Source organism: Flavimobilis soli (assembly GCF_002564025.1).
In the GTDB taxonomy this organism is placed as follows: domain Bacteria; phylum Actinomycetota; class Actinomycetes; order Actinomycetales; family Cellulomonadaceae; genus Flavimobilis; species Flavimobilis soli.
This window is the reverse complement of sequence record NZ_PDJH01000001.1, coordinates 1-228,995: the sequence shown is the minus strand read 5'-3', so window position 1 is coordinate 228,995 and position 228,995 is coordinate 1. Positions and strand designations below refer to the sequence as shown.

At 71.3% G+C, this 228,995-nt stretch carries 203 protein-coding genes, 3 tRNA genes, 1 other RNA gene, 2 pseudogenes and 1 riboswitch (1 of these 210 running past the window's edge); of the genes and pseudogenes, 86 read left to right on the top strand and 123 right to left on the bottom strand.

The window, feature by feature from the left end; all coding sequences use genetic code 11:
* Positions 1–1,210, bottom strand: partial view of an inorganic phosphate transporter gene (locus ATL41_RS01040; protein ID WP_169924577.1) — the 5' portion only. 44 nt of this gene lie to the left of the window's left edge; 1,210 of the gene's 1,254 nt are visible here — the first part of the coding sequence; its start codon is at positions 1,208–1,210; its stop codon lies beyond the left edge, outside the window.
* A gap of 189 nt (positions 1,211–1,399) precedes the next feature.
* Between ATL41_RS01040 and guaB1 the strand changes: the two genes are divergently transcribed.
* The 6 genes from guaB1 (at position 1,400) to ATL41_RS01010 (ending at position 7,052) form a co-directional block, all read left to right on the top strand.
* Positions 1,400–2,848: a GMP reductase gene (gene guaB1, locus ATL41_RS01035; protein ID WP_098456812.1), complete on the top strand. Its 1,449-nt coding sequence runs from the start codon at positions 1,400–1,402 to the stop codon at positions 2,846–2,848.
* Positions 2,849–2,902: 54 nt separating this feature from the next.
* Positions 2,903–3,640, top strand: coding sequence for a type 1 glutamine amidotransferase (locus ATL41_RS01030; RefSeq protein ID WP_098456811.1), 738 nt, complete (start codon positions 2,903–2,905; stop codon positions 3,638–3,640).
* Position 3,641: 1 nt separating this feature from the next.
* On the top strand, positions 3,642–4,310 hold the full coding sequence (locus tag ATL41_RS01025) for an NUDIX hydrolase (RefSeq protein WP_098456810.1): 669 nt from the start codon (positions 3,642–3,644) through the stop codon (positions 4,308–4,310).
* A gap of 79 nt (positions 4,311–4,389) precedes the next feature.
* Positions 4,390–6,396, top strand: a complete 2,007-nt coding sequence (locus tag ATL41_RS01020; RefSeq protein ID WP_098456809.1) for a S9 family peptidase — start codon at positions 4,390–4,392, stop codon at positions 6,394–6,396.
* A 132-nt stretch (positions 6,397–6,528) separates the two neighbouring features.
* The gene (locus ATL41_RS01015; RefSeq protein ID WP_181010222.1) at positions 6,529–6,705 is read left to right on the top strand and encodes a DUF1801 domain-containing protein; all 177 of its coding nucleotides are present in this window, start codon (positions 6,529–6,531) and stop codon (positions 6,703–6,705) included.
* A 65-nt stretch (positions 6,706–6,770) separates the two neighbouring features.
* Entirely contained in the window at positions 6,771–7,052 is a 282-nt protein-coding gene (locus tag ATL41_RS01010) for a hypothetical protein (RefSeq protein ID WP_098456808.1), read from the top strand.
* A gap of 91 nt (positions 7,053–7,143) precedes the next feature.
* Here ATL41_RS01010 and acnA read toward each other — a convergent pair whose 3' ends face one another.
* Positions 7,144–9,891 (bottom strand): aconitate hydratase AcnA, encoded by a 2,748-nt coding sequence (gene acnA / locus ATL41_RS01005; RefSeq protein ID WP_219810400.1) that lies wholly within the window; start codon positions 9,889–9,891, stop codon positions 7,144–7,146.
* A 250-nt stretch (positions 9,892–10,141) separates the two neighbouring features.
* On the opposite strand from acnA, the gene ATL41_RS01000 reads away from it, so the two are divergent.
* The gene (locus tag ATL41_RS01000; protein WP_098456806.1) at positions 10,142–10,702 is read left to right on the top strand and encodes a glutathione peroxidase; all 561 of its coding nucleotides are present in this window, start codon (positions 10,142–10,144) and stop codon (positions 10,700–10,702) included.
* 95 nt (positions 10,703–10,797) lie between these two features.
* On the opposite strand, the gene ATL41_RS00995 is transcribed toward ATL41_RS01000, so the two are convergent.
* Positions 10,798–12,150, bottom strand: a complete 1,353-nt coding sequence (locus ATL41_RS00995) for a class I SAM-dependent RNA methyltransferase (RefSeq protein WP_098456805.1) — start codon at positions 12,148–12,150, stop codon at positions 10,798–10,800.
* The gene (locus ATL41_RS00990; protein WP_098458847.1) at positions 12,147–14,162 is read right to left on the bottom strand and encodes an APC family permease; all 2,016 of its coding nucleotides are present in this window, start codon (positions 14,160–14,162) and stop codon (positions 12,147–12,149) included. The genes ATL41_RS00995 and ATL41_RS00990 overlap by 4 nt, the downstream gene beginning before the upstream one ends.
* A gap of 86 nt (positions 14,163–14,248) precedes the next feature.
* Here ATL41_RS00990 and ATL41_RS00985 point away from each other — a divergent pair, with 86 nt between their 5' ends.
* Together ATL41_RS00985 and ATL41_RS00980 are read left to right on the top strand one after the other, a co-directional pair.
* Positions 14,249–14,899: a potassium channel family protein gene (locus ATL41_RS00985; protein ID WP_098458848.1), complete on the top strand. Its 651-nt coding sequence runs from the start codon at positions 14,249–14,251 to the stop codon at positions 14,897–14,899.
* Entirely contained in the window at positions 14,899–15,585 is a 687-nt protein-coding gene (locus tag ATL41_RS00980; protein ID WP_098456804.1) for a potassium channel family protein, read from the top strand. Before ATL41_RS00985 ends, ATL41_RS00980 begins: the two co-directional genes overlap by 1 nt.
* On the opposite strand, the gene ATL41_RS00975 is transcribed toward ATL41_RS00980, so the two are convergent.
* The 4 genes from ATL41_RS00975 to dut all read right to left on the bottom strand — a co-directional run bounded on the left by ATL41_RS00975 (position 15,506) and on the right by dut (position 18,150).
* The gene (locus ATL41_RS00975) at positions 15,506–16,318 is read right to left on the bottom strand and encodes a DUF3159 domain-containing protein (protein ID WP_245854535.1); all 813 of its coding nucleotides are present in this window, start codon (positions 16,316–16,318) and stop codon (positions 15,506–15,508) included. The genes ATL41_RS00980 and ATL41_RS00975 overlap by 80 nt on opposite strands.
* Before the next feature lie 20 nt (positions 16,319–16,338).
* Complete coding sequence (locus tag ATL41_RS00970; RefSeq protein WP_098456803.1) at positions 16,339–16,713, bottom strand: OB-fold nucleic acid binding domain-containing protein; 375 nt, start codon at positions 16,711–16,713, stop codon at positions 16,339–16,341.
* A 41-nt stretch (positions 16,714–16,754) separates the two neighbouring features.
* A complete protein-coding gene (locus ATL41_RS00965; protein ID WP_098456802.1) occupies positions 16,755–17,492 on the bottom strand; it encodes a DUF3710 domain-containing protein in 738 nt (245 codons plus the stop codon).
* Between the two features lie 172 nt (positions 17,493–17,664).
* Entirely contained in the window at positions 17,665–18,150 is a 486-nt protein-coding gene (dut, locus tag ATL41_RS00960; RefSeq protein ID WP_281253843.1) for a dUTP diphosphatase, read from the bottom strand.
* Positions 18,151–18,207: 57 nt separating this feature from the next.
* Between dut and ATL41_RS00955 the strand changes: the two genes are divergently transcribed.
* On the top strand, positions 18,208–18,711 hold the full coding sequence (locus tag ATL41_RS00955; protein ID WP_098456801.1) for a DUF3093 domain-containing protein: 504 nt from the start codon (positions 18,208–18,210) through the stop codon (positions 18,709–18,711).
* Positions 18,712–18,780: 69 nt separating this feature from the next.
* Here the strand turns inward: ATL41_RS00955 and ATL41_RS00950 are convergent, their stop codons facing one another.
* From ATL41_RS00950 to ATL41_RS00940, 3 genes are all read right to left on the bottom strand, one after another.
* On the bottom strand, positions 18,781–19,080 hold the full coding sequence (locus tag ATL41_RS00950) for a DUF4193 domain-containing protein (RefSeq protein ID WP_098456800.1): 300 nt from the start codon (positions 19,078–19,080) through the stop codon (positions 18,781–18,783).
* 275 nt (positions 19,081–19,355) lie between these two features.
* On the bottom strand, positions 19,356–20,198 hold the full coding sequence (locus tag ATL41_RS00945) for an inositol monophosphatase family protein (protein ID WP_245854533.1): 843 nt from the start codon (positions 20,196–20,198) through the stop codon (positions 19,356–19,358).
* Positions 20,199–20,200: 2 nt separating this feature from the next.
* Positions 20,201–20,848, bottom strand: coding sequence for a trimeric intracellular cation channel family protein (locus ATL41_RS00940; RefSeq protein ID WP_245854531.1), 648 nt, complete (start codon positions 20,846–20,848; stop codon positions 20,201–20,203).
* A 122-nt stretch (positions 20,849–20,970) separates the two neighbouring features.
* Between ATL41_RS00940 and sepH the strand changes: the two genes are divergently transcribed.
* Entirely contained in the window at positions 20,971–22,077 is a 1,107-nt protein-coding gene (sepH, locus tag ATL41_RS00935; protein ID WP_098456798.1) for a septation protein SepH, read from the top strand.
* Positions 22,078–22,239: 162 nt separating this feature from the next.
* On the opposite strand, the gene ATL41_RS00930 is transcribed toward sepH, so the two are convergent.
* Genes ATL41_RS00930 through ATL41_RS00920 form a run of 3 tightly spaced genes read right to left on the bottom strand, consistent with a single transcriptional unit; the run spans position 22,240 to position 26,848 of the window.
* A complete protein-coding gene (locus tag ATL41_RS00930; RefSeq protein WP_098456797.1) occupies positions 22,240–23,424 on the bottom strand; it encodes an alkaline phosphatase family protein in 1,185 nt (394 codons plus the stop codon).
* Positions 23,421–24,014: a DUF5998 family protein gene (locus tag ATL41_RS00925; protein ID WP_098456796.1), complete on the bottom strand. Its 594-nt coding sequence runs from the start codon at positions 24,012–24,014 to the stop codon at positions 23,421–23,423. The genes ATL41_RS00930 and ATL41_RS00925 overlap by 4 nt, the downstream gene beginning before the upstream one ends.
* Positions 24,015–24,052: 38 nt before the next feature.
* Positions 24,053–26,848 carry a GNAT family N-acetyltransferase gene (locus ATL41_RS00920; protein ID WP_098456795.1) on the bottom strand — a complete coding sequence of 932 codons (2,796 nt, stop codon included), beginning with the start codon at positions 26,846–26,848 and terminating at the stop codon, positions 24,053–24,055.
* A gap of 173 nt (positions 26,849–27,021) precedes the next feature.
* Between ATL41_RS00920 and ATL41_RS00915 the strand changes: the two genes are divergently transcribed.
* The 5 genes from ATL41_RS00915 to ATL41_RS00895 all read left to right on the top strand — a co-directional run bounded on the left by ATL41_RS00915 (position 27,022) and on the right by ATL41_RS00895 (position 41,273).
* Positions 27,022–29,484 carry a DNA gyrase/topoisomerase IV subunit A gene (locus ATL41_RS00915; RefSeq protein ID WP_098456794.1) on the top strand — a complete coding sequence of 821 codons (2,463 nt, stop codon included), beginning with the start codon at positions 27,022–27,024 and terminating at the stop codon, positions 29,482–29,484.
* Between the two features lie 166 nt (positions 29,485–29,650).
* Positions 29,651–33,196: a methionine synthase gene (gene metH / locus ATL41_RS00910; protein WP_098456793.1), complete on the top strand. Its 3,546-nt coding sequence runs from the start codon at positions 29,651–29,653 to the stop codon at positions 33,194–33,196.
* Between the two features lie 215 nt (positions 33,197–33,411).
* Positions 33,412–36,312, top strand: coding sequence for an SNF2-related protein (locus tag ATL41_RS00905; RefSeq protein WP_098456792.1), 2,901 nt, complete (start codon positions 33,412–33,414; stop codon positions 36,310–36,312).
* 60 nt (positions 36,313–36,372) lie between these two features.
* Positions 36,373–38,289: a site-specific DNA-methyltransferase gene (locus ATL41_RS00900; RefSeq protein ID WP_169924474.1), complete on the top strand. Its 1,917-nt coding sequence runs from the start codon at positions 36,373–36,375 to the stop codon at positions 38,287–38,289.
* Entirely contained in the window at positions 38,289–41,273 is a 2,985-nt protein-coding gene (locus ATL41_RS00895; RefSeq protein ID WP_098456791.1) for a restriction endonuclease, read from the top strand. The genes ATL41_RS00900 and ATL41_RS00895 overlap by 1 nt, the downstream gene beginning before the upstream one ends.
* 81 nt (positions 41,274–41,354) lie before the next feature.
* On the opposite strand, the pseudogene ATL41_RS13655 reads toward ATL41_RS00895, so the two are convergent.
* Positions 41,355–42,236, bottom strand: a pseudogene (locus ATL41_RS13655) (methyl-accepting chemotaxis protein); the annotation flags it as partial.
* Positions 42,237–42,304: 68 nt separating this feature from the next.
* Here ATL41_RS13655 and ATL41_RS00885 point away from each other — a divergent pair.
* Positions 42,305–43,569 (top strand): IS3 family transposase gene (locus ATL41_RS00885; protein ID WP_245854530.1). Its coding sequence is split into 2 segments (ribosomal slippage): positions 42,305–42,617 and positions 42,617–43,569, totalling 1,266 coding nucleotides; the frame shifts between segments, so codons are not numbered across the junction.
* Here ATL41_RS00885 and ATL41_RS00880 read toward each other — a convergent pair.
* The 3 genes from ATL41_RS00880 to ATL41_RS13430 all read right to left on the bottom strand — a co-directional run bounded on the left by ATL41_RS00880 (position 43,524) and on the right by ATL41_RS13430 (position 44,742).
* Positions 43,524–44,144, bottom strand: a complete 621-nt coding sequence (locus ATL41_RS00880) for a GAF domain-containing protein (RefSeq protein WP_143556542.1) — start codon at positions 44,142–44,144, stop codon at positions 43,524–43,526. The two genes, ATL41_RS00885 and ATL41_RS00880, sit on opposite strands and share 46 nt — an antisense overlap.
* Positions 44,145–44,210: 66 nt before the next feature.
* The gene (locus ATL41_RS13435; RefSeq protein WP_245854527.1) at positions 44,211–44,351 is read right to left on the bottom strand and encodes a hypothetical protein; all 141 of its coding nucleotides are present in this window, start codon (positions 44,349–44,351) and stop codon (positions 44,211–44,213) included.
* 175 nt (positions 44,352–44,526) lie between these two features.
* Complete coding sequence (locus tag ATL41_RS13430; RefSeq protein WP_245854526.1) at positions 44,527–44,742, bottom strand: dihydrofolate reductase family protein; 216 nt, start codon at positions 44,740–44,742, stop codon at positions 44,527–44,529.
* Positions 44,743–44,889: 147 nt separating this feature from the next.
* Positions 44,890–45,008: riboswitch (TPP riboswitch) on the top strand.
* 142 nt (positions 45,009–45,150) lie between these two features.
* Between ATL41_RS13430 and ATL41_RS00870 the strand changes: the two genes are divergently transcribed.
* Genes ATL41_RS00870 through ATL41_RS00855 form a run of 4 tightly spaced genes read left to right on the top strand, consistent with a single transcriptional unit; the run spans position 45,151 to position 49,038 of the window.
* Entirely contained in the window at positions 45,151–45,816 is a 666-nt protein-coding gene (locus tag ATL41_RS00870; RefSeq protein ID WP_098456788.1) for a YkoF family thiamine/hydroxymethylpyrimidine-binding protein, read from the top strand.
* Positions 45,813–46,463 (top strand): ECF transporter S component, encoded by a 651-nt coding sequence (locus tag ATL41_RS00865; RefSeq protein ID WP_098456787.1) that lies wholly within the window; start codon positions 45,813–45,815, stop codon positions 46,461–46,463. Before ATL41_RS00870 ends, ATL41_RS00865 begins: the two co-directional genes overlap by 4 nt.
* Complete coding sequence (locus tag ATL41_RS00860) at positions 46,460–48,196, top strand: ABC transporter ATP-binding protein (RefSeq protein WP_098456786.1); 1,737 nt, start codon at positions 46,460–46,462, stop codon at positions 48,194–48,196. Before ATL41_RS00865 ends, ATL41_RS00860 begins: the two co-directional genes overlap by 4 nt.
* Positions 48,193–49,038 (top strand): energy-coupling factor transporter transmembrane component T family protein, encoded by an 846-nt coding sequence (locus ATL41_RS00855; RefSeq protein WP_098456785.1) that lies wholly within the window; start codon positions 48,193–48,195, stop codon positions 49,036–49,038. Before ATL41_RS00860 ends, ATL41_RS00855 begins: the two co-directional genes overlap by 4 nt.
* Before the next feature lie 21 nt (positions 49,039–49,059).
* On the opposite strand, the gene ATL41_RS00850 is transcribed toward ATL41_RS00855, so the two are convergent.
* From ATL41_RS00850 to ATL41_RS00795, 12 genes are all read right to left on the bottom strand, one after another.
* Complete coding sequence (locus ATL41_RS00850) at positions 49,060–49,737, bottom strand: DUF5701 family protein (RefSeq protein WP_098456784.1); 678 nt, start codon at positions 49,735–49,737, stop codon at positions 49,060–49,062.
* Positions 49,738–49,814: 77 nt separating this feature from the next.
* Positions 49,815–50,378: a type II toxin-antitoxin system HipA family toxin gene (locus tag ATL41_RS13425; RefSeq protein ID WP_169924575.1), complete on the bottom strand. Its 564-nt coding sequence runs from the start codon at positions 50,376–50,378 to the stop codon at positions 49,815–49,817.
* 60 nt (positions 50,379–50,438) lie between these two features.
* Positions 50,439–50,828 (bottom strand): hypothetical protein, encoded by a 390-nt coding sequence (locus tag ATL41_RS13420; RefSeq protein WP_098456783.1) that lies wholly within the window; start codon positions 50,826–50,828, stop codon positions 50,439–50,441.
* Between the two features lie 12 nt (positions 50,829–50,840).
* The gene (locus ATL41_RS00835; protein ID WP_098456782.1) at positions 50,841–51,467 is read right to left on the bottom strand and encodes a nucleotidyltransferase domain-containing protein; all 627 of its coding nucleotides are present in this window, start codon (positions 51,465–51,467) and stop codon (positions 50,841–50,843) included.
* A gap of 32 nt (positions 51,468–51,499) precedes the next feature.
* Positions 51,500–52,330, bottom strand: a complete 831-nt coding sequence (locus ATL41_RS00830) for an ECF transporter S component (protein ID WP_143556541.1) — start codon at positions 52,328–52,330, stop codon at positions 51,500–51,502.
* Positions 52,327–54,021, bottom strand: coding sequence for an ABC transporter ATP-binding protein (locus ATL41_RS00825; RefSeq protein WP_098456780.1), 1,695 nt, complete (start codon positions 54,019–54,021; stop codon positions 52,327–52,329). The genes ATL41_RS00830 and ATL41_RS00825 overlap by 4 nt, the downstream gene beginning before the upstream one ends.
* Complete coding sequence (locus ATL41_RS00820; protein ID WP_098456779.1) at positions 54,018–55,229, bottom strand: energy-coupling factor transporter transmembrane component T; 1,212 nt, start codon at positions 55,227–55,229, stop codon at positions 54,018–54,020. Before ATL41_RS00820 ends, ATL41_RS00825 begins: the two co-directional genes overlap by 4 nt.
* Complete coding sequence (locus ATL41_RS00815) at positions 55,226–55,951, bottom strand: hypothetical protein (protein ID WP_098456778.1); 726 nt, start codon at positions 55,949–55,951, stop codon at positions 55,226–55,228. The genes ATL41_RS00820 and ATL41_RS00815 overlap by 4 nt, the downstream gene beginning before the upstream one ends.
* Entirely contained in the window at positions 55,951–57,039 is a 1,089-nt protein-coding gene (locus ATL41_RS00810; protein WP_098456777.1) for a prenyltransferase/squalene oxidase repeat-containing protein, read from the bottom strand. Before ATL41_RS00810 ends, ATL41_RS00815 begins: the two co-directional genes overlap by 1 nt.
* A gap of 197 nt (positions 57,040–57,236) precedes the next feature.
* Complete coding sequence (locus ATL41_RS00805; protein ID WP_219810354.1) at positions 57,237–57,935, bottom strand: lysoplasmalogenase family protein; 699 nt, start codon at positions 57,933–57,935, stop codon at positions 57,237–57,239.
* 77 nt (positions 57,936–58,012) lie between these two features.
* A complete protein-coding gene (locus tag ATL41_RS00800; RefSeq protein ID WP_098456776.1) occupies positions 58,013–59,002 on the bottom strand; it encodes a GNAT family N-acetyltransferase in 990 nt (329 codons plus the stop codon).
* Between the two features lie 64 nt (positions 59,003–59,066).
* A complete protein-coding gene (locus ATL41_RS00795; RefSeq protein WP_098456775.1) occupies positions 59,067–61,193 on the bottom strand; it encodes a DNA gyrase/topoisomerase IV subunit B in 2,127 nt (708 codons plus the stop codon).
* 145 nt (positions 61,194–61,338) lie between these two features.
* On the opposite strand from ATL41_RS00795, the gene ATL41_RS00790 reads away from it, so the two are divergent.
* Positions 61,339–61,563, top strand: a complete 225-nt coding sequence (locus tag ATL41_RS00790; RefSeq protein WP_219810353.1) for a DUF7455 domain-containing protein — start codon at positions 61,339–61,341, stop codon at positions 61,561–61,563.
* A 259-nt stretch (positions 61,564–61,822) separates the two neighbouring features.
* Here the strand turns inward: ATL41_RS00790 and ATL41_RS00785 are convergent, their stop codons facing one another.
* Together ATL41_RS00785 and ATL41_RS00780 are read right to left on the bottom strand one after the other, a co-directional pair.
* Positions 61,823–63,361 carry an RNA polymerase sigma factor gene (locus tag ATL41_RS00785; RefSeq protein ID WP_098456774.1) on the bottom strand — a complete coding sequence of 513 codons (1,539 nt, stop codon included), beginning with the start codon at positions 63,359–63,361 and terminating at the stop codon, positions 61,823–61,825.
* Positions 63,362–63,641: 280 nt separating this feature from the next.
* Complete coding sequence (locus ATL41_RS00780; protein ID WP_098456773.1) at positions 63,642–64,724, bottom strand: DUF4192 domain-containing protein; 1,083 nt, start codon at positions 64,722–64,724, stop codon at positions 63,642–63,644.
* 143 nt (positions 64,725–64,867) lie between these two features.
* Here ATL41_RS00780 and ATL41_RS00775 point away from each other — a divergent pair, with 143 nt between their 5' ends.
* A complete protein-coding gene (locus ATL41_RS00775; RefSeq protein ID WP_098456772.1) occupies positions 64,868–65,974 on the top strand; it encodes a polyprenyl synthetase family protein in 1,107 nt (368 codons plus the stop codon).
* A 17-nt stretch (positions 65,975–65,991) separates the two neighbouring features.
* Here the strand turns inward: ATL41_RS00775 and ATL41_RS00770 are convergent, their stop codons facing one another.
* A complete protein-coding gene (locus ATL41_RS00770) occupies positions 65,992–66,399 on the bottom strand; it encodes an Rv2175c family DNA-binding protein (protein ID WP_098458839.1) in 408 nt (135 codons plus the stop codon).
* 86 nt (positions 66,400–66,485) lie between these two features.
* Between ATL41_RS00770 and pknB the strand changes: the two genes are divergently transcribed.
* Positions 66,486–68,561 carry a Stk1 family PASTA domain-containing Ser/Thr kinase gene (gene pknB, locus ATL41_RS00765; RefSeq protein WP_181010221.1) on the top strand — a complete coding sequence of 692 codons (2,076 nt, stop codon included), beginning with the start codon at positions 66,486–66,488 and terminating at the stop codon, positions 68,559–68,561.
* A 134-nt stretch (positions 68,562–68,695) separates the two neighbouring features.
* Here pknB and ATL41_RS00760 read toward each other — a convergent pair whose 3' ends face one another.
* The 3 genes from ATL41_RS00760 to ATL41_RS00750 form a co-directional block, all read right to left on the bottom strand.
* Complete coding sequence (locus tag ATL41_RS00760) at positions 68,696–70,036, bottom strand: class II 3-deoxy-7-phosphoheptulonate synthase (protein ID WP_425432640.1); 1,341 nt, start codon at positions 70,034–70,036, stop codon at positions 68,696–68,698.
* A gap of 5 nt (positions 70,037–70,041) precedes the next feature.
* Positions 70,042–71,259, bottom strand: a complete 1,218-nt coding sequence (locus ATL41_RS00755) for a pyrophosphate--fructose-6-phosphate 1-phosphotransferase (RefSeq protein ID WP_098456769.1) — start codon at positions 71,257–71,259, stop codon at positions 70,042–70,044.
* 93 nt (positions 71,260–71,352) lie between these two features.
* Positions 71,353–72,147, bottom strand: coding sequence for a lysophospholipid acyltransferase family protein (locus tag ATL41_RS00750; protein WP_425432639.1), 795 nt, complete (start codon positions 72,145–72,147; stop codon positions 71,353–71,355).
* A 59-nt stretch (positions 72,148–72,206) separates the two neighbouring features.
* Here ATL41_RS00750 and ATL41_RS00745 point away from each other — a divergent pair, with 59 nt between their 5' ends.
* Positions 72,207–72,773 carry a YbaN family protein gene (locus ATL41_RS00745; protein ID WP_098456767.1) on the top strand — a complete coding sequence of 189 codons (567 nt, stop codon included), beginning with the start codon at positions 72,207–72,209 and terminating at the stop codon, positions 72,771–72,773.
* A gap of 63 nt (positions 72,774–72,836) precedes the next feature.
* Here the strand turns inward: ATL41_RS00745 and ATL41_RS00740 are convergent, their stop codons facing one another.
* On the bottom strand, positions 72,837–73,787 hold the full coding sequence (locus ATL41_RS00740) for an ROK family glucokinase (protein WP_098456766.1): 951 nt from the start codon (positions 73,785–73,787) through the stop codon (positions 72,837–72,839).
* Positions 73,788–74,055: 268 nt separating this feature from the next.
* On the opposite strand from ATL41_RS00740, the gene ATL41_RS00735 reads away from it, so the two are divergent.
* From ATL41_RS00735 to ATL41_RS00725, 3 genes are all read left to right on the top strand, one after another.
* Positions 74,056–75,870: an AMP-dependent synthetase/ligase gene (locus ATL41_RS00735; RefSeq protein WP_098456765.1), complete on the top strand. Its 1,815-nt coding sequence runs from the start codon at positions 74,056–74,058 to the stop codon at positions 75,868–75,870.
* A gap of 206 nt (positions 75,871–76,076) precedes the next feature.
* Positions 76,077–78,098 (top strand): DEDD exonuclease domain-containing protein, encoded by a 2,022-nt coding sequence (locus ATL41_RS00730; protein WP_098458838.1) that lies wholly within the window; start codon positions 76,077–76,079, stop codon positions 78,096–78,098.
* Positions 78,095–78,376 (top strand): Lrp/AsnC family transcriptional regulator, encoded by a 282-nt coding sequence (locus ATL41_RS00725; protein ID WP_098456764.1) that lies wholly within the window; start codon positions 78,095–78,097, stop codon positions 78,374–78,376. Before ATL41_RS00730 ends, ATL41_RS00725 begins: the two co-directional genes overlap by 4 nt.
* A 71-nt stretch (positions 78,377–78,447) precedes the next feature.
* Here ATL41_RS00725 and trpD read toward each other — a convergent pair whose 3' ends face one another.
* Both trpD and ATL41_RS00715 read right to left on the bottom strand, forming a co-directional pair.
* Entirely contained in the window at positions 78,448–79,488 is a 1,041-nt protein-coding gene (trpD, locus tag ATL41_RS00720) for an anthranilate phosphoribosyltransferase (protein ID WP_098458837.1), read from the bottom strand.
* 21 nt (positions 79,489–79,509) lie between these two features.
* The gene (locus ATL41_RS00715; RefSeq protein ID WP_098458836.1) at positions 79,510–79,938 is read right to left on the bottom strand and encodes a response regulator transcription factor; all 429 of its coding nucleotides are present in this window, start codon (positions 79,936–79,938) and stop codon (positions 79,510–79,512) included.
* A 293-nt stretch (positions 79,939–80,231) separates the two neighbouring features.
* Here ATL41_RS00715 and ctaE point away from each other — a divergent pair, with 293 nt between their 5' ends.
* The 6 genes from ctaE to ATL41_RS00685 all read left to right on the top strand — a co-directional run bounded on the left by ctaE (position 80,232) and on the right by ATL41_RS00685 (position 85,545).
* A complete protein-coding gene (gene ctaE, locus ATL41_RS00710; protein ID WP_098456763.1) occupies positions 80,232–80,891 on the top strand; it encodes an aa3-type cytochrome oxidase subunit III in 660 nt (219 codons plus the stop codon).
* A gap of 45 nt (positions 80,892–80,936) precedes the next feature.
* Positions 80,937–81,719, top strand: a complete 783-nt coding sequence (gene qcrC, locus ATL41_RS00705) for a cytochrome bc1 complex diheme cytochrome c subunit (protein ID WP_098456762.1) — start codon at positions 80,937–80,939, stop codon at positions 81,717–81,719.
* Positions 81,716–82,741 carry a cytochrome bc1 complex Rieske iron-sulfur subunit gene (qcrA, locus tag ATL41_RS00700; protein ID WP_098456761.1) on the top strand — a complete coding sequence of 342 codons (1,026 nt, stop codon included), beginning with the start codon at positions 81,716–81,718 and terminating at the stop codon, positions 82,739–82,741. Before qcrC ends, qcrA begins: the two co-directional genes overlap by 4 nt.
* A complete protein-coding gene (qcrB, locus tag ATL41_RS13250) occupies positions 82,738–84,420 on the top strand; it encodes a cytochrome bc1 complex cytochrome b subunit (RefSeq protein ID WP_098456760.1) in 1,683 nt (560 codons plus the stop codon). Before qcrA ends, qcrB begins: the two co-directional genes overlap by 4 nt.
* 155 nt (positions 84,421–84,575) lie before the next feature.
* Positions 84,576–85,199 carry a superoxide dismutase gene (locus ATL41_RS00690; protein WP_098456759.1) on the top strand — a complete coding sequence of 208 codons (624 nt, stop codon included), beginning with the start codon at positions 84,576–84,578 and terminating at the stop codon, positions 85,197–85,199.
* Between the two features lie 145 nt (positions 85,200–85,344).
* Positions 85,345–85,545 carry a hypothetical protein gene (locus ATL41_RS00685; RefSeq protein ID WP_098456758.1) on the top strand — a complete coding sequence of 67 codons (201 nt, stop codon included), beginning with the start codon at positions 85,345–85,347 and terminating at the stop codon, positions 85,543–85,545.
* A gap of 304 nt (positions 85,546–85,849) precedes the next feature.
* Here ATL41_RS00685 and ATL41_RS00680 read toward each other — a convergent pair whose 3' ends face one another.
* Genes ATL41_RS00680 through ctaC form a run of 3 tightly spaced genes read right to left on the bottom strand, consistent with a single transcriptional unit; the run spans position 85,850 to position 88,973 of the window.
* The gene (locus tag ATL41_RS00680) at positions 85,850–86,248 is read right to left on the bottom strand and encodes a cytochrome c oxidase subunit 4 (RefSeq protein ID WP_098456757.1); all 399 of its coding nucleotides are present in this window, start codon (positions 86,246–86,248) and stop codon (positions 85,850–85,852) included.
* Complete coding sequence (gene ctaD / locus ATL41_RS00675) at positions 86,245–88,053, bottom strand: aa3-type cytochrome oxidase subunit I (RefSeq protein ID WP_098456756.1); 1,809 nt, start codon at positions 88,051–88,053, stop codon at positions 86,245–86,247. The genes ATL41_RS00680 and ctaD overlap by 4 nt, the downstream gene beginning before the upstream one ends.
* On the bottom strand, positions 88,053–88,973 hold the full coding sequence (gene ctaC, locus ATL41_RS00670; RefSeq protein ID WP_098456755.1) for an aa3-type cytochrome oxidase subunit II: 921 nt from the start codon (positions 88,971–88,973) through the stop codon (positions 88,053–88,055). Before ctaC ends, ctaD begins: the two co-directional genes overlap by 1 nt.
* Before the next feature lie 189 nt (positions 88,974–89,162).
* On the opposite strand from ctaC, the gene ATL41_RS00665 reads away from it, so the two are divergent.
* On the top strand, positions 89,163–90,344 hold the full coding sequence (locus ATL41_RS00665; RefSeq protein ID WP_245854521.1) for a cysteine desulfurase family protein: 1,182 nt from the start codon (positions 89,163–89,165) through the stop codon (positions 90,342–90,344).
* Positions 90,341–90,568 (top strand): sulfurtransferase TusA family protein, encoded by a 228-nt coding sequence (locus ATL41_RS00660; RefSeq protein WP_098456754.1) that lies wholly within the window; start codon positions 90,341–90,343, stop codon positions 90,566–90,568. The genes ATL41_RS00665 and ATL41_RS00660 overlap by 4 nt, the downstream gene beginning before the upstream one ends.
* A gap of 139 nt (positions 90,569–90,707) precedes the next feature.
* Here the strand turns inward: ATL41_RS00660 and erpA are convergent, their stop codons facing one another.
* On the bottom strand, positions 90,708–91,058 hold the full coding sequence (erpA, locus tag ATL41_RS00655) for an iron-sulfur cluster insertion protein ErpA (RefSeq protein ID WP_098456753.1): 351 nt from the start codon (positions 91,056–91,058) through the stop codon (positions 90,708–90,710).
* A 141-nt stretch (positions 91,059–91,199) separates the two neighbouring features.
* A complete protein-coding gene (locus ATL41_RS00650) occupies positions 91,200–92,393 on the bottom strand; it encodes a glycerate kinase (protein WP_098456752.1) in 1,194 nt (397 codons plus the stop codon).
* Positions 92,394–92,461: 68 nt separating this feature from the next.
* Here ATL41_RS00650 and nadA point away from each other — a divergent pair, with 68 nt between their 5' ends.
* The 3 genes from nadA to ATL41_RS00635 all read left to right on the top strand — a co-directional run bounded on the left by nadA (position 92,462) and on the right by ATL41_RS00635 (position 94,938).
* A complete protein-coding gene (gene nadA / locus ATL41_RS00645; protein ID WP_098456751.1) occupies positions 92,462–93,673 on the top strand; it encodes a quinolinate synthase NadA in 1,212 nt (403 codons plus the stop codon).
* A 64-nt stretch (positions 93,674–93,737) separates the two neighbouring features.
* Positions 93,738–94,268 (top strand): acyl-CoA thioesterase, encoded by a 531-nt coding sequence (locus ATL41_RS00640; RefSeq protein WP_098456750.1) that lies wholly within the window; start codon positions 93,738–93,740, stop codon positions 94,266–94,268.
* Between the two features lie 64 nt (positions 94,269–94,332).
* Entirely contained in the window at positions 94,333–94,938 is a 606-nt protein-coding gene (locus ATL41_RS00635) for a DUF3043 domain-containing protein (protein ID WP_098456749.1), read from the top strand.
* A 136-nt stretch (positions 94,939–95,074) separates the two neighbouring features.
* Here the strand turns inward: ATL41_RS00635 and ATL41_RS00630 are convergent, their stop codons facing one another.
* Genes ATL41_RS00630 through ATL41_RS00615 form a run of 4 tightly spaced genes read right to left on the bottom strand, consistent with a single transcriptional unit; the run spans position 95,075 to position 97,121 of the window.
* Positions 95,075–95,299, bottom strand: a complete 225-nt coding sequence (locus tag ATL41_RS00630) for a hypothetical protein (protein ID WP_098456748.1) — start codon at positions 95,297–95,299, stop codon at positions 95,075–95,077.
* The gene (locus ATL41_RS00625; RefSeq protein WP_098456747.1) at positions 95,296–96,306 is read right to left on the bottom strand and encodes a quinone-dependent dihydroorotate dehydrogenase; all 1,011 of its coding nucleotides are present in this window, start codon (positions 96,304–96,306) and stop codon (positions 95,296–95,298) included. Before ATL41_RS00625 ends, ATL41_RS00630 begins: the two co-directional genes overlap by 4 nt.
* 16 nt (positions 96,307–96,322) lie before the next feature.
* Complete coding sequence (locus ATL41_RS00620) at positions 96,323–96,763, bottom strand: hypothetical protein (RefSeq protein ID WP_098456746.1); 441 nt, start codon at positions 96,761–96,763, stop codon at positions 96,323–96,325.
* 1 nt (position 96,764) lies between these two features.
* The gene (locus ATL41_RS00615; protein WP_098456745.1) at positions 96,765–97,121 is read right to left on the bottom strand and encodes a hypothetical protein; all 357 of its coding nucleotides are present in this window, start codon (positions 97,119–97,121) and stop codon (positions 96,765–96,767) included.
* Positions 97,122–97,208: 87 nt separating this feature from the next.
* Between ATL41_RS00615 and ATL41_RS00610 the strand changes: the two genes are divergently transcribed.
* Positions 97,209–98,675, top strand: coding sequence for a leucyl aminopeptidase (locus tag ATL41_RS00610; protein WP_098456744.1), 1,467 nt, complete (start codon positions 97,209–97,211; stop codon positions 98,673–98,675).
* A 79-nt stretch (positions 98,676–98,754) separates the two neighbouring features.
* Here ATL41_RS00610 and ATL41_RS00605 read toward each other — a convergent pair whose 3' ends face one another.
* Positions 98,755–99,108 carry an oxidoreductase gene (locus tag ATL41_RS00605; RefSeq protein ID WP_098456743.1) on the bottom strand — a complete coding sequence of 118 codons (354 nt, stop codon included), beginning with the start codon at positions 99,106–99,108 and terminating at the stop codon, positions 98,755–98,757.
* A 134-nt stretch (positions 99,109–99,242) separates the two neighbouring features.
* On the opposite strand from ATL41_RS00605, the gene lpdA reads away from it, so the two are divergent.
* The 3 genes from lpdA to ATL41_RS00590 all read left to right on the top strand — a co-directional run bounded on the left by lpdA (position 99,243) and on the right by ATL41_RS00590 (position 103,549).
* Positions 99,243–100,628: a dihydrolipoyl dehydrogenase gene (gene lpdA, locus ATL41_RS00600; protein ID WP_098456742.1), complete on the top strand. Its 1,386-nt coding sequence runs from the start codon at positions 99,243–99,245 to the stop codon at positions 100,626–100,628.
* A 29-nt stretch (positions 100,629–100,657) separates the two neighbouring features.
* Positions 100,658–102,418, top strand: a complete 1,761-nt coding sequence (gene sucB / locus ATL41_RS00595) for a 2-oxoglutarate dehydrogenase, E2 component, dihydrolipoamide succinyltransferase (RefSeq protein WP_098456741.1) — start codon at positions 100,658–100,660, stop codon at positions 102,416–102,418.
* Positions 102,419–102,643: 225 nt separating this feature from the next.
* Entirely contained in the window at positions 102,644–103,549 is a 906-nt protein-coding gene (locus ATL41_RS00590; protein ID WP_098456740.1) for a TIGR01777 family oxidoreductase, read from the top strand.
* Here ATL41_RS00590 and ATL41_RS00585 read toward each other — a convergent pair.
* Positions 103,533–105,152 (bottom strand): hypothetical protein, encoded by a 1,620-nt coding sequence (locus ATL41_RS00585; protein WP_098456739.1) that lies wholly within the window; start codon positions 105,150–105,152, stop codon positions 103,533–103,535. The two genes, ATL41_RS00590 and ATL41_RS00585, sit on opposite strands and share 17 nt — an antisense overlap.
* A gap of 72 nt (positions 105,153–105,224) precedes the next feature.
* Positions 105,225–106,274, bottom strand: coding sequence for a Gfo/Idh/MocA family protein (locus ATL41_RS00580; RefSeq protein ID WP_098456738.1), 1,050 nt, complete (start codon positions 106,272–106,274; stop codon positions 105,225–105,227).
* Between the two features lie 33 nt (positions 106,275–106,307).
* On the opposite strand from ATL41_RS00580, the gene lipB reads away from it, so the two are divergent.
* From lipB to ATL41_RS00565, 3 genes are all read left to right on the top strand, one after another.
* Positions 106,308–106,979 carry a lipoyl(octanoyl) transferase LipB gene (gene lipB, locus ATL41_RS00575; protein WP_098456737.1) on the top strand — a complete coding sequence of 224 codons (672 nt, stop codon included), beginning with the start codon at positions 106,308–106,310 and terminating at the stop codon, positions 106,977–106,979.
* Positions 106,980–107,108: 129 nt separating this feature from the next.
* Complete coding sequence (lipA, locus tag ATL41_RS00570; RefSeq protein ID WP_098456736.1) at positions 107,109–108,110, top strand: lipoyl synthase; 1,002 nt, start codon at positions 107,109–107,111, stop codon at positions 108,108–108,110.
* 20 nt (positions 108,111–108,130) lie between these two features.
* Positions 108,131–108,877: a DUF4191 domain-containing protein gene (locus tag ATL41_RS00565; protein WP_098456735.1), complete on the top strand. Its 747-nt coding sequence runs from the start codon at positions 108,131–108,133 to the stop codon at positions 108,875–108,877.
* Between the two features lie 111 nt (positions 108,878–108,988).
* Here the strand turns inward: ATL41_RS00565 and ATL41_RS13245 are convergent, their stop codons facing one another.
* Positions 108,989–109,423, bottom strand: a complete 435-nt coding sequence (locus ATL41_RS13245; protein WP_098456734.1) for an RDD family protein — start codon at positions 109,421–109,423, stop codon at positions 108,989–108,991.
* Positions 109,424–109,608: 185 nt separating this feature from the next.
* On the opposite strand from ATL41_RS13245, the gene glnA reads away from it, so the two are divergent.
* Complete coding sequence (gene glnA / locus ATL41_RS00555) at positions 109,609–111,033, top strand: type I glutamate--ammonia ligase (RefSeq protein WP_098456733.1); 1,425 nt, start codon at positions 109,609–109,611, stop codon at positions 111,031–111,033.
* A gap of 131 nt (positions 111,034–111,164) precedes the next feature.
* The gene (locus ATL41_RS00550) at positions 111,165–112,322 is read left to right on the top strand and encodes an AI-2E family transporter (RefSeq protein WP_245854520.1); all 1,158 of its coding nucleotides are present in this window, start codon (positions 111,165–111,167) and stop codon (positions 112,320–112,322) included.
* Here ATL41_RS00550 and ATL41_RS00545 read toward each other — a convergent pair.
* Positions 112,310–115,381, bottom strand: a complete 3,072-nt coding sequence (locus ATL41_RS00545; RefSeq protein ID WP_098456732.1) for a bifunctional [glutamine synthetase] adenylyltransferase/[glutamine synthetase]-adenylyl-L-tyrosine phosphorylase — start codon at positions 115,379–115,381, stop codon at positions 112,310–112,312. The genes ATL41_RS00550 and ATL41_RS00545 overlap by 13 nt on opposite strands.
* A gap of 16 nt (positions 115,382–115,397) precedes the next feature.
* Positions 115,398–116,735: a glutamine synthetase family protein gene (locus tag ATL41_RS00540; RefSeq protein ID WP_098456731.1), complete on the bottom strand. Its 1,338-nt coding sequence runs from the start codon at positions 116,733–116,735 to the stop codon at positions 115,398–115,400.
* Positions 116,736–116,830: 95 nt separating this feature from the next.
* Between ATL41_RS00540 and ATL41_RS00535 the strand changes: the two genes are divergently transcribed.
* A complete protein-coding gene (locus tag ATL41_RS00535; RefSeq protein ID WP_098456730.1) occupies positions 116,831–118,471 on the top strand; it encodes an NAD+ synthase in 1,641 nt (546 codons plus the stop codon).
* A 58-nt stretch (positions 118,472–118,529) separates the two neighbouring features.
* Complete coding sequence (gene panB, locus ATL41_RS00530; RefSeq protein WP_098456729.1) at positions 118,530–119,375, top strand: 3-methyl-2-oxobutanoate hydroxymethyltransferase; 846 nt, start codon at positions 118,530–118,532, stop codon at positions 119,373–119,375.
* Positions 119,376–119,444: 69 nt separating this feature from the next.
* Here the strand turns inward: panB and ATL41_RS00525 are convergent, their stop codons facing one another.
* Together ATL41_RS00525 and ATL41_RS00520 are read right to left on the bottom strand one after the other, a co-directional pair.
* Positions 119,445–120,410, bottom strand: a complete 966-nt coding sequence (locus ATL41_RS00525; RefSeq protein ID WP_098456728.1) for a DUF6636 domain-containing protein — start codon at positions 120,408–120,410, stop codon at positions 119,445–119,447.
* Complete coding sequence (locus tag ATL41_RS00520) at positions 120,403–120,603, bottom strand: SPOR domain-containing protein (RefSeq protein WP_219810351.1); 201 nt, start codon at positions 120,601–120,603, stop codon at positions 120,403–120,405. The genes ATL41_RS00525 and ATL41_RS00520 overlap by 8 nt, the downstream gene beginning before the upstream one ends.
* 57 nt (positions 120,604–120,660) lie before the next feature.
* Between ATL41_RS00520 and map the strand changes: the two genes are divergently transcribed.
* A complete protein-coding gene (gene map / locus ATL41_RS00515) occupies positions 120,661–121,536 on the top strand; it encodes a type I methionyl aminopeptidase (protein ID WP_098456726.1) in 876 nt (291 codons plus the stop codon).
* The gene (ppgK, locus tag ATL41_RS00510; RefSeq protein WP_098456725.1) at positions 121,533–122,300 is read left to right on the top strand and encodes a polyphosphate--glucose phosphotransferase; all 768 of its coding nucleotides are present in this window, start codon (positions 121,533–121,535) and stop codon (positions 122,298–122,300) included. The genes map and ppgK overlap by 4 nt, the downstream gene beginning before the upstream one ends.
* Positions 122,301–122,367: 67 nt before the next feature.
* Here ppgK and ATL41_RS00505 read toward each other — a convergent pair whose 3' ends face one another.
* Positions 122,368–122,700 (bottom strand): STAS domain-containing protein, encoded by a 333-nt coding sequence (locus ATL41_RS00505; protein ID WP_098458833.1) that lies wholly within the window; start codon positions 122,698–122,700, stop codon positions 122,368–122,370.
* 231 nt (positions 122,701–122,931) lie between these two features.
* Entirely contained in the window at positions 122,932–123,828 is an 897-nt protein-coding gene (locus ATL41_RS00500; protein ID WP_143556539.1) for a sunset domain-containing protein, read from the bottom strand.
* A 227-nt stretch (positions 123,829–124,055) separates the two neighbouring features.
* On the opposite strand from ATL41_RS00500, the pseudogene ATL41_RS00495 reads away from it, so the two are divergent.
* The 4 genes and pseudogenes from ATL41_RS00495 (at position 124,056) to ATL41_RS00480 (ending at position 127,681) form a co-directional block, all read left to right on the top strand.
* Positions 124,056–124,621 (top strand): annotated as a pseudogene (locus tag ATL41_RS00495) (HhH-GPD-type base excision DNA repair protein).
* A 239-nt stretch (positions 124,622–124,860) separates the two neighbouring features.
* A complete protein-coding gene (locus tag ATL41_RS00490; RefSeq protein ID WP_098458832.1) occupies positions 124,861–125,100 on the top strand; it encodes a DUF2798 domain-containing protein in 240 nt (79 codons plus the stop codon).
* A 311-nt stretch (positions 125,101–125,411) separates the two neighbouring features.
* Positions 125,412–126,755: an MFS transporter gene (locus ATL41_RS00485; protein ID WP_098456723.1), complete on the top strand. Its 1,344-nt coding sequence runs from the start codon at positions 125,412–125,414 to the stop codon at positions 126,753–126,755.
* 86 nt (positions 126,756–126,841) lie between these two features.
* Positions 126,842–127,681 (top strand): IS5 family transposase, encoded by an 840-nt coding sequence (locus tag ATL41_RS00480; RefSeq protein WP_098456722.1) that lies wholly within the window; start codon positions 126,842–126,844, stop codon positions 127,679–127,681.
* Positions 127,682–127,779: 98 nt separating this feature from the next.
* On the opposite strand, the gene rnpB is transcribed toward ATL41_RS00480, so the two are convergent.
* Positions 127,780–128,151: RNase P RNA component class A (rnpB, locus tag ATL41_RS00475), an RNA gene on the bottom strand.
* A gap of 112 nt (positions 128,152–128,263) precedes the next feature.
* On the opposite strand from rnpB, the gene ATL41_RS00470 reads away from it, so the two are divergent.
* Complete coding sequence (locus ATL41_RS00470) at positions 128,264–129,046, top strand: YaaA family protein (RefSeq protein WP_098456721.1); 783 nt, start codon at positions 128,264–128,266, stop codon at positions 129,044–129,046.
* A 76-nt stretch (positions 129,047–129,122) separates the two neighbouring features.
* Here ATL41_RS00470 and ATL41_RS00465 read toward each other — a convergent pair whose 3' ends face one another.
* Both ATL41_RS00465 and ATL41_RS00460 read right to left on the bottom strand, forming a co-directional pair.
* A complete protein-coding gene (locus ATL41_RS00465) occupies positions 129,123–129,863 on the bottom strand; it encodes a zinc ribbon domain-containing protein (protein ID WP_098456720.1) in 741 nt (246 codons plus the stop codon).
* A 115-nt stretch (positions 129,864–129,978) separates the two neighbouring features.
* On the bottom strand, positions 129,979–131,157 hold the full coding sequence (locus ATL41_RS00460) for a Nif3-like dinuclear metal center hexameric protein (RefSeq protein WP_098456719.1): 1,179 nt from the start codon (positions 131,155–131,157) through the stop codon (positions 129,979–129,981).
* 65 nt (positions 131,158–131,222) lie between these two features.
* Between ATL41_RS00460 and ATL41_RS00455 the strand changes: the two genes are divergently transcribed.
* From ATL41_RS00455 to ATL41_RS00440, 4 genes are all read left to right on the top strand, one after another.
* On the top strand, positions 131,223–132,593 hold the full coding sequence (locus ATL41_RS00455) for a sensor histidine kinase (protein ID WP_098456718.1): 1,371 nt from the start codon (positions 131,223–131,225) through the stop codon (positions 132,591–132,593).
* Positions 132,586–133,266 carry a response regulator transcription factor gene (locus ATL41_RS00450; RefSeq protein WP_098456717.1) on the top strand — a complete coding sequence of 227 codons (681 nt, stop codon included), beginning with the start codon at positions 132,586–132,588 and terminating at the stop codon, positions 133,264–133,266. Before ATL41_RS00455 ends, ATL41_RS00450 begins: the two co-directional genes overlap by 8 nt.
* A 182-nt stretch (positions 133,267–133,448) precedes the next feature.
* Positions 133,449–134,384 carry an ABC transporter ATP-binding protein gene (locus ATL41_RS00445; RefSeq protein WP_098456716.1) on the top strand — a complete coding sequence of 312 codons (936 nt, stop codon included), beginning with the start codon at positions 133,449–133,451 and terminating at the stop codon, positions 134,382–134,384.
* On the top strand, positions 134,381–135,523 hold the full coding sequence (locus ATL41_RS00440) for an ABC transporter permease (RefSeq protein WP_098456715.1): 1,143 nt from the start codon (positions 134,381–134,383) through the stop codon (positions 135,521–135,523). The genes ATL41_RS00445 and ATL41_RS00440 overlap by 4 nt, the downstream gene beginning before the upstream one ends.
* A 39-nt stretch (positions 135,524–135,562) precedes the next feature.
* On the opposite strand, the gene ATL41_RS00435 is transcribed toward ATL41_RS00440, so the two are convergent.
* On the bottom strand, positions 135,563–136,414 hold the full coding sequence (locus ATL41_RS00435; RefSeq protein ID WP_098456714.1) for an SDR family NAD(P)-dependent oxidoreductase: 852 nt from the start codon (positions 136,412–136,414) through the stop codon (positions 135,563–135,565).
* A 28-nt stretch (positions 136,415–136,442) separates the two neighbouring features.
* On the bottom strand, positions 136,443–137,279 hold the full coding sequence (locus tag ATL41_RS00430; RefSeq protein ID WP_098456713.1) for an aldo/keto reductase: 837 nt from the start codon (positions 137,277–137,279) through the stop codon (positions 136,443–136,445).
* 136 nt (positions 137,280–137,415) lie between these two features.
* Between ATL41_RS00430 and ATL41_RS00425 the strand changes: the two genes are divergently transcribed.
* A complete protein-coding gene (locus ATL41_RS00425) occupies positions 137,416–137,844 on the top strand; it encodes a ScoMcrA-related endonuclease (RefSeq protein WP_098458831.1) in 429 nt (142 codons plus the stop codon).
* 96 nt (positions 137,845–137,940) lie between these two features.
* Here ATL41_RS00425 and ATL41_RS00420 read toward each other — a convergent pair whose 3' ends face one another.
* From ATL41_RS00420 to ATL41_RS00405, 4 genes are all read right to left on the bottom strand, one after another.
* Entirely contained in the window at positions 137,941–138,573 is a 633-nt protein-coding gene (locus ATL41_RS00420) for a DUF3060 domain-containing protein (protein WP_098456712.1), read from the bottom strand.
* Positions 138,574–138,688: 115 nt separating this feature from the next.
* Positions 138,689–138,762, bottom strand: a tRNA-Val gene (locus ATL41_RS00415).
* A gap of 37 nt (positions 138,763–138,799) precedes the next feature.
* Positions 138,800–139,264, bottom strand: coding sequence for a peroxiredoxin (locus ATL41_RS00410; protein WP_098456711.1), 465 nt, complete (start codon positions 139,262–139,264; stop codon positions 138,800–138,802).
* Positions 139,264–139,695, bottom strand: a complete 432-nt coding sequence (locus ATL41_RS00405) for a DUF3052 domain-containing protein (protein WP_098456710.1) — start codon at positions 139,693–139,695, stop codon at positions 139,264–139,266. The genes ATL41_RS00410 and ATL41_RS00405 overlap by 1 nt, the downstream gene beginning before the upstream one ends.
* Before the next feature lie 326 nt (positions 139,696–140,021).
* Between ATL41_RS00405 and aceE the strand changes: the two genes are divergently transcribed.
* Complete coding sequence (gene aceE, locus ATL41_RS00400; protein WP_098456709.1) at positions 140,022–142,763, top strand: pyruvate dehydrogenase (acetyl-transferring), homodimeric type; 2,742 nt, start codon at positions 140,022–140,024, stop codon at positions 142,761–142,763.
* Positions 142,764–142,867: 104 nt separating this feature from the next.
* Here aceE and ATL41_RS00395 read toward each other — a convergent pair whose 3' ends face one another.
* Complete coding sequence (locus ATL41_RS00395) at positions 142,868–143,569, bottom strand: hypothetical protein (RefSeq protein ID WP_098456708.1); 702 nt, start codon at positions 143,567–143,569, stop codon at positions 142,868–142,870.
* Positions 143,570–143,684: 115 nt separating this feature from the next.
* Between ATL41_RS00395 and ATL41_RS00390 the strand changes: the two genes are divergently transcribed.
* From ATL41_RS00390 to ATL41_RS00370, 5 genes are all read left to right on the top strand, one after another.
* On the top strand, positions 143,685–144,914 hold the full coding sequence (locus ATL41_RS00390; protein ID WP_098456707.1) for a PucR family transcriptional regulator: 1,230 nt from the start codon (positions 143,685–143,687) through the stop codon (positions 144,912–144,914).
* 88 nt (positions 144,915–145,002) lie between these two features.
* Positions 145,003–145,992 carry an ACP S-malonyltransferase gene (locus tag ATL41_RS00385; RefSeq protein ID WP_098456706.1) on the top strand — a complete coding sequence of 330 codons (990 nt, stop codon included), beginning with the start codon at positions 145,003–145,005 and terminating at the stop codon, positions 145,990–145,992.
* The gene (locus tag ATL41_RS00380; protein WP_098456705.1) at positions 145,989–146,990 is read left to right on the top strand and encodes a beta-ketoacyl-ACP synthase III; all 1,002 of its coding nucleotides are present in this window, start codon (positions 145,989–145,991) and stop codon (positions 146,988–146,990) included. The genes ATL41_RS00385 and ATL41_RS00380 overlap by 4 nt, the downstream gene beginning before the upstream one ends.
* A gap of 45 nt (positions 146,991–147,035) precedes the next feature.
* On the top strand, positions 147,036–147,284 hold the full coding sequence (locus ATL41_RS00375; RefSeq protein ID WP_098456704.1) for an acyl carrier protein: 249 nt from the start codon (positions 147,036–147,038) through the stop codon (positions 147,282–147,284).
* 103 nt (positions 147,285–147,387) lie between these two features.
* Positions 147,388–148,632, top strand: coding sequence for a beta-ketoacyl-[acyl-carrier-protein] synthase family protein (locus tag ATL41_RS00370; protein WP_098456703.1), 1,245 nt, complete (start codon positions 147,388–147,390; stop codon positions 148,630–148,632).
* Between the two features lie 79 nt (positions 148,633–148,711).
* Here ATL41_RS00370 and ATL41_RS00365 read toward each other — a convergent pair whose 3' ends face one another.
* From ATL41_RS00365 to ATL41_RS00305, 13 genes are all read right to left on the bottom strand, one after another.
* Positions 148,712–149,212 carry a DUF3145 domain-containing protein gene (locus ATL41_RS00365; RefSeq protein WP_098456702.1) on the bottom strand — a complete coding sequence of 167 codons (501 nt, stop codon included), beginning with the start codon at positions 149,210–149,212 and terminating at the stop codon, positions 148,712–148,714.
* Between the two features lie 159 nt (positions 149,213–149,371).
* Positions 149,372–149,860 carry a peptide deformylase gene (def, locus tag ATL41_RS00360; RefSeq protein ID WP_098456701.1) on the bottom strand — a complete coding sequence of 163 codons (489 nt, stop codon included), beginning with the start codon at positions 149,858–149,860 and terminating at the stop codon, positions 149,372–149,374.
* Positions 149,861–149,937: 77 nt separating this feature from the next.
* Positions 149,938–150,768 (bottom strand): hypothetical protein, encoded by an 831-nt coding sequence (locus ATL41_RS00355; RefSeq protein ID WP_098456700.1) that lies wholly within the window; start codon positions 150,766–150,768, stop codon positions 149,938–149,940.
* Positions 150,765–151,382, bottom strand: coding sequence for a SatD family protein (locus tag ATL41_RS00350; protein WP_169924471.1), 618 nt, complete (start codon positions 151,380–151,382; stop codon positions 150,765–150,767). Before ATL41_RS00350 ends, ATL41_RS00355 begins: the two co-directional genes overlap by 4 nt.
* 267 nt (positions 151,383–151,649) lie before the next feature.
* Positions 151,650–151,722: transfer RNA gene (locus ATL41_RS00345), tRNA-Asn, on the bottom strand.
* Positions 151,723–151,786: 64 nt separating this feature from the next.
* Positions 151,787–152,305, bottom strand: a complete 519-nt coding sequence (locus tag ATL41_RS00340; protein WP_098456698.1) for a hypothetical protein — start codon at positions 152,303–152,305, stop codon at positions 151,787–151,789.
* Between the two features lie 32 nt (positions 152,306–152,337).
* Positions 152,338–152,414: transfer RNA gene (locus tag ATL41_RS00335), tRNA-Ile, on the bottom strand.
* A gap of 88 nt (positions 152,415–152,502) precedes the next feature.
* The gene (gene dnaG / locus ATL41_RS00330) at positions 152,503–154,467 is read right to left on the bottom strand and encodes a DNA primase (protein WP_098456697.1); all 1,965 of its coding nucleotides are present in this window, start codon (positions 154,465–154,467) and stop codon (positions 152,503–152,505) included.
* Between the two features lie 64 nt (positions 154,468–154,531).
* Complete coding sequence (locus ATL41_RS00325) at positions 154,532–155,752, bottom strand: deoxyguanosinetriphosphate triphosphohydrolase (protein WP_098456696.1); 1,221 nt, start codon at positions 155,750–155,752, stop codon at positions 154,532–154,534.
* Between the two features lie 83 nt (positions 155,753–155,835).
* Positions 155,836–157,695 (bottom strand): glycoside hydrolase family 13 protein, encoded by a 1,860-nt coding sequence (locus ATL41_RS00320; protein ID WP_098456695.1) that lies wholly within the window; start codon positions 157,693–157,695, stop codon positions 155,836–155,838.
* On the bottom strand, positions 157,692–158,594 hold the full coding sequence (locus ATL41_RS00315; protein ID WP_098456694.1) for a sugar ABC transporter permease: 903 nt from the start codon (positions 158,592–158,594) through the stop codon (positions 157,692–157,694). Before ATL41_RS00315 ends, ATL41_RS00320 begins: the two co-directional genes overlap by 4 nt.
* A gap of 1 nt (position 158,595) precedes the next feature.
* On the bottom strand, positions 158,596–160,230 hold the full coding sequence (locus ATL41_RS00310; RefSeq protein WP_098456693.1) for an ABC transporter permease subunit: 1,635 nt from the start codon (positions 160,228–160,230) through the stop codon (positions 158,596–158,598).
* A gap of 157 nt (positions 160,231–160,387) precedes the next feature.
* The gene (locus ATL41_RS00305) at positions 160,388–161,647 is read right to left on the bottom strand and encodes a sugar ABC transporter substrate-binding protein (protein WP_098456692.1); all 1,260 of its coding nucleotides are present in this window, start codon (positions 161,645–161,647) and stop codon (positions 160,388–160,390) included.
* 246 nt (positions 161,648–161,893) lie between these two features.
* Between ATL41_RS00305 and ATL41_RS00300 the strand changes: the two genes are divergently transcribed.
* The 3 genes from ATL41_RS00300 (at position 161,894) to ATL41_RS00290 (ending at position 165,469) form a co-directional block, all read left to right on the top strand.
* A complete protein-coding gene (locus ATL41_RS00300) occupies positions 161,894–162,931 on the top strand; it encodes a LacI family DNA-binding transcriptional regulator (protein ID WP_098456691.1) in 1,038 nt (345 codons plus the stop codon).
* Positions 162,932–163,043: 112 nt separating this feature from the next.
* The gene (locus ATL41_RS00295) at positions 163,044–164,762 is read left to right on the top strand and encodes a glycoside hydrolase family 13 protein (protein WP_245854518.1); all 1,719 of its coding nucleotides are present in this window, start codon (positions 163,044–163,046) and stop codon (positions 164,760–164,762) included.
* A 62-nt stretch (positions 164,763–164,824) separates the two neighbouring features.
* The gene (locus ATL41_RS00290) at positions 164,825–165,469 is read left to right on the top strand and encodes an MOSC domain-containing protein (RefSeq protein WP_098456690.1); all 645 of its coding nucleotides are present in this window, start codon (positions 164,825–164,827) and stop codon (positions 165,467–165,469) included.
* Between the two features lie 30 nt (positions 165,470–165,499).
* Here ATL41_RS00290 and dusB read toward each other — a convergent pair whose 3' ends face one another.
* The 4 genes from dusB to ATL41_RS00270 form a co-directional block, all read right to left on the bottom strand.
* Positions 165,500–166,693, bottom strand: a complete 1,194-nt coding sequence (dusB, locus tag ATL41_RS00285) for a tRNA dihydrouridine synthase DusB (protein WP_098456689.1) — start codon at positions 166,691–166,693, stop codon at positions 165,500–165,502.
* A gap of 34 nt (positions 166,694–166,727) precedes the next feature.
* Positions 166,728–167,333 (bottom strand): hypothetical protein, encoded by a 606-nt coding sequence (locus ATL41_RS00280; protein WP_098456688.1) that lies wholly within the window; start codon positions 167,331–167,333, stop codon positions 166,728–166,730.
* 48 nt (positions 167,334–167,381) lie between these two features.
* Positions 167,382–167,939: a hypothetical protein gene (locus ATL41_RS00275; protein ID WP_098456687.1), complete on the bottom strand. Its 558-nt coding sequence runs from the start codon at positions 167,937–167,939 to the stop codon at positions 167,382–167,384.
* Between the two features lie 93 nt (positions 167,940–168,032).
* Positions 168,033–169,421, bottom strand: a complete 1,389-nt coding sequence (locus ATL41_RS00270; protein ID WP_098456686.1) for a glycine--tRNA ligase — start codon at positions 169,419–169,421, stop codon at positions 168,033–168,035.
* A gap of 127 nt (positions 169,422–169,548) precedes the next feature.
* Between ATL41_RS00270 and ATL41_RS00265 the strand changes: the two genes are divergently transcribed.
* The 5 genes from ATL41_RS00265 to ATL41_RS00245 are packed head-to-tail and all read left to right on the top strand — an operon-like array spanning position 169,549 to position 173,148.
* Positions 169,549–170,505 (top strand): metal ABC transporter substrate-binding protein, encoded by a 957-nt coding sequence (locus tag ATL41_RS00265; protein ID WP_245854516.1) that lies wholly within the window; start codon positions 169,549–169,551, stop codon positions 170,503–170,505.
* Positions 170,498–171,301 carry a metal ABC transporter ATP-binding protein gene (locus ATL41_RS00260; RefSeq protein ID WP_098456684.1) on the top strand — a complete coding sequence of 268 codons (804 nt, stop codon included), beginning with the start codon at positions 170,498–170,500 and terminating at the stop codon, positions 171,299–171,301. Before ATL41_RS00265 ends, ATL41_RS00260 begins: the two co-directional genes overlap by 8 nt.
* A gap of 16 nt (positions 171,302–171,317) precedes the next feature.
* The gene (locus ATL41_RS00255; protein ID WP_098458829.1) at positions 171,318–172,202 is read left to right on the top strand and encodes a metal ABC transporter permease; all 885 of its coding nucleotides are present in this window, start codon (positions 171,318–171,320) and stop codon (positions 172,200–172,202) included.
* Positions 172,203–172,207: 5 nt separating this feature from the next.
* Positions 172,208–172,585, top strand: coding sequence for a Fur family transcriptional regulator (locus tag ATL41_RS00250; protein WP_098456683.1), 378 nt, complete (start codon positions 172,208–172,210; stop codon positions 172,583–172,585).
* Positions 172,582–173,148 (top strand): DedA family protein, encoded by a 567-nt coding sequence (locus tag ATL41_RS00245; protein ID WP_098456682.1) that lies wholly within the window; start codon positions 172,582–172,584, stop codon positions 173,146–173,148. The genes ATL41_RS00250 and ATL41_RS00245 overlap by 4 nt, the downstream gene beginning before the upstream one ends.
* Here the strand turns inward: ATL41_RS00245 and ATL41_RS00240 are convergent.
* From ATL41_RS00240 to ATL41_RS00200, 9 genes are all read right to left on the bottom strand, one after another.
* Positions 173,109–173,927, bottom strand: coding sequence for an isoprenyl transferase (locus ATL41_RS00240; protein ID WP_098456681.1), 819 nt, complete (start codon positions 173,925–173,927; stop codon positions 173,109–173,111). The two genes, ATL41_RS00245 and ATL41_RS00240, sit on opposite strands and share 40 nt — an antisense overlap.
* Positions 173,928–174,716 carry a DNA repair protein RecO gene (gene recO / locus ATL41_RS00235; RefSeq protein WP_098456680.1) on the bottom strand — a complete coding sequence of 263 codons (789 nt, stop codon included), beginning with the start codon at positions 174,714–174,716 and terminating at the stop codon, positions 173,928–173,930.
* A 132-nt stretch (positions 174,717–174,848) separates the two neighbouring features.
* Entirely contained in the window at positions 174,849–176,603 is a 1,755-nt protein-coding gene (gene leuA, locus ATL41_RS00230; protein ID WP_098458828.1) for a 2-isopropylmalate synthase, read from the bottom strand.
* A 220-nt stretch (positions 176,604–176,823) separates the two neighbouring features.
* Entirely contained in the window at positions 176,824–178,755 is a 1,932-nt protein-coding gene (locus tag ATL41_RS00225; protein WP_098456679.1) for a variant leucine-rich repeat-containing protein, read from the bottom strand.
* A 112-nt stretch (positions 178,756–178,867) separates the two neighbouring features.
* A complete protein-coding gene (locus ATL41_RS00220) occupies positions 178,868–180,790 on the bottom strand; it encodes a DUF7937 domain-containing protein (protein WP_098456678.1) in 1,923 nt (640 codons plus the stop codon).
* A gap of 141 nt (positions 180,791–180,931) precedes the next feature.
* Positions 180,932–181,870: a GTPase Era gene (gene era, locus ATL41_RS00215; protein ID WP_098456677.1), complete on the bottom strand. Its 939-nt coding sequence runs from the start codon at positions 181,868–181,870 to the stop codon at positions 180,932–180,934.
* On the bottom strand, positions 181,867–183,213 hold the full coding sequence (locus ATL41_RS00210; RefSeq protein ID WP_098456676.1) for a hemolysin family protein: 1,347 nt from the start codon (positions 183,211–183,213) through the stop codon (positions 181,867–181,869). The genes era and ATL41_RS00210 overlap by 4 nt, the downstream gene beginning before the upstream one ends.
* Positions 183,210–183,662, bottom strand: coding sequence for an rRNA maturation RNase YbeY (ybeY, locus tag ATL41_RS00205; RefSeq protein ID WP_098456675.1), 453 nt, complete (start codon positions 183,660–183,662; stop codon positions 183,210–183,212). Before ybeY ends, ATL41_RS00210 begins: the two co-directional genes overlap by 4 nt.
* The gene (locus ATL41_RS00200; RefSeq protein ID WP_098456674.1) at positions 183,659–184,771 is read right to left on the bottom strand and encodes a PhoH family protein; all 1,113 of its coding nucleotides are present in this window, start codon (positions 184,769–184,771) and stop codon (positions 183,659–183,661) included. Before ATL41_RS00200 ends, ybeY begins: the two co-directional genes overlap by 4 nt.
* 145 nt (positions 184,772–184,916) lie before the next feature.
* Between ATL41_RS00200 and ATL41_RS00195 the strand changes: the two genes are divergently transcribed.
* Both ATL41_RS00195 and ATL41_RS00190 read left to right on the top strand, forming a co-directional pair.
* Positions 184,917–185,411, top strand: a complete 495-nt coding sequence (locus ATL41_RS00195; protein WP_098456673.1) for a Gmad2 immunoglobulin-like domain-containing protein — start codon at positions 184,917–184,919, stop codon at positions 185,409–185,411.
* A 49-nt stretch (positions 185,412–185,460) separates the two neighbouring features.
* Positions 185,461–185,796, top strand: coding sequence for a hypothetical protein (locus ATL41_RS00190; RefSeq protein WP_098456672.1), 336 nt, complete (start codon positions 185,461–185,463; stop codon positions 185,794–185,796).
* Positions 185,797–185,802: 6 nt separating this feature from the next.
* On the opposite strand, the gene ATL41_RS00185 is transcribed toward ATL41_RS00190, so the two are convergent.
* Genes ATL41_RS00185 through hrcA form a run of 3 tightly spaced genes read right to left on the bottom strand, consistent with a single transcriptional unit; the run spans position 185,803 to position 188,796 of the window.
* Complete coding sequence (locus tag ATL41_RS00185) at positions 185,803–186,576, bottom strand: 16S rRNA (uracil(1498)-N(3))-methyltransferase (protein WP_098456671.1); 774 nt, start codon at positions 186,574–186,576, stop codon at positions 185,803–185,805.
* A 27-nt stretch (positions 186,577–186,603) separates the two neighbouring features.
* On the bottom strand, positions 186,604–187,716 hold the full coding sequence (dnaJ, locus tag ATL41_RS00180; RefSeq protein WP_098456670.1) for a molecular chaperone DnaJ: 1,113 nt from the start codon (positions 187,714–187,716) through the stop codon (positions 186,604–186,606).
* A gap of 60 nt (positions 187,717–187,776) precedes the next feature.
* A complete protein-coding gene (gene hrcA / locus ATL41_RS00175) occupies positions 187,777–188,796 on the bottom strand; it encodes a heat-inducible transcriptional repressor HrcA (RefSeq protein ID WP_098456669.1) in 1,020 nt (339 codons plus the stop codon).
* 191 nt (positions 188,797–188,987) lie between these two features.
* Between hrcA and ATL41_RS00170 the strand changes: the two genes are divergently transcribed.
* A complete protein-coding gene (locus ATL41_RS00170; RefSeq protein ID WP_098456668.1) occupies positions 188,988–189,842 on the top strand; it encodes a DUF3097 domain-containing protein in 855 nt (284 codons plus the stop codon).
* A gap of 63 nt (positions 189,843–189,905) precedes the next feature.
* On the opposite strand, the gene ATL41_RS00165 is transcribed toward ATL41_RS00170, so the two are convergent.
* From ATL41_RS00165 to lepA, 5 genes are all read right to left on the bottom strand, one after another.
* Entirely contained in the window at positions 189,906–190,748 is an 843-nt protein-coding gene (locus tag ATL41_RS00165) for a DUF2189 domain-containing protein (RefSeq protein WP_098456667.1), read from the bottom strand.
* A gap of 200 nt (positions 190,749–190,948) precedes the next feature.
* Positions 190,949–191,131, bottom strand: a complete 183-nt coding sequence (locus tag ATL41_RS00160; RefSeq protein ID WP_098456666.1) for a hypothetical protein — start codon at positions 191,129–191,131, stop codon at positions 190,949–190,951.
* Between the two features lie 110 nt (positions 191,132–191,241).
* Positions 191,242–191,862, bottom strand: a complete 621-nt coding sequence (locus ATL41_RS00155; RefSeq protein ID WP_098456665.1) for a hypothetical protein — start codon at positions 191,860–191,862, stop codon at positions 191,242–191,244.
* Between the two features lie 88 nt (positions 191,863–191,950).
* A complete protein-coding gene (gene hemW, locus ATL41_RS00150) occupies positions 191,951–193,225 on the bottom strand; it encodes a radical SAM family heme chaperone HemW (protein ID WP_098456664.1) in 1,275 nt (424 codons plus the stop codon).
* Positions 193,222–195,117 carry a translation elongation factor 4 gene (gene lepA / locus ATL41_RS00145; protein WP_245854514.1) on the bottom strand — a complete coding sequence of 632 codons (1,896 nt, stop codon included), beginning with the start codon at positions 195,115–195,117 and terminating at the stop codon, positions 193,222–193,224. The genes hemW and lepA overlap by 4 nt, the downstream gene beginning before the upstream one ends.
* A 90-nt stretch (positions 195,118–195,207) precedes the next feature.
* On the opposite strand from lepA, the gene ATL41_RS00140 reads away from it, so the two are divergent.
* Positions 195,208–195,822, top strand: coding sequence for a type II toxin-antitoxin system PemK/MazF family toxin (locus tag ATL41_RS00140; RefSeq protein WP_098458826.1), 615 nt, complete (start codon positions 195,208–195,210; stop codon positions 195,820–195,822).
* Positions 195,823–196,049: 227 nt separating this feature from the next.
* Entirely contained in the window at positions 196,050–196,310 is a 261-nt protein-coding gene (gene rpsT / locus ATL41_RS00135; RefSeq protein WP_098456663.1) for a 30S ribosomal protein S20, read from the top strand.
* Positions 196,311–196,436: 126 nt separating this feature from the next.
* Here rpsT and holA read toward each other — a convergent pair whose 3' ends face one another.
* The 4 genes from holA to ATL41_RS00115 form a co-directional block, all read right to left on the bottom strand.
* A complete protein-coding gene (gene holA / locus ATL41_RS00130) occupies positions 196,437–197,447 on the bottom strand; it encodes a DNA polymerase III subunit delta (protein WP_098456662.1) in 1,011 nt (336 codons plus the stop codon).
* 19 nt (positions 197,448–197,466) lie between these two features.
* Complete coding sequence (locus ATL41_RS00125) at positions 197,467–199,056, bottom strand: ComEC/Rec2 family competence protein (RefSeq protein WP_098456661.1); 1,590 nt, start codon at positions 199,054–199,056, stop codon at positions 197,467–197,469.
* Positions 199,053–199,910, bottom strand: a complete 858-nt coding sequence (locus tag ATL41_RS00120; RefSeq protein WP_143556538.1) for a ComEA family DNA-binding protein — start codon at positions 199,908–199,910, stop codon at positions 199,053–199,055. Before ATL41_RS00120 ends, ATL41_RS00125 begins: the two co-directional genes overlap by 4 nt.
* Before the next feature lie 107 nt (positions 199,911–200,017).
* Positions 200,018–200,878 (bottom strand): DegV family protein, encoded by an 861-nt coding sequence (locus ATL41_RS00115; protein ID WP_098456659.1) that lies wholly within the window; start codon positions 200,876–200,878, stop codon positions 200,018–200,020.
* Positions 200,879–200,933: 55 nt separating this feature from the next.
* Between ATL41_RS00115 and ATL41_RS00110 the strand changes: the two genes are divergently transcribed.
* Positions 200,934–202,742, top strand: a complete 1,809-nt coding sequence (locus tag ATL41_RS00110) for a helicase HerA-like domain-containing protein (protein ID WP_098456658.1) — start codon at positions 200,934–200,936, stop codon at positions 202,740–202,742.
* Between the two features lie 69 nt (positions 202,743–202,811).
* On the opposite strand, the gene ATL41_RS00105 is transcribed toward ATL41_RS00110, so the two are convergent.
* From ATL41_RS00105 to ATL41_RS00050, 12 genes are all read right to left on the bottom strand, one after another.
* Complete coding sequence (locus tag ATL41_RS00105) at positions 202,812–206,150, bottom strand: ATP-binding protein (protein WP_098458825.1); 3,339 nt, start codon at positions 206,148–206,150, stop codon at positions 202,812–202,814.
* A gap of 5 nt (positions 206,151–206,155) precedes the next feature.
* Complete coding sequence (locus ATL41_RS00100) at positions 206,156–206,986, bottom strand: DUF4194 domain-containing protein (RefSeq protein WP_098456657.1); 831 nt, start codon at positions 206,984–206,986, stop codon at positions 206,156–206,158.
* Positions 206,983–208,518 carry a DUF3375 domain-containing protein gene (locus ATL41_RS00095; RefSeq protein ID WP_098456656.1) on the bottom strand — a complete coding sequence of 512 codons (1,536 nt, stop codon included), beginning with the start codon at positions 208,516–208,518 and terminating at the stop codon, positions 206,983–206,985. The genes ATL41_RS00100 and ATL41_RS00095 overlap by 4 nt, the downstream gene beginning before the upstream one ends.
* 3 nt (positions 208,519–208,521) lie before the next feature.
* Entirely contained in the window at positions 208,522–211,449 is a 2,928-nt protein-coding gene (leuS, locus tag ATL41_RS00090; RefSeq protein ID WP_098456655.1) for a leucine--tRNA ligase, read from the bottom strand.
* Positions 211,450–211,527: 78 nt separating this feature from the next.
* Positions 211,528–212,190, bottom strand: a complete 663-nt coding sequence (locus ATL41_RS00085) for a vitamin K epoxide reductase family protein (protein ID WP_169924469.1) — start codon at positions 212,188–212,190, stop codon at positions 211,528–211,530.
* Positions 212,191–212,269: 79 nt separating this feature from the next.
* Positions 212,270–213,511, bottom strand: coding sequence for an MFS transporter (locus ATL41_RS00080; RefSeq protein WP_342744389.1), 1,242 nt, complete (start codon positions 213,509–213,511; stop codon positions 212,270–212,272).
* On the bottom strand, positions 213,508–214,215 hold the full coding sequence (locus ATL41_RS00075; protein ID WP_098456653.1) for a metal-dependent transcriptional regulator: 708 nt from the start codon (positions 214,213–214,215) through the stop codon (positions 213,508–213,510). Before ATL41_RS00075 ends, ATL41_RS00080 begins: the two co-directional genes overlap by 4 nt.
* A 4-nt stretch (positions 214,216–214,219) precedes the next feature.
* A complete protein-coding gene (locus ATL41_RS00070; protein ID WP_098456652.1) occupies positions 214,220–215,053 on the bottom strand; it encodes a metal ABC transporter permease in 834 nt (277 codons plus the stop codon).
* Entirely contained in the window at positions 215,050–215,955 is a 906-nt protein-coding gene (locus ATL41_RS00065; protein ID WP_098456651.1) for a metal ABC transporter ATP-binding protein, read from the bottom strand. Before ATL41_RS00065 ends, ATL41_RS00070 begins: the two co-directional genes overlap by 4 nt.
* A complete protein-coding gene (locus tag ATL41_RS00060) occupies positions 215,952–216,887 on the bottom strand; it encodes a metal ABC transporter substrate-binding protein (RefSeq protein ID WP_098456650.1) in 936 nt (311 codons plus the stop codon). Before ATL41_RS00060 ends, ATL41_RS00065 begins: the two co-directional genes overlap by 4 nt.
* Positions 216,888–217,018: 131 nt before the next feature.
* The gene (locus ATL41_RS00055; RefSeq protein ID WP_098456649.1) at positions 217,019–217,693 is read right to left on the bottom strand and encodes a YceI family protein; all 675 of its coding nucleotides are present in this window, start codon (positions 217,691–217,693) and stop codon (positions 217,019–217,021) included.
* Between the two features lie 139 nt (positions 217,694–217,832).
* A complete protein-coding gene (locus ATL41_RS00050) occupies positions 217,833–219,662 on the bottom strand; it encodes a metallophosphoesterase family protein (protein WP_143556537.1) in 1,830 nt (609 codons plus the stop codon).
* An 85-nt stretch (positions 219,663–219,747) separates the two neighbouring features.
* Here ATL41_RS00050 and ATL41_RS00045 point away from each other — a divergent pair, with 85 nt between their 5' ends.
* Positions 219,748–220,737 carry a glutathione S-transferase family protein gene (locus ATL41_RS00045; protein WP_098456648.1) on the top strand — a complete coding sequence of 330 codons (990 nt, stop codon included), beginning with the start codon at positions 219,748–219,750 and terminating at the stop codon, positions 220,735–220,737.
* Positions 220,738–220,743: 6 nt separating this feature from the next.
* Here the strand turns inward: ATL41_RS00045 and ATL41_RS13575 are convergent, their stop codons facing one another.
* Positions 220,744–221,361 (bottom strand): ATP dependent DNA ligase, encoded by a 618-nt coding sequence (locus ATL41_RS13575; protein WP_098456647.1) that lies wholly within the window; start codon positions 221,359–221,361, stop codon positions 220,744–220,746.
* A complete protein-coding gene (ligD, locus tag ATL41_RS00035) occupies positions 221,322–223,427 on the bottom strand; it encodes a non-homologous end-joining DNA ligase (RefSeq protein WP_098456646.1) in 2,106 nt (701 codons plus the stop codon). Before ligD ends, ATL41_RS13575 begins: the two co-directional genes overlap by 40 nt.
* 44 nt (positions 223,428–223,471) lie before the next feature.
* On the opposite strand from ligD, the gene ku reads away from it, so the two are divergent.
* A complete protein-coding gene (ku, locus tag ATL41_RS00030) occupies positions 223,472–224,275 on the top strand; it encodes a non-homologous end joining protein Ku (RefSeq protein WP_098456645.1) in 804 nt (267 codons plus the stop codon).
* 46 nt (positions 224,276–224,321) lie between these two features.
* On the opposite strand, the gene pip is transcribed toward ku, so the two are convergent.
* Positions 224,322–225,311, bottom strand: a complete 990-nt coding sequence (gene pip, locus ATL41_RS00025) for a prolyl aminopeptidase (protein ID WP_098456644.1) — start codon at positions 225,309–225,311, stop codon at positions 224,322–224,324.
* 149 nt (positions 225,312–225,460) lie between these two features.
* On the opposite strand from pip, the gene mqo reads away from it, so the two are divergent.
* Positions 225,461–226,948, top strand: a complete 1,488-nt coding sequence (gene mqo, locus ATL41_RS00020; protein WP_098456643.1) for a malate dehydrogenase (quinone) — start codon at positions 225,461–225,463, stop codon at positions 226,946–226,948.
* 64 nt (positions 226,949–227,012) lie between these two features.
* On the opposite strand, the gene ATL41_RS00015 is transcribed toward mqo, so the two are convergent.
* Both ATL41_RS00015 and rnhA read right to left on the bottom strand, forming a co-directional pair.
* Complete coding sequence (locus ATL41_RS00015; protein WP_169924468.1) at positions 227,013–227,501, bottom strand: flavodoxin domain-containing protein; 489 nt, start codon at positions 227,499–227,501, stop codon at positions 227,013–227,015.
* Between the two features lie 99 nt (positions 227,502–227,600).
* Positions 227,601–228,203 carry a ribonuclease HI gene (rnhA, locus tag ATL41_RS00010; protein ID WP_245854512.1) on the bottom strand — a complete coding sequence of 201 codons (603 nt, stop codon included), beginning with the start codon at positions 228,201–228,203 and terminating at the stop codon, positions 227,601–227,603.
* Positions 228,204–228,300: 97 nt separating this feature from the next.
* On the opposite strand from rnhA, the gene ATL41_RS00005 reads away from it, so the two are divergent.
* A complete protein-coding gene (locus ATL41_RS00005; RefSeq protein WP_143556536.1) occupies positions 228,301–228,963 on the top strand; it encodes a hypothetical protein in 663 nt (220 codons plus the stop codon).
* Positions 228,964–228,995: the final 32 nt, after the last annotated feature.

Here is a 228,995-nt window from a genome sequence, read left to right as displayed (position 1 = left end):
CGTCAGGGCGGGCGGGCGCCTCGATCGAGGTCACGACGGCCATGGCCTCGTCGACCGCGTCACCGAGGCTCGGCTGGCCGCCGTCCCACTCGTCGTTGACGTTGTCCGGGTTGACGGGCTCCTTGCGCGAGCGGCGCCACATGGCGAAGCATCCGGCGACGAGGAGCGCGAAGACGACGAGGATGCCGGTCGCGCCGCCGACGGCGTGCGCGAGGAACCAGCACGCCGCCCCCACGAGGCCCGAGGCGGGCAGCGTGATGAGCCACGCGACGCCCATGCGCCCGGCGACGCCCCAGCGGACCTCGGCGCCCGGGCGACCGACGCCCGAGCCGAGGATCGAACCGGTCGCGACGTGCGTCGTCGACAGCGGCAGGCCGAGGCTCGACGAGGTGAGGATGATCGCGGCGGACGACGTCTCAGCAGCCATGCCCTGCGGCGAGGAGATCTCCACGAGGCCCTTGCCGAGCGTGCGGATGACCCGCCAGCCACCCAGGTACGTACCGAGCGCGATCGCTACCGCGCACGCGGCGATGACCCAGAACGGGATGTGGTCGTCGGCGGTCACCGTGCCGTGCGCGACGAGCGCAAGGAAGATGACGCCCATCGTCTTCTGCGCGTCGTTCGTGCCGTGCGCGAGGGAGACGAGGGACGCCGAGCCGACCTGGCCCCAGCGGAAGCCGCGCTCCTGCGCCTTCTCCGGGACTCCCCGCACGATGCGGTGGACGACCCAGGTGCCGACCGCGGCGACGAGGCCGGCGACGACGGGCGCCAGGAGGGCTGGCAGGAGGATCTTGGCGACGACGCCGCCCCAGACGACGCCGCTCGTGCCGAGCGCGATGAGCGCGGCGCCGATGAGGCCGCCGAAGAGAGCGTGCGACGAGCTCGACGGCAGGCCGAGCAGCCAGGTGAAGACGTTCCAGAGGATGCCGCCGACGAGGCCGGCGAAGACGATCGTCAGGAGGGCGTCCCCGGAGACGCCGTCGAGGTTGACGATGCCCTTGGCGACGGTCGCCGCGACGGCGACCGAGAGGAACGCGCCGACGAGGTTGAGGACCGCCGAGAGCGCCACCGCGGTGCGGGGCTTGAGTGCGCCCGTCGCGATGGAGGTCGCCATGGCGTTCCCGGTGTCGTGGAACCCGTTCGTGAAGTCGAATGCGAGGGCGGTGATGATCACCAGCGTGAGGATCAGAAGCTCTGCCACGTTGTCCATCATGGGGTCACGAGGAGGTCTGTCCACCCCCTGAAGGGCCCGAAGCGCGACAGAACACCACGGATCTGTGGACATTTCATTGCTCGTTCACCTTCCGTTCATCTTGGCGCCGGCGCAGGTTCTCCGGGCGCCCTCGGCAGCCCTGCCGAGTCCCGCCCGAGCGTCGGACCGCGCCCCTAGACTCGACGCATGAAGTTCCTCCAGGGCCAGGCCCCTACGACAGACCTCACCTACGGCGACGTCTTCCTCGTCCCCTCGCGCTCGGACGTCAGCTCTCGTTTCGACGTCGACCTCGCGTCGCAGGACGGCACGGGCACGACGATCCCGCTCGTGGTCGCGAACATGACCGCCGTGGCGGGCCGCCGCATGGCAGAGACCGTCGCGCGCCGTGGCGCGATGGCCGTCATCCCGCAGGACGTGCCGGTCGAGGTCGTCGCGAACGTCATCGCCGACGTGAAGACGAAGGACCCGGTCATCGAGTCCCCCGTGACGATCGCCCCGCACGACACCGTGCACACGGTGCTCACGCTCATGGGCAAGCGCGCTCACGGCGCCGCGATCGTCGTCGAGGACGACCGCGTCGTCGGCATCGTGACGCCCGAGGACTGCCGCGACGTCGACCGCTTCACGCAGGTGCACCAGGTCATGTCGGCGGAGCTCGCGACGCTCGACGTGAGCGTGCTCGACGGATCTGACGGGCTGCGGCGCGCGTTCGAGCAGCTGCACGCCGCGCGACGCAAGGTCGCACCGGTCGTGCGCGACGGTCGCCTCGTCGGCGTGCTGACGCGCAAGGGCGCGCTGCGCTCGAGCATCTACTCCCCCGCTCTCGACGACGCGGGGCACCTGCGCATCGCCGCGGCGGTCGGTATCAACGGCGACGTCCGCGCAAAGGCGGAGGGCCTCCTCGCGGCTGGCGCCGACACGCTCGTCGTCGACACCGCGCACGGCCACCAGGCGAAGATGCTCGAGGCGCTCGCCGCCGTCCGCTCGCTGTCGCCGAGCGTGCCGATCGTCGCGGGCAACGTCGTCACGGCCGACGGCGTCCGCGACCTCGTCGAGGCTGGCGCCGACATCATCAAGGTCGGCGTGGGACCGGGCGCGATGTGCACGACGCGCATGATGACCGGCGTGGGCCGGCCGCAGTTCTCCGCCGTGCTCGAGTGCGCCGCCGCGGCTCGCGAGCTCGGCAAGCACGTGTGGGCCGACGGCGGCGTGCGGCACCCGCGCGACGTCGCGCTCGCGATCGCCGCGGGCGCGAGCCAGGTCATGATCGGCTCGTGGTTCGCCGGCACGTACGAGAGCCCGGGCGACCTGCACGACGACGGCACGGGCCGCTTGTACAAGGAGAGCTTCGGCATGGCGTCGGCTCGTGCGGTCGCCGCACGCACCGCGTCCGGCTCGCCGTTCGACCGCGCTCGCAAGGCGCTGTACGAGGAGGGCATCTCGACGTCGCGCATGTACCTCGACCCGGCTCGCCCGAGCGTCGAGGACCTGATCGACGAGATCGCGTCGGGTCTGCGCTCGTCGTGCACGTACGCGGGCGCGCGGTCGCTCGAGGAGTTCGCCGAGCGCGCGGTCGTGGGCATCCAGTCGGCTGCCGGCTACGAGGAGGGGCGCCCGCTGCCCGCCGGTTGGTGACGGTACCCACGATCTTCACCTGCGCGCGCCCGGGGCGTGCGTAGAGTCTTCCCCGTGGAGTTCAACGACGCACCCGTGCTGGTGCTGCAGCACGCCGCCTGGGAGGGGCCTGGCCTGATCGCTCGCGGCCTCGAGCAGCGCGACATCCCGTGGACGGTCCGGACGGTGCTCGACGAGCACGACCCGCACCTGCCCGACGTGAGCCGCCTCGGCGGTCTCGTCGTCATGGGCGGCGCCGCTGGTGCGCTCGACGACGAGGAGCATCCCGGCCTCGCCGCTGAGCGCAGGCTCCTCGTGGCGGCGGTCGAGGCGGACATCCCCGTGCTCGGCGTCTGCCTCGGCATGCAGCTCCTCGCGGTCGCGCACGGTGCGGCGTTCCACCCGGGCGCTCACCACGAGCTGGGCTTCGGTCCCGTCTCCGTGACGGGTGACGGCATCCGCGACCCGTACCTGTACCCGCTCGTGGTCGACGCGCACGCGGACCCCGAGGTGCTGCACTGGCACGACGACGCGGTCGAGGCGCCCGACGGCGCGAGCGTGCTCGCGTCGACGGACGTGACGCCGGTTCAGGCGTTCCGCCTGGGTAGCGCGACCGGGTTCCAGTTCCACCTCGAGGTCGACGCGCCGATGCTCGGCGCGTGGCTCGACGAGCCGGAGACGGCGGAGGAGCTCACCGCGGCGCAGATCGCGTCGATCCGCGAGCAGGGGCGTGAGCGCCTGCCGAGCCTCGCGCCGCGCGCGCTCGTGGGGCTCGGGACGTTCGCGGACGCCGTGAGGTACCGGCGGGGCTGACATGGACGCCCTCGCACAGCTGCGCACCCTCGCCGCCGACGGGATCGACTGGCGCGCGGCGACAGGCAGGCTGCCCGCTGCGGACGCGTCGCGTCCCGCAGCGGTGCTCGTGCTGTTCGGGCGGCTCGACGACGTCCCCGCGGAGCACGCGGGTGACGCGCCCGCAGTCCCGGCCGACCTGGACGTGCTGCTCGTGCGTCGTGCGTCGACGCTGCGTCACCACCCCGGCCAGGTCGCGTTCCCGGGAGGCCGGATGGACCCGACGGACGACGACCTCGTCGCGGCGGCACTGCGCGAGGCCGAGGAGGAGACGGGCCTCGACACGGACGGCGTCGAGGTGCTCGGCACCCTCGGGGCGCTCCCCCTGCCGGTGAGCGACCACCTCGTCACTCCCGTGCTCGGTTGGTGGGCGCGGCCGACCGACGTGCGCGTCGTCGACCGCGGTGAGTCGGCGCAGGTGTTCCGCGCCCCCGTCGCGGACCTCGTCGCGCCCGCGAACCGCGGGACGACCGCGCTCGAGCGGGGCGGGCGCACGTATCGCGGCCCGGCGTTCGAGGTCGCGGGCAACGTCGTGTGGGGGTTCACGGCGATCGTCCTGAGCGGGATCCTCGACGAGCTCGGCTGGTCGGTCCCGTGGGACCGCGACCGCCTCGTCGACATCCCCTGGTGACGCTGGCGCGTCCCGGCACGCCACGCGCATGAGACCTGGGACCTGCCGCTCCGGTCCGCGCATCGGCGAGGATGGCTCCATGAGCAACGACGCCCACACCCCAGCCCCGTACGGTTCCTGGCCTTCGCCGCTTACCGCGGCCGCCCTGACGACGGACGCCGTCCGGCTGAGCGAGCCCGCGGTCGACGGTGACGAGACCTACTGGCTCGAGGGGCGCCCGCAGGAGGGCGGGCGGCAGGTGCTCGTGCGTCGCGCTGCGGACGGCACGCTCATCGACGTCATCCCCTCGACGCTCCCGGACGGCTCGACGTTCGACGTGCGTACCCGCGCGCATGAGTACGGCGGCGCGTCCTACACGGTCGTCCCGGGCGGTGTGGTCGTGTCCCGGGCCGAGGACGACCGCCTCTACCGCGTCGACCGCGACGGCGACGGCTTCGCGCCGCCCGTGCCGCTCACGCCCCCAGACGGGCGACGCTACGCGGACCTCGACGTCGTGCCCGGGTACGGCGTGCTCGTCGCTGTCTCGGAAGACCACGGCGCGCCCGGCGCACAGCTGACGGACCCGCCCGCAGCGATCGTCGCGGTCCCGCTCGACGGCTCGGCCGCCGACGACGGGTCGCGCATCACCGTCCTCGTCGAAGGACCCGACTTCCTCACGTCGCCGCGGGTGAGCCCCGACGGCGAGCAGCTCGCGTGGCTGTCATGGGACCACCCGGCGATGCCGTGGGACGGCACCGAGCTGCACGTCGGCGAGCTCGCCCTCGGCGTCCACGGCGTGCGCGTCCTCGACCGCCGCACGATCGCGGGCGGCACGGACGTCAGCGTGACCGAGCCGCTGTGGACGTCCACGGGCGAGCTGCTGCACGTCGACGACCGCACCGGCTGGTGGAACCTGTACCGGACCGAGCTCGACAGCGAGGCGCGGCGCACGCGCGCCGTGCGCCCGGCGGAGGTCGAGCTGTCGACGCCACAGTGGGGCTTCGGTACCCGGACATACGCGACGATCGACGCCGAGCTCGCGCTCGTCACGTGGTCCGACGCCGGGCACCGTCACCTCGGCACCCTGCGCGTCACGAACGGCCAGCTCGAGACGTGGGACGGCGAGTGGGAGCCCGCGGGCGGCGTCGCCGCGACGGAGGGCCGCGTCGTCGTCATCGCCGAGCATGCGACCCGGCCGGCGGCGCTTGTCGAGATCGACCTCGGGCCGCAGCGCGAGGGCGACGGCGTGCGCGTGCTGCGCGCGACCGCGCAGCCGACCCTGTCTCCCGAGGAGGTGTCCGTCGCGGAGGCGGTCACGTGGCCGTCGGGCGACGGGGTCGCGCACGGCTTCTTCTACGCACCGAAGTCCTCGACGCACACGGGCGAGCCCGGCACGCTCCCGCCGCTCGTCGTCATGACGCACGGCGGCCCGACAGCCGCGACGCTCCCCGGCTTCTCGCCGTCGGTCCAGTACTGGACCACGCGCGGCATCGCGGTCCTCGACGTCAACTACGGCGGATCGAGCGGCTACGGCCGCGCCTACCGCGAGCGGCTGCGCGGGCAGTGGGGAATCGTCGACGTCCGCGACTGCGAGACGGGCGCCCTCTGGCTCGCCGAGCAGGGCCGCGTCGACGGCAAGCGGCTCGCCATCCGCGGCGGCAGCGCGGGCGGCTTCACGACGCTCGCCGCCCTGACGTTCACCGACACGTTCGCGGTCGGGGCGAGCCTCTACGGCATCGGCGACCTCGAGGCGCTCGCCCGCGAGACCCACAAGCACGAGTCGCACTACCTCGACTCGCTCATCGGGCCGTACCCCGAGCGCCGCGACCTCTACGTCGAGCGGTCCCCCATCCACCACACGGATCGGCTGAGCGCGCCGATGATCCTGTTGCAGGGCACCGAGGACACGGTCGTGCCGCCGAACCAGGCGCAGATGATGGCCGACGCCGTCGCGGCACGGGGCCTCGACGTCGAGCTGATCCTGTTCGAGGGTGAGCGGCACGGCTTCCGCAAGGCGGAGACGATCCAGCGCGCGTACACGGCCGAGCTCGCGTTCTACGGCAAGGTCCTCGGCTTCACGCCGGCGGACGACGCGGCGGCGGGCTGAGCGTCGGGGCCGCGCCGCGCTTGCGGCGCGGCCTCGACCCGGATCGCTGCGCACCGCACACTTGGGTCATGGCCGACTCCCTGAAGACCGTCCCGACGGACGCTGACGTGGCGGCGTTCGACGTCGAGCACGGTGTACCTCGCAGACGGCTTCGAGCACCACGCCGACCTGCTGGCGCGGCTCGGGCCGCACACGACAGGTGCGTCGTGCCTGTACCTCAAGGACCTGGCAAAGGTGGACCTCGCGGTGCTCGAGGGCCTCATCGCAGCGTCCTACGCGACCGTCACGGCCCCGGGCTTCGCTTCGTGATCGGGTCGGGCGGTCCGCGCGCCGGCCGGGGTCGCGGGAATGTCACGGCCGATGAGCTGACGCTCGTGAAGATCGCGAACGACTACACGATCACGTGGCCGCTGTGGAACAGCTTCGGCCCGATGGAGCGCGATGAGGTCGACGTGCCCGAGCCGCTGCGCGCCAGGCTTCTCGCGTGGGCGCAGGAGTTCAACGACCACTTCGACTGGAAGCACGGCTGGGACTCCCCCGACCTGAGCGAGCCGCACGCCCGCGAGGGTCGCGCGCTGCGCGACGAGCTCGCCGCGCAGCTCGGCCCGGGCTACGACGTGAGGCTCAGCGTGTGGGAGTCGGGCGTCCCGGACTGACCGCGCGTGCGCCGTCGGGCAGGGACACGCGACAGGACGACGACGGGGCGCGCACCCGAAGGTGCGCGCCCCGTCGTCGTAGGTGCGTGCGTCAGGCCGCGACGAGCGAGCGCAGGACGTACTGCAGGATGCCGCCGTTGCGGTAGTAGTCCGCCTCTCCGGGCGTGTCGATGCGGACGACCGCGTCGAACGCGACGGTCGAGCCGTCGGCCTTGGTGGCGGTCACAGCGACCGTGCGGGGCGTGGTGCCCTCGTTGAGCGCGGTGATGCCCGAGATCGAGAAGGTCTCGGTGCCGTCGAGGCCGAGCGACTCGGCGTTCTCGCCCTCCGGGAACTGCAGCGGGAGGACGCCCATGCCGATGAGGTTCGAGCGGTGGATGCGCTCGAAGCTCTCCGTGATGACGGCCTTGACGCCCAGGAGCGCCGTGCCCTTCGCAGCCCAGTCGCGCGAGGAGCCGGAACCGTACTCCTTGCCACCGAGGATGACGAGCGGCGTGCCCGCCGCGGCGTAGTTCTGGGCCGCGTCGTAGATGGCAGCCTGCTCACCCGTCGTGAAGTCGAGCGTGTAACCGCCCTCGACGTTGTCGAGGAGCTGGTTGCGCAGGCGGATGTTGGCGAACGTGCCGCGGATCATGACCTCGTGGTTGCCGCGGCGCGAGCCGTACGAGTTGAAGTCACGACGCTCGACGCCGTTCTCCGCGAGGTAACGACCAGCGGGCGAGTCCGGCTTGATGGCACCGGCCGGGCTGATGTGGTCGGTCGTGACCGAGTCGCCGAGCTTCGCGAGGACGCGGGCACCGGTGATGTCCTCGACGGGAGCGGGCGTGAGGCCCATGCCCTCGAAGTACGGGGGCTTGCGGACGTAGGTGGACTCGGAGTCCCACGCGAACGTGTCGCCCTCGGGGGTGTCGAGCGCGCGCCACTTGTCGTCGCCCGCGAACACGTCCGCGTAGTCCGCGGTGAACATCTCGCGGTTGATCGACGAGTCGATCGTCGCCTGGACCTCTTCGGTCGACGGCCAGATGTCGCGCAGGAAGACCGGGTGGCCGGCCTCGTCACGGCCGAGCGGCTCGTGCTCGAAGTCGAACTCCATGGTGCCGGCGAGCGCGTACGCGATCACGAGGGGCGGCGACGCGAGGTAGTTCATCTTCACGTCGGGGTTGATGCGACCCTCGAAGTTGCGGTTGCCGGAGAGCACCGAGACGACGGCGAGGTCGTGCTCGTTGACGGCGGCGGAGACCTCGTCGGCGAGCGGGCCCGAGTTGCCGATGCAGGTGGCGCAGCCGTAGCCGACGAGGTGGAAGCCGAGCTTCTCGAGGTACGGCCAGAGGCCGGCCTTCTCGTAGTAGTTGGTGACGACCTGCGAGCCCGGCGCCATCGACGTCTTGACCCACGGCTTGGCCGTCAGGCCCTTCTCGACGGCCTTCTTCGCGAGGAGGCCCGCAGCGAGCATGACCGACGGGTTCGACGTGTTGGTGCACGACGTGATCGACGCGATCGCGACCGCACCGTGGAACAGCTCGTACGTCGAGCCCTCGGGGCTCGTGACCTCGACCGTCTTGCGGGCAGGCTCGGAGATCGCGGGCGAGTCGGATGCCGGGAAGGACTCCTTCTCGGCCTCGTCGATGCCGTTGAGGACGTCGGGCGCATAGTTCGGCAGGTCGCGCGTGAACGCGCTCTTGGCCTGGGAGAGCTCGATGCGGTCCTGCGGGCGCTTCGGACCGGCGATCGACGGGACGACGGTCGACAGGTCGAGCTCGAGGTACTCGGAGAACACCGGCTCGGTGGCCGGGTCGAGCCACATGCCCTGCTCCTTGGCGTAGGCCTCGGCGAGCGCGACCTGCTCGTCGCTGCGGCCGGTGAGGCGCAGGTAGTCGAGCGTGACGTCGTCGATCGGGAAGATCGCGGCGGTCGAGCCGAACTCGGGGCTCATGTTGCCGATCGTGGCGCGGTTCGCGAGCGGGACCTGCGAGACACCCTCGCCGTAGAACTCGACGAACTTGCCGACGACGCCGTGCTGGCGCAGGAGCTGCGTGATCGTCAGGACGACGTCGGTCGCCGTGACGCCCGTGGGGATCTGGCCCGAGAGCTTGAAGCCGACGACGCGCGGGATGAGCATCGAGACGGGCTGGCCGAGCATCGCGGCCTCGGCCTCGATGCCGCCGACGCCCCAGCCGAGCACGCCGAGGCCGTTGACCATCGTCGTGTGCGAGTCGGTGCCGACGCACGTGTCGGGGTAGGCACGCAGGACGCCCTCGACCTCGCGCGTCATGACGACGCGGGCGAGGTACTCGATGTTGACCTGGTGCACGATGCCGGTGCCCGGGGGGACGACCTTGAAGTCGTCGAACGCCGTCTGGCCCCAGCGCAGGAACTGGTAGCGCTCGTGGTTGCGCTCGTACTCGATCTCGACGTTGCGGCGGAACGCGTCGGCGCGGCCGGCGACGTCGATCTGCACGGAGTGGTCGATGACCAGCTCGGCGGGTGCGAGCGGGTTGATGCGCGACGGGTCGCCGCCGAGGTCCGCGACAGCCTCACGCATGGTGGCGAGGTCGACGACGCACGGGACACCCGTGAAGTCCTGCATGATCACGCGGGCGGGCGTGAACTGGATCTCGGTGTCCGGCTGTGCGTCCGGGTTCCACTCAGCGAGCGCCCGCACGTGGTCTGCGGTGATGTTCGCGCCGTCCTCGGTGCGAAGCAGGTTCTCGGCGAGAACCTTGAGCGAGTACGGCAGGCGGGCGAGCCCGTCGACCGCGGAGAGGCGGAAGATCTCGTAGGACGCGTCCCCCACCTCGAGGGTTCCCTTAGCACCGAACGTGTCGACACTGCTCACGATGGCTCCTTAACTCCAGCGTCAGCCGAGCCCGGACGACAGTGGCGCGCAGCGCCCTCACGTCGTGTCGGTGCTCGGGTGTTTTGTCAGACGGGGGCACTCCCCAGCCTAGGCGGGCATGAGCGCAGGCACACCTGCGCAACCGCCTGCCAGCCTACCATTTATCTTGACGTCAAGATATGTGAGACACGCCTTGCATAAATGCCAGTCACCGCCGCCGGGCGGCCCAGCGGACGCCGCCTATCCTGGTCCGATGAGCCTGCGCGACATCCCCCTGACGACGATCGACGGCCGCACGACCTCCCTCGCGGAGCACGCCGACAAGGTCGTCCTCGTCGTGAACGTCGCGTCCCGCTGCGGCCTCACGCCGCAGTACGCGACGCTCGAGCAGCTCCAGCGCACCTACGGCCCCCGCGGCTTCACCGTTCTCGGCTTCCCGTGCAACTCGTTCGCCGGGCAGGAGCCCGGCTCCGCCGAGAAGATCACGGAGTTCTGCTCCACGACCTACGGCGTGACCTTCCCCCTCATGGAGAAGACGAAGGTCAACGGCCGCCACAGCCACCCGCTCTACACCGAGCTGCGCAAGGTCCCCGACGCGAGCGGCCACGCGGGGCGCGTGAGGTGGAACTTCGAGAAGTTCGTCATCCTGCCGGACGACTCGGTGCACCGGTTCCGCCCGCAGACCCTGCCCGACGACGCCGCGATCGTCGCGGTCATCGAGCAGGGCCTCGCACAGCTCGGCGGCGCCGCTCTCGACGAGGCCGCGCCGGAGGGCGCTGTCGACGAGGCCGCGCCGGAGGGCGTGGAGGCCTGAGGGCCCAGGGGTTGAGCGTGCTCGGCGCCTGAGCCTCCCCGCAGGCCCGGGAACCTGAGGCGGCCTGACGCCGCGGCGAGCCGCGCGCAGATGCGTCAGGCGCGCTCGAGCACAGTGACGCACTCCACGTGGTGCGTCATCGGGAAGAGGTCGAACGCGCGCAGGGACCGCACCTCGTAGCCAGACTCGCCGAACAGGCCGAGATCGCGGGCGAGGGCGGCCGGGTCGCACGACACCAGCACCACGCGCTCGGGGCCGAGCCCGACGACCTGGTCGACGACGGGCCGACCGGCACCGGCGCGCGGCGGGTCGAGGACGACGACGTCGGCTCCACCGACAGCACCGTGGCCTGCCTCGCGCAGGACGCGAGCGACGTCGCCCGCCCACAGCTCGACGTGATCCTGGCCGTGCAGGTTGCGGCGCGCGGACGCGACCGCGCGCTCGTCTCCCTCGACCGACACGACACGGCCGACCGTGCCTGTGGCCGCGGCGAGGGGCGCCGTGAACAGACCCGAGCCGGAGAACAGGTCGACGACGGTCGCGTCGAGCACGTCGCCCACGGCGTCGAGGACCGTCTGCGCGAGGAGCGCGGGCGCCTCGCGGTGCACCTGCCAGAAGCCGTCTGCGGCGACGCGGAAGCGGTGCTCCGCTCCCCCGACGGCGACCGTCTCGACGACGGTGCGGCGCGCGTTCGGCCGCCGGTCGGCGCGCGTGCCGCGCCACGGCTCGCCGTCGACGAGCAGGATCGGGTCAGCGCCGCCCTCGGGCGCGACGACGTCGAGACGAGCCCCCGCGGCCCAGCGCCCGGAGAACACGCCGAACGCATCGGCGGCCGCGGCGACCGCCTCGGTCGCGAGCGGCATCGCGTCGAGCGCGACGACGTCGTGCGAGCGGTACCGGCGCATGCCGGCGCGGCCCTCGGCGTCGGCCACGAGCTCGATGCGCGTGCGGTACGCGAGGCCGCCGCGCTCGTCGTCGCCCGGGGCAGCCTCGACCATCACGGGCAGCTCGAGGTGCGCGATGCGCCGCAGCTGCTCCTCGATCACCTGACGCTTCCACTCGCGCTGCGCGTCGAGACGCACGTGCGCGAGCTCGGCGCCACCGACGCCGCCCGGGCCAGCCTCGGGCCACGCGGACGGGACACGGTCGGCGCTCGCCTCGAGCACCTCGACCGCGTCGCCGCGCCAGAACTTCGCATCAGGGGCGGCAGCCGTGAGGCGCACGCGCACGCGCTCGCCCGGCAGGGCGTGCCGGACGAAGATCACGCGACCCTCGTGCCGGGCGACGCAGTGCCCGCCGTGCGCGACCGGACCCACCTCGACCTCGACGAGCGGCAGGTCGACAGGCGCGTCGACCTCGGCGCCGGGGCGCGTGCGGCGCGCCGGCCGGGACGAGCCCGGACTGGAGCCGCGGGAGGGTCGAGCAGGACGTGCAGGGTGCTGGGTCATGGTGCCTTCGTGTCGTCAGGGTCGGTCGGCCGCTGGTAGAGCACCGGCTCGGTGCCCGCGGTCGACGCGGTGGAGGCCAGACGCCAGGGTACCGAGGCCACGACGACACCCGGCGTGAACAGCAGGCGGCCCTTGAGGCGCAGGGCGCTCTGGTTGTGCAGGAGCTGCTCCCACCAGTGACCCACCACATACTCGGGCAGGTAGACGACGACGAGGTCGCGCGGGCTCTCACGGCGTACCGAGCGCACGTACGAGAGCACGGGCCGGGTGATCTCACGGAACGGCGAGTCGAGGACGCGCAGCGGCATCGGCAGGTCGAGCGACTCCCAGTGCTCGACGAGCCGCGCCGTCTCGTCGGCGTCGACCGCGACCGTGACAGCCTCGAGCACGGAGGGCCTGGTCGCGCGGGCGTACGAGAGCGCGCGCATCGCAGGCTTGTGCACCTTCGAGATGAGCACGATCGCATGCACCCGGCTCGGCAGCGCGCGCTCGGCGGCGACGTCCTCGTCGAGCTCGAGCTCCTCGGCGACCTGGTCGTAGTGCTTGCGGATGCCACGCATGACGACGAACACGCCCGCCATCGCGAGCAGCGCGATCCACGCACCGTGCGTGAACTTCGTCGCAAGGACGACGACGAGGACCGTGCCCGTCATCCCGAGCCCGACGACGTTGAGGATGCGCGACCGCTTCATCCTCGCGCGCTGCGCCGGGTCGTACGCGAGGCGCAGCGCAACCGTCCAGTGCCGCACCATGCCGAGCTGCGACAGCGTGAAGGACACGAACACGCCGACGATGTAGAGCTGGATGAGACGCGTGACCTGCGCGTCGAACAGCACGACGAGCACGATCGCCGCGAACGCGAGCGACACGATGCCGTTCGAGAAGGCGAGGCGGTCGCCGCGCTTGTGCAGCTGGCGCGGGAGGTAGCCGTCGCGCGCCAGGATCGAGCCGAGCACCGGGAAGCCGTTGAACGCCGTGTTCGCGGCGAGCACGAGGATGAGGCCCGTGACCGCCGAGACGACGTAGAACATCGGCGGGAACGACGCGAACACCGTGTGCGCCAGCTGCGACAGCACGGGCACCTGGACGTAGCCGACGGGAGCATGGCCGTCGATCAGCAGGTCGGTCGCCGGGTCCTCGACGTAGACGACGCCCGTTGCCGACGCGAGCAGCAGGATCGACATGATCATGAACATCGACGTCAGTCCGAGCAGCGCGAGCGTCGTCGCGGCGTTGCGCGACTTCGGCTTCTTGAACGCCGGGACGCCGTTCGAGATCGCCTCGACACCGGTGAGCGCCGCACAGCCCGACGCGAACGCACGCGCGATGAGGAACGCCCCGGCGAGCCCCACGAGCCCCTGGTCGAACGCCGAGGACGGCACGACGTCGAACGACGCGCTCTCCGCCCGTCCCAGGTTGCCGGTGACGTACTGGACGAAGCCCGCGACCGCCGTCGCGCCGACGGCGGCCATGAACAGGTAGACCGGGATCGCGAACATCTTCCCGGACTCCTTGACGCCGCGAAGGTTCGCGATCGTCAGCAGGACGATGAGCCCGACGGCGATCGACAGCTCGTGCCCGCGCAGCGCGGGGATCGCGGTCGCGGCGTACTGCGCACCCGAGGAGATCGACACCGCAACCGTGAGGACGTAGTCCACGAGCAGCGCGGACGCGACCGTCAGGCCCGCGCGCGGGCTGATGTTCTCGGTCGCGATCTCGTAATCACCGCCGCCCGACGGGTACGCGTGCACGTTCTGCCGGTACGACGCGACGACGACCAGCAGCACCAGGACGACCGCGACGCCCACCCATGGCGACATCGTCGTCGCCGTGAAGCCGGCGAGCGCGAGGGTCAGGAGGATCTCGTCGGGCGCGTACGCGACCGAGGACAACGCGTCGGACGCGAAGACGGGGAGGGCGATGCGCTTGGGCAGCAGCGTGTGCCCCAGGCCGTCGCTCCGCACCGGTCTGCCGAGCACGAGCCGCTTCGCCGCATCCATGATGTCCGACACGTTGAGCAATGCTAGGCCCGTTCTGGCCGCCATGGGCGCGGCGGGCTGCCGGGAGGTATACCTTCGGGTCTGTGCACTTCGTGATCATGGGCTGCGGACGCGTCGGGGCGGCGCTCGCGCACTCGCTCGAGAAGAACGGCCACTCGGTGGCCATCATCGACCAGAACCCCGAGTCCTTCCGTCGCCTCGCGCCGACGTTCACGGGCAAGAAGGTCACCGGTCTGGGCTTCGACCGGGACACCCTCGAGCAGGCGGGCATCGACGAGGCGTACGCGTTCGCGGCGGTGTCCGACGGCGACAACTCCAACATCCTCGCCGCGCGCGTCGTGCGCGAGACGTTCGGCGTCGACAACGTCGTCGCCCGCATCTACGACCCGCACCGCGCCGAGATCTACCAGCGGCTCGGCATCCCGACCGTCGCGACCGTCCGCTGGACGTCCGACCAGGTGATGCGGCGTCTGCTCCCCCTCGGCACGACCGACGACTACCGCGACCCGTCCGGCCAGGTGCGCCTGTGCCAGACGGACTTCCACCCCGGTTGGGTCGGCCGCTCGCTCACGGTCGTCGAGGAGGCGACCGGGGCGCGCGTCGCGTTCGTGACGCGCTTCGGCGCGGCCGAGCTGCCCCGCCCGGGCATGGCCCTGCAGGAGAACGACGTGCTGCACGTCCTCGTGCGCTCCGTCGACGTCGTCGACGTCGAGCGGATCCTCACCCACGCCCCGACCGAGGAGGTCTGATGCGCGTCGTCATCGCCGGTGCCGGCTCCGTCGGACGCTCGATCGCCCGTGAGCTCCTCGGTCACGACCACGAGGTCGTGCTCATCGACCGCCAGCCGAGCGCGATGCGCGTCGCGTCGGTCGCCGAGGCCGACTGGCTCCTCGCGGACGCGTGCGAGCTGTCGACCCTGTCCGAGGCGAAGGTCGACGAGTGCGACGTCATCGTCGCCGCGACCGGAGACGACAAGGCGAACCTCGTGATCGCCCTGCTCGCGAAGACCGAGTTCGGGGTGCCGCGCGTCGTCGCGCGCGTCAACAACCCGAAGAACGAGTGGATGTTCGACGAGTCGTGGGGCGTGGACGTCGCGGTGTCGACGCCACGCATCATGACGGCGATGGTCGAGGAGGCCGTCGCCGTCGGCGACCTCGTGCGGATCTTCACGTTCCACCAGTCGGGCGCCGGGATCCTCGAGCTGACCCTGCCGCCGGACTCGTGGCTCGTCGGCCGCACGGTCGGTTCTGTGCCGTGGCCTGCGGACACGGTGCTCGCGGCGATCGTCCGCGACGCTCAGCCGCTCGCCCCGACGGCGGACGACACGCTCGAGGCCGGCGACGAGCTGCTGCTCGTCAGTGGCCGGGACGCGGACGAGGTTGCTCTGTCCGACCTGCTGACCGGCGCACAAGGATCCACGTCCCCCACAGCGTGACCGCCCACAGCGGGATGCCCATCGCAAGACGCGCGGTACCGAGCCAGCCGACCTGCGCCCCGAGGTAGAGCGGGACCTGGACGGCGAGACGGACGGCGAACAGCGCGACCCACAGCCACGTCGCGAGCGTGTAGCGACGCACGAGCGCGTGGGAGCGCCGCCACTCGCCGAACCCGGCGAACGGGTTGGGCGCCGGGGCGTCCGGGTCGACGTCGCCCTCAGGGGCTCGCACGGTCTTGGTCTCGGCGAAGCCGAGGCGGAACAGCTCGACGACCACACCGATCGCGGGCCAGCGCACGACGATCGAGGCGAGGCAGCCGAGCAGGTAGGCGGCGTTCGTGTAGAGGCCGACGACGAAGAAGTCCGACGCCTCGCCGGTGCGCCACGCCCAGAAGACGCCGATCGCGACGCCGAACAGGCCAGAGAGCGCCTGGGTGACGGGCGTGCGCTGCACGAGACGCACGATCACCATGAGCACCGCGACGCCCGCGGACGCGACGAGCGTCGGCGTCAGCTCGAACGTGAGCAGGTAGACGACGACGAACACGAGGCCCGGCAGGAGCGCCTCGACGACGCCGCGCACGCCACCGACCGCGTCCTGCAAGGAGAACTCGCTCGCGGTCAGGGCGCGCATGCCGCGCGCCTGCGCCGCGTGCGCGGCGCTCGCGTCGGCGGGCTGTGCCCCCGTGGGCTCCGTGCCGGGCGCGCCGTCGTGCGGGGTGCTTTGCTCCACGTCCTGCCCTCTCCCAGCCCTCAGGGCTGCACGTCGGTCGGCTGCGGCAGCAGCTCGTACCGGGGGTTGAAGATCACGGTGCGCCCGCGGTCGCTCGTCACGAGCCCGGCCACGCGCACGCGCCGGCCGGGCTCGATGCCCGCGATCCGACGCCGGCCGAGCCACACGAGGTCGACCGAGCCGGAACCGTCGAACAGCTCTGCCTCGACGGCCTGCACGCGGTCGGTCGGCCGCAGCACGACCGACCGGATCAGGCCGGACACCTCGGCGTGACGACGCTCGACGAGGTCGCTGATCGCCGTCGTGCCCTGCTTCGCGGAGTGGATGCGCTCCTCGGTCGCGGCCACCTCGTCCTGGTTCGCCAGGACGCGCTTGAGCGCGGTGCGCAACGACATGTCGTCCCCTCAGGCCGTCCGGACCGCCGCGGGCGCGGCGGTCAGCGGGTCTCGGTGATCTCGGGACCGCGCTCGAGCGGGTTGAGGTCGGGGGTCGCGGCCTTCTCGGCGGGCGTCTCGGGCTCACCCGCGGGCTCGTCGACCTGCTTCATCTCGGGCTGGTCGGGCAGGTGCAGCGGGAGCAGCTCGCGCGGTGCACGCGCCTTCTCGTCGCGGACGACGACGACCTGGGAGAACAGCGCCTCCATGAGGCCTGCGGCCTGCGGGTCGACCGTCGCCTTGCCGGTCAGGACACCGCGCAGGAACCAGCGCGGACCGTCGACACCGAGGAAGCGGATGACGCGGACGACGTCCTTCCCCTCACCGTCCTTGGCGGGCGCCTTGACGAACAGCTCACGTCCGAAACGGCCCGGGATGTCGTCGACCGTCGCGCCCTGCGTCGTCAGCGACTCACGGATCTCGTCGCGGATCTCGTCCCAGATGCCGGCGACGCGCGGGGCGGCGAAGGCCTGGATCTGCAGGACCGAGCTGTCGACCATCACGGAGACGCCCGTGACCGCCTGGGTCGCCTTGTCGAGCTCCATGCGGACCTGCATGCCCTGCACGCCCGGGAGGAGGATCGAGCCGAGGTCGACGCGGCCTGCCGTCGGCTCGTCGACCTGGGTGATGTCCCACGGGCCGTGCTCGGGGCGCGGCTCGGTCTCCTCGGCCGCGGTGGCCTCGGCGTCGGGCAGCTCCTCGCGCGGCTGTTCCTTCACACGCCGTCCAAACAGACCCACTGCGGTTCTCCTTCAGCAAAGTTGCCGTGCTTGCCTGCGACGACGGTGTCGGGGCGACCCCCGGTCGCAGGTTCCCGCGAACGTTACCGTGCGCGGTCGTCCTACCACCCTATGCGCCGCGCCGTCGGATGTCGTCGACCTCGCCCTTGTACGCGTAGGGCGAAGCGCGCCCTCAGCGGGACGCGTGCGGGTCCCAGCCGCCGCTCGACCCGAAGCCGCCCGCGCCGCGGTGCGAGCCGGGCAGGCGCTCGGCAGGCACGAAGCGTGCGCGCTCGACGCGCTGGATGACGAGCTGGGCGATGCGGTCGCCGCGGCTCAGGTGCACGGGCGCGGACGTGTCCGTGTTGAGCAGGGTCACGGCGATCTCGCCGCGGTAGCCCGCGTCGACCGTCCCGGGAGCGTTCACGACGGTCACGCCATGCTTGGCGGCGAGGCCGGAGCGGGGGTGCACGAACGCCGCGTAGCCGTCCGGGAGCGCGATCGCGACGCCCGTCGGGACCGTCGCGCGCTCGCCGGGGGCGAGCGTGACGTCGGTGCGCGCGACCAGGTCGGCGCCCGCGTCACCCGGGTGTGCGTACGTCGGGTGCGGCAGCTCCGGGTCGAGCATCTGGACGAGGACCTCGAGGCCGCTCTCCGCGGCGTGTGCGTGGTGTGTCACGGCGCGATCCTAGCCGCGACGGCGCGGGCGACGCCGCCCGGCTGGCATGCTGGGGACATGCCGCACGCCGAGCCTTCCCTGCCGTCCGAGCCCGTCGACAACCCGCGCCCCGCCGCACCCGCGACGTACACGGAGCGGCTGTCCCCCGGCATCTGGACGTACGGCGCGATCGCGCTGTTCTGCGTGTTCGTGTTCGTGATGATCGTCATCGCGAGCCTGCCGATCGCGGCGGGCGTGTCGCTCGCGCTCCTCGTGGCGGGCAGCGTCGCGGCGTTCGTGACGTCACCCGTCGTGACGGTCGCCGACGGGCACCTGCAGGCCGGCCGCGCGCGCATCCCGGTGAACCTGCTCGGGGAGCCGCGCACGCTCGGCCGCGCCGAGGTCGCCGCGACGATGGGCCCGTCCTTCGATCCTCGCGCGTTCGCGTGCCTGCGCACCGGCACGGGCGGCGCCGTCGTCATGGACGTGCTCGACCCGCAGGACCCGACACCGTGGTGGCTCGTCTCGACGCGTCACCCCGAGGCGCTCGCCAGCGCGATCCGCGCGGCCCAGGCCCGCTGACCCGGTAGGACGACAGCGGGGCCGCGAACCTTTCGGTTCGCGGCCCCGCTGTCAGTGATGGAGATGCGCTCAGGCGGCGCACTCGGTGCAGACGGGCTGGCCGTCCTTCTCGTAGGCGAGCTGGCTGCGGTGGTGCACAAGGAAGCAGCTCGAGCACGTGAACTCGTCCGCCTGACGCGGGAGGACACGCACCGAGAGCTCTTCGCCGGAGAGGTCGGCACCCGGGAGCTCGTAGCCCTCCGCCGCTTCCGTCTCGTCCTCGTCGACGACGCCAGAGCTCTTGTCGGACCGCCGCGCCTTCAGCTCCTCGAGGGAGTCCTCGGAGAGGTCTTCCTCGGTCTTGCGAGGGGCGTCGTAGTCGGTTGCCATAGAGATGTCACTCCAGATCGGTGAGAGGATCACGCGGAATTTCGAGCACGGGACCGCGAGGTCACGTATGCGGCGTCGGAGGCGTCGCGACGCTTCGCCCGACGGCGGGGGCGGTCAGTCGCGCCTCTCGGGCGGCGGTCTGCCCCGTGCCGTTCAGGGTCGGCCCCGGAATTGTGCATCATTTCTCCGACGAGTGCACGCTCCCGAACGGGATATTTCGGACCGAGTGACGAAAGTCGCGATCACGCTGTCCGGCAAAGCGGATGCACAACGCGTCAGCTCGCTGATCTGTTCCCGACACCCGCCGCCGCGAGGATCGGTTCGAGCAGCGCGACCGTCTCCGGGTGCCCAGCGAGGACGAGCGCCCGGCCGGGCGTCGCACCGCCGAGGCCGACGACGACGCCGCCCGCCTCCCGCACGATCAGCTCGCCCGCCGCGTGGTCCCACGGGCTGAGGCCCTCCTCGTAGTACGCGTCGACCTGCCTGCGGGCGACGCGGCACAGGTCGAGCGCAGCGGAGCCCATGCGGCGGATGTCACGCACGTGCTCGAGCAGGGCGGCGACCGAGCGGCCCTGCGCGGCACGCAGGGTCTCCTCGTAGAAGAAGCCGGTCGATACGAGCGTGAGGTCGAGCGGGACGGGCTCGGCGACCTGCAGCCGCCGGCCCTCGTGGTGCGCGCCGCGGCCGCGGGCCGCGGTCGTCGTCGCGCCGGTCGTGATATCGGTGACGGCGCCCGCGAGGAGCTCCCAGCGCGCAGGGTCGGGCTCCCCCGCGACGACCGCGACGGACACGGACGTCGACGGCAGGCCGTAGAGGTAGTTGACCGTTCCGTCGATCGGGTCGACGACCCACGTGAGGCCCGAGGTGCCCGCGGTCGCGCCGCCCTCCTCGCCGAGGATCGCGTCGTCGGGCCGTTCGGCCGCGATCATCTCGCGCAGGAGACGCTCGGCGGCGAGGTCGGCCGCCGTGACGACGTCGGACGCGTTGAGCTTTGTCCTGTCCACCGTGACGGTCTCGGGGCGCTCGCGCCGTACCTGCTCGGCCGCCGCGCGGGCGAGCCGCTCGGCGAGGTCGCGCAGGGCGTCGAGCTCGGCGTCGTCGACGTGGACGGTCGTCATGGTCATCTCCCGGTGCGTTGCCTGCCGAAGCCCTGCCACGGGCCCGGCGCCTGCCAGTTCATCTTGAGCGACACGAGCCGCATCGCGAGGATCGCGACGGCGATGCCGGCGCCGACCCAGGGGTTGAAGAGGTCGTAGTGCACGGTCACCGCCGTGAGCACGGCCCCGATCGTCGCGGGGATCGCGTAGAGCTCGCGCTCGCGCAGCACGATCGGCGCCTCGTCGACGAGGAGGTCGCGCACGAGGCCTCCGCCGATCCCCGTGAAGAGCCCGACGAACACGGCAGCCAGCGGGCCGACGCCGTAGTCCATTCCCTTGATCGTGCCGATGACGACGAACATGGCGAGAGCCCCGGCGTCGAACACGATGATGAGCCGCCGCAGGGCGGCGAGGCGCGGGTGCAGGAAGTGCACGATGACGCCCGCGGCGAGCGCGGTCAGGACGTACCGCCAGCTCGTGATGCCCACAGGCGGGACCGCGCCGATGAGGACGTCGCGCATGAGGCCGCCGCCCAGGCCGGTGACCCAGGCGAGGAGCAGCAGGGAGAAGATGTCGAAGTTCTTGCGAACCGCGGCGAGCGCGCCGGAGATGCCGGCGAAGAAGATGGCGGCGAGCTCGAGCCCGTACATCGCGTCCTGGAGGATCTCCACGGCCCTGATTGTGTCAGCCTGCTGGGTGTTGTGACGCATCCGCAAGCGGCACACCGGCCGGGATGTCGGCGTCCGGCGCGTGAAGGTGGCACTGTGGTGACAGACCACGCACTGGAGGGCACATGGCTGACCTGGAACTGATCGGGCTGGACGAGGACGGCGAGCACATCGTGCTGGCGTCCTCCGACGGCGCACGGTTCAGGCTCCGCATCGACGAGCCGCTGCGTGCCGCGGTCCGGCGCGACCGCCCGCAGCTCGAGCAGCTGCGTCAGACGGCGCCGGGCTCGCTCCCGCCGCGCGAGATCCAGGCGCAGGTGCGCGCGGGCCTGACGGCCGAGGAGGTCGCGGAGAGCGCGGGCATCTCGGTCGAGCACGTCCGCCGCTACGAGGGCCCGGTGCTCGCGGAGCGCGAGTACGTCGCCGAGCAGGCGCGCGCGACGCGCGTCGGCCGCGACGCGGGCTCCCCGAACCTGGGCGACCTGGTCACGGACCGCCTCGCTGCGCGGCACGTCGACACGGAGGAGCTGCGCTGGGACGCGTGGCGCCCGGTCGGGTCGTCGTGGATGGTCTCCGTGAGCTACGAGGTCGGCGACGCCGAGCACCGCGCGGTGTGGGCATTCGACCAGCAGGCCCGCACGTTGACGGCTACCGACGACGAGAGCCGGTGGATCTCGGAGACGCGCCTGCACGACGAGGTCGTGCCGCGCCGTCACCTCTCCCCCGTGCGCGGCGACGTGTTCGACGTCGAGGCGTCCGGCCCGATCTCCGACCTCGAGCCGGCAGAGCCTGCGGGCTTCGAGGACACGACGTCGGCGCTCCTGGACGACCTGTCGGCGCGCCGCGGCGTGCGTCAGCTGATCGACGTCGAGGAGCCGGAGGACGACGACGAGGGTCTGTTCGGGCTCGCGTCGGTCACTCAGGAGGAAGACCTCGACGCGGACGCTGGAGCGCCGGTGCCGGTCGAGGCGATCGGCCGCCTGTACTCGCTCGGTGACCGCTCGCCGCGCTCGGCCGCCGAGGTCGGCGAGACGACGGAGCTCCCGCTGACGGAGGACGTCCCCGAGCCGCCCGCGCCGGAGCCCGAGGCTCCCGTGCCTGCCCCGGAGGCTCCTGCCGCCGCGGACCCGACTCCCCCGCCGCTCGAGCGTGCCGCCCGTGGCGGCCGCAAGGGCCGCCCGCAGGTGCCGAGCTGGGACGAGATCGTCTTCGGCGCCCGCACGGACGACTGACCAGAGCCGCCTGACCCGCGACCGGTGCGCACGTGTGCCCGGTCCTCCTCGCCTGCGCCCCGAGCACGATCACCTGTGCCCGATCCTCCTCGCCTGCGAGTGGGCCTGCTCGTCGCTCCGGTGCGCCGCCCCGCGACGATGTCGCGCGCTGACCTGACCGTCTCAGGCGGTCGCGACGAGCAGCGGAACCTTCGTCTCGTCGGGCGTGAGCGACCCGTGCACGCCGATGAGCCCCATCGACGCGGGCGTCTGGCTCGCGCTGTCCACGACGACCGAGTTCTTCGCCATGATGACGACGAGGTCGCCGATGTCGGGCAGCGCGCGGTCGTGCACGGGACCGAACAGGCCGAGCCCGACGGCGTCGTCCCGCAGCGCGACGACGGCGTGCGCGCCGAGCACGCCCTGCCACCGCTCCTGCACCTCGGCCGGGTCGACGCCCGGCTCGACGTAGAGGTGCGTCGCGCGGGGCTCGCCCGCCACGACGGCGACGCCGCGCGCGAGCTCGGGCTCCTCGGCGACGTCCCAGCGGGCGCCGCCGGTCACGTCGACCATGCCGTGGTCGGCGGTGACGAGGACGAGGGTGCCGCGGGGCGCCGACCGCACGAGGCGGCCGATCTCGAGGTCGACCTCGGCGAGGGCGTCGCCCCACTCGCCGGACTTCCAGCCGTGGTGGTGGCCGGCCTTGTCGACCTCGCCGACGTACAGGTACGTCATTCCCGGAGTGCGCAGGGACTCGACGGCCTGGTCGACGCGCGCGGAGAGCGTCGGACCGGCGGCGTAGCTCGCGCCGCGCAGCGCGGCGCGCGTCATGCCCGAGCCCTCGAAGCGAGCGAGGCCCACCGCTGTCGTGCGTGTGCCTGCGGCCGCGACGGCCTCGAGGACGGTCGGCTCCTGCTGCACCTGCTCGGGCGCCGGCAGGTTGGTCCAGGACAGCATGTTGGCGAGCTGCCCGGTCGCGGAGCTGCGGATCGAGTAGCCGAGCAGGCCGGTGCGGCCAGGGCTCGTACCGGTGCCGAGCACGCCCAGCGCGGCGGCAGTCGTCGACGGGAAGGGCGCGGAGAGCGTGCGCGCGCTCGGGAGCAGCTCGCGGAGGTTGCGGGCGTGCCCGCGGCGCTCGGTGAGCAGACGCATCCCGAGGCCGTCGACGAGGACGACGCACACGCGCTTCGCGGACGGCAGGCCGAGGGCCCTCATCGAGCCGGAGGAGGTCTCGCCGTCGACGGTCGTCACCGGGACGCCGAGGGCACCCGCGGCGCCGAGCATGACGGCGCCGAGGCCGGCGGTGCCGTAGGCGGGGCGGCGCAGCCCGCGGCGGTCGAGGTCGGCCTGGAGGGCCGCGACCGTCATGCGCGTCCCGTCGCCGCGGAGAGCTGCCCCGCGAAGGTGAGCGCCGCGCGCACGGCCTCCTCACCCTCGGCCTGGGCGCTGACGCGCACGATCATGTCGTCGGGCGTCATGGTGCCGGTGAGGCCGTGGTCGGCGTCGCAGTTCGGGTCCGGGCAGGCGGCAGGCTCGAGGTCGATGCGGCTGACCGCGCCCCAGCCGATCGCGATCGTCACCTCGTAGGGCAGCGTGCCGGGGACGTGCTGCGCGGGCGACGCGACGAACTGCGTGACGGAGACGGAGCGGACCGCGCTGAGCGGCAGCACCTCGGTCGTCGCCGCTGCGGACGCGACGGGGTGGTGCTCGTCGGCAGGCTCGTCGTCGACGTGCGCGGACACGAGCCGCGTCGGCGTCATGACGAGGACGGTGACGTGGCGGCGCACCTCGGCGGTCGCGAAGGTCGTCTCGGCGTGCACGAGGTGCGCGACGACCTCCTCGCCTGCGAGCGCGCCGTCGACCACGTCCATGACGAGCTCGGGGTAGTACCCGGCGCGGTGCAGCTCGGAGCGCAGGACGTCGCGACGGTCGGAGTGGGCGTGGGTGGCAGCAGACACCCCTCTATTGTCCCATCCCGTGCCGGGTGGCTGGTGGATCAGCCGGGCATCGCGCGTCTGGACTCGTCGGGGCGCTGCCCGTGGGCGAGCGTCGCGCGGGCGGCGAGGACGTGCGCCCCGTGCGGGGAGACGACGACGGGGTACAGCTCGAGCGCCCGAAGCTCGGGGACGTCGTCGGCGAGGCGGGCGACGCGGGCGAGGACGTCCTCGATCGCGGGGACGTCCATGGGGCCGATGCCGCGGTAGCCGAACAGGCGCGGTGCGGCGCGCAGGGAGCGGACCATGTCGGAGACGTCGCGGTCGGTCAGGGGCGGGATGCCGTAGGAGACGTCGGCGAGGAGGTCGGTCGCGTCCCCGGCGAGGCCGAAGGAGACGACGGGGCCGAAGAGCGGGTCCTCGGTCGAGCGGACGACGCACGCTACTCCCCCGGTGACCATGGTCTGCACGTCGAGGGGTGCGGCCTCGCCGAGGAGGCGCTCGGTCTCGGCGGCCATGGCGGCGTAGGCGGTGCGCAGCTCGGTGGCGTCGGTGAGGCCGAGGCGGACGCCGCCGAGGTCGGCGCGGTGGCGCAGGGCCTCGGCCGTGCTCTTGAGGGCGACGGGCCAACCGAGCTCGTCGGCGGCGGCGACGGCCTCGTCGGCGGAGCCGACGGTGCGCACGGGGACGACGGTGAGGCCGTAGCAGCCGAGGAGCTCGTCGACGCGCGCGGCGTCGAGGGTGAGGTCGGTGCCGGCGGACGCGTCGGCGAGCCACGCGTCGACGAGGTCCTGGGCGCGGTCGGTGTCGGCCTCGGGCTGGGCGAAGGTGCCGAAGCCGTCGCGGCGCCACGCGGCGTAGCGGGCGACGGCACCGAGGGCACGGACGGCATCCTCGGGCGTCGCGTAGGCGGGGACGTGGACGGTCGTGCCGTCCGGGTTGGTCGCGGCGAGCTCGTCGACGAGGCCGTGGCGGCCGAGGACGCTCGCGACGGTCGTCCGCCCGGTGCGGGCGGCGGCCTCGGCGGCAGCGCGCGCGAGCGGGCGGTCCGCTCCCCCGAGCACGGGGATGTCGACGACGACGACGGCGTCGCACTCGGCGTCGAACACCTCGTCGACGACGCGCGCGGCCTGGGCCGCGTCGTCGCCCTCCGCGACGACGCCTGTGCGCGGCAGGACGGCGAGGCCGTTCGCGGCGGCCGCCTCGGCGACGAGGGCCGCGAGCGCGGCCGAGGACGCGACGATGCCGACGCGCCTGCCCGGGGGCAGGGGCTGGGTGTCGAGGAGCTGGGCGACGTCCATCATCTCGTGCGTGTTCTCGGCGCGGATGACGCCGGACTGGCGAAGCATCTCGTCGAGGGTGCGCCGCGGCGCGAGGGTGGGCCGGACGGCGTGGCCCGGCGGGACGACCTGGCCGGAGCGGCCGGCGGTGACGACGACGACCGGCTTGCGGGCGGAGAGACGGCGGGCGATGCGGGAGAACTTGCGCGGGTTGCCGATCGACTCGAGGAAGAGGCAGGCGACGTGGGTGTCGTCGTCCTCGTGCCAGTACTGCATGAGGTCGTTGCCGGAGACGTCGGCGCGGTTGCCTGCGGACAGGAAGCTCGACAGGCCGAGTCCGCGCCGGGCGATCGTCGCGAGGAGCGTGACGGCGGTGGGCGCAGACTGGCAGAACACTCCGATGCGTCCGGGTGGTGGCGGGACGGTCGCGAGGGTCGCGTTGATCGTCACGTCGGCGGAGGCGCGCAGGAGTCCGTAGGAGCCGGGGCCGACGACGCGCATGCCGGCGGTGCGGGCGGCGCGCAGCAGGGCGCGCTGGCGTTCGAGGCCCTCCGGGCCCACCTCGGCGAAGCCTTCCGAGAAGAGCAGCAGCGCGTGCGTGCGCAGTCGCGCGAGCCCGGGCACGGCCGCGACGGCCTCCTCGGGCGGCGCGGCGAGCACGGCGAGGGGGCCGCGCCCGTCGTCGGGCGCGTCGCCCTCGCGGACGTCCGCGAGCGCGGCGAGACTCTCGTGGTACGTCACCTCGTCGGTCGACCACAGCCGCGCGGCGGGCGGCAGGCCGACGACGTCGATACGGGGCCGCTGCGGCCCGTCGCCGTCGGTCGCGCGCTGGGTGAGTGCACGCGAGGCGACGAGCGCCTCGATCGCCCGCTCGATCATCTGCGCGTCCGCCGACCCGGGCTGCGTCGTCGGCGACGCGACGACCACGACCGACGCGACGTCGAACAGCGTCGAGATGCTGCGCGCCTCGGCGCGCCGTTCCCGCTCCGCCATGACCGACCGCGAGCGCTCGGTCGGGTCGAGGTCGATCGTCACCGTGTACACCTCGTCCTCGAGGCGCTGGGTCAGGTCGTACCCGGCCTCGCGGAAGACGGCGAGCATGCGCGTGTTCTGCGGCAGCACCTCGGCGGAGAAGTGGCGGATGCCGCGCTCGCGGGCGGCGGCGGCGATGTGCTCGAGGAGCACGGAGCCCAGGCCGCGCCCTTGGACGGAGTCGGCGATGTTGAACGCGACCTCGGCGCTGTCGGGGCCCGTGCGGTCGTAGCGCGCGACGCCGATGATGCGCTCCCCCGTGTCCTCGCCGTCGCGCGGCGACGCGACCGCGACGAGAGCGGCGCGGTCGACGTGGTCGACGTGCGTGAAGCGCTCGAGGTCCTTCTCGGGCAGGCGCGGCAGGGGCGCGAAGAACCGGAAGTAGATCGAGCGCTCGGACTGGGCGACGTGGAACGCCTGCAGCGCGTCGGCGTCCTCGGGGCGGATCGGGCGGACGTGCGTCGTCGACCCGTCCCGCAGGATGACGTCCGCCTCCCACGCGAGCGGGTAGGCGCTCGCGGGTGTCTCGTGCGCGTCGTCGGTCACGATCCCAGGCTAGGGCGTGCGACGACGGTTCGGGGCGGGTGGGCCGGTTCGGCATGGTCCGGCTCTCTCTGCATGGCCCTGCCCTTACGGCGTGCCTGTGCCCGAGCATCGGCGTGCGGCGGCGACAATGGACCAGATCCCCGTCCCGCGAGAAGCACGGAGCGCACCGCCACATGGCACGCAAGACCACGCCCACCGACGCCGCCGACGACTTCACCGAGAAGATCGTCGACATCGACGTCACGGCGGAGATGGAGGGCTCGTTCCTCGAGTACGCCTACTCCGTCATCTACGCGCGCGCCCTGCCGGACGCGCGCGACGGTCTCAAGCCCGTGCAGCGGCGCATCCTCTTCCAGATGGCCGACATGGGGCTGCGCCCCGACCGCCCGTACGTGAAGTCGGCGCGCGTCGTCGGCGAGGTGATGGGAAAGCTCCACCCGCACGGCGACTCGGCGATCTACGACGCGCTCGTGCGCCTGACGCAGGACTTCACGCTGCGCCTGCCGCTCGTCGACGGGCACGGCAACTTCGGCTCGCTCGACGACGGCCCCGCGGCCGCCCGCTACACGGAGGCGCGTCTCGCGAGCGCCGCGATGGCGATGACCGCGGACCTCGGCGAGGACGTCGTCGACTTCGTGCCGAACTACGACAACAAGCTGCAGCAGCCCGAGGTGCTGCCGGCGTCGATCCCGAACCTGCTCGTCAACGGGTCGTCCGGCATCGCGGTCGGCATGGCGACGAACATGGCGCCGCACAACCTCGTCGAGGTCGTCACGGCGGCGCGGCACCTGATCAAGCACCCGGACGCGGACCTCGAGGAGCTCATGCGCTTCGTGCCCGGCCCGGACCTGCCCGGCGGAGGCAAGATCGTCGGCCTCGACGGCATCCGCGACGCGTACCGCACGGGCCGCGGCTCGTTCAAGACGCGTGCGACGGCGCGCATCGAGAACGTCACGCCGCGCCGCAAGGGCATCGTCGTCACCGAGCTGCCGTACCTCGTGGGCCCCGAGAAGGTCATCGAGAAGATCAAGGAGGGCGTGCAGTCCAAGAAGCTCTCCGGTATCACCTCGGTGCTGGACCTCACGGACCGCCAGAACGGCCTGCGCCTCGTCATCGAGGTGAAGAACGGGTTCAACCCGGAGGCCGTGCTCGAGCAGCTGTACAAGTACACGCCGATGGAGGACTCGTTCGGCATCAACAACGTCGCGCTCGTCGACGGTCAGCCGCGCACGCTCGGGCTGCGCGAGCTGCTGCGCGTGTGGGTGGACCACCGTGTCGACGTCGTGCGTCGCCGCTGCACGTACCGGCTGGCGCGGCGCCAGGAGCGCCTGCACCTCGTCGACGGTCTGCTCATCGCGATCATCGACATCGACGAGGTCATCCAGGTCATCCGCTCCTCGGACGACTCGGAGGTCGCGAAGTCGCGCCTGCGCACGGTGTTCGACCTGTCCGAGCCGCAGGCGGAGTACATCCTCGAGCTGCGGCTGCGTCGTCTGACGAAGTTCTCGCGCGTCGAGCTCGAGACTGAGCAGGCGGCGCTGCGTGCGGAGATCGCCGAGCTCGAGGAGATCCTCGCGAGCGAGACGCGCCTGCTGAACGTCGTCTCCGACGAGATGGCGGCCGTCGCGAAGGCGTACGGCACGCCGCGTCGCACGGTCCTGCTCGAGTCCGCGGGCGGTACCGCCCTCACGGGTGCGAAGGGGGCGCCGTCGTCCGCCGTGCCGCTCGAGGTCGAGGACTCCCCCTGCTGGGTGCTGCTCTCGGGGACGGACCTGCTCGCGCGGACCGCGACGGGTGACGAACCCGTGCGCGACGACGAGCGCCGCGCCCACGACGCGCTGTCCGCAGCGGTCGCGTGCACCGCGCGCGGCCAGGTCGGCGCGGTGACCAACCGGGGCCGCGTGATCCGCGTCGACGTGCTCGACCTGCCGACCCTCCCCCCGACCGGCGCCGCGCCGTCGCTCGCGGGCGGCGTGCCCGTCTCGGAGATCGTGGACCTCGAGGCGGGAGAGCGCGTGCTCACGCTCGTGTCCCTCGACTCGTTCGCGCCGACGATCGTGCTCGGTACGCGTGACGGCGTCGTCAAGCGCGTCGCGCGTGACGACGCGCCGAACCGCGACTCGTGGGAGGTCATCACGCTCAAGGACGGCGACGAGGTTGTCGGGGCTGGCGCGTGCACGGACGACGACGACCTCGTCTTCCTCTCGTCCGACGCGTCGCTGCTGCACTACTCCGCGTCGCTCGTGCGCCCGCAGGGCCGCGCGGCCGGCGGCATGGCCGGTATCCGGCTCGACGACGGCGCCCAGGTGAAGTTCTTCGGCGTCGTCCCCGCGGGCCTCGCGCCGACGACGTCGGTCGTCACCGTGTCCGGCTCCTCCTCCGCGCTGCCGGGGACCGAGACGGGCGCCGCCAAGGTCACGCCGTACACCGCGTACCCGTCGAAGGGCCGCGCGACAGGAGGCGTTCGCTCGCACCGCTTCCTCAAGGGCGAGGACACCCTGATCATGGCGTGGGTCGGGCCGAACCCGCCGCACGCCGTCGGCTCGGGTGGTCAGGCGCTCACGCTGCCGGACGTCGACGAGCGTCGCGACGGTTCGGGGACGCCGCTCGCGGCGCCGGTGCACGCGATCGGCTGAACGAGCTCGTGAACTAGCGGCGAGGGCCGGCCCTGTAGTCCGGCCCTCGCGCGTTCGTGACGGCGGGCGGCGCCAACAGGTGGCGTCTTCTCGCGGCTCCGGCACCTCGTGAGACGCCCCGTGGACACCGCGTCTCATTTTCAGGAGGCGGTCCTAGACTCGCCGCATGCTGACCGCGCGCGCCCAGTCTTTGAAGTCCGCCCTCGCCAGCCGGGTCGTCGTGGCCGACGGCGCGATGGGCACAATGCTCCAGGCCGCCGACCTGACGCTCGCGGACTTCCAGGACCTCGAGGGCTGCAACGAGATCCTCAACGTGACGCGGCCTGACGTCGTCGAGTCGGTGCACGACGCGTACTTCGCGGTCGGCGTGGACTGCGTCGAGACGAACACGTTCGGCGCGAACTGGTCCAACCTGTCGGACTACGACATCGACGACCGCATCACCGAGCTCGCGGAGGCGGGCGCGGTGATCGCGCGGCGCAGCGCGGAGAAGCACACGGCTGCGGACGGTCGGGAGCGCTGGGTGCTCGGCTCGATGGGCCCGGGCACCAAGCTGCCGAGCCTCGGCCACACGACGTACGCGCACCTCAAGGACACGTTCTCGCTGCAGGCGGAGGGCCTGGTGCGCGGTGGCGCGGACGCGCTGCTCATCGAGACGGCGCAGGACCTGCTGCAGGCGAAGGCCGCGATCAACGGCGCGAAGGCCGCGATGGAGCGCCTCGGAACGCACGTGCTGATCTTCGCGCAGGTGACCGTCGAGACGACGGGCACGATGCTCATGGGCTCCGAGATCGGCGCAGCGCTGACGACGCTGCGCGTGCTCGGCGTCGACGCGATCGGCCTCAACTGCGCGACGGGCCCGGCGGAGATGAGCGAGCACCTGCGCCACCTGTCGAAGCACTCCCCCGTGCCCGTGACCTGCATGCCGAACGCGGGCCTGCCCGTTCTCGGCAAGCACGGCGCGGAGTACCCGCTCTCCCCGGCGGAGCTCGCGGCGGCGCACAAGCAGTTCGTCGGCGAGTTCGGCCTGTCCCTTGTGGGCGGGTGTTGCGGCACGACGCCGGAGCACCTGCGCGCCGTCGTCGACGCGGTGGGCGGGGCTCCCGTCGTCGTGCGGGACCCGAAGCCTGAGCAGGGCGTGGCGAGCCTGTACTCGCACGTGGACTTCGACCAGGACGCGAGCTTCCTCGCGATCGGTGAGCGCACGAACGCGAACGGCTCGAAGGCGTTCCGTGAGGCGATGCTCGCGGGCGAGTGGGACGAGTGCGTGCGCATCGCGCGCGACCAGACGCGCGACGGCGCGCACCTGCTCGACGTCTGCGTCGACTACGTGGGCCGCGACGGTTCGGCGGACGCGCGCGAGGTCGTCTCGCGCCTCGCGTCGGCGTCGACGCTGCCGCTCGTGCTGGACTCCACGGAGCCTGAGGTGCTGCGCGCCGGGCTCGAGCTCGTCGGTGGGCGCGCCGTCGTGAACTCCGTGAACTTCGAGGACGGCGACGGCCCGACGTCGCGCTACGGCCGCATCATGCCGCTGGTCAAGGAGCACGGCGCGGCCGTGATCGCGCTGACGATCGACGAGGACGGGCAGGCGCGCACGGCGGAGACGAAGGTCGCGATCGCGAGCCGGCTCATCGACGACCTGGTCGGCACGTGGGGCATGGCGGTCGAGGACATCATCGTCGACACGCTCACGTTCCCGATCGCGACGGGTCAGGAGGAGACGCGCCGGGACGCGATCGAGACGATCGAGGCGATCCGCGCCCTCAAGGCGAAGTACCCGGGCGTGCACACGACGCTAGGCGTCTCCAACGTGTCGTTCGGCCTCAACCCGGCCGCGCGCACGGTGCTCAACTCGGTGTTCCTCCACGAGGCCGTCGAGGCGGGGTTGGACTCGGCGATCGTGCACGCGGCGAAGATCCTTCCGCTCGCGAAGATCCCGACGGAGCAGCGCGAGGCCGCGCTCGACCTCGTCTGGGACCGGCGGCGCTACGACGACGCGGGGAACCTCGTGCATGACCCGCTCGCGCACCTGCTCGACCTGTTCTCCGGCGTCGACGCCGCGTCGATGAAGGACCAGCGCGCCGCCGAGCTCGCGGCGCTGCCCCTCGGTGAGCGTCTCGCGCGTCGCATCGTCGACGGCGAGCTCAAGGGCCTGTCCGACGACCTGGACGCCGCGCTCGCGGAGGGGTGGAAGGCGCTCGACATCGTCAACGACCACCTGCTCGAGGGCATGAAGGTGGTCGGTGAGCTGTTCGGCAAGGGCGAGATGCAGCTGCCGTTCGTGCTGCAGTCCGCGGAGACGATGAAGACGGCGGTCGCGTACCTCGAGCCGCACATGGAGAAGGTCGTCGACGCGTCGGGCGGCTCGGCGAGCAAGGGCACGATCGTGCTGGCGACGGTGCGCGGGGACGTGCACGACATCGGCAAGAACCTCGTCGACATCATCCTGACGAACAACGGCTACACGGTGATCAACATCGGCATCAAGCAGTCGATCTCCGCGATGATCGACGCCGCCGAGGAGCACGGCGCGGACGTGATCGGGATGTCGGGGCTGCTGGTGAAGTCGACGCTCGTGATGAAGGAGAACCTTCTCGAGCTCAATGCGCGCGGGCTGGCGGGCAAGTACCCGGTGATCCTGGGCGGCGCGGCGCTGACGCGCACGTATGTGGAGGACGACCTCGCGGACCTGTACGAGGGCGAGGTGCGGTACGCGAAGGACGCGTTCGAGGGGCTGCGGCTCATGGAGCCGCTCGTGCGTATCGCACGGGGCGAGGCGCGCGACGCCGTCGGGCTGCCGCCGCTGAAGAAGCGTCGCCACGCCGTCGTGACGCCGACGTTCACGGACGACGCCGACCTGCCGGCGCGCTCCGACGTCGCGATGGACAACCCGGTGCCGACGCCGCCGTTCTGGGGCACGCGCGTCGTCAAGGGCATCCGCCTCGCGGACTATGCGGCGTTCCTGGACGAGCGGGCGACGTTCATGGGTCAGTGGGGGCTCAAGCCGTCGCGAGCCGACGGGCCCGGTTATGACGAGCTCGTCGAGACGGAAGGGCGGCCGCGTCTGCGGGCGTGGCTGGACCGGATCGTCGCGGAGGAGATGTTCGAGCCGACGGTGCTGTACGGCTACTTCCCCGCGTACTCGGACGGCAACGACGTGGTGGTGCTGCACCACGACGGGCCCGACGGCGGGTCTGGCGGCGAGCCGGGCACGGAGCGGATGCGGTTCACGTTCCCGCGGCAGCGGCGGGACCGGCACCTGTGCCTCGCGGACTTCGTGCGGCCGCGCTCCTCGGGCGAGGTGGACGTGCTGGGCGTGCAGCTCGTGACGATCGGCGCGCGCGTGAACGACTTCACGGCGGCGCTGTTCGCGGAGAACAAGTACCGCGAGTATGTCGAGCTGCACGGGCTGTCGGTGCAGCTGACCGAGTCGCTGGCGGAGTACTGGCACGCGCGGGTGCGTGAGGAGCTCGGGTTCGGGGCTGAAGATCCGGCTTCTTTGGACGGGATGTTCAAGGTCGAGTACCGCGGGGCGCGCTATTCGCTCGGGTACCCGGCGTGCCCGGACATGGAGGACCGGCGGAAGGTCGTCGAGCTGCTGCGGGCCGAGCGGGCTGGGGTCGTGCTGTCAGATGAGCTGCAGCTGCACCCGGAGCAGTCGACGGACGCCTTCGTGTTCCACCACCCGGAGGCTAAGTACTTCTCGGTGTAGGAGATCTCGAGTGGCGACCTCGGCCCAGGCACGTCACCGGCGCGGCGTGACACGCTCCCAGAGCGCATGTCACTAGCCTGGGCAGTACTCGGGACGACGCGTCAGGGACCGCGGCGCAGGGATGGAGACACTGTGGGGGCGTTGACACAGAGGGAACGGACTTGCCGTCACCACGGCATCGGCCGATCTCATGTAGTGCGGGGAACTGCGGTCGCATGACGTATCCGCTGACCACTTACCAGTTGAAGTACTACGCGCACGAGCTGCAGCGTAGCTACGCAAACGATCACGTCGGCAAGCTCGCCGGGCTCCTGTTCGACGCGCAGGTGGAGCCGAAGCCGCACCAGATCGACGCCGCGCTGTTCGCTCTGCAGACACCGTTCCTGCCGGGCGTGATCCTCGCTGATGAGGTCGGTCTCGGTAAGACGATCGAGGCGGGCATCGTCATCTCGCAGTACTGGGCGGAGCGCCGTCGCAGCATCCTGATCGTTGCTCCGTCGAGTCTCCGGCAGCAGTGGCAGCAGGAGCTGTACGAAAAGTTCCTGATCCCGTCGGCCATCCTCGATCCGAAGTCCAAGGACTCTCTGCTTGCCACAGCCGGCGGGCGCTCGGCGCAGGTGCTGATCTGTTCCTACGAGTTCGCGCTCCGTCACGAGGCCTCGCTGCTCAAGACGTGGGATCTCGTGGTCGCGGACGAGGCGCACCGGCTGCGCAACTATTGGACGGGTAAGACCAAAGCTGCTGAGGCCGTGGCTCGCATTGTGGCCGGTGCGCACAAGACGGTGCTGCTGACGGCGACGCCGCTGCAGAACAAGCTCGAGGAGCTGTACGGGCTGGTATCGATCTTCGACCCTGGCTACTTCTACTCCCTCGAGGCGTTCCGCGAGCGGTACGTCAAGAATCGTGAGCTGGGTGGCGATGACGACCTGGTGGAGCGTGTCGCGACCGTCTCGAAGCGCACGCTGCGGCGTGACGCGGACAAGTACATCCACTTCACCAAGCGCCTGCCGTTGACGGTCGAGTTCACTCCGTCGCCGGACGAGACGCGGCTCTACGATCTGGTGAACGACTACCTGCAGCGCGACGAGCTGTTCGCCTTCGCGGGCAGCCAGCGTCACCTCTCTGCCCTGATCATCCGTAAGCGCCTCGGCTCATCGACCTATGCGGTCGCGAGCACGCTGGAGAACATTGCGAACCGCCTGGCGGACGAGGTTGCGGCCGGGCGGCGCCGCGATGGTCGCGGTGGCCTCGTGGCAGCCGACTTCGCCATCGACGATGAGATCACCAGCGAGGAGCTGGAGGAAGCCGAGGAGATCGACGGCACCGCCAACGGTTCCCGCTCGTCGTCGTTGCCGCTGGACGAGTCGCTACTGAAGGCTATGCGCGCCGAGGTCGCGGAGCTGCGCGAGTATGCGGCGCTTGCCCGTTCGATCACGGAGAACCAGAAGGCGGTCAAGCTTGGTGAGGCGCTTGACCTTGGCTTCGAACGGCTGCGTGAGCTGGGTGCTCCTGAGAAGGCCATTATCTTCACGGACTCGACCAAGACGCAGGAGTACATCGCCCGCTCGTTGCGTGAAGCAGGTCGTGGCGAGGGACTCGTCTTGTTCAACGGCTCGAATAACGGGCCTGAGCAGACTGCGATCTACCAGGCGTGGCTGGAGAAGAACAAGGACGGTGACCTGATCACCGGCATCGCCGCAGTGGATCGCCGCAAGGCGCTCGTGGATTACTTCCGCACCGAGGGCACGATCATGATTGCGACCGAGGCGGCGGCGGAGGGCATCAACCTGCAGTTCTGCTCGATGCTCGTCAACTATGACCTGCCCTGGAACCCGCAGCGCGTCGAGCAGCGCATCGGACGCGTGCACCGTTTCGGGCAGAAGCACAACGTCGTCGTTGTGAACTTCTCGAACAAGGGCAACATCGCCGAGCAGCGCATCTTGGAGTTGCTGACGAACAAGTTCCAGCTGTTCTCCAGCGTGTTCGGTGCCAGCGACGAGGTGCTCGGAGCGATTGAGGACGGGCTGGACTTCGAGAAGACGATCAGCGATATCCTCACCCGCTGCAGGACCGCCGAGGAGTTGGACTCGGCGTTCAGGGAGCTGGAGGAACAGTACGCGGGCGAGATCTCACGTGAGATGGCCAGCGCCAAAGCGAAGGTCTTCGACAACCTCGACCCCCACGTCCAGGATCGCCTCAAGGCGTATGACACCCAGTCCGGCGAGGTGCTCAATAAGTTCGAACGCCTCCTGCTCGCGGCGACCCGGCACGAGCTGGACAAGTACGCGACCTTCGAGGGCGATGGGCGCACCTTCGTGTTGAACCATTCGCCGGTGAAGGACGCGCCGACCGGGCGCTACTTCTTCAAGTCACAGCCGTTGGAGAACGCCCACCAGTACCGCTACGCGAGCCCGCTGGCCCAGCACGTCATCGAGGCCTCGAAGACCCATGACACGCCAGCGCGGGAGCTGACGTTCTCGCTGAGCCAGTCGGAGCGTGTGAGCAGCGCGATCCGGGCGCTGGAGGGCGCGAGCGGTGAGCTGACGGTGAGCGTCGCGACCTTCCGCATGAAGGCACGCGATGAGGACATTTCCGAGTCCTACATGCTCGCCGGCGCACTGACCGATGACGGCCAGTGGCTCGACGAAGAATACGTCGCAGACATCTTGGACCTCACCTGCATCGAGATCAGCGAGAGGCCGGTGGCGATCGACGCGGCACGCTTCACGCCGCACCTGGACACTCGGCGGGCGGAGCTGGAGAAGGAAGTCCAGGGCCGCAACTCCCGCTACTACGACCAGCAGGAGGAACTGCTCTACCGCAATCAGCAGGATCGCAAGGCCGAGCACGAAGGCAAGATCCGCGAGTACCGAGCCAAGGAAAAGGAAGCCCGCAAGCTCGCCCGGCAGGCCGACGACCCGATGGAACAGCTACGACTCAAGAAAGAGGCCCGCAAGTGGGAGCAGCGTGCCGAGGAGGCCGACGAGGACTTCCGGGACGCGCGCAAGAAGCTCCGCGCCGAGGCCGACAAATACCTCGAGCTGATCGAGCAGGCTCTCCAGGGCACCCAGGAGACCGAGCACCTGTTCACGATTCGCTGGCGGGTTGTCACATAGACCACGGATCATTCACAAACCCGACGCAAATTGTTAAAATCATGAAAGAGAATCACCCGAATGACTGACGAGATCTACGAAACACCATCCACTACTCCGAACTTCCGGACCGAGCTGGCGGCGCAGCTTGCCGAACTGGTTCCCGAGGCAATCGCCGACGGCAAGGTGGATGTCGAGAAACTCAAGGAACTGCTCGACGACGATGTCGCGGATGGCGTGGAACGGTTCGGACTGTTCTGGCCCGGCAAGAAACGCGCCATGCGCGCGGCGCAGGAGCCGACCACGGCGACGCTGAAGCCCGACTTCGAGAACTCGAAGGACTGGGACACGACGAAGAACGTCTTCATCGAGGGCGACAACCTCGAGGTGCTCAAGATCCTGCAGAAGCACTACCACGCCAAGATCAAGATGATCTACATCGATCCTCCGTACAACACGGGTAAGGACTTCGTCTACCCGGACAACTACAAGGAGGGTCTCGACACCTACCTCGAGTGGACGCGCCAGGTCAACGAGGAGGGCAAGAAGCTCTCGACCAACGCCGACACCGAGGGGCGCTACCACTCCAACTGGCTCAACATGATGTATCCGCGGCTGAAGCTCGCGCGGAATCTGCTTACTGAAGACGGTGTCATTTTCCTGTCCATAGATGAAAACGAAGTTGGACATCTCCGTCAGATGCTGGACGAAGTGTTTGGGGAGTCCAACTTTGTTGCTCAGCTTGCAGTTCTGAATAATCCACGCGGTCGCGCGCAGGATAAGCACTTCGCGACGAATCATGAGTATGTGTTGGTCTACTCCAAGCGGGAGCTACCGAGTGGTGCGCTGTCGATTGCGAAGCCGCGGGAACAGCTGGAAGCTGAATATCCATACGAGGACGAGCGTGGAATGTATCGAACGCTTGGCCTGCGCAACTCACATCGAGAGTTTGGTCGGTTTAACCGACCGAACCTCTACTACCCCCTTTATGTCGATTCGGATGGCCAGGTATATACGGAAGAATCTGCTGATCGTACTGAGGTCTTCCCGATCTGGAACGACGGATTCGAGGGTTGTTGGACGTGGGGTCGACCAAAAGCAACTGCTGAGTCGGAGTCGCTTGTTGGGCGTGTGGCAGGTGGTCGCATGCAGATTTTTGTCAAGGAGTATGCTGAGGGGGCGCGGCGAAAGTTGAAGTCGCTGCTCTCTGAGAAGGAGCATACGACCGATTCCGGCCAGCGCGCGTTCAACGACTTGTTTGGCGGCACGGGAAAGATCTTCCAGGCACCAAAGTCACCTTTCTTGCTTGCCGACTTTGTTGAGGCCGGTACCGGAGAGGGCGATATTGTCCTCGATTTCTTTGCTGGGTCGGGAAGCACAGCTCACGCGGCATGGCTGGCGCAGCTCCGAGATGGTGGCGCCCGTCGGTGGATTGCCATACAACTTCCGGAGCCGACGCCCGCCGGCTCCGTGGCGCGCGACGCTGGGTTCGAGACGATTGCAGATATTTCCCGCGAGCGCCTACGGCGTGCGGGCGAAGCCGTCTCCGCAGACCTAGCCGCAGAGCAGTCGCTTGACTCAGGATTCAGAGCGTTCGTGCTCACTGACACGAACTTTTCGAAGTGGAAAGTTTCGAGCGACGTTGATCGCAACCAGCTCGAGCAGCACCTGTTCGACCTGCGTGAGTCGAGCAGTGCGGATGACGCTTCGACTGACGACCTCCTCACGGAGATCCTCCTCAAACAGGGTTACTCCCTGACCGAGCGGATCGCTCCGGTTGACGTGGCCGGCCTCAACCTTCGCTCGGTGGGTGATGGCATCGTACTCGCCTACCTGAACGAGCACGTCAAGCCGACGCTCGAGCAACTGCGTGCCGTGGTGGATGAGGATCCTGCTCGTCTGATCGTCCTAGAGGACGCGTTCCAGGGTGACGATCAGTTGAAGACCAATCTTGCCCAGCTCTGCAAGAGCAAGGGCATCGAGCTCTGGACGGCGTGATGAGTAGCGGGTTTAAGTTTGACGCCAGCCAGCCCTACCAGCTCGACGCGATCAAGTCTGTCGTCGATCTGTTCGACGGACAGCCGAAGGACGCCGAGAAGCTGGAGACAACGCTGCGCGGCCAGGTGGCCGCGCTCAACGAGACGGAGAACGCGGCGCTGGACCTCGATCTCTCGCAAGAGGTCGGCGCCGTCGGAAACCGCCTGGTGCTCGACCGCGACACAGTGCTCGCCAACTTGCAGCGCGTGCAGGACAAGAACGGCCTCGAGGTTGCCTCGAAGCTGTTCGATGACTCTGGCCTCGACTTCGATATCGAGATGGAGACGGGTACAGGTAAGACGTACGTGTATCTCCGCACCATCTTCGAGCTGGCCGCACAGTACAACTTCACGAAGTTCGTAATTCTGGTGCCGAGCGTCGCGATCCGCGAGGGCGTGAACACGAGCATTCGCCTCATGCGCGCGCATTTCGAAGATCTCTACAAGAAGCGCAACATTACCTTCGACTCGTCGGTCTATAGCGGTAAGACGGCTGAGGAGGTGCAGTCGTTCGCGACGTCGACCAACGTGCAGATCATGGTGATGACGATCGACTCGATCCGTGGCAACGCGAACACTCGCATCATCCACCAGACGCGCGACAAGCTGAACGGCTTGCGGCCGATCGACTACCTGAAGGCGACTCGCCCGGTCGTGATCATGGACGAGCCGCAGAACATGGAGTCACAGCTCTCGCAGTCGGCCGTCGGCGACCTCGACCCGGTGTTCACCCTGCGCTACAGCGCGACTCACAAGAAGCAGCGCAACGTCGTCTACCGCCTCGATCCCGTCGACGCCCACGATCTCGGGCTGGTGAAGCAGATAGTCGTCGCCGAGGTGCAGCAGCAAGGGGCGGACGCAGCGCCGTACGTCCGGCTCGTCGAGGTGCGGCGTGAGCCATCGTGGTCGGCCCGGCTGGAGCTGTCCTGCCGCAAGGCCGATGGCTCGCTTGAGCGGCGGATCGTGAGCGTGAGGCAGCACCAGGAGCTGTCGGACCCCCGCGTCACGAACAACCCGGTCTACGAGGGCTGGCGCATCAACGAGATGAGCATCGAGCCGGCCTACGTTGACCTCACCAGGCACGGCTTCCTCTATGAAGGCGAGACGATCGGCGCCTCGGCCGGTGCGATCTACAAGGAGATGATCCGCGAGACCGTCCGCGAGCACCTGCGCAAGGAATCGATGCTGCGCGCCAAGGGCATCAAGGTGCTCAGCCTCTTCTTCGTCGATAAGGTCGCCAGCTACCTGGGCGACGGCACGAACAACGACGACGCCAACGGCGACTTCGTGCAGTGGTTTGACGAGGTCTTCGTCGAGGAGCGTGCGAAGTCCGCGCGGTACCAGGAGCTGCTGCCGCAGTCGCCGAGCGAACTGCGCCGGGCGTACTTTTCCCAGATCAAGCGCGGCAAGACAACGACCTTCCAGGACTCGTCCGGCACCACCAAGGCCGATGACGACGCCTACGAACTGATCATGCAAGACAAGGCTCGACTGCTCGACGAGAACGAGCCCGTGCGCTTCATCTTCAGCCACTCTGCCCTGCGCGAGGGCTGGGACAACCCGAACGTCTTCCAGATCTGCACCCTGCGCGAGATGGGTGCCGAGACCGAGCGCCGCCAGACCCTCGGCCGTGGCCTGCGCCTCCCTGTCGCAAAGACCGAAGACGGCTACACCCGTGTCGCTGACCGTGGCGTCGCGACGCTGACGGTCGTAGCGAACGAGTCCTACACGAAGTTCGCGGACGAGCTCCAGCGTGAGTATAAGGACGCCGGCGTCGAGATCGGCCGGGTGCGCCGGGCAGAGTTCTCGAAGATCCCGCTGCAGGACGCGAACGGCGCGCTCACCGACGACCAGTTCGGCTACCAGCGCTCCGTCCTCGTGTGGGAGCACCTCAAGGACAAGGGTTTCATCGATAAGGACGGCACGGTTACCTCGAAGTTCCAGCCGAACCAGGTCGGCTTCGACCTCGGCCTGCCCGTCGACTTCGCCTGGGCTGAGCCGATCATCATCGAGCTGGTCGAGCGCGCCAACATCGGCAAGTACGTCAAGCCCGTCAGCAAGCGTCAGCCACGCGTGCTCAACAAGCAACTCTACTCGACACCGGAGTTCGAGGAGTTCTGGGAGACGATCAGCCAGAAGACCACCTACCGCGTCCGGGTCGGCCGCGACCAGCTGATCGAGAACGCCATCCGGGCTATCCACGAAGCGCCGAAGATCGACGCGCTGCGCATCCAGGTCACCCGCGCCGGAGTCAAGGTGCTGCGAGGCGGCGCCAAGGGTGAAGAACTCGGCACCCGCTCGGCCGACCTCAAGGGCAGCTACGACCTGCCCGACATCATCACGGAGCTTCAGGAAGCCACTTCTCTCACCCGCAAGACCATTGTCGACATCCTGATCGGCAGTGGCCGGCTGGGCGAGTTCATCGGCAACCCGAACGACTTCATCGCGATGACCAAACGTGCCCTCCAGAGCGAGCTGGCAAAGATCGTGGTCGACGGCATCCAGTACGAGCGGATCGCAGGCTCCGTTTACGAGCTGCGTGAGCTGCAGAGAGACGGTGAGGAGGAGAAGGAGCGCTTCCTCGACCAGATGTACAAGGTGCAGCACACCCAGAAGACCGACTTCGACTACGTCGTCTTCGACTCGGACGTGGAGCGCCAGTTCGCGGAGCTGCTCGACTCTCGCGAGGACATCAAGCTGTTCATGAAGCTGCCCGCCAAGTTCAAGATCGACACCCCAGTCGGCCCGTACAACCCCGACTGGGCGATCATCAAGCAGGAGGACGGCGAAGACCGGATCTACATGATCCGCGAGACGAAGAGCACCCTCGACGACTCGAAACTGCGCCCAACCGAGCTCGCCAAGATCAAGTCCGCCAAGCGCCACTTCGAAGCCATCGGCATCGACGACTACGCGCGGGCCGCACCGGGAGCGTGGAAGCTATGAGGCTGATCTCTGCTCACGTCCAGGGCTACGGCCGGATCGTCGATTCCAAGATCAACTTGGATGCGAATCGGGCGGGGCCGCTTACCCCACCCGCGTATCCACCACAGCCCGCACAGCCCCGACCTGGTGCGCGACGACCTCGCTGATCGTCTCCTGCGACTCGTTGATGCGGCCGACGGTCGCGCTGATCTCGGCGAGCGCCATCGTGATGCCGGTGACCTCCGTGTTGATGGCGGCGACCTTGCCCTCGACCTCCGCCGTCGCGCGGGCGGTCTGGGCGGCGAGCTCCTTGACCTCGCCCGCGACCACGGCGAAGCCCTTGCCTGCGTCGCCCGCGCGTGCGGCCTCGATGGTCGCGTTGAGGGCGAGGAGGTTGGTCTGCGCGGCGATCTCCTGGATGGTGCGCACCACCTGGCCGATCTCCTGGCTCGCGTGCGCGAGCGCCTCCACGCGCTCGTTCGTCGCATCCGACAGGGTGCGCCCTTCGGCGACGACGGCGGTCGCGTCGGCGACGTTCGACTCGACCGACCGGATGGAGTCGAAGAGGTCCTGCGCGATCGCGTTGACGCGCATCGTCGCCTGGAACCGCTCGAGGCTCTGCCCGATCATGAACGCCGTGTTCCGCAGCGCCGACTGCCGGTTCTCCGACAGCTCGATCGTGCGCGTGACGAAGAAGTCGAGCGTGCCGACGATCTCGCCACCCACCTCGACCGGCAGGCAGACGCCGGACTTCACGCCCGACCGTCTTGCAGCGGGCGCACGCACACAGTCCGTGACCTCGCCGAGGTCCGGGACGATGAGCATGTCGCCGCGCGCCCACGTGCGGCCCGCCACACCCACGCCCTTGACGAACGATGCCGTCCGCGTCACCTCCCGGAACTCCGGGCTGACCGTCCCCGACTCCTGCGCGAACTCGAGCGCGTCGCGCTCGGCGTCGATCGTCCAGTACGAGCCGTAGTCCCAGCCGAACGCCGTCCTGAAGCGCCCTGAGTTTGTTGGAGACTCCTGACCTTGGAAACGAGGATGGAGTCATGCCGAAGGAACTGGCGAATGGGAAGCCGACGACGCGTCGCTACTCGAGCGAGGAGAAGGCCGCCGCAGTGCGGATGGTGAGGACGCTGCGCGCTGAGCTCGGCGTCACGCAGGGGACGGTGCAGCGGGTCGCGACGCAGCTGGGTTACGGGGTCGAGTCCGTGCGGATGTGGGTCAAGCAGGCCGACATCGACGACGGCGTCACCCCGGGCGTGAGCAGCGCCGAAGCGCAGCGGGTGCGGGAGCTTGAGCAGGAGAACCGGGAGCTTCGCCGCGCCAACGAGGTGCTCAAGCGTGCGGCGTCTTTCTTTGGGGCGGAGCTCGACCGCCACTACCGGAAGTAGTCGCGTTCATCGACGCGAACAAGGACGACCTGGTCGACGGTCGCCGGCTCGGAGTCGAGCTCATCTGCAGACTGCTGCAGGTGGCCCCGAGCAGCTACTACGCCGCCAAGACCCGCGCCCCCTCGGCTCGCGCGCTGCGGGACGAGGAGCTGATCCCGCGGCTGGTCGAGCTGTGGGAGATGAACTACCGCGTCTACGGGGTCCGCAAGCTGTGGAAGGCGGCCCGACGAGCGAGGATCGTGATCGGTCGGGATCAGACCGCCCGGCTGATGCGGGTCGCGGGGATCGAGGGCGCCCGACGGTCGAAGCGGGTGAAGACCACCCGCCCGGATCCGGCGTCGGCGCGGCACCCGGACCTCGTCAAGCGCGAGTTCACCGCGACCGCACCAAACCGGCTCTGGGTGACGGACCTGACGTTCGTGCCCACCTGGGCCGGCGTCGCTTACGTGTGCTTCATCGTCGACGCGTTCAGCAGGATGATTGTGGGCTGGCGGGTCGCGTCCCACATGCGCACCGAGATGGTCCTCGACGCGATCGAGATGGCCCGCTGGTCCCGCGGTGCACGCCACGCCGATCTGCGCTGTCACAGCGACGCGGGCTCTCAGTTCACGTCGATTCGCTACGGCGAACGCCTCGCGGAGATCGGCGCGACACCCTCGATCGGAACCGTCGGCGATTCGTATGACAACGCCCTGGCCGAGACGGTGAACGGCTATTACAAGACCGAACTCGTCCGCGGACCTGCCCGCCAACGACCGTGGAAGACCGTCGAGGACCTCGAGCTCGCGACGCTCGGGTGGGTGCACTGGCACAATGCGCAACGTCTCCATGGCTACCTCGGCGACGTCCCGCCCGTCGAGTTCGAGAACGCGTTCTATGCTGTCCAAGCCGACCGCGAACTGCTGGTCGGAATCAAATAGCGCGAGTCTCCATCAGACCCAGGGCGCTTCATCCTGATCGTCTCGAGCGCCGTGCCGAGCGCCTCCTCGATGCTCGACGCCTTCGCCACCGCATGCACGACAGTCGTCAGCGCCGTGACGTCACGGTCGTGCTCGACTGCGATCTCCCGCTCCGCCGCCCGGTCGAACTGCCCCGACACGAGCATCCCCGCAGCACGCATGATCGACTGCCGCGACTCCGACGGCGTCCCCACCCCGCTGTTGAGGAACTGCAACACCGCCACAACCTTGCCGCGGCTACGCACCGGCAGCGCCACACCGCTCAGCAAGCCCGAGCTCTCGATCCGCGACACATCCACACCCGGCCCAGCCGTGCGCAGATCGTGCAGGACGGCCATGTCGTCACGCTGCCAACACGTCCCCGCCAGCCCCTCGCCCGGGCCCAGAGCCAAGCCCTGCGCATACTCGCGGAACTCGCGAGGCGCCGTCCCGTCGTCGTGCACCAGACGCAGCCGCTGCGACTCCACATCAAGCTTCCACACCATCGCGTACGTCCACCCGAACGCCCGACGGATCGCCACGAGCGCCTCCGTCATCACATCCCCCGCGCACGTCGCCGGTTCGAGAGAGTCTGACGCCAGCCCGTCAGCGCCGCACGGGGATCACGCGGACGGGCGCCGCACCCGGTAGCGGCCGCACATATGGTCGCGGTTGCGGGCGACGTCGATGGGCGCGGGGTCGAGCCACCCCGTGATGTGCGGGTGCCCGGCCCCGATGAGCATTGGGGCGTACTGCAGCCACACCTCGTCGCGCAGCCCGGCCTCGGCGAACTGCTGGGCGACTCCCCCCGCCTCCCATGACCCACAACACCCCGCCGTCCGCTGCCGTGGTCATCTCGGCGTGAATGTCACGCACGTCGGCGTGCCTGAGCCAAACATCGGCGCCCGCGGGGACGGGCAGGTCGCGGTGGGTGAGCACCTAGGTCGGCGGTTCGAACGGCCAGGGCTCGTCACGGCGCAGCATCCACTCGTACGTCGAGGCGCCCATGACGAGAGCCCCGACGCCGTCGGCCAGAGTCGCGTGCGGCATGGGTGCGGCCCAGTCGAAGTCGCAGGAGAACAGCCAGTCGAGCGAGTGCTCCGGCGTCGCGAGGAACCCGTCGAAGGTCGCGGCGGTGTAGTAGCAGGTCGTCATCGGGGCTCCTCGCGCGACGACAGCCTCGAGGCTGTGCGGACCGGGCACCCAGAATCTCACGTTCCCCAACCCCGCACCCGCGTCCGCTTGGTGGAACGGGCGCCGGCCCCGTTGGCCCTCGAGGCTCGTCGTCGTTACGGTGTGTTCACCAAGCCCCCGGGGAGCGCATGAGCGCTGAGAGTGCAGGCCGGACCCCGTCCCACCTGCAGACCCGTGGAACCTGATCTGGTCAGTACCAGCGTAGGGAGCAGGGCGGAGCATTCCCGTCCCCGTGCCCGCGCGCTCTCGGGCGCACGGATGCGGGGGCACGTCATGGGCATTTTCGTGTCCGCGGCGGCGTGGCGCTGCCACGCGAGTGGATGCATCGTGCTTGCCCACCCCCGGGGGCGTCGATGCACAGGAGCACGCATGTCCCTCTCCCCGTCCACGACGTCCGCACGCAGCGGTGCCCAGACTCGAGACCCCCTCGCCCTGGGGGTCGGCGCACGCCTCACGGTCTCCGTGATGTCCGACGACTATGTCGCGATCCTGCTCACTGCCCTCGCGGACACGGCCGCGGCATCCGCCCCCGGTCTGGTCATCGAGTCCGACGACGTCTCGACGTACGTCGGTGGCGCCGAGGCCGACGTCCTCGCCTACATCGTCGACCTCATCGCGCGGGTCTCGGCGAGCGGAGCGCACGTCGTCGCGCACGTTCAGCTCTCCCGCGGCTGCCCGGGCGAGCTGACGTGCGGGCTCGACGCCCCCACCCTCGCGATCCCGGACCTCACCCCGCTCGCACCCACAGGGGTCGAGGCCACCGCCCAGTGGGCGCTGTACCCGCTCGCCGACGGCCCCGGCGCCGACCACATGTCCCACATCATGCCGGTCATCGAGCGGGCCAAGGCCGCGGGGGTCGCGCGTGCGTCGCGGCACTTCGTCACCGAGCTCGCAGGCGACCTCGCCGACGTCCTCGGCACGGTCGCCGACGGCTGGCTCGCCGCCGGCCGCTCCGTCGCGCACGTCGTCACGCACGTGACGATCTCGACGAACCACCCGGACGCCGATGCTCCCGCGACGGAGGTGGCCCGATGAGCACACCCCGCACCGACCTGCCCGGCGCGACGGCCGACGACGCCGCGACCACGCTCCCGACCCTCGTGCCCCGCGACCGCCGCGGGCTCACGCTCCACGAGACCGTGCTGCTCGCGGTCCTTGCGGTCGTCTTCGGGTTCCTCTACTGGGCGTTCGTCCAGGCGTGGTACGGACTGCAGATCGCGATGGGTCCGCTCGGCGACCTTGCCCAGAATGTGCTCGCCGGCTCATGGATCATGGTCGCGCCTCTCGCCGTGTACATCGTGCGCAAGCCGGGTGTCGGCGTGGTCGTCGAGATTCTCGCGGCTCTCGTCGAGGTCGCGTTCCTCGGCTCCCCCGTCGGGCCAATGCTCCTGCTCGTCGGGTTCATCCAGGGTGCGACCGCCGAGCTTCCCTTCGCCCTCACGCGCTACCGCCATTTCGGCTGGCCGACGTTCCTCGCGTCAGGTGTCTCCGCCGGGGTTCTGACCTTCGCGTACAACGCGTTCCGGCAGGGATGGCTCGGTCAGGAGTACCTCGGCCTCCGCTTCGCGTTCACGCTCGCGTCGTGCATCCTGCTGTCCGCGGTGGCTGCCAAGCTCCTCGGCGACGGGCTCCTCCGCACGGGTGTGCTCGACAACCAGGCGATTGGGCGCGCCGCACGATGAACGCCGCCGTGGTTCTCCAGGGCGCGGGCGTCCACTATCCGACCGCGCCGACACCGTCGTTGCACGACGTCACGCTGGGCATCGCCGCCGGTCGATCCTGTCTTGTCCTGGGCCCGTCCGGCTCCGGCAAGTCGACACTCCTGCGGATGATCACGGGGATCGTGCCGCAGACCGTCGATGCCGCTGTCACGGGTGACGTTCGCGTGCTCGGCTCCGATCCGCGCGAGGTCGCAACGTTCGACCTCGCGCGGCATGTCGCGTACCTCCAGCAGAACCCTCTCGACCAGCTGTGCCTCGCCGGGGTCCTTGACGACGTGGCGTTCACCCTGGAGAACCACGGCGTACCGTCCGAGCACATCGCGGCGCGCGTTCGAGCGGCTCTCGCGCGGGTCGGGGCCGCTCACCTCGCCGACCGTCCCACTGGGACGCTCTCGGGCGGTGAGGCGCAGCGGGTTGCGCTTGCCAGCGTTCTCGTCGCTGAGCCGGCGCTCCTCCTGCTCGACGAGCCGACGGCGATGCTAGACCCGGCTGGCGCGCAGCAGGTGGGCGCGGCGGTCGCGACCGTCATGAACGACGGTGGTCCGACGGTCCTCCTCGTCGAGCATCGTCTCGACGAGCTCCCCACTCTGCCGGTCGACACGCTTGTCATCGACGCTTCGGGCTCCGTGCTCGCGCACGGGCCCACGGCCGACGTCCTCACGACGCATGCGCAGGCGATCGAAGCCATGGGGTGCTGGCTGCCCCTCGACGTGCGGCTCGCCTCGATGCCTGACGCGCTCACCGAGCCGTATCTTCCTGGTGCCCGCCGCGTCCCCTCCGCACGCTGCACGTCGACGCCGCTCCTGCGTGCACGGGGTGTCACCGTGCGAGCTGAGGCAGTGTCCACACCCGCGATCGGCGCACCTGCCGGAGCTGCCGTCGTCCGGCAGCGTCCCACGCTCGTAGACGGTGTCGACCTCGATCTCCGCGCCGGAACGCTCACTGCGATCCTCGGCGTCAACGGCGCAGGCAAGTCGACGCTCCTCAAGGCACTGGCGGGACTGTGCCCCGCCGAGGGCACGCTCACGTGGCCGGCCTACACACCGGGCCCGCCCTCGCCCCGGCGGCGCCGCATCCGGCGTCGCGAAGACGCGCGCAACCAGCCACGTGTCGGCATGGTGTTCCAGCATCCTGAGCACCAGTTCCTGCGTCGCACCGTGCGAGAGGAGGTCGCGCACGCTCGCCGCGCGGCCACGCGAGCCGCCGACGGGCCGTCGGTCGAGTCGATCCTCGACCGGTTCGGTCTCCGACACGTCGCCGATGCCGACCCGTTTCGGCTCTCGGGCGGGCAGCAACGGCGGCTCACGCTTGCTTCCGCGTGCATGAGTCCCGATCCCGTGCTGCTCGTGGACGAGCCGACTTTCGCGCAGGACCGACGGAATGCGGCACGCGTCGCGCGCGAGCTGCGCGCCATGGCAGACGCGGGCAGAGCCATCGTGGTCGTCACGCACGATCTGTCGCTCGCGGCCGAGCTCGCTGACGAGGTTCTCGTCATGGCTGACGGTCGCATGGTCGCCCGAGGTGCACCTTCAGAGGTCCTCACCGCGGCGACGACGGAAGGTTCCGGCTTGCGACTCCCCGAGCTCCTGCGCCGCCGTCTCGCCGAGGGACTCACTGTCGAGGGTTGGGCCCTCGGAACAACACGCTCGACCAGCGTCGCGCCTGCTCTGCAAGCCACAGGAGCACACCCATGAGCACGACCGCCGCAGCGGGCACGCGCATCGACCCTCGTGCGACCGCACTCGGACGGCGCAACCCGGCCGTCAAGCTCGCACTGCTGCTCGCGCTGTCGTGCGCGCTTCTGCTCGTCACCGACCCCGTCACACCGGCGGTGCTCTATGCGGTGGCGCTCGGCGCGATCGTCGTGAGCAGGTCGCTCGACGTCCGCACGCTGGTGCGCGCACAGATGCCGTTCCTCATGTTCGGCACGAGCATCGTCCTGGTCAACGTTCTGACGAGGCCGGGCGGTGCGCAGATTGCGATCGGACCTGTCGACGTGAGCAGGGCCGGGCTTGCGCTCGGGCTGTCGTTCGCCGCGCGCGCGATGCTCATCGGGGTGCTGTCGATCGTCTTCGTCCGGTCGACCGACCCTGCACGGCTCATGGTGAGCCTCCATCAGCAGGCACGGCTGCCGGGAACCATCACGTACGCGGTGCTCGCGGCGACCCGGCTGCTCGACCAGCTGCCCGACATGATGGAGTCCATCCGGCAGGCGCACGCTGTCCGCCAGCCTGATCGGGCGTACCGCACCGCGCCAGGACGCCTGCCGACGCTCCGTATGTCGGGCTCTCCCCGCTCGATGGGCGCTGCGGCGTTCACTGTCCTTGTCATCAGCCTGCGCCGCGGGGAACGCCTCGCGATGGCGCTGCAGACCCGGGCACTCGGCTCTGGGCCACGCACCTTTCTCAACCCTGTGACCGTCTGTCGGGCTGATGCGCTTCTCGCGGTCGGCGTCGTCGTCGTCGCGTGTGCCGTCGTGGCGTGGAGCAGCGCCTCCGGCTTCCTCACCGGGCCTGCGGCGCTCGTCGGCCGTTGAGCGGAGGGCCGCGCCGGGGCATCAGGCCCCGGTGCGGCCCTCCGCAGAAGCGAACCCGAACCACGTGTGCCGGTTGCCCCACCAGCACCAGCCGACCTTCGGCGCACCCTTACGCTCACGACCGTCACGACCCGTGCCGGACGAGATCCACAGCGCGGGCGTCCGCGTGTCCAGGTCACCGTTCGGCTTGGTCTTGCGCGAGCCGATCGTCATGAAGCAGGCGTTCGCCTCGATGATCCCTGGTGTCTGAAGCGCCCAGTGGATGCCCTCGACCAACGTCAGCGGCGTGCGGCCGGCGCCGGTCATGGCGGGGAGCGCCTCAGCAGGTGACCAGTTGCGCATCTCGTCACCGCGCGTCGGGTCGGCGACGACGTACACGTCAGCGTCCGGAAGCACCGCGTGCGCTGTGGGACGGAAGTCGTCGACGTTGGTCATGTCCTCGACGACGAACCCCTCCCGCACCTCCCCCGCAGCGCCCGCGCGGCCCGGCGCCGGGAGCCGCATGAGGTGCGCGAGCTTCGAGGCGGGAAGGACTCGCTCGTGGGGCACGAGGAGGGACCCCTCTGGGGTGACGGTCGCCAGGCGCGACGCCTCGGCGCGCAGCGCGTCCGGGTCAGCGATGAGGCCCAGGGAGATGAGCCGCTCAGCCTGTGCATCGAGCGGCGGGAGAACAACGGTGGGTGAAGTGGACACGCTCATGAGACCTCCGGGGACGACGGCGGCTCACGCCAACGCCGTCCGATGCCCGGATATTCCAGGCCTGGCTCCGGGACGTCTCAGACAGCTCCCCTCACAGCCTCCAGTCGCGGCTCGATCGACTCGGCCATCAAGCGGATCTCACGCTCCGCGACCTGATGCCCGCGCGCCACGTCTCGCCAGCCCGCCAGAGCCGACGCAACCGCCGCGATCCGCTGACGCGCACCCTCGAGGCTCAAGCTGCAGCTCGCAGCCAACGCCAACAGACCGTCCACCTCATCCGGGGGCGCGTCCGCTCCCATGATCGACGTCGACCGACGCCGCTGCGGGACCCGCGTGGGGTTGACGTCGAACGCGGGGCTCAACGTCCACGCGCCGCGCGACGCGAGGAAGCCGTGGTTGCGCAGATGGTCATCCGTGTTGCCGAGCGCGACACTCGCGACGACGCGGTCGTAGAGGTCGTGCAGGTCCGCCCGGGGTGTCGCCGACAGGTCCCGGACTGCCTGCGCGACGTCGGTCGACTCCGTCGCCGTCATCGCGCTGATGTAGCCGATACGGTCGCCCGCCGCCGAGCGATCGAAGCGACGAAGGACAAGGACGCTGCGCTCCCCCACCTGTGTGAGCTTGCGTTCCGGGGTCCGGATCCCGGCAGCACACTTCCCTGACCTGACTCTCCGGGATTCAGTGGCACGCGACCAGGGTTGCTAGGCGAGCGCGCCCGCCAGGGCGACCAGCTTCAACATGGCTCGCTGTGCCCGGCAGAGAGCGGTCACCGACACAGAGGCCGAGGAGTAGGCGGCGTGAGTCTTCAAGCTCAGGAGCACTCGCAGTGACGCCGCAGCGTCGGTATCAGCCTGCTTCAGCAGCGCGACCGCATCATCGTGACTCTCACCTCGCGCATGCACGCCGAGCCGGGCGCAGCAGATGACATCCGCAGCAGCGATTCCGGCCGTGACTGCGAGCGTGACGAAGACGTCCGAGACGGCCGCCTCGTCATCAGCCAGGGCCAACACATCCACGGCGGACGAGGCGAACTGCCGCGCCTTCGCGAGTCGTCCCGCGCGCGTCGAGCCGTCACACTCGGAAGTCCGCATCGGCCGTGACTCTCAGTCCCGCTCTCTTTGAGCCATCGCCCTGCGGAGCCGGACCGGATCTCCGGCTACGAACAGACCCTCGCGGACGATGTCATCGAGCACCCTCGCATAGCCGCGCTCGGCTAGGCGGTCTTCGTCGATGACGAAGGCACGAGCATCGTTGCCCGTCCATCGTGCGACCGCGCTCTCCAGGGCCTCCACCTGGGGAAACCAGACCTCATCCCGGGACTCTGTGGACCGCACCAAGAAGATGTCGACGTCAGACGACGTCGTCGCGTGCTGCCGCGCCATCGATCCGAACACTGCTGCGTAGACCGCTGGCTCCGCCCACGAACCGAGCCGTCCCTCGATCCGGGCGAACAATCTAGGGACCTGCGTCGCAAGCTCGATGATCGCATCTGCGGCTAGATGCTCGCGGTTGAGCGCATAGGCCCTGGCGGTCACCCCGGCGCTCGACATGGTGACGACCCCCTGCTCCGTCAGGCGTTTGAGGACTCGGCGGACACCCGCGACGGTTGCGTGGGGCATGAGTCGCTGAAGCTGACCGGGCGTGAATGCCGCGTCGGCGAGGGCAAGGTGGGTCAGTACATCGCCGTCGAGCGTCGGCGTCACGACAGCCAGCGGGTGGGCAGCATCCATTCACGAAGAATAGTTCTCGTTTGCGAACTTTCCTATGCGGTTCGGGTCGAGGCCCGCGCCAGCGCCCCCAGCACCGGCCGCCCCAGCGCCAGCACCCCCGCGGCCGTCACGACCGCGCGCACCGTGTCGACCGACAGCGTCGACGTCGCGAGCGAGTACGCGAGGAACCGCGGCACGTTCTCCGCGAGGCCCGCGCCCGGCACGTAGGACAGCTGCGTCGCGCCGCCGAGCGCGAACGGCCAGAACCACAGGTTCGTCGCCAGCCCGTACACGTACGCCGCGACCACCGCGTACGCGGCGAGCGCGACGATCGCGCGCCTGCTCGGCCGCCCTCGTCCACCAGGGAGCACCGCCCGGCCCACGAGCCCGGCCCCCGCCCCGACCCATGCTGCCGCGAACGCCTGGAAGGGCAGCCACGGACCGACGCCGGCCGTGAGGAGCGCCGACACCAGCATCGCGAGCGCCCCGAGCGTGAAGCCGAGGCTCGGTCCCAGCGCCGCACCGGCGAGCACGAGCAGCATGAACATCGGCTCGACTCCCCCGATGCCCGTCCCCATCAGCCGCAGCGCCGCCGTCAGCGCGGCCAGCACGCCGAGGAGCGCGAGCGAGCGCGGGTCCGGCCGGTCGCGCGTCACCGCGGCCAGCGCGGCGGCCAGCACGAGGGGCAGGAGCACGACGACGAGCCACGGCGCGCTCTGCCCGTCCGCCCGCGGCAGCGCCGCCCCGACGAGCGGCCAGCCGAGCATCACCGCGCCGAGCACGCTCGTCAGCAGCACGAGCCCGCGCGACACCCGCCTCGCGCGGTCCCGCGTCGCCCGTGAGCCGCCCGCCGCACGGGGCTCGGCAGCGGCCGGAGCACTCACGGCAGTCCCCCGCCCGCGAGCCCGAACGCACCTTCGCCAGCCGCCGCACCGTCCCGCGCCTCAGCCCCGTCCCGCACCTCAGCACCGTCCCGCGCCTCTGCACTCTCCCCCGCACCAGCGCGCCGCAGCTCCCCCACCGTCAGCGCGGGCAGGGGCCGCACGACGCGCGCCACCTGCGGCGCCCCGGCCATCGACCCGGTCAGCACCTCGCACGCCGGCCCGTCCGCGATGACCTCGCCGTCGGCGAGTACCACGACCCGGTCGGCCGCCTCGGCGGCCGTCTCGACGTCGTGCGTCGCGAGCACGACCGCCGCTCCCGCCGCCGCGCGCTCCCGCAGCGCCGCGACGAGCGCGTGCCGCGCGGGCGTGTCGAGGCCGCGCGTCGGCTCGTCGAGCAGCACCACGCCCGCACCGGCGGCGAGCTGGATCGCGACGACGAGCGCGAGGCGCTCCCCCTCCGACAGGTCGCGCGGATGCGCGTCCGCAGGGATCCCCGGCACGAGCGCGTCCAGCAGCTCTCGCGTCGTCCCGGCCGGCGCCCCAGCATCACAGTCCCCGGACGCGCACTCCGCCGCGACCGAGTCGGTGAACAGCAGCGCGCCCACCTCCTGCGGCACGAGCACGACGTGCCGCCGCGCCTCCGCCGCACCGAGCCGCGCGGGGTCCACGCCGTCGACCTCCAGCCGCCCCCGGTGCGGCAGCGCACCCGCGAGAGCGCGCAGCAGCGTCGACTTCCCCGCACCGTTGCGCCCCATGAGCACCGTCACCTCGCCCGCCCGCAGCTCGAGGTCGAGCCCACGCACGACGGCGGCGCTCCCCCACCGCACCTCCACGCGCCGCGCGCGCACCGCCACAGGCCCGCCTACGGCGGCCGCAGGAGCAGGTGCCCGCAGCTCGATCCGCTCAGGCTCCGCGAGGTACGCGGCCCGCGCCTCACGCACGTCCCGCGGCACCTCGGCCCAGCCGGCGACGTCGGCGAGCCGCACGAGCGGCGGCGCTTGCGGCGTCCCACGCAGCACCTCGCGCCCACCCGCCGTGAACGTCCCGTCACCGGGCAGGTGCCACACACAGTCCGCGACGCCGAGCAGCCGTTCGAGCCGGTGCTCCGCCACCACGACCGTCAGCCCGACGTCGTGCGCAAGACGCCGCAACGCCCCAACCACGTCGTCGGCCGCGACCGGGTCGAGCGCCGACGTCGGCTCGTCGAGCAGCAGCACCGACGGCTCCGACACGAGCACCGCACCGAGCGCGACGCGCTGCGCCTGCCCGAGCGACAGCGTGTCGAGCCGACGGTCGCGCAGCGCCGCGATGCCGAGCAGGTCGAGCGTGTCCTCGACGCGGCGCCGCATCGTCGCAGGCGCCACGCCCTGCTGCTCGAGGCCGAACGCGAGCTCCGTCTCGACGTGCGCGGTCACGAACGACGCGAGCGGGTCCTGCCCCACGTACCCGGTGACGTCGGCGCGGTCGCGCGCGGGCACGTGCAGCACGTCGCGCCCACCGACGCGCACGGCGCCCGAGGCGCGCGCGTCCGTCCCGTCGCGCAGCCCCGCGAGGGTGCGCAGCAGCGTCGTCTTGCCGACGCCGGTCGGCCCGGCGAGCAGCACGACGTCACCCTCGGCGACGTCCGCCGTGACGCCCTCCAGCAACGTGCGGTCGCCGATCGCGACCGAGAGGTCCTCGAGACGGATCATCGGGCCACCTCGACGGCGGAGCGCGACGCCGCCACGTCGAGCGGAGAGCCCGCGGCACGAAGCGTCGACGCGGCTGACGGGGCGCCCGCCTCGGCGCCTGCACCCGGCGCGGAGCCACGGGCGTAGAGAGAGTCGCGCTCCCCCGCCGCAGACTGCGCCGCCCCGCCCTCCGGCAGCACGAGCCCCACAAACGCCGGCACCGCAACGACGAGGACCGCGACGAGCAAGCCGCCCGAGAGCGCGAGCCACGCGTCCGGCGTCGGCACCCGCACCGCGACCGACGCGGTCGCGACGAGCGCAGCGCCCACCGCCCCGCACGCGACGAGCCCGAGCGACACGGGCGTCCACCGCGGCGGCCGGTACAGCGTCGTGCGCCGCCCGCCGGCAGCACCGCCGCGCAGCGCGAGCCACGTCAGCACGCCCGCGAGCAGGGCGAGCGCAGGCGCGGACCACCGCGGCCACGCCGGGTCGAGCACGGCGAGCAGCGCCGCCCCCGCTGCCCCGACGGCCGCGACGGTCAGCGGCGCAGCCCCCCGCGTCACGGCATGCGAAGCGCCGAACCCGCGCGCCTCCATCCCGGTCGCGATCGCGAACGACCGCTCGACGGCCCCCGATAGCACGGGCACGACGACGCGCTCGAGCAGGTGCCGGTCGCGCGCCCCGCGCCCGCTGAGCGTCACACCGCGCAGGCGCAACGCGTCACGCGTCTCGAGGACGGACCGCACGAGCGACGGGAACGTCGAGACCGCGATGACGGCGGCGGTCGCGATCGGCCCGAGCGCGGCAGGCGCGTGCCGGAGCAGGCTCGCGGCGTCGGCGATCGTGTGCGCCGCACCGACGGCAAGGATGAGCACGGCGAGCTGCAGCCCGCCGGACACGCCCGCGAGCAGCGCCTCACGTGTCACAGGTCCGAGCAGGGTGAGCGGCCCGACGTCGAACGCCGGCAGGTCCACCAGCACGTGCACGCCGGGCGTCGCGAGCACGACGTGCGCGAGCACCCGCACCACGACCACAGCGCCCGCGACCGCGAGGTACACCCCGAAGCCGCGCGCGCCCTCGGGCCGGTGCACGGTCACCGTGAGCAGCACGACGGCGCCGAGCAGGGCAAGCAGCAGCACGTTCGTCGTCGCGGTCGCCGCCGCAGCCACACCGGCCGCCCACAGCCACCACGCTCCCGGGTGGACGCACCTCACGTGCACGGACGTCACCGCCAGCGCCGACGTCGCGCCGCGAGCACCACCGCGGCCCCGACGAGGACGAGCAGCAGCGCCCCACCGGCATACACGGCCACCGCGGGCCCGTCACCGTCACCGTTCACGTCGCCCGCAGGGACACGACCCTCCCAGCCGCTCGGCAGCTCGAGCCAACGCGCCTTCTCCGGGGACATGAGCGGCGGCAGCCCCTCGTCCCGTCCGACGGCGTACACGAGCGCGATCGCGTCCCGCGCACCCAGCTGGATGTCGCCGACTCCCGAGGTCGCGTACGTCCACTCGTCGGCCTGCGAGTCCCACGTCGCGACCCACAGCGACCAGTACGCGCTCGCGGGCGGAGTGCGCTGGCACGACTCGGTGCGCGTCGAACCGTCCGGCAGCGCGATGGCCTCGTCGGCGGCCGGGCGGCCCTCGACGCGGCACACGAACGCGAGCCCCATTGACGCGGTGCCTTCGAGCTTGACGCCCGCGGCCTGCAGCACGTCGAGCGCGCGCCCGGTCGTCGGCTCGCACTGGATCGCGCCGCCGCGCTGCCCGTCACCGTCCAGGTCGCCAAAGTCGACGACGATCGTGACTCCGAGGCATCCCCCGTACGTCTGGCCGTCCGAGGCCGTACGAGCGGGACCCGACGCCGTCGCAGCCACGCCAGCCGCGCCCGCGGCGGGAGCGAGCCCGAGCGCAAGCAGAACCGTGAGCGCCGCGACGGCGATCCTGCGCATCAGCCTTCAGACCCCACGAGGTCGAACAGACCCGAGCCGAGCAGCGCGGGCACGGCCTGAGCGGACGCGCGGGCGTCGGGCGCGGTCCCGTCGAACGTGATCGCGACGCCGTCACCGGCCGGGACGGTCTGCGCCGCGAGCCACGCGCGCGCCTCGCCGACAACCGGGTCCGTGGACGCGGCATCGGCCAGCGCGACGAGCGCGACGCCCGCAGAGTTGGTATTCGCGACAGCCGGCTCGCCGGTCACCCAGGCGCGTCCGCCGTCGACCTCCGTCGCGGCGCTCGCGAGCCACTCGGCAGCCGACGTCGTCACGTCCTCATCGAGGTCCGTCGCGCCCGAGCGGGCGTAGCCCGTGAGCGCGGACAGCGCGAAGGCAGTCGAGTCGACGTCGCCGACGCACTCCTCGGCGTCGAGCGTCGCGGGGAACGAGCCGTCGTCGCACTGCTGCGATGCGAGGTAGGTGGCGGCGTGCGTGGCGCGCTCAGCGCCGTCGTCGCTCGCGAGGGCCGCGGGGCGGGACAGCGCAAGCACGCCCCATGCCTGACTCACAGTCGACGAGTAGTCGTCGCCGCCCAGGTCGGAGATGCGGCCGGACTCGGTAAGGAGCGTCGCGAGGCGCGCGTCGAGCGTCGTGGCGAGCTCGTTGCCCGCGGCCCCGAGCACGACGGCGCCCTTCGCCGTCGATCCTGCGTACCCGGCACTCTCGCCGTCGCCCGCGTAGGCGTCGACGACGCCGGCCGTGAACGCCCCGGCGAGCTTCTGCGCGAGCGCGTCGTCTCCCGCGGCGAGGGCCGCGACGAGCACGTCGAGCGTGAGGCCCTGGTCGGGGTAGGCGGTGCCGTCGAACTCGGTGACGAACAGCCCGTCCGTCAGCTCGGTCGACGCGAGCCACGCGAGCGCGGCCTTCGCGACGTCCTCGGGCGCGCTCACCGCAGGCGTCTGCGTCGCGGAGGGAGCCGGGGCCGCGGAGGTCGCCGACGCCGTCGGCCCCTGCGCGGACGAGTCGCCGCACGCGGCGAGCGGCAGCACGAGGGTAGTGGCGAGCAGGACGGCCGCGGTGCGGGCGGTCGGGCGCGAGGTGCGCATGGGTGGCCTTTCGGTGAGGGGTCGTCGAGGCGCGGGCATTCGCCCGGCGGTGACGCAGTCCCCCTCTGGGGCCATCATCCTGCGTCCGAGGCCGACTCTAGCGACGCTCGCGGACGAGCGGGAGAAGTGTCCGCGTACCGACCCTCCTGCCCGACGCCGCCCCTCGACGCGCGTACCGACGTCGCCCCGGGAGCCCGTCAGGCGGGCGCGGGCACCCGCTCCCGCTCGCCCGCCTCGGCGGACGCGCGCTGCGCGACCGCGTGCGCGAGCAGCACCTGCGCGGCGATGTACGTCGACATGATGAGGAAGCCCGTCTGGGGCGGGTCGAAGGCGGGCGCGAAGGCGCGCAGGCCGATCATCGCGTCGGACGCGAGGAACACGACCCCGCCGACGCCCGCGACCGGACCGGCGCCCCACGCGAGGATCGACGTCGTCACGAGCGCCCCCGCGTAGACGAGCAGCGCAGGCAGCAGCGGCCCGGCCTCGCCCGCGCAGAGCGCGACGATCACAACGAGCACCGCGAGATAGGCGAGGAGCGACCACGGGGCGCGCGCCGCGGCGCTGTTCTTGCGCAGCGGCCAGAACGCCGACGCGTAGACGAGCTGAGCGACGAGGAAGAACCCGACCATCGCCAGGAAGCCGGCGTCGCCGTCGAGGAAGCGTGGCGCGGTGTTCCCGAGCCACGAGAACCCGAGGCCCAGCAGGAACCGGCGCACGATCCGCGGCCGCGGCGCCCCGGTCGTGCGGGCGGCGAGCCACCCGGCGACGGCCGGCATGAGCATCACCTGCGTGACATCCGCGAGCCCGTCCCGGTCGGTGAGCTGGGCGGCCAGGTGGACGATCGACACGGTCGCGGCGACTGCCGCGGTGGTGGTGACCAGGGTCTTGGCGCGCACGGGTCCTCCTCGTCGTTGAGTGGGCCCACCTTACGTGACGGTCTGTCACCCACTGAAGGGGGCGAGCGCGCCCGCCCTCACGCGTCGTCCGACGTCAGCGCGAGGTGGACACGGCGGTGGTACGGCTCGAAGCCCAGCCGTTCGTAGAGCTGGAACGCGCCCGTCGGGTTCGCCGTGTCCACCGAGAGGGTCGCGTACTCGATCCCCTCCGCCGCATACAGCGCCATCGCCCGGGCGAGAAGAAGGCTCGCGACGCCTCGGCCACGCGCCTCGCGCACCACGCCGAGGATGTCGACGTACGCGCTCGTGAAGCCCTGTGCGGGCCAGTCGTCGGGGAGCTTCTCCGACTTCAGGTAGCCGACGACCGGCGCCCCCGGCGCCGTCGTGTCGCGTGCGACGAGGCTCCACTCCCGCACGAAAGCCCACCGCTGCTCGAGCCACCGCTCTGCGTTCTGCGGCTGCGACCCCCAGTGGTCGGCGAACGCGGCGTTGTGCGCGAGCCGCACCTCCTCCTCGACGTCCGCCGTCCACGGCTCGACGACGACGCCGTCTGCCACCGCGACGTCCGGCAGCGCGACGGACAGGTCGCGGCGCAGCAGCGCGTAGTGCCGCAGCGGTGCGAGCCCGGCACGCTCGTACAGGCGCCGTGCGGCCGCGTCGTCGACGCTGAGGAAGACGCCGATGCGCCAGGGCACCTGGTCGCCGGCCGGGTGCGCGGCGACGAGCGCGTGCGCCCGCTCGAGCGCCCACGGCACGAGAGCCCGCCCGATGCCGCGGCCTCGCCACTGCGGGTGCACCCCGCCGAAGATGAGCACGCGACGCTCCGACTCGTCGTCGGGCGGTGCGAGCAGCTCGGCCCATGCCCGGGCGACGCCGTCGTCGTCGAGCCCGACGACCGTCTCCTCGGCCAGGTTGCGCCACGGCGCACCGAGCTCGTCCTCCATCTCGGCGAGCGACATCCGGTACGGGAGGTCAGCCGCTTCCTCGATCGCGTTCTCGAGCGCGAGCAGGGTCGTGGCGTCCTGGGGCGTGAGCGCGCGCCAGCGCAGCGACGGGGGCAGGTTCATAGGTCCCACGGTGCCGTGCGGAAGCGGGCGCGTCGAGAGATTTCTGACGCGTCAGCCGATCGCGTCAGGCGTCGATGCGCGTCCGGTCGAGCCCCTGCGCGCCCGCGACGATGAACTCCTTGCGCGGCGCGACGTCGGACCCCATGAGCAGCTCGAAGACCGTCTCGGCGGCCTGCGCGTGCTCGAGCGTCACGCGGCGCAGCGTGCGGTGGCGCGGGTCCATGGTCGTCTCCGCGAGCTGGTTCGCGTCCATCTCACCGAGGCCCTTGTAGCGCTGGATGTCGTCCTTGTACCGCTTGCCGGCCTTGTCGAGCTTCTTGAGCGTCGCCCGCAGCTCCGCCTCGGAGTACGTGTAGATGTACTCGTTCTTCTTGCTGCCCGCGCCGATCACCTCGATGCGGTGCAGCGGCGGCACCGCCGCAAACACGCGGCCGGCCTCCACGAGGGGGCGCATGTACCGGTAGAACAGCGTCAACAGCAGGGTGCGGATGTGCGCGCCGTCGACGTCGGCGTCCGTCATCATGACGATCTTCCCGTAGCGCGCGCTCTCGAGGTCGAACGACCGGCCCGAGCCCGCGCCGATGACCTGGATGATCGCCGCGCACTCCGCGTTGCGGAGCATGTCGGTGATCGACGCCTTCTGCACGTTGAGGATCTTGCCGCGGATCGGCAGCAGCGCCTGGAAGTCCGAGGACCGCGCAAGCTTTGCCGTGCCGAGCGCCGAGTCACCCTCGACGATGAACAGCTCCGAGCGTTCGACGTCGTCGCTGCGGCAGTCCGCGAGCTTCGCCGGCAGCGAGGAGGTCTCGAGCGCGTTCTTGCGGCGCGAGATCTCCTTCTGCTTGCGCGCCGAGATGCGCGCGCGCATCTCCGCGACGACCTTGTCGAGCAGGAGCGACGCCTGCGCCTTGTCGTCCCGCTTGGACGACGTGAGGATCGCGCCGAGCTCTTTCTCGATGACCTTCGCGACGATCTGGCGCACGGGCGCGGTGCCGAGCACCTCCTTCGTCTGGCCCTCGAACTGCGGCTCCGCGAGCCGCACGGTGACGACGGCGGTGAGGCCCGCGAGGACGTCGTCCTTCTCGATGCGCTCGGCCGCGTCCTTCGTCGAGACCTTCAGCCGGCGGGCGTTCGCCTCGACCTGCTTGCGCAGCAGCTTGAGCAGCCCGGCCTCGAATCCGGCGAGGTGAGAGCCGCCCTTGGGCGTCGCGATGATGTTGACGAACGTCTTGACGTTCGTGTCGTAGCCGCCGCCCCAGCGCAGCGCGACGTCGACCGCGCACTCGCGCTCGACCTCCTGCGGCGTCATATGGCCCTTGTCGTCGAGGACCGGGACGGTCTCGGTGAAGGTGCCCGCGCCGGTGAGGCGCCAGGTCTGCGTGACGGGCGCGTCGGGCGCGAGGAAGTCGACGAAGTCGACCGTCCCGCCGGTGTGCAGGAACGTCTCCGTGTGCGGACCGTCCGCTCCGGGCGTGCCCGGCAGGCCGCGCTCGTCGCGCAGCGTGACGGAGAGGCCGGGGACGAGGAACGTCGTCTGGCGGATGCGCGCGACGAGGTCCTCGTAGGAGAAGACGGCGGTCTTCGGGAAGACCTGCCTGTCCGCCCAGTAGCGCACGCGCGTGCCGGTGCGGCCCTTCGCGACCTTGCCGACGACCTTGAGCTCCGACTTGGCGACGAACGGCGTGAACGCGGCGTCCGGCGTCGGGCCCGTGCGCGGGTCGTCGAAGACGCCCGGCTCGCCACGGTGGAACGTCATGCGGTGCGTCTTGCCGCCGCGGTCGACCTCGACGTCGAGACGCGCAGACAGCGCGTTGACGACCGATGCGCCGACGCCGTGCAGACCGCCCGACGCCGCGTACGACCCACCGCCGAACTTGCCGCCCGCGTGGAGCTTGGTGAAGACGACCTCGACACCGCTGAGGCCAGTCTTGGGCTCGATGTCGACCGGGATGCCGCGGCCGTCGTCCGCGACGGTCACCGACGAGTCGGCGTGCAGCGTCACCTCGATGTTGCTGCAGTGCCCGCCGAGCGCCTCGTCGACCGAGTTGTCGATGATCTCCCAGAGGCAGTGCATGAGGCCGCGCGAGTCCGTGGAGCCGATGTACATGCCGGGACGTTTGCGCACCGCCTCGAGCCCCTCGAGGACGGAGAGGTGGCGGGCGCTGTAGGACTCGATCGTGGCTGTCGACACGGTTCCCTACTGTAGGTGGTGCGGCGCCGTGATCCGCGTACCCGCGCCGTCCAGACGGCAAGACGTGAGGGGCGTCATGTACGCCGCTGGCGAATATCCCCGGATTCACCCGGGCCTGACGCTGTTGCTCTGGTTGACTGGACCCATGAACATGACGACGACCACCCCTCTCACCGTGGCTGACCGTTGTGACCGGTGCGGCGCTCAGGCCTACGTGCGGGTCACCCTGCCCGTCGGCGAGCTCCTCTTCTGCGCGCACCACTCCCGTGAGCACGCCGCCAAGTACTCCGAGATCGCGGTAGAGATCCAGGACGAGACCGACCGTCTCCTCGAGGAGCACGGCGCAGGCGCGGGCGCAGCCCAGCACTGATCCGGCCCAGCGCGCGGCGAGCCCCGCGTGCGGCCCCCTAGACGAGAAGGACCCCCGCACCACCGCTGCGGGGGTCCTTCTGTCATGTCCGGGACGACGACGGCGGCGCGCCGGTCTGAGCGGCGCGCCCGTCAGAGCCGCGGCGGCGCAGGGCTGCGCTGGTCGCCTGCGGCCACGAACGTGCGCCGCGGCCGAGTCCAGATACGCCGACGGCGCCCGCCGTGTGGCGGGCGCCGTCGGGACGCTGTCGAACGGGTGCTCAGTCGAGGTAGTCGCGCAGCACCTGCGAACGGCTCGGGTGGCGCAGCTTCGACATCGTCTTGGACTCGATCTGGCGGATGCGCTCACGGGTGACCCCGTAGACCTTGCCGATCTCGTCGAGCGTCTTGGGCTGCCCGTCGGACAGGCCGAAGCGCATGGACACGACGCCAGCCTCACGCTCGGAGAGCGTGTCGAGAACCTGGTGCAGCTGCTCCTGCAGGAGCGTGAAGCTCACCGCGTCCGCCGGGACGACCGCCTCGGAGTCCTCGATGAGGTCACCGAACTCGGAGTCGCCGTCCTCGCCGAGCGGGGTGTGCAGCGAGATCGGCTCGCGGCCGTACTTCTGGACCTCGACGACCTTCTCGGGCGTCATGTCGAGCTCCTTGGCCAGCTCCTCCGGCGTGGGCTCGCGGCCCAGGTCCTGGAGCATCTGGCGCTGGACGCGCGCAAGCTTGTTGATGACCTCGACCATGTGCACCGGGATACGGATGGTGCGGGCCTGGTCGGCCATCGCGCGGGTGATCGCCTGACGGATCCACCACGTCGCGTAGGTCGAGAACTTGTAGCCCTTGGTGTAGTCGAACTTCTCGACCGCGCGGATCAGACCGAGGTTGCCCTCCTGGATCAGGTCCAGGAAGAGCATGCCGCGACCGGTGTAGCGCTTGGCGAGCGAGACGACGAGACGCAGGTTGGCCTCGAGAAGGTGGTTCTTCGCGCGACGGCCGTCGCCCGCGATCCACTCGAGCTCGCGACGGTGCTTGGGGTCGATGTCCCCGCCCTGGGCGAGCTTCTCCTCGGCGAAGAGGCCGGCCTCGATGCGCTTGGCCAGGTCGACCTCCTGCTCCGCGTTGAGGAGCGCGACCTTACCGATCTGCTTGAGGTAGTCCTTGACCGGGTCGGCGGTCGCGCCAGCGGTCACGACCTGCTGGGCCGGAGCGTCGTCGTCGTCCGCGTCGGAGTAGACGAAGCCCGACGCGCCGTCCTCGGGAGCGTCGTCCTTCTTGGCGGGCTCGTCGGCCTCGGGCTCCTCGTCGGGAGCCGCTGCGGCCTCCTCGACCGGGTCGACCTTCTTGGCGCGCGAGCGCGTCGTCTTCTTCGCAGCGGCGCGAGGCGCCTTGGCGGGCGCCTCCTCGACGATGTCAGGCTCGAGCGCGTCGCCGAGGTCCTCGATCTCGGGCTCGACCTCAGGCTCGGCGACGGCCGCCTTCTTGGCGGTCGTCTTCTTGGCCGTGGACTTCGCCGGCGCCTTGGCGGCGGTGGACTTGGTCGCGCGAGCCGTCGTCGACGTCGCACGCGGGGACGCGGCAGCGGCAACCTTGGCCGGGGCGACCGGCATGGCCACCTCGATGCCGATCATCGCGAGCGCGCGGTAGATGGCCTTGAGCCGCTTCGCGTCTGCGACGCCAGCAGCCTCGCAGGCCTCGCGGAAGCTCTCGGCGTCGATGCTGCCAGCACCGGAGCCACGGCGGACGATATCCTGCAGAGCAGGGTGCTCGAACTCGCGCGGAAGTGCGGGATTCGAAGGTGTGGACGCCACAGAAGACCTTTCGGCATGGAGCACAGGAAGTGGGGCAGGCGCGGTATCCCGCTGTGTTTCGTGCGGGCGTCGCTACCTACCATTATAGCCCGAGGCACCCGGATCGTGGGCCCCGAAGGGCCCGTCGAGCTGCGTGCTGGGCGCTTTGACGCAGACGTCAACCCCCACGACAGCGCCGATATTCCCGCGTTGCGGGCCCCCCCGCCCCGACTGCGGCGACCCGTCGGGGCGATTTCCCCGCCGACCTGCCGGGATGCCGCCCAGGCCCCGGACCGCGAGCTCAGCCCGCGCGCCTCGCGCGCACCCACCCGGGCGGCATCCCGGCGTCGAGCGCCTGCGAGACGAGCAGCGCGAGGCGGTACCCGGGCTCGACCTCGAGCGCCCGGTCGATCCAGATCCGCGCCTCGGCGCCGCCGCCCTCCCACCACGCGATGACGCCGAGCAGCGTGAGCGCACCGGGCGAGCCGTCGCGCGAGTGCGCAGCGACGTGCTTGAGCAGCGCGCGCGAAGGCTCGCACACCTCGGGCGTCGGCGGGACGCCGACGGTCGGGTCGACGATCGCCGAGATCGCCCACGCGACGCGCTCGTCGTCGAGCGCCGTGCCGTACGAGACGTCCGGGAAGCCGTCCGCCTCGGGCACGAGCGAGATGAGGACGGCGTCGCGCACCGTCACGTCCTCGAGCGCGGCGGCGAGGCGGCCCCACGCGGTCGGGCGCCCGGAACCGGAGCGGGCGTCGCGTCGCTGCTCGCGGCGCCACAGCCGTACCGACTCCTCGCACCAGCCGGGCTCGGTGCGCCGCGCCCGCCAATCCCGCGCCGCACGTTCGGCCGTACGACGCGACTGAGCCGGGGCGACCGGCAGGCGACCGAGCGCAGCCCGGTTCTTCGCGACCGCCGACCCGAGGAAGACCATCTCGGACCCCACCTGCGAGCCGGCGAGGTCGTCGATCGGGAACGACTCGACGACGTCGAGCGCCGACGAGAGCCGGTGGTACCCCGACCCGGTCACCGCCCACAGCCCGTCGACGGGCGCCGCCTCCGAGACGGCGTCGGCCAGCCGCCGCACCGCCGTCGTCGCCAGGTCCTCGATCCCGCCCTCGACGTCGTCCGTGTAGAGGACGAGGACCGCGCCCACGGCGCCGTCCGACGCCAGGTGCGCGGTCAGGTTGCGGGAGAGCTGCTCCCCCATCCCGTCGGCGGCGAGGTCGACGACGTCGGCGCGCGCCATCATGCCGACGCGCCTGCGCGGCGGCCGCAGGCTCACGAGCACGACCGAGTCGGTCGGGTGGAAGCCGAGCTGGAAAGGGATGAGGGCGAGGAGCTCACGGGGCTCGCTCGCGCGGATCGTCTTGGGGGTCGTCATGACCCCAGGTGACCGCGGCGCGCCCGCGCCTCGCGCGGGACGTGGCGCGACCGTGGACGCCGCTCCCCCGCCTGCACGCCTGTGGGCAGGTGAGTAACGACGTCGGGCCCTGTTCCGGCAGGTCTCGCGGCTAGTGTGGACGCATGAGCACCCTCGCCCTCGTGGACCGCGAAGACGTACGCCCCCGCGTCGACGAGATCGTCGCCGACTACCTGACCTCCGCACGGTTCGACCACGAGGCCGCGCACGGACCCGAGGCGCTCCCCCTCTACGACGCGATGGCGCGCATGCTCTCCGGCGGCAAGCGCCTGCGCGCCGCCTTCGCCTACTGGGCGTGGCGCGGACACGGCGGCACGCTCGACGCCCCCGAGCGCGAGGGAGTCCTGCGCATCGGCGCGAGCCTCGAGCTCTTCCAGGCCGCCGCGCTCTTCCACGACGACGTCATGGACAAGTCCGACACCCGCCGCGGCCACCCGACGGCACACGTCCACTTCGCGCGGGTCCACCGCGCGCAGGGCTGGCCCGGCGACTCGAACCAGTTCGGGCTCTCCGCCGCCGTCCTGCTCGGCGACCTCGCGCTCGTCGCGAGCGACGACCAGCTCGTCGACGCCCTCACGCACCTGCCCGACGACGTCTACGCACCCGTCCACGCGATCTACTCCGAGATGCGCACCGAGGTCACGATCGGCCAGTACCTCGACGTCCTCAACCAGGTGAGCCCCTGGACCGAGAACGCGGCCGAGGCCGAGCGCCGCGCCCGCGCCGTCATCCGCGCCAAGTCCGCCCGCTACTCCGTCGAGCACCCGCTCACCCTTGGCGCCGCAGCCGCAGGCGCCGACGAGACGCGGCTCGACGCCGTCCGCCGCTTCGGCCTGCCGCTCGGCGAGGCCTTCCAGCTGCGCGACGACGTCCTCGGCGTCTTCGGAGACCCCGCCGTCACCGGAAAGCCAGCAGGCGACGACCTGCGCGAGGGCAAGCGCACCGTCATGCTCGCCCGCGCGCTGGCGGGCGCGACGCCCGCCGAGGAGGCCGAGCTGCGCGGCGCGCTCGGCGCCGAGACCCTCACTGACGCCGAGGTCGCGTCGCTGCGCGAGATCTTCGAGCGCACCGGCGCCCTGTCCTACGTCGAGCACCTCGTGCAGGACCTGAGCGACCAGGCCTTCGGCGCTCTCGACTCGCTCGAGCTCGACACCGAGCCTGCGTCGATGCTGCGCGCGCTCGGCTACGCGGCCGTCGAGCGCCGCGCCTGAGGCGCGGCGCCCTTACGTCACAGGAGCGCCTGGGCGACCCGTCGCACCTCGGACTTGCGGCCCTGGTGGAGCGCCTCGATCGGCGCGACGCCGATCGAGTCCTCGACCGTGAACAGCCAGTCGATGATCTCCTCGTCCGAGAAGCCCAGGTCGGTCAGCACGACGAACGTGCCGGGCAGCGCCGCGAGCACGACGTGCTTGACGTCCTCGGGGTTCTCGGGGGCCGGGCCGACGTCGGCCGGGTTCGCCATGTGCGCCGGCACGAAGAACCGCGCGGGCACCTGGAAGATCGACCGCTCCCCGCGCTTCACGCCGACGATCTTGCGCTCGTGCAGCAGTCCGCGGACCTTGCTGATGTCCGTCCCGAGGAGCTCGGCGACGTCAGGGACTGTGAGCCACTCGCCCACGGGGTCAGTTCCGTTCATGTGCCAACCGTAGACGCACGAGGCCTCGACCGACGTGCCGCGTCGCTTCACGGCTTCATCACACCCAGCCGCCTAGACTCGCAGGCGTGGGAGCCACTCTGACCGATCCGCTCGTCGGCAAGCTCGTCGACGGGCGCTACCGCGTCGTGTCCAGGATCGCCCGCGGAGGCATGGCGACGGTCTATCTCGCCACCGACCGCAGGCTCGACCGGGACGTCGCTCTCAAGGTCATGCACCCGCACCTGGCTGACGGCGCTGACGGCGCCGACTTCATCTCGCGCTTCCGTCGCGAGGCGCGAGCAGCAGCCCGCCTCACCCACCCGGGCCTCGTCGCCGTCTACGACCAGGGGCTCGACGGCGAGACGAGCTACCTGACGATGGAGTTCATCGACGGGACCAACCTGCGCCATGCGCTCGTGACCGAGGGCGCCCTCCAGGTGCGCCGCGCCTTCTCGATCGTCGAGTCCGTGCTCGACGCGCTCGCGACCGCGCACCGCACCAACCTCGTGCACCGCGACATCAAGCCGGAGAACGTGCTCATCGCCGAGGACGGCCGCGTCAAGGTCGCGGACTTCGGCCTCGCGCGCGCCGTCACCGAGGTGACGTCAACGGCGACCGGCACGGTGTTCGGCACGGTCGCGTATCTCGCTCCTGAGATCATCCTCACGGGCACGTGCGACGCGCGGACCGACGTCTACGCCGTCGGCATCCTCCTCTTCGAGATGCTCACGGGCCGCCAGCCCCACACCGGCGAGACGCCGATCCAGGTCGCGTACAAGCACGTCAACACCGACATCCCCGCGCCGTCGTCCCTCGTGAGCTGGCTCCCGCAGGAGATCGACGAGCTCGTGTGCGCGCTCGCCGCGCGCCCCCCCGAGGACCGCCCCACCGACGCGACCGCTGCGCTCGACCTCGTGCGACGCACACGCGCGAGCCTCGACCCGAGCGACCTCGACCGCCGGGCCCAGTACACGCCCGCGCCCGCGCCCTCGTCCGCGTCCGCGGACAGCGACGCGGACGACGAGGGGCTCGTAGCGAGCCCTGACTCCGCGTCCGAGGCCTCCGGCGAGACGGGCCTGCCGCCCGTCCCGCCCCCGCCAACGACGGGCGAGCAGCCCGCCGTCGCGGAGAGCCCGCAGGACGCCGTCACGCAGTCGCTCGCGGTGGGCGCCCCGGGCGCCGCGTCCGGGACGACGATCGCCCTGCCCATCGGCCTCCCCGGCACCGCCGAGGACGAGGCCACGCCCGTCAAGGCGCGCGAGCGCCGCCGGCACCGCATGCTCGTGGCCGTCCTGACGCTCGTGCTCCTCGCGGCGATCGCTGGCGGCGTCACCGTGTGGTGGACCGGCTACGGGCCGGGCGCCTACACGAACGTCCCGACCGGCCTCGCCGGCCAGGAGCAGGCGGCCGCCGTCGACATGCTCACGGGCCTCGACCTCGGGCACACGGTGACCGAGAGGTACGACGACGCGGTCCCGAAGGGCGCGGTCGTCGAGACCACACCCGGCGAGGGCCAGGAGATCAAGCGCGGCGGCGTCGTCGAGCTCGTCGTCTCGCTCGGCGTCGAGACGTTCGTCGTGCCCGAGAAGCTCGTCGGCATGGCGCGGGACGAGGCGGCGGCCGCGATCGAGGCCACCGGCCTCACCGTCGGGCCGGACGATCGCGTCCACGACGACAAGATCCCGGCGGGCCAGGTCATGAAGGTCTCCCACGAGGGTGGCGAGGCGATCCCGCACTACACGCCCGTCGTGCTCACCGTCTCCGACGGACCCGCACCCGTCACCGTCCCGCAGGTCGTCAACACGACCCGGGAGGACGCGACCCGCGTGCTCAAGGACCTCGGCCTCAAGGTCAAGGTCAAGAAGGACTTCTCGGAGACCGTCCCCGAGGGCCGCGTGGTCGCTCAGTCGATCGAGCCCTCCGGGCAGGCCAAGCGGACGGACACCATCACGATCACCGTGTCGAAGGGGCGCCCGCTCGTCGCCGTGCCCGACGTGCGCGGCATGGACACCGACGCGGCGCACGCCGAGCTCGAGAAGTTCGACCTCGTCCCCGAGGACCAGTTCGCGTGGGGCGGGTTCCTCGGGAAGGTGCGCTTCCAGAGCGTCGACCCGGGCGTCGAGGTGCCCAAGGGCACGACCGTCTCGCTGACGATCTTCTGACGGTCCCGGGCAGCGGCCGCGCGGCCGCTCCGCCCTGGCTCCCGCTGAGCTCCGAGCCTCGGCGACCGTTCCGCCGCCCAGGCACGACGAAGGGACGCCGACATCGTCGACGTCCCTTCCTCGTGGTCCTGCCCTCAGGCGCGGAGCATCTCCGCGACCTGGAACGCCATCTCGAGGCTCTGCTGGTGGTTGAGCCGCGGGTCGACGAGCGTCTCGTACCGCAGGGCGAGCCCCGCGTCGTCGATCTCCTCGCTGCCGCCGAGCACCTCGGTCACGTCGTCACCGGTCAGCTCGACGTGCAGGCCGCCAGGGACGGTGCCCGCTGCGCGGTGCACCTCGAAGAACCCGCGGACCTCGTCGAGCACGTCGTCGAAGCGACGCGTCTTGTAGCCCGAGTCGGACGTGATCGTGTTGCCGTGCATCGGGTCGGTCACCCACGTCACGGGCGAGCCGTGGTCGCGGACCGCCGCGACGAGCGGCGGCAGCGCCTCCCGGATGCGACCGGACCCCATGCGCGTGATGAACGTCAGTCGCCCCGGGCGCCCGGCCGGGTTGAGCTTCTCGATGAGCGCGATCGCGTCGCCGGGCGACGTCGTCGGGCCGAGCTTCACGCCGATCGGGTTGGAGACGTGCGACAGGAACTCGACGTGAGCGCCGTCGATGTCACGCGTGCGCTCCCCGATCCACAGGAAGTGGCCGGACGTGTCGTACGCCTTGCCGCTGCGCGCGTCGACGCGCGTGAGCGCGCGCTCGTAGTCGAGCAGCAGCGCCTCGTGGCTCACGTACATCTCGACCGTGCGCAGCGCGTCGAAGTCGGCCCCGCACGCGTCCATGAACCGGATCGCGCGGTCGATCTCGTCGGCCGTGCGCTCGTAGCGCGAGTAGGCGGGGTTCCGCATGAAGCCGCGGTTCCACTCGTGCACGCGCCGCAGGTCTGCGGAGCCGCCGGTGGTGAACGCACGCAGGACGTTGAGCGTCGCTGCGGAGATCTCGTAGCCCTCGACCAGCTTCTGCGGGTCGGGTCGGCGGGCCTCAGGCGAGAAGTCGTGGCTGTTGACCATGTCGCCGCGGTACGCGGGCAGGGTCACGCCGTCGCGCGTCTCCTCGTCGGAGCTGCGCGGCTTCGCGTACTGGCCGGCCATGCGGCCCATCTTCACGACGGGCGTACTCGCGCCGTGCGTGAGCACGACGGCCATCTGGAGGATCGTGCGGATCTTGTTGCGGATCCGGTCGGCGTGCGCGTCGGCGAACGTCTCTGCGCAGTCACCGCCCTGCAGCAGGAACGCCTCGCCCCGGCCAGCGGCAGCGAGTCGCGTCGTCAGCAGGTCCGCCTCGGCGGGCACCACGAGGGGCGGTGCCGCCGAGAGGCGAGCGACCGCCTGGCCCAACGCTTCCGCGTCGGGCCAGGTCGGCTGCTGCTTGGCGACGAGCGTGCGGAAGCGGTCGAGCCCGTCGACCGCAGCATCGTGCGCCACCAGTGTCATGACTGTGCAGGCACCGCGCTCTGGCCGATACCGGCGAGGAGGTCCTGGAACCACTGCTGCGAGACGTCGAACGCCTTGCCGCCGGCGATGCGCGGGAACTCGATCGCCCGCAGGCGGTCGCCGTTCTCCTCGTCGTGGCCGATGACGCCGGACTCGCCGCGCAGGGCAGCCTCGACCGCGTAGTCCGTCATGGACTTGATCAGGCGCAGGTCCTCGGGGTTCGCGGCCGCGGCGCGCGAGTAGTAGCCCGACTTCTGGACCATCGTCTTCTCGGCGCCGAGGAGCTCCGCGAACTGCTTCGCGAACCACTGGCCCGGGTTGATCGTGTCGAGCTTGACGTGGCCGAACGGGTCACGCTGGACCTCGGCGCCCGAGGCCTCGAGCTGCGCGACGATCTCGTGCATGCCAGCACCCTCGGACAGGAAGATGTTGACGTTGCCGACCTCGTCCATGACGGTGCGCAGGCGCTTCGCCTCGGCCTCGATGTCGAGAGCGAGCTCGGGCACGAAGACTGCGTGGATGTCCCAGCGCTCACGCGTCAGGCCCAGGCTCGGCACCCACTCCTGCTGGTCGAGCCACTTGCGGTACTCGGCGGCAGCGGCGGCGGTCAGCCAGCCGCAGTGACGGCCCATGACCTCGTGCACGATCAGCATGCGCGGGCCGGAGCGGTGCTCGCCGATGACGTTGGCAGCGAAGCCCGCGGCCTCCTCGGCGGCAGTCCAGGCGCCGAGCGACTGGCGGATCGGCACGACGTCGTTGTCGATCGTCTTGGGCAGGCCCACGACGGTCAGCTCGTAGTCGTTCTCGTGGAGGTACGCAGCCAGGTCGGCGGCCGTCGTGTTGGTGTCGTCGCCACCGATCGTGTGCAGGACGTCGACGCCGTCGGCCTTGAGCTGCTCGGCAGCGACCTGCAGCGGGTCCTGCCCCTCCTTGACGAGGCCGCGCTTGACGCAGTCGGCCGCGTTGGTGAGCTTGACGCGGCTGTTGCCGATCGGCGAGCCACCGAACTTGTGCAGGATGCCAGCCTTGGCGCGACCCTCGGCGTCGACGACGATCTTCGTCCCCGTCAGCAGGCCGTGGTAGCCGTGCTGGTAGGCGATGATCTCGACCTCGGGGGCGACCTCCGTGTATCGCTCGATCAGGCCGCCGACGGCGGAGGACAGGCAGGGGGCGAACCCGCCCGCGGTCAGCAGGGCAACGCGGCGTACCGCCATCACATCAACCTCTCATCGAGCCCGCGCTCACAGCGGTGCCGGGGCGGGCGGTGGATCTGCGCGTGCGCCGCGACGTCGTCGCGCACACTCGCATCAGTCTACTGACGTGCCCGGTTCCTCAGAGGGAGGTACCGGAACCTGGACGTCCGGGATCGGGCGCCCACCAGGAGCCTGCCCTGACGTGGGCGCTCCGGCGTCGGCCTTTTGTCCCCCCGCGAGGCGGGCCTTCTGCGTAGCGGCGTACACGTCGACGTACTCCTGGCCCGACAGGCGCATGAGCGAGTACATGATCTCGTCGGTCACGGAGCGCAGGATGAAGCGGTCCTCCTGCATGCCCTGGTACCGGGAGAAGTCGAGCGGCTCGCCGAAGACGATGCCGATCCGCACCGGGCGCGGGATGACCTTGCCCAGCGGCTGGGCGACCTCGGTGTTGATCATCGCGACGGGGACGACCGGGCAGCCGGACTCGAGCGCGAGGCGGGCGACGCCCGTCTTCCCGCGGTAGAGGCGGCCGTCGGGGCTGCGCGTGCCTTCCGGGTAGATCCCGAAGAGCCCGCCCTCGCGCAGGCGCTTGAGGCCTGTGTTGAGCGCCGCCTCGCTCGCCTTGCCTCCGGAACGGTCGACAGGGATGGTGCCGACGCCGCGGAAGAAGCCCGCCTGCAGGCGCCCCTTGATGCCGGTGCCCGTGAAGTACTCCGACTTTCCGATGAACACGATCTCGCGGTCGAGCACGAGAGGCAGGACGAAGGAGTCGATCACCGCGAGGTGGTTGCTCGCGAGGATCGCGCCGCCCTCGGCGGGCACGTTCTCAAGCCCTCGCGTCCACGGCCTGAAGAAGAGCTTCAGCCACGGCCCCGCGAAGACGCGCTTCATCAACCAGTAGAACAACCTGCCTCCTCGTGCGCCCTGCGTTCGCGAGGTGCACTACCGACTCTAGAGTGAACAGCATGTCGGAACCGAATGCAGCGCCGCACCCCGATGGCGAGGAACTGCCGCGCGACTCCCGTCCGGACGAACCGGACGCTCAGGACGTCGAGCGCGACGAGGTTCCCACGCCGCCCGAAGAGCCTACGACCAGCGGCGACAGCGACGACACCGACGCGCGGTTCGCGAGCATCGTGGCCCACCTCCAGCAGGACCCGACGTGGGGCGGCGAGGTGCCCACGGGGCCCGCGCCGCGGGAACCTCGCTTCCCGACAGCCTCCGGCGTCCGCCCCTTGGGACCGAGGGACCACGCTGCGTCCGACGACGTGATCGACCTCGAGGACGAGCAGAGCCACTTCGAGCCGCCCGAGCCTCCTCCGCTGCTCAGCGGCGACCCGTTCCTGACGCTCGGGTGGATCGCGGTGGTCCTCGCGCCGCTCTCGCTCTTCGCGACGATCTTCGGTCCACGGCCGACGCCGACGCTGTGGCTCCAGATCACGGCGGGTGTCCTGCTGCTCGGCGTGACGATCCTGCTCTGGCGCATGCCGCACCGCCGCGACCCCGACCACGTGCCGGACGACGAGGTCTGAGAACGACGCGAGAGGCGCCGGCGACCGTGGGTCGCCGGCGCCTCTCGCGTCGTCGGGTGCGCGTCAGCGGCGCGCGAGGTCGGCGGCGCCGACCATGCCCGCCTCGTTGCCGAGGCGCGCGAGCTCGATGCGCGCGAGCGCAGGGCGGTGCGTGCGCGCCGAGAGGTGCTTCTCGAACGACGCGACGGTCGGGTCGAGGAGGACGGCGCCGGCGTCGCACACGCCGCCGCCGATTGCGATGACCTCGGGGTCCATGAACGCGGAGAGCGACGCAGCACCCGCGCCGAGCCACTGGCCGAGGTTCGCGAAGATCTCGATGGCGAGGGCGTCACCCTCGTGCGCGGCCGTCGTCACCATGGGGCCGGTGAGGTTCTGCGGGTTGCCGCCCGCGAGCTCGAGCAGGCGCTCCGCGCGGTCCGCCTGCGCGACGAGCGCGGCGCGTGCGTCGGCGACGAGCGCGGAGCCCGACGAGTACTGCTCCCAGCAGCCCGCCTGGCCGCAGCCGCAGAAGCGGCCGTCCGGGACGACGCGCATATGCCCGACCTCGGTGCCCATCCCGTAGCGGCCTCGGACGAGCTCACCGCCCACGACAGCGGCGCCACCGAGGCCCGTGCCGACCGTCAGGACGAGGAAGTCCGTCGTGCCGCGACCGGCGCCGAAACGGTACTCGGCCCAGCCGGCCGCGTTCGCGTCGTTCTCGACGACCACGGGGATCGCCGGGTTCGTCAGCTCGGCGACGCGAGCCGCGAGCGGGTAGTCACGCCACGCCGCGATGTTGGTGCCGAACAGGACCGAGTCACGCTTCGGGCTGCAGAAGCCAGCGGCCGCGAGTCCGATCGCGGAGATCTCGTACGACGCCGAGAGCTCCTGGTAGGCCTCGGCGATCGAGCGGTCGATGTTGGCCGCGTCGCTCGGGTCGGTCGGCTTGCGCACCTGCGCGAGCAGGTTGCCGTCCTCGTCGACGACGCCCGCCGCGATCTTCGTCCCACCGATGTCGACACCGAGCGCGTACATATGTCTGTCCTCGTGCTTTCCGAAAAGAGCCGTGCCCCGTCGCGGGGTTGCCGCCCAAAGCCTGCCACACGCGGGGCCTCGAGAGACGTACCCGTCCGGCCCTTGCGCGACGCGTCTGGCCAGGCCAGCACGGCGCGTCGGGACCGTGGGGAGTAGGACCTAGGTCTCAACTCTGCGACGATCAGAACTGATAGTGGCGCGATGCCCCCACAAAGCACCTGATACCACTAGTCTCACCTACACACGCCCACCTGCCACTGGAGTCAGCATGAGCGAATCACGTACGCCGATCCTCGTCGAGGCGGATCGGTCGACCAACGTCAACAGCCTCCTCGCGACGCGCGTCGCCGAGCGCGGCCAGCAGGCGATCATCGAGGTCAAGCAGGGCGACGGCGCCCCGTGGCGCTCGATCACCGCCGCTGAGTTCGACGCGCGCGTCGTCGCCGTGGCGAAGGGCCTCGTCGCCGCGGGCATCGAGCCGGGGCAGTCCGTCGGCATCATGTCGCGCACCCGGTACGAGTGGACGCTCCTCGACTGGGCGATCTGGGCCGCAGGCGCCGTGACCGTACCCATGTACGAGACCTCGTCGCCCAAGCAGGTCCAGTGGATCCTCTCGGACGCCGACGTCCGGCTCGCGGTCGTCGAGACGACGGCGCACGCCGAGGCCGTCCGCTCGGTCGCGAAGAAGACCCCGTCGCTGGGCCGCACCCTCGTGATCGACGACGGCGCGATCGACACGCTCGTCCGCGAGGGCGCGGACGTTCCCGACGAGGAGATCGCACGACGTCGCTCGCTCGCGAACCTCGACGATCTCGCGACGATCATCTACACGTCCGGCACGACCGGCCGCCCCAAGGGCGCCGAGCTGACGCACGGCAACTTCGTCGAGCTGTCCCTCAACGCCGTCGCGCGCCTGCGCGAGATCGTCGGCGTCCCCGGGTCCCGGACGCTCCTGTTCATGCCGCTCGCGCACGTCTTCGCGCGGTTCATCGGGGTGCTCACCGTCCCGGCGAACTCCGTGCTGGGCCACACGCCCGACACCGCGACCCTCCTCCCCGACCTCGCCGCGTTCAAGCCGACGTACATCCTCTCCGTCCCCCGCGTGTTCGAGAAGGTCTACAACAGCTCCGAGCAGAAGGCGATCGCCGGCGGCAAGGCCAAGATCTTCCACTGGGCCGCCTCGACCGCGATCGCCTACTCGCGTGCCCTCGACGATCCGAAGGGCCCCGGCATCGGTCTGAAGATCCAGCACGGCCTCGCCGACGCTCTCGTCCTCAAGAAGATCCGCGCCGCGCTCGGCGGGCGGGCCGAGTGGGCCATCTCCGGCGGCGCCGCCCTCGGCGAGCGTCTCGGCCACTTCTACCGCGGCGTCGGCCTCAAGGTCCTCGAGGGGTACGGCCTCACGGAGACGACGGCACCCGCGTGCGTCAACGTGCCCGACAAGCCGAAGATCGGGACGGTCGGCCCGCCGCTCCCCGGGGCGGCCTTCCGGATCGACTCCGACGGCGAGGTGCTCATCCAGGGGCCGCAGGTGTTCCGCGGGTACCACAACAACCCGGAGGCGACCGCCGAGGCGTTCGTCGACGGTTGGTTCCGCTCGGGAGACCTCGGCTCGCTCGACGAGGACGGCTACCTGCGCATCACCGGCCGCAAGAAGGAGCTCATCGTCACCGCCGGCGGCAAGAACGTCGCACCCGCAGTGCTCGAGGACCGCGTGCGTGCGCACGTCCTCGTGAGCCAGTGCGTCGTCGTCGGCGACGCCCGTCCGTTCATCGGCGCGCTCCTGACGATCGACACCGAGGCGCTCCCGGGCTGGCTCTCCGCTCAGGGCAAGCCCGCGATGTCGCTCCAGGAGGCGCTCGCAGACGCGGACGTGCAGAAGTCGCTCGACAAGGCGATCGCCCGCGCCAACAAGGCGGTGTCGCGCGCCGAGTCGATCCGCAAGTACCGCGTGCTCGAGAACGACTTCACGATCGACAACGGCTACCTGACGCCGTCGCTCAAGGTGAAGCGCAACGTCGTCCTCGAGGACTTCGCGCACGAGGTCGAGGCGCTGTACAGCGAGGTCCAGACGAACGCCTGACGCTCCGACGACGGCCGCCTGCTCGCTCAGCGAGCGGGCGGCCGTCGTCCTGTCCTGGCCCAGCCCTCGGCCCGGCATCCGTGCACCTGGGCCCGGAACCGCCAGCGCGTCCGGCCCTCAGCACAGGCTTGTCAGAGGGGCTCGATAGCGTCACCGTCGTGCGACAGGACCTGGGCGCCCGGCCCCTCAACCACCCGGGGACGCAGCTGCGTCGCCCGGAAGCGACTCCGGGCGGCACGCCCGTGCAGCTCGGCCTCGACGAGCTCGGCACGCCCCTGCACGAGGTCACCTTCGTCGTGCTCGACCTCGAGACGACGGGAGGCAAGCCCGGCGCCGAGGAGATCACGGAGATCGGTGCGGTCAAGGTCCGCGGCGGCGAGGTCGTCGGAGAGTTCCAGACGCTCGTCAACCCGGGCGTGCCCGTGCCTCCGCGCATCGCGGTCCTCACCGGGATCACGACGGCGATGGTCGTCGACGCGCCGCGTATCCGCGAGGTGCTGCCGAGCTTCTGGGAGTTCATCCACGGGGCCGTGCTCGTCGCGCACAACGCCAGCTTCGACATCGGGCACCTCAAGGCGGCCGCCTCCGCGATGGACCTCGCCTGGCCCGGCAACCGGGTCGTCGACACGGTCGCCCTCGCGCGTCGCGTCGTCACGCGCGACGAGGCGCCCAACCACAAGCTCTCGACGCTCGCCGCGCTGTTCCGCGCGACGACGACACCCGAGCACCGCGCTCTCGCCGACGCCCGCGCGACCGTCGACGTGCTGCACGCGCTGCTCGGCCGTCTCGCCCCCTGGGGAATCACGCACCTCGAGGACCTGACGACCGCGACGGACCCTGTCCCGCCCGAGGTACGCCGCAAGAAGGGCCTCGCCGCAGGCCTCCCGTCGGGGCCGGGCGTCTACCTGTTCCACGGCCCGGGCGACGAGGTGCTCTACGTCGGCACGTCGGTCGACGTGCGCAAGCGTGTCCAGAGCTACTTCACCGCGTCCGAGAAGCGCCGACGGATGACCGAGATGCTCCGCATCGCCGAACGTGTCAGCGCGGTGCCGTGCGCCACGCGCCTCGAAGCACGCGTCCGCGAGCTCCGACTGATCACCCAGCACTCCCCCAGGTACAACCGACGCTCGAGGTTCCCCGAGCGCATGCCCTGGGTCCGGCTCACCGACGAGGACCACCCGCGCCTGAGCGTCGTCAACCGGACCGTGCCCGAGTCCGTGGCGCCGGCCGTGGGGCGCGTCGAGGGGCAGAGCGAGAGCGCGGACGTCTCCCGCACGGAGCCTGCCGACCGGTCGGGCGTGGGGGCGAGCCAGCGTGGGGCGCTGGGCGAGCCGTCGGGCCGGCCCGGAGCGGTGCACATCGGCCCGTTCCTCTCCCGCCGCACCGCGCAGCTCGCCGTCGAGGCCGTGCAGGGGGCGATCGACCTGCGCCAGTGCACCCGGCGGCTGCCTCGCGTCGCCCCCGCGGGCACGAGCGCGTGCCAGCTGCTCGACCTCGGCCGCTGCAGCGGCCCGTGCGTGGCACCGCAGGGCGCCGAGGGCGACCCGGCGCGCGAGCAGCACGACGCCGCCGCCAGAGCGGTCCTGAACGCCTTCACCACGTCGCCGGGGGCCGTCGTCGAGCCGATGCTCGCGCGTATCGCGCGCCTCGCCCAGGAGGAGCGTTACGAGCAGGCCGCGACCGAGCGCGACCGGCTCGCGGCGTTCCTCGAGGGCACCGCCCGCCGCGAGAGGTTCCAGCAGCTCGCGCTGTGCTCCGAGCTCGTCGCCGCGCGCCGCGTGCCGAGCGGCCCGGGAACGGGCGGCTGGGAGATCGTCGTCGTCCGGTACGGGCGGCTCGCGGGTACCGCCGTCGCGCCAGCCGGGACCGATCCGTACCTGACGATCGACGCCGCGACCGCCACGGCAGAGCACGTGGACCCACCTGTCGCCCCCGCGACAGCGGCCCACCCCGAGGAGACGCTCATCCTCCTCGACTGGCTCGCCGACCCTCACGTGCGCCTCGTGCGGACCACCCGTCCGGCTACGTGTGCGGTACGCGGCGCCCAGTCTTACGCGACGGTCAGCGACCAGGCTCGCCGAGGTCGCGCTACGACGGCGACGATCGGGGACGACGACCGGACGCGCCACGACGTCGCACCCGTCCCCGTAGGCGCTCGGCCTGGCAGGATGGTCCTCGAGACTGCCGGCACGGCCCCGGCCGCGCGCCACGAGAGGACACCCCGATGATCACCGCGTTCGTCATGATCGACGCCATCCCCGCACAGATCCCCGAGGTCGCTGCGGCCGTCACGGCGATCGACGGCGTGAGCGAGGTCTACTCCGTCACCGGCGACAACGACCTCGTCGCGATCGTCCGTGTGCACAGCCACGAGGAGCTCGCCGAGGTCATCGCCGACGGCGTCAACAAGGTCCCCGGCATCACACGGACGCTGACCAACCTCGCGTTCCGCACGTACTCCGCCGACGACCTCGACCACGCGTTCGACCTCGGCCTCGGAGACTGAGCTTTCGAGGCCGGTCGCGCGACCGCGACCTCGGGGTCGCCTCGCGTCAGCATGCTGACGCGAGGCGCCGATCAGCGCGAGCTCGCGGCCGCCCAGCGCTCGAGGACCTCGTTCGCCGCGCCCGAGTCGAGCGCCTTCTCCGCGTGCCCGTAGGCCGCCGCGAGCCTCGTCGTGAGCGAACCCTCGCTCGTGCCGGGCAGGCTCCCGTCAGCGACGACCGCAGCCGCGGCGTTCAGCAGCACCGTCTCCCGCACAGGGCCGGCCTCACCAGCGAGGACCGCCCGCGCGACACCCGCGTTGTGCACGGCGTCGCCGCCGCGCAGGTCCTCCACCGTGATCCGCGCGAGACCCAGGTCGCCCGCCGGGTCGAGCTCCCCCTCGACGGCCACGCCGTCGCGCACCTCCCAGACCCGCGCCGTGCCTGTCGCCGCGAGCTCGTCGAGCCCGTCGTCGCCCCGGAACACGAGCGCCGACGTGCCTCGCGCCGCGAACACACCCGCCATGAGCGGAGCCATCCGCAGGTCGGCACACCCGACCGCCGTCGCCCGCGGGCGCGCCGGGTTCGTCAGCGGGCCCAGGAAGTTGAACGCCGTCCCGATCCCCATCTCGCGCCGCGCGATCGCGGCGTGACGCATCGCCGGGTGGAACGTCGGCGCGAAGCAGAACGTGATGCCCACCTGGGCGAAGATCTCCGCGACCTGCTCGGGAGCGTGGTCGAGCCGGACGCCGAGCGCCTCGAGGACGTCTGCGGAGCCCGACGCCGAGCTCGAGGCACGGTTGCCGTGCTTGATGACCTTCAGGCCCGTGCCCGCGATCACGATCGACGCCATCGTCGAGATGTTCACGGTGAAAGCGCGGTCGCCGCCCGTGCCGACGATGTCGACGGCGCGGGACGCGTCGACGTCGAGCGGGACGGCGTGGCCCACCATCGACTCCGCGAGGCCCACGAGCTCCGGCGTGCTCTCGCCCTTCGTGCGCAGCGCGACCAGGAGGCTCGCGAGCTGGACCGGCGACACATCGCCATCCATCACCCGGTCCATGGCCCAGGTGGCCTGCTCGCGGCTCAGGTCCTCGCCCGAGACCACGATGCTGAGGAGGTCGGGCCAGGTCATGTCCACGAGCGAGTCCTTACGTCAGGCTGCGGTCGCGCCAAGATGCTCGGCGACGACGCGCTGCACGGTGATCGGGTCGAGAGGCCGCGACACGGTGCCGTCGGCGAGGGACCACGACGCCAGCCAGCTGTCGTGGGGCCGACCGAGCAGCACCACGACGGGCGGGCACCCGTAGACCTCGTTCTTCAGCTGACGGCACAGACCCATGCCGCCGACCTTGTCGGCCTCGCCGTCGAGGATAACCAGGTCGAACCCACCGAGGTCCTTGCGTTCCAGCAGCGCGTCGGCGGTCGCCACCTCGGTCCACTCGATCTCCGGGGCGCCCGAGCGCAGACGCGGCCCGACGGCGAGACGCACCTGCTCGCGGATCGTGAGGTCGTCGCTGTGGAGGAGGATGCGCGGGGAGCGGTCGGTCGGGACGCTCGTGGACGTCTGGGCCTGGGTCGACATCGTCATCGCCTTTGCAGATCGGTCGGGCACCGCGCCACCCGGACGGGCTCGCGGATCGGTCGGAGGAGGGCTCTCCTGTCAGCATCTTGACACGTCAGGAAGCCCTTTCAGGCCCCGTGACACCCCGGTGACGACAGGCTGACACTATTCGTTGCATCGTCACCAAAATCGCTGGAATCTCGCGGATTCCGCATGGTTTCGCGGGTTGCTAGACGCCTCCGCACCCATTGTGAGCCACGTCCAACCCGATCTCCTAGGTCCAATGGCCCCAACCTCCCTCGTTGTCGGCAATAATGGCTGCCGTGACGACTGCAACCGCTGCCTCCAGCACCCCGACGCCCACGGCTCACGCCGCGGTGAACCGACCCAACCCGGTCTCGGTGGGGACGATCGTGTGGCTCGCGAGCGAGCTCATGTTCTTCGCCGGCCTGTTCGCGATGTACTTCACGCACCGCTCGGTCATGCCCGCCCAGGAGTGGGCGGAGAACTCGGCCAACCTCTCGATCCCCTTCGCCCTCGCGAACACGACGATCCTGGTGCTGTCCTCGGTCACCTGCCAGTTCGGCGTCATCGCCGCTGAGCGGTTCCAGCCTGAGCGCACCGGCCGCCTGTTCCAGATCGGCCGCTGGGGCATGAACGAGTGGTTCGTCCTGACCTTCATCCTTGGCTCGATCTTCGTCGCCGGCCAGGTCTACGAGTACGCCGAGCTCGTCCAGCACGGCGTGACGATCTCCTCGACCGCCTACGGCTCGGTCTTCTACATGGCTACCGGCTTCCACGGCCTCCACGTCGTCGGTGGGCTCATCGCCTTCCTCTTCGTGCTCGGCCGCTCCTTCTCCGCGAAGAAGTTCGGGCACCACGAGGCCACGACGGCCATCGTCACCTCGTACTACTGGCACTTCGTCGACGTCGTCTGGATCGGCCTCTTCCTGGTCATCTACGGGCTTCGCTGACGCCTGCACCCTTTTGCACACCCACTGCGAGACGAGGATCATTCCGTGAAGGCACTCGCCGCCCGCCGCCACCACCGGTTCGCGCCGGTCGTGCTGCTGCTGCTGGCGCTGCTGGCCACCGGTGGCATCTACGCCGCCGTCGCACCGAGCACCGCTCAGGCAGACAACTCTGCGAGCGTGGCTGACGTCGAGAAGGGCAAGCAGCTCTTCCAGGCCAACTGCGCCACCTGCCACGGCCCCAGCGCCGGAGGCACCGAGGACGGCCCGTCGCTCGTCGGCGTCGGCGCGGCGTCGGTCAACTTCCAGGTCAGCACCGGCCGCATGCCGATGCAGATGAGCGGCCCGCAGGCCCCCATCAAGCCTGGACAGTTCACGGACGAGCAGGTCGACCAGCTCGCGGCGTACGTCGCGACGCTCGGCGCCGGCCCGTCGGTCCCGACCGCAGAGATGGTGGACCCGGCGCTCGGCAACTCCGCCAACGGCGCGGCCCTGTTCCGTACCAACTGCGCGATGTGCCACAACGCCGTCGGCGCCGGTGGCGCCCTCTCGGAGGGCAAGTTCGCCCCCGCCCTGTGGGACACGACGCCCACCAACCTCTACCAGGCGATGCTCACGGGCCCGCAGTCGATGCCCGTCTTCAACGACGCGAACCTCTCCCCCGAGGAGAAGCGCGACGTCATCTCGTACCTGGTCGAGCAGCGTGAGGGTTCGGCCGGCGGCCTGACCCTCGGCTCGCTCGGACCTGTGTCCGAGGGGCTCTGGGTGTTCGTCATCGGCATGGGTCTCCTGATCGGAGCCGCAGTCTGGATCGGAGCGAAGTCCTCGTGAGCACGCACGACAACTCCCGCGACCTCACGGCGCACAGCGCCACGAGCGTCCCCGAGGCCTTCGAGGACCCGGGCCTCCCGGAGCACCGGTACCGCCAGGCGGACCTGGACCCGAAGGCCGGCAAGCGCGCCGAGCGCCAGGTCGTCGTCCTCTTCGTCCTGTCGGTGCTCGGCACGATCGGCAGCCTCGTCGCGTACTTCGCGATCACGCCGGGCGACACGACCGCGTCGGTCCGCAACGCGAACCTCGCTCTCGGCCTGTGCCTCGCGCTCTCGCTCCTCGGCATCGGCCTCGCGGCCGTGCACTGGGCCAAGACCCTCATGTCCGACCACGAGGTCGCGGAGAAGCGCAAGCCCATCGCGAGCGACAGCGACACCCGTCGTGACGCGATCCAGGCGCTGGCCGACGGCGCCAAGGACTCGGGAATCGGCCGCCGCGGTGTGCTCAAGGGCGCCGTCCTCTCGGCTGTGGCCCTCTTCCCGCTGACGATCGCCGTGCCGCTCATCGGCTCGGTCGGCGGCGACTGGAAGATCTCCAAGTTCAAGCACACGGTCTGGCGCAAGGGCACCCGCCTCGCCAAGGACCCGTCCGGCGAGCCGATCAAGGCGTCCGACGTGACGATCGGCTCCGTCTTCCACGTCATCCCGGACAAGCTGCGCGAGCACGAGCACTGGATGGAGGAGAAGGCCAAGGCCGTCGTCCTTCTGGTCCGTCTCGACGAGCGCGACATCAAGCACGTGCCGGGACGTGAGAGCTGGGCGTACAACGGCATCGTCGCCTACTCGAAGATCTGCACCCACGTGGGCTGCCCGGTGGCGCTCTACGAGCAGCAGACGCACCACCTGCTCTGCCCCTGCCACCAGTCGACGTTCGACGTCGCCGACGGCGCCAAGGTCGTGTTCGGCCCCGCGAACCGTCCGCTGCCGCAGCTGCCGATCACCGTGGACGACGAGGGCTACCTGATCGCCCAGGACGACTTCGCCGAGCCCATCGGCCCGAGCTACTGGGAGCGCCTGCGATGACCACCACTGCACCTGAGACCAAGCTCGGAGGCGCTGTCGACTACCTCGACCAGCGCACCGGCGTCGGCAAGGCCGTCAAGGAGTTCGCCCGCAAGGTCTTCCCCGACCACTGGTCGTTCCTCCTCGGCGAGATCGCGCTGTACTCGTTCGTCGTGCTCCTCATCAGTGGCGGCTTCCTCACGATGTTCTTCGTGCCGTCCATGGGGCTCATCACGTACCCCGAGGACTCGCTGCCCGTCGCCATGCAGGGCGTCGAGATGTCCGAGGCGTTCGCGTCGACGCTGCACCTCTCGTTCGAGGTGCGCGGCGGCCTGCTCATGCGCCAGATCCACCACTGGGCCGCGCTGCTCTTCATGGCGTCGATCGTCACGCACATGATGCGCGTCTTCTTCACCGGCGCGTTCCGGAAGCCCCGCGAGCTCAACTGGGTCGTCGGCTTCACGCTCATGATCCTCGGTCTGCTCGCCGGCTTCTCCGGCTACTCGCTCCCCGACGACGTGCTCTCCGGCAACGGTCTGCGCATCGCCGACGGTGTCGCCAAGTCGATCCCGATCATCGGCGCCTACGCGTCGTACATCCTCTTCGGAGGCGAGTTCCCGGGCGAGCACATCATCCCGCGCCTCTTCACCGTGCACATCCTGCTGATCCCGGCGCTGATCCTGGCGTTCGTGGGCCTGCACCTGCTCATGGTGGTCGTGCACAAGCACACGCAGTACCCGGGTGGCGGTCGCAGCGACAAGAACGTCGTCGGCTTCCCGCTCTTCCCCGTGTACGTCGCCAAGGCCGGTGGCTTCTTCTTCGTCGTGTTCGGCGTGCTCGCCCTCATGGGTTCGACGCTCGCGATCAACAACGTCTGGAACTACGGCCCGTACGACCCGTCGCCGGTGTCCGCGGGCGCACAGCCTGACTGGTACATGCTCTTCCTCGAGGGAGCGCTGCGCCTCATGCCGGGCTGGGAGTGGGTGATCGGTGGGTTCACGATCCCGATCAACATCCTCGTCCCCGGCGTGGTGATCCCGGGCATCCTGTTCACGGCCCTCGCGCTGTACCCGTTCATCGAGGCGCGCGTGTCGGGCGACTCGGGCGAGCACCACGTGCTCGACCGCCCGCGCAACGTCCCGGTCCGCACGGGCCTCGGCGTCGCACTGCTGACCGCCTTCGTGATCCTCGTGCTCGCCGGGTCGAACGACCTCATCGCGACGCACTTCCACATGTCGATCAACGCGATCACGTGGACCTTCCGGGTCCTCTTCTTCGCCGGTCCCGTGTTCGGCTTCTGGATCACCAAGCGCATCTGCCTGAGCCTGCAGCGCAAGGACCGCGAGCTCGTGCTCCACGGCCACGAGTCGGGCCGCATCGTCCGGTTCGACAACGGCGAGTATGTCGAGGTGCACACGCCGCTGACCGACCAGGAGCGCTGGCTGCGCGTCGGCCACCACGTCTACCGTCCGCTCGAGATCGAGCCGGCCGAGGACTCCCGTGGCGTGCGCCGCAAGGGCTACGCCTCGGACAAGCGCTGGCAGCGTCTGTCGCGGTTCTTCTACGAAGACCGCGTGGAGCCCGTCACCCCGGCCGAGCTGGCCGCGGCACACTCGCACGGCGAGCACGACGCGCTCCCGGGAGCCGACGAGCGTCCGCTGATCGAGAACGCTCCTGAGACGGACGTGCGGAATCACTGATCACGCGGTTGTGTTGACCATATGACCCCGGGCCCTGCCCTCCGGTTCGCCGGCAGGCAGGGCCCGATGTCTACCCTCGTGCGGCCTCGGCCGACGAACAGCCATCCACGGCTCCGGCGCAACGGCCCGGGGCCCAGCACCACGGAGGAGACGACATGGCGGAGTACACCCTTCCTGACCTCGGCTACGACTACGGAGCGCTCGACCCGCACATCTCGGGTCGCATCATGGAGCTGCACCACTCGAAGCACCACGCGGCGTACGTCGCTGGCGCCAACACGGCCCTCGAGCAGCTCGCCGAGGCACGTGCGAACGAGTCCTTCGGCACCGTGAACCTGCTCGAGAAGAACCTCGCGTTCAACCTCGGCGGCCACGTCAACCACTCGATCTTCTGGCAGAACCTCTCCCCCGAGGGCGGTGGCGAGCCCGACGGCGAGCTCGGCGCAGCGATCACCGAGTTCTTCGGTTCGTTCGACGCGTTCAAGAAGCACTTCGCTGCGAACGCGGTCGGCATCCAGGGTTCCGGCTGGTCCATCCTCGCGTGGGACACCCTCGGCAAGAAGCTGATCATCGTCCAGCTCTACGACCAGCAGGGCAACCTGCCGATCGGTATCGTGCCCCTGCTCCTCCTCGACATGTGGGAGCACGCGTTCTACCTCGACTACGTCAACGTCAAGGCTGACTACGTCAAGGCGTTCTGGAACATCGTCAGCTGGTCCGACGTCGCTGCCCGCTTCGCGCGTGCACGTACGCAGGGCGAGGGGCTCATCGTCCCCTGACGACCCGAAGCACCGTGAGGGGACGCCGCTGTGCGGCGTCCCCTCACGTGCATCCGAGGAAGGCCGGGCGCTCCCCCGCGTCGCCTCCCTCAGCAACGCAGCAGCACCATGCCCGGGCCACGCCCGGCCAGCACCAGGAGAGACCATGCACGACGCCGACAAGGTGACCCGCGGCCGCGCGATCACCGACAAGCTCGCCAAGATCCTTGGCCCCGCCCAGGTGGGCAACTACGTCGAGCCGCGCCGCCCCGTGACGGAAGCACAGCAGGCGAGCTCGGAGCAGATCAGGACGGGCTACCGACGCGTCGTCGCGCCGGACGGCACGGTGCGCCTCGAGCGCGCCTGAGACCGCTCCCCCGTTCTCCGCCGATGCTTCGGCAGGCTGCACAAGGTCGCTGAAGGCCGCTTGAGGCGCCGTGGCGGCCTTGCGCTTCCTGGGGTGCTCGCTGCGGGTGGGGCGAAGCCGCGAAGACTCTGGCAGCTGGCAACCGGTCGAGTCGCCGCAGACGTACCGGGCCTGGCAGGCTCTGGACCTTCGCGCCGGGCCGCGGAAGCCCGAGCGCGATCCGTAACAAGCACGGCACGACACGAGGGCCGGGACAACCATCAGGTTGTCCCGGCCCTCGTGTCTGAGCCTTGAGCGGGCTGCGTCAGTGCGCGTGCTGTCCGCGGGAGAACTCGAACACCCAGCCGACGAGAGCGATCACGCTGACCGCCGCGCCGATGTAGAAGATCCACCAGCCGACCGCGAGGCCGAGGAAGCAGATGCTCGCGGCAAAGGCGAGCACGAGAGGCCACCAGCTCCACGGGGCGAAGATGCCCTGGTCACCGGCGCCCTGCTCGATCTCACCGTGCGGGTCGTCCTCAGGGCGCGCGTCCATCTGGCGAGCCGTCACGCGCAGGTAGGCGCCGATCATCGCCGAGAGGCCGACGAGGAGCAGGAGGCACACCGAGCCGACCGGCTCGAAGTCGCTCATCAGCGCGTAGACCGCGGTGACGAGGAGGAAGAACGGCGAGAGCCAGAGGAAGAGGTTCGTCTCGATCTTCACTTGGAGTCTCCTTCAGGACGCTCGACATCGATGATCTTGATCGACGACTGCTCGGGCTCTTCCTCGCCGGATGCCATCTTGTTGGCCAGGTCGCCGTTCTCGCCGCGACGGTCCGCGTCGGCGTAGATCTGGTCGAGGACGTTGTCGCTGCCCTCCACGTGATCCATGGCCGCGACCTCCGGGTGGTGCAGGTCGAACGCGGGGCGCTCCGAGCGGATGCGCGGCAGCGACGTGAAGTTGTGGCGCGGCGGCGGGCAGGAGGTGGCCCACTCGAGCGAGGAACCGAAGCCCCACGGGTCGTCGATCTGGACCTTCGGAGCCTTGCGCCAGGTGATGTACACGTTCCAGAGGAACGGCAGCGTCGAGGCGGCCAGGAGGAAGGAGCCGACCGTCGAGACCTGGTTCATCCAGGTGAAGCCCTCCTCCGGCATGTAGTCCGGGTAGCGGCGGGGCATGCCCGCGACACCCAGCCAGTGCTGGACGAGGAAGGTCATGTGGAAGCCGACGAACAGCGTCCAGAAGTGCAGCTTGCCGAGCTTCTCGTTGAGCATGCGACCCGTGAACTTCGGCCACCAGAAGTAGAAGCCGGCGAACATCGCGAACACGACGGTGCCGAACACCACGTAGTGGAAGTGCGCGACCACGAAGTACGTGTCGGACAGGTGGAAGTCGAGGGCCGGGCTCGAGAGGATGACGCCCGTCAGGCCACCGAAGAGGAAGGTGACGAGGAAGCCCATCGACCAGAGCATGGGCGTCTCGAACGTGAGCTTCCCTCGCCACATCGTGCCGATCCAGTTGAAGAACTTCACACCGGTCGGGACGGCGATGAGCATCGTCATGAGCGAGAAGAACGGGAGGAGCACGGCGCCCGTGACGTACATGTGGTGGGCCCACACGGTGACGGACAGCGCGGCGATCGCGATGATCGCGTAGACCATGCCCTTGTAGCCGAAGAGCGGCTTGCGGCTGAAGACCGGGACGATCTCGGTGACGATGCCGAAGAACGGCAGCGCGATGATGTACACCTCGGGGTGGCCGAAGAACCAGAAGAGGTGCTGCCACAGGATCGCGCCACCGGTCTCCGGGTTGAAGATCTGCGCGCCGAGGCGGCGGTCGGCACCGAGGCCGAACAGCGCGGCCGCGAGGGGCGGGAACGCCATGAGGACGAGGATGCTCGTGACGAGCGTCGCCCACGAGAACACCGGCATGCGGAACATCGTCATGCCCGGGGCACGCATCGTGATGGCGGTCGTGATGAAGTTGACCGCACCGAGGATCGTGCCGAAACCGGTCATCGCGAGGCCGAACACCCACAGGTCTCCACCGAGCCCTGGGCTGAACGTCGCGTTCGAGAGCGGCGCGTACGCGAACCATCCGAACGAGGCCGCGCCCTGGCGGGTGAAGAAGCCCGCGACGGCGATGATGCCGCCGAAGAGGTAGAGCCAGTACGCGAACATGTTCAGTCGCGGGAACGCGACGTCAGGCGCACCGATCTGCAGCGGCATGATGAAGTTCGCGAAACCCGCGAAGAGCGGCGTCGCGAACAGCAGCAGCATGATCGTGCCGTGCATCGTGAAGAGCTGGTTGTACTGCTCCTTGCTCTGCACCACCGAGATGCCGGGCTCGAACAGCTCCGCGCGGATCACGAGGGCCATGAGGCCGCCGATGCAGAAGAAGATGAACGACGTGATCAGGTACATGTACCCGATGGTCTTGTGGTCGGTCGACGTGACCCACTTGACGACCGTCCGACCGAGGGTCTGACGGGTCGGCTGGAGCCCGGGGGTGATCGTCTGGGCTTCCATCAGTGCTGCTCCTCCGACTGGGTGAGGTTGGCAGCGTCCTGCTGCCGGTTCAGGTCGAGACCGAGGGCGCCCGTCTTGCCTGCGGCGCGCAGCTCGTCCATGTGCGCGTCGTAGTCGGCACGCGACACGACGGCGACGTTGAAGAGCATCCCGGAGTGGTGCTCACCGCAGAGCTCGGCGCACTTGCCGGCGTAGTAGCCGATGCGCTCGGGGATGAGCTGCATGTGGTTCGTACGACCGGGGATCATGTCCAGCTTGTCGAGGAACGCGGGCACCCAGAACGAGTGGATGACGTCGCGGGAGTCGAGGACCAGCTCGACCTGCTCGCCGACAGGGAGGTACAGCGTCGGCAGGGAGACGTCGGTGCCGGGCTGGCCGTCGAGGCTCGTGTCGCCACCGAGCGCCGAGACGTCCTTGGCGTGCTGGCCGTCGAGGTGGACGTCGTCGTCGAGGTAGTTGATGTCCCAGGACCACTGCTTGCCGATGACCTGGATCGTCACGTCCGGCTCGGCGTCGAGCGAACGGATCTCCGTCATGTCGCGCTGCGTGTAGAAGAAGAACACGCCGACCATGACGAGCGGGATGACCGTGTACATCATCTCGAGCGGCACGTGGTAGCGCGTCTGGATCGGCAGCGTGTGGTCGTTCTTCCGCTTCCGGTAGGCGATCGCGCACCAGAGCATGAGGCCCCACGTGATGAGACCGACCAGGAGGAGCGTGATCCACGAGCCGACCCACAGCGACGTGATGCGGTCGGTGTGGTTCGTCACGGGGCCGTCCGAGTACCCGGGCAGGAAGCCGCGCTGGGTCTCCTCGGAGCAGCCGGAGACGAGCAGGACGACCGTGGCGGCGAGCGCGGGAGCGCTCAGCCGCCGGAGGATGCCGCGCTGCTGACGACTGGGTGAAGTGTGCGAGTGCAAGGGAGGCCTTTCACGTCACGTCCCAGGTCCGCGCCGCCCGGCGGACGGCACAGCACTGGGACCTTGGTCCTCGACAGTCCGAGCCTAGCGCCTCGGACGGGACCTTCCTCCCAGGAAGATGCCCGAGGTCATGGCGGTTGCCCGGTATTTGTCACCAAGGGCGCTCCAGGGCCGGGTTAGCGTTGCGATGTGACCCAGCCGACCATCCCTGACGCTCCTTCCGGTGGCCGCCCTGCGGGGCGGTGCTACCTCGACGCCGGGGGCGCTGCGCCGCTCCACCCGCTCGCAGTCGAGGCGCTCCGCCAGGCGTCCGCGGAGGGTTGGTCGAGCCCCGAGCGGCTGCACTCCGAGGCGCGCACGGCGGCGACGCTCCTCGGCGCGGCCCGCGAGACGTTCGCGTCGCTCGTCGGCGCCCGCACGGAAGAGGTGCACCTGACGCCGTCGCACGTCGCGTCGCTGCACGCAGCGGTCGCTGCGGTCGCGCCCGCCCGTCGTCGGGTCGGGCGCGGCGTCGTCGCGTCGGCGGTCGAGCGTGCCGCGGTCCTCGCGGCCGCGAGCCACGTCGCGGGTGACGACGGCGTGACGCTCGTCCCCGTCGACCGGCTCGGGCGTGTCGACGCCGCCGCGATGGCCGACGCCGTCGCGCAGCCGGGCGTCGGCCTCGCGTGCCTGCAGCACGCGAACGGCGAGGTCGGCACGCTGCAGCCGCTCGCCGAGGTGCACGAAGCGGCACGTGCCGCACGCGTGCCGCTCCTGGTCGACGCCGGCGCGACGCTCGGGCACGCGGACGTGCCGTCGTCGTGGGACGTGCTCGCCGCTGACCCGGCCGACTGGGGAGCTCCCCGCGGCATCGGCTTGCTCGTCGTGCGGCGCGGTGTGCGCGTCGCGCAGGTCGGGCCGGAGGACGCCGACCCGTGGGCTCCGGGGGGCGTCAACGTCGCGAGCGCGTTCGCGGCCGCCGTGGCGCTCAAGGCGGTCGTGGCCGCACGGGAGGAGACGGCGGCCCGGCTCTCGGCTCTCGTCGACCGCCTGCGGACCGCGGTGCCGCGGCTCGTGCCCGACGTCGAGGTCGTCGGTGACCCCGATGCGCGGCTCCCCCACGTCCTGACGTTCTCGTGCCTCTACGTCGATGGCGAGGCGCTCCTCACCGAGCTCGACCGGCACGGCTTCGCGGTCGGTTCCGGGAGCGCGTGCACGTCCCTCACGCTCGAGCCGAGCCACGTCCTGCGCGCGATGGGCGTGCTGACGCACGGGAACGTGCGCCTCACGCTGCACCCAGGCGTCACGGGGGACGACGTCGACCGCTTCCTCGCCGTCCTGCCCGGGTGCGTGGCCCGCGTGCGCGAGCAGCTGGGGGTGCAGGGCCTGTGACCGCGGCGCCCGACGTCGACGCCCGTGGCCTGCGCTGCCCGTTGCCCGTGATCCGGCTCGCCGCGGCGGCCAAGGAGCTGCCGGCGGGGACGACGGTCGCGGTCCTCACGACCGACCCCGCGGCCTCGACCGACGTCCCCGCGTGGGCACGCATGCGCGGCCACGTCACCGTCGCGGACGAGGACCACGGGGACCACCGCCGCATCGTCGTCGAGCTGCGCTGAGCGGACCCCCTGCAGCAGCGCAGGCCACGAGCCCGCCAGGGGATCTGCGCGACGGTCCGAGCGGCCCGGAGGAGCCCCGCAGACGCGACGAGGCCGGACCCCTCAGGGTCCGGCCTCGACGTCGTGCGGGTTCAGCGGCTCAGCTGAAGGAGTCCCCGCAGGCGCAGGAGCTGCCCGCGTTGGGGTTGTCGATCGTGAAGCCCTGCTTCTCGATCGTGTCGGCGAAGTCGATCGTGGCGCCCTCGAGGTACGGGACGCTCATCTTGTCGACGACGACCTCGACACCGTCGAAGTCGCGGGTCGCGTCGCCGTCGAGCAGACGCTCGTCGAAGTAGAGCTGGTAGATCAGCCCCGAGCAGCCGCCAGGCTGCACGGCGACCCGAAGACGCAGGTCGTCGCGGCCCTCCTGCTCGAGAAGGCTGCGCACCTTCGAGGCGGCGACGTCGGTCAGCACGACGCCGTGCGTGGTGGTCTCAGTGGTCTCGCTCATCAGGTCTCCGGCATTCACTGGTGCAAGGGCGGGCACATGGTCAACACGGCTGCCCTTCCGGTTGTTCCCACCAGACTACGCGCGACCTGCGCGTGCCGGGTGGATCGGTGAGCAACGCCACCGGTATGCGGACAGGTCGGGTCAGAGCACCCACGTCCGGGCGACGCGACCGACGCGCTCGGCGACCTCGTCACCGTGCGTCCACCAGGCGACGTCCTCGCGCCCGGTCTCGTGGACGCCCGCGACGCCGATCGCGGACCACTCGCGCCGCCCTGCCTCGCTGCCACCGACGAGCGCGGCGACGGGGACGGCATGGTCGAGCGCAACCTGCGCGACGGTCGGCAGGACCCCGTCGTGCACCTCGGCCGCGTCGATCGCGGGCGCGACGACGACGACGAGGTCGCTCGCCGCGACCTTCTCGCGCAGGTGCGCGAGGTCGGCGACGACGTCGATCGCGCGCTGCACGCGCGCGCCGAGCGCAGCCAGCATGAATGCGACACCGCCCCCGGCGGCTGCCCCTGCCGTCGAGGCGAGGGAGCGCGCGAGGTGGTCGGGCGACGTCGTGGCGACGTCGACGGAGGCCCCGAGCAGCTCGCGACCGACGAGCGAACCGGAGCGGGCGCGCCCGACGGCGAGCGCGAGGTCGCCGAGGCTGCGCTCGAGCCGCTGGGTGGTCGCGGCGGAGACTCCGTGGCGGGACAGGCCGGCGGCGAGGCCGCCGAGGCCGAGGAGCGTCCGGTCGCCGCGCTGCGCGACGACGACGTCGCGACCGGCGAGGGCGCGGCGCACGGCGAGGAGGTCGGGCAGGTCGGACGCGTCGACCCCCGCGAGGGCTCCCGCTCCCCCGGTGAGGCGGGCGGAACCTCCAGGCACGCCGAGACGCTCGGCGAGGGTCGCGAGCATGCCGGCGCCGCCGTCGGCCCACGCGGTGTCGCCACCGAGGGCGTCGCCTGCGCCGAGGACGATCGTGCGGGCGCTCGTCTCGAGCGCGGCAACGAGCAGCTCGCCGACGGGCGCGGACGAACCGTGCTCGGCGACGGCGTCGGCGGACGCGTCCGACGCGCGGCTGCGAGCCGCGACCGTCTCCCCCGCCGCGACCGCGGCCGTCTCGAGGAACAGCGCGGCGTCGTCGGCGGTCGGCTCGGCGAGGTGGCTGCGCGCCGTCTCGGCGAACCCTGCGGAGCCGTCGCTCAGCAGGACCGGCTGCACGTCGGCGCTCGGCACCGCGTGGGACCAGGCCCGGGCGACCTGCTGCGCGACGGCGTTGGCGGCCTGGGCGCCCGTGGTCCCGGCCGACGCGGGCCAGGCGGTCGAGGGGATCACGAGAACCTGCATGCCCACATGGTGCCACCGCAGGACAGGGGGCCTGCTCGGACCCGACCGGTTGTGGGACAATTCGGAGCGTGAGCACGCCGACGATCCCCAGCGCCCCCGCGTTCAACGAGCCCGCCCCGAGCGGTGCCCTGCTCCTGCTCGGACAGGGTGTCGACCTCGACTCCGAGCGAGGCGTCGAGTGCACGGGCGCGCTCCCTGCCGCGAGCGACCCGAACCTCGTCGAGCGGGCGCGCGCCGCCCGCGCCGCCCTCGGCGACCGTGTCTTCGTCCTGGGGCACCACTACCAGCGTGACGAGGTCATCGACTTCGCCGACGTCACCGGTGACTCGTTCAAGCTCGCGCGCGAGGCTGCGGCGCGTCCCGACGCCGAGTACGTGGTGTTCTGCGGCGTGCACTTCATGGCCGAGAGCGCGGACATCCTCACGTCGGACGCGCAGCAGGTCGTCCTGCCCGACCTCGCCGCCGGTTGCTCGATGGCGGACATGGCGACGATCGACCAGGTCGAGGACGCGTGGGACGTCCTCGAGGAGATCGGCATCGCGGACCGCACGGTCCCCGTGACCTACATGAACTCGACCGCAGCCATCAAGGCGTTCACCGGTCGCCGCGCGGGCACGGTCTGCACGTCGTCGAACGCTCACGTCGCGCTCCGCTGGGCCTTCGACAAGGTCGGCGGCGTCGAGGGCGACGGCAAGGTCCTCTTCATGCCGGACCAGCACCTGGGCCGCAACACCGCGCTGCGCGACCTCGGCATGAAGCCCGAGGACTGCGTCGTCTACGACCCGCGCAAGCCGGGCGGCGGCCTCACCCCCGAGCAGCTCGTGGCGGCGCGCATGATCCTGTGGCGCGGGCACTGCTCGGTGCACGGGCGCTTCTCCCCGCAGAATGTGCACGACATCCGTGCCGCGGTCCCCGGGGTCAACGTCCTCGTGCACCCGGAGTGCAAGAACGAGGTCGTCGAGCTCGCGGACATGGTCGGCTCGACGGAGTACATCATCAAGGCGCTCGACGCCGCCGAGCCGGGCTCGTCGTGGGCGATCGGCACCGAGCTCAACCTCGTGCGCCGTCTCGCGGCCGCGCACCCGGACAAGAACGTGCACTACCTCGACTCGACGGTGTGCTTCTGCTCGACGATGAACCGCATCGACCTGCCGCACCTCGTGTGGGCGCTCGAGTCGCTCGTCGCGGGCAAGGTCGTCAACCAGATCGTGGTCGACAGCGACGACGCGTACTGGGCGCGCGTGGCACTCGACCAGATGCTCGCGCTCCCCGGCCACTGAGCCCGGCGCTCCTTCGCGGCGCTGTCGATACCCGGTACCGCCGGTTCGGGTTATCCTGCGTCGCATGACCCGGACGATCCAGCTCGCGTACGCCACCCGCTTCCCCCGGAAGCCCGTCCCCGGGATGGCGCCGCTCGACGAGTCGGTGACGCGCATGCGCGTGCACCCCGGTGACCTCGACCTGTACCGGCACGTCAACAACGGCGTGTACCTGCAGATGATGGACGTCGCGAGGATCAACCTCATCGCCGACATGGGCATCCAGCGCGCCCTGATGGAGCGCGGCTGGTACCCGGTCGTCGCCGCGTCGACCATGACCTACAAGCGTTCGCTCACGCTCGGTCAGCGCTTCGAGGTCCGCAGCCGCGTCCTCGGGTGGGACGCGCGGTGCGCGTACCTCGAGCAGCGTTTCGTGCGCGACGGCGAGCAGATCGCGCGCGGGATCGTCGCCGGACGCTTCCTCAGCACATCTGGCGACCGACTCCACCCCGAGCAGATCCTCGAGCTCACCGGTCACCCGGTCGAGAGCCCGGAGCTCCCCGTCGACGTCGCCGCGTGGGCCCAGGCGTTCGACGTCGCCTTCCGCCCGCGCTGAGGCGCCCCGCCCGGAGGGCGGCGAGCGGCGCAGGACGACACCTCGCTTCGACTACCCTGGGACCGTGTTCTCGAAGAAGACCCGTCAGGAGCCGCAGGCAGCCGAGCCTGCCCCCGAGCTCGACCACTCGGCCCCGGTGAACGGCAAGAAGACCGGCCCGACGCCCAAGCGTCGCGACCGTGAGGCCGCGAACCGCGTCCCTCTCGTACCCGGAGACCGCAAGGCCGCGGCCCGCGCCGAGCGCGCGGCGATGCGCGCCCAGCGCGACCTCGAGTACAAGGCGCTGCAGACCGGCGACGAGCGCAACCTCCCGCCGCGCGACAAGGGTCCCGAGCGTCGCTTCGTGCGCGACTTCGTCGACGCGCGCTGGAACCTCGGCGAGCTGTTCCTGTTCGTCGCGCTCGCGATGATGGTGATCATCATGGTCGTCGGCAACACCGCGAACCCGCAGCTGATCGCGTTCACGACGCTCGCGCTGTACGCGGTCGTCCTCGTGACGATCCTCGACGGCTTCCTCATGTGGCGCCGCCTGAAGAAGGCGCTCAAGGCGAAGTTCGGCGAGAACATCACGCTCAAGCCGCTGCGCTGGTACGCCGTCGCGCGAGCCTTCCAGATCCGTCGCGCGCGTCTCCCGAAGCCGATGGTCCGGCACGGCGAGTACCCGTCCTGACGGACGGCAGCCACGCATCCGACAGGCATCGTCCCGCGGGGACGGTGCCTGTCGTCGTCTCACGCCGTGCCTGACGTCGTCCGGGCGGCTCGCCCTCCTCGGGCGGGCGCGCGGCGCGCCAGTCGCCGCGTGTACCTCAGCCTCGGGACGCGACGGTCAGGTCCACGAGGGCGGCCGGTACACGCGCGCCGTCCCCACGTTCGAGGCGCGCGGCCCCGATCCCCTCAGCAGCTCGCTCGCGCCACACCTGCCCGAGCCACGTCTCGGCGTCGAACCGTGAGGTGAACGCAGGGCTGAGCGGATGCTCGACGACGACGCCGCGCGCGTCGAGCCAGGTCCACGTCCAGGCGACGACGGTCACCGTGCGCTCAGGACCTTGTTGACGCGCGACGCCCAGAACGGGCCGTGGTAGATGAGCGCCGTGTAGGCCTGCAGCAGGTCCGCGCCCGCCGCGAGGTAGCGCTGCGCGTCCTGCGGGCACGAGATGCCGCCGACGCCGATGATGGTCGGTCCGCCGCCGAGCCGCGACCGCAGGCGGGCGACGACCTCGACGCCGCGCTCGAGCTCCGGCGGGCCGGAGAGGCCGCCAGGACCGAGGTCGTGCGCGATCGTCGTGTTGACGGCGACGACCCCGTCCAGGCCGAGCTCGGCCACGAGGTCGGCCACCGCGTCGACGTCCTCGTCCGCGAGGTCGGGAGCGATCTTCACGAGCAGCGGCACGTGCCGCTCAGGCACGGACTCGTCCGCGGCCTCGCGGACGGCGACGAGGATCGGGCGCAGAGAGTCGACGGACTGCAGGTCGCGCAGGCCGGGCGTGTTGGGCGAGGAGACGTTGACGACGAGGTAGTCCGCGTAGCGCGCGAGCTGCGACGCGCTGAGCGCGTAGTCCGCGGCCGCGTCCTCGGCAGGGGTCACCTTCGTCTTGCCGATGTTCACGCCGACGACGGCGCGACGCCCCCACGAGCGGGAGCGCAGCTTGCGCAGCTCCTCGGCCGCGACGGTCGCGCCGGCGTTGTTGAAGCCCATGCGGTTGCGCAGGGCGCGCTGGTCGAGGTGGCGCCACAGACGCGGCTGCTCGTTGCCAGGCTGCGGGTACGCGGTGATCGTGCCGACCTCGACGAACGCGAACCCGAGCATCGTCAGGCCCGCGACCGCACGCGCGTCCTTGTCGAAGCCACCGGCGAGACCGAGCGGCCCGGGCAGCGTGCGCCCGAAGGCACGCACCTGCCCCGGCGCGCGCAGCGCCGCGCCGACGACGTCGCGCAGTACCGGCGTCCGGCCCGCCGCCCGGATCCAGCCGTACGCGAGATGGTGCGCCGTCTCGGGGTCCAGCCGGGTGAAGAACTTCTCGAACAGCAGGTGGTACACGACTCTCCTCGTGTTCTCAGGCGTGGGACTGGCGGGCGGGCCTCGTCCGGGCGAGCCACCACAGCCCGACGAACGGCAGCACGAACGGGACGTACCCGTACCCCTGCCCCAGGTGCGACCATACGGACGGCTCGGGGAAGAGGTCGGGACGTGCGAAGGACACGAGCCCGACGCCGAGCACGCCGACGAGCTCGATCGTGACGGACACCCAGGCGACGCGACGCGAGACGGCGCTCGACCGGGCGAGGGCGACGGTCGCGACGATGTAGAGCGCCGCAGCCACGCCGGACAGCGCGAACGATAGCGGGGCGTCGTCGAACCGGGCGATGACCTGGTAGGTCGCCCGTGCCGTCGCGGACACCGCGAAGATCGCGTAGACCATCACCATGACGCGGCCGAAGCCGCTCCTGGTCGAGGGTGCGTCCTGCGCCACAGGACGTGCGTCGTCGATGGTCATGTCAGGCTCCCCAGATCTGCAGCAGTCGGTACTCGAGGAACATCACGGTCACGGCGGCGATCGCCAGCACGACCGAGCTCCAGCGGGTGCGCTCCGCGAACGCCCACAGTGCGGCGAAGGGCAGGATGAACAGGACCGTCACGAGGTAGCCCCACAGGGACACAGGGTCCGCGACCTGCGCGCCGCGCGCCACGAGGACTCCCGCGACGACGATCTGCACGACGAGGACGGCCTCGACGACGGCGGCTCCCCACAGCTGCTTGAGGATGACGGCACGGTCCTTGACGACGAACCACACGGCCCAGAGCAGGAGGAGCGCTGCGAGCGCGACGACGAGGAGCGCGAGCGGGAGGAGCACAGGCCGAGACTACCGGTCCTGCGGGCGCGTCCGGCGCGGGCGACCGGGTCCCGGTCGCCCGCGCCGGACGCGGGATAGCATCGTCGTGTGGCTGAACTGACTCTCACCGGCAAGGATCCCCTCTCCCTCCAGGCTGACGCGCTCGTCGTCGCCGTCGCGAGCACCGACGACGGACCTCAGGTCCTCGACGTCGAGCTCCCCGCGGCGCTCCTGGCGAGCCTGACGTCGTCCGCGAAGGTGCTGGGCCTGTCCGGCGCTGCGGACGAGGTCGTGCGCGTCCCGTCGCTCGGCGCGGTCGGCGCGCCGGTGCTCGTCCTCACGGGTGTCGGCAAGGCGAGCACCGACGATGCCGAGGCGCTGCGTCGCGCGGCCGGCGCGGCCCTGCGCTCGCTCGCGGGCGCGCAGCACGTCGTCGTCGCCCTCCCCGCGGCGACCCCGGAGCAGGCGGCGGCCGTCGCCGAGGGTGCCCTGCTCGGCGCCTACACCTTCACGACGTACCAGACGTCCGGCGAGAAGACGTCGACCGCGAAGATCGACCTCGCCTCGACCTCCGCGCGCTCGAAGTCGACGAAGGAGGCCGTCGAGCGCGCCGTCGTCGTCGCCGACGCGGTCAACGCGACGCGCGACCTCGTCAACGCCGCGCCGAACGACCTGTTCCCCGCAGCGTTCGCGGACGCGGCCAAGGCTGCGGCGAAGGGCACCGGCGCGAAGGTCACCGTCCTCGACGAGAAGGCCCTCGAGGCCGGCGGCTACGGCGGCCTGATCAACGTCGGCAAGGGCTCCGCCCGTGGCCCGCGCCTCGTCAAGGTGGCCTACTCCCCCGCCCGCCCGGCCGCGCGCGTCGCGATCGTCGGCAAGGGCATCACGTTCGACTCGGGCGGCATTTCGATCAAGCCCGCCGCGGGCATGGAGGAGATGAAGTCCGACATGGCCGGCGCCGCCGCCGTCCTGCACACGGTCCTCGCCGCCGCGCGCCTCGGCGGCCCCGTCGCCGTGACCGGCTGGCTCTGCCTCGCCGAGAACATGCCGTCCGGCACCGCCCAGCGCCCGTCGGACGTCATCACCATCCGCGGCGGCAAGACGGTCGAGGTCCTCAACACCGACGCCGAGGGTCGTCTCGTGCTCGCGGACGGCCTCGTCGCCGCGACCGAGGAGAAGCCCGACGTCGTCCTCGACATCGCGACCCTCACGGGCGCGCAGATCGTCGCCCTCGGCAACCGCGTGTCCGCGGTCATGGGGTCCGACGACGTGCGCGAGGAGGTGCTCGCGGGCGCCCGCGCCGCGGGCGAGTCGTTCTGGCCGATGCCGCTGCCCGAGGACCTGCGCCCCGGTCTCGACTCGAAGGTCGCCGACCTCGCCAACATCGGCGGTCGCCCGGGCGGCATGCTGAGCGCCGGCCTGTTCCTCAAGGAGTTCGTCGGGGACACGCCGTGGGCGCACCTCGACATCGCGGGTCCCGCGTTCAACGCGTCGTCGGCGCACGGCTACACGCCGGTCGGCGGCACGGGCCACGGCGTCCGTACGCTCCTCGCGGTCGTCGAGGGACGCGCCTGAGCACTGGTCCAGACGAGAGCTGCGCGACGGCGCGGCGCCGACCCGGTCGGCGTCGCGCCGTCGGCGTCTGCAGCGGGAGTCAGTCCTCGGTCGTGAGCCTGCGGCCGCGGGCGCGCGAGTTCCAGTCGCGGTACCGCTGCGGGTACCCGGTGAACTGCACGTTGTAGACCGGCACGCCGAGGCTCTCGGCGACCTTCCACGCGGACCGCTCGTCCGGCGCAGCGCGGCGGGTCCACTCGCCCGTCGTCGCGACGAGGAGGATCGAGGGCGGGGTGTCGGTGACTGCCGGCTCGACGTAGGCCTCGACACCGACCTTCTCACGCGCGAACGCGCTCAGGTGGGCGACGGTAGCGCGGCGGCTCCCGCCTCCGTCGGTCCCGCGTCCGGGCTCGTCGGGGCGCGGACGACGCCACAAACGGGAGAACAGGCCCATGCGCGTCATCCTAGGTGGGCGATGTTCGGAGAGTCACATCCCGACGTGCGGCCTGGTGTTGGGACCTTTGTCATGCAGGTGCCAAGATGGGGTGGATACGTCCTGGACCCCTCCGCGCACCTAAGGAGCTGCACGTGGCCGACACCAACGGCACTGAATTCGACATCGTGGTCCTCGGAGGTGGCAGCGGCGGTTACGCCACCGCGCTCCGCGCCGCTCAGCTGGGCCTATCGGTCGCGCTGATCGAGTCGGGCAAGGTGGGCGGCACCTGCCTCCACAACGGCTGCATCCCCACGAAGGCGCTCCTGCACGCGGCCGAGGTCGCGGACACGGCTCGCGAGGGCGCGCAGTTCGGCGTCCACACGCAGCTCAACGGCATCGACATGGCGGGCGTGAACGCATACAAGGAAGGCGTCATCTCGCGCCTCTACAAGGGCCTCCAGGGCCTGGTGAAGTCGCGCAAGGTCACCCTCATCGAGGGCCACGGACGCCTCGTCGCGCAGGACACGATCGAGGTCGACGGCCAGCAGGTCAAGGGCAAGAACATCGTGCTCGCGACCGGCTCGTACGCCCGCTCGCTGCCGGGCCTCGAGATCGGTGGCCGCGTCGTCACGTCCGACCAGGCGCTGCACCTCGACTACGTCCCCAAGTCCGTCGTCGTCCTCGGTGGCGGCGTCATCGGCGTCGAGTTCGCGTCGGTGTGGAAGTCCTTCGGCGCCGACGTCACCGTCGTCGAGGGTCTCCCCCACCTCGTGCCCGCCGAGGACGAGGCCCTCTCGAAGGCGCTCGAGCGCGCGTTCCGCAAGCGCGGCATCGCGTTCTCGGTCGGCGACCGCTTCGCGGGCGTCACGCAGGACGACAACGGCGTCCACGTCACCCTCGAGTCCGGCAAGTCGTTCGACGCCGAGCTGCTGCTCGTCGCCGTCGGACGCGGCCCGCGCACCGCTGACCTCGGTTACGAGCAGCAGGGCATCACCCTCGACCGCGGTTTCGTGATCGTCGACGAGAAGCTCCACACGGGCGTCGGCAACATTTACGCCGCGGGCGACATCGTCCCCGGCCTCCAGCTCGCGCACCGCGGCTTCGCGCAGGGCATCTTCGTCGCCGAGCAGATCGCCGGCCTCAACCCGGCCCCGATCGTCGAGTCCGGCATCCCGCGCGTCACGTACTGCGAGCCTGAGGTCGCGTCCGTCGGTGTCACCGAGGCGAAGGCGAAGGAGCTCTACGGCGCAGACTCGGTCGAGACGCTCGAGTACAACCTGGGCGGCAACGGCAAGAGCCAGATCCTCGCGACGACCGGCTTCGTCAAGCTCGTCCGCCAGAAGGACGGCCCCGTCGTCGGCGTCCACATGATCGGCTCGCGCGTGGGTGAGCTCATCGGCGAGGGCCAGCTCATCGTCAACTGGGAGGCCTACCCGGAGGACGTGGCGGCGCTCGTGCACGCGCACCCGACGCAGAACGAGGCGCTCGGCGAGGCCCACCTGGCCCTCGCCGGCAAGCCCCTGCACGCGCACAACTGACCCCAGCCGGAAACAAGGAGAACGCAGAGATGTCTGAATCCGTGAAGATGCCCGCGCTGGGCGAGTCTGTCACCGAGGGAACCGTCACCCGCTGGCTCAAGGCCGTCGGCGAGCGCGTCGAGGTCGACGAGCCGCTGCTCGAGGTCTCAACCGACAAGGTCGACACCGAGATCCCGTCGCCCGTGGCCGGTGTCCTCGAGAAGATCCTGGTCGAGGAGGACGAGACGGTCGAGGTCGGCACCGACCTCGCGGTCGTCGGTGACGGCTCTGGCTCGGGCTCCGAGCCGGCCGCCCCGGCTGCTGAGGCCGCTCCGGCCGCTGAGCCGGCTCCGGCCGAGGCTCCCGCCGCCGAGGCCGCTCCGGCCCCCGCGCCCGAGGCCCCCGCCGCTGAGGCCGCGCCGGCCGCCGACGCCCCTGCGGGCGAGGGCGAGCAGGTCGTCATGCCTGCGCTCGGCGAGTCCGTCACCGAGGGCACCGTGACCCGCTGGCTGAAGTCGGTCGGCGACACGGTCGAGGTCGACGAGCCGCTGCTCGAGGTCTCGACCGACAAGGTCGACACCGAGATCCCGTCGCCCGTCGCGGGCACGCTCCAGCAGATCCTCGTCCAGGAGGACGAGACGGTCGAGGTCGGCACCGCGCTCGCCGTCGTCGGCTCGGGCTCCGCTCCGGCCGCCGCACCGGCTGCCCCCGCCGAGGCCCCGGCGCCCGCACCTGCACCTGCACCTGCACCTGCCGCCGAGGCTCCCGCGGCCCCGGCACCCGCGCCCGCCCCGGCCGCTGCGCCGGCTCCGGCCGCTGCTCCTGCTGCGCCCGCCCCCAAGGCCGAGGCCCCGTCGGTCGCCGCCCAGGCGAGCGGCTCGTCGTACCTGACCCCGCTCGTCCGCAAGCTCGCGGCCGAGAAGGGCGTCGACGTGTCGACCCTCGTGGGCACCGGCGTCGGCGGTCGCATCCGCAAGGAGGACGTGCTCGAGGCTGCCGAGAAGGCTGCGGCGGCTGCTGCCGCCTCCGCGCCTGCCGCGGCTCCGGCGTCGTCCGCCCCGGCGAAGAAGTCCGCGCCGCTCGAGGTCTCGCCGCTGCGCGGCACGACCGAGAAGGCGAGCCGTCTGCGCAAGATCATTGCCGAGCGCATGGTCGAGGCCCTGCACACGCAGGCTCAGCTCACCACGGTCGTCGAGGTCGACGTCACCAAGGTCGCGCGTCTGCGTGCGAAGGCCAAGGCCTCGTTCCAGGCTCGCGAGGGCGCCAACCTCACGTTCCTGCCGTTCTTCACGCTCGCCGCTGTCGAGGCGCTCAAGGCGTTCCCGAAGATCAACGGCGTGCTCGAGGGCGACACGATCACCTATCACGGCCAGGAGAACGTCGGCATCGCGGTCGACACGCCGCGCGGCCTCCTCGTGCCGGTGATCCACAACGCCGGCGACCTCAACCTCGGTGGCATCGCGCGCAAGATCGCCGACCTGGCGAGCCGCACGCGTGACAACAAGGTCACTCCTGACGAGCTCGGTGGCGCGACCTTCACGATCACGAACACCGGTTCCGGTGGCGCGCTCATCGACACGCCGATCGTTCCCGGCGGCACGTCGGCGATCCTCGGCACCGGCACGATCGTCAAGCGTCCGGCCGTCATCCAGGACGAGGACGGCCAGGACGTCATCGCGATCCGGTCGATCTGCCACCTGTCGCTGTCGTACGACCACCGTCTGGTCGACGGTGCGGACGCGTCGCGCTACCTCATGGCGATCAAGCGCCGCATCGAGGAGGGCGCGTTCGAGTCCGAGGTCGGTCTCTGACGCTCACCTGAGCGGCACGCGTCGCTAGCACGGACAGGGTCCGTCGCCTCCGGGCGACGGGCCCTGTGCCGTCTGCGGACCACCTTGCAGAACCGGGCCCCTCGCCGCGTCCCGTCGTCGCGCGGTCCGGGCCCGGGCGCGCACCGACTGGCTGTCCGGCTTGCCTGCGTCGCGAGCGTGAGCGCCGTCTCGCGCCCGCACGGTGGTGCGACTAGCGTCGGGAGCGTGCCCAGCTCAAAGACCGTCCTCGTCTCGGGAGCCAGCGGGCTGATCGGGTCCGCGCTCGTCGAGCACCTGCGCTCGCGTGGGGACACCGTGCTCCGGCTCGTCCGTGGCTCCAGCGCGCCCGCTCCAGGGTCCTTGCCCTGGGACCCGCAGACCGGCGAGATGCCGACGTCCGGGCTCGAGGATGTCGACGTCGTCGTCAACCTCTCCGGCGCGCCGATCGGCACACGCCGGTGGACGAGCGGCTACCGCACGACGATCGTCGAGTCGCGCACCCGCACGACCCACGTGCTCTCCGCCTGGATCGCCTCGCAGGCCGAGCCGCCCGCCCTCGTCCAGGCGTCGGCGATCGGCCGGTATCCCGACAGCGGGGCCGACCCGATCGACGAGTCGGCACCCGTCGACGAGTCTTTCCTCGGGCACGTCGTCCAGACCTGGGAGTCGGCCGCGACTCCTGCGCGTCGTGCCGGCGCCCGCGTCGCGTTCGCACGCACGGGGATCGTGCTGACCCCCGACGGCGGGGCCGTCCCGCCGCTCCTGCGCCTGCTGCGGCTCGGTCTCGGCGGCCCGATGAGCTCAGGGAAGCAGCTGTGGGCCTGGATCACGATGGTCGACGAGATCCGCGCGCTGACCCACCTGATCGACTCTGACCTCGAGGGTCCCGCCAACCTGGTCGCGCCCTCCCCCGCGACGAACGCCGAGCTGACGCGGGCGCTCGCCCGCGCTCTCGGCCGCCCTGCGGCGGTCCGGGCTCCCGCGTGGGGGCTGCGGCTCGCTCTCGGCGGCTTCGCCTCCGAGCTGTTGGCGTCGCGCAACGTCCTCCCCGCAGCGCTGCTCGCCTCCGGGTTCGAGTTCGAGCACCCGGACCTGGACAGCGTGATCCGGTGGCTCATCCCGCCGCGCTGACAGTGTCGGCGAGCCAGGCACCGTCCTCCCAGACGAGCGTCAGCCGTACGACCCGCTGCTGCGCTGTCCCCCACGCGTCGACGATCCGGTAGTCGACGTCGACCGCTGCCGCGCTCGTCGTCGACTGCACGACCGTCGTCCCGACGACCTCGGTCGTGACGTCCGGCATGGTGCTCTGCCCGTCGAGCAGCTTGTCGACGAGCGCGAGGTCAGCCGCGAGGGAGGGGCCGTCCGTGTGGACGCTGCGGAGCGCGGTGACGAGCTCGGCCCGCCGAGCGGCCAGCTCGTCCGGCGCGACGGTGCGCACCCCGGCGAGCAGCTCGGCCCTCCGGGTCGTCAGCGCGGCCGCCGCTGCCCCAGGGTCGGGACGAGCCGGCGCCTGATCGGCTTCCTCCGCCTTCTGCGGCCTGGCGGGTGCTGCACCAGATACCCCGGGGGCAGCCTGGGCAACGGCGACGCCGTCGGCGGGCACTGATCCGCGGAGCTGGATCACCCCGACGGCGGTCCCGACGACGAGCGCCGCGGCGGCGCCCGCGAGGACCCTGTGGCGTGAGCGTCGACGGTCCGGCTGCGCCGGCAGCATGACACGGAGGGACCCGACACCTGCCGCGGCAGGTGTCCGCGACGGAGCTGCCGGGTGAGCGCGTCGCGAGCGGGTCGCGCCGGGCGCGACCGCACGCCTGCGCCCCTGCGCCGGCGCAGGTTGCTGCTCGATGTGCTCGCGCCACGTCCGGGCAGACGCGTCGACGCGGTCAAGGGTCAGGGCCGCCTCGACAGGCGGGGTGACGAGCGGGGCGGTCGGCTCCGGCTCAGGCGGCGGGGCGACGATCCGCGCCCAGTCGGCGGCGAGCGCAGGGAGGTGGATCTCGAGGCACATCGCCGCGAGCGTGCCCGGTGCGGGTGGCTCGGTCTGCGGGTCGAGCCCTGTCGTGGCAAGGAGGTGGGCGAGGTCGCGTGCCGCGCCGTCGGGCTCGACGGATCGCGCGAGCAGCCCGTGCCCTGCGCGGGCGAGCGCCCGCACGGCCTCGCGCCGTCCGCTCGGGTCGAGGAGGTCGCCGGCGACGCTGAGCCCGTCGTCGGCGAGGATCCGCACGTCACCGTCGGCCCGGACCCGCAGGGCGGCGAGCACATCGCCCGTCCCCGCGGCGAGGTCGTGGGCGTGCAGCGCCGCGAGTGCGCGGCCCGCGGCGACGAGCGCCCCGACGACGTGCCCGAGAGCGAGGTCAGCGCGACGTGAGAGGTCGTCGAGCCGCACACCGGGCTCCTCCCACACGAGCAGGACGCCGCGCGGCCTCTCCGCGTCGCTCCCGGGGACCGGGGCGGCGCCGAGGAGCGGCACCACGTGCTCGTGCTCGACCGTCATCAGGCGGGTCACCCGGTCGCGCAAGGTCTCCCAGGGCACCTCAGGTGTCACGGCCACGTACGTCACGGCGAACCGGTCGCCGTCGGCCTCTGCCTCCCACCCGCTCGGGGTGGTCGCGACGATCGTCAGCCCGAGCGGCCCGAGCGCGCGCGCGACGTCGTCGAGCGGCGGGAGTGCACGTGCGTCGTCGTCGGCCGAGAGGTCAGGGCCGTCGGTCGGAGGCTGGGTCTGCTGGTCCACCCGTCCATGGAAGCCGAGCGGAAGGCCCCGTGGACGTTGTCCACAACCCGGGTTCTCGAATGCTGCTCGACGTCAGAGGTCGACGCGCACCCCCGTCCTCGCGCTCTCGCGCGCGGCGTCGAGGACGCGCGCCGTGCGCACCGCGTCCCACGGGTCGACGGGCACGGGCCCGTCCTCGGTGAGCCACCGCGCGACGGCGCGGTAGAAGTCCGCGTGCCCGCCGGGCGCCTGCGGCACCGGTTCGAGATCACGACCCGTGGAGATCCAGCCGAGGCTTCCCTCGGGGGCGTCGTCGTCGAGGCGTTCGAACGGTGACGCGTCCGCCTCGAAGGTCGTCACGAGGAACGCGCCCCGGTCACCGAGCACGCGCGTGCGCGGCCCGGGAGCTCCGGCGAGCGAGCCTGCCCACAGGTGCGAGACGACGCCGTCGGCGCGCCCGTCCGCGCCGGAAGGTTCGTGCCGGAGCGAGAGGAAGACGTCGTCCTCAGTCGGAGTCGTGAGCGTGCGCAGCTCCGCGTAGACGGACGTGACCCGTCCGAAGAGCTGGGTCGCGCTGTCGACCAGGTGCGGACCGAGGTCGAGCAGCAGCCCTCCTCCGTCGAGGTCGTTCTCCTTCCACCGCTGCTGCGGTACGGGCCGCCACCGCTCCCAGCGGCGCTCGAAGCGGTGCACGCGCCCCAGGCGCGGGAGCACGGAGGCGAGAGTGAGCTGCTCGGGATCCCAGCGCCGGTTCTGGAACACGGTCAGCGGCACGCCGGCGCCCTCGGCGGACTCGACGACCGTCTGCGCGGCGTCGGCGGTGCGCGCGATCGGCTTGTCGAGCACGACCGGCACGCCCGCGGCGACGACCGCAGCCGCGTGCTCCTCGTGGAGCCCGCTGGGGCTCGCGACGACGACGAGGTCGAGCTCGGCGGCGTCGAGCATCTGCTCGAGCGTGTCGTGGAGGCCCACCCCGGGCCAGTCCTCGGCCGCGGCGGCTCGCCGCGCAGGGTCCCGGACGACGACGTGGTGCACCGCCATCCCCGCCTCGCGCAGGAGGCGCGCGTGGATACCGCGACCTGCTCCGCCGTAACCGACCAGTCCGATGCGCAGGTCGTCGTGCGACCCGTGGGCGTCCGTCATGCGTCCAACCTAACCGGAGTTAGCCTGAGGCCCATGGAGCTGCTTCCCCTCGACCTGGGCCGCGCCTACCTCGACTACGAGGAGACGTGGGACCTGCAACGTCGCGTGCACGCCGAGGTGCTCGAGGGTGGACCCGACCGCGTGCTGCTGCTCGAGCACGCGGACGTCTACACGGCGGGGCGCCGCACGAACCGCGCGGACCGCCCGACCGACGGTACGCGCGTCGTGGACGTGGACCGCGGCGGCAAGATCACGTGGCACGGTCCCGGCCAGCTCGTCGCCTACCCGATCGTGCGTCTCGCGGACCCGGTCGACGTCGTGGCATTCGTCCGGGCGATCGAGTCCGCGGTGATCGAGCTGTGCGCCGACCTCGGCCTCGCGACCGAGCGCGTCGAGGGACGCTCCGGCGTGTGGGTGCCCGCCTCGGAGACGCGGCGCGCGGCGAAGGTCGCCGCGATCGGCTGCCGCGTCGCGAAGGGCGTCACGATGCACGGTGTCGCGGTCAACGCCTGCCCCGACCTCGCCGCGTTTGACCGGATCGTGCCGTGCGGCATCAGCGACGCCGACGTCACGTCACTGTCCGCCGAGCTCGGCCGCACGATCACGCCCGTCGACATCGCCGACGGGCTCGGCGACCTGCTGCGGGCCCACATCGGTCCGATGACGGCTGCGGCGCAGACGGAGCCGTCGACGATCGCGTCCTGACCGTCGCGGGTACGCGACCCAAGGGTGGCGCGCCATGACCGACGTCACATCCGGCTGGCGGGCCCCCGGTTCGACCTGCAGGACTTCCGACATAGGGTGAGGACAAACCGTCCACGAGGGAGCAGACACGTGACGATCGCACCAGAAGGCCGCCGCATGCTGCGGATCGAGGCACGCAACGCAGCGGTGCCGATCGAGAAGAAGCCCGAGTGGATCAAGACTCGCGCGACGATGGGCCCCGAGTACACCGAGCTCAAGAGCCTCGTGCGCTCCGGCGGGCTGCACACCGTGTGCGAGGAGGCGGGCTGCCCCAACATCTTCGAGTGCTGGGAGGACCGTGAGGCGACGTTCCTCATCGGTGGCGACCAGTGCACGCGCCGCTGCGACTTCTGCCAGATCGACACGGGCAAGCCGGCGGCGTTCGACGCCGACGAGCCCCGCCGCGTCGCGGAGTCCGTGCGTCAGATGGGCCTGAAGTACTCGACGATCACGGGCGTCGCCCGTGACGACCTGCCCGACGGCGGCGCCTGGCTCTACGCGGAGACCGTCCGCCAGATCCACGCGGTCACGCCAGGCACCGGCGTCGAGCTGCTCATCCCCGACTTCAACGCCGACCCCGACCAGCTCGCCGAGGTCTTCTCGTCGCGGCCCGAGGTGCTCGCCCACAACCTCGAGACGGTCCCTCGCGTGTTCAAGGCGATCCGCCCCGGCTTCCGGTACGACCGCTCGCTCTCCGTGATCACGGCGGCGCGCGACGCGGGCCTCGTCACCAAGTCGAACATCATTCTCGGAATGGGCGAGACGACGGAGGAGGCCGAGGACGCGCTCCGCGACCTGCACGAGGCCGGCTGCGACCTCGTGACGATCACGCAGTACCTGCGCCCCTCGCCGCGCCACCACCCGGTCGACCGGTGGGCGCGCCCCGAGGAGTTCGTGCACCTGTCCGAGTTCGCCGAGAACCTCGGCTTCCTCGGGGTCATGTCGGGGCCGCTCGTGCGCTCGTCCTACCGCGCCGGACGACTGTGGGGTCAGGCGATGACCCGCCGCGGTCAGGAGATCCCCGCGGCCCTCGCCCACCTCGCCGAGCCGACGACGTCACGCCAGGAGGCCGCGAGCCTTCTGGTCCGCTGACGGGCACTAGACTCATCCCCATGGCCCGCAAGAACGATGACGCCGCCGTGCCCGCAGGCGCTGTGACGGCGAAGACCAAGAAGACCCGGAAGCCTAAGAAGCGCCGCTGGTACCACCAGGTCTGGGACGCGTACAAGATGACGCGTCAGCAGGACCCGGCGGTCGTCTGGTGGATCCTCGGGACGTTCGTGGTGATCCTCGGGATCGCTGTCGGCATCGGTTTCATCTGGGGCCACCCGATCTACCTCACGGTCCTCGGTCTGCCCACCGCGATCCTGGGTGCGATGTTCGTGCTCGCCCGGCGCGCAGAGAAGGCTGCCTATGCCCGCATCGAGGGCGAGAAGGGCGCGACGCTCGCCGCCGTCGGCACGATCCGCCGCGGCTGGACGTTCGACGAGACTCCGGTCGCGATCGAGCCCCGCTCGCAGGACATGGTCTTTCGCGGCGTCGGGCGCGCTGGCGTCGTCCTCATGACCGAGGGTCCGCTGGGCCGCGTGCGCAAGCTCGCCGAGCTCGAGCGCAAGCGCACGCAGCGCGTCGTCCAGGGCGTGCCCGTCACGGTGATCCACGTGGGCCGCGAGCCCGGCCAGGTCCCGCTCCCCGAGCTGACGAAGAAGATCCAGAAGCTCAAGCCGGTCCTCAAGAAGCACGAGGTCGCCGTCGTCATGAAGCGTCTCACCGCGCTCGGCGGCGCGAAACTGCCGATCCCGAAGGGCGTCGACCCGATGCGGGCGCGTCCCGACCGCAAGGGCATGCGCGGCCGCTGATCCGGCATCTCCCGAGAACGCCACGAGGGCGCGACCTGATGGTCGCGCCCTCGTCGTCTGTCGGGCCTGTGCCACGCCGGTGCGGCGCCGCTGCTCGCGGTGGTCGCCGCGTCAGCGGCGGACGAGCACCGTCCGCGCGGCCTTGTCGTGCAGGCCACGGCCGTCACGGTCCCAGATCACCGCGGGGATCACGAGGCACAGCAGCGCGGCCCGCAGGGCCGCCGGGCCGAGGCCGACGAACGGCCGGTCGTCTCCGAGCCGTCGCACGACAAGCCCGAGGAGCCGGTGCCCGAGCGTCGAGCCGAGCGTGGCGACCAGGAGCAGGTTCTCGAGGGCGAACACGCCGAGCGTCGCCCACGAGCTGCCGTCGAAGAAGAGGTACGAGACTCCCATCGAGGCGAACCAGTCGACGAACAGGGCGGGGATGCGGCGCCCCAGGGTCGCGCGCGAGCCGGGGCCCGATGCCGGGAGACCGAGGCGCGAATCGTCGCCGTCGGGGCGCACGCCGCCGTCGAGCCAGGAGCTGATGTCTTTTCTGTCGACCACGGCACCAGCCTAGAGGCCGCCGCGCACGGTGCCGTTCATCGGCCTCCCAGGCTCATGACTCTCAGCCGTCACGCACGACCGGCGAACGTAACACGACCGAAACAATTGGTACATGGTCGGGAAATCGCCCTCCCCTAGCCTTGTCGTAGTCCGATTCGAGGACCCACCCGACCAAGGAGCAACGGATGTTCAAGACCGCCGAGGAGGCAATCGCCTTCACTCGCGACGAGGGCGTCGAGTTCGTCGACGTGCGATTCTGCGACCTGCCTGGAGTGATGCAGCACTTCAACATCCCCATCGCGCAGTTCGAGGAGTCCGCCTTCACGGACGGCATGATGTTCGACGGCTCGTCGATCCGTGGTTTCCAGGCGATCCACGAGTCCGACATGAAGCTGATCCCGGACGTCACGACCGCGTACATCGACCCGTTCCGCAAGCGCAAGACGCTCGTCGTGAACTTCTCGATCGTCGACCCGTTCACCGACGAGTCCTACTCGCGCGACCCGCGCAACATCGCGTTCAAGGCCGAGGCCTACCTGCGCAGCACGGGCATCGCCGACACCGCCTTCTTCGCCCCCGAGGCGGAGTTCTACATCTTCGACGACGTGCGCTTCGAGACGACCCAGCACTCGGCGTTCTACTCGCTCGACTCCAAGGAGGCCGCGTGGAACACCGGCCGCGAGGAGGAGGGTGGCAACCTCGGCTACAAGACCCGCTACAAGGGCGGCTACTTCCCAGTCTCCCCCAACGACCAGATGGCCGACCTGCGCGACGAGATGTGCGCCGTCCTCGGCGAGGTCGGCCTGGACGTCGAGCGCGCGCACCACGAGGTTGGCACCTCGGGCCAGCAGGAGATCAACTACCGCTTCAACACGCTGACCGCCGCTGCTGACGACCTGATGAAGTTCAAGTACGTCATCAAGAACGTCGCGTGGCAGGCCGGCAAGACCGTGACCTTCATGCCGAAGCCGCTCTTCGGCGACAACGGCTCGGGCATGCACTCGCACCAGTCCCTCTGGAAGGACGGCAAGCCGCTCTTCTACGACGAGGCAGGCTACGGCGGCCTCTCGGACATCGCGCGCTGGTACATCGGTGGTCTGCTCAAGCACGCTCCCGCGCTGCTCGCGTTCACCAACCCGTCCGTCAACTCGTACCGCCGCCTCGTGCCCGGCTACGAGGCCCCGGTCAACCTGGTCTACTCGGCCCGTAACCGCTCGGCGTGCATCCGCATCCCGATCACGGGCTCGAACCCGAAGGCCAAGCGCGTCGAGTTCCGCGTGCCGGACCCGTCGGCGAACCCGTACCTCGCCTTCGCGGCCCAGCTCCTCGCCGGCATCGACGGCATCAAGAACCGCATCGAGCCGCCGGAGCCCATCGACAAGGACCTCTACGAGCTGCCGCCGGAGGAGCACGCGCTCATCCAGCAGGTCCCGGGCTCGCTCAACGAGGCCCTCGACGCGCTCGAGAAGGACCACGACTTCCTGACCGTCGGCGGTGTGTTCACCCCCGACCTCATCGAGACGTGGATCGACTACAAGCGCTCCAAGGAGATCGAGCCGGTCCAGCTGCGCCCGACCCCCCACGAGTTCGACCTGTACTTCGACTGCTGACACCAGCACTCGACCGGAGGCCCGTGCGCTGTGCGCACGGGCCTCCGTGCGTCTGCGGCGGGTGCGTCGGCGGGCTGCTGGACCCATGAGATAAGTTGCACCATGCTCGACCACGGACCGCAGGAGGCACAGTGACCACGCAGGAGCTCCACCACGCCCAGCCCGCCGGGCCGGACCCTGCCACGAAGCCACCACGCTGGCTGCCGAAGGCCTTCGTCATGGCGGTCGTCACGGCTTTCGTGGGGATCTTCGTGTGGCGCTCGCTCGGGATGCTCACGAGCCTGATCACGAACCTCGTGATCGCCCTGTTCATCTCGCTCACGCTCGAGCCGATGATCGTCTGGCTCGTGCGTCGCGGCTGGAAGCGCGGGCTCGCCACCGGCGCCGTGATGGGCGGCGCGTTCGTCGCGATCGTCGGCATGATCGCGATGTTCGGGACGATGTTCGTCCAGCAGGTCATCGAGTTCGGCAAGAACATCCCGGCGCTCTACGAGGACATCCGTGCCTGGGTCGAGAAGACGTTCGACACCGAGCTGCCCGACCAGAAGAAGCTCGTCGGCCAGGCGCTCGACGGGTGGGGCGACGACGTCGCCCAGGGGGTTCTCGGCGTCGGGTCGTCGCTGCTCGGCGGCATCTTCGCGGTCATGACGATCGGCCTCGTCGTCTACTACCTGTGCGCGGCCGGGCCCCGCTTCCGCGCGTCGATCTGCCGCTGGCTCGCGCCGAAGAACCAGGCGACCGTCCTGTCGCTGTGGGACATCACGCAGGCCAAGGTCTCGGCGTTCATCAACTCGCGCCTCGTGCTCGCCTTCCTGTCGACGATCTTCACGCTCATCTTCCTGATGATCCTGAAGATCCCGTACTCGCTGCCGCTCGCCCTGTTCACGGGCATCGTGTCGCAGTTCGTCCCCACGATCGGTACGTATATCGGTGGCGCGCTGCCGGTCCTGCTGGCGCTCGCCGAGAGCCCCGTCAAGGCTCTTGCGGTGCTGATCTTCATCGTCGCGTACCAGCAGATCGAGAACTACATCTTCGCGCCCAAGATCTCCGAGAAGGCGCTCGAGATGAACCCCGCCGTCGCGTTCGTCGTCGTGCTCGGTTTCGGCGCGGTCTTCGGGGCGCTCGGTGCCTTCCTCGCGCTACCGGTCGCCGCGACGATCCAGGCGGTCATGTCGACCTACCTGCAGCGGCACGAGCTCATCGACGAGACCCTGCTCGACGAGTCCCAGGCCGTCGCGCCCGAGACCGAGCCCACCACCCCTGCGGCCGACGCCGCTCAGGAGTCGTAGAACACGCGCTCGACGACCTGGCGGCAGCGACGCGACGCCCGGAGGTAGTCCTCCTCGAGGGCGGACGCCTCCCCCGCCGGGTAGTCGAGGATCCGTGAGACGCCCGCGAGGTCGAGCCGGTCGCTCGGCAGCATGTCGCCGTGCGACCCGTCGACGCGTCCGGACCACAGCACGACGGCGTTACGGATGCCCGACGCGAGCACCCACGCCTCCCGGAGCACCTCGGCGTCCCCGCGCGTGAGGAGCTCGGCCTCGGCGAGGGCGTCGAGCGCCTCGAGCGTCGACGTCGTCCGGAGCGTCTCGATCTCGTGGGCGTGCTGCAGCTGGAGCAGCTGGACGGTCCACTCGACGTCGCTGATGCCGCCGCGGCCGAGCTTGACGTGCCGGGCCGGGTCGACGCCGCGCGGCATGCGCTCCGACTCGACGCGCGCCTTGATGCGCCGAACCTCGCGCACCTGTGCGGTCGTCAGCTCTGCCGGGTAGCGCACCGAGTCGATCAGAGCGGTCATGTCCGCGCACAGCGCGTCGTCGCCGGCGACGGTGCGCGCCCGCAGGAGCGCCTGCGCCTCCCAGACCTCCGACCAGCGCTCGTAGTACTCCGCGTACGAGTCGAGCGAACGCACGAGCGGGCCCTGTCGACCTTCCGGGCGCAGATCGGCATCGACCTGGAGCGCAGGCTCGGGGCCCATGTCCCCCAGGAGAGAGCGCAGTCTCGTCGCGACCGCGAGCGAGTAGCCGCCGGCGTCCGCGTCCGACGCGCCAGGAACGGCGCGGTGGACGAACATGACGTCGGCATCGGAGCCGTAGCCGGCTTCACGGCCGCCGAGGCGGCCCATCGCGACGATCGCCAGGTGAGCGGGAGGCTCGGCGAGGCCGCGCTCACGCTGCACGGCGGCCTCGGCGAGCCGCAGCGCGCCTTCGAGCGTCGCGTCCGTGGCGGCACTGATCGCCTGGGCGGCGCGGACAGGGTCGCTGATGCTCAGCACCTCGCCGACGGCGGTGCGTGCAAGCTCGCGGCGGCGCAGCGCCCGCAGGAGCTGGGTCGCCTGCTCGACGTCGTCGGACCGGGTGAGCATCGCGCCGACCTCGCGCCTAAGCCGCTCGGCGCCGAGCGGCTGCAGCTCCGCGTCCTCCGCGAGCCAGGACACCGACTCGGGCGAGAGCGCGAGCGCGTCGGCGGCGAAGCGCGACGACGACAGCAGTCGCGCGAGGCGCTGCGCGGCGGAGCCGGAGTCGCGCAGCATCTTGAGGTACCAGTGCGTCGTGCCGAGCGTCTCGGAGAGACGCCGGAACGCGAGCAGCGCCGCGTCAGGGTCGGCCCCCTCGCCGAACCAGCCGAGGAGGACGGGCAAGAGCTGGCGCTGGATCGCGGCACGCCGCGAGACGCCCTCCGTGAGCGCCGCGATGTGCCGGACCGCGCCGCGCGGGTCGCGGTAGCCGATCGCCGCGAGGCGCGCCTGCTGGTTCTCGGGGCTCAGGCTCGCCTCGGCACGCGAGAGCTGCGCGACCGCGGGGAGCAACGGACGGTAGTAGAGCGCCTCGTGCATGCTCCGGACGCTGCGACGAGTCTCCTTCCAGCGCTCGAGCAGCCCTTCGGCGCCCTCCTCGCGCATTCCCGCCGTACGGGCGAGACGGCGCAGGTCCGCCTCCTCGGTCGGCAAGAGGTGGGTGCGCTCGAGGCGGAACATCTGGATGCGGTGCTCGAGCACCCGCAGGAACCGGTAGGCGACGGCCATGCGGGCGGCGTCGTCGCGCGCGACGTAGCCGCCGGCCGTCAGGGCGGCAAGGGCCGTGAGCGTGTGCGGGCTGCGGATCGACTCGTCGGTGCGGCCGTGCACGAGCTGCAGGAGCTGGACCGTGAACTCGACGTCCCGGAGCCCGCCCTTGCCGAGCTTGAGCTGACGGTCGGCCTCGGCGGCCGGGACGTGGTCCTCGACACGACGGCGCATCGCCTGCGAGTCGGCGACGAAGTTCTCGCGTGTGACGGCCTGCCAGACCATGGGTCCGACGGCGTCGAGGTATGCGGCCCCGAGCGCGCGGTCCCCCGCGACGACGCGGGCCTTGAGGAGCGCCTGGAACTCCCAGGTCTTGGCCCAGCGCTCGTAGTACGCGCGGTGGCTCGCGAGCGTCCGGACGATCGGGCCGTCCTTGCCCTCGGGGCGCAGCGCGGCATCGACGGGCCACAGCGGCGGCTCGTTCGACGGTGCCGAGCACGCGCGGGTCAGGCCCGTGACGAGCTTGGCGCCGACTCGCATCGCGACCGACTCCTCGACGCCTTCAGCAGGCTCCGCGACGTAGACGACGTCGACGTCGCTCACGTAGTTGAGCTCGCGGCCGCCGCACTTGCCCATGCCGAGGACGGCGAGCCGCACCTCGAGACCGTGACCCTCGGTGCCCGCGCGAGCGATCGCGAGCCCCGCCTCGAGCGAGGCGGCAGCGAGGTCGGCGAGCGCAGCGCCGACGGCGGGAAGGATCGACAGCGGCTCGGTGGAGGTCAGGTCCGACGCCGCGATCCGCAGGAGCCGCGCGCGGTAGGCGCGGCGCATCGCGTCGGTCGCGTCGGTGACCGGCATGCCCGCGACGGGCACGTCCGCGTCAGGATCGGCCTGGACGGCGCGGAGCAGCTCCGCACGCACGTCGCTGGCGTCGACGCCGATCCCGGGCGTGAGGTCCGCGACGACGTCGACGAGCTCGGGATGGCGGATGATCTCGTCGCCGAGCGCCGCCGACGCGCCGAGCACCGCCGCGAGCCGCGTCAGACCAGGGCCCGGCTCCGAGACGAGGGCCGCGAGCGTCGTCGCACGAACCGTGTCCCGGACCGTCGAGCACAGGCGGACGAGCGCGAGCAGCGCGAGGTCCGGGTCCGCGGCGGTTCCCGCGGCGGAGACGAGCGGCGACGTCGGGCCGACGGCGCCCAGGACCTCGACGAGGTCCTTGTCCTCGAGGAGCTTCTGGGCGCGCGCCGTGTCGATGAACCCCAGGCGTCGCAGCCTGGTGCTCGCCGACTCGGTACGGGCTGAGCGCGGACCGGGCCCTGCGGGAGGCTGCACCGAGGTCATCGAGAGAACAGCCGGGTCACAGGACCGGCAGGAACCGGTCCAGCTCGAACGGCGTGACCTGCGAGCGGTACGCGTCCCACTCCTGGCGCTTGTTGCGCAGGACGTAGTCGAACACGTGCTCGCCGAGCGTCTCGGCGACGAGCTCGGACTGCTCCATGAGCTCGATCGCCTTGTCGAGCGACTGCGGGAGCGGCTTGATGCCGGCGGCCTTGCGCTCGGCGTCGGTCAGCTCCCAGACGTCCTCCTCCGACCCCTCGGGGAGCTCGTAGCCCTCCTCGATGCCCTTGAGGCCCGCGGCGAGCAGCAGCGCGAACGACAGGTAGGGGTTCGTGGCGGCGTCGAGCGCGCGGTACTCGACGCGCGACGAGTTCGTCTTGCCCGGCTTGTACATCGGCACGCGCACGAGCGACGAACGGTTGTTGTGGCCCCAGCAGATGTAGCTCGGCGCCTCGGCACCGCCCCACAGGCGCTTGTACGAGTTCACGTACTGGTTGGTCACGGCCGTGATCTCGGCGGCGTGCGTGAGCAGGCCGGCGATGAACGAGCGGCCCGTGCGGGACAGCTCGTACTGCGCGCCCGGCTCGTGGAACGCGTTGCGGTCGCCCTCGAACAGCGACAGGTGCGTGTGCATGCCCGAGCCCGGGTGCTCCGCCATCGGCTTCGGCATGAAGGACGCGAACACGCCCTGCTCGAGCGCGACCTCCTTGATGACCGTCCGGAACGTCATGAGGTTGTCCGCGGTCGTCAGGGCGTCCGCGTAGCGCAGGTCGATCTCGTTCTGGCCGGGACCGGCCTCGTGGTGCGAGAACTCGACGGAGATCCCCATCGACTCGAGCATCTGGATCGCGGCGCGACGGAAGTCGTGCGCGTTCCCGCGCGCGACGTGGTCGAAGTAACCCGCCTGGTCGACGGGGACGAGCGGGTCCGTCGGCGAGGACTGCGGACGGAACAGGTAGAACTCGACCTCGGGGTGCGTGTAGAAGGTGAAGCCCTTGTCGGCCGCTCGGTCCATCGCGCGCTTGAGGACGAAACGCGAGTCGGCGAGCGAGTGCGTGCCGTCCGGGTTGAGCAGGTCGCAGAACATGCGCGCGGTGCCGTTGCGCTCGCCGCGCCAGGGCAGCACCTGGAACGTCGAGGGGTCGGGGCGCGCGATCATGTCGGCCTCGTAGACGCGCGTCAGGCCCTCGATGGCGCTGCCGTCGAACCCGATGCCCTCGGCGAACGCCTGCTCGAGCTCCGCCGGCGCGATAGCGACGGACTTGAGCATGCCCAGCACGTCGGTGAACCAGAGGCGGATGAACCGGATGTCTCGCTCCTCGACGGTGCGGAGCACGAAGTCCTGCTGCTTGTCCATGGACCTATCCTGCCTGAACTCTTGTTTCATCCGGATGACCTGCTCGGGTGTCGGCACGAGCTCGCACCCACGTGCGAACACTCTAGGCTGAAGTTATGGCTGAACTGCGTATCGCCCTCGCACAGATCGACACGTGCGTCGGCGACCTGACCGGCAACGCGGAGGCGGTCGCCGCCTGGACCCGGAAGGCCGCGGACGCGGGCGCCCGGCTCGTCGCGTTCCCGGAGATGACCCTGACGGGCTACCCGATCGAGGACCTGGCCCTGCGCGCGTCCTTCCAGCGCGCCGCCGACAGCGCCGTGCGCGCTCTCGCGGCCGACCTCGCGACGGCAGGGCTGGGCGACGTGACCGTCGTCGTCGGCTCGGTCGGCACGGGCGGCGGCAGCCGTCCGACGAACCGCGCGGTCGTGCTGCGCGGCGGTGAGGTGATCGCGCACTACGACAAGCACCACCTGCCGAACTACGGCGTGTTCGACGAGGCCCGCATCTTCGTGCCCGGCGACCAGCCGGCGGTCGTCGACGTCGACGGCGTGCGCGTCGGCCTCGCGATCTGCGAGGACATCTGGCGCGAGGGCGGCACCGTCGAGCAGCTCGCGGCGCACGGCGTCGACCTGCTCCTCGTCATCAACGGCTCGCCGTACGAGGAGGGCAAGACCCACCTCCGGCTCGAGAGCGCGGCCGCGCGCGCCGCGCAGGTCTCCGCTCCCCTCGCGTACGTGAACATGGTCGGCGGCCAGGACGACCTCGTGTTCGACGGCGGCTCGTTCGTCCTCGACGCCGACGGGACCGTCCTGGCGAGCGCTCCGCAGTTCGTCGAGCACATGCTCGTGTGGGACGCGACGACGGGCGGCGCCCAGCGGCCCGGACCGCAGGCGCAGACCCTCGACGCCGACGAGGAGGTCTACCGCGCCCTCGTCACGGGCCTTACCGGCTACGTCCGCAAGAACGGCTTCACGTCGGTCGTGCTCGGACTGTCGGGCGGCATCGACTCGGCGCTCGTCGCCGCCATCGCGGCCGACGCGATCGGCGGCGAGAACGTCGTCGGCGTCGGTATGCCGTCGCGCTACTCCTCGGACCACTCGAAGGACGACGCCGCCGACACCGCCAAGCGCATCGGCGCGGACTACCGGGTCGTGCCGATCGCCCCGATGGTCGACGCGTTCGAGAGCAACCTCCACCTCGAAGGCGTCGCCGCCGAGAACCTCCAGGCGCGCATGCGCGGCGTGACGCTCATGGCGCTGTCCAACATGGAGGGCCACCTCGTGCTGGCGACGGGCAACAAGTCGGAGCTCGCTGTCGGCTACTCGACGATCTACGGCGACGCCGTCGGCGGGTTCGCGCCGATCAAGGACGTCGACAAGTCACGCGTGTGGGCGCTCTCGCGCTGGCGCAACAACCACGCGATCGACCGCGGCGAGATCCCGCCCATCCCCGAGAGCTCGATCACGAAGCCGCCGTCGGCCGAGCTGCGTCCCGGTCAGGTCGACCAGGACTCCCTGCCGCCGTACCACCTCCTCGACGAGGTGATCGACGCGTACGTCGAGCGCAGCGAGGGCCGTGCCGAGCTGCTCGCGCGCGGCTTCGACCCCGAGGTCGTCGACCGGGTCGTGTCGCTCGTCGACCGCGCCGAGTGGAAGCGTCGGCAGTACCCGCCGGGGCCCAAGGTGACGGGGGTGGCGTTCGGCCGTGACCGCCGTCTGCCGGTCACGAACCGGTGGCGCGAACCCGCAGTGTGACGCCACCGGAACCCCGTCCCAGCACGCCTGCAAGCCGAACGACCGAGGAGCACACAGGATGACCAACCACCCCCCTGCCGAGCAGGCGCAGACCGCGGCCGCACCCCGCCGCGTGCGCGTCCACCACCTCCGCGAGGCCAAGTCGGCGGGCCGCCAGCTCACGATGCTGACGGCGTACGACGGCCCGACGGCCCGGATCTTCGACGCCGCTGGCGTCGACATGCTGCTCGTCGGCGACTCGATCGGCGACAACATGCTCGGCCACGCGACGACGATCCCCGTGACTGTCGACGAGCTGGTCGTGGCGACGCGCTCGGTCGCCCGCGCGACGTCGCGCGCGATGGTCGTCGCCGACCTGCCGTTCGGCTCGTACGAGGCGTCCCCCGCGCAGGCGCACGCGACCGCGGTGCGCATGCTCAAGGAGGCCGGTGCGCACGCCGTGAAGTTCGAGGGCGGCCGCCGTGTCGCCCCGCAGGTGGAGCTCCTGACCGGCGCCGGCATCCCCGTCGTGGGTCACCTGGGCTTCACGCCGCAGTCGGAGAACATGCTCGGCGGCAAGCGCATCCAGGGACGTGGCCACGACGCTGCCGAGCGCCTCAAGGAGGACGCTCTCGCGCTCCAGGACGCCGGAGCTGTCGCGATCGTCCTCGAGATGATCCCTGCGCCGGTCGCGGCCGCGATCACGGAGATCCTCTCGGTCCCCACGATCGGTATCGGTGCGGGCCCGCAGTGCGACGGGCAGGTGCTCGTGTGGACGGACATGGCGGGCATGGGCGACTGGTCGCCTCGCTTCTCCCGTCGTTTCGGCGAGGTCGGCAAGGCTCTGCACGACGCCGCGGCGAGCTTCGTCTCCGAGGTGCAGTCGGGCGCGTTCCCGACGGCGGAGCACTCGTACGACAGCTGACGAGCTCCGCGAACGCCGACGGCGCGGCCCCACCTTCGGGGGCCGCGCCGTCGGCGTCTGTGCTTGCGGTCAGAAGAGGACGTACGCCTCGGCGCGGAGCCAGAACCCGTGGCCGCTAACGTCCTCGCGGCACGCGACGCCCTGGGTCGACGCGGCGCACGAGTAACCGCCTACGCGGGTGCTCTCGCCGTAGGCCAGGGAGATGGTCGTCTCGGGCATCTCCCGGTCCCCCGCGCACACGGCCTGCGCGCCGCTCGGGGTGACCTGCATCGCGAGGGCCCAGCCGTCGTCGCACCCTTCAGGGGCGTCGCTGCGGTCGTACGCCGCCTGCGCGATGTCGCACCGCGCCTGACCTCCGCCGATCGAGCACACGACGTTCCCCGAGGGGAGCGCGAACGCAGACACGTCCGACGTCGCGGTGTCGCCGACGAGCAGCTCGGGCGGGACGGAGGCGGCGAGGGCGTCGCGCTCCTGCGCGGCGTCGACCTCGGACCGCAAGCCACCGTTGCGCACGTGCGCCTCGATCACGCCCATGACTGCGGAGGGCACGGTCGTCGCGGCGAGCGCCTCGGACGCGTAGACCGAGCCGCAGCGCACGGCGAGGTCCTCGAACGGGGTTCCGACGAGCGGCTCGACCGCGCCGTCGGCGATCCAACGGTCCGGGGTGAGGGCGGCGGTGGCAAGGCTGATGATCGCCTGACCGTCGGCCGAGGCCGCGTTGCACGCGCTCGCCTGCGCGTGGCCCTGGGCCGCACCGATGGCGGCGTCGAGGTCGCTCGCCTCCGCGCCGAGCGCGGTCGCGGCGTCGGCGACAGCCTCGACGCCCTCGGCTGCCGACTCGGAGGCGGGGGCTGCGGGCGCGGCAGCGTCCGTGTCACGCGGTGCGCGCCAGACCAGGACGGCCGCCACGACGATGCAGACCACGACGACGAGCGCCGTGAGGAACACAGCTGTCGCGACGATCGGGCTCGGCCCGCGCGGCACGACGGCGCGGGGCTCCGCCGGGCGTGGGCCACGGGTCAGGGTGTCAGGCATCGCCTTCTCGTTCCGCCGCCTCACGGCGGTCTTCTGCGTCCCACGCGTCTGACTTCGCGCGCGCCTTCTCGAGCGCGTGCTCCGCCTCCTCGCGGGTCTTGTACGGTCCCATCCGCGTCGACCAGGCGCCCTGCTTGCCCTGCGTCACCTGTCCGGTAGCGGTGTCGAAGTAGTACTCGCCGTCGTCGGCCACCACATCTCCTTCGGCTCCCCGGCACGAACTCGGTCGCGACAAAAGTACACTTCAACCATGTCCACGACGACGCGCCACACCCGAGACCCGTTGCAGCCGGGGGTGGTCAGCGGCCCGCGCGCGGTGCCCGCGAGCATCCCGCGTCCGGAGTACGTGGGTCGTCCGGGGCCGACGCCGTTCTCCGGGTCGGAGATCAAGACGCCCGAGACGATCGAGCGGATCCGTGTCGCCGCGCGTCTCGCCGCGCAAGCGCTGCAGACGGTCGGTGAGGCGGTCGCCCCCGGCGTCACGACGGACGAGCTCGACCGGATCGGGCACGAGTTCCTCCTCGACCACGGCGCGTACCCGTCGACGCTCGGCTACCGGGGCTTCCCGAAGTCGTTGTGCACCTCGCTCAACGAGGTGATCTGCCACGGCATCCCGGACAGCACGGTCCTCGCCGAGGGTGACATCGTCAACATCGACATCACGGCGTTCATCGGCGGCGTCCACGGCGACAACAACGCGACGTTCGCCGTCGGGGAGATCGCGCAGGAGGACGCCGACCTGATCGAACGCACGCGCGAGGCGCTCGCCCGCGGCATCGCCGCGGTCAAGCCGGGCCGCGAGGTCAACATCATCGGTCGTGTGATCGAGAAGTACGCAGCGCGGTTCGGCTACGGCGTGGTCCGGGACTTCACGGGGCACGGGGTCGGCGAGTCGTTCCACTCAGGCCTGATCATCCCGCACTACGACTCGGCGCCCGAGTACTCGACCGTGATCGAGCCCGGCATGGTTTTCACGATCGAGCCTATGCTCACTCTCGGGACGCACGAATGGGTCATGTGGGACGACGGCTGGACCGTCCTCACGAAGGACGGGTCCCGTACGGCGCAGTTCGAGCACACCCTCCTCGTCACCGAGACCGGAACGGAGATCCTGACTCTCCCATGAGCACAGACCTCGAGCACGAGATCGCGTTCGGCATCGACATCGGCGGCAGCGGCATCAAGGGCGCCCCGGTCGACCTACGCACGGGCGAGTTCACGGCGGAGCGGCTGCGCATCCCGACGCCGGGCGTCTCGACGCCAGCAGCCGTCACCGCGGTGGTCCGCGAGCTCGTCGACCACTTCGACCTTCCTGCCGCAACGCCTGTCGGCGTCGCGTTCCCTGGGCCGATCCACCACGGTCGTATCCGCTTCATCGCGAACCTCGACGAGTCGTGGGCAGGCATCGACCTCGACAACCTGCTGTCGCAGGAGCTGGGCCGGCCGATCCGATCGGTCAACGACGCCGACGCAGCGGGCTTCGGCGAGGCGCTCTACGGCGCCGCCGCAGGCGCGAAGGGCACGATCCTCGTGACGACGCTCGGCACGGGCATCGGGTCGGCGATCATCGTCGACGGCCACCTGCTGCCGAACACGGAGCTGGGCCACATCGAGATCGACGGCTTCGACGCGGAGTCGCGGGCTGCCGACTCGGCGCGCACTCGTGAGGACCTGTCCTTCCCGCAGTGGGCCGAGCGCTTGCAGCGGTACTACGAGGCGGTGGAGATGCTCTTCTCCCCCGACCTCATCGTCGTGGGTGGCGGCGTGTCGAAGCACCACGAGAAGTTCTTGCCGCTGCTCGAGCTGAGCGCCCCGATCGTGCCGGCGAAGCTGCGTAACCGCGCGGGCATCGTGGGTGCGGCCGCGCTCGCCGCAGGGCGCGACCTGTAAGCGAGCCCCGGAGGACGACGAGAGGGCGCCCGCCGATCTTCGGCGGGCGCCCTCTCGTGCGTCTGTGTCAGCTAGCGAGGGGGGTGCGGCCCTCGGGGGCCGGCTCCGGGTCGTTAGTCAGACCGAGCAGCTCGGTGATGCCGAGCATCTCGATGACGTCACGGACGAGCTGCGGTGGCTTGCGGACGACGACCTCGATGCCCTCGTCCGCGCCGATCGTGCAGAACTGAACGAGGAATGCGATGCCGGTGGAGTCCATGAAGGTCACCGACTCGAGGTCGATGACGACCGGGAGCTCGCGCTCGAGAGCGCTCGCGAGAACCCCACTCGCCTCGGTCCGCAGGGCGCCGTCGATCTCGCCCCACAGCACGACGCGACTCTTGTCCTCGGAGACCTCCATGCTGATCCCCCCCGACGGCGTCACCGCTCTGACCACCGTGTTCGTCACTCATGACGCGCCCCTCTCGTTCCGATTGCGCACCGCAAAGCCACGGCCACGACCGAGAACCACTGTGACACACCCCCAGGAAGGCCGCACGACTTAGCCTTTACAGTTACGTGAACGTCACAAAGCGGGCGGTCGGGGCGTTCCGGTCGCATCGTGATGCGTCCCTGAGTCCGCGACGCGGGGCTAGCGCAGGGGCGCCCGGTAGCCAGCGCGCCGGGCGGCGGTCGTCGTGCTGAAGCACTCCTCGGCGATGGTGCGCGAGTAGTACGTGCTTCCCGGCACGTGATAGATCCAGGCGTAGCTGCCACGGTTGCCCTTGATGGGCGCCCAGCTTGGGCACTCACCCCAGGAGTTCGGCGTCGTCCGGCTCGGGCGCTGCGCAGCCTTGACCGTCAGGCTCTGGGTGCGGGTCTTGGTCTTGGTCTTCGACCACACCTTCCGGCTCGTCGTCTCCTTGATCTGGCGAACCTGGTAGAGGTCGTCCGCCGGCTCGAGCCAAGCGGTAAACGTGGCCCCTTCGTCAGGAAGGCTCGTAAAGCTGAGCGTCGCGTCGTCAGCGAAACCCGTGTAATCGCCGTCGGACCCGACGACGAAGACGTCCACCAGAGTCAGCGTGCCGTCGTAGTCCCGTCCGGTGCAGACCGCGTCGAACTCCGCAGTGGCGTAGCCCGCGACAACGTTCCTCGCGGTGCACGAAACGTACGTCTCATCCCACGCCGGCACGCTGACCACGCGCTTCCTCACGGTCTTGGTCGTCTTGACGACCTTGTACGAGCGGTACTTCACCTTCGTCGTGACGCGATAGGTACCGGGCTTGAGCTTCGCGGACTTCCGGTTCTTCGCGACCGTCTTGCCGCGCTGCTTCACGGTCAACGTCTTGGACAGGACCTTGACCTTGCCCGACTTCTTCACCTTGGGCTTGACCGTCGCCTTCTTGCCGTACGGCGCCTTGGCCTGGGAGATCTTCCCGATAGAGACCGAGTCCCCGGCCGCGCTCGCGGTGGGAGCCACCGCGACGCCCGACAGGAGAAAGGCGGCGGACAACACCAACGCAGTGGCGGCAGACCGTGCTTTCTTCATGACAGCTCCTCGTCGAGTGCGGCGCAGGCCGGCGACCGTTGCTCGGCGCCGACGCGGGTCCGCAGATGAATCTCCACCCGTGACATCGGGTCTCAGGGTGCTCGACCTGAGACCTGTGCGCCAGGTTGCTTCAACCGGCACGGCCGGAGCACGCGCGATGTCGGGCACACCAAAGAGGAGCGACGGGGACGCTAGCGGTCGGGCGCAGGCGCGTCCACGATGGGGGCATGGCACTGAACATCACTGCCGACGCGGCAGCGGACGACCTTCTCTCCCGCGACCCGCTCGCGCTCCTCATCGGCATGCTGCTCGACCAGCAGGTCGCCATGGAGACGGCGTTCGCGGGCCCGCTCAAGATCGTGCAGCGCATCGGGTCGATCGAGGCGAGAACGATCGCGGAGTACGACCCCGAGGCGTTCGCCGACGTCTTCAGGACGCCTCCAGCGGTGCACCGCTTCCCGGGCTCGATGGCTGGACGGGTGCAGCAGCTCTGCGCGGCGATCGTCCGCGACCACGGCGGCGACGCCGCAGCGATCTGGACAGCAGGCTCGCCGAGCGGCAAGGACGTGCTCAAGCGCCTCAAGGCGCTTCCGGGCTTCGGGAGCAGAAGGCGAAGATCTTCCTGGCGTTGCTCGGCAAGCAGTGCGGCTTCGACGGCGAGGGCTGGCGCGAGGCGAGCGCCCCGTACGGCGAGGAGGGCTCATACCGCAGCGTCGCGGACATCGTCTCGCCCGAGAGCCTCACCAAGGTCCGCGAATACAAGCGCGCCGCCAAGGCGTCCGCGAAGGGCTGATTGTCCCGCGCACAGCGCTTCTCGTACGGCTCCGGGCTCAGCACGGGCCACGGCAGCCCCGCTTCGTTCTTGCTACCCTCTGAGCGCCAAGAAGATCCTGGCCGGTGTGGTTATTCCGGCACTCGGCGCACCAGCCGAGATGAAGTCGTGTCCTGTTGCGAACCCATGGCGCCCCTCCCCCTCGATGAGCGGTGGCGGCGCCGGGAGACGGTGCCGTCGTCGCAGACAAGGAACACTCCGTGAACAAGCGATTCGCCCTGCTCGCTCAGATCTTCATGACCTTCATGATGGCCGCCTCGATGTCCGGCCTCATGAGCCTCTTCCACGCCGGCCCGACGATGGAGTGGCTCCGCAGCTGGCCGCTCCAGCTCGTCATCGCCTGGCCCATCGCCTTCTGCCTGACCATGGTCTGCTGGCCGCTCGCCATGAAGCTCGCCGGCGCCACGCTGCGGGCTCGTGCGGGCAAGCCCACCGACTAAGAGCTCGCGCGGATAGGAGGGACAGGTCCGGGGGCGAATATTCCCCGCTGCTAGCATCTGTACCATGTCAGGCGCTTCGAGCTCGGCCGCTTGCGCGGCAGTGACCAGGACGTCCCGCTAGCGGCGGGACGTCCGGCACACAGCAACACCTCACCTGGAACGTCCAGCCGCTTCGTGATCAGACCGGAGCGGCCCTTCGTGCTGCTCGGAAACTCTTCAGAGCGACGGAGCAATTGATGCTTTCAGGCACTTCCACCACTTCATGCGGGATCGGTCCCGCCCCTGTGCGCGCATGGCTCGTGCTGTGCGCGATGTCGATGCTGCAGTTCTTCATCGCGGTCGACGTGACCGTGGTCAACATCGCGCTGCCCTCGATCGGCGCGGACCTCGGCGTCGGGGGACACTCCCTGACCTGGGTCGTGGTCGGCTACACCATCACCGGCGGAGGGCTGCTGATGCTCGGCGGTCGGCTCGGTGACCTTCTCGGCCGCCGCCGCACCCTCCTGGTCGGCACGAGCGTCTTCGGCGCGGCCTCCCTGCTGGCTGGCCTGGCCCCGTCCTTTCCGGTCCTGGTCGCGGCCCGCCTGCTCCAGGGCGCGGGCGAGGCTGTCGCGCTGCCCGCGGCGATGGCGACCATCGTGCTGCTCTTCCCCGAGGGGCCGCGCCGCTCACGGGCCCTGAGCGTGTGGGCGGCCGTGGCCAGCTGCGGCCTGGTTCTCGGGTTCGCCCTGTCAGGGATCATCACCGCCCACCTGGGCTGGCGCTGGGTCTTCCTGGTCTCGGTGCCCTTCATCCTGGTCGTGATCGTGGCCGCGCTGCTCCTGGTACCGGCCGACCGGCCCGCGTCCGGGGGACGGTGCCGCTTGGACCTTCCCGGTTCGCTCCTGCTGACCGCGTGCCCGCTGCTGTTCGTCTACGCCGCGGTCGAGGCGGGCGAGCCTGCCACCGGCCTGTGGGTCAGCGGGGTCGCGCTGGTGTGCGCGGTGCTGGCTGCTGCCGGGTTCGTGCGGGTCGAGTCGAGGTCGCCGAACCCGCTGGTCCCGCTGACCTTCTTCGCCGATCGGGCCCGGCTGCGGGCGAACCTGACGACGATGCTGCTCAGCGGTGCGTTGTCGACCTCGTTCCTGCTGTTCACGTTCTACCTGCAGGACAGGCTCGGTATCGGGCCTCTGGGGGCAGGCCTGACGATGCTGCCCCTGGCCGTGGCGCTGATCGTGGCCTCGGTGCTCGTGCCTCGGCTGCTGGGACACTGGGGCGCACGCGCCTGCGTGCTGGTCGGCCTGGCAGCGGCTGCCGGCGCGATGGGCGTGGTCGCGCTCGTGGCCGTCCTGGATGGTGGAGCGGTGTGGCTGCTCCCGGCGATGCTACTGATCGCAGCGGGCATGGGCTTCGGGCTCGTGGGTCTGCAGTACATCGCAGTCAGCGGCACCACCGAGGAGGACGCCGGGATCGCCTCCGGCGTCCAGCGAGCATCTGACCAGCTCGGCGGAGCAGCCGGGGTGGCCGTCTACGTCGGCCTCGGGTTCGCACCGGCCCTGCACTCCGGGGACCCGTTCGTGGTCGCTGCGGTGCTCGCCGTTATCGGGCTGGTCTTCGGTGCCGTGGTCATCTCCCGCTCGCCGTCCACCGCGGCGGGGCAGCCGCAGGTCGGGTAGCAGGACCGGGGCCGCCGCACCGCGCCCGGACGGGTACGGCGCGGCGGCCCCGCCCTTCTTCTCGACGACGACGATCACAAGACCACGTGCCCGTCCTGCCCGGCTTCATCGCCGACCCTCTGTGGGAACAGTTCCGAGCCCTGCTGCCCGAACGCAACATCAACCACCCTTTGGGGTGTCACCGCCCGCGCATCCCAGACCGGGTCGTCTTTGACAAGCTTCTGGCCCGCCTCGTCCTGGGAGGTACCTACCAGCAGCACGCCGATGAGACCTGCTCGGCGACCACGATGCGAGCCCGCCGGGACGAGTGGATCCGTGCCGGCGTGTTCGAGCGGCTCCACCACCTGGCGCTGGAAGCCTACGACCAGGCTGTCGGCCTCGACCTGGACAACCTCGTGGTCGACGGATGCATCGTCAAGGCACCGTGCGGAGGAGAGAACACCGGCCGCAGCCCTGTCGACCGCGGCAAATTGGGTCTCAAGAGATCGGTGCTCGTGGACGGCGGCGGGATACCGATCGGATGGGTGCTGGCCGGGGCCAACAGGAACGACTCTCCGCTCCTGCGTCCGACGCTAGAGACCCTCGCCGTGGTCGGATTCAGGCTTCCTGAGGTCATCACGGTTCACCTGGATGCGGGCTATGACTCGGCTCGGACCCGGGATCTTCTCTCCGAGCTGGGCTGCACCCCGAACATCACTCCCAAGGGGGTATTCCTGCCTATCAACCACACTCGTCGATGGGTCGTCGAGCGGACCAACTCATGGCACAACAGAGGGTTCTCGGCGCTGGCGAGGGTGACCGACCGGCAAGGGTGCGTGCAGAACGCCTGGGTGGCGCTGGCCAGCGCGATCATCATCATCCGCCGCCTGGTCCGGCAGTCCTGGAAGCGCTACCGGTGGGACTCTCGTCCTGCCCGGTGCCCCTGATCCATACGCCGTCCTATCCGCGCGAGCTCTAACTCCTACGACCGGACTCCCGCAGCACCGTTCGACCGTGTTGCGGGAGTTCGGCGTAACCGAGAGGGCGGATGAGTCGGTCTGTACGCCGGGTTCTGTCCACGGGCGAGTTGCCTCGCTCCGATGGGCGGCCATCCATCTACGACGTACGTTGCCGCACGCCTCCAGCGACCTACCCGGGTGCTCGGGCGAGCAGCCCTCGAACGCACCCTGTCTGGTCTTGCTCCAGGTGGGGTTTACCTAGCCGCGACGGTCGCCCGCCGCGCTGGTGGTCTCTTACACCACCGTTTCACCCTTACCCGTCCGAGGACGGGCGGTCTGCTCTCTGTGGCACTTTCCCGCGGGTCACCCCGGGTGGGCGTTACCCACCACCTTGCTCTACGGAGCCCGGACGTTCCTCGGTGCACCCGGAGGTGCAACGCGGCCGCCCGACCGACTCATCCGCTCGGCAATCGTACCGTCGCGGGAGCCCGACCCGGACACGGGTGCGACGTCGGTCACGACGGGCGTGCGACGCCCGGATGCGGCGCGGGCGGCGACTAGGGTTGGCGCGTGCTGATCCTGCTTCCCCCGTCCGAGGGCAAGACCGCCCCGACCTCTGGCGCGCCCGTCGACCTGGACACGCTCGTGCACGCGGAGCTCGCGCCGGCACGGCGCAAGGCGCTCGAGGCGCTCGCCGAGGCCTCCGCTCACGACGATGCGCTCGAGGTGCTCGGCGTCGGCGCGAGCCTCATGGAGGAGGTCGCGCGCAACACGGCGCTGACGACGGCGCCCGCAGCGCCGGGCGCGCGCGTCTACACGGGTGTCCTGTACGCGGCGGCTGACCTCGCGTCAGTCCTCGACGGGGACGACGACGTCGCACGCGGCCGGCTCGCGGACGTCCTCACGTTCTCGGCGCTGTGGGGGCTCGTGCGTCCGACCGACCGCGTGCCGGCCTACCGGCTGTCGATGTCGGTCGACCTGCCGGGCATCGGCCCGCTCGCGAAGTTCTGGCGCCCCGAGCTCACCGTGCTCGACGAGCGCGCTGCGGGTGACGTCGTCGTCGACTGCCGGTCCTCGAGCTACGCCGCGGCGTGGCGCGTGCCCGCCGGGGCCGAGCACGTGCAGGTCAAGGTGCTGCGGGAGCTCGACGGGAAGCGCTCGGTCGTCTCGCACCACGCGAAGCACACGCGCGGCCTGCTCACCGGGCACCTGCTGCGCAGGGCCGCGGAGCCTCCGCGCACGGCGGCCGAGCTGCTCGACGCCGCGGACGAGATGGTCGGTTCCCAGCTGTACGACGCCGCGCTCGTGCCGGGCAAGAAGCACTCGACGCTCGAGCTCGTGGTCACCGACTGAGCGAGCTCAAGCGTCCGTCCCGCGAGAGCTGACCCAGGCGCGCCGCCGGTGCTGACCGACCGCGCGCCTGACGAGATCAGAACGCGTCGTCGCCGCGGACCAGGATGCGGCCCGTGTCCTCGCAGTAGACGATCTCGTCGGCGCCGAGGGTCTTGATCCGCGAGAGCTCGGCCGGGCTGATCGGCATGCCCGACGCCTCAGAGCGGCCGTGGCGCAGCGCCGCGACGGCCACGCCGCCGAGACGGGCGCGCAGGCGCTCGTAGATCGCCATGAGCCCCTCGTCGATCCCCACGGCGGTCTTCGCGCGCTCCTCCGCGACGGCGTCGCGCAAGCGGTCGAGCTCGGCGAACGCCGCGTCCCGCTCCGCCTCGACCTCGGCCTTGGCCGCGACGAGCTTCTCGTGCGCGGACTCGACCTCGGCGAGCGCCGTCTCGTGCGCCTCGAGGCGCTCCATGACATCGAGCTCGACCTCCTCGAGGTCGGCCTGGCGCCTGGCGAGGGACTCGAGCTCGGAGACGAGCGCCTGCGCGTCCTTCGCTCCCACGGCACCGGAGTCGAGGCGGGACTGGTCACGCTCGGCGCGGGCGCGCACCTGCTCGACGTCGGTCTCGGCCTTGGTGAGCTCGCGGCGCAGGTCGCTCGCGGCGGTGCGCGACGCGACGAGGGTCGTCGTCAGGTCGGCGAGCTGGCTGTCGAGCTCCGTGAGGCGCTCGAGGGTGGGGTGCTTCGCACGCTGGTGCGCGATCTGGTCGAGGCGGGTGTCCAGCGCCTGCAGGTCGAGCAGACGTCGCTGGTCGTGAGCCGGTGCAGTCGCCATGGGGTGGTGCCTCTCGATCGTGTGCTGTTGTCGGCGGCCCGGGAGCGCGCCCGGGTACCACGGTATCCGGTCCGGGCCTCGCTCAGGCCCCCCGACCCGGCGCCCAGGGAGCGGTTCAGTCGCGGTCGGGGCTCGCGAAGCGAGCGGTCCACGGGTCGGTGCGCAGGGTGCTGACACGCACCTCGATCTCGCCCCCCGCACCCGCGACGTCGGACGCGAGGTCCTCGGCCGCGTACCGCAACCAGGGCCACTCGCTCGCGAAGTGCGCGGTGTCGACCAGGAACGGCCGGCCGTCGCCGCGCAGCGTGTCGAGCTCGCGTGCGTCGGAGACCGGGTGGTGCTTGAGGTCGCTCGTCACGTAGACGTCGGCGCCCGCGGCGCGGGCGGACGCGATCTCCGAGTCGCCCGAACCGCCGAGCACCGCGACGGTCTCGACCTCGGCGTCGAGGTCGCCCGCGACGCGCACGCCCTGCGGTGTCGCGGGCAGCACCTGGGCGACGCGCTCGGCGAAGGCCCGCAGCGTGGTCGGCGCCTCGAGCCGTCCGAGCCGGCCGAGGCCCGTGCTCGTCGCGGGCGGTGCGAGCTCGAGGACGTCGAACGCCGGCTCCTCGTACGGGTGCGCCGCGCGCATCGCCGCGACGACGGCGGAGCGCAGGTGACGCGGCGCGACCATCTCGACGCGCGTCTCACGCACCTGCGCAACCTCGCCGACGGTCCCGATCGCCGGGTCCGCGCCGTCGAGCGGCACGAACGTGCCCGTGCCCGTCGTCGTCCACGCGCACCGCTCGTAGTCGCCGATGGCCCCCGCTCCCGCGCGGGAGAGCGCGTCGATGATCCGGTCCGCGTCCTCCTCCGGGACGAGGACGACGTGCTTGTCGAGGTCGCCGCCCGCAGGCGCGGGGACGAGCGGACGCGTGTCGACGACGCCGAGCACGTCCGCGAGGGCGTCCGCGACGCCGCGCGTCGCCGAGTCGGCGTTCGTGTGCGCCGCGTAGAGCGCGCAACCCGCCCGCACGAGCCGGTGCAGGAGCGCCCCCTTGGGCTCGTCCGCGGCGATCGAGTGCACACCGCGCAGCAGCAGCGGGTGGTGCACGACGACGAGGTCTGCTCCCCACTCGACCGCTTCCTCGGCGACCGCCGCGACCGCGTCGACCGCGAACAGGACCTTCCGCACCGGCTGCGCTGGGTCGCCCGTGACGAGGCCGACGGCGTCCCACGACTCTGCGGTCGCGGGCGGGTACCGGCGCTCGAGGTGCGCGACGACGTCGGACAGCGTGGGCGTCTGGGAGCTCATGCGAGCAGGCTATCGACCTCCCGCGGCCCCGGCTGCGGGGACGGCGTCCGTGACAAGATGCCCACGTGAGAACGCTGCCTCCGGTCGACCCTGACGCCCCGGGCTGGGCTCGCACCCCGGTCACCGACGCCGACGTGCGCCGCGACGCCTTCGCGGCCGTCGCGCTCTTCGCGGGCTCCCTGCTCTCGATGGTCCTGTGGACCATCGCGGGGCTGTACGACGACCCGCTCACCGGCCCCGGCGCGGCTGCCCTGCTCGCGGCATCGACGCTTCCCCTCGCGCTGCGCCGCCGCTACCCGGTCCCCGTGCTCGCCGCCGTGTCGGTCGCGTTCATCGCGACGGTCAGCCTCGAGGTCTCCGAGACGCTCATCCTCAACATCGCGCTCTTCACCGGCTTCTACTCGGTCGGGGCGTGGGAGCCGCGGCGCAGGCTCGCGACGTGGGCGCGCGGGTCCGTCGTCGTCGTCATGCTCGTGTGGCTCGCGATCGGCCTGGTCCAGGCCGCGACCGACCCGGAGACGATCAAGAAGTTCGAGGAGGACGGCGGCATCGCAGGCGGCATGTTCTCGCCGCTCGTCGCGTACCTGCTCATCCAGATCCTCACGAACGTCCTGTACTTCGGGGCGGCGTGGAGCTTCGGCGAGCGTGCGTGGAGCTCCGCGCGCGACCGGGCGCGCAACCGCTGGCGCGACCACCAGCTCCAGGCCGAACGCATCCGCTCGGAGGCGCAGGCGATGACGATCTCGCGCCTCCAGCTCGCCCGCGAGCTGCACGACGCCGTCGCGCACCACGTGTCCGTCATGGGCCTGCAGACCTCCGCCGCCCGCGCGCTGCTCGAGGCCGACGCCGACCGAGAGAAGGTCACCGCGGCGCTCGAGCACGTCGAGGACTCGGCTCGCCAGGCGATCGACGAGCTGCACACCCTCATCGGCACCCTCCGCGACGAGGCGACCAATCCGGCGGCAGCGGACGAGCCGGGCGAGGCGCTCGCGTCGCTCGGCGTCGGGAGCGTGCCCCAGCTCGTCGAGGAGACGCGCGGCACCGGCACGGAGGTCGACCTCCAGGTGATCGGGACGCCCTTTCCCCTGACGCCCGTGACGTCCCTCAACGTCTACCGGATCGTCCAGGAGGCCCTGACGAACGTGCGCCGGCACGCGGGCGCCACCGCGCGGGCGGACGTGCGCCTCCGCTACCTCGACGACGCGCTCGAGATCGAGGTGTCCGACGACGGCGCGGGCGCACCCGTGGTGCGTCGCCCTGGTCGGGGCGGTCTCGGGATCGTCGGGATGCGCGAGCGCGTGGCCGCCGAGGGCGGCACGCTCCACGTCGGCGCGGCTCTTCCGCGCGGGTTCGTCGTCCGCGCCCTCCTGCCCCGCAAGTGCTCGACCGCCGACGCGGTGCGCGCGAGCGTGAGCGCGGGAGGCTCCGATGAGTGAGGTTCGCGTCCTGATCGTCGACGACCAGGCGCTCGTCCGCGAGGGCATCGCCACGATCCTCGACGCGCAGCCCGGGGTCACGGTGGTCGGGCAGGCCGCCGACGGCGCGGCGGGCGTGGCGGAGGCCCGTCGCCTGGACCCCGACGTCGTCTGCATGGACGTGCAGATGCCGGACATGGACGGCCTCGAGGCGACGCGGCTCATCGTCGCCGACCCGACCGTCCGTGCCGGCGTCCTCATCCTCACGACCTTCCAGCGCGAGGACTACCTCCTCGCGGCGCTGCGCGCGGGAGCCGCGGGCTTCCTCCTCAAGAACGCACGCCCGGCGCAGCTCGCCGAGGCCGTGCGGTCTGTCGCCGCGGGCGATGCTCTCCTCGCCCCCGAGATGACCCGCGCCGTCCTCGAGCGCGCCGTGCTCGGCACGGCTCCCCCGGCCCAGCCGGCCGCCGCCGCGCCTGGTCGCCCCCGTGAGGTCGCATCGCTCACCGAGCGCGAGCTCGAGGTGCTCGACCTCATGGCGCAGGGCCTGTCCAACGACGAGATCGCCGCCCAGCTCTTCCTCGGGCGCGCGACCATCAAGACGCACGTCTCCAACGTCCTCGCGAAGCTGGGGCTGCGCGACCGCGTGCAGGCCGTCGTCTTCGCGCACGAGCACGGCCTCGTCCGTCGCTGACCCGCATCCTCGCGCGGTCGCCGTCCCACCTGACCAGGCACGCGGCACGGGGCGGAGCGCCGTTCATCCCTGCGGCGTAGCCCGTTCCGCCTCCCGGGGGAAGCCCCGGCCACCGCCCCCTCCCTAGGCTCGAAGCAGGCGAACCGCCGACGAAGCGACCCGCCACCGACGAGGGAGAGAACGTGCTGAGGCTCGACCACATCAACCGAAGCTTCGGGGACCTGCGCGCGCTGGACGACGTGTCGTTCGGCGTCGCCCCGGGACGACTGACCGGGTTCATCGGTGCCAACGGCGCCGGCAAGACCACCACCATGCGTATCATCCTCGGCGTCCTCGCCGCGGACTCCGGTACCGTCACGCTCGACGGCGCACCCCTGACGCCCGCCGAGCGCCAGACGATCGGCTACATGCCCGAGGAGCGCGGCCTCTACCCGAAGATGAAGGTCGTCGACCAGCTCGTGCACCTCGCGCGCCTGCACGGCTACGACCGCACCGCCGCGCGTCGCAACGCGACCGACCTCATCGAGAGCCTCGGCCTCGCCGAGCGCGCGGACGAGCCGCTCGAGAAGCTGTCGCTCGGCAACCAGCAGCGCGTCCAGATCGCCGCCGCGCTCGTGCACGATCCGACGATCCTCGTCCTCGACGAGCCGTTCTCCGGGCTCGACCCCATCGCCGTCGACGTCGTCGTCCGCGCGCTCGCCGAGCGCGCTGCCCAGGGCGTGCCCGTGCTCTTCTCGTCGCACCAGCTCGACGTCGTCGAGCGGCTGTGCGACGACGTCGTCATCATCGCGGGCGGCAAGATCCAGGCCGAGGGCTCGCGCGACGGGCTGCGCGACGAGTTCGGGGGCAGCCGCTTCGAGATCGCGACGGGCGGGGACATCGGCTGGCTGCGCGGCGTCCCCGGCGTCGAGGTCGTCGAGTTCACCGGCGGCGACGCCGTCTTCGATGCGACGCCCGAGACCGCCCAGGCCGTCCTGACCGACGCCGTCGCCCGTTCGTCCGTCACCCGGTTCGGCAGGCTGCGCCCCACCCTCGGCGAGATCTTCCGAGAGATCACGAGCGAGGCCGCCCACGCCGAGCAGACGTCCGCCCAGAGCATCGAGGAGACCGTCCGATGAGCACCGTGCACCCCAACCCGCCCAGCTCCGCGAACGCCGCGGTGATCGTCGCCGAGCGCGAGATCGTCAGCCAGGTGACGAGCAAGTCGTTCATCGTCTCGACGATCGTCACGCTCGTGCTGGTGCTCGGATCCATCATCGCGTCGAGCTTCTTCGCCGACGACGCGGCTGACGCCCTCGGCCCCGTCGACCCGTCCGACAAGACGAAGGTCGCGGTCGTCGCCGCGACCTCCCAGACGGTCGGCGACGTGCCGACGCTCGCGCCGGTCGTCGCCGCGTCCGAGGACGAAGCACGCGCCCTCGTCGCCGACGAGAGCGTCGAGGCGGCCGTCCTGCCCGGTCCCGAGCCGTCGGGCCTCCTCGTCGTCACCCTCACGGGGACCAACGACGAGATCATGAGGACGCTCGCGGTCGTGCCTGCGACCGAGGAGCTCGAGCCCGCGGCGACGACAGAGGGGGTGCGATACCTCGTCTCGCTCGCCTTCGGGATCGTCTTCATGATGATCGGGGCGGGCTCGGGCGGCATGATCGCGCAGTCCACCGTGTCTGAGAAGCAGACGCGCGTCGTCGAGATCCTGCTCGCGACCGTGTCGGCGCGCAGCCTGCTCGCCGGCAAGATCCTCGGCAACACGGTCCTGGCCCTGGGGCAGGCCGCCGCGATCGCGGCCACGGCAGTTCTCGGTCTCGTCATCACGGGCCAGGACGAGCTGCTCGGCATGCTCGGCGCGCCGATCCTGTGGTTCGTCGCGTTCCTCGTGGTCGGCTTCCTGCTGCTCGCTGCGATCTACGCGGCTGGTGCGTCGCTCGTCTCCCGGGTGGAGGACACGGGGTCGGTGATCATGCCCGCCATGATGCTCACGATGATCCCGTACTTCCTCGTGGTGTTCCTCAACGAGAACGAGGTCGTCATGACCATCCTGTCCTACGTCCCGTTCTCCGCCCCGGTCGGCATGCCGGTGCGTCTGTTCTTCGGCGAGGCGCAGTGGTGGGAGCCTCTCGTCGCGATCGTGATCCTGCTCGCGACGGCTTACGCGGTCACGGCCGTCGCGGCCCGGATCTACTCGGGCTCGCTCCTGCGGACCGGCCCGCGGGTGAGCGTGCGCGACGCACTCGCGTCGAGCTCGCGCGAGGCCGTGTGACGGCCCCGCGCGACCGGTAGGCGGCGAGACCGGGGGCGGTCAGGAGCGCGGGCTCGGGCCCGCGCCGGACCGCCCCCGGAACTCGTCCATCGTGTTGTAGACACGGAAGCCCTTGTCGGCGACGACGTCCCACACGCGCGAGGGCAGCACTCCGCGGAGCGCCCGTCCGAGCGGGACGGTCCACGGGGTCGCGCGCACCGGCCGCCCGGCGAGCATCGCCTGCCAGGCGCGGTCCGTCGCGGTCTTCGGCGTGAGGATCGGCGTGAGCAGCGGACCCCGGGCGCCGTCGAACATGCCGGTCGAGACGTAGCTCGGGCAGAACGTCGTGACCCGCACGTGGTCGTTGCCGGTGCGCTCGAGCTCGAGCCGCACCGAGTCCGACCAGCCGATCATGGCCCACTTCGAGGCGGCGTAGACGCTCATCCGCGGGTTGGCGATCGTTCCGGCGGCCGAGGCGATGTTGAGGATGCGCGCTGGCCGGCGGCTCGCGATCATCGCGGGCAGCAGCTCGCGCGTGAGGACCATGGGCGCGACCGCGTTGACCTGCATCGTGCCCTCGATGTCACGGACCTCGTGGTCCCAGAACAGCGCGCCGCGCACGATGCCCGCGTTGTTGACGAGCACCTGAGGGGCACCGCCGTCGGCGAGGTAGTCCTGCGCACGGTCGACGATCGACCGGGTGTCGCCGAGGTCGACCTCCGTCCCGGCCACCGTGGCGCGCGGGTGCGCCGTCGAGAGCTCGGCGACGGTCGCGGCGAGCGCCGCACCGTCGCGGTCCCACAGCGCGACGTGCGCTGCACCCTCGCGCAACGCGCGCTCGGCATAGATGCGGCCCATGCCGCCAGCACCGCCCGTGATCAGCACCCGGGCACCCTGCATGCGGAAGCTCATGCGCACGTCCTCCTCGTCGTCGTGCCGGTCACGGGATCCACGCCATCGTGTCGGGGTGCGAGCCCGTGCGCTCGCCGCGGTCGAGCGCCGTGATCGCCGTCATGTCCTCGTCCGCCAGGTGCAGCTCCAGCGCGCGGAAGTTCTCCTCGATCCGCGCGCGGCTCGAGGCCTTCGGGAAGACGACGTCACCGCGCTGCACGTGCCAGCGGATGATGACCTGCGCAGGTGATGCGCCGTGGCGGCGCGCGATCGCCGCGATCGTCGGGTCGCCGAGGACCGCTCCTCGGCCGAGCGGCGACCACGCCTGCGTGACGATGCCGTGCTTCGCGTCGAACCCACGCAGCTCGTCCTGCACCAGGTAGGGATGGATCTCGACCTGGTTGACGGCGGGCACGATCTGCGTCTCCTCCATGAGCCGCACGAGGTGGTTCTCCTGGAAGTTCGAGACGCCGATCGCACGCGCGCGGCCGGAGCGGTAGATCTCCTCGAGCGCCTTCCACCGGGGCACGAAGTCGCTCACGGTCGGCAGCGGCCAGTGGATGAGGAACAGGTCGACGAAGTCGAGCCCGAGATCGTCGAGCGACCGGTCGAACGACGCGAGCGCGTCGTCGTACGTGAGCTGGTTGTTGTTGAGCTTCGTCGTGACGAAGACGTCCTCGCGCGGCAGACCGCTCTCGCGGACCGCCTGCCCGACCTCGCGCTCGTTGCCGTACATCTGGGCCGTGTCCACGTGCCGGTAGCCGATCTCGAGGGCCTCGCTGACGACCCTGACCGCGTCCGCAGGCTCGACCTTGTAGGTGCCGAAGCCGAGCTGCGGGATCGTGACGCCGTTGTTCAGGACGCGGTGCGGGGTCTGCTGATCCACGATGGGTCTCCTTGCTGGTCGGGGCTGGTCCTTACCTTGCCACGCGCGTACGGCGGGTGCCGAGAGCAGGGCCGTCTTCGTCACACGGGCCCTCTGGGCGGCGAGGGTCGTCGTGCGCGCCGACTACCCTGGCGGGGTGGCTACCTTCTCCTCCGTGACCCGTCAGCACATCCTCCAGGCGATCGCCGAGCACGACTCCCGTGGGAGCGAGAACTTCCTCGGCGTCTACGGTTTCGAGGCCTCAGGAGGGCCGACGATCGTCCACGACGGCGCGAGCTACGACTGCGCCGCGGTCATCGGCGTCGCGCACCGCTATGCGACCGGCCGGACGGCTCTCGCCGAGGAGTTCGACGATGGAGCGATCAAGGTCGTGCGCAACCGCGGCTTCGACGTCGTCGAGCCCGGTGCCGCACGGGCGCCGCGTCGCGCGCCCGCACCCAAGCGCACCCCCGCCGCGAAGCCCGCCTCGACGCGTAGACCCGCCCAGCCCGAGCGCCCCACGGCCATGTGCCCCACGTGCTTCATGACGCTCCCGGCGACGGGGATCTGCGACAACTGCGCCTGACGAGCGCAGGACCGCGACCAGGCGCGCGACAGCAGGAGTGACGGACGAGGGCCTCGCGACAGAGTCGCGAGGCCCTCGTCCACGTCCGGACGATCGTCAGCGCGACGTGCGCACCTTGATGACGTTCCCGGTCCCGCTGACCTTCACGGTCTTCGCCTTGCCCTTGGCAGCCTTGACGTAGTTGTTCGCCCCGACGACTCGGAGGCTGCGCAGGCTGGTCACCTTCACGTGGTTGCCGCTGCCGCGCACGACCAGCGTCGAGGTCTTGCCTGCACGGAGCTTGGTGCCCGCACCTTCGAGGCGGGCCGTCTTGAGGTTGTTCTTCACGGTGACGCTCGCGTTGCTCGCGTCCATCTTGAGCGTCCCGAGCGAACCTCCGACCTTGAGGTTCACGCCGGTGCCGGTGACCGACGCCTTGCCGACGTTCTTGGCGACACGTACCTTCGCGTTGCTGCCCCTCACGCTGAGCGTCTTCACGGACTTCAGCGAGACTGTCACCCCGGTGCCCGTGATCGTGACCTTGCCGCACGCGCCCTTCAGCCGGTACGTGCCGAAGGACCGGGACAGCTTCACGCCGCCACGGCTGCAGTCGATGGTCGTCGCGCTCGCGGCGACTGGAGCGGCCGGGACCGGGACCGCAGCAGCGCTCGTCGCGAGAGCGGCGGAGCCCGGGATACCGAGAGAAGCAGCGATGGCGAGCGCCGACAGGCGGCGAGACACACGAGTCACGGAGGGCTCCAGAGGTTGGCGACGACGTCTTGCCGACCGTACCGAGCATCCCTCGCTCTGTCCTGTCGAACTGTGAGACGAAGAACGGCGCCCCGGACGACCGAGGCGCCGACGGTGGGCCCGGAGGGACTCGAACCCCCGACATCCACGGTGTAAGCGTGGCGCTCTAACCAGCTGAGCTACAGGCCCTGGTGAACAGGCAGCCGTCAGACTACCTTGTCGCCCGTCACAGGAGCGCGAGCGCCTCACGGTAGCCGTCGAGGTCCCGGCGCTGCCCGCGCGGGTTGACGACCGCCCACCTCACGACGCCCTCGGCGTCGATCAGGAAGCTGCCACGCAGCGCGAGGCCGTGCTCGTCGTCGAACACACCGAACGCCTGCGCGGCCTCGCCGTGCGGCCAGAAGTCCGACAGCAGGTCGAATCCGAAGCCCTCCTGCTCGGCCCACGCCTTGAGCGTGAAGACCGGGTCGCACGAGATCGCGAGCAGGGTGACGCGGGCGTCCTCGAACTGCGCCAGGTTGTCGCGCAGCTCACACAGCTCACCCGTGCAGATCCCTGAGAAGGCGAACGGGAAGAACACCACCAGGACGGGGCCGCCGCGCAGCTCCGAGAGAGTCACGGGAGTGCCGTGCGTGTCCTGCAGGGTGAAGTCGGGAGCGACGTCGCCGACGACGAGCGGCACCGTCTCCATCAGCGGCCGCGGCCGCGCGTGCCGAGCTTCGTCGCCGACCAGTCGCGCGCGATCGAGAAGGTGCTCGTCACGTGCAGGCCCGCGGTGCTCGCGGCCTCCTGGATGTCGTTGTGGCCCACGTGACCGTCGCGACCGGGCTTCGGCGTCAGCACCCAGATCGCGCCACCGTCGTCGAGGACCGTCTGGACGTCGACGAGAAGGTCCGTCAGGTCGTCCTCGCCGTCGCGGTACCAGACGATGACACCGTCGGTGACGTCGTCGTAGTCCTCGTCGACCAGGTCCGTCCCCGTGATGTCCTCGATCGCCGAGCGCAGGTCGTGGTCGACGTCGTCGTCGTACCCGAACTCCTGGACGACCATCTCCCGGTCGAATCCCAGCTTCTCCGCCCCCGCGGCGCTCGTCGCGTCCTGGGGGTCCGTGCTCGTGGCCACCTGTGGTTCCCGTTCCTTCCGAAAGACTCCAGCGGGCACCGCCCGCGTTGTCACCTGTGTCACAACGCCGCCCGCAGTACCGGCACCTGCACAACGAGGCGCCCACTGGCAAAGGTAGTGCACCACAGCCGCGGACACCCACACGTGGTGTCACGAGGATCACGGCCGGGAACGGTGGACACGGTGTGACTTTGCCGCGACTTTGAGAACACAATGGTCATCAGGACCCCGTCGGCGCTACCGCGCCGCGAGCCGTGGGTCCGGACTGGGAGCACCGGGGCGCCAGCCCCCTCGAAAGTGCTCACGACGAGATAAAGAGGTTGCTGGTGGCTTCGCACGACGAGACCCGACCGCTCATCAACGGTCTGCTCAGCCAGGTCCCGGACATCGACCCCGCCGAGACGGGTGAGTGGGTCGAGGCGCTGGACGGCCTGATCGACGAGCGCGGCGGACCCCGCGCCCGGTACGTCCTTCTCAACCTGCTCAAGCGAGCACGTGAGCGCAACGTCGCCATCCCGACGTCGCTCAACACCCCCTACGTCAACACCATCGGCGTCCACGAGGAGCCCTACTTCCCGGGCGACGAGGTCATGGAGCGCCGCTACCGCTCCTGGATCCGCTGGAACGCCGCCGTCATGGTGACGCGCGCGCAGCGCCCCTCGGTCGCGGTCGGCGGCCACATCTCCTCGTACGCGTCCGTCGCGACCCTCTACGAGGTCGGCCTCAACCACTTCTTCCGCGGCAAGGACCACCCGGGCGGCGGCGACCAGGTCTACTTCCAGGGCCACGCCTCCCCCGGCGTCTACGCTCGCGCGCTCCTCGAGGGCCGCCTGAACGAGCACCAGCTGGACGGCTTCCGCCAGGAGATGTCGCACCCGGGCGGCGGCCTGCCGTCCTACCCGCACCCGCGCCTCGCGCCCGAGCTGTGGGAGTTCCCGACGGTCTCGATGGGCCTCGGCCCCGCGTCGGCGATCTACCAGGCGTGGACCAACCGCTACCTGCACGAGCGCGGCATCAAGGACACGTCGCAGCAGGACGTGTGGGCGTTCCTCGGCGACGGCGAGATGGACGAGCCCGAGAGCCGCGGCATGCTGCAGCTCGCTGCCCAGCAGCAGCTCGACAACCTCACGTTCGTCGTCAACTGCAACCTGCAGCGCCTCGACGGCCCGGTCCGCGGCAACGGCAAGATCATCCAGGAGCTCGAGGCCCAGTTCCGCGGCGCCGGCTGGAACGTCATCAAGGTCATCTGGGGCCGTGAGTGGGACGTCCTGCTCAACGCCGACAAGGACCGCGCGCTCGTCAACCTCATGAACCAGACGCTCGACGGCGACTACCAGACGTTCAAGGCCAACGACGGCGCGTACGTCCGCGAGCACTTCTTCGGTCGCGACCCGCGCACCAAGGCGCTCGTCGAGAACATGACGGACGACGAGATCTGGGAGCTCAAGCGCGGCGGCCACGACTACCGCAAGATCTACGCGGCGTACTCCGCGGCGCGCGCCCACACGGGCCAACCGACGGTCATCCTCGCGCACACGATCAAGGGCTACGGCCTCGGCTCGGGCTTCGCCGGTCGCAACGCGACCCACCAGATGAAGAAGCTCAAGAACGAGGAGCTCAAGGCTCTCCGCGACTCGCTGCACATCCCGATCACCGACGAGGAGATCGACGCCGAGCCGTACCTGCCGCCGTACTACAACCCGGGACCCGAGGACCCGACGATCCAGTACATGCTCGAGCGCCGTCGCGCGCTCGGCGGGTTCGTCCCCGAGCGTCGCGAGAAGTACGAGCCGCTCAACCTCCCGGGCGACAAGACGTACGAGCTCCTCGCGAAGGGCTCCGGCCAGCAGGAGGTCGCCACGACGATGGCGCTCGTCCGGCTGTTCAAGGACCTCGTCAGGGACAAGGAGATCGGCAAGCGCATCGTGCCGATCATCCCCGACGAGGCCCGCACGTTCGGCCTCGACTCGATCTTCCCGACGGCGAAGATCTTCAACACGCTCGGGCAGAACTACCGCGCGGTCGACTCCGACCTCATGCTCTCCTACAAGGAGTCCGAGGCCGGCCAGATCATGCACACCGGCATCAACGAGGCCGGTTCCGCCGCCGCGTTCCAGGCGGTCGGCACGTCGTACGCGACGCACGGCCAGCCGCTCATCCCGTTCTACTTCTACTACTCGATGTTCGGGTTCCAGCGGACCGGCGACCAGTTCTGGGCCGCGGGCGACCAGCTCACGCGAGGCTTCCTCATCGGAGCCACGGCCGGCCGCACGACCCTCACGGGCGAAGGCCTCCAGCACGCTGACGGCCACTCGCCGCTGCTCGCCGGGACCATGTCGCACGTCGTCCACTACGACCCGGCCTACGGGTACGAGATCCGCCACATCGTGCGCGACGGCATCGAGCGCATGTACGGCGAGGGCGACCGCGACCCGAACGTCATCTACTACCTGACCGTCTACAACGAGCCGATGGCTCAGCCGGCAGAGCCGGAGGACGTGGACGTCGAGGGCATCCTGCGAGGGATCCACCGGATCCACCAGGCGCAGGGCGAGGGGCCGCGTGCCCAGATCCTCGCGTCCGGCGTGGGCGTGCTGTGGGCGCTCGAGGCCGCCAAGATCCTCGCCGAGGACTGGGGCGTCCAGGCGGACGTCTGGTCCGTGACGAGCTGGCTCGAGCTGCGCCGCGACGGCCTCGCCGCCGACGAGCACAACTTCCTCAACCCGGGAGCGGAGAAGAAGGTCGCGTACCTGACGTCCAAGCTCCAGGGTGCGGAGGGTCCGTTCATCGCGACGAGCGACTACGACAAGCTCGTGACCGACCAGATCCGCAAGTGGGTCCCGGGCGACTACGAGGTGCTGGGCGCGGACGGCTTCGGGTTCTCCGACACCCGCGCCGCAGCCCGCCGCCACTTCAAGATCGACGGTCCGTCGACGGCGGTGCGCGTGCTCCAGTCGCTCGCCGCTCGCGGCGAGGTCGCGGCCGACGCCCCCGCCCAGGCCATCGAGCGGTACAACCTGCACGACGTGCGCGCCGGTACGTCCGGCACGGCAGGTGGCGACTCCTGACGGGTCACCCCCACTGACGACGAGACCCCGTCACCCGGTTCCGGGTGACGGGGTCTCGTCGTCTCAGGCTCGTGGCGCTCGCCAGAAGGTGGAGCGCAGGAAGGTCAGGCTCCCCCGCCCACGCCCGACTCGCTCATCGCGATCTTCGTGCGCAGCTCCTCGGACACGCGGTCGACCGCCTCCTGGTCCTCGGCGAGCATCAGGGACTCGAGGTGGTGCTTGGCCTCTCCCACACGGCCCGCGTCGAGCGCGGCGAGGATGAGCTGGCGCCCCGCCTCGACGCTGTGCTCACGCGGACGCCAGTGCCCCACGCCCAGGCCGCTCGCCTCCGTCGCGTGGCCGGTCTCGCGGAGCATGACGATCGCAGCCGCGAGGCCCTCCCCGGACGAGTCGCGCTCCGCAGCGGTGGCGAGGCGGCGCATCGCACCCTCGAAGTCCTCGTCGATCGACAAGCGGGCCAGCTCGATGAGCGGGTACCAGGCCCGGGCGTTGCCAGCGAGCTCCTCGGCCAGGGCCCACACCGCGAGGTCCCCCTGCCGGCGCCGCTCCTCCTGGTAGGACTGGTCGGCCTGCTCGGCCGCCAGCGGGTCCTCGTGGTGCCCGGTCGACGCGGCGCGCTGCCGGACGATCTCGACGAGCGCCCGGAACGCGCGCTCGTTGTTCGGGTCGTCGGTCAGCATCGCGCGCAGAGCGTCCTCGTGCGGACGGTCGCCCGGGCGCGCAGCCTTCGTCGGGCGACGGGTCCCCACGGTGGACGCGGACGTCGTCTTCCTCATGAGCTGGCGGAGCTTGGGCAAGAGACTCATGAATCCACCTTAGGCTTTTCTTGACGATCCATCACCCGGCGGGCCGGATCCTGATACCTCCTAGATCTTCAGCGATTTGTGCGTTCCCCACAATCTGGGGCCGTATGCTCTCCCCATGAGCCGTGCCACCCCCGCGAAGGACCACGCCGATCCCGCGACGGCCGCGACCTCGCCCGCCGCGGGCGTCGAGGAGGACGAGCACCTTCGCCGTGTCCGCGCGGGGACCGGTCTGCTGACGAAGGCCGCGCTCAAGCAGCTCGACGCCGAGCTGTCCTGGTACCGCGACCTCCCGGCCGAGGACAAGTCGTGGATCGTGCTCGTCGTGCAGTCGGCGATCGCCTCGTTCGTCGCCTGGTACGAGGAGCCCACCGGTGTCCCGAGCGGCGTCTCCGAGATCTTCTCCGCGGCGCCGCCGGAGCTCACGCAGTCCATCTCCCTGCAGCACACGCTCCAGCTCGTGCGCGTGATCGTCGACGTCGTCGAGGCGTACTCCGACGAGCTCGCGGTGCCGGGCGCCGAGCGCGACCTGCGCGAGGCCGTCCTGCGGTACTCGCGCGAGGTGGCCTTCTCCGCAGCCGAGGTATACGCGCGCGCCGCCGAGATGCGCGGTGCGTGGGACGCGCGCCTCGAGGCGCTCGTCGTCGACGCGCTCATGCGCGGCGAGTCCGACGACGCGGTGCGCTCCCGCGTCGCAGCGCTCGGCTGGTCGGGGTCGGCGCACGTCCTGGTCATGGTCGGGACCACGACGGAGCAGCTCGACGAGGTGCGCGCAGCAGAGCTGCGCCGGGCGACGCGACGCGTCGTCGACGACTCGCTCGTCGGCATCCAGGCCAACCGCATCGTCCTCGTCCTCGGCGGCGGGCCCGACCTCGTCGAGTCGGCGCGGTCGCTCGTCCCGCGCTTCGGCCCCGGACCCGTCGTCCTCGGCCCGGTCGTCGGCGGGATCGGCGAGGCCGGCCGCTCGGCGACGGCGGCTCTCGCCGGACTCGCGGCCGCGGCCGCGTGGCCGCAGGCTCCGCGTCCGGTCCAGGCTGACGACCTGCTCCCCGAGCGTGTCCTCATCGGCGACCTGAGCGCTCGGCGCACGCTCGTCGACCAGGCGTACACGCCGCTCGCCGCGAGCACCGGTGCGACGCTCGAGACCCTCTCGGCGTACCTCGGCACCGGCCGCTCGCTCGAGGCGGCCGCACGCAGCCTCTACGTCCACCCGAACACGGTGCGGTACCGGCTGCGCAAGGTCGCGGAGCTGACCGGCTGGGACCCGCTCGACGCACGCGAGTCGTTCGTCCTGCAGGTCGCGCTCGCCCTCGGCGAGCTCGTCAGGGTCGACGCCACCCACGCGTGACACCTTGTAGGTTCACCACAAGTTCGTTTCCCCAGCTTCGTGCGCGTCGTGACGCCCCGGGGTCGCCACCGGAAGGCAAGGTTGACGAGTGATCGCAGTACTGTGCCCAGGACAGGGCTCCCAGACCCCCGGCATGCTCGCCCCGTGGCTCGAGCTGCCCGGCGTCGGTGACCGTCTCGCCGAGCTCTCCGAGGCCGCCCAGGTCGACCTCGTCGCCCACGGCACCGTGAGCGACGCCGACACGATCCGAGACACGGCCGTCGCCCAGCCCCTCATCGTCGCCACCTCGCTGCTCGCGTTCCGTGAGGTCCTCGCCGGCCGCGTCGCCTCCGACGTCGTCGACGCGACCGCGGGGCACTCCGTGGGCGAGCTGACGGCCGCAGCCGTCGCGGGGGTCCTGACCGACGCCGGCGCCGTCGGCCTCGTCGCCCACCGAGCTCGCGCCATGGCCAGCGCGGCCGCCGCGGTCGAGACGGGGATGAGCGCCGTCGTCGGCGGAGACCCGGACGAGGTGCTCCCCGCGATCGCCGACGCGGGCCTCTACCCCGCCAACGTCAACGGTGGCGGCCAGGTCGTCGCCGCCGGGTGCCCGGACGGCCTCGCTCGGCTCGCCGAGAACCCGCCGACCCGCGCCCGGGTCATCCCCCTGCAGGTCGCCGGGGCGTTCCACACGACCTTCATGCAGTCCGCGCTCGACGCGTTCGAGCCCGTCGCGGCCGGCTGGCCCGCCCAGGACCCCCGGCTGCCGCTGCTCACGAACGCAGACGGCACGACCTACAGCTCCCGCGGCGCCGGCGCGCACGGCCACGGCACCGGTGCGGACGTCATCGAGCACCTCGTCGCACAGATCGTCGCCCCCGTGCGCTGGGACCTGTGCCAGGAGACGCTGGGAGAGCTCGGCGTCACCGCGGTGCTCGAGCTCGCTCCCGGCGGTGTCCTGACCGGCCTCGCGAAGCGCACTCTCAAGGGCGTCGAGCAGGTCGCGATCAAGTCGCCCGACGACCTCGACGCGGCACGCGACCTCGTCGCGCGCCACTCCGCCGCCACCGCCACCATCACCGAGGAGACCACGGCGTGACTCAGCTCAAGCAGGCGACCGGACCGCAGTTCTCCCGCATCCTCGCGATCGGCGGGGTGCGCGGCGACGCCGTCGTCACGAACGACGACATCGCCGGCCCGATCGACTCGTCCGACGAGTGGATCCGCCAGCGCACCGGCATCGTCACCCGCCGTCGCGCGACCGGCGACACCGACGTCCTCGACCTCGCGACCGCCGCCGCCGAGGAAGCACTCGCGCAGGCCGGCCTGACCGGTGCCGACATCGACGCGGTCATCCTGTCGACCGTCACCTACTTCGCGCAGACCCCCGCGGGCGCCGCGATCGTCGCCGACCGCATCGGCGCCACCCCGGCCGCCGCCTACGACATCTCGGCTGCGTGCGCCGGATACTCGTACGGGATCGGTCAGGCCGACGCGCTCGTCCGCTCCGGCGCCGCTCGTCATGTGCTCGTGATCGGCGCGGAGAAGATGAGCGACTTCATCGACCCGACCGACCGTTCCATCTCGTTCCTGCTCGGCGACGGCGCAGGCGCAGCGATCGTCGGCCCGTCCGACTTCCCCGGCATCGGCCCGACGGTGTGGGGCTCCGACGGCTCGAAGGCCGCGACGATCGGCCAGACGCTCAGCTGGCAGGAGTTCGCCGCGACCGAGGGCGCCGCATGGCCGACGCTCCGCCAGGACGGCCCGTCCGTCTTCAAGTGGGCCGCGTTCCAGATGGCGCCCGTCGCGCTCCGCGCGATCGAGGCGGCCGGGCTCACCCCCGCAGACATCGACGTGTTCGTCCCGCACCAGGCCAACATGCGGATCATCGACCAGATGATCAAGCAGCTCGGCCTCCGCGAGGACGTCGTCGTCGGCCGGGACATCGAGGACACGGGCAACACGTCCGCCGCCTCGATCCCGCTCGCGACCGAACGGCTCATCCGGGAGGGCGCTGCCAAGACCGGCCACGTCCTGCTCCAGATCGGCTTCGGCGCCGGCCTGGTCTACGCGGCCCAGGTCGTCATCGTCCCCTGACCCTCAGTCCACCCAGCTTCACCCACACAACCAAGGAGAACACCCATGGCTCACACCGAGAACGAGGTCCTCGCCGGGCTCGCCGAGATCGTCGCCGAGGAGACGGGTCTGCCCGCCGACACGGTCACCGCGGAGAAGTCCTTCACCGACGACCTCGACATCGACTCGCTGTCGATGATGACGATCGTCACGCACGCCGAGGACAAGTTCGGCGTCACCATCCCCGACGACGAGGTCAAGAACCTCACGACCGTGGGCGACGCCGTCTCGTTCATCACTAACGCGCAGGCCTGAGCCTCCCGGTCCCACCGGACACCCGTGCCGGTCGGCGCGTGCGCTCGCGCCCGCCGACCGGCGCCGCCGCCCCGCGGCCCCTCCCCACCCGACAGGAGTCACCATGACCACCGTTCCCGACGTCGTCGTCACCGGCCTCGGTGCCACCACGCCTCTCGGCGGTGACGTGGCCTCCACGTGGCAGGCCGCCCTGGCCGGCCAGTCCGGCGCACGGACCCTCGAGAACGACTGGGCCGAGAAGTACGGCATCCCCGTGAGCTTCGCCGCGACGATCAAGGTCGCGCCCGAGGAGGTCCTCGCGCGGCCCGAGCTCAAGCGCATGGACCCGTCCACGCAGTACGCGATCATCGCGGCCCGCGAGGCGTGGGCCGACGCCGGCATCACCGACGTCGACCACGACCGCCTCGGGTCCGTCGTGTCCTCGGGCATCGGCGGCATCTGGACCACGCTCGACGCGTGGGACACGCTCCGCGAGAAGGGCGCACGCCGCGTCCTGCCGATGACCGTCCCCATGCTCATGCCCAACTCCCCGACGGCCTTCGTCTCGCTCGAGCTCGGCGCCCGCGCAGGTGCCCACGCCCTCGTGTCGGCGTGCGCATCGGGTGCCGAGGCGATCGCCTACGGCGTCGAGATGATCCGCTCGGGCCGCGCGGACGTCGTTGTCGCGGGCGGTACCGAGGCGACGATCCACCCCATGCCGATCTCCGCCTTCGCCGCGTCGCGCACGCTGTCGCTGCGCAACGACGACCCTGCAGGCGCGTCGCGCCCGTACGACGTCGCGCGTGACGGTTTCGTCATCGGCGAGGGCGCGGCGGTCGTCGTGCTCGAGTCGGCGGAGCACGCCGCTGCCCGCGGCGCGCGGGTCTACGGACGCATCGCCGGCCTCGGCCTCACGGCCGACGGCTACCACATCACGTCCCCCGAACCCTCGGGCGCGGGGCAGATCCGCGCGATGAAGGCTGCGCTCGAGGACTCGGGCGTCGCCCCGGCGGACGTCGTGCACGTCAACGCACACGCGACGTCGACCGTCGTCGGCGACCTCATCGAGGCACGCTCCGTGCGCGGCGTCCTCGGAGGAGACGCCGACCACGTGGCGCTGTCCGCGACGAAGTCCATGACCGGGCACCTCCTCGGCGGGGCTGGCGCGCTCGAGACGGTGTTCACCCTGCTCGCCGTCCACGAGCGCACCGCTCCCCCGACGATCAACGTGTCGGACCCGGACCCGGAGCTCGTCCTCGACCTCGTGCGGGACACCCCGCGCGAGCTGCCGAAGGGCGACGTCGCGGCGATCAACAACTCGTTCGGCTTCGGTGGCCACAACGTCGCGCTGGTCGTGACGTCGGCCTGATCCGTCAGGGACGACGAAGGGCGCCTCCCGTTCGGGAGGCGCCCTTCGTCGTGCTCTGGGAAGCGGTGGTGCGTCCGGCTCAGCCGACGCGGTGGAGCCAGCGCACGGGCGCGCCAGCACCGGCGAAGCGGAACGGCTCGAGCTCGTCGTCCCACGCCTGCCCGAGCGCGAGGTCGAGCTCCTGCTTCATGCGCTCGGCGTCGCCCGCGTGGGCGAGGGCGGCACGGACGCGGTCCTCGGGGACGACGATGTTGCCGTGCACGTCAGTCGCCGCGTGGAAGATGCCCAGCTCGGGGGTGTGGCTCCAGCGGGAGCCGTCGACGCCGCGGCTCGCCTCCTCGGTCACCTCGTAGCGCAGGTGCGTCCAGCCGCGCAGCGCGGAGGCAAGCTTCGCGCCGGTGCCCGACGGCGCCTGCCAGGAGTGCTCGGCGCGGAGCATGCCAGGGGCAGCGGGCTGCTCGGTCCAGTCCATCGACACGCGTGTGCCGAGGACGTTGGACGCTGCCCACTCCATGTGCGGCACCAGCGCGCGGGGCGCTGAGTGCACGAAAAGTACACCGCGGGTGATCGAACCAGCCATGTTGTTCCTCCCAGAGTCGAGGTTCGTCTTCCCCAACGGCCTCTGACCAGCAGGAACGCGTGTTCGCGCGGCGTGCGTCTCCCATCATGCCGCATCACGGCGGCAAAGGCGAGGCCCGGCACCCGCGAGAGCGGTGCGCCGGGCCTCGGATGCGTGATGTCAGAGCTGCTCGCGCAGGGCGCGCATCGCCTTCTTCCGCACCGAGCGCTCGAGGCGGTCGATGTAGAGGTGACCGTCGAGGTGGTCGACCTCGTGCTGGAGGCAGCGGGCCATGAGCTCGGTGCCCTCGACGACGACCGGGTTGCCGTCGAGGTCGATGCCCTCGACCTTCGCGTACCAGGCGCGCTTCGTCGGGTACCAGAGGCCCGGCACGGAGAGGCAGCCCTCGTCGCCGTCCTGATACTCGTCCTCGGAGAGGTCGACGATGACCGGGTTGAGGATGTAGCCGATCTCGTCGTCGATGTTCCACGAGAACGCCCGCAGGCTGACGCCGATCTGGTTCGCGGCCAGGCCGGCGCGCCCCTCGTCGTCGACGGTCTCCACGAGGTCCTCGACCAGGCTCCGCACACGGTCGTCGATCGTCGTGATCGGGTCGCACGGCGTACGGAGCACGGGGTCGGGAAGGATGCGGATCTCTCTCATGGCCATGAGGGCGATTCTTTCACGAATCGACCCGTGGTTTGCGAAGACGCGGGCCGGGAGTGATGCGCGAGACGCAGGTCAGGTCAGCCGTGCAGCAGGAGACGCACGAGCAGGACGCCCGCTCCCGCCGTCGTCCAGCTCGCGAGGGAGCCGATGAGGAACTCCTCTGCCTTGGTGCCGTGCGCACGGTCGGCCGAGATCTCGGGGAACCTCACGATGCCCTTCGCGGCGAGCACCGCCGCGATGACGGGGTAGACGCCCGCGAGTCCGAGCGTGAGGACGAGCAGGCGCTCGAGGGGGCCGATCAGGCGGCCGCCGCGCAGCAGGGGGCCAGCGACGGCGTCGCGCGACGGCGCGGGCACGACCGTCGCGACGTCCCGCCCACGGACCTTGAGCCGCCACCCGGCGGGGCCTGGCTCGGGGCCTGCGGCGGCCCGGGCGGGCGCGGGGTCCTCGCGGCGAGCGCGAGCGAGCGCGGCTCTCGTCACGACGTTCGCGGTCCGGGTGAGCGCGAGGACGACGGCGAGCACGCCGAGCGCGACCGCCGCAGGGACGGCGTCGGGGCCGGGCGCGCCGAGCGCGGTGCGCTCCCAGGCGTCCACGAGCGGTCCCGTGAGATCACGGACAGGCGCGAGGGCTCCGAGCACGACGACGGCGGCGAGGACCAGCACGGGCCACAGCCGGCGCGACTCCCCCGGCCCGCTCACGGGCATCGTGAGGGTCCACGCCCCGGCGACGGCGGCGGACCCGAGGGTCACGAGGACCGGGACACCCGCGCCGAGGACGAGCACGGCGCCGGCGGCGAGGACGGCGGCGCCGACCCACCACGCGCTGCGGCGGCCAGCCTGCACCGCGGGGACCTTGCGGACGAGGTCCGCGACGGCGACGAGGAGCAGCACGGTCACGGCGATCATCGGGCCACCTCCTGCAGGAGCCGGAGCGAGGTCGCGACGGCGGCGCCGCCCGAGCGGCGGAGGGACTGCGAGACCGCGGGCTGCGTGACGCCGTGCGCTGCGGCGATCTCCGCCTGGGTCTGGCCGAGCGCGCTCTCGCCCGCGTACGCGCGTTGGGTCGAGGTCATGGCGTCGATCATGCGGTCTCTGAGCACGAGCTGCGAGGTGAGGAGCGCGTCGGTCTCAGGTTCTGGCTCGGACGCGACGTACCAGGTGCGGGTGTAGGGAGCGTCGCCGTCGGCTCGTTCGTGGGCCTCGTCGATCGCCGTGCGGGCTGCCCACCAGGCGGAGCCGTCCTGGATCGGTACGCCCCTCGCGCCGGGGGCGACGTCGCGGATCTCGCCCCGCCCGATCCCGATGCGGACGTCGAGGCCTTCGGGCAGCAGGAGGCGGACGACGCCGGCGGTCCAGAGGGCGTCGGCAAGGCGGGCGGCGACTGCCTGGAACTCGTCGCCGACGGTCGCCCACAGCGGCACCTCGAGCGGCACGTACCGCGCGGCGCGCGCGAAGGTGTCCTCGATGTCGCGCTGTGCGGCGGCGCGGTCGAGGAGGTCGCGGGACCGGACGATGTCCACGATCAGGGCGTATCGATCGCTTATCACCCTGCAACTATAAGCGGATCGCTTATGAGTGGCTAGATATAAGCACCTAGGTCCTGGGGACGTCGCGTCGCCGCAGCCCGGCGACCGACCGCACCCACCCGAACATGACCGGTGTCGGCGCGTACGCCGACCTGCTCCGCAAGGAGCTCAAGGCGCTCGCCCTCGCCGCGTAGCGCGCCCGGCTCGGAGCCAGGGGTACGAAGAAGGCCCGGAATCCTTGGGATTCCGGGCCTTCTGACGCTCCCGCGACTGGACTCGAACCAGTGACCGTCCGATTAACAGTCGGATGCTCTGCCAACTGAGCTACGCGGGATCGCGCGGTTCGCCGTAACGAACGAGAAGAACTCTACCAGGGTCGGAAGGGTGCTCCGAACCACTCAGAGCGGCAGGCCGACAGCTTCACGGACACGCGTCTCCGCGGCTGCGACCAGGGCGGCAGTCTCCGGGTCCTCGAGCCGGACATAGCCGTCACCGAGCACCTCGGAGAAGAGCCCGTCGGCCTCGTCGCGCCGGACGACGACGCGCACCACGCCGCCCTGGGGCAGCTTCACGGTCTCCGAGTGGACGACCGACGACTGCACCCGCTCCCGGAAGGTCCGCGCGAACGCCTGGGGCTTCGCGTCCGTGAGCGTGATGACCGTCTCGGGCGCGCCGTCGACCCAGCGGATCGTCAGCTCCGCGCTCTGCGCGTCGAGCGCGCCGTGGTCGACGTCGCACCAGCGACGCACGACGACGTCGTCACCGAAGGCGAGGACGAGGCGGTGCGCCGTCGCGACGGCCCAGCCCTCCTGCGCGCCGTGGCGGGAGACCTGCGCGCCGGCGAGGGCGCGCTCCTGGGCGTGCTGGTGTGCGAGCCGGTCGTGCTCGGCCCGGTGGCCGCGACGAAGAAGTCCCATGGCCCCACGCTAGCGCGCCACGCTGGGGCACGTGGTGGGGCGTCTGGGGCTTGAACCCAGGACCGACGGATTATGAGTCCGCTGCTCTGACCGACTGAGCTAACGCCCCGGGACCCTGCGGGTCCGCGGGACAATCTACCGGGTGACGCAGCCCTGTCCCCCACCGGCGCCCTCGCGACGCCCCAGTGGCCTCAGCGTCAGTCGCCCTGGTCGAGGGCGCGCAGCTCGCGCCGCTGGGCCTCGAGACCGAGCAGCTCGGCGAAGAGCGCCTGGTAGCCCTCCGGGTCCGACTCCATGTCGGTGCGCTGCAGCGCAGAGCGCAGGTTGGCGATACGGCGCGTGTACTGCATCTCGACGAGCGAGCGGACGACGCCGCGCACGTAGTCCTCGACCGCCGACTCGCGATCTTCCGGCAGCGGCGCGACCGCGAGCTCGTTGACGATCCCCGCGACGGGTGCCGAGGCCTCCTCGAGGACACGCGCGACCCACTGTGCAGGGTCCGACGTCGTCCCGACGCCGCCCGCGGCACGGATCGCCTCGTGCACGGCACGCCAGGCGGGCACGGAGAACGCGTCCGCGCCGAGCTCGTCGAACTCGGGCGGGACGGAACCGGGGTGCTGCAGCACAGCCTCGAGCACCTCGCGCTCGAGGCGCGCGACCGGGTCGGTGCGGTCGGGCCGTGAGAACGCGCCGGGGGCACGCTCGGCGGGGTACGGCTCGCGCGAGGGGGCCGCGTGGCGCGCCTGCTCGGCGTCGGGCCGTCCGGGCCGCTCCCCTGCGCTGTGCGCGGCTCGCTGGCCGGCGTGCTGCGCCGACGCGACGGCGCGGCGCACGGTCTCGCCGTCCATGCCGAGCCAGCCGGCGAGCATGCGCGTGTACTCGGGCTTGAGCGCGGAGTCGCGGATGCTCGCGACCGCGGGTGCCGCGGCGCGGAGCGCCCCGACACGGCCCTCGGCGGTGCCGAGGTCGAACGACGCGAGCGTCGTGCGGATGACGAACTCGAACAGCGGTTGCCGGGAGTCGACGAGCGCGCGCACGGCCTCGGGGCCGCGCGCGAGGCGCAGCTCGCACGGGTCCATGCCGCTCTTCTCTACCGCGACGAAGGTCTGGGCGTAGAAGCGCTGGTCCTCCGCGAACGCGCGCATCGCGGCCTTCTGGCCGGCGGCGTCGCCGTCGAACGTGAAGATGATCTCGCCGCCGGTCGAGCCGCCGCCCGCGAGCTGGACGCCGGACCCGGCCGAGGTGTCGCCGACGAGGCGCCGCACGACGCGGACGTGGTCGCTGCCGAACGCGGTGCCGCACGTCGCGACGGCGGTGCCGACCCCGGACAGGTGCGCCGCCATGACGTCGGTGTATCCCTCGACGACGACGACGCGCTTCGTCTTCGCGATCTCCCGCTTGGCGAGGTCGAGGCCGTAGAGCACCTGCGACTTCTTGTAGACGGCCGTCTCGGGGGTGTTGAGGTACTTGGGGCCCTGGTCGTCGTCGAACAGTCGCCGCGCGCCGAAGCCGATGACCTCGCCCGTCACGTCGCGGATCGGCCAGATCAGCCGGCCGCGGAAGCGGTCGTAGACGCCGCGGTTCCCCTGCGAGACGAGGCCGGCCGCGAGCAGCTCCGCTTCCGAGAACCCCTTGGAGCGCAGGTAGGTGAGCAACGAGCTCCAGCCCTGCGGCGCGTAGCCGACGCCGAACGTCTCGGCCGCGGCCCGGTCGAAGCTGCGCTGGGCCAGGAACTCGCGGGCGACCGTCGCGCCCGGTGAGAAGAGCTGCTCGGCGTAGAACTGCGCCGCGCTGCGGTTGGCCTCGATGATGCGCTGGCGCTTGCCCGGTTCCTCGGAGCGGCGCGGCCCGCCACCCTCCTCGTAGCGCAGCTGGATGCCGACGCGTTGCGCGAGGTGCTCCACCGCCTCCGTGAAGCCGAGGCCGTCGATCTTCTGGACGAACGAGATGACGTCGCCACCCTCGTTGCAGCCGAAGCAGTGCCAGCGCCCGACCTGGGGGCGCACGTGGAAGGAGGGAGTGCGTTCGTCGTGGAAGGGGCACAGGCCCTTCATCGAGCCGACGCCCGCCGTCTTGAGCGTGACGTAGGAGCCCACGATCTCGTCGATGCGTGCCCGCTCGCGGACCGCGTCCACGTCCTCGCGCTTGATGAGACCTGCCACGCCCTGAGTCTAGGACGTCAGCGCGACCGTCCGGGCCGTGCGAGCGGCCCTCGACGGACCGCGGTCAGAACGCGGGGCCCACGAGGCGCGCGTACCACTTGCTCGCGCTCACGTCGGTGAGCGAGGCGACCTGGTCGACGACGACGCGCAACCGCGCTGCGTCGTCGGCTGCCTCGCGCCAGTCGGCGGCGAACGCGGGCTCGAGCGCCGTCGGCGCTCGCTCGAGCAGCACCTCGACGAGCGAGGTGAGGAGCTGACGCTGCGCCTGGTAGAGCGGCTCGGACTCGCGCGGCGCCATGACGTAGGCGACGGCGACGCCCTTGAGGACGAGGATCTCGGCGACCGTCTCGTCCGGGACGACGAGGCTCGCGCCGTAACGGGTGAGCGGGCCGTCGCCGTACTTGTCTCGCGTCGCGCTGTGGGCGGCCTCGCAGAAGCGGCCGATGAGCTGGCTCGTCGCGTCCTTGAGCTGAGCGAGGGAGCGGCGCGAGCCGTCGAAGTCGTGCAGCCACAGGTCCGCGGCGTCGAGTCGGGAGATCGCAGCGTCGAGCTCGTCCTCGGTGAACTTCGTGCCGTACCAGGTGGTGAGCGCCTCGATGACGCGGGAACGCTCGTCGTCGTCGCGCGTGAGCGACAGGTCGACCTTGCCGCCGACGATCGCGTCCTCGACGTCGTGCACCGAGTACGAGATGTCGTCCGCGAGGTCCATGACCTGCGCCTCGAGGCACTTCGTCCCCTCGGGCGCGCCCTCGCGCAGCCACTCGAACACGGGCAGGTCGTCGGGGTAGACGCCGAACTTGTGGCTCAGCTTCCCCTGCGGGCCCTCCCAGAGGCGCCACGGGTACTTGACCGACGCGTCGAGGCTCGCTCGCGTGAGGTTGAGGCCGACCGCCTCGCCGTCGTCCGTGAACACCTTCGGCTCGAGGCGCGTGAGCAGCCGCAGCGTCTGGGCGTTGCCCTCGAAGCCGCCGATGTCCTTCGCGACGGCGGCGAGCGCGCGCTCGCCGTTGTGGCCGAACGGCGGGTGCCCGAGGTCGTGGGCGAGACACGCGGTGTCGACGACGTCGGGGTCGCAGCCGAGCTGTTTGCCGAGCTCGCGTCCGACCTGCGCGACCTCGAGGGTGTGCGTCAGGCGCGTGCGGATGAAGTCGTCGCTCGACGGGCCGAGCACCTGCGTCTTGGCACCGAGGCGCCTCAGCGCGGCGGAGTGGACGAGCCGTGCGCGGTCGCGCTCGAACGGGGTACGTGCCTTGCTCTTGGGCGGCTCGGGTACCCAGCGCTCCATGTCGGCAGGCGCGTATCCAGGCTGCGGGGCGGGTTCAGACACGGCGCAAGCCTAGTCCAGCCGCCCGCGCAGCCTGGCGCTGCTCATCGCAGCTTCCACACCCCGACCGTCGGGCCGTCGCCCGGGACGACGACGCCCGTCGCGCCGTCGTGCTCCGTGACCGTGAGGTCGGCGGTGCCGTAGAGCGTCTCCGCCATGCCGCTCGGCACGGCGAGCCGCAGCTCGGCACCCGGCCATGCGGCGCGCGCGACGACGACGAGCAGAGCCTCGTCGGCGGTCTCGCGGACGTACCCCACGGCGTCGTCCTCCGTGAGGACCCAGCGCAGCGAGCCCTCGCGCAGCGCACGGTGCTCGGCGCGCAGCCGTGCGAGCGTTCGATAGCGCTCGTGGATGACCTCGTCACGCCGCTCGGGACGGTCCCACGGCATGGGGACGCGCGCGTGCTCGCCCGTCGTGCCGGTGAGGCCGAGCTCGTCGCCCGCGAACATCGCGGGGACGCCGAGGTACGTGAACAGCAGTCCGGCGGCGACCTCCTGCATCTCGCGGGAGCCGACGACCGTGCGGATGCGCGGGGTGTCGTGCGAGCCGAGCATGTTCCACTGGTTCAGCAGGACCTGCCACGGCACGGCCGCGTCGAAGTCCCGCATCTCGGCGACCATCTGCGCGCCGGTGCGGCGCGGCATGGCGAGGCCCTCGACGCCCATGTAGCGGATGCCGTTGCCGGGCGCGGCGAGCCACGTCCACACGGGGTTGGAGAACGCCGTGTAGTTCATGTTGCCGTGCCACGTCTCGCCGGACAGGTCGCCGCGAGCGTCGTGGAAGTGCTCGCTGATGAGCGCGGCGTCCGGGTTCACCGCGGCGAGGGTCGCGCGCAGGCGGCGGCCGACGTCCTCGTTGTGGTCGTTGTCGGCGTAGCGCCCGGTCATGTTGGCGACGTCGACCCGCCATCCGTCGAGCGACCAGGGTGCCTGGAGCCACTTGCCGATGACGGACCCAGGACCGTCGATCAGGCGCGGGCCGAGCTCGGGCGACGCGAAGTTGAGCTTCGGGAGGCTGCTGTGGCCGAGCCAGCTCGCGTAGCCCGGTCCCCCGTCGATCCAGTAGTAGAAGTCGCGCTCGGCGCAGCTCTCGTCGGTGCGGGCGCGGTGGAACCACTCGTGTCCCTCGCCCGTGTGGTTCGTCGTGATGTCACCCATGATCCGCATGCCGCGGGCGTGGAGCGCATCGGACAGCCGGACGAGCGCCTCGTCGCCGCCGAGCAGCGGGTCGACCTCGTCGAACGTCGACGCGTCGTAGCGGTGCGCGGAGCGCCCCGGGAAGATCGGCGTGAGGTAGACGGTCGTCACGCCGAGGTCGGCGATGTGGTCGAGATGCTCGACGACGCCGTCCAGGTCGCCGCCGTAGAGCTGCTTGCCCGTCCGGGCACCGTGGGCGACGGGCTCGTCGTCCCACGCGGCGGGCTCGGCCCACTCCGGGGTCGGGCGGTCGTCCGCGGCGGCGGACCGCGCGAAGCGGTCGGGGAAGACCTGGTAGACGACCGAGTGGTGCAGCCACTCGGGCGCCGGGGCGGCCGTCGTGATGCGGAAGTCGTTCTCGTCGGTCACGCCACGGTCGTGGACTCCGCGCGCGTTGAGCCAGTGCACGTCGTCCGGCAGGACGAGCGCGAAGCGGTAGCTCGTGACGGGGTTGTGGAGCGGGAGCTCCGCCTCGTACCAGCGGTCGTGCTCGTCGTCGCGCGCGAGCGCGGTGCGCACGGTGCGGGGTTCGGCGTCCTGGACGAAGCGCAGGAGCACCGCGGTCTCGCCGTACCCGCGTGGGACGCGCACGCGGACCGTGATGACGGATCCGAGCTGGTACGGGCCTTGCTGGACATAGATCTCGGAGCCGTCGTGGTGCGGGAGCGCGGCGAGCGCTCCCGCACCACGGGTGGTGCAGTAGGTCATCCCTTGACGGACCCCGCAGTGAGGCCGGAGACGATGTACTTCTGCAGGAAGAGGAACAGGATCACGACCGGGATGGCGGCGATGATCGCGCCCGCTGCGAAGAGCGACCACGGCACGGCACGCGGGTTGGACGCCCACTGGTACAGGCCGACGGCGATCGTGAACTTGTCGTTCGCCTGCATGACGACCTTGGCGATGATGAAGTCGCCGTACGTCGCCACGAAGGACAGCAGGCCGACCACGGTGAGGATCGGGAGCACGAGGCGCAGGATGATCTGCCAGAAGATCTGCGCGTGCGTGCAGCCGTCGAGCTTTGCGGCCTCGTCGAGCTCACGCGGGATCGTGTTGAAGAACCCGTACATGAGGAACGTGTTGCTGCCGAGCGAACCACCGAGGTAGATCGCGATCAGACCGAGGATCTGGTTGAGGCCGATGATCGGGAAGACGTCACCGAGCGACAGCAGCAGGAGGAAGATCGCGACGAACGCGAGCATCTGCGGGAACATCTGGATGATCAGCAGCGACGTCAGCGCGCCGTGGCGTCCACGGAAGCGGAACCGCGAGAACGCGTATGCGGCCGACGCACCCATGAGGAGCGTTCCGAGCGCGGTGACCGTGCAGATGATGATCGAGTTCATCGCCCAGGACGGGAAGTCCGTCTCGGCGAAGAGCTTCTTGAAGTTCGCCAGGTCGACGTTCTGGAAGAGCTTGCTCGAACCACTGATCGAGCCGCCCGGGTTGAGCGACGTCGACAGCGCGAAGATGAGCGGGAAAACCGCGTAGATGATCAGCGCGACGGCGACGACGTGACGCCAGCCGATCTGCCGCCACCAGAGCTGACCCTTGGGTCGGGTGTCGCGGTACTGCACGGTGTCGGGAGCTGAAGTCTGGAAGGCCATGTCAGTTGATCTCCTCGAGCGAGCGCGTCCGGCGGAACCCGATGTAGGAGACGAGTCCCACGACCAGGAAGATGATGATGGACATGGCGCTCGCAAGGCCGTAGTCCTTCGCACCGCCACCCTCGATCGCGATCTTGTACACGGTCGAGATCAGGATGTCCGTCGAGCCGAGGCCGTACTCGTTGCCGACGTAGACCGGGCCACCCTTGGTGAGCATGTAGATCAGCGAGAAGTTGTTGAAGTTGAACGCGAAGCTCGCGATCAGCAGAGGCGTCACCGAGACGAGCAGCAGCGGCAGCGTCAGGCTGCGGAAAACACGGAACGGTCCGGCGCCGTCGATGCGTGCGGCCTCGTTGATGTCGCTCGGGATGGACTGCAACGCGCCCGTCGTGATGAGGAACATGTACGGGAAGCCGAGCCAGAGGTTCACGCCGATGATGGCGATCTTGGCCAGCCACGGGTCGCCGAGCCAGTCGATGTAGGCACCGCCCAGGAGCGTCTGGTTGATGAACCCGTACGAGCGGTTGAGCATGCCGGCCCAGATGAGGGCGGACAGGAAGCCCGGGAACGCGTACGGGAGGATCAGCAGCGACCGGTAGATCTTGCGACCGCGGACGCGCTCGTCGTTGAAGGTGATGGCGATGAAGAGACCGAGCGCGAACGTCGTCGCGACCGAGAGGAACGCGAACGCGAAGGTCCACGTGGCTGCCGTGAAGAACGGCCCGGAGAGGCGCTCCTCGGTGATCATGCGCTTGAAGTTGTCGAAGCCGACCGAGACGCGCCAGCCCGGTGTCAGCGTCGTGCCGTCAGCGGCGGTGAACGAGCCGTTGTCGTCCGCGTAGTAGATGACGCCCGTCTCGACGTGGGTCATCGTGTCCTCGTCGGCGTCGTACGTGAGCGCTGGCTGGTTGCGGAAGCCGTTCGCGCCGAAGTCGGTGCTCAGGGAGCCGCTCGTCGGGTCGGAGCTCCACGGCACGCGGATCGTGCTGATGTCCTGATCGAGGTTGAGGAGGCCCGCGAAGTCGATCGTCTCGAAGCCCGGCGCGGACGCGATGCGCTGCGTCGTCTCGCCGGCCTGGACGACCTCGGCGCCCGAGACCTCCTCGAGGGGCTGCTCCGCGCTACCGACGAGGGCCTTGCCCTCGTCGACGATGCCGAAGTAGATCTCTCCGTCACGCTGGAGGACCGTGAGCGGGTAGGTGGGCGAGTCGGGGACCCGCACCTGGTTGTACTCCTGCAGGCGCTCGATCGCCTGCTCCTTGGTGAGCATGTGGCCGGTGCCGTAGTTCGTGAAGGCCACGTAGCCCGTGTAGGCCATGACGAAGACCTGGTACACGAGCAGGAAGATCAGCCCGCCGAGCAGGTACTTGAGCGGCACCATCCGGCGCGAGAAGTAGACCCAGTTGACGACGACGAGGCCGACGACGAGGGAGATGACGATCGGCCAGTGGCCGATGCCGAACGCGGTGATGATCCCGTAGACGCCGAGGGCGTCGACGAGCATCACGAGGATGAGCTTCACGAGGAAGCCCTTACCGATGTCACGGGCGTGGGACGTGGTGCCCCGACCCGGTGTCAGGTCGGGCGCTGGCGCGACCGTGGACCCTGTCTCGGACAGGGCGCTTCGCTCACTCATTAGGGGTGCCTCCGTCGGGTGTCGCCTCACCGCGCCCACCGTTGTGTCACTTCAGTCTGCTCACGATGTGGAGCCCTCGCCAGGTCGGCGAGGGCTCCACATCAGTTCGTGCTGGCTGCGCGGTCACCGGCCTCGTCAGCGCGGGCCGCGCAGGTCATCACTTCTTGAAGAGGTCGTTGATCTGGGTGCCGAGCTCGGCCCAGGCGTCGGTCGGGTTAGCGGCCTTGCCCGAGATGATCGCGACCTGGGTCTTGCCCCAGTTGCCCCAGATAGAGTCCATCTCGGCGAGACCCGGAGCGGCGACCGCGTCCTGGCCAGCGATCGCGAAGCCCTTGAGGAGCTCGTCGTCGACGGCGGCGGCAGCCTCGGAGGCGACGGGGATACGGCCACCCTCCTTGTAGAGCTTCGTCTGGACGTCACCGCGAGCGATGTAGGAGACGAACGCGTTGGCCGCGACCTTGTTGGCCGACTCGGCGCTCACGTAGATGCCCTGGTAACCGGCGAAGGGACGAGCGGTCTCGCCACCCGCGGACGGGATCGGGAGGACGGAGACGTCCATGCCCGACTCGGCGAAGCGGCCCTCGCCACCCACGACGTTCCACGGACCCGTGATGATGTACGGGGTCTCACCGTTCTTGAAGGCGTCGGTCGCGACCTGGCCGTCGATGTCCGGCGAGAGCCAGCCCTTCTTGCCCTGCTCGGCGAGCCACGTGGCCCAGGCGTCGCCGCCCGTGCCCGAGATGCCCTCCTCGCCGATGTAGCCGCCGTCGGCGTCCGTCGCGAGGATCGAGATGCCGAAGGACGTCATCAGCGGGTTGAGGTGGTAGGCGTCGCCGTCCTTGCCCTGCTGGACGACGAGCGGGTACTTGGCCTTGGTCTCGTCGTTCTGCGCGATGACCTCGTCGAGCGTCTCGGGGGTCTCCTTGACGAGCTCGTTGTTGCGGATGAGCGCGATGTTCTCGACCGCGTAGGGCACGCCGTAGAGCTGGCCCTCGGACGAGAAGGCGGTCAGGGCGCCGGCGGAGAGGCCGGAGGTGTCCTCGAGCTGGACGGGCGCAGCAGCACCGTTGGCGACGAGCTCGCCGACCCAGTCGTGCGCGCCGACGATCAGGTCCGGACCCTTGCCGGTCGGGGCCTGCGCCAGGAAGTCGGTCTTCATGTCGGCGTTGGCCTTCTGCACCAGGTTGACCTTGACGCCGAACTCGGCCTCGAAGTCGGAAGCGACGCCGGGGAAGTCCTTGATGCGCTCCTCGTCGACCCAGAAGGTCAGCTCGCCGGAGAACTTCGGGGCCTCCGACGTCGTCGTGGCCTCGGGCGCCTTGGTGGTGGTCGTCTCGGTGCCGCTGTTCCCGCCGCACGCGGTGAGCGTCAGGCCGAGCCCGACGACCGCGGCCACGAAGGGGATGCTCCGTCGCATCGCATGTCTCCCAAATTGTTGATCCATGCCCACCACGACATCCGTAGCGAGCGCTGATAGGGCGACCGTAGTTCCCGACGACGACCGGATGCAAGCCGTTACGGTAACTTTCACGCAACATTGCAGAGGGGCTAGACTCGAGCGTCGCCCGAGGTGGGACAAACGGCTCACCAGGCGACACGAGGGCCCGCGCGTCAGCGACGACACGCATCTGTCGCGGGCGTCGGATCATGGCAAGGAGGCCTGTTGTCCCGTACATTGCAACCCGTGCGCACCCGTCTTTCCGATCTAGCAGCGCAGGCTGGTGTCAGCACCGCGACCGTGTCCCGGGTGCTGAACGGCAAGGCGGGCGTGTCCGGAGAGACGCGCCAGGCGGTCCTTGCCGCCCTCGACCTGCTCGGCTACGAGCGGCCGGAGAAGCTGAAGAGCCACTCTGCAGGCCTCATCGGCCTCGTGGTCCCCGAGCTGACCAACCCGGTCTTCCCGGCCTTCGCCCAGGTGATCGAGTCGCGCCTGTCCGAGCACGGCTACACCCCGCTCCTGTGCACCCAGTCCCCCGGCGGCACGACCGAGGACGAGTACATCGAGATGCTCCTCGACCACGGGGTCGCCGGCATCATCTTCGTCTCGGGCCTCCACGCCGACGTGACCGCCTCCCACGAGCGTTATCACCGCCTCCGTGACCGCGGCGTGCACCTCGTGATGATCAACGGTTACGCCGAGGGCATCGACGCGCCGTTCATCTCGAACGACGACTACAACTCGATGGAGCTGTCGGTCCGCCACCTCGTGTCGCTCGGCCACCGCAAGATCGGCCTCGCGATCGGTCAGGACCGGTACGTCACGGTGCGTCGCAAGGTCGAGGGCTTCACGACGTCGATCGCGCGCCACCTCGGGGAGCAGGACGTCACGCCGCACGTCGCCACGTCGCTCTTCTCGGTCGAGGGCGGCCAGGCCGCCGCAGGCGAGCTGATCGACAGTGGCCACACCGGCATCATCTGCGGCTCCGACCTCATGGCTCTCGGCGCCACGCGTGCCGCACGCAGCCGCGGCCTCAAGGTCCCCCGCGACGTCTCGATCGTCGGGTACGACGACTCGCCGCTCATCGCGTTCACGGACCCGCCGCTCACGACGATCCGGCAGCCTGTCACGGCGATGGCGACCGCGGCGGTCACGTCGCTCATGTCGCAGATCGCGGGCGACCCGATCCCCCGCTCGGAGATCCTCTTCCACCCGGAGCTCGTCGTGCGCGAGTCCACGGGTGTGGCTCCGACCGCCGACTGACGCTCGACGCGCAAGGCCCCGGTGGTTGCCGCCGGGGCCTTGCGCGTAGTGTTGATCAAATCGATTCGACAGCGCCGTGCGGCGCGCACACCGACGACGAAACGAGGCCCCCGTGACGAACACCGCCGTCACCGCGACCACGATCCACCCCGCCCATCCCGAGCCCGCCGAGTGGTGGCGCGACGCCGTGATCTACCAGGTGTACCCGCGCTCCTTCGCGGACGCCGACGGTGACGGCATGGGCGACCTCGCCGGCATCACGTCGCGCCTCGACCACCTCGCCGCGCTCGGCGTCGACGCGCTCTGGCTCTCCCCCTTCTACCGCTCGCCGCAGGCCGACGGCGGCTACGACGTCGCCGACTACCGCGACGTCGACCCGCTGTTCGGCACGCTCGAGGACTTCGACGCGCTCCTCGGACGCGCGCACGCGCTCGGGCTGCGCGTCGTGATCGACCTCGTCCCGAACCACACGTCGGACCAGCACAGGTGGTTCCAGGAGGCCCTGGCCGCCGGGCCCGGCAGCCCCGAGCGCGCGCGCTACATGTTCCGCGACGGCAAGGCCGACGGCGAGGAGCCGCCGAACAACTGGGGCTCCGTCTTCGGCGGCCCGGCCTGGACGCGCGTCGACCGGCACCCCGACGCCGAGCGCCTGGGCGTCACGGACACGCAGTGGTACCTGCACATGTTCGACTCGTCGCAGCCGGACCTCGAGTGGACCAACCCCGAGGTCCGCGCGGAGATGATCGACGTCCTGCGGTTCTGGCTCGACAAGGGCGTCGACGGCTTCCGCGTCGACGTCGCGCACGGCATGGTCAAGAAGGACGGCCTGCCCGACTGGGACGGCAACACGTCGATGGTCGACGGCTCGACGGGCGAGGCCGCGAACGTCACCGCGCTCACCCCGATGTTCGACCAGCCGGGCGTCCACGAGATCTACCGCGAGTGGAACAAGGTCCTCGCGGAGTACGACGGCGACCGTGCGCTGTGCGCCGAGGCCTGGGTCGAGCCGCTCTCGGCTCTCGCCCGCTACGTCCGCCCCGACGAGATGCAGCAGGCCTTCAACTTCGCGTACCTCACGACGCCGTGGGACGCGAAGGCGCTGCGCGACGTCGTGACGACGTCGCTCGGGGCGTACGACGAGGTCGGGGCGCCGACGACGTGGGTCCTGTCGAACCACGACGTCGTGCGGCACGCCTCCCGGCTCGGCATCCCGGGCGGCGCACGCCCGAACGGCATCCGCGCGCACGAGCCGCAGCCGGACGCCGTCGTCGGCCTGCGGCGCGCCCGCGCGGCGACGCTGCAGATGCTCGCCCTGCCCGGCTCCGCGTACCTGTACCAGGGCGAGGAGCTCGGTCTGCCCGAGCACACGACTCTCGACGACTCGCTCCGCCAGGACCCGGCATGGTTCCGGACCGGCCACACGGAGGCGGGTCGCGACGGCTGCCGCGTCCCCATGCCGTGGGAGGGCGACGCCCCGGGCCTGGGCTTCGGCCCGACCGGAGCGACGTGGCTCCCCCAGCCCGACAGCTACCGCGAGCTCGCCGCGGACCGTCAGCGCGGCGTCGCCGGCTCGACCTACGAGCTCTACCGCACCGCTCTCGCCGAGCGACGCCGCCTCGGGCTCGGTGCAGGCGACCTCGCGTGGGTCGACGCGTACGCGGACGACCCAGCCGTCGTCGCTTTCCGCAACGGCGACCTGCTCGTCCTGACCAACCTCGGCGACGCGCCCGTCCAGGTGCCCGCCGGCTACGAGGTCCTCGTAGCGAGCGGACCGCTCGGCGACGGCGTGCCCACCGACACGACCGTCTGGGCCGTTCCCGCCAGCGTCTGAGCGCCACGCCGCGGGCCCGCCTGGACCGGGCGGGCCCGCGGACGCCCACCTAGGATCGACGAGTGACCACCGCCACGCTCGTCGCCGTCTGCCGCGCACCCCGCACCGTCTACCTGCCCGCTCTCGGGAAGGAGACAGCGATCGACAAGCTCCCGACGACCGAGGCGGTCGCCGTCGGTCCGCTCGGCCTCGAGGGCGACACCCAGGCCGACAGGAAGCACCACGGCGGACCCGACAAGGCCCTGTACGCCTACGCCCAGCACGAGGCCGAGGAGTGGGCGCGCCGCCTCGGGCGACCCGTCCCGCCGGGCCTCTTCGGCGAGAACCTCCGCGTCGCGGGCATGGAGACGTCGGCCGCGACGATCGGGCAGACGTGGCGCATCGGCGAGGAGGTCGTCGTCGAGGCGACCATGCCCCGCACCCCGTGCACGAAGTTTGCCGAACGGATGGGCGAGCCCCGCTGGGTGCGTCGCTTCGCCGAGGCGGGCCTCCTCGGCGCCTACCTCCGCGTCGTCCAGCCCGGGACGGTCCGTTCGGGTGACCCGATCGAGACGCTCTCACGGCCCGACCACGGGGTGACGGTCGCGTCGTGGTTCGCGAACCAGACGCCGGACGCTGCGCGCGCTCTCCTCGACGCCCACGAGTCGGGGGCTGTCCGCCTCGCCGACGAGATGGTCGAGAGAGCGGCCAAGGTCCTCGCGCGCTGAGCGCGGTCCGCGGCCGGGCGCTGCGCGGGCCTAGCCGCCGGAGACCGAGAGCTCCGCCTCCGCGAGCCTCGCGCGGAACTCGTCGTCGAGCTCGCGCGAGTCGAGCCACCCCTCCGGGAGGTGCGGCCGCTTCGGCGTGCCCTGCCGACCGCGCGTCCCCTCGGCGGCCTCGCCCGGGTACGGCTGGTCGAGGTCGAGCGCGTCGAGCAGCTCGCGCAGCTCAGCGAGGGTCGACACCATCGCGAGGCCGCGGCGGCTGTCGCCGCCGACCGGGTATCCCTTGAGATACCACGCCATGTGCTTGCGCAGGTCGCGCATGCCCTTGTCCTCGTCGCCGAACTCCTCGACCATGAGCTCGCCGTGCCGGTAGATCGTCTCGGCGACCATGCGCAGGCCTGGTCGCACGCGGTCGGGCCGCCCGTCGAAGGCCGCGGCGAGGTCCGCGAACAGCCACGGCCGGCCCTGGCAGCCGCGCCCGACGACGACGCCGTCGCAGCCCGTCTGCTCGACCATCGCGACCGCGTCCTCGGCGCTCCAGATGTCGCCGTTGCCGAGCACCGGGATCGACGTCACGGTGCGCTTGAGCTCGGCGATCGCCGACCAGTCGGCGTGTCCGGAGTAGTACTCGGCGGCCGTGCGCGCGTGCAGCGCGACCGCAGCGACGCCGAGGCTCTCGGCGATCAGGCCCGCCTCGAGGTACGTGTGGTGCTCGGCGTCGATCCCCTTGCGCATCTTCACCGTCACGGGGACGCCGTACGGCGCGGCCGCCTCGACCGCGGCCTCGACGATGCGCGTGAACAGCTCTCGCTTCCACGGGAGTGCGGCACCGCCACCCTTGCGCGTCACCTTCGGGACGGGGCAGCCGAAGTTGAGGTCGACGTGGTCCGCACGGTCCTCCCCCGCGATGATCTTCACCGCGGCGCCCACGGTCGCCGGGTCGACGCCGTAGACCTGGGCCGAGCGCACCTCCTCGTCCTCGTCGAACGTGACGATCCGCAGGGACTCCTCGTTGCGGGCGACGAGCGCGCGCGACGTGACCATCTCCGCGACGTACAGGCCCGCTCCGTGCTCACGGCACAGCCGTCGGAAGGCGCCGTTCGTGACTCCCGCCATGGGAGCGAGGACGACGGGCGTGTCGATCGAGTGCGGGCCGATCTGCAGCGGCGGGAGGAGCCGATCGCCGGGGCGGCGGGCGGTCGTCGGGTCGAGGGCGGTGGTGCTCATGGGTTCCATCATCCCATCGCGCAGCGGCTGCCTCTCAGGCGGCAGCCGCCACCGGGTACGCGCCACCGCCCCGAACGGTGACCCCCGCCTGGCGCAGCACGAGAACCAGGGCTACGGCGACGGGCAGCCCGAGCATGAGCAGGACGAGCATGATCACGACGACGCCCATCTCGACCGCGCTGTAGCCTTCGCCGCTGAGCAGCGGCACCACGACAGCCGCGACCACCAGGGGCACGGAGATCGCCGCGCCCACCACTGCCCCCGTCCGCGCCGGTGCGGGGCGCCGGGCGCACCACACCGCTCCCGCGCGCATGATTGCCGCAGCGCCACCCACCATGAGCAGCGCAGGAGTGGAGAAGAGCGGCCCGAGCAGGTCGACGACAGACCCTTCGCCGTCCGCTGGCCCCGTCACGGTTACCGCGGGCGGCCCCTCGAAGACGTGCTGGACAGCGGCCCAGCCGAGCACCGTGAGGAAGAGCGCCGCGTACGTCGCGAGGAAGGACGCCGGGGCGACGAGCACCAGGGGCAGGCGCCAGCGCAGCGGGCGCGGACCGGGCGGCGGGCCCGTGGGAGCCCCGAGGACAGGGACGTGCACCCCGGGAACCTGCGTGACGTCGTCGTGCCCCTGCGCGCGGCTCATGGACCCACGGTAGACGACGGCGGGCGGACCGCATCTACCCGAGGCCTGTCACGCTGCGCGCGGGGCGAGGCGTGACTTCTTGCGCTTGACGAGCTCGATGACGATCGCCGTCGCGAGCAGCGACCCGGGGAGGCAGAAGAGCACGATCGCGGCGCCGACGAGCAGCCCGAGGATCCCGGCGCTGAACACCGTGATCACGAGCGAGAAGCCGCCTCCGAGGAACGGGAAGACCGCGAGCCACCCGAGGCTCGCCACAGTGCCGACCCGCCACACGGACGGACTCGCGTCGGCCCGTGCGGCGCGACGCAGACCCGACCGCACCAGGAGACCGAAGCACAGCGCGCCGAGAACCAGCGCGGGCACGAGGATGCCGATGCTCGGGAGCGCGAGCAGCTCGAAGAACCCAGCGTCCACAGGGCGTGCGTCGTCGGGCGCGTTGACGCGCGTCACGGGCCTGATGACGATCCCGAGCGGCAGGGCGGTCGTGACGAGACCCCCCAGGACGGCGACCGGGAACACCCGCCGGGGCACGCGAGCCTGCCCGTGCTCGCTCCGCGTCGCGCTACCGGAGCCGAGCGGGGGCCGGTGGGCGTCGTCCAGGTTCATGGGCGCAGCGTAGCGTTGCGGTCTCGCCCGGAGACGACGCCGGAGGCCGGCAGCGTCGCTGCCGGCCTCCGGTGAGAGCGCTGCTGGACGGCGTCAGGCGCCGATCAGGCGAGCCGCGAGGTAGCCCTCGACCTGGTCGAGCGCGACGCGCTCCTGCTCCATCGTGTCGCGGTGACGGATCGTCACAGCGTGGTCCTCGAGCGTGTCGAAGTCGACGGTGATGCAGAAGGGCGTGCCGATCTCGTCCTGGCGACGGTAACGACGACCGATCGCGCCGGCGTCGTCGAAGTCGATGTTCCACGTCTTGCGCAGCTGCGCGGCGAGGTCACGAGCCTTCGGCGAGAGCTGCTCGTTGCGCGACAGCGGCAGGACGGCGGCCTTGACCGGCGCGAGGCGCGGGTCGAGGCGAAGGACCGTGCGGACGTCCACGCCGCCCTTCGCGTTCGGGGCCTCGTCCTCGGCGTACGCCTCGACGAGGAACGCCATGAGCGAGCGCGTCAGGCCCGCGGCGGGCTCGATCACGTACGGGTAGTAGCGCTCGTTCTTGGCCTGGTCGAAGTACGACAGGTCCTTGCCCGAGATCTCCGAGTGGGTCTTGAGGTCGAAGTCGGTGCGGTTCGCGATGCCCTCGAGCTCGCCCCACTCGCTGCCGGTGAAGCCGAAGCGGTACTCGATGTCGACCGTTCGCTTGGAGTAGTGGGAGAGCTTCTCCTTCGGGTGCTCGTACAGACGCAGGTTCTCGGGCGAGATGCCGAGGTCGACGTACCACGCCATGCGCGTGTCGATCCACGTCTGGTGCCACTCCTCGTCCGTGCCGGGCTCGACGAAGAACTCCATCTCCATCTGCTCGAACTCGCGCGTGCGGAAGATAAAGTTCCCCGGCGTGATCTCGTTGCGGAAGGACTTGCCGATCTGGCCGATGCCGAACGGGGGCTTCTTGCGCGAGGCGCCCTGGACGTTGGCGAAGTTCACGAAGATGCCCTGGGCAGTCTCGGGGCGCAGGTAGTGCAGCCCCTCCTCGTTGTCGACGGGGCCCAGGTAGGTCTTCAGGAGGCCCGAGAAGTTCTGGGGCTCGGTCCAGGCGCCCTTGGTGCCACAGGCGGCGCAGACGACGTCGGCGAGGCCGTTCTCGGGGGCGCGGCCCTTCTTCTCCTCGAACTCCTCGAGGAGGTGGTCCGCGCGGTAGCGCTTGTGGCAGCTCGTGCACTCGACGAGCGGGTCGGTGAAGACGGCGACGTGGCCCGAGGCCTCCCAGACCTTCTTGGGGAGGATGACGGAGGAGTCGATGCCGACGACGTCGTCGCGTCCGCGGACCATCGACTGCCACCACTGGCGCTTGATGTTCTCCTTGAGCTCGGCTCCGAGGGGCCCGTAGTCCCAGGCGGAGCGGGAGCCGCCGTAGATCTCACCAGACTGGAAGACGAAGCCCCTGCGCTTGGCGAGGGAGACGACTGCGTCGAGACGCTTGGACGGTGCGGCCACTGAAATCACTCCGTTGACATGGTCGACGCCCGCGCATGGCTTGCGGGGCGGTTGCAAGGTCCCAGGCTACCTGCACAGACCCCCACCATTTTGACAATGGTTCTCATTACCGTCGAGAATGTGGGACGTGACCTCCCGCGCCCGCACCCTCCTGACCGCCGCCGCAGCCACCGCCCTCGCGCTCGGGACGGCAGCCTGCTCGACAGGCTCGAGCGAACCGGACGCCGCTCTCGACGTGCTCGCCTCGTTCTACCCGCTGCAGTTCGTCGCCGAGCAGGTCGGAGGTCCCGCGGTCAGCGTCGCCAACCTGACGCCTCCCGGCGGCGAACCGCACAACCTCGAGCTCTCGCCCGCGACCCTGCGCACGGTCGCCAAGGCCGACGTCGTCATCTACCAGTCCGGCTTCCAGGCCGCCGTCGACCAGGCCGTCGCCGACGGCTCGCCGAAGGCCACGCTCGACGCCGCACGCTTCGCGGACCTCGACGCCCACGCGGAGCACGAGGGCGAGGAGCACGACGACCACGCGGACGAGTCGCACGACGGTCACGACCACGGCGGCCTCGATCCGCACTTCTGGCTCGACCCGACCCTCCTCGCCGGGCTCGCGACCGAGGTCGGCGAGACGTTCGCGACCGCCGATCCCGACGACGCCGCGGGCTACCGCGAGCGAGCCGCGGCGCTCGTCGCCACCCTCGCGGAGCTCGACGACGCGTTCACGACCGGCCTCGCGAGCTGCGACAGCCGCACCTTCGTCACGACGCACGAGGCGTTCGGCTACCTCGCTCACCGGTACGACCTCGAGCAGATCGGCATCTCCGGGCTCGACCCCGAGACCGAGCCCTCCCCCGCCCGCCTGCGCGAGGTCTCCAAGGTCATCGAGGAGGCTGGCGTGCGCACCGTGTTCTCCGAGTCCGCCACGACCGCCAAAGTCGCGAAGGTCCTCGCCGACGACCTGGGCATCGAGACCGCGGTGCTCGACCCGCTCGAGTCCCGCACCGACGCCCAGCTCGCCGCCGACGCCGACTACCTCGCCGCGATGACGGCGAACCTCGCTGCCCTGAAGGAGGCGCTCGGCTGTGCCTGACACGACTGAGACCACCACCCCCGCGCTCGACGTCCGCGGCCTCGGCGTACGGCTCGAGGGATCCCAGATCCTGCACGGAATCGACCTGCGCGTGGAACGTGGCAAGGTCGTCGCGGTGCTCGGCACCAACGGCTCGGGCAAGTCGACGCTCGTGCGCTCCCTCGTGCGCGCCGTGCCCGTCACGGAGGGCAGCGTCGAGATCCTCGGCGCACCGCTCGGGCCGGCCGTGCCGTGGGACCGCATCGGCTACGTCCCCCAGCGGGTCGGCGCGTCCGCGGGCGTCCCCGCGACCGTCGCCGAGATCGTCGCGTCGGGCCTCCTGACGTCCCGCTCCTTGCGCAAGCCGCGCGACTGGCGCGCGCGCGTCGACGCGGCCCTCACCGAGGTGCGGCTCTCCCACCGGCGCGACCAGGCAGTCACAGAGCTCTCCGGCGGCCAGCAGCAGCGCGTGCTGATCGCCCGCGCGCTCGTGCGCGACCCCGATCTGCTCATCCTCGACGAGCCCGTCGCGGGCGTCGACCACCCGTCGCAGGAGGCGCTCGCCGCGACGCTGCGGCGCCTCGTCGCGAGCGGCCGCACGATCGTCGTCGTGCTCCACGAGCTCGGCGAGCTCGCCGACCTGATCTCCCGCGCCGTCGTGCTGCGGCACGGTCGCGTGGTGCACGACGGCGCACCACCGCGTGCCGCGCACGGCCACGACGCCGCGGACCACGACCACGTGCACGTGCACGGCGACCCGGAGCCCCGCTCCCTGCCGCCCGTCCTGCCCGAGCACCTCTTCAGCGAAGGAGCCTGACGTGGGGATCGTCGAGATGCTCCAGACGCCGCTCATGCAGCGCGCGCTCCTCGCGGCGCTGCTCGTCGGCATCGTGGCCCCCGTCATGGGGACGTACCTCGTCCAGCGCAAGCTGTCGCTCCTCGGCGACGGGATCGGTCACGTCGCCCTGACGGGCGTCGCCCTCGGGTGGCTCGTCGGCGCCGCGATGGGGCTCGTCCCGCAGGACGCCCTCGCGATCCCCGGTGCCGTCGTCACCGCGGTCCTCGGCGCGGTCGGCATCGAGGTCGTGCGGGAGCGCGGTCGCACGAGCGGCGACGTCGCGCTCGCCCTGCTGTTCTACGGCGGCATCGCGGGTGGCGTGCTCATCATCGAGCTGGCGGGCGGCCAGAGCTCGAACCTCATGGCCTATCTGTTCGGCTCGATCTCCGTCGTCACGACGACGGACCTCGTCCTGACCGCCGTCCTCGCCCTCGTCGTCCTCGGCCTGGGCATCGGGCTGCGCACCGCGCTGTTCGCCGTCTCGCAGGACGAGGAGTTCGCGCGGGCGTCCGGCCTGCCGGTGCGCTTCCTCAACATCGCGATCGCCGTGATGTCCGCGCTGACCGTGACCGTCGCGATGCGGGTCGTCGGGCTCCTGCTCGTCTCCGCGCTCATGATCGTGCCCGTCGCGATCGCGCAGCTCGTGACGAAGTCGTTCGTCTGGACGATGCGGCTCGCGATCATGACGGGCGTCGTCATCTGCGTCGTCGGGCTGTCGCTGACCTACTGGGTCGCCGTGTCGCCCGGCGCGATGATCGTCGTCCTCGCGATCGCCGTGTACGCCGTCGTCGCCGTCGTCACCCCGCTGCTCGCGCGCACGCGCGGGCACCACGACCCGCACCCGGACGTCACGTCCGACGTCATCCTGGAGGCACCGTGAGACGTATGACGCGGCAGCGCGCCGCCATCTGGGACACCCTCGGCCAGACCGACGAGTTCCGCTCGGCCCAACAGCTCCACGACGCGCTCGGCGCGCGCGGCGAGAGCATCGGCCTCGCGACCGTCTACCGGGCCCTGCAGGCGCTCGCCGAGAGCGAGGACGTCGACGTCCTGCGCACGGCCGACGGCGAGAACCTCTTCCGCCGCTGCGCGCGGCGCGAGCACCACCACCACCTCGTGTGCCGCTCGTGCGGCCGCACGGTCGAGATCGACGGCCCGACCGTCGAGGCATGGGCCGCGCTCGTGGGCGAGAACCACGGCTTCCGCGACATCGAGCACACGATCGAGCTGTTCGGGACCTGCGAGACCTGCGTCCAGGCATGATCCTCCCCGCCGACGTCACGACCGGGCTCCTGCCAGACGCGCACACGAGCCCCTTCTGGGTGCTGTTCGTGACGTTCGGCGGCATCGCGTTCGTCCGCAACCAGGCGTTCTACTGGATCGCGCGCAGCATCGCGACCCGCGCGCTCACGCAGACGGCCGACGTCCGCCCCACCCGCTTCCCGCGCTTGCGTTCGTGGATCGAGGGCGGGGGCACCGAGCGTGGCATCGCGGCGATCCACCGGTGGGGCGTCGCGATCGTCCCCGCGAGCTACCTGCTCCCCGGCACCAAGACCGTCGTGAACACTGCGGCCGGCGTGACCCGCATGCCCTTCGCCCGCTACCTGCCGGCGATGCTCGTCGGCTCCATGGCCCATGGCGTCGTCTACGCGACGATCGGGTGGGCCGCGTGGACCTCGCTGCTCGCAGCGTTCGCGGGCTCGCTCTGGGGACTCGCCGCACTGGTCGCCCTCGTCACGGCGATCGCCGTGCACGTCGTCAGGCGGCGTGCGCGGCGACGCGCTGCTCAGGCCGGGGCGACGGGCGCGTCGACCGCGCCGCCGTAGCGCCGGTCGCGACGCGCATACTCCTCGACGGCGCGCCAGAGCGTGCGTCGGTCGAAGTCGGGCCACGGCTCGGGGAAGAACACGAGCTCGGCGTACGCCGACTGCCACAGCATGAAGTTCGACGTGCGCTGCTCACCAGAGCTGCGCAGGAACAGGTCGACGTCGGGAAGGTCGGGCTCGTCGAGGAACCGCTGCACGGTGCGCTCCGTGATGCGCTCGGGGTCCAGCCTCCCGGCCGCGACCTCGCGGCCGATCGCCCTCGCCGCGTCCGCGATCTCCGCCCGTCCGCCGTAGTTGACGCACATCGTCAGCGTGCAGACGCCGTTGCCGCGGGTGCGGCGCTCCGCCTCCTCCAGCTCCGCGATGACCGAGCGCCAGAGCCGCGGCCGGCGGCCCGCCCAGCGCACCCGGACGCCCCACTCGTCGAGCGTGTCGCGCTGACGGCGCAGGACGTCGCGCGAGAAGCCCATGAGGAAGCGCACCTCCTCGGGCGAGCGCTTCCAGTTCTCGGTCGAGAACGCGTACGCCGACACGTGCTTGACGCCGATGTCGATCGCGCCCGCGACGACGTCGAGGAGCGCGGCCTCGCCCGCTGCGTGGCCGGCCGTGCGCGGCAGCCCGCGCGCGTTGGCCCACCGGCCGTTGCCGTCCATGACGACGGCGACGTGCTGCGGCACGAACTCGGGCGGGATCGACGGGGCGACCTCTCCCGAGGGGTGCGGGGGCGGCGCGACCGGCTGGCGCGTGCCTGCGGGGCCGGCGGACGAGGACCTGGCCATCTAGCGGGCCTCCACGGGTCGGTGTACGGGGACGTTCGGTGAGGTCGGGCGGCCGCGGTCGTCGCGGTCGACCATGCGCAGGGACCGGAGCGTGCGCTCGAGGTGGAACTGGCTGTAGGCGGCGACGAGGCCGCTCGCCTCACGGCGGTGCCGCTCCTCCGCACGCACGGCGTTCGCCCAGTCGCCCGCGAGGAGCGCAGCGAGCAGCGCGAACGTCTCGGGTGCTGGGGCGGTCGAGCCGGGCGGGCGGCAGCGGCTGCACACGGCCCCGCCCGACGCGACCGAGAACGCGTGGTGCGGCCCCGGCGTGCCGCACAGCGCGCACTCGGTGAAGCTTGGGGCCCAGCCACCGACTGCGAGGGCGCGCAGGAGGTAGGAGTCGAGGATCAGGCCCGGGTCCTGGCGGCGCTCGGCGAGGGACCGGACGGCGCCGACGAGCAGCCAGAACTGCTGGAGCGACGGCTCGCGCTCGTCGGCCACGAGCCTGTCCGCGGTCTCGAGCATGACGGCGCCCGCGGTGTACAGCGCGTAGTCCTCGCACACGGGCCGCGCGAAGGCGCCGAGCGTGTCAGCCTGCGTCACGACGTCGAGGGAACGCCCGACGTGGAGCTGGAGATCCACGTACATGAACGGCTCGAGGCGCGCACCGAAGCGCGACGACGTCCTGCGGACGCCCTTGCCGACCGCGCGCACCTTGCCGTGCTCGCGCGTCAGGAGCGTGACGATGCGGTCCGCCTCGCCCAGCTTCTGGGCGCGCAGGACGATCGCTTCGTCTCGGTACAGGGGCACCCCACCATTGTCCGCCATCCCTGTGTCATGCGCGGTCAGGAGCCGGTGCGCGCCGCGCACCTTCGCAGTCCCTCCGCGCAGACGACACCGGCCGGCCCCCGTACGGGGACCGGCCGGTGTCGAGTGCTGGTGTCAGGCGCGACCCTTGCGGTTGATCGCCGAGATGATCGCCTTGAGCGACGCCGTCGTGATGGACGGGTCGATGCCGACGCCCCAGAGGACCTCGTCGTCGACCTCGCACTCGACGTAGGCGGCGGCCGTCGCGTCGCCGCCCTCGGAGAGCGCGTGCTCGGCGTAGTCGAGGACCTTGACGTTGACATCGACCTTGGTGAGCGCGTCGACGAACGCCGCGATGGGCCCGTTGCCGGTCCCCTCGAGGGTGACCTCGCGGCCCCGGTCGACGAGGTCGACCTCGATCGTGTCGGCGCCGCCCTCGACGCTCGCGGCACGGGTGCCGCGCAGCGAGAAGCGGCCCCACGGCTCGAGCGGGCCGCCCGGCTCGGCGGGCAGGTACTCGTCGGCGAAGATCTGCCAGATGTCGTCACCGCTGACCTCGCGGCCCTCACCGTCGGTCACACCCTGGACGACGCGGGAGAACTCGATCTGCAGGCGGCGCGGCAGGTCGAGGTGGCGCTCGGACTTGAGCAGGTATGCGATGCCGCCCTTGCCCGACTGCGAGTTGACGCGGATGACCGCCTCGTAGGAGCGGCCGACGTCCTTGGGGTCGATCGGCAGGTACGGCACGGCCCAGACGAGGTCGTCGATCGTGCGTCCCTCGGCTGCGGCGCGCGCCTCGAGAGCCTCGAGGCCCTTCTTGATCGCGTCCTGGTGCGAGCCCGAGAACGCGGTGAAGACGAGGTCGCCCGCGTAGGGGTGACGCTCATGGACGTCGATCTGGTTGCAGTACTCGACGGTGCGGCGGATCTCGTCGATGTCGGAGAAGTCGATCTCGGGGTCGATGCCCTGCGAGAACAGGTTCATGCCGAGGGTGACGAGGTCGACGTTGCCGGTGCGCTCGCCGTTGCCGAAGAGGCAGCCCTCGATGCGGTCGGCACCGGCCTGGTAGCCGAGCTCCGCAGCGGCGACGGCCGTGCCCCGGTCGTTGTGCGGGTGCAGCGACAGGATGACGTTCTCACGCTGGGCGAGGTTGCGGTTCATCCACTCGATCGAGTCGGCGTACACGTTGGGCGTCGCCATCTCGACGGTCGCGGGGAGGTTGATGATCACCTTGCGCTCGGGCGTCGGCTCGAAGACCTCGATGACCGCGTTGCAGATGCGCGCGGCGAACTCGAGCTCGGTGCCGGTGTAGGACTCGGGCGAGTACTCGTAGAAGACGGTCGTCCCAGGGACGGTGTCCTCGTACTTCTTGCAGAGCTTCGCGCCGTCGACGGCGACATCGATGATGCCGTCCTCGTCGAGGCGGAACACGACCTCGCGCTGGAGGATCGACGTCGAGTTGTACAGGTGCACGATCGCCTGCTTGGCGCCCGCGATCGCTTCGTAGGTGCGAGCGATGAGGTGCTCGCGCGCCTGCGTGAGCACCTGGATGACCACGTCGTCAGGGATCAGGTCTTCCTCGATGAGCATCCGGACGAAGTCGTAGTCCGTCTGAGACGCGGAGGGGAAGCCGACCTCGATCTCCTTGTAGCCCATCGCGACGAGCAGCTGGAACATCTTGAGCTTGCGCTCGGGGTTCATGGGCTCGATGAGGGCCTGGTTGCCGTCGCGCAGGTCGACCGCGCACCACCGGGGCGCCTGGGTGATCACGCGGTCCGGCCAGGTGCGGTCCGGGACGGCGACCGTGATCTGCTGCTGGAACGGGACGTACTTGTGGACGGGCATCCCCGAGGTGGTCTGCGGCCCGCCCGGGAAGATCTGCTTGGTCATCTCTCTGAGTCCTTCGTACTGGTGCTGCTCGATGCGTCTGAGACGTCCGGTCGGCACCGCGACCACCGCGACGAGGTTCCGACCGTTTCAGGCCTCGTCGCGGCAGGGAAGGAGCAGCAGGCGCTGCGCAGCCGAGCACATGTGTGTCACTGTACCCCTCTGCGCAGCGCCTGCGTCGTCTCGTTCACGAGACGGATGACTGCCAGGTCGTGAGACCGCCCTACTGGCCGGCCCCCTGGAACATGTCGGCGATCTCTTCCTCGCTCAGGTTCTCGCCGAACAGGTCGGCCAGCTCCTCGTCGGAGAGCTCACCGAAAATGTCGTCGGTGCCGTCACCCTGCGGGAGGTCGCCCAGGGTCGAGTCCTCGCCCCAGCCGTCGAGGTCGTTGCCCTCGCTCCAGTCGCCGAGGTCCGTGCCATCCTCGTAGGGGTACTCGCTCGTGCCCGGGAGACCGCCGAGGGCGCCGAGCATCGCGAAACCGGGCTGCTCCTGGAGGTAGGTCATGAGAGCGGCGCTCTGCTCCTCGATCCAGGCCTGGTCGTCGAGCTTGCCCTCCTTCTGGAGCTTGATCATGGCGTTACCCATGGCGGTCGACGCGTCGATGAGCGACGAGACGGGGCTGAGGAACCACGAGCCACCCTCGGAGAGGGCGATCAGGCTTGCGTCCTGCATGCCCATCTCCTTGAGGAGCGGAGCCTTGTCGACGCAGACCTCGCCCTTGCCCGTGCCCGTGACGTCGAGGATGACGCAGGTCGGGTTGAGCGTGACGTTCGCGGACTGGCCCTGATCGGTGTAGGTGAGCTTGAAGCCGTCGAACACGACCTTGGCGACCGAGCCGTCCTTCGAACGCTCGGAGAAGCCGTTCTCGATCGTCAGGCCGGCGACGTCCGTGCCGTCGTGCTTGGGCAGGTACAGCGCCGCGAGACGACGCTCGGCGAGCGGGAGCGCGACCGCGAGGTCCTGCGGGTTGCCGCCCTTCACGTACGCGAGCGTCGCGTCCACGAGGCCAGACGCAGCGGCCGCGGGAGAGTCGAAGCCCTTGACGGCCGAGGCCGCCGGGAGGGTGCCGCGCGTGCCGCCAGAGCTCTCGAGCGCGTACTCGGCGACCGTGAGGTACGGGCTGACGTACCAGGCGCCCTCCTCCTCGACCGCGACGACGTAAGCCTTCTGACCCTCGATGTCCGCGACGTCGCCCTTCGCAGGCAGCGACTGGTCGAGCTCCTCCTTGACCTCCGCCTTCATCTCCTCCTTGTCGGGGATGTCGAGCGGGAGGCTTCCGGACATGCTGCTGAAGGCGCTCGACGAGAACTCGTGGAAGAGGTCCGCGACCTCGGTCGCGATCTTGTCGGTATCACCGTCGAGGGAGAACGTGCCGGCGTCGAGGTAGACCTTCGAGACGCCCTCCGCGATCGACTCGGACCGCACCTCGAGGCCGGTCACGTCGAGCGTGACGGCGTCGAGGATCGCCTGGTAGCTGTCGAGGGCGGACTGGTACTCGTCGTTGCCCTCGGCGTTCGCGACGAACGTGTCGTACTGCGCCTTGAGGTGGCTCACCTCGGCGGGCGACAGCGAGCCGTACATCGAGAGGATGTCCTTCTCGGTGGCGCTCTCGACAAGCTTGGTGACAGCCGCCTCGGGCGACTCGGAGCCGCCGATCTTGTCGAAGATCAAGGTCTTGGCGGCCCAGGCGCCACCGCCCAGGACGAGGACGCCCGCAGCGACAGCGCCGCCCACGACGAGCCCACGGCGCGAACGACGCTCGGGCACGCCGGAGTCGTAGCTGACGACACCCGGTTCCCCCGCACCGGCGAAGGCGCCAGGCTGTCCCTGCCAGGCTGTTGCGCCGGGCTGGGGCTGGGGCTGGGGCGCAGACCACGCCTGCGCGGCAGGCTGCTGAGCGTTCGGGTCCCAGCCCTGCCCGCCGCCGGGCTGCACCGGCGCCGCACCGGCCGCGGGAGCGGACGTGCGGGCCGCGATCGCGGCGTTCACCTGCGGGTCGTTGAAGGCACCGAGCCACGTCAGCAGCTCCGGGTAGGCCGCGGGGTTCGCGGCGATCGTGGCGCGGAGGTCAGGCCGCTCGTAGGCGATGCGGGCGAGCGTCTCGCCCGGGGTCCGCGGGTCCGCGGCCTGCTGCTGGATCTGGTCGGTCATGTCGTGCTCTCCCCTGTCGTACGGACACGCGCGTCCGGCTCGACGTCTCGTCAGGCGTGCCCATGCTGCCACAGGGGGCGCCCGGAAGGCGCCCCCTGTGTCGGGTCTTGGATCAGTTCACCCGTGCGGCGAGCGCCGCGTCGACCTCCGGGTCGCCCAGCTGTGCGAGCCACTCGAGCAGGGCCGGGTAGGTCGTTGGGTTGGACGCAACGGCCGCCCTGAGGCTCGGGGCGTCCTGGACGATCTGAGCGAGCGTCGCGGCGGGCGTCGTCGGGTCGGCCGCCTGAGCCCACGTGAAGCCACCCTCCTCGCGGCCCAGCTGGTCGATCGGGTCGCTCAGCGCGACCTTCTCGGTGGGAGAGACGATCTCGTGCGCCTCGGGGGCCCCGATGTCCGTGTCCGTCGCGGCAGGGATGACCGTCGTCTCCTGCTCCGAGGCGACCCCGGCAGGCTGGACCGGGGAGGCGCCGTCGGTCGGCACCATGCCGTAGCCGCTCGCGTCCGGCGCGAGTCCCGGTGCCGTCGGCGAGCTCTGAGCGGGCGGCTGCGCGGCCTGCGGAGCCGGCGGGTAGGCGGCCTCGTGGCCGCTCACGGCCGTCGGGTACGACTGCTGCGCGGGCGCAGGGGCAGGGCGCGAGGCGTGCACCCTCTCCGGGCGCGGGGACCAGCGGTACGCGGCCGCGCCGTCCCCGGGCCGGGGCGTGCGCGGGTTCGCCGCGAGGTACTCGCGGACAGGGTCCGGGACGGTGAGGGCGAGGAACACTGCGGCCGGCAGGACGAGCGCGACCGCAAGACGGATCACGAGGAACGGCAGGAACGCGCTGAGCGGGCCGCCGTCCATGCCCAGCAGGACGCAGCCCGTGACGAGGGAGGCGCCCATGAGCACGAGCACCGTGCCGCGCGCGTCGGCGGGGCTCTTGCGGCCGACGGTCGACAGGGCCCCGAGGGCGAGGCCAGCGATCAGCAGGAGCACGACCGCAGCCGGGACGAGGTCGGCGACGCGACCGTTGCCGACCCAGATCTGCAGGACGCTCGCGACCGCGAGGACGACGGCGAGCAGCGCCTGCAGCAGGAGCGTCACCCGCACGGAGTCGAACCAGGCGACGGCAGGGTTCTGGGACGTGCGACGGCGGACCGCAGGGCTCGCGGCGATCACCGCGACCGCGGGCAGCAGGAAGAGTCCGAAGCCGCTCGGCAGGAAGGCGACGTCGCGGATCGGGTGGACGGTCTCGACGACGGACCTCACCTGGTCACCGTCCGTCACGAACAGGACGAGGAGGTGCGCCACGGCGAGCGCGACGAGCGCGCGCGACCACGCGACCGTGCGGCCGAGCGCAGCCGCGAGGACCGGGATCAGCAGGGCGAGAGCGACGAGCACCGTCGCGACGAGGGCGAGGATGACGTCCGTGCGGCTGCCCGACGTCGTGCGGGAGGTCATCTCGACGACGTACAGCACGAGCCAGGCGAGGAGCCCGACGCCCGACAGCGCCGCGAGGAGCGCAGCGACGCGCGACCACGTCGACGTCACGGCGCGGTCCTGCTCGACCGGGCCGAGCTCGCTCGCCCGCGGCGTCGCCGCGAGCAGCGCACCCGCGAGACCGAGCGCGGCAGCGGCGCCGACCGCCTCGAGGCGCGAACGCACGGAAGCATCGATCACGACCTGCGCGACGACCGCGAGGACGTACGGCAGGTTGAGCAGGACGCGCGCTCGGCGCGTCGTGTGGACCGTCCACGATGTGGGGAACGCGCCGAAGCGCGCGAGGTACGGCAGCGCGAGCGACACGACCGACAGGAGCGTCGGTGCGAGCACCCAGGCGATGCCCGACGCCGTGTTGCCCTCGCCGTTCCAGACGAGCTGGAGCGAGACGAGGAGCAGCAGGGCGCTGATGACGTCGCGGACGTAGTCCGAGTCAGGGACGCCCTCGAACGGCTTCGCCGGGGCGGGGGCGTCGGTCAGGTCGATCTGGTCGGTGGCCGCCGCGGGCGGCGGATAGCCGTGCTGGTCCGGTGTCGGAGTGGCGTGCTGCTCGCTCATGGCGCTTCTTTCTCTCGAACCTGGAGCCCGTCGACCACGTACGACGACGACGGACCGCCCCGAATCTAGCGAGGATCGGCCCGGATCGCGCGGCGAGACGCCCCACGGGGCACAGCGTGGACGCCCCGGAGCGGGGTGTGGTCAGAAGCCGAGACGACCGAGCTGCTTCGGGTCGCGCTGCCAGTCCTTGGCAACCTTGACGTGCAGGTCGAGGTAGACCCGGCTCCCGAGGAGCCGCTCGATGCCCTGGCGCGCGCGGCTGCCCACGTCACGCAGGCGCGAGCCGCCCTTGCCGATGATGATCGCCTTCTGCGAGTCCCGCTCGACGAACAGGTTGACGCGCACGTCCACGAGCGGGTCGTCCTTGCGGCTGCCCTCGCGCGGCACGATCTCGTCGACGACGACGGCGAGCGAGTGCGGAAGCTCGTCGCGCACGCCCTCGAGCGCGGCCTCGCGCACGAGCTCGGCGACCATGACGGCCTCGGGCTCGTCGGTGAGCTCGCCGTCCGGGTACAGCACGGGACCGACGGGCAGGTGGGTGACGAGGACGTCCGCGAGCTCGTCGACCTGGTAGCCGCCGACGGCGGACACGGGGACGATGTCGGCCCAGTCGCCGAGCGCGGACACCGCCAGGAGCTGGTCGGCGAGCTCCTGGCGCGACACCTTGTCGGCCTTCGTGACGGCGGCGACGACGGGGGTCGGGCGGCGTCCGCGCATGACGGACGCGAGCTCGCCCGCGATGAACCGGTCGCCGGGGCCGACCTTCTGGTCGGCGGGCAGGCAGAACACGATCACGTCGACCTCGGTCAGCGTGTCCCGCACGAGGGTGTTGAGCCGCTCGCCGAGCAGCGTGCGCGGACGGTGCAGGCCGGGGGTGTCGACGAGCACGAGCTGTGCGTCGTCGCGGTGCACGATGCCGCGGATCGTGTGACGCGTCGTCTGCGGACGACCCGAGGTGATCGCGACCTTCTCGCCGACGAGCGCGTTCGTCAGGGTGGACTTGCCCGCGTTCGGGCGCCCCACGAGGCAGGCGAAGCCGGAACGGAACTCCCCGGCGTCGTTCGAGGGCTTGCGGGTCATGAGTCACTCCTGCGGTCGTTGCGGTCGGCACGGTCGTGCCGCGACGTGCGCTGATCGCGCTGGTCGCTGTCGCTGTGGTCGTTCTCGGGCGGGTCCAGCCGGCGGGCGAGGATCGTCGAGACGCGCTTGCGCCGCCCCTCGACGCGCTCGGCGACGAGGTGGACGCCCGCGACCTCGGCGTGCGAGCCGAGGAGCGGGACGCGTCCGAGCGCCTTGGCGAGGAGACCGGCGACGGTGTCGACGTCGTCGTCCTCGAGCTCGAGGCCGAGCAGCTCGCCGAGCTCCCAGAGGTTGGTGCGGGCGGGCACGCGGTACTCCCCCGGGCCGGTCTCGACGATCTCGGCCGCGTCCGGGTCGTGCTCGTCGGTCACCTCGCCGACGATCTCCTCGATCGCGTCCTCCATCGTCACGAGGCCGGCGGTACCGCCGTACTCGTCGACGACGAGCGCCATGTGCGAGCGCGACTCCTGGAGGTCGCGCAGCAGGTCGTCGACGGGCTTCGACTCGGGGACGAAGTGCGCGGGACGCATGACGTCCTCGACCGTCGTGCTCGCGGCGTCGCCGGGGGCACCTGAGCCGGAGACAGGATCGCCGTGCAGCCGGTCGACGACGTCCTTGAAGTACACCACGCCGCGCACGTCGTCCTCGGAGTCCCCGACGACGGGGACGCGCGAGAAGCCCGAGCGCTGGAAGAGCCGCAGGGCGCTCGGCAGGAGCGTCGTCGTGGGTGTCGTCACCATGTCGGTGCGCGGGACCATGACCTCGCGCGTGAGGGTGCTGCCGAGCCCGAAGACGGAGCGGATCAGCTCGCGCTCCTCCTCCTCGATGACCTCGGACTCGTTGACCCGGTCGACCATCTCCTGGAGCTCGTGCTCTCCGACCTCCTCGGACGACGAGAGCGCCGTTCCCGCGGTCCAACCGGCCAGCCTCAGGGCGGCCAGGAGGAGGGGGCTGAGCGCGACGAGCACGCTCGCGGGGTGCCTCCGCCCGAAGGAACGAGGGCTGAGGCGCACGAGCACGAGCGCGACGAGCGAGGACACGACGACCGCGAGGCCGAGCACGTGCCACCAGACGTCGAGCGCGTGCTCGAGGCTCAGGGTGATGCACGCGGTCGCGGTCATCTCGGCGACGATGCGCCAGAACGCGGCGGCGGACGCCGTGCGTCGAGGGTCAGTGACGAGCGCTGCGGCGCGGCGGGCGGACTTGGTGCCGCTCTCGGCGACGTCGGCCATCGACGAGCGGGTGACGCGTTGTACCGCGACCTCGCCGGAGCTCAGCAGCGCGGCGAGCACGATGCCGAGCGTCGCGCCGACGAGGAGTGCGGGGACCGGGACCTCGCTCATCGACTCGCGAGGAACGTCAGCAGCAGCTTGCGCTGGAGGGCGAACATCTCCTTCTCATCCTCCGGCTCCGCGTGGTCGTACCCGAGGAGGTGCAGGATGCCGTGCGTCGTCAGCAGGAGCATCTCCTCGACCGTCGAGTGGCCCGCCGCCTTGGCCTGCTGCGCGGCGACCTCGGGGCACAGCACGACGTCGCCGAGGAGACCCGCGGGCGTCACGTCGTCCTCGCGGCCGGGCCGCAGCTCGTCCATCGGGAACGACAGGACGTCGGTCGGGCCGGGCTCGTCCATCCACTGCACGTGCAGCTCCGTCATGACGTCGGTGCCGACCATGAGGATCGACAGCTCCGTCTGCGGGTGCAGGTGCATCGCGTCGAGGACATAGCGTGCGAGCGCGGCGAACTCCGCCTCGTCGACCTCGAAGCCCGACTCGTTGTTGACCTCGATCGTCATGCGTGCCTCTCCTGGCTCTCCGGGCGGGTGCGTGCTGGTCGGCCGGACGGCCGAGAGGTGGACTGCGTGGCCTGCTTCTCGACGTCCCACCGGGCGTACGCCTCGATGATCTCGCCGACGAGCCGGTGGCGGACGACGTCCTCGCTCGTGAGGTGGCAGAACTCCACGTCGTCGACGCCGCTGAGCACGTCCTCGACGACGCGCAGGCCCGAGCGCACACCGCCGGGCAGGTCGACCTGCGTGATGTCGCCCGTGACGACCATCGTCGAGCCGAAGCCGAGGCGCGTGAGGAACATCTTCATCTGGTCGGGCGTCGTGTTCTGCGCCTCGTCGAGGATGATGAACGCGTCGTTGAGCGTGCGACCGCGCATGTAGGCGAGTGGCGCGACCTCGATCGTGCCGGACTCCATGAGCCGCGGGATCGACTCGGGGTCGATCATGTCGTGCAGCGCGTCGTACAGCGGGCGCAGGTACGGGTCGATCTTGTCGGTGAGCGTGCCGGGCAGGAACCCGAGCCGCTCCCCCGCCTCGACCGCGGGCCGGGTCAGCACGAGCCTGCTGACCTTCTTCGCCTGCAGCGCCTGCACGGCGGTCGCCATCGCGAGGTAGGTCTTGCCCGTGCCTGCAGGGCCGATGCCGAACGTGATGGTCGACGACCCGATCGCGTCGACGTAGCGCTTCTGACCGAGCGTCTTGGGTCGGATCGTCCGGCCACGGTTCGACACGATGTCCTGGCTGAGCACCTCGGCTGGACGCGGCGCGCCCTGCGAGGCGAGCATCGCGACGGACCGCGACACGACCTCCGGGCTGAGGGGGGTCCCGGCCTCCGCGAGCTCGAGGAGCTCGTCGACGAGGCGGACAGCGAGCGCCACGTCGCCCGCCGGGCCGCTCACGGTGATCTGGTTGCCGCGCGCGTGCACGTCGACGCGTTCGAAGCCGTCCTCGATCGCCTTGAGGACGCCGTCCTGCGGGCCGAGGAGGGCGACCATGTCGACCTGGGGCGGGACGACGATCCGGTGCTCGAGCCGGGCGCCGGCGCGCTGGCGCGTGCGGGCGGGCGCTGCGTCGTCGGGGCGTCCCGGTCCTGCTGGTGCTGTGGTCTCTGGCATGGGCCGGCCTGAGCCGTCGTCCTCCGCGCTGGTACGTCCTGGTCACGAGCAGTCTACCGACGCCCTGCCGTGTCGACCGCCCGGGGACGACGCGCTGCTGGCAGAGTGGGTCCACCGTCACGTCGGTCCAACCTCAGGAGGCACCATGTCCCGCTCGACCGCCCGGTCCGCGCTCGTCCTCGCGCTGCTCGCCGGCTCGCTCGCGGCGTGCGCCGACGAGGGGACGCCCGCGGCGACCGCTCCGACGACGTCTGCTGCCGCGAGCTCGGCGCCCGCGACCACCACTCGCGCTCCCGAGGAGGCCACGCCCGAGCCCACCGCTGCGGAGCCCGCGACCAACGGCACGACCGTCCTGACAAGCCCGCTCGACGGCGCCGTCGTCACCGGACCCACCGTCACGATCGCGGGCGAGGCGACGGCGTTCGAGGGGAACCTCAGCTGGGTCGTGTACCCCGCGGACGGCTCCTTCGAGGAGCCCGCGCAGCAAGGCAGCACGATGACCGGTGCGAACGGTGAGGTCGGCCCGTTCGAGACCACGGTCGACCTCGAGACCGGCAGCTGGACGATCGCGGTCTTCGAGGCGTCCGCGATGGACGGCGAGCCGCTCAACCTCGTCTCCGCGACGATCGACGTCAAGTGATGCGGACGATCTCGGGGTTGGCGCCGCGTCTCGGAGCAGGGCACGTCTGATGGGCAAGCCACAGCGGGTCCAGGTCACCGGCGTCATCGTCCGCCAGGCGTCGTACTCACGCACGCCGGTGTGGGAGTTCCAGTACCCGCTGCCGGACGGTACGTGGGCTCTGGGGCGCGCCCGCGGCCCGATCAGCGCGGGAGGGCTTGCCACGATCCGCTGGCGCGAGGGCACGCCCGTGCCCGTCTACGTCAACGTGGCCGACGTCCGTGACGCGACGCTCGTCCCGACCGGAGGGATGACGCCGCTGGCGTTCGTCGGCATCGTCCTCGGCGTCGTCGCCGTGGTCGGTCTCCTCGTCGGCACGGTCGTCGCCGTGGTCAACCTCGGCTGACGCGGTTCAGCGACCGCCCCAGAAGCCCAGCCGGTCCGCGAGGAGCGCGAGCGCGACGGGACCCGCGGTCGAGGTGCGCAGGACGTGCGGACCGAGGAGCACGGGCTGTGCGCCCGCGTCCGTGAGCTCCGCGAGCTCCTCGGCGGAGATACCGCCCTCAGGCCCGACGACGACGAGAACCTGGGCGTCCGCGCCAGGTCCCGGGAGCGCGGCCGCCGAGATCGGCGTCGTCGCCTCCTCGTGGAGGACGAGCACCGCTCCCCCGCCCGCGACGACCTCGGCCGTGCGCGCGGCGAGGCGCGACGTCGTCAGCGCCTCCTCGACCTCGGGGATGCGCGCGCGGCGCGCCTGCTTCGTCGCGGTGCGGACGGTCGCGACCCAGCGGGCGCGCGAGCGCGCCGCGCGGTCGCCGCGCCACACGACGATCGACCGCGAGGCCTGCCACGGGATGACGCCGTCGACGCCCACCTCGGTCGCGGCCTCGATCGCGAGCTCGTCCCGGTCGCCCTTGGCGAGCGCCTGGACGAGCACGAGGTGCGGGACAGGGTCGCGGTCGCGGCACACCTCGTCGACCTCGAGCGTCACCTGCGAGTCGTGAACGTCGCGGATCGTGCAGCGCAGGCGCAGGCCCTCGCCGTCGACCACGTCGATCTGCTCGCCGGGGCGGCGACGCTGGACGACGCCCGCGTGCCGGCCCTCGGGGCCGTCGAGGACGTAGACCGAACCGACGGGGTACTTCTCGAGCCTGGCGGACTCAGCCAGGAACACCGGAGCGCTCATCTGCGCACCCTCTCACGTCGCGTGCGGTCAGCGGCCTGCGATCTTCTCGCGCAGCCGCTGGAAGACACCGGGGTGCGCAGCGGAGACCTTGGCCTCCGGCTTCTCCTCGCCGCGCAGGGCGGCGAGACGACGCAGCAGCTCGGCCTGCTCCTCGTCGAGACCGGTCGGGACGACGACGTCGACGTGGACCTCGAGGTCGCCGCGCCCGCCGACGTGGAGGTGGCCGACGCCGAGGTTGCGCAGCGTGACGGTGTCACCGGGCTGCGTGCCGGGCGGGCACACGACCTCCTGGACGCCGTCGAGGGTCTCGAGCTCGATCGTGGTGCCGAGGGCGGCCGCAGTCATCGGGATCTCGAGCGTGCAGTGCAGGTCGTCGCCCCGGCGGATGAAGCGCTCGTGGCGCTTCTCGCGGATCTCGACGTAGATGTCGCCGGCCGGGCCACCGGCGGGGCCGGCCTCGCCCTGGCCGGTCATCTTGATGCGGGTGCCCGTGTCGACGCCGGCGGGCACCTCGACGACGAGCGTGCGGCGGCTGCGCACGCGGCCCTCGCCGGCGCAGTCGGGGCAGGGCTCGGGCACGGTCGTGCCGTGGCCCTGGCAGGCCGAGCACGGCGCGGTCGTCATGACCTGGCCGAGGAAGGACCGCGCGACGCGCTGCACCGAGCCGCGGCCGCCGCACACCTCGCAGGTGCGCACGGACGTGCCGGGGCGGCAGCAGGAGCCGCCACAGGTGGAGCAGACGACGGCCGTGTCGATCGGCAGCTCGCGGCGCGTGCCGAAGGTCGCCTCCGCGAGGTCGATGTCGAGGCGGACGAGCGCGTCCTGGCCGCGACGCGAGCGCGGCACGGGACCGCGCTGGGCCTGTCCGCCGCCGAAGAACGTCTCGAAGATGTCCTGGAAGCCGAAGGCGCCGCCCTGGCCACCACCAGGTGCCGACGGGTCGGTGCCCATGTCGTACGACTGGCGCTTGTCGGGGCTGCCGAGGACCTCGTAGGCGCGCGTGACGTCCTTGAACCGCTCCTCGGCGTCCGCCCCGGCGACGTCCGGGTGCAGCTCGCGTGCGAGCTTGCGGTATGCCTTCTTGATCTGGTCCTGGGTCGCGTCACGCGGGACGCCGAGGATCTCGTAGTAGTCCGTCACGAAGCTGCTTCCTGGTGGTGGGTCGAGGGTGGCGCGGGCCCGCAGGGCGGGCGCGTCCGCTCAGGTGGCGAGGATGCGTGTGAGATAGCGGGCGACCGCGCGCACCGAGGCGATCGTCCCCGGGTAGTCCATCCGGGTCGGGCCGATCGAGCCGAGCAGCGCGACCGAGTCACCCTCAGTACCGTAACCGGTACTGACGACAGAGGTGACGGAGAGGCCCGCGTGCTGGGTCTCGTGCCCGATGCGCACGGCGACGCCGTGCGAGTCCTCGGCCATGTCGGTGAGCAGGCCGAGCAGGACGACCTCCTCCTCGAGCGCCTCGAGGACGGGGCGCAACGAGTGCTCGAGGCCGGCGTCGCTGCGCGCGAGGTTCGCGGTGCCCGAGAGCACGATGCGCTCCTCGGTCTCCTCCGCGAGGGTGTCCGCCAGGAGGTCGAAGATCTCCTGGACGAGCGGGCGCTGCGACTCCTCGAACTCGTCGAGGAGACCCGGCAGCGCCTCCCGGATCTCGGGAAGGCGGCGTCCGAGCACGGCCGCGTTGAGGCGACCCCGGACGATGGCGATGAGCGCCTCGTCGACGCCCGCGCTCAGGGCGAGCGTGCGCTGCTCGACGCGGCCGGTGTCCGTGATGATGACGACGAGGAGCCGGTCCCCGGGGACGGGCACGAGCTCGAGGTGGCGCAGCCCCGACCGCCGCAGCGACGGGTACTGCACGACGGCGACCTGCTGGGTGAGGTGCGCGAGGAGGCGCGACGCCCGGAAGATCACGTCGTCGAGGTCGACGGCCTGGTCGAGGAACGTCGAGATCGCACGGCGCTCGGGTCGCGAGAGCGGCTTGACCTCGGCGAGCTTGTCGACGAAGAGCCGGTAGCCGCGGTCGGTCGGCACGCGGCCCGCGGACGTGTGGGGCTGGGCGATCAGCCCCTCCTCCTCGAGCGCGGCCATGTCGTTGCGGATGGTCGCGGGCGACACCCCGAGGTGGTGCCGCTCGGCGAGAAGCTTCGAGCCCACGGGCTCGCGCGTCGTCACGTAGTCCTCGACGATCGCACGCAGCACGTCGAGCCTGCGCTCTGTGCTCATACCTGCGCCGCCTCCTCCGTCGTGCCCGTCCGTCGCCGGGCGTGCCCGCTGTTCGCACTCCCGGCCTTCGAGTGCCAATCCTAACGGTCCGGCGGGCTGCAGGGCCGCGGTCTGCGTCACGCTGTCCGCGAAGTCTCGGACACCGCCGCACCGGCCCGGAACCGGCCAGCACCCGCGGGTAAGGTGACCGCGTGCACGATCGATACGGCTCCGACGTCCTGTCCGGCGGCGCGGACCACCACCGCCGCCGCCCCGTCTCCCGTCCCGTCCCCGCCGAGCGCGGGACGGTCGTCGAAGAGGTCATGACCGGCTGGGTCGGCGCGGTCGTCCGCGTCGAGAAGTCCGGCGGCCAGCACGTCGTCGAGCTCGAGGACCGTGCGGGCCGCACGCGCACGTTCCCCCTCGGCCCGGGCTTCTGGATCGACGGCGAGCCGGTCGTGCTCACGCCACCCGTCAAGAGCGCGCCCGCCGCCCCGACGCGCACGGCGTCGGGCTCGACGGTCGTCCGCGACGCCCGCGCACGTGTGGCGCGCGGCTCGCGCATCTGGGTCGAGGGCAAGCACGACGCCGAGCTCGTCGAGCGTGTCTGGGGCGACGACCTGCGCGTCGAGGGCGTCGTCGTCGAGCTGCTCGACGGGGTCGACAACCTGGCGGACGCCCTGCGCGAGTTCCGGCCCAGCCGCGAGCGTCGGGTCGGCGTGCTCGTCGACCACCTCGTGCCCGGCTCGAAGGAGCGCCGCCTCGCCGACGAGGCGCTGCGCCTCGTGCCCGACGGCACCGTCAAGGTGCTGGGCCACCCGTTCGTCGACGTCTGGCAGGCGGTCCGCCCGGCGCGTCTGGGCCTCGAGCGGTGGCCCGTCATCGAACGCGGCACCGAATGGAAGACCGGGATCCTGCGGGAGCTCGGCTGGCCGCACGCCGACCAGGCCGACGTCGCGCAAGGGTGGAAGCGGATCCTCGGCACGGTGCGCTCGTACGCCGACCTCGAGCCCGCCCTGCTCGGTCGAGTCGAGGAGCTCATCGACTTCGTGACCGAGCCCGTCTGACCCAGCCCGTGGTACGCGAGAGGCCCGGCACCCCCACGGGTGCCGGGCCTCTTGCGCTGAGCGTCAGACCGGCTGCTCGCCGACGACGCGGCGGTAGCAGTACGCGGTGGCGATCATCGCGACGGGCATCGACACGATGAGGCCGACACCACAGATCGCGCTGCCCACGGCGTTCGCGACGTAGACGAGAAGCATGAGGAGCGCCACCTGACCAGCGTTCTTCAGCGCGACGTCGACGCTCGCCTTGATCGCGTCGACGGCGCCGAGGCCCTTGTCGATCGCGAAGTGGAGCGCGAAGATGCCGAAGAAGCCGACCACGAGCGGGCCCACCACGACGACCGTCGACACCGCGGAGGCGAGGCCGACCAGGAGCGCCGTCAGGAGCGCCTTCGAGAAGTTCGGGACGGAGAAGAAGTCACCGACGGTGATCTGTCGGCCCGTCGTGGCGACGAGCCCGACGTTCGTCGCCGCCGCCTGGAAGAACATGCCGAGCACGAGCGAGACGCCGAAGAAGAGCACCATGCTGCCGAAGCCGACCGCGAGGAAGCCCCCGCTCGAGTCGAGCGACGACGCCGCAGCGGCGCCACCGATGATCATCGCGTAGAAGATGCCGATGAGGACGCCGATGCCGACGCCCCACACGAGGGCGCCGAGGATGATCGGGCCGACGTTCTTGGTGAACTTCTCCCAGCCGTAGGAGAAGGCCGCGCCGACGTCGATCGGGCTCTGACCAGGACCTGGCTGGAACGCCTGCTGGCCGTAGGGCTGACCGGCGGGCGGCTGCTGACCGTAAGGCTGCTGGCCAGGAGCGGGCTGCCCCGGCGGCGGCGTCGGAGCGCCGTACGGCGGCTGGCCGTCCGGGCCGGGCACCTCGCCCGGGTACGGCGGGACGTTGCTGTCAGACATTCGTTCGCTCCTCAGATCGGGGCAGGACTTACCGGCTGTCGCCGGGACATCGTGCGATGCCGCACGTCATCGCCCCACAGCGTAGTGACGAAAGGCCCAGATGCCCATGGGACATGCCCCTTTCGCGGAGGTTCACCCGTGCAGGGACGCCGACGGGCGGCGGCACCAGGTGCCGCCGCCCGTCCGCGCCGCCGTCAGAACTAGGCGATCGGCTGCCCCAGGATCCGCTGGAACCCGTAGGCGCTGTAGAGCGCGGCGAGCGGGATCGCGACGACGAGACCGATGCAGCAGGCCAAGAAGCCACCGATGATGAAGATGAGCCCGCCGGCAAACGTGGCGAGGGCCGCGCCCGGGCGCTGCGCGAAGAGCTGGATGCTACTCACGATCGGGCTGATCCCCGCGGCTCCAGGCTCTGCAGCGAACGCGCCGACGAACAACGTCAGGGCGCTCAGCGCGATCCCCGCGAGCGGCGCGACGAACGGCGTGCGGTCGATCAGGACGGTCGCCGCCGGATGACGAACGCAGAGATGAGGGTCGCGTTCGCGTTGACGGTCGTGAAGAACGAGCTGAACGTGACCGTCTCGCCGCGGACCTGCCGGACGGCGTGCTGGGTCAGCTTGATCGTCAGGATCGCGACGATGACCTCCGAGGCCAGGTCGCGAAGGAGCGCCGTGGCCGCCCACGTGGGGGTCGGGAACAGGTTCGCGGCGTTGAACGACTCGCCGTTCACGTTCGCGTTCCAGTCGACCGGCCCGCCGAGGAAGGTCGAGATGACCAGGCCGACGCCGATGCAGACGGCCATCAGGCCGAGCCACATCCCCGCTCGCGCCCCGAACGCCTTCCACGCCACGGTGAAGCCCTCACCGAACGAGAACGGTCCGATGGCCGGGACGCCGAGGCTGCTCCCGCTCGTGCTCGGGAACTGCCCGTAGGGCTGCTGACCGAACGGCGGCTGCTGGCCATAGGGCTGGCCGTAGGGAGGCTGCTGACCGTACGGCCCCTGCCCGCCGGAGGGCTGGCCGTAGGGCGGCTGCTGGCCGTAGGGCTGCTGGGGCTCCCCGGGTCCGGGCGCCCCCTCGCTGCCGTTCGGGTTCGGGGGAAGGCCGTCGCTCATCGTGTCTCCGCTGATCGGTGCTGTACGTCCGGAGGACCGTAGCAGCGCACGCGGCGCGGTGCGCTGCACGACGCACCAGGACCCGCTGTCAGTCGGTCAGGTCCCGCACGACGGCATCCGCGAGGAGCCGTCCCTGCCGCGTCAGCAGGGCCCGGCCCTGCACCGCAGCGCGACCGTCGAGCAGACCCGAGGCGACGTGACCGGCGACGGCGCGCCGTCCGGCGTCGGACAGTACGGACAGGTCGAGGCCCTCCGCGAGGCGGACCCCGAGCATGACCCTCTCGAGCGCCGCGGTCGACGCGTCGATCGCCTCGCGCCCCGCGGCAGGGCTCTCGCCCCGCTCGAGCGACGCGGCGTACCGCCGCGGGTGCTTGACGTTCCACCAGCGCACCCCGTCGACGCGAGCGCCGTCTTCGGCCATGAGAGGGCCGCCGACGTACGAGTGCGCGCCCGGCCCTACGCCCCACCAGTCGTCGCCGCGCCAGTAGGCGAGGTTGTGGCGGCACGCCGCGACCGACCCGTCGGCGCGCGTGCGCGCCCAGTTCGACACCTCGTACCAGTGCAGGCCAGCGGCAGCCAGCAGGTCGTCGGCAAGCTCGTACTTCGCCGCCTGGTCGTCCTCGTCAGGCAGCGTCAGCTCGCCGCGGCGGACCTGCACCGCCATCTTCGTCCCCGGCTCGACGACGAGCGCGTACGCCGAGACGTGGTCGACCCCCGTCGAGAGCGCGCTCTCGACGCTCGTGCGCCAGTCGTCGAGCGACTCCCCCGGGGTGCCATAGATGAGGTCGAGCGACACGTCGAGGCCCGCAGCGCGCGCCCACGCGACGACGTCGGGGATGCGCGCCGGGTCGTGCGTGCGCTCGAGCGTCGCGAGCACGTGCGGGACGGCGGACTGCATGCCGAACGAGACGCGCGTGAAGCCGGCATCCGCGAGGGTCTGCAGGTACTGCGGCGAGACCGAGTCCGGGTTCGCCTCGGTCGTGACCTCGGCTCCCTCCTCGAGACCCCACGCGTCCCGGATCCCGTCGAGGATCCGCGCGAGGTCGCTCGCCGGGAGGATCGTCGGGGTGCCCCCGCCGAAGAACACCGTCGAGACGGGACGCCGCGGGAAGCCCGCACGCTCGAGCACGCCGCGCCCGAGCGCGATCTCGCGCAGCGCCGTGTCCGCGTACGAGTCCTGGCTCGCACCGCCGCCCAGCTCGGTCGCCGTGTACGTGTTGAAGTCGCAGTAGCCGCAGCGGACCGTGCAGAACGGCACGTGCACGTACACGCCGAACCTGCGGTCCGGCGTCGTTCCCCCCGCCCAGCGGGGCAGGGCGCCGTCGAGCGGCGCGGGCTCCCCGTCCGGCAGGGCAGGCGTCACTTCTTGCCCTTGTCCTTCGGGTCGGCAGCGTCGGACGACAGCGCGGCGATGAACGCCTCCTGGGGGACGTCCACGCGACCGATCGTCTTCATGCGCTTCTTGCCCTCCTTCTGCTTCTCGAGGAGCTTGCGCTTGCGGGAGATGTCACCGCCGTAGCACTTCGCGAGGACGTCCTTGCGGATCGCGCGGATCGTCTCGCGGGCGATGACGCGCGCGCCGACGGCTGCCTGGATCGGCACCTCGAACTGCTGCCTCGGGATGAGCTCCTTGAGCTTGCCCGTCATCATCACGCCGTACGCGTACGCCTTGTCCTTGTGCACGATCGCGCTGAACGCGTCGACCTGCTCGCCCTGCAGCAGGATGTCGACCTTGACCAGGTCGGCCGCCTGCTCGCCGATGACGTCGTAGTCGAGCGACGCGTAGCCGCGCGTCTTCGACTTGAGCTGGTCGAAGAAGTCGAACACGATCTCCGCGAGCGGCAGGAAGTAGCGCAGCTCGACGCGGTCCGCCGAGAGGTAGTCCATGCCCTGGAGGTCGCCGCGCTTCGTCTGGCAGAGCTCCATGATCGCGCCGATGAACTCGCTCGGTGCGAGGATCGTCGCCTTGACGACGGGCTCACGGACCTCGCCGATCTTGCCGCCGGGGAACTCGCTCGGGTTCGTCACCGTGACGACGGACTTGTCCTCCATCGTCACCTCGTAGATGACGTTGGGGGCCGTCGAGATGAGGTCGAGGTCGAACTCGCGCTCGAGGCGCTCGCGCACGATCTCGAGGTGGAGCAGACCGAGGTAGCCGACACGGAAGCCGAAGCCGAGCGCGACGGACGTCTCGGGCTCGTAGACGAGCGCGGCGTCGTTGAGCTTGAGCTTGTCGAGCGCGTCGCGCAGCACCGGGTAGTCCGAGCCGTCGATCGGGTAGAGGCCCGAGAAGACCATCGGCTTGGGGTCGGAGTAGCCGCCGAGCGCCTCGGGTGCGGGCTTCGCCGCGTTGGTGACCGTGTCACCGACCTTCGACTGGCGCACGTCCTTCACGCCCGTGATGAGGTAGCCCACCTCGCCGACGCCGAGACCGTCGGTCGGCACCGGCTCCGGGGAGGACACGCCGATCTCGAGGAGGTCGTGGGTCGCCTTGGTCGACATCATCGCGATGCGCTCGCGCGGGTTGAGCTTGCCGTCGACGACGCGGACGTACGTGACGACGCCCCGGTACGTGTCGTAGACCGAGTCGAAGATCATCGCGCGGGCGGGACCGTCGGGGTCCCCCACGGGCGCCGGCACGGCCTCGACGATGCGGTCGAGGAGCTCGGTGACGCCCTCGCCCGTCTTGCCGGACACCTTGAGGACGGTCTCGGGGTCGACGCCGACGAGGCCGGCGATCTCCTCCGCGTACTTCTCGGGCTGCGCAGCCGGGAGGTCGATCTTGTTGAGCACGGGGATGATCGCGAGCTCGTTCTCCATCGCGAGATAGAGGTTGGCGAGCGTCTGCGCCTCGATGCCCTGCGCGGCGTCGACCAGGAGCACCGCACCCTCGCACGCGGCGAGCGAGCGGGAGACCTCGTACGTGAAGTCGACGTGGCCCGGGGTGTCGATCATGTTGAGCGCGTACGGCGTCGAGACGCCGTCCTCGTCCGTGAGCGCCCAGGGCATGCGCACGGCCTGCGACTTGATCGTGATGCCGCGCTCGCGCTCGATGTCCATGCGGTCGAGGTACTGCGCGCGCATCGCGCGCTGCTCGACGACGCCCGTGAGCTGGAGCATGCGGTCGGCGAGGGTCGACTTGCCGTGGTCGATGTGGGCGATGATGCAGAAGTTGCGCAGCAGCTCGGGCGCTGTGGCGGCGGGCTGGATGCGGGCCGTCTGGGCTGCTGTGGGAATCGGGGTCACGGGTGCCATTGTCCCATGACCGGCGCGGCCGACGAACTCGCCGCCTGCTCCCCCGCGCCCACCGTCCGCGCCGGCCCCGAGCGCCGTATCCTGGCGCGCATGCCGACTCGCTCCTGGTCCGACCTCCTCGCCGGCGCGGCCCGTACCGCCGCTGCCCTCCTCGCGTCCCCGCGCCGAGGAGAGCGCACGACGCCGGGACCGGCTGGGGCACCGAGCCCGACCCCGGCGCCGCCCCCTGCGCGCAAGGACCGCGCCACCCCGCGGCCCGCGCCGCGCCCGACGTCGCCGCGACCCACGGCGCCACCGCAGGGCGCCCGGGACGCATACCCGGGCGACTACACCGGCGCGATCGACCCGGTCTACGCGCCCGCCCTCGACGGCGACGCCGACCCGGGCGAGATCGTGTGGACGTGGGTGCCGTACGAGGAGGACCACTCGCAGGGGAAGGACCGGCCCGTGCTCGTCGTCGGGCACGACGGCCCGTGGCTCCTGGCCCTCATGCTCACGAGCAAGGACCACTCGCGGGACGTCGCGGCCGAGGCGCGACGCGGGCGGCGCTGGCTCGACATCGGCTCGGGCCCCTGGGACTCGCGCGGTCGCGACTCCGAGGTGCGGCTCGACCGCGTGCTGCGGATCGACCCGGAGCGGGTGCGCCGCGAGGGCGCGATCATGGACCGCGCGACGTTCGACCTGGTCACAGCCCAGATCGGTTGACCTCCGGAAGGCGTCGGCGCGGTGCCTGACGGCGTGACGCCCGTCGCGTCCCGGAGGGTCGACCCCGTGGGGCCCGGCTGGTAGCATGTGTGTTTGCGTGTCCGCCCAGGTCGGCGGGCACAGGTCCAGCGCCTCTCCACGGGTTCCCCACCCCAAGTCCCGGCGTTGGAGCAGTCCTCTACGACCTGTCAGCTCGCCTTCGGGCGAACACACCAGAAAGTCCACACGTGGCGAACATCAAGTCTCAGATCAAGCGCATCCGCACCAACGAGAAGGCGCGCCTGCGTAACAAGGCCGTGAAGACGGAGCTCAAGAGCAACGTCCGCAAGGTCCGCGAGGCCGTGGCCGCCGGCGACAAGGACGCTGCGACTGCCGCGCTCCAGGTCACGTCCAGGAAGCTGGACAAGGCCGTGTCGAAGGGCGTCATCCACGCCAACCAGGCTGCGAACCGCAAGTCCGCCCTGGCGAAGGCCGTCAACGGCCTGTGATGTGCCTCCCGGCCTCCACGCCGGGAACGTGAGTTGCTGAAGGCGCCGCCCCTGAGGGGGTCGGCGCCTTTGGCATGTCAGGGCGACGAACACCCGTTTACGCGTCCGCGCGTCGCAGAGCCCGGGTCAGTCCTGGGTGGCCGCGCAGATGCGCAGGACGGCGCGCTCGACCGCATAGACCGGGTCGCGGCCCGCACCCTTGACCTCGGCGTCGGCCTCGGCGACCGCGGTGATCGCCTGCGCGAGCCCCTCGGGCGTCCAGCGCTGCAGGTCCTTGCGGGCCTTGTCGATCTGCCAGGGCGCCATGCCGAGCTGGCCCGCAGTCGCTCCCCCGCGGCCGCGCATCGCGGCGACCTTGGCGAGAGCACGCAGCTTCATCGCGAGGACGGCGACGATCGGCACCGGGTCCACGCCGGTCGACAGGGCGTGCCGCAGCAGCGCGACGGCCTCGGCGCGGTTCCCGGCGACTGCGGCGTCGGCGACGCGGAAGCCGGTCGCCTCGACGCGACCGCCGTAGTAGCGGGCGACGACGGCCTCGGAGATGGTGCCGGTCGTGTCGGAGCACAGCTGGGAGCACGCGGACGCGAGCTCGCGCAGGTCGGAGCCGAGCGCCTCGACGAGCGCTCGCACCGCGCCCGCGTCGGCGCGGCGCCCTGCCGCGCGGAACTCGGCTGCGGCGAACGCGACCTTGTCCGCGTCCTTCTTGATCGGCTCGCACGCGGCGACGGGAGCCCCTGACGCCTTGACCGCGTCGAGCAGCTTCTTGCCGCGCTGGCCGCCACGGTGCTCGATCACGAGGAAGACGTCCGACGCGGGCGCGGCGAGGTACTCGACGACGTCCGGCGTGAGGGCGTCGCTCATCGACTCAGCGCCGCGCACGACGACGAGCCGCTCCTCGGCGAACAGCGACGGGCTCGTCTCGACCGCGAGCATGCCGCTCTGGTAGGTGCTCGCCTCGACGTCGACCACCTCGACGTCGGGCATCGCCTCGCGGGCGAGGCCGGTGAGGCGCTGGACGGCGCGCTCGACGAGAAGGTCCTCCGCGCCGTGGACGAGCACGACGGGCGCGAGGCTCACGGTGTCCCAGGTCGCCGCTCCGGCGGCAGGGCGGGAGGACGGACGAGCGCGCGTGACCATGCTCCAAGAATCCCACGGATCACCGACACGCACGGACGCCCGACGCCGGACGACGTGAGCGCGCGACCGACCGGGCGCGCCGGTGGCGTACCCGGGCGTCCTGCCAGGACCAGCGCACCGCCGGGATCGCGGCGACGGCCGCCCAGGCGGTCAGGGTGGCGGCCGCGAGCAGCACGGCTCCCGGGACGCCCTCCGGCCACGGCAGTGCCGCACCGGGCCACCCGGCGAGCGTCGTCGACACCCGGGCGATCCAGTCGGCCGCCCAGCACGCAGGCAGCACGACGACCTCCGCGAGCCCAGGCGACGCGGTGCTCAGGAGGGCGGCCAGGACCCCGCTGACGGTCGCGGGGGCGACGACGGGTGTGACCAGGACGTTCGCGAGCACGGCGTACGTCGGCAGCGTGGGTGACAGCAGCACGACGACCGGGCCGCACGCGAGCTGCGCGACCGTCGGCACGGCGACGAGGAGCGCGAGCCATGACGGCACCCGGCGGCGCTCGAGGGCGGCGGCGAGGGGCGACGCCCCGAGGACGAGCGCGCCGGTCGCGACGACCGAGAGCACGAAGCCGAAGGACCGTGCGAGCCACGGGTCCACGACGAGGAGCACGACGACCGAGGTGCCGAGCGCGGGCAGTGCGCTCGCCGGTCGACCGGCCGCGATGCCCAGGAGCGCGACGCTGCCCATCGCGGCGGCGCGGAGCACGGACGCGTCGGGACGCACGAGAAGGACGAAGGCCGCGAGCGCGACGACGAGCACCGCGACTCTGCCGGCCGGCGGCACCTTGAGGAGGACGAGCAGGGCGAGGAGCGTCCCGACGACGATGACGACGTGCGCGCCAGACACGGCGGTCAGGTGGGTGAGGCCGGTGGTGCGCATCGCCTCGTCGAGCTCGGGGGCGAGGGCGGCGCGGTCGCCGACGGTCATGCCGCGCACGAGCCCGGCGACGTCGGCGTCGCGGTCGGCGACGGTCGCGGCGAGACCGGCTCGGACGCGCGCCGCGACGCGCAGCGGCGCGTTCTCGGGGGCGACGAGCTCGGGTCGGGTGGGGCGGACGAGCTCGTAGCGCTCGGGCCGCGAGCTGTCGGCAGGACGCAAGGTGCCCGACGTCGTGATGCTCGTCCCGTAGGCGACGTCCGTCCACGCGCCTCCCCCGACGACGGAGACGGGGAGCCGCACGTCCTGCGCGGCGCGTCGTGACAGCTCGGGGCCGGTCTCGATCCGCGTGACGCGCAGCGTCACCGAGCTGCGTGAGGGCGGGCCGTCCTCCCACGGTGCACGTATCGGCCGCGGGTCCGAGGTCACGGTCGCCGTGAGCCGCACGGTCGCGCCCGACGCTGCGGCGTCGTCGGCGAGGGTCGAGGACGCTCGTGCGGCCGTGACGGCGGCGGACGCCGCGACCGTCGCGGCGACCGCGAGCGTCAGGACGGCGATGCCGTCGGAGGTCCTTCCCGGCCCCGCGACGTGGAGCACCGCGACGACCGCCGCTGCGCATGCCGCGACGACCGCCGCCGTCACCGAGGTGCGCGTCCCCGCGGGCGCGAGGACGGCGGCGCTGCCCCACGCGACGAGGGCCGCGGGCACGAGCCGGACGTCGAGCGGCTTCCTCACCCCGCCCGCACCAGGTCGCGCAACCGGGCGAACGTCGCAGGCCCGATCCCACTGACGTCCTGGAGGGCATCGACGGAGGCGAACGGGCCGTGCTGCTCACGGTGGCTGACGATCCGCCCCGCGAGCACAGGTCCGACGCCGGGAAGCGTCTCGAGAGTCGCGGCGTCAGCGGTGTTGAGGTCGACCGTGCTGGTAGCGCCAGCCGCGGCTCCCCCGGTCCCACCGGCCGAGGGTCCGCTCGCCGGCGCTCCCGACGCAGGAGCGCTGCCGCCGACAACCGTCTCCCCCAGCTTCGGGACACGCACCTGCTCCCCGTCGGTGACGGGCGCGGCGAGGTTGAGCGCCGACAGGTCTGCCTTGCCCTTGGCGCCGCCGGCGGCCTGGATCGCGTCGCCGACGCGAGAGCCGGGCGGCAGCTGCACGACTCCCGGCTCCCGCACCTGCCCGACGACGTGGACGAGGAGGGTCGCAGCTCCCGGCGCCGCTGCAGCGTCCGTCGCGTCTGCGGTCGCCGAAGCGCCCGGCGTCGACGCGGCCGTTCCGCTTGCCGCGCCTGCGGGCGCGCTCGCGCCCGTCGCGAGCCCCGCACCGATCGCCGGCTCGGCCTCCGGAAGCACGACGACGTCGCCCGGCCCTCCCCGCCACAGCAGCACCCCGAGCACCGCGATCACGAGGATCAGGGCGACCGCGACGGCGGCCGCGGCACGGCCGGAGACCTCCCAGCGGACAGGGCCCGCGTCCCATGGCTCGTCGTCGGGCTCGGCGGGTCGGCGTAGGACGGGCGGATCGAGGTGCCCGCGCAGGCGGGCGCGGAGTGCGGTGACGTCGTCGGTCTCGGGCAGAGGCAGGGACATGCCCGACACGGTGGACCGCACCCGGCCCGACCTGCTCGGCCGGGGGCCCCGGCTTGGGCGCGGTCGTCAGGCCGGCGACCTGTGGGCGACCCTGAGGCGAGTCAGGCTCAGCCTGCGTCGGTGTCTGCGACCACGACCGCGAGGAGGCCCGGGCCCACGTGGGCGCCGAGCACCGCCCCGACCGGCGTCACGCGTGCCGCGACACCGGTCGCGCCCGTGAGCTCGACGGCCAGCTCGCCGGCGTCGTGCGCGGAGTCCAGGTGGTGCACCGTGACGACGGGGGACGTGCACCCACGGACCTGGGCGCGCGCGATCTCGGCGAGCCGGTCGGTCGCGGCAGCGCGCGTGCGCACCTTCGCGAGCACCTCGACGCGCCCGTCCTCGACAGTCAGGAGCGGCTTCATCGCGAGCATGCCCCCGATCGCGCTCGCCGTCCGGCTCAGCCTGCCGCCGCGGCGCAGGTAGTCGAGCGAGTCGACGAGGAACGTCGCGTGCGACGCCCCCGCCGTCCGGCGCGCGAGCGCTGCCGCCTGCTCGCCCGTCGCACCGTTCATCGCGGCCCTGGCGGCGACCTCGGCGGCGGCGCCGAGCGCGCCGGCCGCCGTCCGCGAGTCGACGACGTGCACGCGGACTCCGACCTCGCGGGCCCCGAGCTCGGCGGCACCCACCGTCCCCGACAGCTCCCCCGACAGGTGCACCGACACGATCTCCTGCGCACCTTCGTCCGCGAGCCGTGCGTACGCCTCGGCGAACATCGCCGGGGTGGGCTGCGACGTCGTCACGCGGTCAGGGCCCGCGACGAGCGCCGCGACCTGGTCCGGGGCGAGGTCCACCCCCTCGAGGTAGGTCGCACTGCCCACGTGGACGTGGAGCGGCACGATCGTCATCCGCAGGCGCTCGAGCGTCGAGGGAGGCAGAGAGGCGGTCGAGTCGGTGACGACGCGGACGGCAGGCGCAGGCTGGGACATCGGTCGCAGACTACGCCATCGGACTTCCCCCGCACCCGGGTCATAGGATGCCCGCATGAGCGACGACGCCCACGGCCCTGCCGACCTCGCGGCGCTGCGCGCCGCAGCCGCCCACGCTGCCGCAGAGGCCGCCGAGGCCCGAGCCGCGGCCGCGCAGGCGGCGCTCGCGGCCGCCGAGGCAGCAGCAGCCGGACACCCCGCCACGGACGCTGCCGCGTCACCCAGCCGCAGCGAGCACGCCCAACGTGTCGCGGACGGCTACACGTTCGCCGGGCCGATGCTCCGCCTCGGCGCGCTCCTCTCCCAGGACGACGACACCGAGCCAGCCCCGCACCCCGACGTCCAGGTCGGCCTCCCCCTTGCCATGCTCAACCGGCACGGGCTCGTCGCGGGCGCGACGGGAACCGGCAAGACGCGCACCCTCCAGCTCATGGCCGAGGAGCTCTCGACGCACGGCGTCCCCGTGTTCGTCGCCGACATCAAGGGCGACCTGTCCGGCATGGCCGTCCCCGGCGCGGGCGGCGAGAAGCTGCTCGTGCGCACGGCGAGCCTCGGCCAGGACTGGGCGGCGACGAGCTTCCCGGTCGAGCCCTTCTCGCTCGGCGGCATGGGCACCGGCACGCCGATCCGGACGACCGTGACGGACTTCGGGCCGCTGCTGCTCGCCAAGGTGCTCGGCCTCAACGACACGCAGGAGTCCTGCCTCGGGCTGATCTTCCACTGGGCCGACACGCAGGGCCTCGCGCTGCTCGACCTCAAGGACCTGCAGGCGACGATCTCCTACCTGACGTCACCCGACGGCAAGGCGGAGCTCAAGTCGCTCGGAGGCGTCTCCGCCGCGACGGCGGGCGTGATCCTCCGCGAGATCGTCGCGCTCCAGGCGCAAGGCGCGGACGCATTCTTCGGCGAGCCCGCGTTCGACACGGCCGACCTGCTGCGCACCGCACCGGACGGGCGGGGCGTCGTCTCCGCGCTCCAGCTCCCTGCGGTGCAGGACCGCCCACAGCTGTTCTCGACGTTCCTCATGTGGCTGCTCGCGGACCTGTTCGGCGAGCTCCCCGAGGTCGGCGACGTCGACAAGCCGCGCCTCGTGTTCTTCTTCGACGAGGCGCACCTGCTGTTCACGGGCGCCTCGAAGGACTTCCTCACGCAGGTCGTGCAGACCGTCCGGCTGATCCGCTCGAAGGGCGTCGGCGTGTTCTTCGTGACGCAGAGCCCCAAGGACGTCCCCGGCGACGTCCTCGCGCAGCTCGGCAACCGCGTGCAGCACGCCCTGCGTGCGTTCACGCCCGACGACGCCGCAGCCCTGCGCGCGGCCGCGCGCACCTACCCGACGAGCGACCACGACCTCGAACGGCTGCTGCAGGAGCTCGGCACGGGCGAGGCGGTCGTGACCGTGCTGAGCGAGAAGGGGGCGCCGACGCCCGTCGCGTGGACGCGCCTGCGCGCTCCCCAGGGCTCCATGGACCCCGCGCCGGTCGCGACGCTCGAGGGGCTCGTCGCGTCGTCGCCGCTGTCGCCGCGCTACGCGACGCCGGTCGACAACGAGTCGGCGTACGAGCTCCTCACGCAGCGTGTCGCCGCCCAGGCCGCTGCCGCCGAAGCCCAGCGTCTCGCCGAGGAGCAGGCCAAGGCCGACGCTGCGGCGCGCGCCGCCGCGGAGAAGGAGGCGAAGAAGCAGGCCGCCGAGCTCGAGCGGATGCGCGCGAAGCTCGAGCGTGAGGCCGCAAGGCCTGCGCCGCGCGCGCAGAGCCGCTCACGCAGCGGCGGCGTGAGCGGCGGGCTCGACTCGCTCCTGCGTTCGGCAGGGACGCAGCTCGGGCGTGAGATCACGCGCACGATCTTCGGCACGCGCAAGCGCTGAAGCGCATCTCCCGTGCTCGCGTGAGCGCGGGTGCCGCCGGCTCCCGGCGTCGCCTGGAAGCCCGGACCGTCAGGACGCCGCGACCCACTGGATGCGAGAGCGCCCGACCTCGTCCTTGACCGCCTGGAGCACGAGGTCGACGTGCGGCTCGAGAGCGGACACCTTGTCGAGCGGCGCACCGATGATGAGCTGGAACCCGAGCCCGCGCCACGCGCCGACGGCGCGCCCGGCGAACCGGGAGTCCGCCTTGATGAACGCCTCGTCGAGGAACACGGGCGCGTAGCGCGGCCGCTCAGCGTCTGCGTCGCCGAGCTGGTAGCGCAGCGCCGCGCCGACGATGAACGCGATGAGCTCTTGCGACTCACCGCCGGACTTCCCGGCGATGTGGTCGTAGACGCTCACGTGGTTGCCGTCGAGGTCGACGCACTCGGCGCTGATGCGCACGTGCTCGCGCACGTCGACGAGACGGCGACGCTCGGGGCTGTCCGGCCGGATGCGCGCGAGCAGCTTGGCCATGCGCGCGTACCGACGCTCGCGCTCGGCCGGTGTCGCGTCGTCGGGCACGTCCTTCGCGAGGGCGCGCAGCTCGCGCCGGAACGTCGTGATGTCGTGCGCCTCCGTGACGGTCGCGGTGATGCGGAGCCGGTGCGCGTCGTCGTGGAACGGCAGCACCGAGAGGATCTCGTTGACCGGCTCCATGCGGGCACGGATGTCCGCGACGGCCTGCTCGATCGCGGTGTCGAGCATCGTGAGGTCGCGGCCCGACAGGCGCGAGATCGCGCGGCTCCACCGCTCGCGCAGGGAAAACATGCGCTGGTGCTCGATCTCGCCGAGGATCCGGCGGAAGTCGTCGTAGGACGCGTCCGGGTCGGTGCCGAGGTTCGGGTTGGGCCACAGCTCGACGAAGCGCTCGAAGGTCCGCGCGAGCGTGTCGAGAGCGGACTGCAGGTCGTGCTCCGCGAGCTCGTGCGCGTGCACGAGCTCGGCGCGCATGGCCGCGACAGCGGTCGTGAACGCGCGCAGGTCGCCGCCGTCCCAGCCCGACGCCGCGAGCCGGTCGTCGAGGAGCGTGACCTGGACGTCGGACGCCGCGACGCCCGCGTCCTCGAGCTCGGCGAGCCCGTCGGTCAGCTCGTCGACCTCGTCGGTGAGCATGCCCCACGCGGCCTCGAGCCGCTCCATCTCGACCGCCGCGCGCGAGGACTGCGTGCGCAGGTCCTTGAGCCGCGCGGAGAGGCGCTGCTCGTCCTCGCGCAGGGCGCGCAGGACGTCGCTGCCCGCAGCCAGCTCCTCGAACCGCTCGCGCCGCTCGGCGACGCGCCGCGACGCGCCGCGCACGTCGATCTCGTCCCACGAGAACCCGCCGATCGCCTGGTACGCGGCGAACTGGTCGGTGAACGCGCGCGCGGCAGCCTCGGCGTCCTCGACGGCGCGACGGCGCTCGGCGACCGCGACGGTCGCCTCCCGGCGCTCCTCGTCGATCTGCGCGAGACGGCGCTCGTTCGAGTAGCCGAGGACGCTCGGTCGGCCGCGGCCGCCGTGCGCTCCCCTGCTGCCGTCGTTCGTCTGGCCGGTGCGCGTGAGCGCCTTGGCGTGCTTGCCGAGGTCGGCCGGATCGTCGACGCACACGTACGAGAACTGACGCGCGAGGCGGTCGGTCAGCCAGCCCGTGAACGGGCCGCGCTTGACGTCAAGACGCCCGTCGAGACGGGACCGGTCGGTCTGCTCGACGACGGGCAGGCCCGTCCGCACGCCCTCGAACCGCAGGCGACGGCGCAGGTCGACGTCGTTGATCGCACGGCGGAACGCGGTGAGGTGGTCGGCGTCGACGAGGAGCGTCGTCGCGAAGCCACCGAGGGCAAGACCGATCGCCTCGCGCCACGGCTCGTGCTCGGCGCGCACGTCGAGCAGCTCGGCGACGAACGGGAGCTCCTCGGGCGTCAGGCCCGCAGCCTGGGCGAGCAGGCAGCGCGCCTGGTGGTCCTCGGCCGCGACGTTGCCGCGGCGCACGGCGAGCGACGCCTTCTCACGCTCGAGCGTCTCGAGCGCACGGACGGCCTCCGCGTGCGCGGCACGCGCCTCGTAGACGGCGTCGGCAAGCTCGCGCTCGCGCTCGTCGCGCGAGTCGACGAACTCGCCCGCGGCGCGGCGCAGCGCCTCGAACTCGCTCTTCGAGGAGACGGGCACGCCGACGACGGCGCGGTGCTGCTCGAAGCGCGCGTGGCGCACCTCGGTGTCACCGAGCGCGTCCTCGAGGGCGGCGATCTCGCGCTCGAGGCGGGCGATCTCGTCGCCGCCGTTGCGACGCTGGTTGTCCTTGATCTCCTCGTGCTCGCGCTCGGTCACGAGGATCTGCGCGTCGAGGCCGACCTTGCGCTCCTCGGCCTGCGCGTAGGCACGCCGGTTGGCGACCTCCTGGGCGCGAGCGAGCTCGAGGCGACGCGAGTCGTGCCAGTGCGCGAACGGCGTCGTGCGCTCGGACGCCCGCTCGACGCCGAGGGTCGAGACGACCTCGAGCTGCTCTCGGGCGGCCTCGACGCGCTGGCGCAGCCCGACGATCGGGGCGAGGACCTCGAGCTGCCGCTGCGCGGTCAGCATCTCCTCGCGCACCTCGCTCAGCTCGTCGAAGTGGTCGATCGCCTCCTGGGCCTTCGCGAGGGTCTCGGGCTCCTCGAGCACCATCGACTTGTAGAGCGCGTCGACGGTCGTGATCTGCTGGCCGGCCTGGATGCGGGCGAGCAGGCCCATGGCCTTCGCGCCGTCGCCGGCGGCGCCGATGCCGAGGGTCGCGTGCAGCCGCGTCGTGAAAGCGATGTCCGTGTCGTGCAGGACGAGGCCGAGGCGCTCCTGGAGCGGGCCCCTCGGGAACCGCCCGGGCGCGAAGGGCTCGAGCGAGCGCAGGTCGAACGCCGAGTCCGTCGTCGCGCGGACGAACGAGCACTCGTCGTTGCGGGTCGCCGCAGCGGGCACGTAGTAGGCGCGGATCGCGGTGAAGGTCTGGCCGACCTGGTCGGCCCACGTCATCGCGATCGCGGACCACGTGTCGGTGCCGTCACCGCGCAGGACGGCGTCGCGCGACGAGCTCGTGCCCGCGACGCGCGCCTCGTCGAGCTTGCCGCGCGCGTACGAGAGCACGTTGCGCTGCTCGCGCCCACGCGCTCGGCCCGACGCCGCACCGTTCGACGCGCCGTTGAACGGCGTCGTGTGACTCATGGTCAGCGCGATGTAGGCGTCGAGGAGCGTCGACTTGCCCGTGCCGGAGCCACCCGAGACGAGCGTCGCGGTCGACGCGAACGCGACCTCGTGGAAGCCGTGGTAACCGCCCCAGTTGATGAGCTGCATCGAGCGGGCGACCCACTGCTGCCCTGTCGACGCGGTCGGGATCAGCCCGAAGAGGGACTGGCTCATGGTCGTCACAGCAGCGCCTCCTCGGCGTCGTCGTGCAGGGCGTCGGGGGCGTCGGCCGGGGCGTCTGCGCCGCTCGGCGCGGCCTCGCCGGCTGCGTCGTCCTCGGGCGCGTCGTCGGCGTCCTCCTCGACGTCGCCCTCGTCGAGGGCGGCGTCCCCACCCGGGTCCGCAGCATCGTCGTCGCCCGCAGGGTTGCGCAGCCACCGTGCGAGCTCGTGCAGGCGGTCGACCGGGAGGAGCACCTCGATCACGGGCAGGATGCGGTAGCGGCCCTCCCCGACCTCGTCGAGCACGTGCTCGCGCACGAGCGTCGCGATCGCGTTGTCCGCCTCGCGGCGGCGCGCGGCGAGGTTCGTCTCGTCCTGCGCGAGGTAGCTCAGCGCGTACTCGACGAGCTCCTCGGCGTCGATGAACGCGACGCGCTCACCCGCACCCTGCTGCTGACGGAAGGCGTTGCGCAGGTGCACCATCATGAGCGTCTCGACGCGCTTGTACGGCTCGTCCTTGAGCAGGATCGGGACGGCGAGGCCGTCCTCGCGGACCTGCGTCTTGTACGCGAGCTCGTAGTCGCGGTCGACGACGAGCTGCAGGAACAGGTCGTGGCAGCGGCTCTCGAGCACATCCTGGTGCGCGAGCAGCGCGCGCCACTCCCCCGGGTTGTCCGCCGCGGAGAGGTAGCGCGAACGCAGCAGGAGCGCGAAGGCGCGCCGCGCCTCGTACGGGAGCTGGCCCTTGTCGCCGTCGAACAGGACGGCTGTGTCCTCCTCCATCGCGACCTGGTCGACGAAGGCACCGGGGTCGTGCGCGACGGGCACCGTGGTCAGGTCCTCGGTCATGATCGTCCTCCGGGGTCAGGGCTGGCGGGGGTCAGGTTCTCGTCGCTGCGGGTGGGGCGCAGCGGGACGCGCGGCACGACGAACGTGCGCTGAGTACCGTCGGGCCGACGAGCCACGACGCTCTCGACGGGCACCGCGGCGTCCGCGCTCGTCGGGGTCGCGGCGGCGTCGGCGAGCTCGAGGTAGCCGAGCAGGTCGACCGGGCGGCGCAGCTCGTCCGAGGCCGCCGCGAACGCCTCGGCGACAGACACGTCCGCGCCGGAGGCGAGCAGCGTGCGCACGTGCGCGTCGATGTCCGCGTGCCGGGGCCCTCCCATCGAGCGGATCTGCGCGAGCTCCGCCTCGTCGAGGCCGGGCTCGTCGTCGGCCCAGTCGTCGAGCACGGGGGGCGGCGACTCGGGCCGCAGGTCGTGGAGCGAGTCGCGCAGGCGGCCGAGGTTCGCGCGGCCGAGCCAGGTGAGCGGTTCGACGCGGGCGCCACGAGACGTGCGCGGGAACCACTCGGACAGCGCGGAGACCACGTCGCGGATCGCGTGGTCGAGCTCGCGGTCTCGCAAGGGGTTGTGCGAGCGGATCTGCGCGGTGAGCGTGCGCGAGGCGCGCGCCTGCTCGGCGAGCACGACCTCGATCGACGAGACGATCTGGTGGCGGATACCACGCAGCGCCGTGCGCTGGGCGCGCGTGAGCCGCTCGGCGAACGGGTGCTGCAGCACCGCGGCGAGGTCGGCGTCGAGACGCGCGAGCAGGCCAGGGTCACCGAGCAGCTCGAGCGCCCCGAGGAACGCGCGTCCCTCGGGAGTGTTCTCCATGAGGTTCTCGGACGCTGTCAGGTACTCCTCGAGGATCTCGCCCGTGGGGCGGTCGTCCTCGCGCAGCTGCTGGATGATCGTGCGCTGCAGCTCCTTGATCGACTCCGCGACGCGCGTGAAGTCGGTCGGCAGCTCGCGCATGAGCAGCAGCAGGTGGTCGTGCTGCTCCTCCATGCGGGCGTCGGGCACGGGCTCGATCTCGCCACCCCGGGCGAGGCGGTCGCGCTCCGCGGTCAGCCGGGCGATCTGCTCGTCGAGCGACGCGATCCGCGCCTCCCGGTCGGGGTTGGCGTCCTGCGCGAAGTGGTCGACGGCGTCGAGCAGCGCGCGGATGCGCGACTCGGAGACGAGCGAGCGAGCGCCGCCGGCGCGCGCGACGAAGTCGAGCGCCTCCTGCGCGTGCGAGGTGAGCTGGTACTCCTCCTCGTCGGCGTCGTTGACGTTCTTGATGAGCCACCGCTCACGCACCCAGCGCGCGCACAGGACGCGCGCCGGGTCGTCCGGCACGTCGGGCGTGCCGGCGGCCTTGAGCTGCGCGAGCAGGTCGGAGACCTCGAGGTGAAGCTGCTCGACGCCGATCGACTGCCGGCCCTGGAACGCCGACGCGAAGACGGCGACGACGAGCGGCGCGCTCTGCTTGTGCAGGAGCGTGAGCGTCGGCCGCTCGAAGGCGCGCTGCGCACCGGCGAGCGCACCGCCGATCGCGGTGTGCGGGATCTCCACCCGTCAGATGACGACGTTGACGAGCTTCGGCGCCTTGACGATGACCTTCCGCACGGGACGGCCGTCGAGGAAGCGCACGAGCGCGGGCTCGGCGAGGGCGGCGGCCTCGAGGTCGGCGTCGCTGATCGACGGCGACACCTCGAGGCGCGCACGGACCTTGCCCTGGACCTGGACGACGCACGTGACGGTGTCCTCGACGAGGTAGGCCTCGTCGGCGACCGGGAACGGCTCGTACGCGAGCGACTCGGTGTGGCCGAGACGCTCCCACAGCTCCTCTGCGATGTGCGGCGCGACGGGCGCGGTCATGAGCACGATCGCCTCGGCAGCCACCCGCGGGACCGCGGGCAGGCTCGTGAGGTGGTTGTTGAGCGTGATGAGCTTGGCGATCGCCGTGTTGGGGCGCATCGCCTCCATCTCGGTGCGCACGTCGGCGATCGCGCGGTGCAGCACGCGCAGCGTCGCGACGTCGGGCTCTTCGTCCGTCACGGTGACGGCGCCGGTCGTCTCGTCGACGACGTTGCGCCACAGGCGCTGCAGGAAGCGCTGCGAGCCGACGACGGCACGCGTCTCCCACGGGCGCGACAGGTCGAGCGGTCCCATCGACATCTCGTAGACACGGAAGGTGTCGGCGCCGAAGGCGTCGTACATCTCGTCGGGCGTCACGATGTTCTTGAGGGACTTGCCCATCTTCCCGTACTCACGGTTGACGAGCTCGCCCTGGTATCGGTACTCGGTCTGGCCGTCGGCGCCGGTGGTCTCGGTGACCTCGGCGGCCGGCACGTACGCGCCGCGCTCGTCGGTGTACGCGTAGGCCTGGATGTAGCCCTGGTTGAAGAGCTTGTGGAAGGGCTCCGAGCCCGAGACGTGGCCGAGGTCGAAGAGGACCTTGTGCCAGAAGCGCGCGTACAGCAGGTGCAGCACGGCGTGCTCGACGCCGCCGACGTACAGGTCGACGCCGCCCGCGGCGCCGGCGGTCGCGTTGTGGTCCGGGCCGAGCCAGTACTTCTCGAGCTCGGCGGCCACGACGGCGTCCGCGTTGGTCGGGTCGAGGTAGCGCAGGTAGTACCAGCACGACCCGGCCCAGTTGGGCATCGTGTTGGTGTCGCGGCGGTACTGGCGCGGGCCGTCACCGAGGTCGAGGGTCACGTTCACCCAGTCCTCGTTGCGGCCGAGCGGCGGCTCGGGCGACGAGTCGGCGTCCTGCGGGTCGTACGTGCGCGGCGAGTAGTCGGGTACGTCGGGCAGGTCAACCGGCAGGGCCGAGTCGGGGACGGCGATCGGCAGGTCGTTCTCGTCGTAGACGATCGGGAAGGGCTCGCCCCAGTAGCGCTGGCGGCTGAACAGCCAGTCGCGCAGGCGGTACGTGATCGTGCCCTCGCCGATTCCGCGCTCCTCGAGCCACGCGATCATCGCGGCCTTCGCCTCGGGGACGGACAGGCCGTCGAGCGAGATCGAGTCGTTCGACGAGTTGATGATCGCGCCGTCGCCCGTGCGGGCGCCGTCCGGCGTGCCCTCGGGCGCGTCGACCGTGTAGATGACGGGGACGTCGAAGGCCTCGGCGAACGCGTAGTCGCGCTCGTCCCCGCCGGGGACGGCCATGATCGCGCCGGTGCCGTAGCCCATGAGCACGTAGTCGGCGGTGAAGACGGGCAGCAGCGCGCCGTTGACGGGGTTGGTCGCGAGGTGGCCCGTGAAGACGCCGGTCTTGCGGCCGGCGTCGGCCTGGCGCTCGACGGCGGTCTTCGCGGCGGCCTCGGCGCGGTACGCGGCGACCGCCGCGGCCGGGTTCTCGTGGCCGCCGGTCCACGCGTCACGCGTGCCGTCGGGCCACTCGGCGGGCACCTCGTCGAGCAGGGGGTGCTCGGGGGCGACGACCATGAAGGTCGCGCCGAACAGGGTGTCGGGGCGGGTCGTGAAGACCTCGACCTCGCTGCCGCCCTGGACGTCGAACCGGACCTTGGCGCCCTGCGAGCGGCCGATCCAGTTGCGCTGCATCGCCTTGACCTTGTCGGGCCAGTCGATGAGCTCGAGGTCGTCCGCGAGGCGGTCGGCGTACGCGGTGATGCGCATGTTCCACTGGCGCAGGCTGCGCTGGAAGACGGGGAAGTTGCCGCGCTCGGACCGGCCGTCGGCGGTGACCTCCTCGTTCGCGAGGACGGTGCCCAGCCCGGGGCACCAGTTCACGGGCGACTCGGAGACGTAGGCGAGGCGGTAGGAGTCGATGACGCGGCGGCGTGCGACGGCGTCCATCTCGGCCCACGGCGTGCCGTCCGGGGTGGGACGCGTGCCGTCGGCGAGCTCGGCCTCGAGCTCGGCGATCGGGCGGGCCTTGCCGGTGCCGCCGTCGGGCCGCACGGCCGTCTCGTCGTACCAGGAGTTGAAGATCTGAAGGAAGATCCACTGCGTCCAGCGCACGTACTCGCTGTCCGTCGTCGCGAAGGAGCGGCGCTCGTCGTGGGCGAGGCCCAGGCGGCGGAGCTGGCGCTGCATGTTCGCGATGTTCTGCTCGGTCGTGATGCGCGGGTGCTGACCGGTCTGGACCGCGTACTGCTCGGCGGGCAGGCCGAACGCGTCGAACGCGAGCGCGTGCAGCACGTTGTCGCCACACATGCGGCGGAAGCGGCCGACGACGTCGGTCGCGATGTAGCCGAGCGGGTGGCCGACGTGCAGGCCCGCACCCGAGGGGTAGGGGAACATGTCCATGACGAAGAAGCTCGGCGAGCCGGGGTCCGCGTGGCGGCCCTTGCCGTCGGTGAGCGGCCCGCTCGGGTTGGCCGCCCAGAACGTCCCGCGCTCGGCCCAGCGGTCCTGCCAGCGGAGCTCGATCTCCTCGGCGAGCTGCGGCGTGTAGCGCAGTCGCGGCTCCTCCGGGGACGGGGCGCCGGAGCGCGCGGGAGCAGGCTGGTTCGGGACGTTGGGCTTGTCAGTCACTCTCGCGAGTTTACCGGGCCGCAGGGACCTCCGAGCGCACGCCCGGGTGGCGCAGGCAGCCTGCCGCGGAGCAGCCGCTCAGGCGAACGCGCCCGCGATGCTCGGGCCGAGGCCGACGACGATCCACGCGAGCAGCGCGACGAACATCGCCGCGAGCAGCAGGCCGCGCTGACGCACGATGCCCGACGACGCGCTGCCGCCGAACAGGCCGTCCTGGACGTTGCGCACGAGCAGGAACCAGAAGATCGGGAGCGTCGCGAACCACACGACCATGCAGTAGGGGCACAGCGCGACGAGGACCTCGAGGCTCGTGTACACGAGGTAGGCGATAAGGCCCGTGGCAGCCGTCGCCACGACGAGGAAAGTGCGCCAGAACCAGCGCGGGAACGCGATACCGGGAACGGCGAGGAGCACGACGCCGATCGTCACGACGACCGGGAACGCGCCGAGGCCGATGTACGGGTTGGGGAAGCCCAGCAGGCTGCCCGCGTCGGACGCCATCGCCGGGCTGCACGTGAGCAGCGCGTTGATCGAGCACGTCGGCTGGTGGTCCGGGTCGACGAGCGACAGATAGCGCTCGATCGCGAGGGCGAGCGAGCCCGCGAGGCCGACGAGCCCGAGGATCACGAGGATCCGGCCGAGGGTGCGGTCCGCGAGCGGGCGCGGCGCGATGACGCCGTCGTCGATCTCGTCGAGCTGCGACGCGCCGTCGGGCACGTGGTCGGCTGTCGGGTCGGTCACGGGACGCTCCTCGGTCGGCGGCCGCCCGGCTGCGGCCGGGACCATGGTCCCACGCGTTTCTGGACGCCCGCTGGAGGCGTCACACCTCGTCGGCGGGCGTGTCCTCGAGGCTGCGACGCACCCGCTCCGCGACCGGGAGGCCGGTGCGCTGCCGCCCGACGGCGAGCACGACGAGCAGCCCGACGGCGGTCAGAGCCGCACCGACCCACGCGGTCGCGAGGTAGCCCCAGCCGGCGTCGATCACGAGACCGCCGACGAACGCGCCCTCCGCGTTGCCCGCGTTGAGCGCCGAGTGGCACAGGGCCGCCCCGAGCGAGGGCGCGAGCGGCGACAGGTCCATGAGGCGGGCCTGCATCGCGAGGCCGAGCACCTGCGAGGTCACGCCGAGCGCGACGAGCCCGACGACGAGCATCACCGGCGCGGATCCGGTTGCGCCGAGGAGGACGAGCGCGAGGAGGGTCGTGACGAAGCCGAGCACGACGGTGCGGAGCACGCCACGGTCGACGAGCCGCCCGCCGACGAGCACCCCGACGGTCATCGCGAGGCCGAACAGGCCCATGACGAGCGGGATGCTCTCCGTCGACATGCGGCCGACCTCGGTGACGAGCGGTCCGACGTACGTGTACACCGCGAACAGACCGCCGAAGCCGATCGCTCCCGCGGCGAAGGCGATCCAGAGCGGGCCGTTGCGCAGGGCGCGCACCTCGTCACGCACGGACGAGCCCTCGCCGCCCGCGCCTCGCGGCACGAGGCGCCACAGCGAGAGCATCGTGAGCAGCGCGAGGACCGCGACGATCCAGAAGGTCGCGCGCCACCCCCAGACCTGCCCGACGCGCGTCGTGAGCGGCACCCCGATCATGTTCGCGATCGTCAGGCCGGCCATCATCATGCCGATCGCCTTGCCACGGTTGCGCGGCCCTGCGACGGCCGCGCCCACGACCGCACCGACCCCGAAGAACGCGCCGTGCGGCAGCCCGGCGAGGAAGCGGGCCACGATCAGCAGCCCCATCGAGCCCGCGAGCGCGGACAGCACGTGACCGACGACGAACATCCCCATGAGGATCAGCAGCAGCCGGGTGCGTTCGACGCGCGCGGCGAGGACGGTGAGGGTCGGCGCGCCCGCGACGACGCCGACGGCGTACGCGGTGACCGCGTGCCCGGCCGTCGGGACGGAGACGGCGAGGTCGTCGGCGATGAGCGGGACGAGCCCCATGGAGGCGAACTCGGTCGTGCCGATCGTGAACCCGCCGACCGCGAGCGCGAGGAGCGCGGGCATCGCTGCCCGCAGCCCGGCCGTCTGGCCGTCCGTCGCGGCGGTCACTCCCCCGCCTCGGCGTCCTCGACGTCGACCCACACGGCGCGTGCCGCAGGCAGGCCCAGGTCGGCCTGCCGCTCGGGTCCTCCGTCGTCTGCCGTCCAGGCGACGGTGACGACTCCGGCGAACTCGCGGCGGGCGCGGACCTCGACGCGGGCGTCGAGGCCGAGGCCGAGGTCGGCGAACCAGCGCAGCATGTCGCCGTCGGCATCGGAGATGCGGGTGACGACGCCAGCGCCCCCCTGCGGCAGCTCGTCGATCGTGCGGGCAGAGCTCGGCTCGAGCTCGCCCTGCGCGGTCGGGATGGGGTCGCCGTGCGGGTCGCGGCGGGGGTGGCCCAGCGCTGCGTCCATGCGGTCGATGAGCAGGTCGGAGACGGCATGCTCGAGCACCTCGGCCTCCTCGTGGACCTCGTCCCACTGGTAGCCGAGGCGTTCGACGAGATAGGTCTCGAGCAGGCGGTGCCTGCGGACCATGGCGACGGCGAGGTCGCGTCCCTCGTCGGTCAACGAGATCGCGCCGTAGCGCTCGTGCTCGAGGAGGCCCATGCCGCACATGCGGCGGACGGTCTCGGAGACGGTGGACGCGCCGACCCCCAGGCGCTCGGCGAGCAGCTTGGTCGTCACGGGGGTGTCGGACCACTCCTGGGCCGACCACACGACCTTGAGGTAGTCCTCGACGACGGGGGTGATGTCGATGTCGCGGCGCACAGGCTCACGATAACCGTCGGCGCGTGAACCACGTGCCGAGGTGCACGCACGTGAACACGACGCCCTGCGCGAGGACGACCATGCCGGCGGGCGACGCGTCGAGCGCGTACGACGCGGCGAAGCCGACGACGGCGCACACGGCCGCGACGAGGGGTGCGACGACGAGCATCCGGTCGATGCGGTCGCTCAGGAGGTAGGCGGTCGCGCCGGGGATGATCAGCATCGCGACGACGAGGATGACACCGACCGCCTGGAGCGCGACGACGACGGTCACGGCGAGCAGGCCGAGCAGCAGCGCTCCGAGCCGCCGCGGCGAGAGGCCGATCGCGTGGGCGTGCGCAGGGTCGAACGCGTACAACGTGAGGTCGCGCCGCTTGGCGAGGAGCACGACGACGACGACCGCGCCGAGCGCGGCGACCTGGGCGAGGTCGGCGGGCGCGACGCCGAGGACGTTGCCGAACAGGATGTGGCTGAGGTCGACCTGGCTCGGCGTCACGGAGACGAGCACGAGGCCGAGCGCGAAGAGGCTCGTGAAGACGACGCCGATCGCGGTGTCCTCCTTGAGCTTCGACGTGTCGCGGACCGTGCCGATGAGCGCGACCGAGCCGATGCCGAAGACGAGGGCGCCGACGGCGAAGGGCACGCCGGCGAGGTAGGACAGCACGACGCCGGGCAGGACGGCGTGCGAGACGGCGTCGCCCATGAGGGACCAGCCGACGAGCACGAGCCAGCACGAGAGCAGCGCGCACACGATCGACGCGACGAGGGTGACGGCGAACGCCCGCTGGAGGAAGCCGTACTGGAAGGGCTCGACGAGGGTCGCGAGGAGGTCGGTCATCGGGCGCTCCCCCGCGTCGTCGGGCTGGTGCTCGTCGGGCTGGCCACCGCCGCGCTGGTCCCTGCCGGGCTGGCCACCGCTGGCGCAGCCTCGTCGGCCGCGCCCGTCCCCGCCTGCGTACCGAGGCGCCCGATCCGGCCGAGGTCGAGCCCGGTGAAGGCCTCGACGAGGCGTTCGGGCGCGAACGCCTCGTCGGGCGGGCCCGCGAACAGGACGCGGCGCTGCAGGAGGACGACCTGGTCGACGAGGCCGGGCAGGGTCGGCAGGTCGTGCGTCGAGACGAGGACGGACGTGCCCTCGGCGGCGAGCTCGCGCAGGAGCGTGAGCATCCCGGCCTCCTGCGTCTTGTCGACGCCGGAGAACGGCTCGTCGAGCAGCAGGACGTCGGCCTCCTGCGCGATCGCGCGGGCGAGGAACACGCGCTGGCGCTGCCCGCCCGAGAGCCGACCGACCTGCCGGTCGGCGAGGTCGGCGAGCCCGACGCGCTCGAGGGCGTCGGCGACGACCGCGCGGTCGTGCGCGCGCAGGCGCCGCAGCGGGCCGAGGTGCGGGTACCTGCCGGTCTCGACGACGTCGCGCACGACGACGGGGAACGTCCAGTCGACGTCCTGGCTCTGCGGCAGGTGTGCGAGCGCGCCCTCGCGGCGCGCGACGTCAGCGGGGCGCCCGAGGATCGTGACCGTCCCGCTCGTGGGGCGGACGGCGCCGACGACGGCTCGCATGAGCGTGGACTTGCCGGAGCCGTTGACGCCGACGAGCCCCGTGACGGAGCCGCGCGGCAGCGTGAGGCTCGCGGAGTCGAGGGCGTGCACGTCGCCGTAGCGGACGGAGAGGTCACGCACGTCGAGCGCGGGCGTCTGCGCTCGCGGTGCGGCGGGCGGCGGTGCCTGGGTGGGGCTCATCGGTCCTCCGCGGTCAGTCCGGCGACGATCGTGGTCGTCGTGTGGCGGAGCAGGTCGAGGTAGCTCGGCACGGGACCGTCGGGGCCCGACAGGGAGTCGACGTAGAGCGGACCGGCGAGCGGCGTGCCTGTCTCGCGGGCGACCTGCCGCTGCGCGACGTCGGGCACGGTCGACTCGCAGAACACTGCCCGCGGACGGTCGCGGCGGACGGCCTCGACGACGGCGATCGTCGAGCGTGGTGTCGCCTGCTGCTCGGCGTTGACGGGCCAGAGGTAGGCCTCGCGCAGGCCCGCGTCGCGCGCGAGGTAGGAGAACGCGCCCTCGCACGTCACGAGGAGCCGCGCAGGCTCGGGGACCGCGGCCACGGCGTCGGCGAGGTCGTCCGCGATCTGCTCGAGCTGCGCGCGGTACGCGGCCGCGTTGGCCCAGTAGAGCGCCTCGCCCTCGGGGTCGGCGCTCGCGAGCGCGTCGGCGATGTTCGCGACGTAGGTCTGGCCTGCGGTCGGCGACATCCAGGCGTGGGGGTTCGGGTGGCCTGCGGCCTCCCCGGAGGTGATCGGCTGCGGGTCGACGCCGTCGCTGACCGTCACGTGCGGGGCGTCGACGTCGGCGAGGAGCTGCGCGAACCATGCCTCGAGGCCGAGCCCGTTGTCGACCACGAGGTCGGCCCCCTGCGCGCGGACGAGGTCGGCGGGTGTCGGTTCGTACCCGTGGATCTCGGCGCCGGGCTTGGTGATCGACTCGACGCGGACCCTCGCTCCGCCCACCTCGGCGACCATGTCGGCGAGGACGGTGAAGGTCGTGACGACGTGGAGCCGGTCGTCGGCGGCGGGCGGCGCGGCGGCCGGGCCACCGCTGCATGCCGTGAGCGAGGCGCTCACGAGCGCGGCGGCTGCCGCCCGTTCGAACGTTCGAATCCAAAAGTTCGACATACCGAACTTTTGCACGGCGGCGGACGGTCCGCAATCCGCGCGGGGTCGGCCAGGAGGCGCACCGGGACGCGCGCCATGAGTCCCGCCGAGCGCCGCGCAGCCGTCCCGTCGTCGCGGGGCCGTGCCCCGGGTCAGGCCCGGGCGAGCACCAGCAACATCTCGATCGTCCCGGCGTCCTCAACCTGCACGAACCCGAGGTTCGGCGCCTCGATCTCGAAGTCGGTGAAGGTCACCGGGATGGACCCGCCCACGCGCACGCCGTCGCCCGAGCGCTGCGCCTGCATGCTGACCGTCACCTCGCGCGCGACGTCGCGGATCGTGAGCGTGCCGACGACCTCGAGGTCGACCGGCTCCCCGGTGAGCTCGGGCAGCGCGACCGGCGCGCCGAGCTCGAAGGTCGCGGTCGGGAACGTCTCGGTCTGGAGGGTGTCGCGCAGGAAGCTGTCGCGGGGGCCGACGCCTGTCTCGATCGTCGCCGCCTGGACCGTCACCGTCGCCGCCGTCAGCTCGCCCTCGGTGATCACGACCTCGCCCGTGACGTCCTTGCTGCGCCCGACGACGGTCACGTCCTCGCCGCGCAGCACCTCCTCGACGCGGTACCCGGCTTCCGAACCCTGCGTCACGGTCCACGTCCCGTCAGGCTCGAACGGCCCGGCGGCGGGCGGCTCGACGGGAGCGCTCGTGAGCGCGATCGGCTCCGGGTTGCGGCTCTCCTGCCAGCGCGAGTAGAGCGGGGGGCCCGCGAGCACCGCGACCAGCACTGCCACGACGACGGACACGAGGATGATGACGGTGCGGCGGCTCATGTCGCCATGGTCGCACCGCGCGGGGCACGCTGCCGACCCCTCCCTCGTACCGTCTCGCCCCGCGAGCGCCTCTCGACCGATGCCGCCTGGGCGCTGCGACCCGCCCGGCGGCTAGCTCGGCCGGCGTTGGCGCGACCGGTCACTCAGGCACGTCCTGCTCCTGCTGCTCGCTGTCGGGTGACGGCGCGCTCTCCGCGCCGCCTTCGGCCTCGGCCTGCGGGAGCGGCGCCGGGAACGCGACCGCGCCGCCTACGGACACGCTGCCGTCCGGGCGGGCGACGACGACGCGCATGTCGAGCATCCGGCGCGTCTCCCGGTCGAAGCGCAGCACCGTCATCTGCGACTCGCCGCGCAGCGGACCGACCGTGAGCTGCCCCTCGGCCGCGCCGGCCGTCGTCGAGCTGACGTACCGCACGCCCAGCCCGACGCGCGCGGGGCCGATGCGCCGGTGCACGTGCCCGGAGAGCTGCGTCGCGACGCAGCCGCTGCTGAGCGCCGAGGTGCCGGCGCGCGGGGTGTGGACCATGAGCAGGTCGACCCGCTCGTCCTCGCCGCACGCGACCTGCATCATCCGGTCGGCGAAGGCCTCGACGTCCTCCTCGCTGACCTGCGCCGTCCCGATGCCGGGCCGCGTCTCGTTCGGGTCGCTGTCACCGAGGATCCGCACGCCCTCGACGTCGACGACCCCGCCGTCGAGGACGGTCATGCCCGCCGCACGCGCCTGGCTGGCCGTCTCGGCCGAGTCGTGGTTGCCGGTCACCAGGACGTACGGTGCGCCGTCGGGCGCGGCGTTCGCGAACGTCGTCACGCAGAACCGCTCGACGGCGGTGCCGTTCATCGTGAGGTCCCCCGTGTCGAGGATCGCCGACGCTCCCGAGAGCTCGGCGACCTTCCGGATGACGGGAGCCATGCCGACGTTGCAGTGCAGGTCGGAGACGTGCAGGAGCGTGACGACGTCGCCGGCCTCCTCCGTCGGGGTCTCGGCAGGCTCCTCGGCCGTCTCCTCGGCCGACGGCGTCGCGTCGGTCGGCACGGCCCCGTCGCCTGTGGTCGACGGGTCGGGCGACGTCTCGCCGTCCGTGCCCGCCAGGTCGTCCACGCTCGTGCCGTCGTCGTCCCCGTCGCCCGCGTCCGCCGTCGGACGCGGCAGGCGCAGCGCGGCGGCGGCGAACTCTGCCTCGGAACGCTCGACCCACGCAGCCTCGGCTGCCGCGGTGAGCCTCTCGTAGTAGGTCTCGTTGTCCTCGTAGACCTTCACGAGCTGGCCGCCGTACGTCTCGACCACGCCGGCGAGGCGCCCGGTGATGCGCGCGCCCTCGAGCGCCGTGCCGGCGAACACGGTCGTCTCCCGCTTGCCCGCCGTGTTGCGCTCGACCGTCGACGGGTTCGTCACGACGAGCGTCACGACGAGCAGGACGACGGCCCACGAGACGGTCGCGGAGTGCGGGGCGAACGCGTGCGCGAGCTCGTGGCTGCGGGGCGAGCCGGCGAGCAGGAGCGCGAGCCCGAGCACGGCCGCGGCTCCCACGAGCAGCAGGAAGAACCTCGTGAGCGCGTCGCGGGCAAGACCGTCGATCGCGTCCTGGATCGTCGCGGACGGCCCGCCGAAGAACTGCAGGTAGGCCTGGAGGTCCTGCGTCAGAGCCTCGAGCGTGGGGCTCTGCTCGAGCGCCGACAGGTCGGACGGGATCTCCTTGACCGTCACGAGCACGCCGATCCCTGCTGGCGCGGGCGAGTCGAGCTCGACCGTGCCGAGCGGCCCTAGGTCGACCGTGACCTGACCGTCGATCGTCACCTCGTAGCGGGCCTCGTGCGGCCCCAGGCTCAGGTCGGTGCGTGCGGTCACGAGCGCGACGAGCGCGCACACGAGGACGACCGCGAGCGCGACGGACGACCACCGGAACCATCGGGGCGGGACCCGGTGGCCCGGGCGCCACCGCTTGGTACGCGTCGGCCCGCTCTCGTCCATCGGTCCACCTCTTTCGTGCTGCAGCCACGAGCGTAACCGCCCGTCCCGGGCGGCGCGGGCGGTGTCCGGCGTCTAGCCTGCTGAGATGACCTACGCCTCTCCCGAGTACACCCGTGACGCCCGGTACATCGCCACGCGGATCACCGCGGATGGCAGGGACGGCTACCCCGTCGAGGCAGGTCGCTACCGCCTCGTCGCCGCTCGCGCCTGCCCGTGGGCGAACCGGACGCTGATCGTGCGCCGGCTCCTCGGCCTCGAGGACGCGATCTCGCTCGGCCTGTGCGGCCCGACGCACGACGAGCGGTCATGGACCTTCGACCTCGACCCGGGCGGTGTGGACCCCGTCCTGGGCATCGAGCGCCTGCAGGAGGCGTACTTCAAGCGGGTGCCCGGCTACGAGCGCGGCATCACGGTGCCGGCGATCGTGGACACGCGCGACGGCGCCGTCGTCACGAACGACTTCGCGCAGATCACGCTCGACATGAGCACCGAGTGGACGGCCCTGCACCGCGAGGGCGCGCCCGACCTCTACCCGGAGGACCGCCGCGACGAGATCGACGCGCTCGTCGAGGACATCTACCGCGACGTGAACAACGGCGTGTACCGGTGCGGCTTCTCGACGTCGCAGGAGTCGTACGAGCGGGCGTACGACCGGTTGTTCACCCAGCTCGACCGGTTGAGCGACCGGCTCGCGGTGCAGCGCTACCTCGTCGGCGACACGATCACCGAGGCGGACGTCCGTCTGTTCCCGACGCTCGTGCGGTTCGACGCCGTCTACCACGGGCACTTCAAGTGCAACCGGACCAAGCTCACCGAGATGCCGGTGCTGTGGGCGTACGCGCGCGACCTGTTCCAGACGCCGGGCTTCGGCGACACGATCGACTTCGGCCAGATCAAGGACCACTACTACAAGGTCCACCGCGACGTGAACCCGTCGGGCGTCGTCCCGGCCGGCCCGGACCTCTCGGGCTGGCTCACGGAGCACGGGCGTGAGTCGCTCGGCGGGCGTCCGTTCGGCGACGGCACCGCGCCGCCGCCCGTGCGCCGCGAGGAGGCTCCGCCCGCGATCGGCTGAGCGGGCTCAGGCGTCGACGGTCCCGTCGGGCGACGACGCCAGGTCGGGGCGCAGGCCTCGCCACACGGGGTGGCGCAGCCGCTTGCTGCCCGTCCAGCCACCGTGCTCGACCTCGGCGGCGAGTCCCCGCGACAACCAGCGGGCGTCGCGCGACTCGGCCGCGGGGACGTCGTCGACGATCGGCTCGTCCGCAGCGAGCGCCGCGATCTTCTTCTCGAGCCTCGCGAGGTCACGGTCGGACAGTCCCGCGCCGACGCGGCCTGCGTACCGCAGGCCGTCGGGCGTGCGCGTCACGACGAGGAGCGAGCCGATCGACCCTGCGCGCTCGCCGCGCCCCGGCCGCCATCCCACGACGACGACGTCCGTGTGCTGCGCGTGCTTGATCTTGCGCCAGTCCGTCGACCGAACCCCGGGCCGGTACGCGGAGTCGCGACGCTTTGCGACGACGCCCTCGAGCCCGAGCTTCTCCGAGACCGCGAGCGCCTCGTCGAGCGGGAGCGCGACGGCGTCGGGCACCTGGATCGTCCCGCCCGCGTCGACCACCATCTCGAGCGCCTCGCGCCGCTGCGAGTACGGCAGCGAGGTCAGGTCTTGCCCTCCCGCGTGCAGGACGTCGAACAGCACGAGCTCGACGGGCGCGGCGCGGCGGGCGCGCTCGACGTCGCGGGGGCGGTCAGCCCCAGGCGGGTCTGGAGGCGTCCGAACTCGGGCGTGCCGTCCGGGCCGGGGGCGATGATCTCGCCGTCGAGGACGGCAGGGACGTGCACGCGGTCGAGGATCTCGGCGAGCTCGGGGTAGCCCGCCGTCACGTCGTGCCCGCCGCGGGTGCGCACGGACCACGTCCTCGCGGCCGGGTCGACCGAGAGGATCGCGCGGATGCCGTCCCACTTCATCTCGAGCACCCACGGGCTGTCGTCCGTGCCCGCGCGGGCGAGGTCCCGGCGCGCGACGGCGTCGGTCGACGACGCGAGCATCGGCGAGACGTCCTGCGGCAGGTCAGACGGCGCGGCGGCGGCGACGTGTGCAGTGCTGCCGCGCTCGTCGCCGCCCGCGACGGCGACTTCGTCACCTCCGTGCGCACCGCCCTTCGCGGCGCGCGTCGCTGCCTTGCCCGAGGTGCGGCCGGTCGTCGCGCCCTTCGCGACGCCGTCCTTCGCCTCGCCTTCCTTCGCCGCGCCTTCCTGCGCGGCGCCTTCCCTCGCCTCGCCGTCCTTCGCCGCGCCGTCGGCCGCGTCGTCCTCGCTCCGCCCCGGCTTCAGCCCCCGGCGACGCAGCGACTCGAGGTGCTTGCGCTTGTCCATGCGGTGGATGAGCCACTGCCGCTTCTCCGCGTCCGTGCGGATGAGCACGAACATCGGCGGCTGCGGGCCGCCGTCGTTCGCGAGCCCTCCGTCTGGGCGCCCTGCGAGCTCGACGATGATCTCGTCGTCGCGCATCTTCTCGGCCTCGTACGTCCCGGCGTCCCAGATCGTCACGGTGCCCGCCCCGTACTCGCCCTTGGGGATGGTGCCCTCGAACGAGCCGTAGTCGAGGGGGTGGTCCTCGGTCTGGACCGCGAGGTTGTTGCGACCGGTGCTCGACGGCGTCAGGCGCGGCAGCGCCCAGCTGAGCAGCACGCCGTCGTGCTCGAGGCGGAAGTCGTGATGGTGGCGGCTCGCGTGGTGGTCCTGGATGACGAACGTCGGGCGGCCGTCGCCATCGCGACGCGACGACGTGAACGGCTCGGGCGTGCGCGCCTCGTCGCGCTTGGCGCGGTACTGCGCGAGCCGGTCCTCGGCGCCCTCCCCCGTCCCCGCGACGGCCATCGGGTCGCCGAGGCGGGCGACACGGTCGAGAACCTCGTGCGGCCCGAGCTGTGTGAGGTCGTCGTCGAGCTCGTCCCACGTGCGAGGCGCCGCGACCGCGGGGCGTTCGCGGCCGCGCAGCGAGTACGGCGCGACGGTCGTCTTGTTGCCGCTGTTCTGGCTCCAGTCGACGAGGACGCGCCCCTTGCGCAGGGACTTCTTCATGTCGCTCACGACGAGGTCGGGGTGGTCCGCCTCGAGCGACCGCGCGAGCTCGTGCGCGACGGCGGACACGTCGTCGCTCGCGAGCGTCCCGTCGAGCCGCGCGTAGAGGTGGATGCCCTTCGAGCCGCTCGTCACGGGGACGAGGTCGAGGCCCATGCCGGAGACGATCTCGCGGCACAGCCGCGCGACCGCGACGCACTCGGGCAGTCCCGCGCCCGGGCCAGGGTCGAGGTCGAGGACCATCCGGTCGGGATGGTGCACGACCTTGCCGCGCGACGTCGTGTCGTCCGCGAAGCGCCACTGCGGCACGTGCACCTCGAGCGCGGCGAGCTGCGCGAACCACGCGAGGGTCGCGGCGCCGTCCTGCTCCTCGACGAGAGGGTAGGTGTTCGTGTGGTCGCTGTGCGCGAGGTCGTGGCGGTGCACCCAGCGTGGCGCTGACGCGGCGAGGTTCTTCTCGAAGAAGACCTGCCCCGGCTCGTCGGCCGTGCCGACGCCGTTCACCCACCGCTTGCGCGTCACCGGACGGCCGGCGACGTGCGGGATCATCACGGGCGCGATCGCCAGGTAGTAGTCGATGACCTCGCCCTTGGTCGTGCCCGTGACCGGGTAGATGACCTTGTCGAGGTTCGTGACACGCAGGGACCGCCCGTCGACCTCGACCGTGGTGGTGCGCGCCATTGCTCCATCCTGCGACCTCGGCAGAAACGTCGCACACTGAGACCGTGCGGTCTGTGTGGAAGGGCGCGATCTCGTTCGGGCTGGTCAACGTGCCGGTCCGGCTCTTCAGCGCGCTCGAGGAGCACGACGTGCCCCTGCACCAGGTGCACGACGCCGACGGCGGGCGCATCCGTTACCAGCGCCGCTGCGAGGTGTGCGGCGAGGTGGTCGAGTTCCAGCACATCGACAAGGCGTACGACGACGGCGAGAAGACGGTCGTCGTGACGAAGGAGGAGCTCGCGTCGCTCCCCTCCGAGCACAGCCGCGAGATCGAGGTCGTCGAGTTCGTGCCGTCGGATCAGATCGACCCGATCCTGCTCGACCGGACCTACTACCTTGAGGCCGACCCGAAGACGCGCAAGCCGTATGCGCTCCTGCTCAAGACGCTCCAGCAGTCCGAGCTCACGGCGATCACGCGGTTCGCGATGCGGCAGAAGACCCGGCTCGCGGCGCTGCGGGCGCGCGGTGACATCCTCACGCTGCAGACGCTCCTGTGGGCGGACGAGGTGCGCAGCCCGGACGAGCTCGAGGGCGGCTCGGGCGCGAAGGTGACGCCGCAAGAGCTGAAGATGTCGGCGTCGCTCGTGGAGTCCTACGCTGGCGACTTCCACCCCGAGCAGTACACGGACGACTACCAGGCGGAGCTGCGCAAGCTCATCGACGCGAAGCTCGAGAAGGGCGAGGCGCTCGACACCGAGGCGACGTTCGGCGCGACCGAGGACGGCGACGAGGAAGGCGGCGGGACCGTCGTCTCCCTCATGGACGCCCTCAAGCGCAGCGTCGAGGAGGCCCGGCGCCGCTCGGGCTGAGCGGCGCCCCCCTGACGTGCGCGGGGCCGTCGGCACCGCGAAGTGCTCAGCGGTCCGCGAACCTGTCGGTCGCGGCGACGAGCTCCGCGAGGATCCCCGGCTCCTCGAGCGAGTGACCGGCGTCCGGCACCATGACGAGCTCCGAGCCGGGCCACGCCTGGTGCAGCTCCCATGCCGAGACTGCGGGGCAGACGACGTCGTAGCGCCCCTGCACGATCACGCCCGGGATACCCGCGAGCGTCGGGGCGTCGGCGATGAGCTGCCCCTCCTCGAACCAGCCGCCGTGCACGAAGTAGTGGTTCTCGATGCGGGCGAACGCCGTCGCGTGCTTCGGGTCGGCGGCCTTCGCGATCGACTCCGCGTCGGGGACCAGGCGGACGGTCGACGCCTCCCACGTGGTCCACGCGACCCCGGCCGGGACGTGCACCTCAGGGTCGGGGTCGCTCAGCAGACGGTGGTACGCCGCCATGAGGTCTCCGCGCTCCTCCTCGGGGACGGGCGCGAGGTACTTCTCCCACAGCTCGGGGAACATCATCGAGGTGCCGTGCTGGTAGAACCACTCGAGCTCGGCGCGACGCAGCGTGAAGATGCCCCGCAGGACGAGCTCGGTCACGCGCTCGGGGTAGGTCTGCGCGTACGCGAGGGCGAGCGCGCTGCCCCACGAGCCGCCGAACACCTGCCAGCGATCGATCCCGAGGTGGGTGCGCAGCTTCTCGAGATCGCCGACGAGGTGCCACGTCGTGTTCGTCGACAGGTCGGCGTCGGGCGTGCTCGCGTGCGGCAGGCTGCGCCCGCAGCCGCGCTGGTCGAGGACGACGATCCGGTAGCGCGCCGGGTCGAAGACGCGCCGGTGGCGCGGCGAGGCGCCGCCTCCCGGCCCGCCGTGCAGGAAGACCGCGGGCTTTCCGGCGGGGTTGCCGCACTGCTCGTAATAGACTTGCTGACCGTCACCGACGTCGAGACGCCCCTGGTCGTAGGGCTCGATGTCCGGGTACAGGAATGCGTCTGCCGGCTGCTCGTCCGCGCGTGTGCTCATGGTCCGAGCCTAGGCTCGCGATCGGCTCATACGAGCGCGCGAGGCCCGTGGTCAAGCCGTTGTGACATCTTGGTCAGGGTGGGATTTCTCACGCATGCAGTCGTGAGATCAAGGCCCAAGGTCCCAATCGTCCCACCTAATATCGAAGAATGGCCAAGGCGAACAACACGGTGGATGTCGTCCTCATCGGCGGCGGAATCATGAGCGCCACGCTGGGCTCCCTGATCTCCCTCCTCGAGCCGACGTGGAAGATCGAGATCTTCGAGCGGCTCGACGACGTCGCGCTCGAGAGCTCCAACCCCTGGAACAACGCGGGCACCGGTCACGCCGCCCACTGCGAGCTCAACTACACGCGTGAGCTCCCGGACGGCTCGATCGACATCTCCAAGGCTGTGACGATCAACGAGCAGTTCCAGGTCTCGCGGGAGTTCTGGAACCACCTCGTGACCGCCGGCCTGATCGGCGACCAGAGCACGTTCCTCACCTCGACCCCGCACATGACGTTCGTGCGCGGCGAGAAGAACGTCGACTTCCTCCGCCGCCGCCACGCGACCCTCGTCGCGCACCCCCTCTTCTCGGACCTCGAGTTCTCCGACGACCCCGAGGTCATCGCGCAGTGGGCCCCGCTCCTCATGGAGGACCGCCACGGCGACGAGCCCGTCGCTGCGACGCGTGCGGCGTCGGGCACCGACGTCGACTTCGGCAAGCTCACGCGCTCCCTCTTCGACCACCTGACCTCGCAGGGCCACCACCTCAACCTGCAGCACGAGGTCCGCGACCTGCGCAAGCGCCGCGACGGCAGCTGGGACGTCAAGGTCCGCGACCTCTCGTGGAACGCCTCCCCCGCGCGTCGCACGGTCAACGCGCGCTTCGTCTTCGTCGGCGCGGGCGGCGGCGCGCTGCCGCTCCTGCAGAAGTCCGGCATCAAGGAGATCCGCGGCTACGGCGGCTTCCCGATCTCGGGACAGTTCCTTCGCACGACCAACCCCGAGATCGTCGCGAAGCACCACGCGAAGGTCTACGGCAAGGCCGACGTCGGCGCTCCCCCGATGTCCGTCCCGCACCTCGACACGCGCGTCGTCGACGGCCAGGCCTCGGTCATGTTCGGCCCGTACGCCGGCTTCTCGACCAAGTACCTCAAGCGCGGCTCGCTGCTCGACCTGTTCACGTCGATCCGCCCCGGCAACATCGTCACGATGGTCGGCGCGGGCCTCGACAACATCGACCTCACGGCGTACCTCGTCAAGGAGGTCGCGAAGACCCCCGAGGCGAAGTTCCGCACGCTGCGCTCCTTCATGCCGACGGCGCACCCGAAGGACTGGGAGCTCATCACCGCGGGCCAGCGCGTCCAGGTGATGAAGCGCGACAAGGCCAAGGGTGGTCGCCTCGAGTTCGGCACCGACGTCGTGACGTCGGCCGACGGCACGATCGCCGGTCTGCTCGGTGCCTCGCCGGGCGCGTCGACCGCGACGAGCGCGATGATCGACCTGCTCCAGCGCTGCTTCCCCGAGGACAGCCTGCGCTGGGCGCCGACCATCGCCGCGATCGCGCCGTCGAGCCACGCCGGTTCGTGGGACACGCCTGAGGAGCGCGACGCGCTCGAGTCGTTCGAGGTCGCCGCGGAGCCGGGCGCCTGAGCGTCCCCGCGTGCGGGCCTACCGTTCGCGCGGTGCGTGCCTGACCGGTACGCGGGGCTGACCGCTACGAGGCCTTGAGGGCCGAGTCGATCTTGTCCGCCCACTCGCGGATGACGGTCCAGTCGCGCGTGTCGGCGTCGGGTGCCCGCAGCGCCCGCGCGACGGCACGTTCCACGAACGACAGCGTGTTCTTGTCGAGGCGACCGCCGAACATGACGTGCTCGCGCGCGTCGAGCGCCTGCATCGTCCCGTCGATCGCGATCGTCGGCTCCTCGACGCTCGGCGGCTCGTCCTCACGTGCCACCGGGCCGCTCGAGAACAGCCACACCGGCCGGCCGTCGACACGGTCTGCCAGGCCGTCGACGAGGTCGTTCGCCTCGTTGGGCCACCGGCCGAAGTAGACCGCCCCACCGAGCACGAGCGCCTGAGCGTCGTCGAGGTCCTCTGCGCTCGTCGAGGCCATGTCGTGCTCGGACACGTCGTGCCCGAGCTCGCGCAGCCGCTCCACGACCGCGTGGCCGATCTCCTTCGTGGCTCCGTGCTTGCTCGCCACCGCTACAGCGATCCTCATCGCGCGCCTCCCCATCGAGATGTACGTCCACGATGTCTCGGGGCCGCCCGGGAAAGACAGAGACTTTGGCCCGGTTCTCGCTCACGGTCCCGTCGCCGGTCCGGCACGACGCGCGGCTTCAGGACCGGGGCCGCGGCGCGCCCGCTCAGGGCCTGCGCAGGGGCGCGGCGTCAGGAACCGGCCCGGCGGCGCCCGGTCAGGCCCCGCGCACCTCGTCGACGCCGCGGTTCGCGAGCTGGTCGGCCCGCTCGTTCCCGGATCACCGGCGTGGCCCTTGACCCAGATCCATCGGACGTCGTGCCGCGCGACCTCGGCCTCGAGCTCCTGCCAGAGCTCCTTGTTCTTCACCGGCTTCTTGTCGCCCGTGCGCCAGCCGTTGCGCTTCCAGCCCGCGAGCCACTTCGTCATGCCGTTCATGACGTAGGACGAGTCGACGTGCAGCGTGACCTGGCACGGCCGGTTGAGCGCTCGCAGACCCTGGATCACCGCCATGAGCTCCATGCGGTTGTTGGTCGTGTGCGCCTCGCCGCCCCAGAGCTCGCGCTCGTGGCTGCCGGCCCGCATCCAGGCTCCCCAGCCGCCGGAACCGGGGTTCCCCTTGCACGCACCGTCGGTCCACATCTCGACGACCGTGGTGCTCGCGCGCGGGCTGGTGGACTGCGTCATGGCGGGGTCGTCGAGCATCCGACCATCGTAGTCGGCCGCCTGCCGCCGGTCGGCGCGCGATTCTCCCTCACGGGATGGGTTTCCGCATCTTGAGGGCACGGACTATGGTGTGCGCATGAGAGCCGATGACGTCTCCCCGGCCATGACGTCGGGACATGCAGCACCCGCGGCGACCTCGCCGTATGCCCGCCCCACGACCGGCCCGCAGCCGGTCGTTCCCTCCGGCACGCAGCCGGAGCAGATCCGCGCCGATCTTCTCTACGAGTTCGAGCTCGAGCTGCGCCACACGGCGAAGGCCCTCGCGCGCAGCAAGCACGCGCCCGCACCGATCCTGGTCGCGGTTCCGGTACCGAACCCGAAGCCTGGCGTCCCCGACGTCTCGTGGCGGGCGACGGAGCTGCGCGGCTGGATGATCGGACCGCGGTTGTGCGTGCTCGAGGACGGCACCTGGGTGCCGCACACGATCGGTCGCACGCACAAGCTCGACAAGCCCCGCCACCAGAGGCTGTTCGGCGACGCGAACTCCAAGGAGTACGCGCAGCGCTGGCAGGACCTCACGGACGCGGGTGTGACGCCGGGCGGTGCGTACATCTACATCGACCAGGAGAACGAGCCGATGCTCGGCGTGGGGCGCCACCCGCGTCGCGCCGAGCTCTTCGAGGTCCAGCAGATCAGCGGTTCCCCGCACCTGGTGATGCTGTACGACCGCGGGTCGATGGGCGTGAAGGTCTCGGACGTCCGCGAGGACCTGCAGAAGCGGCTCAAGGACTACGCCTGACACGCGACGCTCTCACCGACGACGGCGGCGCC

What these genes read in the sequence shown, in the direction of transcription:
- guaB1 (WP_098456812.1), top strand. Translation starts at nt 1,400, where the DNA reads ATGAAGTTCCTCCAGGGCCAGGCCCCTACGACAGACCTCACCTACGGC.
- ATL41_RS01025 (WP_098456810.1), top strand. Translation starts at nt 3,642, where the DNA reads ATGGACGCCCTCGCACAGCTGCGCACCCTCGCCGCCGACGGGATCGAC.
- ATL41_RS01020 (WP_098456809.1), top strand. Translation starts at nt 4,390, where the DNA reads ATGAGCAACGACGCCCACACCCCAGCCCCGTACGGTTCCTGGCCTTCG.
- ATL41_RS01000 (WP_098456806.1), top strand. Translation starts at nt 10,142, where the DNA reads ATGAGCCTGCGCGACATCCCCCTGACGACGATCGACGGCCGCACGACC.
- ATL41_RS00995 (WP_098456805.1), bottom strand. Translation starts at nt 12,150, where the DNA reads ATGACCCAGCACCCTGCACGTCCTGCTCGACCCTCCCGCGGCTCCAGT.
- ATL41_RS00985 (WP_098458848.1), top strand. Translation starts at nt 14,249, where the DNA reads ATGGGCTGCGGACGCGTCGGGGCGGCGCTCGCGCACTCGCTCGAGAAG.
- ATL41_RS00980 (WP_098456804.1), top strand. Translation starts at nt 14,899, where the DNA reads ATGCGCGTCGTCATCGCCGGTGCCGGCTCCGTCGGACGCTCGATCGCC.
- ATL41_RS00970 (WP_098456803.1), bottom strand. Translation starts at nt 16,713, where the DNA reads ATGTCGTTGCGCACCGCGCTCAAGCGCGTCCTGGCGAACCAGGACGAG.
- ATL41_RS00955 (WP_098456801.1), top strand. Translation starts at nt 18,208, where the DNA reads ATGCCGCACGCCGAGCCTTCCCTGCCGTCCGAGCCCGTCGACAACCCG.
- ATL41_RS00950 (WP_098456800.1), bottom strand. Translation starts at nt 19,080, where the DNA reads ATGGCAACCGACTACGACGCCCCTCGCAAGACCGAGGAAGACCTCTCC.
- ATL41_RS00945 (WP_245854533.1), bottom strand. Translation starts at nt 20,198, where the DNA reads ATGACGACCGTCCACGTCGACGACGCCGAGCTCGACGCCCTGCGCGAC.
- sepH (WP_098456798.1), top strand. Translation starts at nt 20,971, where the DNA reads ATGGCTGACCTGGAACTGATCGGGCTGGACGAGGACGGCGAGCACATC.
- ATL41_RS00930 (WP_098456797.1), bottom strand. Translation starts at nt 23,424, where the DNA reads ATGACGGTCGCGGCCCTCCAGGCCGACCTCGACCGCCGCGGGCTGCGC.
- ATL41_RS00915 (WP_098456794.1), top strand. Translation starts at nt 27,022, where the DNA reads ATGGCACGCAAGACCACGCCCACCGACGCCGCCGACGACTTCACCGAG.
- metH (WP_098456793.1), top strand. Translation starts at nt 29,651, where the DNA reads ATGCTGACCGCGCGCGCCCAGTCTTTGAAGTCCGCCCTCGCCAGCCGG.
- ATL41_RS00905 (WP_098456792.1), top strand. Translation starts at nt 33,412, where the DNA reads ATGACGTATCCGCTGACCACTTACCAGTTGAAGTACTACGCGCACGAG.
- ATL41_RS00900 (WP_169924474.1), top strand. Translation starts at nt 36,373, where the DNA reads ATGACTGACGAGATCTACGAAACACCATCCACTACTCCGAACTTCCGG.
- ATL41_RS00895 (WP_098456791.1), top strand. Translation starts at nt 38,289, where the DNA reads ATGAGTAGCGGGTTTAAGTTTGACGCCAGCCAGCCCTACCAGCTCGAC.
- ATL41_RS00880 (WP_143556542.1), bottom strand. Translation starts at nt 44,144, where the DNA reads ATGACGGAGGCGCTCGTGGCGATCCGTCGGGCGTTCGGGTGGACGTAC.
- ATL41_RS13430 (WP_245854526.1), bottom strand. Translation starts at nt 44,742, where the DNA reads ATGACGACCTGCTACTACACCGCCGCGACCTTCGACGGGTTCCTCGCG.
- ATL41_RS00870 (WP_098456788.1), top strand. Translation starts at nt 45,151, where the DNA reads ATGTCCCTCTCCCCGTCCACGACGTCCGCACGCAGCGGTGCCCAGACT.
- ATL41_RS00865 (WP_098456787.1), top strand. Translation starts at nt 45,813, where the DNA reads ATGAGCACACCCCGCACCGACCTGCCCGGCGCGACGGCCGACGACGCC.
- ATL41_RS00860 (WP_098456786.1), top strand. Translation starts at nt 46,460, where the DNA reads ATGAACGCCGCCGTGGTTCTCCAGGGCGCGGGCGTCCACTATCCGACC.
- ATL41_RS00855 (WP_098456785.1), top strand. Translation starts at nt 48,193, where the DNA reads ATGAGCACGACCGCCGCAGCGGGCACGCGCATCGACCCTCGTGCGACC.
- ATL41_RS00850 (WP_098456784.1), bottom strand. Translation starts at nt 49,737, where the DNA reads ATGAGCGTGTCCACTTCACCCACCGTTGTTCTCCCGCCGCTCGATGCA.
- ATL41_RS13420 (WP_098456783.1), bottom strand. Translation starts at nt 50,828, where the DNA reads ATGCGGACTTCCGAGTGTGACGGCTCGACGCGCGCGGGACGACTCGCG.
- ATL41_RS00835 (WP_098456782.1), bottom strand. Translation starts at nt 51,467, where the DNA reads ATGGATGCTGCCCACCCGCTGGCTGTCGTGACGCCGACGCTCGACGGC.
- ATL41_RS00825 (WP_098456780.1), bottom strand. Translation starts at nt 54,021, where the DNA reads ATGATCCGTCTCGAGGACCTCTCGGTCGCGATCGGCGACCGCACGTTG.
- ATL41_RS00815 (WP_098456778.1), bottom strand. Translation starts at nt 55,951, where the DNA reads ATGCGCAGGATCGCCGTCGCGGCGCTCACGGTTCTGCTTGCGCTCGGG.
- ATL41_RS00810 (WP_098456777.1), bottom strand. Translation starts at nt 57,039, where the DNA reads ATGCGCACCTCGCGCCCGACCGCCCGCACCGCGGCCGTCCTGCTCGCC.
- ATL41_RS00800 (WP_098456776.1), bottom strand. Translation starts at nt 59,002, where the DNA reads ATGAACCTGCCCCCGTCGCTGCGCTGGCGCGCGCTCACGCCCCAGGAC.
- ATL41_RS00790 (WP_219810353.1), top strand. Translation starts at nt 61,339, where the DNA reads ATGAACATGACGACGACCACCCCTCTCACCGTGGCTGACCGTTGTGAC.
- ATL41_RS00780 (WP_098456773.1), bottom strand. Translation starts at nt 64,724, where the DNA reads ATGACGACCCCCAAGACGATCCGCGCGAGCGAGCCCCGTGAGCTCCTC.
- ATL41_RS00775 (WP_098456772.1), top strand. Translation starts at nt 64,868, where the DNA reads ATGAGCACCCTCGCCCTCGTGGACCGCGAAGACGTACGCCCCCGCGTC.
- ATL41_RS00770 (WP_098458839.1), bottom strand. Translation starts at nt 66,399, where the DNA reads ATGAACGGAACTGACCCCGTGGGCGAGTGGCTCACAGTCCCTGACGTC.
- ATL41_RS00755 (WP_098456769.1), bottom strand. Translation starts at nt 71,259, where the DNA reads ATGGCGGTACGCCGCGTTGCCCTGCTGACCGCGGGCGGGTTCGCCCCC.
- ATL41_RS00745 (WP_098456767.1), top strand. Translation starts at nt 72,207, where the DNA reads ATGTCGGAACCGAATGCAGCGCCGCACCCCGATGGCGAGGAACTGCCG.
- ATL41_RS00740 (WP_098456766.1), bottom strand. Translation starts at nt 73,787, where the DNA reads ATGTACGCGCTCGGTGTCGACATCGGTGGGACGAAGATCGCGGCGGGC.
- ATL41_RS00735 (WP_098456765.1), top strand. Translation starts at nt 74,056, where the DNA reads ATGAGCGAATCACGTACGCCGATCCTCGTCGAGGCGGATCGGTCGACC.
- ATL41_RS00725 (WP_098456764.1), top strand. Translation starts at nt 78,095, where the DNA reads ATGATCACCGCGTTCGTCATGATCGACGCCATCCCCGCACAGATCCCC.
- trpD (WP_098458837.1), bottom strand. Translation starts at nt 79,488, where the DNA reads ATGACCTGGCCCGACCTCCTCAGCATCGTGGTCTCGGGCGAGGACCTG.
- ATL41_RS00715 (WP_098458836.1), bottom strand. Translation starts at nt 79,938, where the DNA reads ATGTCGACCCAGGCCCAGACGTCCACGAGCGTCCCGACCGACCGCTCC.
- ctaE (WP_098456763.1), top strand. Translation starts at nt 80,232, where the DNA reads ATGGCTGCCGTGACGACTGCAACCGCTGCCTCCAGCACCCCGACGCCC.
- qcrB (WP_098456760.1), top strand. Translation starts at nt 82,738, where the DNA reads ATGACCACCACTGCACCTGAGACCAAGCTCGGAGGCGCTGTCGACTAC.
- ATL41_RS00690 (WP_098456759.1), top strand. Translation starts at nt 84,576, where the DNA reads ATGGCGGAGTACACCCTTCCTGACCTCGGCTACGACTACGGAGCGCTC.
- ATL41_RS00685 (WP_098456758.1), top strand. Translation starts at nt 85,345, where the DNA reads ATGCACGACGCCGACAAGGTGACCCGCGGCCGCGCGATCACCGACAAG.
- ctaD (WP_098456756.1), bottom strand. Translation starts at nt 88,053, where the DNA reads ATGGAAGCCCAGACGATCACCCCCGGGCTCCAGCCGACCCGTCAGACC.
- erpA (WP_098456753.1), bottom strand. Translation starts at nt 91,058, where the DNA reads ATGAGCGAGACCACTGAGACCACCACGCACGGCGTCGTGCTGACCGAC.
- ATL41_RS00650 (WP_098456752.1), bottom strand. Translation starts at nt 92,393, where the DNA reads ATGCAGGTTCTCGTGATCCCCTCGACCGCCTGGCCCGCGTCGGCCGGG.
- ATL41_RS00640 (WP_098456750.1), top strand. Translation starts at nt 93,738, where the DNA reads ATGACCCGGACGATCCAGCTCGCGTACGCCACCCGCTTCCCCCGGAAG.
- ATL41_RS00620 (WP_098456746.1), bottom strand. Translation starts at nt 96,763, where the DNA reads ATGACCATCGACGACGCACGTCCTGTGGCGCAGGACGCACCCTCGACC.
- ATL41_RS00605 (WP_098456743.1), bottom strand. Translation starts at nt 99,108, where the DNA reads ATGGGCCTGTTCTCCCGTTTGTGGCGTCGTCCGCGCCCCGACGAGCCC.
- sucB (WP_098456741.1), top strand. Translation starts at nt 100,658, where the DNA reads ATGTCTGAATCCGTGAAGATGCCCGCGCTGGGCGAGTCTGTCACCGAG.
- ATL41_RS00580 (WP_098456738.1), bottom strand. Translation starts at nt 106,274, where the DNA reads ATGACGGACGCCCACGGGTCGCACGACGACCTGCGCATCGGACTGGTC.
- lipB (WP_098456737.1), top strand. Translation starts at nt 106,308, where the DNA reads ATGGAGCTGCTTCCCCTCGACCTGGGCCGCGCCTACCTCGACTACGAG.
- ATL41_RS00565 (WP_098456735.1), top strand. Translation starts at nt 108,131, where the DNA reads ATGGCCCGCAAGAACGATGACGCCGCCGTGCCCGCAGGCGCTGTGACG.
- glnA (WP_098456733.1), top strand. Translation starts at nt 109,609, where the DNA reads ATGTTCAAGACCGCCGAGGAGGCAATCGCCTTCACTCGCGACGAGGGC.
- ATL41_RS00545 (WP_098456732.1), bottom strand. Translation starts at nt 115,381, where the DNA reads ATGACCTCGGTGCAGCCTCCCGCAGGGCCCGGTCCGCGCTCAGCCCGT.
- ATL41_RS00540 (WP_098456731.1), bottom strand. Translation starts at nt 116,735, where the DNA reads ATGGACAAGCAGCAGGACTTCGTGCTCCGCACCGTCGAGGAGCGAGAC.
- ATL41_RS00535 (WP_098456730.1), top strand. Translation starts at nt 116,831, where the DNA reads ATGGCTGAACTGCGTATCGCCCTCGCACAGATCGACACGTGCGTCGGC.
- panB (WP_098456729.1), top strand. Translation starts at nt 118,530, where the DNA reads ATGACCAACCACCCCCCTGCCGAGCAGGCGCAGACCGCGGCCGCACCC.
- ATL41_RS00525 (WP_098456728.1), bottom strand. Translation starts at nt 120,410, where the DNA reads ATGCCTGACACCCTGACCCGTGGCCCACGCCCGGCGGAGCCCCGCGCC.
- map (WP_098456726.1), top strand. Translation starts at nt 120,661, where the DNA reads ATGTCCACGACGACGCGCCACACCCGAGACCCGTTGCAGCCGGGGGTG.
- ppgK (WP_098456725.1), top strand. Translation starts at nt 121,533, where the DNA reads ATGAGCACAGACCTCGAGCACGAGATCGCGTTCGGCATCGACATCGGC.
- ATL41_RS00505 (WP_098458833.1), bottom strand. Translation starts at nt 122,700, where the DNA reads ATGGAGGTCTCCGAGGACAAGAGTCGCGTCGTGCTGTGGGGCGAGATC.
- ATL41_RS00500 (WP_143556539.1), bottom strand. Translation starts at nt 123,828, where the DNA reads ATGAAGAAAGCACGGTCTGCCGCCACTGCGTTGGTGTTGTCCGCCGCC.
- ATL41_RS00485 (WP_098456723.1), top strand. Translation starts at nt 125,412, where the DNA reads ATGTCGATGCTGCAGTTCTTCATCGCGGTCGACGTGACCGTGGTCAAC.
- ATL41_RS00465 (WP_098456720.1), bottom strand. Translation starts at nt 129,863, where the DNA reads ATGGCGACTGCACCGGCTCACGACCAGCGACGTCTGCTCGACCTGCAG.
- ATL41_RS00460 (WP_098456719.1), bottom strand. Translation starts at nt 131,157, where the DNA reads ATGAGCTCCCAGACGCCCACGCTGTCCGACGTCGTCGCGCACCTCGAG.
- ATL41_RS00450 (WP_098456717.1), top strand. Translation starts at nt 132,586, where the DNA reads ATGAGTGAGGTTCGCGTCCTGATCGTCGACGACCAGGCGCTCGTCCGC.
- ATL41_RS00440 (WP_098456715.1), top strand. Translation starts at nt 134,381, where the DNA reads ATGAGCACCGTGCACCCCAACCCGCCCAGCTCCGCGAACGCCGCGGTG.
- ATL41_RS00435 (WP_098456714.1), bottom strand. Translation starts at nt 136,414, where the DNA reads ATGAGCTTCCGCATGCAGGGTGCCCGGGTGCTGATCACGGGCGGTGCT.
- ATL41_RS00410 (WP_098456711.1), bottom strand. Translation starts at nt 139,264, where the DNA reads ATGGAGACGGTGCCGCTCGTCGTCGGCGACGTCGCTCCCGACTTCACC.
- ATL41_RS00395 (WP_098456708.1), bottom strand. Translation starts at nt 143,569, where the DNA reads ATGAGTCTCTTGCCCAAGCTCCGCCAGCTCATGAGGAAGACGACGTCC.
- ATL41_RS00390 (WP_098456707.1), top strand. Translation starts at nt 143,685, where the DNA reads ATGAGCCGTGCCACCCCCGCGAAGGACCACGCCGATCCCGCGACGGCC.
- ATL41_RS00375 (WP_098456704.1), top strand. Translation starts at nt 147,036, where the DNA reads ATGGCTCACACCGAGAACGAGGTCCTCGCCGGGCTCGCCGAGATCGTC.
- ATL41_RS00370 (WP_098456703.1), top strand. Translation starts at nt 147,388, where the DNA reads ATGACCACCGTTCCCGACGTCGTCGTCACCGGCCTCGGTGCCACCACG.
- ATL41_RS00365 (WP_098456702.1), bottom strand. Translation starts at nt 149,212, where the DNA reads ATGGCTGGTTCGATCACCCGCGGTGTACTTTTCGTGCACTCAGCGCCC.
- def (WP_098456701.1), bottom strand. Translation starts at nt 149,860, where the DNA reads ATGGCCATGAGAGAGATCCGCATCCTTCCCGACCCCGTGCTCCGTACG.
- ATL41_RS00355 (WP_098456700.1), bottom strand. Translation starts at nt 150,768, where the DNA reads ATGATCGCCGTGACCGTGCTGCTCCTCGTCGCCGTCGCGGACCTCGTC.
- ATL41_RS00340 (WP_098456698.1), bottom strand. Translation starts at nt 152,305, where the DNA reads ATGGGACTTCTTCGTCGCGGCCACCGGGCCGAGCACGACCGGCTCGCA.
- ATL41_RS00325 (WP_098456696.1), bottom strand. Translation starts at nt 155,752, where the DNA reads ATGGAGCGCTGGGTACCCGAGCCGCCCAAGAGCAAGGCACGTACCCCG.
- ATL41_RS00320 (WP_098456695.1), bottom strand. Translation starts at nt 157,695, where the DNA reads ATGACCTACTGCACCACCCGTGGTGCGGGAGCGCTCGCCGCGCTCCCG.
- ATL41_RS00315 (WP_098456694.1), bottom strand. Translation starts at nt 158,594, where the DNA reads ATGGCCTTCCAGACTTCAGCTCCCGACACCGTGCAGTACCGCGACACC.
- ATL41_RS00310 (WP_098456693.1), bottom strand. Translation starts at nt 160,230, where the DNA reads ATGAGTGAGCGAAGCGCCCTGTCCGAGACAGGGTCCACGGTCGCGCCA.
- ATL41_RS00305 (WP_098456692.1), bottom strand. Translation starts at nt 161,647, where the DNA reads ATGCGACGGAGCATCCCCTTCGTGGCCGCGGTCGTCGGGCTCGGCCTG.
- dusB (WP_098456689.1), bottom strand. Translation starts at nt 166,693, where the DNA reads ATGAGCACCACCGCCCTCGACCCGACGACCGCCCGCCGCCCCGGCGAT.
- ATL41_RS00280 (WP_098456688.1), bottom strand. Translation starts at nt 167,333, where the DNA reads ATGAGCCGCGCGCAGGGGCACGACGACGTCACGCAGGTTCCCGGGGTG.
- ATL41_RS00275 (WP_098456687.1), bottom strand. Translation starts at nt 167,939, where the DNA reads ATGAACCTGGACGACGCCCACCGGCCCCCGCTCGGCTCCGGTAGCGCG.
- ATL41_RS00255 (WP_098458829.1), top strand. Translation starts at nt 171,318, where the DNA reads ATGCTCCAGACGCCGCTCATGCAGCGCGCGCTCCTCGCGGCGCTGCTC.
- ATL41_RS00250 (WP_098456683.1), top strand. Translation starts at nt 172,208, where the DNA reads ATGACGCGGCAGCGCGCCGCCATCTGGGACACCCTCGGCCAGACCGAC.
- ATL41_RS00245 (WP_098456682.1), top strand. Translation starts at nt 172,582, where the DNA reads ATGATCCTCCCCGCCGACGTCACGACCGGGCTCCTGCCAGACGCGCAC.
- ATL41_RS00240 (WP_098456681.1), bottom strand. Translation starts at nt 173,927, where the DNA reads ATGGCCAGGTCCTCGTCCGCCGGCCCCGCAGGCACGCGCCAGCCGGTC.
- leuA (WP_098458828.1), bottom strand. Translation starts at nt 176,603, where the DNA reads ATGACCAAGCAGATCTTCCCGGGCGGGCCGCAGACCACCTCGGGGATG.
- ATL41_RS00225 (WP_098456679.1), bottom strand. Translation starts at nt 178,755, where the DNA reads ATGACCGACCAGATCCAGCAGCAGGCCGCGGACCCGCGGACCCCGGGC.
- ATL41_RS00220 (WP_098456678.1), bottom strand. Translation starts at nt 180,790, where the DNA reads ATGAGCGAGCAGCACGCCACTCCGACACCGGACCAGCACGGCTATCCG.
- era (WP_098456677.1), bottom strand. Translation starts at nt 181,870, where the DNA reads ATGACCCGCAAGCCCTCGAACGACGCCGGGGAGTTCCGTTCCGGCTTC.
- ATL41_RS00210 (WP_098456676.1), bottom strand. Translation starts at nt 183,213, where the DNA reads ATGAGCGAGGTCCCGGTCCCCGCACTCCTCGTCGGCGCGACGCTCGGC.
- ybeY (WP_098456675.1), bottom strand. Translation starts at nt 183,662, where the DNA reads ATGACGATCGAGGTCAACAACGAGTCGGGCTTCGAGGTCGACGAGGCG.
- ATL41_RS00200 (WP_098456674.1), bottom strand. Translation starts at nt 184,771, where the DNA reads ATGCCAGAGACCACAGCACCAGCAGGACCGGGACGCCCCGACGACGCA.
- ATL41_RS00195 (WP_098456673.1), top strand. Translation starts at nt 184,917, where the DNA reads ATGTCCCGCTCGACCGCCCGGTCCGCGCTCGTCCTCGCGCTGCTCGCC.
- ATL41_RS00190 (WP_098456672.1), top strand. Translation starts at nt 185,461, where the DNA reads ATGGGCAAGCCACAGCGGGTCCAGGTCACCGGCGTCATCGTCCGCCAG.
- ATL41_RS00185 (WP_098456671.1), bottom strand. Translation starts at nt 186,576, where the DNA reads ATGAGCGCTCCGGTGTTCCTGGCTGAGTCCGCCAGGCTCGAGAAGTAC.
- hrcA (WP_098456669.1), bottom strand. Translation starts at nt 188,796, where the DNA reads ATGAGCACAGAGCGCAGGCTCGACGTGCTGCGTGCGATCGTCGAGGAC.
- ATL41_RS00165 (WP_098456667.1), bottom strand. Translation starts at nt 190,748, where the DNA reads ATGTCTGACAGCAACGTCCCGCCGTACCCGGGCGAGGTGCCCGGCCCG.
- ATL41_RS00155 (WP_098456665.1), bottom strand. Translation starts at nt 191,862, where the DNA reads ATGAGCGACGGCCTTCCCCCGAACCCGAACGGCAGCGAGGGGGCGCCC.
- lepA (WP_245854514.1), bottom strand. Translation starts at nt 195,117, where the DNA reads ATGGCACCCGTGACCCCGATTCCCACAGCAGCCCAGACGGCCCGCATC.
- ATL41_RS00140 (WP_098458826.1), top strand. Translation starts at nt 195,208, where the DNA reads ATGCCGACTCGCTCCTGGTCCGACCTCCTCGCCGGCGCGGCCCGTACC.
- holA (WP_098456662.1), bottom strand. Translation starts at nt 197,447, where the DNA reads ATGGTCACGCGCGCTCGTCCGTCCTCCCGCCCTGCCGCCGGAGCGGCG.
- ATL41_RS00120 (WP_143556538.1), bottom strand. Translation starts at nt 199,910, where the DNA reads ATGTCCCTGCCTCTGCCCGAGACCGACGACGTCACCGCACTCCGCGCC.
- ATL41_RS00115 (WP_098456659.1), bottom strand. Translation starts at nt 200,878, where the DNA reads ATGTCCCAGCCTGCGCCTGCCGTCCGCGTCGTCACCGACTCGACCGCC.
- ATL41_RS00110 (WP_098456658.1), top strand. Translation starts at nt 200,934, where the DNA reads ATGAGCGACGACGCCCACGGCCCTGCCGACCTCGCGGCGCTGCGCGCC.
- ATL41_RS00105 (WP_098458825.1), bottom strand. Translation starts at nt 206,150, where the DNA reads ATGAGCCAGTCCCTCTTCGGGCTGATCCCGACCGCGTCGACAGGGCAG.
- ATL41_RS00100 (WP_098456657.1), bottom strand. Translation starts at nt 206,986, where the DNA reads ATGACCGAGGACCTGACCACGGTGCCCGTCGCGCACGACCCCGGTGCC.
- ATL41_RS00070 (WP_098456652.1), bottom strand. Translation starts at nt 215,053, where the DNA reads ATGACCGACCTCCTCGCGACCCTCGTCGAGCCCTTCCAGTACGGCTTC.
- ATL41_RS00065 (WP_098456651.1), bottom strand. Translation starts at nt 215,955, where the DNA reads ATGAGCCCCACCCAGGCACCGCCGCCCGCCGCACCGCGAGCGCAGACG.
- ATL41_RS00060 (WP_098456650.1), bottom strand. Translation starts at nt 216,887, where the DNA reads ATGTCGAACTTTTGGATTCGAACGTTCGAACGGGCGGCAGCCGCCGCG.
- ATL41_RS00055 (WP_098456649.1), bottom strand. Translation starts at nt 217,693, where the DNA reads ATGAGCCGCCGCACCGTCATCATCCTCGTGTCCGTCGTCGTGGCAGTG.
- ATL41_RS00050 (WP_143556537.1), bottom strand. Translation starts at nt 219,662, where the DNA reads ATGGACGAGAGCGGGCCGACGCGTACCAAGCGGTGGCGCCCGGGCCAC.
- ATL41_RS00045 (WP_098456648.1), top strand. Translation starts at nt 219,748, where the DNA reads ATGACCTACGCCTCTCCCGAGTACACCCGTGACGCCCGGTACATCGCC.
- ligD (WP_098456646.1), bottom strand. Translation starts at nt 223,427, where the DNA reads ATGGCGCGCACCACCACGGTCGAGGTCGACGGGCGGTCCCTGCGTGTC.
- pip (WP_098456644.1), bottom strand. Translation starts at nt 225,311, where the DNA reads ATGAGCACACGCGCGGACGAGCAGCCGGCAGACGCATTCCTGTACCCG.
- mqo (WP_098456643.1), top strand. Translation starts at nt 225,461, where the DNA reads ATGGCCAAGGCGAACAACACGGTGGATGTCGTCCTCATCGGCGGCGGA.
- rnhA (WP_245854512.1), bottom strand. Translation starts at nt 228,203, where the DNA reads ATGCTCGACGACCCCGCCATGACGCAGTCCACCAGCCCGCGCGCGAGC.
- ATL41_RS00005 (WP_143556536.1), top strand. Translation starts at nt 228,301, where the DNA reads ATGAGAGCCGATGACGTCTCCCCGGCCATGACGTCGGGACATGCAGCA.